The following is a 229,811-nucleotide window of genomic DNA, read 5'->3' on the forward strand; positions in this document are numbered from 1 at the left end:
TGCGCGGCGTCGTGGAGCGCCAGCACGGTCTCGGCGGCGACCGCCGTGCCGGTGGGGTTGTTCGGCGAGCAGATGAAGACGACGTCGGGACGGCGGGCGGCGATCTCCACCGCGGCGGCGTCGACGTCGATGGTGAAGTCCGCACGGCGCGGCCCGGAGATCCACTCGGTTCCGGTGCCGCGCGAGATCAGCGCGTGCATCGAGTACGAGGGCTCGAAGCCGATCGCGCTGCGCCCGGGGCCACCGAAGGTCTGCAGCAACTGCTGGATGACCTCGTTCGAGCCGTTGGCCGCCCACACCTGCTCGCGGGAGACCTGGTGCCCGGCGGTGCGGCCGAGGTACGCGGCCAGCTCGGTGCGCAGCTCCACCGCGTCCCGGTCCGGGTAGCGGTTCAGCTCCCGGGCGGCGGCGGTGACCCGCTCGCCGATCCGCCGGACGAGAGCCTCGGGCAGCGGATACGGGTTCTCGTTGGTGTTGAGCCGCACGGGGACGTCGAGCTGCGGTGCGCCGTAGGGGGTCTGGCCGCGCAGCTCGTCCCGGATGGGGAGGTCGTCGATGCCGGTCACTGCGGCACCTGCCAGTCGAACCGCGCCCGCAGGGCGGCACCGTGCGCCGGCAGGTCCTCCGCGTCCGCGAGCGTCACCACGTGGTGGGTGACCTCGGCCAGGGCGTCGCGGCTGTAGTCCACGACGTGGATGCCGCGCAGGAAGGACTGCACGGACAGGCCCGAGGAGTGGCAGGCGCAGCCGCCGGTGGGCAGGACGTGGTTGGAGCCGGCGCAGTAGTCGCCGAGCGAGACGGGGGCGTAGGCGCCGACGAAGATCGCGCCGGCATTGCGGACCCGGGCGGCGACGGCCGCGGCGTCCGCGGTCTGGATCTCCAGGTGCTCCGCGCCGTAGGCGTCGACGACGGCGAGGCCCTGGTCGATCGTGTCGACCAGCACCACGGCCGACTGCCGCCCGGCCAGCGCGGTCAGGATGCGCTCGCTGTGCTTGGTGGCGGCGACCTGCGCGGCCAGCTCCTTCTCGACCCGCTCGGCCAGCTCCACCGAGGTGGTGACCAGCACGGCCGCCGCCAGGGTGTCGTGCTCGGCCTGGCTGATCAGGTCCGCGGCGACGTGCACCGGGTCGGCGGTGGCGTCGGCGAGGACGGCGATCTCGGTCGGACCGGCCTCGGCGTCGATGCCGATCCGGCCCTTGAGCAGCCGCTTCGCCGAGGCGACGTAGATGTTGCCCGGGCCGGTGACCAGGTTGACCGGGCGGCACTCCTCGGTGCCGTACGCGAACATCGCGATGGCCTGGGCGCCGCCGGCCGCGTACACCTCGTCCACACCGAGCAGGGCGCACGCGGCGAGGATCGTCGGGTTGGGCAGGCCGCCGCCGAACTCTTCGGAGAAATTGGCCTTCTGCGGGGGCGACGAGACGGCGATGCCCTCGACGCCGGCCTCCTGCGCCGGGACCACGTTCATGACCACGGACGACGCGTAGGCGGCCAGGCCGCCCGGCACGTAGAGCCCGACGCGCTCGACGGGCACCCAGCGCTCGGTGACCGTGCCACCGGGCACGACCTGCACCGTCGTGTCGGTGCGGCGCTGCTCGCGGTGGACGATCCTGGCCCGGCGGATGGACTCCTCCAGGGCGGCGCGGATCTTCGGGTCCAGCTCCGCCAGGGCGGTCGACAGCGCCTCGGCGGGCACCCGGACGCGGTCCAGGGTGACGCCGTCGAACTTCTGCGCGTAGTCGATCAGCGCCGCGGTCCCCCGATGGCGTACGTCCTCGCAGATGGGCCGCACCCGGTCGAGGGCGGCTTCCACGTCGAACTCGGCACGGGGCAGCAGGTCGCGGTCGATACCGCCCTCGGGGAAGGCGGCACCACGCAGATCGATTCGGGAGATCACCCTGTCAAGTGTAGGGAACGCTGTTCTCGGCCGTTCTCCGGTTCCACTCCCTGATACGTCCCGCCGATGATCTCCGGTCCGGCTACCGTTCCGTCTGTCGCGGCGCGTGACGCGGGATCGGGAGGGGACGCGGTGGTCGAGGGGTCGGGGATCAGGGCGCCGGAGGACTGGACCCGGACCGAACAGGATCTGTGGACCGCCTACCGCCGCGGGGTGGTGCAGGACCTGCGCACCGGCATCCCCGAGCGGGACGACCCGGCCACCGACCGGCCCTGGGGCCCGGAGCGGACGGTGCGCGCCGAGGTGATCGCCACGCTCCTGCTGGACGGCCCGCCCGCCGAGCCCGGGCGCGTCGCGTGCGTCAAGCTCTCCGGTGCCCGGATCAGCGGCCAGCTGAACCTGTCGGGCGGCCAGGTCACCCCGTACGTCGAGCTGCACGACTGCCACTTCGACCAGCAGATCCTGCTGCCCGAGTGCCAGTTCACGACGTTGCGCATGGTGCACTGCTCGATCCCGCGACTGGAGGCGGCCCGCCTCACCACCACCGGTGACCTGCACCTGCCGCAGTGCTCCGTCGAGGGCGGGATCCGGCTCACCGACGCGCACATCGGCACCGACCTGCTGCTCAACCAGCTCACGGTGGGGCGCGACCGGCACGGGCGGGCGATCGCCGCCGACGGGCTCAGCGTCGCCCAGGACGTCGAGGCCGAGCTGATGCACGCCACCGGCGAGATCAGCCTGCGCAGCGCGCGCATCGGCGGCCGGCTGAGCCTGCGCGGCAGCCTGCTGCACAACCCCTACGGCCGCTACGCGCTGAACGCGGCGCGGGTCACCGTCGAGCACACGCTGTACCTGAGCGCGGGCTGGATCGCGACCGGCAGCGACATCGGCGGGACCCCGCCCGCCGGGGTGCGAACCCGCAACTTCAGCTGCACCGGCGCCGTCCGGCTGGACGACGGCAGGTTCGGCAACGCGGTGATCATCACCCGGGCGCGGTTCCGGCTCACCGGCAACCAGCAGCTGTCGCTGCGCCGGATCCAGACCCCGGAACTGCGCTTCACGCTCGGCCAGCCGCCGACCGGCACCGTCTCGCTGGCCGGCGCCCGGGTGGGCAATCTCACCGACACCCGGCAGAGCTGGCCGGAGTCCGGCGGGCTGGACCTGGCGGGCTTCAGCTACACCACGCTCAGCCCGGCGGGGGCGTTCCCGATGCGGGACCGCATCGCCTGGCTGGCCGCCGCCACGCCCGAGTACAGCCCGGAACCGTACGAGCATCTCGCCTCGGCGCTGCGGGCCGGCGGTGAGGACTCCGAGGCCCGCGAGGTGCTGCTCGCCAAGCAGCGCCGCCGCCGCGAGGTGCTGCCGCCGGCGGGCCGGGTCTGGGGGTACCTCCAGGACATCACCGTCGGGTACGGCTACCGGCCCGGCCGGGCCGCGCTGTGGATGGCGGTGCTGTGGGCGGTCGGCACGGCCTTCTTCACCCTGCACGCGCCACCCGCGCTCAATCCCGGCGAGGCCCCGCACTGGAGCGCGCCGCTGTACGCCCTCGACCTGCTGCTGCCCGTGATCGACCTGGGCCAGGACAGCGCCTGGAACCCGTCCGGCGGAGCGCAGTGGGCGGCCACCGCCCTCGTGCTGCTGGGCTGGATCCTGGCCACCACCGTCGCGGCGGGCGCCTCCCGGCTGCTGCGCAGGGGGTAGCGCCGGGTCGGAAGGGACGGTACGGGGCGACCCGGTGAAGCTTGCGCGGCGAAAGCACCCCGTCCGGCGACCGGAGCAGGACGTACGCTGTCCGATTGTGACCGCTCGCCTTCCGCTCTTCCCGCTGAGCTCGGCCCTTTTCCCGGGTCTCGTGCTGCCCCTGCACATCTTCGAGGAGCGGTACCGCGCGCTCGTGGGCGATCTGCTCGCGATGCCCGAGGACGCTCCGCGCCGCTTCGCCGTGGTCGCCATCAAGGACGGGACCGAGGTGGCTCCGACCGGCCCCGACGGGGTGGACACCACAGCCGGGGCGGGGCTCGGCCCCGACCCGTTCACGTCGCTGTTCCAGGTCGGGTGCATCGCGGAGGCCGCCACCATCGGCGAACGGGAGGACGGCGGTTTCGAGCTGGTCGCCACCGGCACCACCCGCTTCCGGCTGCTGTCGGTCGACGCGTCGGGGCCGTATCTGACGGCCGAGGTGGAGGAGCTGCCGGAGGAGCAGGGCGAGGGGGCGGGCACACTGGCCGCGGGTGTCGCCAGGGCCTTCCGCACGTATCAGAAGCGCCTCGCCGGAGCGCAGGACCGCACGCTCGTCACGGTGCAGGAACTGCCCGACGACCCGTCCGTGCTGTCGTATCTGGTGGCCGCCGCGACGATCTTCGAGACGCCGGCGAAGCAGCTGCTGCTGGAGGCGCCGGACACCGCGGCCCGGCTCGCGGCCGAACTGCCGCTGCTGCGCCGCGAGGCCGCCCTGATCGGCAAGCTGCCCTCGCTGCCCGCCGTCGACCTGACCCGTCAGCCGGCCAGCCTCAACTGACGGAAGGTGGTCCCCGATGGCCAAAAAGTCCCCGGCGAAGGGGGGCGGGACGCCCGCCACCGTCGCGCTGGAGCGGGACGGCGCGGCCTTCACCGTCCACGCCTACGCGCACGACCCGGCGGCCGCCTCGTACGGCGGCGAGGCCGCCGAGGCGCTGGGCACGGCTCCCGGGCGGGTGTTCAAGACGCTGGTCGCCGACGTCGACGGGACGCTGACCGTCGCCGTGGTCCCGGTGGCCGGGTCGCTCGACCTCAAGGCGCTCGCGTCCGCGGCCGGCGGCAAGCGCGCCGCGATGGCCGACCCCGCGGCGGCCGAACGCACCACGGGTTATGTGCTCGGCGGCATCTCCCCGCTGGGCCAGCGCAAACGGCTGCCCACGGTCGTGGACGTCTCGGCGCTGACCCACGCCACGGTGTTCGTCTCGGCGGGCAAGCGCGGCCTCGAGGTCGAACTCGCCCCACAGGACCTGGTCCGGCTCACGTCCGCGAAGACCGCGCCGATCGCGCGGATCGCGGCGGTCTGATCCAATCGTCTGACCCGAACGTCTGATTTGAACGTCGGATCGGACCGGTCCGATCCGACCGGTCCGATCCGGCCGAATTGACGGAACCCCGCGGTCCCTCTGGACGATCGCGCCCCGGGCGCGCACGGTGTCCCCGACGCAGCACCCGCGACCGAGGGGAGCCGACACCATGTCCCGACGCACCCGCATGCGCAAGTGGCGGATCAAGAAGCGCCGCGCCAATCACGGCCGACGGCCGGCGTAGATCCCGAAACCCCCGCGCTCAGGGCCCCTCGGGTCAGGAGCCCCGTTGCCAAGGGCCCTGCTCGCCGGGTCCCTGGGCGGGCGGGTGGTCCTCGGCCGGCGGGGCCGGGAACGCCTCCGGGCCTTGAGCCGGACCGGGCGCCGGGTGCGGGGCCGGATACGAGGTGTCCCAGGACTGCGGCTGCTGCGGTTCCCGCGGCCCGAGGGCCGAGGTCAGACAGAGGTGAACGAGCATGGCCGCGGCCGGCCAGGCGACGAGGGCGCCCTTGGCGCGCAGCCGCAGCGGGCCGTCGAAGACGACCTTCGGGCCGACCTCCTTGGCATGGGCGATCAGGTCGCTCGTCGGGCCGAGCCAGACGCCGAGGCGCCAGGCGATGACCGAGCCGAGCACGCCGCCGGCCGCCAGGCCGAGGACAACGCCGATGCCGCCGCGCCGCCGGCGCCAGAAGACCAGGGCGGCCGTCACGGCGCCCATCGCGAGGCCCAGCAGCACGAAGGTGCCGTCGGCGCCGACCGCCTCCTCGCCCTCGCTGTCCTTGAGGTAGATGGCCTTGCCGTCGGAGACCATCGGGATGAGGGGCGCGAGCCACAGCCACAGCAGCCCGAGCACGACCCCGGTCACCGCCACCGCCAGGGCGACCAGCGCGCCTTCCCGCAGTTCCGCGGTGAAGGCCGCACGTCCGCCCTTCGATGCGTCGCCGGAGAACTCCGCGCCCGGGTACTGCGGCAGGGACGGGGGCTGGTCGTGCGGCGTCAGGGGTGCGGTCACCCGACCATCGTGCCAGGTCCGGCAGTGGCCCGCTTCACCGGCAGGCGGCTCGGCGGTACGCCCAGGTGGCAGCGGCCAGGGACACCACGCCGACGGCCGCGCACACCGACAGGTCCACGCCCACCATGACCCAGTCCGGATGCGGGTCGAAGGTGCGGGCGAAGGCCTCCACCCCGTACGTCGAGGGGAGCAGATCGCGGACGAGAGCGATCGGCGCGGGCATGTTCGCGGCCGGCAGCACCCCCAGCAGCAACGCGGCCGACATGCCCAACTGGCCGAACAAGGTGGCCAGTTCCTGCTTCGGGGCGAGCAGCCCCAGCGCGGCGCCGAGGCCGGCCAGCGCGGCTCCGGCGAGCGGGACCACCGCCGCCAGCACCCACAGGTTCACCAGCGGCAGGTCGAACAGGACGCATCCGGTGACCGCAGTGGCGATCGTGCCGGGCACCGTGAACGAGGCGTACGCGCCCGCCGCGCCCAGCACCACCGCCGCCGGCGGCACCGGCAGCGTCGCGTAGTGGTCGAGTCCGCCGGAGGCGCGCAGCCGGCCGAAGTACTGGGCGAGCAGGTTGAGCGCGACGAAGGCCACGACCAGCACGCTGGACCCGGCGACCACCGAGCGCGCCGCGTCGGCGTCGCCGCCGTCGACGACCCCGCGCAGCATCACCATGATGCCGACCGATTGGAACGTCGCCACGAACAGCAGCGGGATCCGCGCCACCCGGGCGCGGGACAGCTGCGCCCGGTACACGGCGCCCAGCGCGGGCAGCAGCCGGGCGCGGGGCGCGAGCGGGGCGGCGGAGGTGTCCGCGCGGACGGCCGGGGCGCTGCCGGGGGTCGCGGCGGTCGCGCCCGGCACCACGGGTGCGGCGGCGCTCATCGGACGGCTTCCGGCGGCAGCCCGTCACAGGCGGCGGAGGTCATGCCTTGACCAGTCCCTTCTGACGGCCGCCGAGGGCCAGGTACACGTCTTCGAGGCTCGGGGTGGCGAGCGTGAAGTCGTCGAGTGCGGCGAAGGCCTGCCCGCCGGTGATCTCGGCGATCACGGCACGGGCCCGCGTCTGGGGGAGCCGGAGCGTCCAGCGGCGGCCGGAGATCTGGGCGGCGGAGCGCAGCGCCGCCACCTCGGGCAGCAGCAGCGGCGGCTCGTCGCGCCAGACCAGGTCGAGCCTGACCTCGTCGGCGACGAGCACCTTGAGGCCGGCCGGGGTGTCACAGGCGATGACCCGCCCGTTGTCGATCACGGCGACGCGGTCGAGTACGGTCTCGGCCTCCAGGACGTTGTGCGTGACCAGCACGACCGTGGCCCCGTGCTCGGCGCGGCGGCGGTCGACCGCGGCCCACACCGCCCGCCGGGCGACCGGGTCCATGCCGGCGGTCGGCTCGTCCAGGACCAGCACCGGCCGCTCCCCCACCAGCGTCGCGGCGAAGCACGCCAGCCGCCGCTGCCCGCCGGAGAGCCGGCCGATGGCCCGTCCCGCCAGCTCGGTGAGGCCCAGTTCCGCCAGCACGGCGTCGCGCTCGGCCCGCGCGGCCCGCGCGTCCAGCCCGCGCAGCCGGCCGGTGGTCTCGGCGGCCAGCGACACGGTCAGTTCGTCCAGGGCGGTGGACTCCTGCCCGAGGTAGCCGACGAGCCGGGAGGCGCGTTCGGGGTGGCGTACGAGGTCGTGCCCGAGCATGTCGATGGCGCCGGAGTCCGGTCGCAGCAGTCCGGTGAGCTGGCGCACGAGGGTGGACTTGCCGGCACCGTTGGGCCCGAGCAGGCCGAAGATCTCGCCGCGCCGGATGTCGAGGTCGATGCCGTCGCTCGCGCGGACGGCAGGGGTCGCGGCGCCTCGCCGGCCGCGCCCGGCCGGGTAGGTCTTGACCAGCCCGCGTACGGCGATCACCGCGTCGCGGGTGGTGGCGGCTGTGCTGGGCGCCGCCTGCTCCGTGCCCGTACTCACGAGGATCGAGAGTACGCGTCGCGGCGCCCGGTGCGCGCCTCGGGGCCGCTTCTGCCGCCGAATGCCGAACCGGAAGGCGCTGGTCCGACATTCTGTTCGACGGTCGAATGTCAGTCGCCCGCGGGGGCGTGTTCGGCGACCGTGCGGGCGTCGACCTCGCGCCAGAAGCCGGCCCGGATGGCGTAGCGGTCGTGCTCGTCGATCTGGTCGTCCTTGTGCGCGAGGAGCCCGAAGCGCGCGGCGTAGCGGAGCAGCTCGCCGTCGATGCGGTGCGGTACCCGCGGGTAGTGCGTGGACAGGGACTGCAGATGGGCGGCGTCGGTGAGGCGGGCGATCCAGCGGCGGGCGAAGACCTGACCGACCTCGAAGGGGTCGCCGCTGACCGCGGTGATGTCGGCCTCCCGGTCCGCCCAGCGCTGCTCCGCGCTGGTGAGCGTGGCGAGCGTCGGCAGGCCGCTGGTGTCCGGCACGTCCGGTCCGTTGCCGGGGCCGCGTTCCGACCAGGTCTTGTCGGAGGACCAGCGGAGCGTGGCGTTGGGGGCGGGGTGCGGGGTCGGGGCCTGCTGGACGCGGCCGAGCACCGCGAGGTCCTTGGGGGTGGGCACCCCCTTGGCGGCGGCAGCGGCGGCAGCCGCGTCCGGGTGTTCGGTGCCGGCGGGCGCCGGGCTGGAGCCGTTCTTCGCCGGGAGGGCGCCGGGGAGGGGGTCCGGGCGCCCGGAACCGCTGGTCGAGCCCGCGGGCTCGGGCAGCGGCGCGGAGAGGATCGCCTGGATCTCGGGGCGCGGAGTGGGCGGCGCGCAGACGCCGGCGACCTCGCGGGCCCGGATCGCCCGGGTGATCCACTCGCGGTCGAGCACCCGGCGCTCGTCCGCCTCGGCGACCAGGTCCTCGGACTGGTTGTAGTCCCCGTCGGCGGCCTGCACGGCCCACAGGTGGACGGCGACTCCGTGCTCCTTCGCGGACATCATGCCGGGCAGCAGATCGCCGTCGCCGGTCACCAGCACCACGTCGGAGCAGGCCCGGTTGCGGGCGAGCTCGGAGAGCTCGGCGTGCATGGCGGCGTCGACGCCCTTCTGCGCCCAGCGGCCGTCGGTCCTGGTCAGCGCGCCCAGCCGGACGGTGACCCGGGGCATGACGCGCAGCCGCCGGTGCTCCGGCTGCGGGACGCGGTCGGGGGCACCGTCGAACCAGTAGATGCGCAGCAGCGGCTGGCCCGTCTCCAGTTCGGCGCGTTCGCGCAGACCCGCGACCACGGCGGCGTGGTCGACGGTGATCCGCGACCGGGAGGGTTCACCGGCCAGAAGGCTCGCCGCGGCGCCCAGGAGATATCCGGCGTCCACCAGGACAACGCAGCGGTCCATGTTGCACCTCTTCCGGTCGTCCCCCGGCACGAATTTTCCCCGAGTCTGCCCCAATATCGGGACGCTATAAGCCGGAACTCGATCATCGGCGTGGCGGTTTCCGAAATTGAGGGGGTCTTCCACCACCACCTGCCCGAAATGCGCGCTTCGTACGCACGTGCAAGCCTGATAGCGGTTCAACGTCCGAGATCCCCTATAGGAGGGACGATCGTGGGTAAGAACAAGAATCGCCAGCACGAAGGCCAGGAGAAGGAACGCAGCCAGGCCACCGAAGCGCAGGAGCAGGCGAAGAGCAGCGCCGCCCAGGAGCAGGTGCTTCCGACCTCGGAGCAGGTCTCCCGCCGGCAGCAGAAGAGGTTCGGCCACAACTGACCCTCGGACCGGTCGCACGCGACCGGTCCGGAGCGGCGGTGCCCCTGGGCCCCGGGGTACCGCCGCTCCCGCTGTTTTCCCAACCGCCCCTCAGGGAACGTACGATCGAATTCCTCGTCCCCGGCATATTCAATACCGGTATGCGCCATCTACCGTGTTATCCGGTCCCGGGTATTTGCGAACGGGTATTCCCCCGCGCCCCGGGACCGCGCCGATCCCTCCGGGGGCCGAGCCGATCCCTGCCGGGACCGCGGTGGGCCGTCCCGCCCCCGTCGGCCGGGGGCCCGCCGCGTAGGCTCGCCCGTCGGAAGATCTCCGGTACGAGCCCTGGAGGGGCGGCAGCGATGCCCACCGCACACACCACCGACGAGCAGCGCGGCACGAAGATCCTCGACGTCTTCGGCACCGCCTTCGGCGAGCTGCTGGCCGCCGACCCGGCCGCGTTCCGCGTCAAATTCCGCAAGATGGCCGCGTCCGCGTTCGCCTTCTACCGGGGCACCGCCTCCCTGTTCTACTCCGACCTGGAGGACGGCGAGGACAGCGGACCGTACGTGGACCAGCGCACCGGCCGGGTGTGGATCCACGGCGACCTGCACGCCGAGAACTTCGGCACCTACATGGACGCCAACGGCCGGCTGGTCTTCAACGTCAACGACTTCGACGAGGCCTACGTCGGCCCGTTCACCTGGGACCTGAAGCGCTTCGCCGCCTCCGTCGCCCTCATCGGCTACACCAAGGCGCTCGGCGACGACACGATCACCGGCCTGGTGCGCACCTACGCCGCCGCCTACCGCGACCGCATCCGCGAGCTCGCCAAGGATGAGGGGCTGCCGCCGCTCACCCTGGACACCGCGCGGGGCCCGCTGCTCGGCGCGCTGCGGCACGCCCGCTCGCAGACCCGCTTCGGGCTGCTCGACTCCATGACCGAGGTCCGCGACTGGGACCGCCGCTTCCTGCCCGGCCGCGGCGCCATCGAGCTGGACGACGCGACGCGCGAGAAGGTGCTCGCCGCCTTCGCCTCGTATCTGCGGACCCTCCCCGAGTCCAGCCGGATCCGCCCGGACAGCCACCGCGTCAAGGACGTCGTCGGCCGCCGCGGCATCGGCATCGGCAGCGCCGGGCTGCCCTCGTACAACCTGCTGCTGGAGGGCACCACCGACGCGTTGGAGAACGACGTCGTGATCTACATGAAGCAGGGGCAGACGCCCGCGGTCTCCCGGCACATCACCGATCCGGCGGTGCGCGGCTACTTCCGGCACGAGGGCCACCGCACGGTGATCTCCCAGCGTGCCCTGCAGGCCCACGCCGACCAATGGCTCGGCTGGACCGAGCTGGACGGCGTCGGCCAGCTGGTCGCCGAGGTCTCCCCGTACGCGGTGGACCTCGACTGGTCGGACCTCGACGACCCGGCGGAGATCGAGGCCGTGGTCGCCGACCTCGGCCGGGCGACCGCCGCGATGCACGCCGCCGCGGACGACGAGAGCGGCCACTCGCTGGTGCCCTTCTCCACCGAGGACGCGATCGACGAGGCCATCGGACGGGACGAGGAGGGCTTCGCCCCGATGCTGGTGGACTTCGCCCACAGCTACGGCGCCCGAGCCCGCGCGGACCACCAGATCTTCGTCGACCTGTTCCGCAACGGACGCATCCCGGGACTTTAGTCACACAGGTTGCCGCCCTTTAGGTTCCACCTACCGACCGGCATGGCACACTCTCCGCCATGAAGGGCATACGACCACCGCTGAGGGCGCTTCGGGCCGCCCTCTTCGCGGCGTTGTGCGTCACTCTCTCCTCCACCTCGCACGTGCTGATGTCGCACACGCCCCTGCCGCTGACCACGGTGGCGGGGGCCTACGGCGCCGTCTTCGCGCTGGCCTACGCGCTCGGCGGCCAGGAGCGCGGCTTCTGGCCCATCGCCGGGATGCTGGTGCCGCTGGAACTGGCGGTGGACACGCTGTTCACCGCGGGCCAGCACACCTGCTACGGCCCCGGCGGCGGACCGGTCACCGGCTCCTGGCGTTCCTTCAACGAGGCACTGCTGTGCGACGGCGGCCAGGTCGGCTCGCCGCTCGCCGCCGTTCCCGGGGCGCCCGCCGCCACCGACCCGACGACCGGCCCGTGGCTGCTGCTGGCGGCCCACGTCACCGTCGGGCTGCTCGCCTCCTGGTGGGTACGGCGCGGTGAGGCCGGCCTGCAGCGCGTCGTCCGCGCGGCGGCCGCCGCCGCGTTCCGGCCGCTGCTCGTCGCGGTGGCCGCGCTGCGCACCCCGGCCGTCCGGCCGCGGCTGCCCCGCTCCCGGCCCGGCGCGGCCGAGGGCCCGCGGTTCCGGCCGCTGCTGCACTCCCTGGTACGGCGTGGTCCGCCGTCGCTGGTCACTCGCTGACCACCGGCCCGCCCACCACACCCACGTACCGACACGGAGACCCTTTCCCCATGAGCAACAGAAACAGCCAGGCCAACAAGCAGGCAGCCCGTGACCGGCTGCGCGCCGAACGCGAGAAGCACGCGAAGAAGGCCAAGCTCAAGCGCCAGCTGCTGGTCGGCGGCGCGGTCATCGCGGCGCTCGCGATAGCCGGCGGCGTCGCCGTGGCCGTGAACCAGATGAACAAGCCCGGCGAGTGGGAGGCCGCGGCGAAGAAGGCCCTCGTCAAGCCGGCCAACGCCTCGGGCACCGACGGCACGACGGTCATCGTCGGCGACCCGAAGAACAAGCACAACCTGGACCTCTTCGAGGACCCGCGCTGCCCCGCCTGCGCGGCCTTCGAGCAGGAGTCCGGCGACGCGGTCCTCAAGGGCGCGAAGGACAACAAGTACAAGATCACGTACCACTTCGGCACGTTCCTCGACCGGAACCTCACCGGCACCGGATCGAAGAACGCGCTCAGCGCCCTGGGAGCGGCCACGAACGTGAGCGTCGACGCGTTCACGGCGTACCACACGCTGCTGTACTCCAAGGCCCACCACCCGGAGGAGTCGGGCCCCGACGTCTTCGCCAGTGACGACAGCCTCATCAAGCTGGCGCAGGACATTCCCGCGCTCAAGGGGAACAAGACGTTCGAGACCGCGGTGAAGAGCGGCACCTACGACAAGTGGGCCCTCACCACGTCCAAGGCCTTCGACGACGCCGGCGTCCAGAACACGCCGACCATCAAGCTCGACGGCAAGGCGCTCGAGTCCGCCGACCTCATGACGCAGATCAACAAGCAGCTCGGCACCAAGTAAGCCCTGCCTGTGCCGGGGACCTCCGAGAGGTCCCCGGCACAGTCCGTTTCCGGCCACGTGGCCTATGCCGGGGCTGATTCCCGCCCTGATGCGCATATGGAGATCCTCTATAACCTCCGCAGCAGCGGTTACCAGCCGCCTTTGCCGTCGTGAAGTTGAGGAGAACTATGCGTTCCTCCGTCCGACTCGCCGCCCGACTCACCGGTCGCGCCCCACGCCGCCTGCTCGGCGCGGCAGCCATCGCGGGAGCCCTCGCGTTCACCCCTGTGGCCGCCTCGGCGGGCACGGTCAGCGCCCACCAGAGCACCGCGAAGACGTCGGCCACCCAGCAGTGTGCGGAGGGCACTGCTGGGAACGGCGCGGCCCGCGAGATGCCCGGCGCGACCGCCCACGAGCCCAACGCCCTCACCCCGGCGCAGGCCAAGGCGATGGACCGCGACCTGAAGAACCGCACCGCCTCGCTGCGGCGGGCGGGGGTCAACTCCGTCAAGGCGAAGGCGATCTCGATCCCCGTCTACTGGCACGTCATCCACGACGGCGCCACCGGCAAGCTGACCGCCGAGCAGATAGCCGGTCAGATCGATGTCCTGAACAAGGCGTACGCCGGGCAGGGCGACGGCAACACCGCCACCCCGTTCACGTTCAAGCTGCTCAAGACCGACTACACGGACAACGCGGCCTGGTACAACGTCGCGCCCGACACGGCCGAGGAGAAGGCCATGAAGACCAAGCTCCGCAAGGGCGGGGTGAGCAGCCTCAACCTCTACAGCGCCAACCTCGGCGGCGGACTGCTCGGTTGGGCGACCTTCCCCGAGTGGTACCCGGGCGACCCGAAGAACGACGGCGTCGTCATCCTCGACCAGTCCATCCCCGGTGGAGCCGTCACCAACTACAACGAGGGTGACACCGCGACCCACGAGGTCGGCCACTGGCTCGGGCTCTACCACACGTTCCAGGACGGCTGCACGGAGCCGGGCGACTACGTCGCCGACACCCCGCAGGAAGGCGAGCCCGCCTTCGAGTGCCCCGTCGGCAGCGACACCTGCGCCGCCGAGGGCCTGGACCCGATCAAGAACTTCATGGACTACACGTACGACTCCTGCATGACCCAGTTCACCCCGGGCCAGGTCCAGCGCATGAAGGACTCCTGGCTGTCCTACCGCGCCAGCTGAGGAACGGAGGGGCCGGCCGTGCGGCCCGGCCCCTCCACACCGTCAGGCGTCGAGTTCCGCCAGGAATCCGAGCGCGACCGCCCACGTCCGCTCCGCGGCCTCCGCGTCGAAGTCCGGCAGGTCCGGGTCCGTGTAGAGGTGACCCGCCCCCCGGTACCGGTGCACCTCGACGTCCGCGCCCGCCTTGCCCATCCGCAGGTACCACGCGTTGAGCCAGTCCTCCGACTCGAACGGATCCGGCTCCGCCACATGCAGCTGCACCGGCAGCCCGTCCGTGACCGCGCCCTCCGCGATGTCCGACGTACCGTGCAGGAGCAGCAGACCGCGGGCCTTCTCGTCGCCCAGCGCCAGCGTCTGCGCGATGGAGCCGCCGAGCGAGAAGCCGGCGTAGACGAGCCCCTGGTCGGAGTGCGGCGCCGCGGCGGCGACCGCCCGCTGGAGGAGCTCCTCGCGGCCGATCTCGTCCTTGATCCTCATCCCCTCCTCGACGGTGTCGGCCGTCCGCCCGTCGTAGAGGTCGGGGAGATGCACCTCGTGCCCTGCGGCACGCAGTCGTTCGGCGGCCTCGCGCACGGCGGGCCGCAGCCCGTAGGCCGAGTGGAACATCACGATTTTCACGGGGCTGCCTTCACTCGCGGTCGGGTACGCGTCCATGGTGCCAGTACCGTCGGGGGGACAAAGCACCCGGAAGGAGCCCGTGTGGACATGGAAAACGTGCTGCGACCAGTGATCGTCATCGGAGCATCGGTGGTGGTGACCCTGGTGGTCGGCTGGGCCGTGGACAAGGCGCTCCTCAAAATCGACGCCCGGCACCCCGAGACACCGCTGTGGGGGCTGCTGCGCCGCTGCCGGATCCCGTTCCAGCTGGTGCTGTGCACGGCCCTGCTCCGCGCCTCGTACCCGGCCGCGCACCTCGCCAAGGGCCACAAGGCGGCAGTCGGCCAGGGTCTGAGCCTGGTGCTGATCGGCGTGTGCGCCTGGCTGGCGGTGCGCGTCGCGTCGGCGGTGGTGGACGCTTCCTACGACCGCTACGCCTCGACCTCGCACAACGTGGCCAGGGTCCGGCGGGTCCGCACCCAGGTGACGCTGATCCAGCGGGTGGTGACCGCCGTCGTCATCGTGGTGGCGATCGCCGCGATGCTGTTCACGTTCCCCGAGATGCGCACGATCGGCGCCTCGATGCTGGCCTCGGCCGGGATCATCGGCATCGTCGCCGGTGTCGCGGCCCAGTCCACCCTGAGCAACGTCTTCGCCGGGCTGCAGATCGCCTTCGGCGACATGGTGCGGATCGGCGACACCGTGGTGGTCGACGGCGAGTGGGGCACCGTCGAGGAGATCACCCTCACGTATCTGACCGTGCGGACCTGGGACGAGCGCCGGATCACGATGCCTGTGTCGTACTTCACCAGCAAGCCGTTCGAGAACTGGTCGCGCGGCGACCCGATGATGACCGGCACCGTCTTCTTCCACCTGGACCACTCGGCCCCGATCGACCTGATGCGCGACCAGCTGCACCGGGTGCTCAAGGAGTGCGAGCAGTGGGACGGCCGCGCCTGGGGGCTGGTCGTCATCGACACCACCCCGACCACCATCCAGGTGCGGGCGCTGGTCACCGCCAAGGACGCGGACGACATCTTCACCGTCCGCTGCGTCGTCCGCGAGAGCCTGCTGGAGTGGGTGCGCCGGGAGCACCCGTACGCCCTGCCCCGGATCAACACCGCGATCGCGCCGGGACTGGACGCGGAGCCGCCGCGGCCGCCCGCCCCCCAGCCCACCTCCGACGACATCGGGCCGGGGCCGGGCGCGCGGTAAAGGGTGTTGCGAAAGTCCCGCCTGGCCTGAGGGCTGTCCCGGTGGGGCTCAGCGCACCGACCGCAGGTCCAGCAGCCGCAGGACCCGGTCCACGACCTCCGGGTCGGCGTCCGGCTCGCTACGGGCCGACAGCACCTCGTGCCGGGCGGCGGACATCATCTCGGCCTGGATCCGCTGTATGGCGCGCAGCCGGTCGGTGCGCCGGGCGTGCGACTCGCGCCGGTCGTCGTCGACGATGTCGGGGGAGATCCGGACGCCGAGGTCGAAGGCGCGCCGCTGGAGCATCTCCGACACCTCCTCGTTGAGCGGCTCGTCCTGCTCGATCTCCCGCAGCCGCTGCTTGGCCGCCTTGGTGGCGCGCAGCGCGAGCCGCCGCTCCAGGTCGTGCTCGGCGTCGATGTTCCCGCGCACGCCCAGCCTCCTGACCAGCCAGGGCAGCGTCAGGCCTTGCAGGACCAGGGTGGCCAGGACCACCGCGAAGGCGATGAACAGCAGCTCGTCGCGGGCCGGGAAGGGCCCGGCGTCCGAGGTCAGCGGGATCGCGAGGGCCAGCGCGACGGACGCCACGCCGCGCATCCCCGCCCACCACACGACGACGGTCTCCCGCCACGTCATGGGGATGTCCTCGTCGTGCCGCCGGTCCCGCCACCGGCGGGCCAGCCAGGCGGCCGGCAGCAGCCACAGCAGCCGGACCCCGACGACGACCGCGACGACCGCCCCGGCGTGCGTGAGCATCGAGCCCCAACGGCCGGCGCCCACGGCGAACACTTTGTGCAGCTCCAGCCCGATGAGGCCGAAGGCGACGCCGGTGACGAGGGTGTCGACGATCTCCCAGAACGTGGCGCCGGCCAGCCGGGCCGTCACGTCGTCCGCGCCCACCGCGTGCTCGGCCAGGAAGAGCGCGGTGGTGAGCACCGCGAGGACACCCGAGCCGCCCAGCTCCTCGGCGAGGCCGTAGGAGGCGAACGGGACCAGCAGCGTCAGCCCGATCTGCAGGACCGGGTCGCCGACGTACCCCATGAGCTTGTTGGCGGCCCACCCCAGCGTGACCCCGACCGCGATGGCGACCACGGCGGAGAGCACCAGTTCGCCGGCCGCGTGCACGGCGGAGAACTTCCCGGTCACGGCTGCGGCGATCGCCACGTGGTAGAGCACGATCGCGGTGACGTCGTTGAACAGCCCCTCGCCCTCCAGGATCGACACCATCCGGCGCGGCAGCCCCAGGCTCCCGGCCACCGCGGTCGCGGCCACCGGGTCCGGCGGCGCCACCAGCGCGCCGAGCGCGACCGCGGCGGCGATCGTCACCCCGGGGACGATCGCGTGGGCGACGACCGCGACGGCCGCCGTCGTGACGAAGACCAGGGCGACCGCCAGCAGGAAGATCGCCCGCTTGTTGACCGCGAACTGCCGCCAGGAGGTGCGCTGCACGGACGCGTAGAGCAGCGGCGGCAGGACCACCGGCAGGATCAGGTCGGGGTCGATCTGCACGTTCGGGACCTGCGGCAGCAGGGCCAGGACGATGCCGAACAGGGTCATCAGGACCGGCGACGGCAGCCCCATCCGGTCGCCCAGCGGCACCATGACGATGGCCGCGAGCATGAGCGTGAAGAAGAGGACGAGCTGATCCACGGTGGGCGGCTCCTGGGATGCCTGGGAATGAACGCTCAGGGTGCCACAGGCGGGGCGTCAGCCCAGGGAGCGCCGCATGGCACGGTGCGCGATGCCCGCGTCGGGGAACTCCGGCCCGAACGCGGTGTAGCCGAGCCGCTCGTAGAAGGCGATCGCGTGCACCTGGGCCTCCAGGTAGACGCCCGCGAGCCCGAGCCTGCGGGCCTCGTCCTCCAGGGCGGCGACCAGCCGGGCGCCGACGCCGGTGCCGCGGGCGGGCTTCAGCACGGCGAGCCGGCCCAGGACCGCGGTGTCCGGGTCGCCGCCGTTCTTGGCGGCGGCGTCGGCACCCAGCAGCAGCCGGCCGGTCCCGGCGTCCGGGGCCAGCACGTGCACGGCGCGGTCGTCCTTGCCGTCGAACTCCAGCTCCGCCGGCACGTTCTGCTCGACGACGAAGACCTCGCGGCGGATGGCGTGCACGGCCGCCATGCCCTCGGCGTCCCGTGCCGCGATCACCCGGACGTCCATCAGACGCTGTCCTCCCGGACGACGTCGAGGGCGTGCTGGAGGTCGTCGGCGTACGCGCTCTCGAACTCCACCCAGCGGCCGTCCGACGGGTGCTCGAAGCCGAGCTTCACCGCGTGCAGCCACTGGCGGCTCAGGCCGAGGCGCTTGGAGAGGGTGGGGTCCGCGCCGTAGGTGAGGTCGCCGACGCAGGGGTGGCGGTGGGCGGACATGTGCACCCGGATCTGGTGCGTGCGGCCGGTCTCCAGCTTGATGTCGAGCAGGCTGGCGTGCCGGAACGCCTCGATGAGGTCGTAGTGCGTGACGCTGGGCTTGCCCTCGGCGATCACGGCCCACTTGTAGTCGTGGTTCGGGTGCCGGCCGATGGGGGCGTCGATGGTGCCGCTCATCGGGTCCGGGTGGCCCTGCACCAGCGCGTGGTAGCGCTTGTCGACGACGCGCTCGCGGAACTGCTGCTTGAGCAGCGTGTACGCGCGCTCGGACTTGGCGACGACCATCAGCCCCGAGGTGCCCACGTCGAGCCGGTGCACGATGCCCTGGCGCTCGGCGGCGCCGGAGGTGGAGATGCGGTAGCCGGCGGCGGCGAGGCCGCCGATGACGGTCGTGCCGGTCCAGCCGGGGCTGGGGTGCGCGGCCACGCCGACGGGCTTGGAGATCACCACGAGGTCGTCGTCGTCATGCACGATGACCATGCCCTCGACGGCCTCGGCCACGATCCGCACGGGCTGGGGCGGCGCCGGCATCTCGACCTCCAGCCAGGCTCCGCCGTGCACCCGGTCGGACTTCATCGCGGGGCTGCCGTCGATGGAGACCTTCCCCGAAGCAGCCAGCTCCGCCGCCTTGGTGCGCGAGAAGCCGAACATACGCGCGATGGCGGCGTCGACGCGCTCGCCTTCTAGGCCGTCGGGTACGGGCAGGGTCCGGGTCTCGGGAAGGGTACTCACCTGGTCGAGTATGACGGACGGCGGTGGCAGCTCCGTCCCGGCGGCCCGGTACCGGCGGTCCCGGGGGCCGCCGTGCCTCAGTCCCGGTGCAGGGTGCCGTCCGGGTCGAGGCCGCGGAAGGACAGCAGCACGATCAGGATGCCGCCGCAGACGATCGCGGAGTCGGCGAGGTTGAAGACCGCGAAGTGGGCGGGGGCGATGAAGTCGACCACGTGCCCCTCCAGGAACCCCGGCGAGCGGAAGACCCGGTCCGTGAGGTTGCCGAACGCCCCGCCGAGCAGCAGCCCGAGCGCGATCGCCCAGGGCAGGCTGTAGAGCTTGCGCGCCAGCCGGGCGATCACCACGATCACCCCGGCCGCGATGATCGTGAAGATGATCGTCATGCCCTGGCCGAAGCCGAAGGCCGCTCCCCCGTTACGGATCGCCTCCAGCCGCAGCCAGCTGCCGAGAACGTCGATCGGGGTGTCCCGGTGTTCGAGGCTGGTCACCACCCAGAGCTTGGACAGCAGGTCCAGGGCGTACGCCAGCGCGGCCACCGCGAGCAGGACGGTGATGCGCCGCTTGCCCCTCGGTGCGGCGAGCGGGGCCTCCACAGGGGCACCGGCCGCTTCCGTGGCCTCTTCGTCCCGTTCCTCGATGCCGTGCTCCGCTTCCGTCACGTCAGTCCCTCAGCCTTGTGCCGCCAGGCCGGATCCTGGCTTTCGACGAGGGTACGGCACCCGCTCCCGCGGGTCAGCGGCGCTCCTGCCGCTGCTTGCAGTCGATGCACAGCGTGGCGCGCGGAAACGCCTGCATCCGCGCCTTGCCGATCGCGTTGCCGCAGGACTCGCAGCGGCCGTACGTGCCCTCGTCGAGCCGCTCCAGGGCGTGCTCGGACTGGGCGAGCGTCTCGCGGGCGGTCGCCGCCAGGGACATCTCGTGCTCCCTGGTGATGTTCTTGGCGCCGGTGTCGGCGTCGTCGTCACCCGCGCCGCCCCCGGAGTCCCGCAGCAGACCCGCCACCGACGCCTCCGAGGAGGCGATCTCGGCCCGCAGCCGCTCGGCCTCCGCCAGCAGCTCGGCGCGGGCCTCCAGGACCTCCGACGCGGACCACGGGTCCTCGCCCTGCCGGACCGGGAGCACACCGGGCTCGTCGGCCGCCCGGGAGGCGGGAACCGCGGACGCGACCGTTCCGGCCGCCGTCTTCTTCGCAACCACCTTTTTGGCTCCCGTCTTCTTCGCCACGGCCTTCTTGGCGACGGTGGCCGCCTTCTTCGCCGGTGTCGTCTTCTTGGCGGCGGTCTTCTTCACGACCATGGCCGCGACCCCTTCACATTCTGTGATCCTGCGCGCGGATCGTGCCGGAACGGTAGAACGGCTCCGGACCCGCGGCAACGGGGCACGCCGCTCGATCCTCCCGCCGCGCCCGGTGGGCCGACGGGTCTGCATCCTGTGTGCCCAGGCAGCACACCAGGTATGCCGGTAACCACCCGTAGTGACGCCGTACGGCCGGACTTCGGTTGTCCCGATCCGGCCATTCGGGTCAGCGGGAACCGGCCCGCCGGCCCGCCAAACCCGGCCGACACGGCCGCCCCCGGCCCCGTACACTGACCGAAGCGAAAGGCGTGGAAAGGGACGAGTAGCGCCGCACGCAGCCAAGAGCGACCCGGGGACGGTGGAAGCCCGGGGGTGTGCGCGACGCGAAGATCACCCCGGAGCCGCCGGAGGAAAGCCGCAGGGCGAGTAGAACCGGCATCGCGTCCCCAATCGAGGGGGTCCAGGAGGCGCCGCCTCCCGGGCCAAGAAGGGTGGTACCGCGGGAGCGTAAGCTCTCGTCCCTTCGTCGGAGAACACGGAAACACGTGACAGTCCGCCGGAGGCACCACCGATGACGCCGCAGTACCGCCAGGTACCCGCCCAGGTCGACCTTCCCGCTCTCGAGCACGAGGTGCTCGGCTTCTGGAGCGAGAACAAGATCTTCTCCCGCTCCCTCGAACAGTCCGAGGGGCTGCCCGAGTGGGTCTTCTACGAGGGCCCGCCGACCGCCAACGGCATGCCCGGCGCGCACCACATCGAGGCCCGCGTCTTCAAGGACGTCTTCCCCCGCTTCAAGACCATGCGGGGCCACCACGTGACCCGCAAGGCCGGCTGGGACTGCCACGGCCTGCCCGTCGAGCTGGCCGTCGAGAAGGAACTCGGGTTCACCAGCAAGCAGGACATCGAGGACTACGGCATCGCCGAGTTCAACGCGAAGTGCCGCGAGTCGGTGACCCGCCACACCGACGCCTTCACCGAGCTGACGACCCGCATGGGCTACTGGGTCGACCTGGAGGACGCCTACCGCACGATGGACCCGCAGTACGTGGAGTCCGTGTGGTGGTCGCTGCAGCAGATCTTCGACAAGGGCCTGCTGGTCCAGGACTACCGCGTCGCCCCCTGGTGCCCGAAGGACCAGACCGGCCTGTCCGACCACGAGCTGGCGCAGGGGTACGAGACGGTCGTCGACCCCTCCGTCTTCGTCCGCTTCCCGCTGACCTCGGGCCCGCTCGCGGGCGAGGCCGCCCTCCTGGTCTGGACGACCACCCCCTGGACCCTGGTCTCCAACACCGCCGTGGCCGCGCACCCCGACGTCACCTATGTCGTGGCGACCGACGGCGCCGAGAAGCTGGTCGTCGCCGAGCCGCTGCTGGAGAAGGCCCTCGGCGAGGGCTGGACCGCCACCGGCACCCGCTTCACCGGCGCCGAGATGGAGCGCTGGACCTACGAGCGCCCCTTCGACTTCGTCGAAATCCCGGACGCGCACTACATCGTCAACGCCGAGTACGTCACCACCGAGGACGGTACCGGCCTGGTCCACCAGTCCCCCGCCTTCGGCGAGGACGACCTCAAGGTCTGCCGCGCCTACGGCCTGCCCGTGGTCAACCCGGTCCGCCCCGACGGCACCTTCGAGCCCGAGGTCCCGCTCGTCGGCGGCGAGTTCTTCAAGAAGGCGGATGAGAAGCTGGTCGCGGAACTCCAGCGCACCGGCCGCCTCTTCCGCCACGTCCCGTACGAGCACAGCTACCCGCACTGCTGGCGCTGCCACACCGCGCTCCTCTACTACGCGCAGCCGTCCTGGTACATCCGCACGACCGCGGTCAAGGACGCGATGCTGCGGGAGAACGAGAAGACCAACTGGTATCCGGAATCGGTCAAGCAGGGCCGCTTCGGCGACTGGCTGAACAACAACGTCGACTGGGCGCTCTCCCGCAACCGCTACTGGGGCACCCCGCTCCCGATCTGGCGCTGCGAGGAGAACCACCTCACGTGCGTCGGCTCCCTCACCGAGCTCGGTGAGCTCACGGGCACCGACCAGTCCGCCCTGGACCCGCATCGCCCGTACATCGACGACGTCACGTTCACCTGCCGCAGCGAGGGCTGCGAGCTCACCGCCGTCCGGGTCCCCGAAGTGATCGACGCCTGGTACGACTCCGGATCGATGCCCTTCGCGCAGTGGGGCTACCCGCACCGCAACAAGGAGGTCTTCGAGAAGAGCTACCCCGCGCAGTTCATCTCCGAGGCGATCGACCAGACCCGCGGCTGGTTCTACACGCTGATGGCCGTCGGCACCCTGGTCTTCGACCGGTCGTCCTACGAGAACGTGGTCTGCCTGGGTCACATCCTCGCCGAAGACGGCCGGAAGATGTCGAAGCACCTGGGCAACACCCTGGAGCCCATCGCGCTCATGGACCAGCACGGCGCCGACGCCGTCCGCTGGTTCATGGCGGCCGGCGGCTCGCCCTGGTCCGCCCGCCGGGTCGGCCACGGCACGATCCAGGAAGTGGTCCGCAAGACCCTCCTCACCTACTGGAACACCGTCGCCTTCCAGGCCCTGTACGCCCGCACCGCCGGCTGGACCCCCGGCGCGGGCGACCCGGCCCCGGCCGACCGCCCGCTGCTGGACCGCTGGCTCCTCGGCGAGCTGCACACCCTCACCCGGGACGTCACCGAGTCCCTGGAGTCGTACGACACCCAGCGCGCGGGCAAGCTGCTCTCCTCCTTCGTCGACGACCTGTCCAACTGGTACGTCCGCCGCTCGCGCCGCCGCTTCTGGCAGGGCGACGCCGCCGCGCTGCGCACCCTGCACGACGTGGTGGAGACGGTCACGCGGCTGATGGCCCCGCTGACGCCGTTCATCACCGAGCGCGTCTGGCAGGACCTCGTCGTCCCGGTCACCCCGGACGCGCCGGACTCCGTCCACCTCGCGTCCTGGCCGGTGGCCGACGAGTCCGCGATCAACCCGGTCCTCTCCGAGCAGATGCTGCTCGTCCGCCGCCTGGTGGAGCTCGGCCGCGCGACCCGCGCGGAGTCCGGCGTCAAGACCCGCCAGCCGCTCTCCCGCGCGCTGGTGGCGGCCGCCGGCTTCGAATCCCTCGACCCGGCGCTGCACACGCAGATCACCGAGGAACTCAACGTGATCTCCCTCGCCTCCCTCTCCGAGGTCGGCGGCTCCCTGGTCGACACCACGGCCAAGGCGAACTTCCGGGCCCTGGGCAAGCGCTTCGGCAAGGGCGTCCAGGACGTGGCGAAGGCCGTGGCGGCCGCCGACGCGGCCGCCCTCTCCGCGGCCCTGCGCGACGGCACCGCCTCGGTGGAGCTCAACGGTGAGCGGATCCCGCTCTCCCCGGACGAAGTGATCATCACCGAGACCCCGCGCGAGGGCTGGTCGGTCGCCTCCGACTCCGGCGCCACCGTCGCCCTGGACCTGGAGATCACCCCGGAACTCCGCCTGGCGGGCCTGGCCCGCGACGCGATCCGCCTGATCCAGGAGGCCCGCAAGAACTCGGGCCTGGACGTGGCGGACCGCATCGCCGTCCGCTGGCAGTCGGCGACCGACGACCTGACCACGGCCCTGACCGAGCACGCCACGCTCATCTCCGACGAGGTCCTCGCCACGGACTTCTCCTCCGGAGAGCCGGACACCACCTACGGCGAGCCCTTCACGGACGACCAGCTGGGCCTGACCTTCCGGCTGCGCAAGCAGTAGCGACGACCGAAGGCCGCCTCTCACCTGTCCAGGTGGGGGGCGGCCTTCGCCACGTCCGGGCTCGAACGCAAGGGGGCCGGGGCCGCAACCATCCGCGCACCCGGGCAGCAAAACGGGCCGGGCCCCAAGGGAGGAAAACTCCCCAGGGGCCCGGCCCGTACCGCTTGGCTCAGCGGCCGGCGACTAGTTGTCGTCTTCGTCGATCAGGAACCCACGCATCGGCGTAGGCGCCTGCTGCAGCGGCTGCGGCCCCTGCGGCCGCACCGGCGCCATCGGCTGGGTCATCGCCGGCGACATCTGCTGCTGGCCGCCGTACGTCGGGTTCGGGCCGCTGTGGCCCATTCCCTGGTTGCCGTACGACTGGTTCTGGCCGCTGTTGTGGCCCATCGCACCAGCACCGGCCGAAGCCATGCCACCGCCCATGGACCCACCCATCGTGCCGCCCATGGAGGGGGCGGGGAGCGACGGCGCAGCCGAGGACCGCGGCGGAGCCAGCGAGTCGTCCGCCTGGGTCTCCAACTGACGCAGCTGGCTCTCCAGGTAGGACTTCAGGCGGGTCCGGTACTCGCGCTCGAAGCCGCGCAGGTCTTCGACCTTGCGCTCCAGCGTGGCGCGGGCGGACTCCAGCGAGCCCATCGCGACGCGGTGCTTCTCCTGCGCGTCCCGCTCCAGGGCGTCAGCCTTGGCACGGGCGTCCCGCTCCAGGCCCTCGGCGCGGCTGCGCGCCTCGCCGACGATCTTGTTGGCCTCGGAACGGGCCTCCGCGATCGCCTGGTCGGCGGTCTGCTGCGCCAGCGAGAGCACCCGGGCCGCGCTGTCGCCGCCGGGCGACTGCTGCTGCATCGGGTGGCCCTGCTGCTGCATCGGATGCTGCTGCTGCATGGGGTGCTGCTGCTGCATCGGGTGCTGCTGGCCCATGTTGTTCTGGCCCATGTTCTGGCCCATCGGACCCTGACCCATCGGACCCTGGCCCATGGGGCCCTGGCCCATCGGACCGGGACCGTGCTGCTGCTGGGCGCTCGGCCCGGCCGGCAGCTGCAACGCGCCGGACTGCTGCTGAGGCTGCCCCATCTGCTGGGGCGGACCCATCTGCTGCGGCGGCACGGGCTGCGGTCCGGATATGGCGGCGGGGACCGGACGGTCCTGCGATTCCGGCTTGCGCATGCCCTGCTGCTGGTTCTGGGCGGCGGCTCGGGTGGCCGCGGCCAGTTTGGCGCGCAGGTCCTCGTTTTCTCGTAGGAGCCTGGTCAGCTCTCCCTCGACCTCATCGAGGAAGGCGTCGACCTCGTCCTCGTCATAGCCTTCTCGGAGGCGGACGGTCGTGAACTGCTTGTTCCGCACGTCCTCGGGGGTCAGCGGCATCTCTTCACCTCAACGTGATCGTCGACATATCGGGAGTCCGCATCGTTCATCACAGACTCCCGACAACGCGGAGCAGGATGAGCACGATGATCATCAATACGAAGAAGGACAGGTCGAGCGCCACGCCCCCGAGACGCAGCGGCGGAATGAACCGCCGCAGAAGCTTGAGTGGCGGATCGGTGACAGTGTAAGTGGCCTCGAGGACCACCACCATCGGCTTCCCAGGTTGCCACGAGCGCGCGAACTGGAAGACGTAATCCATCACCAACCGGAAGATCAGCACGATCAGGAAGCACATCAGCACGATGTAGAGCACCTGTAGTGCGTAGCTCATCGCGCTTCCCTCTCCCCTGCTCGCCTTCGGCCTGTCGGCCGGATTTCCTCGGTGGTGGTGCTCAGCTCTGGTTGAAGAACCCGCCCTCGGCGATGCGGGCCTTGTCCTCCGCCGTGACATCGACGTTAGCAGGCGACAGCAGGAACACCTTCTGCGTCACCCGCTCGATGCTGCCGTGCAGGCCGAAGACCAGGCCGGCGGCGAAGTCGACAAGGCGCTTCGCGTCCGTGTCGTCCATCTCCGTCAGATTCATGATCACCGGTGTGCCCTCGCGGAAGTGTTCCCCGATGGTACGGGCTTCGTTGTAGGTGCGGGGGTGAAGTGTGGTGATCCGGTACGGCTCACGCTCGGACACGACCTTGGGCATGATCACCGGTGCGTTCTTCTCCATGCTGTGGCGTTCGGGTGTGATGGACGCCACTGGGGCGATCCGCGGTTCGCGGGGGGCGGGCGCATGGACGAGTCGTGCCGGTTCGTCCTGTTGTGGCTGGTGCTGGGCGAGCTGATTGTGCTGATTGTGCTGACTGCGTGGCCTGTGGTTGCGCTCAGGCTCCGGCTCGGGTTCGAACTCGTCGTCGGGATCGAATCCCGGGCCGTCGTACCCGTCGTCCTCCACGAGGCCGAGGTAGACCGCCATCTTGCGCATCGCGCCGGCCATGCTCTGCGTCCTCTCAGCGGGGAAAGACCATATTTATTGCTGTGGTCCGACTTGGTTGGTGACGTTACCGGAGCCCGGGACGGACTCCGAGTACCGCAGTACCGACGCGTACATGTGTCGCTCCCGCCGCCACCGCCTGTTCCAGGTCGGCGCTCATCCCTGCGGAGACCATGGTGGCAGCCGGATGGGCCGCGCGCAGGCCGGATGCGATTTCCGCCAGCCGATCGAAGGCTGCGCGGGGTTGGCCCCGGTAGGGGCCCTCGAGCGGGGCGACGGTCATCAGCCCGTCGAGCCGGAGGCCCGGCGCGGCGGCGATCGCGTCGGCGAGGCCGTCGACGACGTCGGGCGCGACTCCGCCCCTGCTGCCCTGGGTCCCTGACTCGGCGTCAAGGGCGACCTGGACCAGGCAGCCCACCTCGCGGCCGCGGGCGGCGGCCGCGGTGGACAGCGCGCCGACCAGTCGGAGCCGGTCGACGGAGTGCACGACATCGGCATAACCGACCACGGAACGGACTTTGTTGGTCTGCAACTGGCCCACGAAGTGCCAGGTCAACGACAGATCAGCACAGGCGGCCGCCTTCGGGGCGGCGTCCTGGTCGCGGTTCTCCGCGACCTGCCGAACGCCGAGTTCCGAGAGAAGACGCACATCGCTCGCGGGGTACGTCTTGGTGACCACGACGAGGGTCACGTCCTTGCGGTCGCGTCCCGCCGCGTCGCACGCGGTGGCGATGCGCTCCTCGACCCGGGCCAGGTTCGCGGCCAGTTCGGCCCTGCGATCCGTCACTGCCTCGCTCACGTTCCTTCAATCAATGCGATGGTACGAACATGGGATATCTCACCCGCAGCCGTACCGAAACGGGCGAGTGGGCGGATACACAGCGAACGGCGCTCATCGCGCCCTCCTCGTAGGGAGGGACGGATGCGCGCCGTTCACCGAGAGGCCGATTACGGCCACTTCACGAACAAAAGGACAAGAAGGTCACTTCACCCGGAGAACTGAGGGAAGGTCACTTCAGGAAGTCGGGTACGTCCAGCTCCTCGGCCGCCGAGTCCTGGTAGGGACGGGCCGGCGGCACGTGCGGCGGGGTGACCGGGGTCGGCGGCGCGACCTCGGCGACCGGCTCCGGCTCCTCGGCGCGGACCGGCACACTGCCGAGACCGCTGTAGGAGGCCGGGCGCGGGACCTCGGGCTGGCCGCCGACCCGGGCGGGGGCGGCCGAGGGGGCCTCCTCGCGGGCGCCGTACGCGCCGAGCACCTTGTCGCGGCTGCCCTTGGGCGGCGGCTGGCCGCCGTCGAAGCCGGGCCGCGATGACGGTGACCCGGACCTCGTCGCCGAGCGCGTCGTCGATGACGGCGCCGAAGATGATGTTGGCCTCGGGGTGCGCGGCCTCGCTCACCAGCTGGGCCGACTCGTTGATCTCGAACAGGCCGAGGTCGGAGCCGCCGGAGATGGAGAGCAGCACACCGCGGGCGCCGTCGATGGACGCTTCGAGCAGCGGCGAGGAGATGGCCATCTCCGCTGCCGCGACCGCGCGGTCGTCGCCACGGGCCGAACCGATGCCCATGAGGGCGGACCCGGCTTCGGACATCACGGACTTCACGTCGGCGAAGTCCAGGTTGATGAGACCCGGGGTGGTGATCAGATCGGTGATCCCCTGCACACCCGACAGCAGGACCTGGTCCGCGGACCGGAACGCGTCGAGCACGCTGACCTGGCGGTCCGAGATGGACAGCAGCCGGTCGTTGGGGATGACGATGAGGGTGTCGACGTTGTCGCGGAGACCGGCGATGCCGTCCTCGGCCTGGTTGGCGCGGCGGCGTCCCTCGAAGGTGAAGGGCCGGGTGACCACACCGATCGTCAGGGCGCCCAGCGAGCGCGCGATGTTGGCGACCACGGGCGCGCCGCCGGTGCCGGTGCCGCCGCCCTCACCCGCGGTGACGAAGACCATGTCGGCGCCCTTGAGCACCTCTTCGATCTCTTCGCGGTGGTCCTCGGCGGCCTTGCGGCCGACATCCGGGTTCGCGCCGGCGCCGAGGCCGCGGGTGAGTTCGCGGCCGACGTCGAGCTTGACGTCGGCGTCGCTCATCAGGAGGGCCTGCGCATCGGTGTTGATCGCGATGAACTCGACGCCCTTGAGACCGACCTCGATCATCCGGTTGATGGCATTGACGCCACCGCCGCCGATTCCGACGACCTTGATGACTGCGAGGTAGTTCTGCGGTGCTGCCACGTCGAAGGCCTCTCGCCTCGAGTTACGTATGCCTGTGGGACGGTCGGTACGCTCGCCGGTGCTGCCCCGAACCCCCTAACGCTGAGGTTTAGGGTTACCAGTATGCCTGTCCCTTGCGTTCCTTGGGACAGGACACTAAGTCGACAAGCGGTGTGCGTTCAACGAACACGCCGAACCTCCCGTTTTTCTTTTGACCCTATGTGATCACGGCCCGGTCGGGCGAACCAGGGGGCGAACCGGGATACCCGGCGTCAACTTCCCGATGCGGCGGGGGCGCTGGGAGCGCTTACATCGAATCTGTTGGCGTTTTTCGCCACCTTCATCAAGGCGGTCAGCACCTCCGCCTTCCGGGTGCCGTCCTCCGCGCTCCCCCACACCACCGTCCGGTCGCCGGACAGTTCGACGATGACGCTGTCGTAGGACCGCATCCTGATGACACGGGCATCCTTGCGGATGGAATCGGGGAGGTCCGCGGAGACTTCGACAGCGGCTTGCAGCAAGGCCTTTGTCCCGAAGTGCAGAAGGCTCGCCGACTGATCCGCGGTCAATTCCACGAGAGGCGCACCGGCCGGCGCGGTGACGACGGTGGCGAAACGCACGCCTTCCGCGTCCACTTCGATGAACTTCCCGCCGCTTTTGAGTACCGCGGAAGGCGCTCTCTCGGTCACTTTCAGGTCGATCGTGTGCGGCCAGTCGCGTTCGACGGTCACCGCGGCGATCCGCGGCAGGGCGGCGAGCAGCCGGCGTTCGACGGCGCCGGTGTCGACCGAGGCGAGCGGGCCCCGGAGCGGCACGTCCGCGGCGGCGAGCACCTGGTCGGGGGTGAGCACCTTGGTGCCGCTGACCGTGACGTCCTCGGTCCGCAGCCAGGACGAGCCGTAGACCAGCCAGCTCCCGACGGCGGCCGGCACCGTGACGAGGACGAGCAGGAGCAGCACGGCGCGGCGCACGCGCTTGCGGCGGGCGGGCAGGCGACGCGCGGGGGCGGCCGGCGCCGCGTTCTCGCCGCGCTCCGCGGTGGTCGGTCCGGCCATGCGTTCGCCCTCTCCTGCGCCCTGACCACCCCTGGTGCATGACCAGGGGCCGCCCCTGGGCGGGCCGGCGACCTCGTCGGCCGCCCGGCCCGCCCGGGGGGCTCCTATCCTGCCCGGCGGGCGGCGATCGCCTCGTACACCATGCCGACCAGCAGGTCGTCGGCGTCGGGGCGGCCGAACTCGGCGGCGTGCCGGGACATCTCGTACAGCCGGTGCGGATCGGTGAGCACCGGGAGCACGTTGCCGACGACCCAGTCCGGGGTCACCTCCGCGTCGTCCACCAGCAGCCCGCCGCCGGCCTTGACCAGCGGCTGGGCGTTGAGGCGCTGTTCGCCGTTGCCGATGGGCAGCGGGACGTAGGCGGCCGGGAGGCCCACCGCGGACAGCTCGGCGACCGTCATCGCGCCGGCCCGGCAGAGCATCATGTCGGCGGCCGCGTAGGCGAGATCCATCCGGTCGATGTACGGAACCGGCCGGTAGGGCGGCATTCCGGGCATGTTGTCGGCGATCGGGAGTTCGTTCTTCGGGCCGACGGCGTGCAGGATCTGGACGCCGGACTGCTGCAGTCGCGAGGCGACCGTGGCGATCACCTCGTTCAGCCGGCGTGCGCCCTGGGAACCGCCCGAGACCAGCAGCGTCGGAAGGTTCTGGTCGAGCCCGAAGTAGGCCCGCGCCTCGGCGCGCACGGCGGCCCGGTCGAGAGTGGCGATCGTCCGGCGCAGCGGAATGCCGATGTAGCGGGCGTTGCGCAGCTTGCTGTCGGGGCTGCTGACCGCCACGCCGTGGGCGTAGCGGGAGCCGATCTTGTTGGCGAGGCCGGGGCGGGCGTTGGCCTCGTGGACGACGATCGGCACGCCGAGCCGCTTGGCGGCGAGGTAGCCGGGCAGCGCGACGTAACCGCCGAACCCGACGACCACATCGGCCTTGGTGCGCTCCAGGATCTGCTCCGCGGCCTTGATGGTGCCGCGCAGCCGTCCGGGGACGGTGATCAGTTCGGGCGTGGGGCGTCGTGGCAGCGGAACGGCCGGGATCAGCGCCAGTTCATAGCCGCGCTCCGGGACAAGCCTGGTCTCCAGGCCCTTTTCCGTTCCGAGCGCCGTGATTCCTACCGTCGGATCCTGCCTGCGCAGGGCATCGGCGAGCGCGAGCGCAGGCTCGATGTGGCCGGCGGTCCCCCCGCCGGCGAGTACGACATGCACCGAAATTCACCGCTTCCCGGACGGCCGTCGTTTGACGAACCGCCTCATCGTCCGTGTCATCACTCCGGGCCCGCGCACGGCCAGTGCCGCTCGCGCCCCGGGCTCACTCCTCGCGAAGGAGATGAGCAACCCGATCGCGAACATGGTCGGCAGGAGGGCCGAACCTCCGTAGGAGAACAGCGGAAGCGGGACTCCGGCGATCGGCAGCAGGCCGAGCACCGCACCAATGTTGATCACGGCCTGGGCCGTGATCCAGGTTGTCACGCCACCCGCTGCGAACCTGACGAAGGGGTCCTCCGTACGACCGGCCACGCGGATACCCGCATAGCCTAGGGCCGCGAAGAGGGCGAGAACCGACAGCGTCCCCGCGAGACCCAGTTCCTCCCCGGTGACGGCGAAGATGAAGTCGGTGTGCGGCTCGGGCAGTTCGCCCCACTTTTCCATACTCGCGCCCAGTCCGGAACCGAACCAGCCGCCGGAAGCGAGCGCGTAGATCCCGTGCACGGCCTGCCAGCACTGGTCATTGGCGCCCGGATCGCTCGCCGCGATGCAACCGAGCCGTGACATCCGGTTGGGGCTGGTCCTGATGGCGAGGAACGCGAGGAACGCGGCGCCGGAAAGCACTCCCACGAACAACCGGGTGGGGGCGCCGGCCAACCACAGCAGGCCGAAGAGAATCGCGGTGAGGATGATCGTGGTGCCCATGTCGCCGCCGAGCATGATCAGGCCGAGCACCATGAATGTCACGGGCACCAGGGGAACCAGCAGGTGCTTCCACTGGACCAGCAGGTTCCGGTCGCTCTTGCGGGCCAGCAGGTCGGCGCCCCACAGGACGAGCGCGAGCTTGCCGAATTCGCTGGGCTGCAGCTGGAAAGGGCCGCCGAGCGAGATCCAGTTGGTGTTGCCGTTCACCGTCTGCCCTATTCCCGGCACCTGGACCAGGCACATCAGGAAAACGGCGCCGAGCAGCAGCGGATACGCCAGCGCGCGGTGCACCTTGACGGGCATACGGGCCGCGGCGATCAGCAGCACGGTGCCGATGGCGGCGGCGAGCAACTGCTTGCGGAAGTAGAACGTGGACGGGTAGCCGTAGCGCAGCGCCTGGATCATCGACGCGGAGTAGACCATCACCAGCCCGAGGACGGTGATGAGCAGGCTTCCGCCGAGAATCAGGTAATAAGCGGTCAGCGGCCGGTCCCAGGCCGCCTGGAGGCGGTCGTGGAGCCTGCGTGGCCCTGCCAGGGGACCGGACCGCCGGGCGGAAACGTCTCTGCGCGGGGGAACGGGCCTGGCGGGGCCCGCCGCGACGCGTTTGGCGGGCAGCACGCGGGCCGCCCCTTCGCCGGAACGGCGTTCGACGCCGCGGGCGGCGGAACGGTCTGCCGTCATGCGTCCCCTCCAGTGGTGCGGCGCCGGGGGTCGGTGACCTGGTGAGGTCGTCAGCGGCGCGGGGACGCCCGGCTACTTGTCGTGTCCCGCGCTCTCGGGTGCCAGGGCCCGTACGGCCTCGGCGAATGCCTCGCCACGTTCCCCGTAGTTGGTGAACATGTCCATGGAGGCGCAGGCCGGTGCCAGCAGGACCGTGTCACCGGGCCGGGAGAGCTTCCTCGCCGCCTCCACCGCCGCGGACATCGCCCCAGTGTCGGTCCGTTCCAGGTCGGTGACCGGGACCTCGGGGGCGTGTCGCGCGAGTGCTTCGCGGATCAGCGCGCGGTCGGCGCCGATCAGCACCACACCGCGCAGCCGCGGGGCGGACCGGGCGACCAGCTCGTCGAACGTGGCGCCCTTGGCGAGGCCGCCGGCGATCCAGACGATGGACTCGTAGGCGGCCAGCGAGGCCTCGGCCGCATGGGTGTTGGTGGCTTTGGAGTCGTCCACGTAGGCGACCTCGTCGACGGTCTCCACGAGCGCGATGCGGTGGGCGTCGGGCCGGAAGGCGCGCAGCCCGTCGCGCACGGCGGCCGGTTCCACGCCGAAGGCCCGGGCCAGCGCCGCGGCGGCCAGCGCGTTGGCGATGTTGTGCGGGGCGGGCGGCTGGACGTCGGAGACCTCCGCGAGCTCCTGGGCGTTCTTCTGCCGGCCCTCGACGAACGCCCGGTCGAGCAGGATGCCGTCCACGACGCCGAACTGCGACGGGGCCGGGCTGCCGAGGGTGAACCCGATCGCACGGGCGCCCTCCTCCACGTCGGCCTCGCGGACCAGCGCCTCGGTGGCCGGGTCCGCGGTGTTGTAGACGCAGGCGACCTGGTTGCCCTCGTAGATCCGGCCCTTGTCGGCGGCGTACGCCGCCATGGAGCCGTGCCAGTCCAGGTGGTCGGGCGCAAGGTTGAGCACCACCGCGGAGTGCGGCCGGACGCTGGGCGCCCAGTGCAGCTGGTAGCTGGAGAGTTCGACGGCCAGGACGTCGTACTCCTCCTTGCCGAGCACGGCGTCCAGGACCGAGACGCCGATGTTGCCGACGGCGGCGGTCCGCAGGCCCGCGGCCCTGAGGATGGAGGCGAGCATCTGGACGGTGGTGGTCTTGCCGTTGGTGCCGGTGACCGCCAGCCAGGGCGCCGGCTTCCTGCCGTCCGCACCCCGCAAGCGCCAGGCCAGCTCCACGTCGCCCCACACCTCGACGCCGGCCGCCTCGGCGGCCGCGAAGAGCGGGCTCGTGGGCTTCCAGCCCGGGGCGGTGACGACGAGCGCGGTGCCCTCGGGGAGGGTGTCGCCGTCGCCGAGGCGCACGGTGACGCCCAGCTCCCGCAGCTCCTCGGCCTCGGCCCGCGCCCGCTCGTCGTCGCCGCTGTTCACCACGGTGACGACGGCACCCAGGGCGTGCAGCGCCCGGGCGGCCGGGACGCCGGAGACGCCCAGGCCGGCGACGGTGACGCGGACTCCCGCCAGCTCGTCCGCGAGCGGGTGCGGCGCTGTCACGAGGCGGCCACCCAGCCGGCGTAGAACAGGCCGAGGCCGATGGCCATGCACATGCCCTGGATGATCCAGAACCGGACCACGACCAGGACCTCGCTCCACCCCTTGAGTTCGAAGTGGTGCTGGAGTGGCGCCATCCGGAAGACCCGCTTGCCGGTGAGCCGGAAGGAGCCGACCTGGATGACCACGGAGAGCGTGATGAGGACGAACAGGCCGCCGAGGATCGCCAGCAGCATCTCGGTGCGCGAGCAGATGGCCAGGCCGGCGAGGGCGCCGCCGAGGGCCAGCGAGCCGGTGTCGCCCATGAAGATCTTGGCCGGTGAGGTGTTCCACCACAGGAAGCCGAAGCACGCGCCCATCAGGGCCGCGGCGACGACCGCCAGGTCGAGTGGGTCCCTGACCTCGTAACAGGCGCCGTTGGCGCTGAGCGGGGCCCCGCACCACTGGCCGTACTGCCAGACGCCGATGACGGTGTAGGCGGCGAAGACCATCACGGAAGCGCCGGTGGCCAGACCGTCGAGGCCGTCGGTGAGGTTCACGCCGTTGGACATCGCCAGGATCATGAACAGCGCCCAGATGACGAAGATCACCGGCCCTATGGTCCACCCGAAGTCCTGGGTGAACGACAGCTTGGTGGAGGCCGGCGTCTGGCCGCGCGAGTCCGAGAAGTTCAGCGCCAGGACCGCGAACGCGATGCCGACGATGAGCTGGCCGCCCAGCTTCGCCTTGGCCCGCAGGCCCAGGCTCCGCTGCTTGACGATCTTGATGTAGTCGTCCAGGAAGCCGACCAGGCCGAGGCCGGCGGTCAGGAACAGCACCAGCAGACCCGACATGCTCGGCCGCTCGCTGGTGATCACCTTGGTCGCGGCATAGGCGACCAGGGTCGCCAGGATGAACGAGATGCCGCCCATCGTGGGAGTGCCGCGCTTGCTGTGGTGGGCCTTCGGACCGTCGTCGCGGATCATCTGCCCGTAGCCCTTGCGGGCCAGCAGGCGGATCAGCAGCGGGGTGCCGATCAGCGACAGGAAGAGACCGAGCACACCGGATACGAGAATCTGCTTCATCGCGCGGCGACCTCGCCTTCGGTGCCGTCGAGCAGCGCCAGCGCCACGCGCTCCAGACCGACCGACCTAGATGCCTTCACCAGCACGACGTCCCCCGGGCGCAACTCGCTGCGCAGCAGGTCGATCGCCGTCTCCGCGTCGGACACGTGCACCGACTCCTCACCCCACGAACCCTCGTTCTTGGCGCCCATATCCAACCAGGCGGCTTCCGAGCCGCCCACGGCCACGAGCTTGCTGACGTTGAGCCGGACGACCAGTCGCCCGACCGCGTCGTGCTCGGTGAGGGACTCCTCACCGAGTTCGGCCATCTCGCCGAGCACCGCCCACGTACGGCGCCCGCGCCCCATGGCGGCGAGCGCGCGCAGAGCGGCTCTCATGGAGTCGGGGTTCGCGTTGTAGGCGTCGTTGACGACCGTCACGCCGTCGGGCCGCTCGGTGACCTCCATGCGCCAGTGCGACAGGGTTCCCGCGGCGGAGAGCGCGGTGGCGATCTCCTCGACGGGCATGCCCAGTTCACCGGCGACGGCGGCCGCGGCGAGCGCGTTCGACACGTGGTGCTCACCGTACAGGCGCAAGGTCACTTCGGCGCACCCGGTGGGTGTGCGGAGTGTGAAGAGCGCCTGACCTCGGTCGTTGAGCCGGACATTCTCCGCGCGGACGTCGGCTTCGGCCGCTTCGCCGAAGAGCACGACGCGGGCCGTGGTGCGCGAGGCCATCGCGCGCACCAGATGGTCGTCGGCGTTGAGCACCGCCACTCCGCCGTCCTCCGCGGAGGGCAGCGACTCGACGAGTTCGCCCTTCGCGATGGCGGTGCGGTCGCGGCCGCCGAACTCGCCGATGTGCGCGGCCCCGACGTTCAGGACCGCGCCGATCCGCGGCGGCGTCAGCTCCGTCAGGTACCGGATGTGGCCGATCCCCCGGGCGCCCATCTCCAGCACCAGGTGCCGGGTGGACTCGTCGGCGCGCAGCGCGGTGAGCGGCAGCCCGATCTCGTTGTTCAGCGAGCCGGGCGTCCACACCGTGGGAGCGTGCCGTTCCAGCAGTTGGGCCATCAGGTCCTTGGTGCTGGTCTTGCCGGCGGAGCCGGTGAGGGCGACGGTGGTCGCGCCGAGCCGTGCGATGACGGTCCTGGCGAGCGCCCCGAGCGCGGCCACCACGTCCTCGACGACGATCGCGGGCACGCCGAGGGGACGGGAGGCGAGTACCGCCACCGCTCCGTCCTTCACGGCGCCCACCGCGTAGTCGTGGCCGTCCACGCGCTCGCCGGCGAAGGCGGCGAACAGTGCGCCGGGCACCACCTCGCGGGAGTCGATGACCACGGGGCCCGTCACGCGCCTCCCTGGTTCCGGTATGTCGTGCATGCTCCCGCCGACCGCGTCAGCGACCTCGGCGAGGGTGAGTGGGATCACAGCTGTTCCTGGTCCTTCTCGATGGCGGCGCGCAGTACTTCCCGGTCGTCGAAGGGGCGTACCACTCCGGCGATGTCCTGGCCTTGTTCATGGCCCTTGCCCGCGACCAGCACGATGTCGCCGGGCTCGGCGCGGGCTACCGCGATGGCGATGGCGGCGGCCCGGTCGGGCTCGACGATGACGTGCCCGCGTTCGTGGGCGGGTACTTCGGCTGCTCCGTTCAGCATCGCGGCGAGGATCCCGAGCGGGTCCTCGGAGCGCGGGTTGTCGGACGTCAGCACGGCGGTGTCCGCGAGCCGCGCGCAAGCGGCGCCCATCGGGCCGCGCTTGAGCTGGTCGCGGTCGCCGCCGCAGCCGAGCACGGCGTGGATGCGGCCCTCGGTGGTCTTGCGCAGGGCGCGCAGCACGGACTCGACGGCGTCGGTCTTGTGGGCGTAGTCCACGACCGCGAGGTAGGGCTGGCCCGCGTCGACGCCCTCCAGCCGGCCGGGGACCCCGGGAACGGCGGCGACGCCGTCCGCCGCCGTCTGCGGGTCCACTCCCGCGATGACCAGCGCGGTGATGGCGGCGAGCGTGTTGGCGACGTTGAAGGGGCCGGGCAGCGGGGCGGCGGCCCGCGCCGTCTCGCCCTTGGGCCCGGTGACGGTGAAGGTGCTGCCCAGCGGACCGGTCTCGACGTCGGTGGCGCGCCAGTCGGCGTCCAGGTCCCCCGCGGCGGAGAACGTGGTGATGGGGACCCCGGCCTCGGCGACGAGCCGGCGGCCGTAGGCGTCGTCCAGGTTGACGACGCCGACCCGGCTGCGCTGCGGGGTGAACAGCCGCGCCTTCGCCTGGAAGTAGTCCTCCATGCCCGAGTGGAATTCCATGTGCTCGGGGCTGAGGTTGTTGAAGACGGCCACGTCGAAGACGGCGCCGTCCACCCGGCCGAGCACCAGCGCGTGGCTGGAGACCTCCATGACGACCGACCGGACGCCGCGCTCGTGCATGACGCCGAACAGCGCCTGGAGGTCGGTGGCCTCGGGGGTGGTGCGCTCGCTCTTGATGCGCTCGTCGCCGATGCGCGACTCGACCGTGCCGATGAGGCCGGTGGCTTTACCGTGGACGGCCCGCAGGCCGCCCTCGATCAGGTAGGCCGTCGTGGTCTTGCCCGAGGTTCCGGTGATGCCGATCTGCAGCAGCGCCTCGCCCGGTTCGTCGTAGATCCAGGCGGCCAGCGCGCCCATCCGGGAGCGCGGGTCGTCCACGGTCAGCACTGGCAGGCCGGTGGCCGCGGCGCGCTCGGCGCCCGCCGGGTCGGTGAGGATCGCGACGGCGCCCAGGTCCGCGGCCTGGGCGGCGAAGTCGGCGCCGTGGAAGCGGGCGCCCGGCAGCGCCGCGTAGACGTCTCCGGGGCGTACCGCCCGCGAGTCGTGGGTGATGCCAGTGGCGGGGGCGCCGTCCGCGGGCGGTTCCGCGCCCAGCCGCGCGGCCAGTTCCGCCGGCGCTTTGGGTCGGACTGCGGACGGGCGGGGCGCACCCGGCTGTTGGTGAGGGGACTGATCAGCATGTGGCACGGCGGTGAGGTTACCGGGCCCGCCCCGCTCGGAGCCAAAAGACCCCCGGCCCCGGCCGGGGCGGTCGCCGTCGGATGTGATCGTTGTCACCTCTTCGATGGGTCGAACTCGACGGGCAGGTGCGGCGCCTCCGCGCCGGAGGGCGCGGCCTGCAGGGATTTGAGGGCGAATTCCATGACCTGCTTGAAGACCGGGCCGCAGATCTGCCCGCCGAAGTAGCTGCCACTGGTCGGGTTCTGGATCACGCAGGAGACGGTGACCCGCGGCTTGTCGGCGGGTGCGAAACCCAGGAACGAGGCGGTGTAGCCCTTGTACCGGCCGGTGGCCGGGTCCACCCGGTTGGCCGTGCCGGTCTTGCCCGCGACCCGGTACCCGGCGATGCGCGCCTTGCTCCCGGTGCCCTGTTCGTCGCCGACCACGGACTCGAGCATCGTCGCCAGCGTCTTGGCGGTCTTCTCGCTGACCACCCGGGACGTCTTGGGCGTCTCGGATGGCACGAACCGGCCGTCGGGGCCGGTGATGCCGCGGATCAGGCTGGGCTGCACGCGGACGCCGCCGTTGGCGACCGTCGAGTAGACGGAGGTGGCCTGCAGGGCGTTGAGCGACAGGCCCTGGCCGAATGGGATCGTGTACTGCTGGGAGGCGTTCCACTTCTGCGGCTTGGCCAGGATCCCGCGGGTCTCGCCGGGGAAGCCGAGCCCGGTGGGGTCGCCGATCCCGAACTTCTTCAGGTACGAGTACAGCACCGCGTTCGCCTCCGGCTGGGTCTTGCCCAGCTGGCCGGTGGCCAGGATCGTGCCGATGTTGCTGGACTTGGCGAGCACCCCGTTGAGGGTCAGCGACCAGGTGCCGTGGTCCACGTCGTCGTGGAAGACCCGGTCGGCGCGCGGCAGGGTGCCGGGGACCGTGACGTGGGTCTCCGGCGTCGCGACGCCCTGGTCGAGGACGGCGGCCATCGACATCAGCTTGCTGACGCTGCCGGGCTCGTAGGCGTCCTGGACGGCCGCGTTGCCCAGGGTGCCGGTGCCGGCGTGCGCGAGGTCGTTCGGGTCGTAGCCGGGGGCGTTGGCCATGGCGAGGATCTCGCCGGTGCGGGTGTCCTGGACGATGACGTAGCCGCGGTCCGCCTCGGACTTCCGCACCTGCGCCGTGATGGCGCTCTGCGCCGCCCACTGGATGTCGCGGTCGATGGTCAGCTGTACGTCCGAGCCGGGCACGGCGGGGTGCTCCTGGATGCCGGCGGTCGGGACCTGCCGGCCGCTGGACTGTGCGTAGCGGATCCTGCCGGCCTCGCCCGCCAGCTCCCGGTTGAGCATCGCCTCCAGACCGCCGCCTCCGGCGCCCTCACCGTTGACGAAGCCGATCACCCCGGCCGCGAGGTCGCCGCCGGGATAGACCCGCTTGGTGTGCGGATCGCTGAAGACACCGGCCAGGACGTCAGCGCCGTTGTTCTTGGCGGCCTTGGCGCTCAGCACCCGCTTGAGGTCCTTGATCTGGTTCCAGACCTGCGGGGACTGCTGCCGGGCGATGACCTGGTAGCGGGAGTTCGGGGTGGTGAGCTTCCTCGCGATGGTTTTGGCGTCGCCGCCGACGATCGGCGCGAGGAGCTCGGCCGCCTGCGCGGGCGCGTCCGCGGTCTTCGTCTGGGCGGAGGTGAAGAGGAACGGGTCGGCGGTGATGTCGTACGCGTCGACGGTCGACGCCAGATCGGTGCCCGTCCGGTCGGTGATGGCCCCGCGGTCGGCGGCGACGGTGTGCGTGACCCAGCGGTTGACGTCCGCCTTGGCCGCGTACGCGGGCGCGTCGACGGCCTGCACCTGCAGCAGCCGGACGACGAACGCGAGCATCACCAGTGTCAGCGCGACACTGACGAGCCGCAGCCGGGGCTTGGGCCGGCCCAGCCGCAGCGGGGCCGAGGGACGTGGCGGGCGCGGACGGCGGGCGGCGGGCCCGCGGTTCCCGCCCGGGGCGGGGCGCGCCGGCCGCCTGGCGCCGGGCGACCGCTGGGAGCCCTGGCCCGGCGCTCCCGGCGCGGCGGCCCTCCGCGGCCCTCCGGGTCCCGGCAGCCGTCCGCGCTGCGGGCGCCTCGGCTCACTCATGCGCACCGTCCCCCGGAGCGGCGCGCAGGGTGCGAGGACTGGTCACGAGGTCACCTGCCGGTGGTCTGGGAAGTGGGGGAGCCGCCGGGGATGCGCGCGGACGCGCCGCCGGCCGGCTTCGTGGCGGGCGCTGTGGTGGGGACGGTGGCAGGAGCCGTCGTGGCGGGCCTGCTCGGCGGCGCCTGGGTACGCACGGGTGCCGGGGACGGCGCGGCCCCGGCCTCGGTGGGATCGCCGCGCACGGTGCCGTCCGGGTTCAGGAAGGCGGGGTTGCCGCCGGGCACCATGCCCAGCTCGCGGGCGGCGCCGGTCGAGCGCGTCGGGCGCCTTGTACCGGTCCACGTCCTGCTGGAGCGCCTGCTCCTCGTCGGTGTACGTGGTGGTGTCCTTCTGCAGCCGGTTCAGCTCGAAGGAGTCCTGGTTGACGGCGCCGTTCAGCAGGAGCAGCGAGATGAGGCCGCCGGCCAGCAGCGTCACCACCAGCAGCACGAAGGGAGCGCGGGCCGCCGTGGCCGACCGGGCCGGGCTCACAGCGCCTCCTCGCGGATCCGTTCGGCACCGCGCAGCCGGGCCGGGGCGGCGCGCTTGTTCTCCGCGATCTCCTGCTCGGTCGGCAGTTCCGCGCCGCGGGTGAGCAGCTTCAGCCGGGGCTGGTACTGCTCGGGCACCACGGGCAGGCCGGGCGGGGCGGTGTTGGCAGCGCCCGCCGCGAACGCCTGCTTGACGATGCGGTCCTCCAGCGACTGGTAGGACAGCACGGCGATCCGGCCGCCGACCGCGAGGGCGCCCAGCGCCGCGGGGATCGCGCCCTCGACCGCGGCGAGCTCGGCGTTGACCTCGATGCGCAGCGCCTGGAAGGTGCGCTTGGCGGGGTTGCCGCCGGTGCGCTTGGCCGCCTGCGGGAGCACCTCGCGGATGAGGTCGACCAGTCGCGCGCTGTTGGTGAACGGTTCCTTCACCCGCTGCTTGACGACCGCGTCGACGATCTTCCGCGCGTACTTCTCCTCGCCGTAGGTGCGCAGGATCCGCACCAGGTCGCCCGGCGGGTAGGTGTTGAGCACCTCGGCGGCGCTGATGCCGGTCGTCTGGTCCATCCGCATGTCGAGCGGCGCGTCCTGCGCGTACGCGAAGCCCCGGTCCGCCTCGTCGAGCTGCATGGACGAGACACCGAGGTCGAACAGCACGCCCTGGACCCTGGGGATGCCGAGCCGGTCGAGGACGTCCGCCAGCTCGTCGTAGACCGCGTGCACCAGCGTGGCCCGGTCGCCGAACGGCGCCAGGCGCTCGGCGGAGAGCTCGAGCGCGGCGGGGTCGCGGTCGATGGCGACCAGTCGGGCCGAGGGGAACGTCGTCAGCAGCGCCTCGCTGTGGCCGCCGAGCCCCAGCGTCGCGTCCACGACCACGGCGCCCGGCTCGGCCAGCGCGGGAGCCAGCAGGTCCAGACAGCGGCGCAGCATCACGGGCACGTGCTTCGCGGGGGCGGGACCGGTGGGCCCGGTGGTGGCGGAGGGCTCGGTGGTGGCGGAGGGCTCGGTGGTGGCGGAGGGCTCGGTGGTGGCGGGGTCCGCGGGGGCGCCATGCGGCTCGGACTGCGGGGCGGGGACGGCGCTCATGGGGCCCTTCTCGGTTCTTCGACTCTTCGACTTCTTCGACATATGGCCTGGTCCCCGCCCGCTCGGAAGGGAAGTGGCCCTCTGGCGCCGGGGAAGTAGTGCCAGTGGAGCCGGAGAGCGGGAGGAGGCCGAGCCATACGTACACCGTGGTGACGCTGCGAGTGGGGGCCGGGGTCACAGTAATCCGGTCGGAACCTCCTCCGACAGGGCCGAAAAGGTGTCTTCCTGCGCCGCCAGGTAGCGGTCCCAGGCCGTGGCGGACCACACCTCGACCCGGGTATTGGCGCCGATGACCGCACAGTCGCGGTCCAGCCCGGCGTACTCCCGCAGCGGCTGCGGGACGTGGATGCGGCCCTGTTTGTCGGGCACCTCGTCGGTGGCTCCGGCGAACAGCACCCGCATGTAGTCCCTCGCGGGCTTGGACGTCAGGGGCGCCCGGCGCAGTTCCTCGGTGACGGCCTGGAATCCGCGCAGCGGCCACACGTACAGGCAGCGCTCCTGGCCCTTGGTGATCACCAGACCCGGCGCGAGCTGCTCCCTGAACTTCGCGGGCAGGACCAGACGGCTCTTGTCGTCGAGTCGCGGCGCGTACGTTCCGAGGAACACCGAACCTCCCGCAGAGGACCCCATTTCGCGCCACTTTACTCCACTGCGCCCCACCGTCAACGCAATCGACGGCCCGCGCGCCTCGCCCGCCGGGAGGGGACCGGGCCCTGTGGGTTACCTCACACAGGATCCAATTGACCGACTTTTTCCCGCCTCTACAGCAGGTGGGAGCGGCTCCGGCCCTTTAACGTCATTCACATGTCGATATCCGCAGCGCAGCCATCCGGAGCCGGCGCCGAGCCCGCCTCCACAACCGACTCCGTCATCGACCGACTCGTGAGCGCCAACGAGCGCTACGCGGGCGCGTTCAGCGACCCCGGCATGGGGGCCCAGCCGGTCCTGGGCGTGGCCGTCGTCGCGTGCATGGACGCCCGCATCGATCTACACGCGGCGCTGGGCCTGCGCCTGGGCGACTGCCACACCATCCGCAACGCGGGCGGGGTCGTCACCGACGACACCATCCGCTCGCTCACCATCAGCCAGCGGGCCCTCGGGACCCGCTCGGTGGTCCTCATCCACCACACCGGCTGCGGCCTGCAGAGCATCACCGAGGACTTCAGGACCGAACTGGAGCACGAGGTCGGCCAGCGGCCGACCTGGGCGGTCGAGGCGTTCACCGACATCGACCAGGACGTGCGCCAGTCGATGACCCGGGTGCGTACGTCCCCCTTCCTGGCTCATCGGGACGATGTGCGCGGTTTTGTCTTCGACGTCCACACCGGCCTGCTGCGGGAAATCACAGCCCAGTAACGGCAGGCGAGTGACGCGGGGCGCCGTTCGAGGGAACAATGCATCGTGCGGCACCCCCTCACCCGTCAGGGCGTGTGGTGCACCGCATTCGGGGAGGAGCCGGTCCGTGGTTGGCCGCGCCCCTATGAACAGGCCGAGGAGAACCGGGTGACGACCTATGACGCGCGAGCAAGCCTCAGCGATCTGACCACGACGGCGGAGCGGGTGCGCCGGTCCGTGGAGAACGTGATCGAGGGCAAGCCCGAGGTCGTACGGCTCTCGCTGACCGTGATGCTGGCAGAGGGGCACCTCCTCATCGAGGATGTGCCAGGGGTCGGGAAGACGATGCTGGCCAAGGCGCTCGCGCGGTCCATCGACTGCTCGGTGCGGCGGATCCAGTTCACGCCCGACCTGCTGCCCTCCGACATCACCGGAGTGAGCGTCTTCGACCAGCAGCGGCGGGACTTCGAGTTCAAGCCGGGGGCGATCTTCGCGCAGATCGTGGTGGGCGACGAGATCAACCGGGCCTCGCCCAAGACGCAGTCGGCGCTGCTGGAGTCGATGGAGGAGCGCCAGGTCACCGTCGACGGGACCACGTACGAGCTGCCCAACCCGTTCATGGTCATCGCCACCCAGAACCCGGTGGAGATGGAGGGCACCTATCCGCTGCCCGAGGCGCAGCGCGACCGCTTCATGGCCCGGGTGTCGATCGGCTACCCGAGCCCCGAGGCCGAACTGCAGATGCTGGACGTGCACGGCGGCACACCGCCGCTGGACGACCTGCAGCCGGTCGCGCACGCCCACGAGATCGTGAAGCTGATCGAGGCGGTGCGGACGGTGCACGTGTCGGACCCAGTGCGCCGCTACGCCGTGGCGCTGGTCGGCGCCACCCGCCACCACGCGGACCTGCGGCTCGGCGCCTCGCCGCGCGCGACCCTGCACCTGGTGCGGGCGGCCCGCGCCTCGGCGGCGCTGGACGGACGCGACTTCGTCCTGCCGGACGACGTCCAGGCGCTCGCCCCCGCGGTCCTGGCGCACCGGCTGCTGCCGACCGCGCAGGCGCAGCTGAACCGGCGCACGCCGGAACAGGTCGTGGCGGAGATCCTGCAGCGCACGCCCGTCCCCGACCCCTCCGCTTCCGCGTCCGCGTCCGCACTGCAATGGCGGCAGGCGCAGAGCGCCCAGCCGCCCGGCGTCCGGGGCTTGTGATGTCCGCCGACCCGCAGGCCGCGGGAGGTTTCCGTACGGCGCTGTCGGGGCTGACCACGCGCGGACGGTCCTTCTTCGCGGCCGGGGTCGCGGCGGCGGTCTGCGCCTACGTGCTGGGCCAGCCCGACCTGCTGCGGGTCGGGCTGCTGCTGGCGGTGCTGCCGCTGGTCTGCGTCGCGGTGCTGTACCGCACCCGCTACCGGGTCGCGGGCAGCCGGCGGCTCGCGCCGTCACGGGTGCCCGCGATGTCCGAGGCGCGGGTGCACCTGCGCGTCGACAACGTCTCGCGCATCCCCACCGGCCTGCTGATGCTGCAGGACCGGGTGCCGTACGTGCTCGGGCCGCGGCCGCGCTTCGTGCTGGACCGGGTGGAGCCGGGCGGCCACCGCGAGGTGTCCTACCGGGTCCGCTCCGACCTACGCGGGCGCTATCCGCTGGGGCCGCTGCAGCTGCGGCTGACCGACCCCTTCGGTATGTGCGAGCTGACCCGGTCGTTCAGCGCGTTCGACACCCTGACCGTGGTGCCCCGGGTGGAGCCACTGCCCGCGGTCCGGCTCGCGGGCGAGGCGTCCGGCTACGGCGACAGCCGCACCCGCTCGCTGTCGCTGGCCGGCGAGGACGACGCGATCCCGCGCGGCTACCGGCACGGTGACGATCTGCGGCGGGTGCACTGGCGCTCCACCGCGAAGTACGGCGAGCTGATGGTGCGGCGCGAGGAGCAGCCGCACAAGGCCCGCTGCACCGTGCTGGTGGACACCCGGCGGCTCGCCTTCTACGGCGCGGGGCCCGATTCCGCCTTCGAATGGGCGGTGTCGGGAGCGGCGTCGGTCTCGACGCACATGCTGGAGCGCGGCTACTCGGTGCGGCTGCTGACCGACACCGGCAGCAGCGTCCCGGGTCCCGAGGGCGGTTTCGGCGGCGACTCCTCCGACACCGCGGGAGTACTGCTCGACACGCTCGCGGTGGTCGAGCACTCGGACGGCGCCGGCTTCTCGCGCGCCCACGACGTACTGCGGGTCGGCAGCGAGGGCTTGCTGGTGGCCTTCCTCGGGGATCTCGACGAGGAGCAGGCGACGATCGTCGGACGGATGCGCCGGCGGGCCGGCGGCGCGGTGGCGTTCGTCCTGGACAGCTCGGCCTGGGTGTCCCGCGACGCTGTGGATCCGTACCCGGACGTGTCGGCCGCCGGTTCGGGTTCCGCCGCCTCCGGTTCCGCTTCCGATCTCGCCGACGGTTCCGCCGCCGGCTCCGGTGGGAGCGGCGACGACCGGTCCGGGTCGAGCGCGGACACCGGTGTCCGGCGGGCCGTGCGCATGCTGCGCGAGGCCGGCTGGACGGTACTCCCGGTGCCACCGGGCGAGGGCCTGTCCTCGCTGTGGCAGCTCGCGGACCGGTTCCGCGCGCGCGAAGAGGCGGGAGCCGGCTCATGAGCGGACGCGCACGGCTGACGGTCTGCGCCGCGCTGGCGTCGATCATGGCTGCCTGTTCCCTGCTGCCGCTGGCCACCCCGACCGGCTGGATCCTGCAGGCGGCCTTCCTGGTCACGCTCCAGTCCTGCGTCGGTGCGCTGGCCCGGCGGGTACCGCTGGCCAGGCCACTGACCGTACTGGCGCAGGCCCTGGTCAGCCTGCTGATAGTGACCATGATGTTCGTCTCGAAGCAGGCCGTGGGCGGCATCCTGCCCGGCCCCAAGGCCTTCGCGGGGCTCGGCGACCGGCTCGGTGACGGCCTGCGGGACGTCAGCCAGTTCGCCATCCCCGCCCCGGTGACCCCGGGCATCCGGCTGCTGCTGGTCGCCGGCGTGCTGGTGATCGCGCTGGCCGTGGACGCGCTGGCGGTGACGTACGGCAGCGCCGCTCCGGCCGGGCTGCCGCTGCTCGCGCTGTACTCCGTCGCCTCCGGCCTCGCGGGCAGCGGCAGCCGCTGGCTGTGGTTCCTGATCGCGGCGGCCGGCTACCTGCTGCTGCTCCTCGCCGAGGGACGGGACCGGCTGTCGCGCTGGGGCCGGGTCTTCGGCGGCGGTCCCCCGTCCACCGGTTGGGCGGGCACCTCCTCGACCCGGTCCGAGGGCTCGGTCGTGGCACCGGTCCGCACCGGCCGCCGGATCGGGGCGATGGCCCTGGGCATCGCGCTGATCGCCCCCGCCCTGCTGCCCTCGCTGGGCAGCGGGCTGCTCGACCCGTCGGGCAACGGAACGGGCCCCGGCTTCGGCGGCGGCAGCTCCTCGTCGGTCAACCCGGTGGTGGCGCTGCAGGACAGCCTCAACCAGCCGACCAACCGCGAGGTCCTGTCGTACCGCACCAACGCGGCCGGCACGTCGGACATGTATCTGCGCATCGTCGCCCTCGACAGGTTCGACGGCACGCAATGGCGCTCCTCCGAGCGCCCGGTGACCGGTATCCCCGACGTGTTCCCGGTGCCCGCCGGGCTCGGCCCCGCGGTGAAGACGAACCAGATCGTCACCTCGGTCGCCGCGGACGGGAACTACGCGCAGAGCTGGCTGCCGCTCCCCTATCCCGTCCAGAAGCTCACGGTCGACGGCCGCTGGCGCTTCGACAAGGAGGGGCGCACGGTCGTCGGTGACCGCAAGCAGACGACCAAGGGCGTGAAGTACAAGGTCACCAGCCTGCTGGTGCAGCCGACGGCCTCCCAGCTGGCCAGCGCCCCCGAGCCGGCCACCGCGCTCAAGGAGGAGTACACCCAGGTCCCCGACAGCCTGCCGGAGGTGGTGGGCAGGACCGCGCTGGAGGTGACGCGCGGCGCGGCGAACCCGTACGAGCAGGCCGTGGACCTGCAGAAGTACTTCCACTCCGGGGACTTCCGGTACAGCACGCGGGTCCGGTCGGGCACCGGGGTCGAAGCGATCACCAACTTCCTCCGCGACAAGCAGGGGTTCTGCGTCCACTTCGCCTTCACCATGGCGGCCATGGCCCGCACCCTGCACATCCCGGCCCGCGTCGCGGTGGGCTTCGCGCCCGGCAGCGGTCCCCGGTCCGACGGCAGCGTGTCGGTGGGGCTCCAGGACGCGCACGCCTGGCCGGAGCTGTACTTCGAGGGCGTCGGCTGGACCCGCTTCGAGCCCACGCCGTCGCGCGGCACCGCCCCCAGCTACACGGCGGACCAGCTGCCGACCCCCGGTGGCGGGCCGGTCGTGCCGGAGCCCGACAAGTCGGTGGCACCGAGCGCCGGCGCCTCGGCCTCGGCGAGCTGCTCGGTCAAGGACAAGGCGCTGGGCGACTGCACGCCCCTCGGCCAGGACACCGGCGGCGGATCGGCCGACACCGGGATCAGCGCCGGCCGGCTGGTGGGCATCGCCCTGCTGGCGGTGCTGGTGATCGTGGTGCCGCTGGTCCCGATGCTGTGGCGCCGCCGTGAGCGGTCCCGGCGGCTGGGCGGCGGACAGGGCCTGGCGGAGGGCGCCAGGACGCTCGCGGCCTGGCGGGAGCTGGTCGACACCGCGTGGGACTACGGGATCCCGCCCGACGACTCCGAGACGCCGCGCCGGGCGACCGCCCGGCTGGTGCGGGAGGGCGAGCTCGACGAGGCGGCGGCGCGGGCCGCCGGACAGGTCGCGGCCGCCGTGGAGCAGGTGCTGTACTCGCCCCGGCCGCGGCCGGTGGCCGGGCTGGCGGCGGATGTGCGCCAGGTGCGCGACGGGCTGCACCGGTCGGCCGGGCGGCGCGGGCGGCTGCGCGCCGTTCTGCTGCCGCGTTCGGCCGCACGGGTGATCTGGCGGCTGTCGGAGCAGTGGTCGGTGACGACGCGGCGCTGGTCCGCGGCCGTCCGGCGGGCCTCAGACGCGGTCCGGCGGCCGTCACGACAGGCCTCCTAGGCGCGGGCGCGAGGGACGTCCGGTGCCGCGGGGCCGGGCATGACGAGGGGCGCGGAACCGGTACGGTTCCGCGCCCCTCGTCATACATCCGAAAACTGTTGAGACCCTCTTGCGAACACTCCGCCTCGGCGGCCGCTAGCTTTCCTGCCCATCCCTGCGGCGCTGCCAGCGTTCCTCGATCCGGTCCATGACCTTGCCCCTGCGACGGGGGTGAGCCCGACCCGCTGCTGCGGCGGGCTGCTGCTCACCGGGTTTGCCGGCCTTCCGCCAACCCGTGACCGCGAGCACGGCACAGGCCAGCATGACGAGGAATCCGACCACACTGATCCAGGGCTGCTGCTTGATCATTCCAGCCATCAGCAGCGCGATACCCACCAAGAAGCCCGCTACCGCTTGGTAGACACGCCGCCGGGTATAGGTGCGCAGCCCGCTTCCCTCAAGCGCCGACGCGAACTTGGGATCTTCGGCGTACAGCGCTCGCTCCATCTGCTCGAGCATGCGCTGCTCGTGCTCCGAGAGCGGCACGGCGTCCTCCTACTCGTCGGTCGCGGGGGCGACCGGTCCGACCCTTATTCAAGGATAGGCAGGGATTCGCCCCCGTGAAACCCGCCCCACTACGCCAATCCGACGGGGGCTTCATTCCCCGTCCGCCGTTACGTCATGCCAGCATACGGTCCTGAACGGCCGTCCGGGCGGCCTGTGACGGACTACTCCCGGCGCCGTGGCCGGCGAGGCCCGTCACCCGCGGTCGGCGAGTACGTGCAGTTGGGTGGCGATCGAGTGGAACGCGGGCTGCTCCGCGGCCGCCAGTTCCAGCTTGAGCAGCGCTTCCAGGGCGCCCGGCTCGGTGTCCACCAGCACACCGGGGACCAGGTCGGCGAAGACCCGGACGCCGTGCACCGCGCCGACCCGCAGGCCCGCGTCGGAGACCAGGCGGGTGAGCTGCTCGGCGGTGAAGCGGCGCGGGAGCGAGTCCCCGGCGCCCCACCGGCCGTCGGGGTCCCCTATGGCGTGCTGCGCCTCGGCGAAGTGGCCGGCGATGGCCCGGGCCAGCACGGCGCCGCCGCGGCCCGCGGCCAGCAGGCTCAGCGTCCCGGCCGGGCGCAGCGCGCCGACGGCGTTGCCCACGCCCTCCGCCGGGTCGTCGACGTACTCCAGGACGCCGTGGCAGAGCACGACGTCCTGGCTGCCGGGCTCGACGACGTCGAGCAGGCCGTGGGTGTCGCCCTGGACGCCGCGGACCCGGTCGGTCACCCCGGCTTCGGCGGCCCGGCGCTCCAGCGCGAAGAGCGCGTCCGGGCTCGGGTCCACGACGGTGACCCGGTGGCCGAGGCGCGCCACCGGCACCGCGAAGTTCCCGGTGCCGCCCCCGGTGTCGAGCACGTCGAGCGGCTCTCCGGCGTCACGGCCGCCGGCCTTGGCCTGCCGTTCGAGCGCCTCGCGCAGCACCTCCCAGACCACGGCGGTACGGAGGGACGCTCGGGGGCGGATCGGATCCACCACTCCTTCACGGGACATGGCGGGCGGCTCCTCGCGGACGACGGCTAGAACAGGCGCCTCCACTCTATCCACGCCCTCGCCGACCGCAGGTCAGTTGGCCTTCTGGTGGGGCAGGTCGGTTCGCAGTTCGGCGGGCAGGGTGGGCTGGAGCACCAGCATCCGCTCCACCAGGCGCAGGAACATGGCGGCGGCACGCAGCAGATCGTCCGCGTCCCGCCAGGAGGCGGCACCCTCTATGCCGGCTTCGGCGCGCGCCCGGCGGCGCGCGCCGTACTCGAACATGGCGCTCCACTCGCTGAGCTCCGGGGCGACTTCGGGCAGCACCTCCCAGGCGCTGCGTATCCGCTGCCGCCGCCTGTTGCCGGCTTCGGGACGGCCACGCACCGCCAGCACGGCCGCGGCTGTCCGCAGCGCGGCGAGGTGGGCGGTGGCGTAGCGCTCGTTGGGGGTTTCCAGGACGGCCGCCTCGTCAAGTCCGAGGTGGGCCTGGGTGAGCAGGTCGAGGGCGGCGGGCGGAGCCGCCGCACGGCGCAGCACGGGATGGATGTCGCTTACGTGAGCAGCCATGACGAGCCTCCTGTCTTCGTACGACCCATAGTGGGGCACACCACTGACAATCGGTCCTGACCTGCGGAATTGCTCTTAGCACAGACGTTCCCCTGCCCCGGCCGCAGGGTCGCAACCGCCATGCGGCATACTTCTTTTGTACTGACCAGTCAGTTCAAAGAGGAGGGTGACTCGTGATCACCGCGGAGGGGTACGGGCTACGAGGCCCGCGTGGGCGGGTCTTCGGGGACGTGTCGTTCAGCGCGCCCGCCGGCACGCTGATCGCCGTCGAGGGCCCGTCGGGCAATGGCCGCACCTGCCTGATGCTGGCGCTCACCGGACGCATGAAGGCCAACGAGGGCGGGGCGGAGGTCCACGGGCACCCCCTCCCCCGGCGCATGCCCGCCGTACGGCGGATCAGTGCCCTCGGCCCCGTCGACGGCATCTCCGCCCTCGAACCGGCCCTCACCGTCGCCGAGCACCTGCACGAGAGGGTGCTGCTGCAGCGCAGGTTCTTCTCCCGCGCCGCACGCGACCGCGCCGACGTGGCGGCGGCTCTCGCGGCCGCGGGGCTCGAACTCGACTCGCTGGTCAAGGGCGAGCGGACGGCCGTTCGCGACCTGGAACGGCTGGAGGCGCTGCGGCTCGGCGTCGCCCTCGCGCTGCTGGCGCGCCCCCGGGTGCTCGGGATCGACGACGTCGACCACAAGCTCGGCGACGCCGACCGCGAGCGGGCCTGGTCGATGCTGCGCTCGGTGGCCGACACGGGCGTCACCGTCCTCGGCGTCTGCACCGAGGCGCCCGCGGACGCGCTGGTGGTCCCCACCAGGCCCGCCCGCCCCACCGACACGACCGCCGAGCGGTCCGCCGACACGACCGCCGAGCCGTCCGCCGACGCGACCGAAGAGACCGAAGAGGGGGCCGTCGATGCGTACACCGAAGCTCGCCGCGCTTGAGCTGAAGAAGTTCGGCCGGGGCCGGCTGCCGCGCGCCGCCATGGCCGCGCTCCTGCTGCTGCCGCTGCTCTACGGCGCCCTGTACCTCTGGTCCTTCTGGGATCCGTACGGGCGGCTCGACAAGATCCCCGTCGCGCTGGTGAACGCCGACCGCGGCGCGACCGCCGGCGGCAAGAAGATCGCGGCGGGCGACGAACTCGCCGCCAAGCTGCACGACACGGCCACCTTCGACTGGCGGGAGACGGACTCCGCCGACGCCACGAAGGGCCTGGAGAACGGCTCCTACTACCTGACGCTCACCATCCCCGCCGACTTCAGCGAGCGGATCGCGTCCAGCTCCGGCAGCCACCCGGAGACCGGCGCCCTGCAGGTGCGCACCAACGACTCCAACAACTACATCGTCGGGCAGATCTCCCGCAGCGTGTTCTCCCAGGTCAGGGCGGCCACCTCGGCGGGTGCCTCACGCGGCTTCTACGACAATATCTTCGTGTCGTTCTCCGATCTGCACGACCAGACGCAGAAGGCGGCCAAGGGCGCGTCGGATCTCGCCGGCGGCGCGGGCACCGCCGAGCAGGGCTCGAAGGAGCTCGGCTCCGGCATCCGCAAGGCCGAGCAGGGGGCGGGTCGGCTCGCCGCCGGCCTCAAGGACGCGGAGAAGGGCAGCGGCGAACTCGCCACCGGCCTCGACACGCTCGACTCCGGCGCCGGCCAGGTCGCGACGGGCACCCAGCGGCTCGCGGACGCCGTGAACGGCGCCTCCGACAAGATCGCGTTCGTGAAGGCCCACACCCGCGAGATCGGCGAGGCCTCCCGGATCGTCGCCGACGGCTCCCAGGCGATCAAGGACCATCTGGACACGATCGCCGTGCTCGCGCCGGACGCGGCCAGGACGACGAGGACCGCCGCGAACCTCGTACGGCAGCAGTACACGAAGCAGTGCGCCGCCACCCCGACCACCGGCGACTGCGTCGCCCTCAAGCGCGCCGCCGACAAGACCGCCGAGGGCGCGGCACTGGCCGAGCGCCTCAACGCGCAGGTCGGCACCCCCGCCTCGTTCGACCGGCTCACCACCGACCTGGGCAAGCTGCACGGCTACGCCCAGGAGCTGGCCGCCGCCGCGCCCCACCTCTCCTCGGACATCGACGGCGCCGTCAAGAACCTCAACCGGCTCAACACGGGTGCCCACCAGGTCGCCGCCGGCGCCCACACGGCCGCCGGCGGCGCGCACACCCTCGACAAGGGAATCGGCAAGCTCTCCGACGGCGCCGACACCCTCAGCGGCGGCATGTACCAGCTCTCCACCGGCAGCAACCAGCTCACCACCGGCCTGACGAAGCTCTCCACCGGCAGCGGGCAGCTCGCCTCCGGCCTCCACGAGGGCGTCGACAAGATCCCGGACTACGACGCCGACGAGCGCGACGCGCGCACCGCCGTGATGGCCGACCCCGTACAGCTCGCCTCGAACTCGCTGCACCAGGCGTCCAACTACGGGGAGGGGCTCGCCCCGTACTTCATCCCGCTCTCCCTGTGGGTCGGCGCGATGGTCGGGTACATGCTCTTCCAGCCGCTGAACCGCCGGGCGCTCGCCGCCGGGGCCTCGTCCTGGCGGATAGCGCTGGCGGGCTGGCTGCCGGTGGCCGTGGTCGGGGTCGCGCAGGTGCTGGCGCTGATGTCGGTGCTGCACTGGGTGGTCGGGCTGCAGATGGCCCGCGCCGCCGGCACGATCGGCTTCCTGCTGCTGGCCGCCGCCTGTTTCGCCGCCATCATCCAGTTCCTGGGCGCCCGCTTCGGCCCGGCCGGACGCGTGCTCACCCTGGCGATGCTGATGCTGCAGCTGACCTCGGCGGGAGGCACCTACCCGGTGCAGACCAGCCCCGGATTCTTCGGCTTCCTGCACCCGCTGCTGCCCATGAGCTACGTCGTCGAGGGGCTCCGCCACCTGATCACCGGCGGCGGGCTCTGGCCGGTCTGGCGGGCCTGCCTGGTGCTCCTGGCCTTCACGGCCGCCGCGCTGGCGCTCACCACCCTGACCGCCCGGTCCAAGCAGGTGTGGACCGTGGACCGGCTGCATCCGGAGCTGACCCTGTGATCCGGGACCGCCCCGGGCAGGGACAATCGACGCCATGACCACCGCACGTCGTCAGGCCACGCGGCAGAAGCTCTACGAGGCCGCCGTCACACTCATCGCCGAGCAGGGCTTCTCCGCCACCACCGTGGAGGAGATCGCCGAGCGGGCCGGCGTCGCGAAGGGCACCGTCTACTACAACTTCGCCAGCAAGAACGAACTGTTCGAGCAGCTGCTGCGGCACGGCGTCGGACTGCTCACCGTCTCGCTGCGGGTCGCCGCGGACGAGGTGACCGCGCGCGGTGGCAGCCGGGTCGACGCGCTGGACGCGCAGATCCGGGCCGGGCTGGCGTTCATCGCCCGCTATCCGTCCTTCACCCAGCTGTACGTCGCCGAGCTGTGGCGGACCAACCGCGCCTGGCAGGACACGCTGATGATCGTCCGCCAGGAGGCGGTCGCGGTAGTGGAGAAGGTGCTGCGCGAGGCGGTCGACAACGGGGAGCTCAGCGACGAGATCGACGTGCCGCTCACCGCGTCCGCGCTCTTCGGGATGGTGCTGGTCGCCGCCCTGGACTGGCAGGCGTTCCAGTCGCACCGCAGCATCGACGACGTGCACTCCGCCCTGTCCCGGCTGCTGCAGGGCCGGGTCGGCGGCGACGCCCGGCGGAACTGAGTGAGCGCTGTTCCGGCACATCCCGATCCCCCGTCGGACCGTGCCGGAACAGCGCTACCCGTTCACCCCCGTTACGTACGGGCCGCCCCTGCTCCGCCGCCCCGTGTCGGCGGTACCGGCACCGCGCCCGTCCGTGGTCCCTACCTTCCCCCGAACGGGGGCGGCGGCCCATCCGCGCTCCTACTCAACTCTTCCTCTGAGTACAGGTACTCATCAGCGCACGGTTTCGTTCACGCGGACCTCGGACGGTTCGCTACCATCCGGACCATGTCGGTACTTCCGCTCGTCTTCACCAGCGGCTGGGCGAGCGGGATCAACGCCTACGCCGTGGTGTTCCTGCTCGGTCTGATGGGGGCGATCGGGGTCACCGACGAGGTGCCCGCGTCCCTGGAGCGGCCCGACGTGCTGATCGTGGCCGGGGTGCTCTTCCTGTGCGAGGCCGTCGCCGACAAGATCCCGTTCGTCGACTCGGCGTGGGACGCGGTGCACACCGTCATCCGCCCGGTCGCCGGCGCGGTGGTCGCGGCGCTGCTCGCCGGGCAGGACGGTTCGCTGCCGCAGCTGGCCGCGGCCGCGGTGGGCGGCTCGACGGCGCTCGCCAGCCACCTCGTCAAGGCCGGTACGCGGATAGCGGTCAACACCTCGCCGGAACCGGCCAGCAACATCGTCCTCAGCCTCGCCGAGGACCTCGGTGTCTCCGCGATCATCGTCTTCGCGCTCTTCCACCCGCTCGCCGCCGCGGCCATCGCGGGCACGATGCTCGTGCTCGGCATCGTCACGGTCGTCTTCCTGTTCTCCCGGATCCGCCGCTTCCTGCGCCGCTGGAAGGCCCGGCGCGCGCAGAAGCGGCTGGCGCCGATCTGACGGGACCTGCCGGGCGGCGCTGTCGGTGCCGCCCGATACAGTCGCCGACATGGCACGGATCGCGGTAATCGGCGCGGGTATGGGAGCGATGGCGACGGCCGCCCGGCTGGCCGTCGCCGGTCACCGGGTGACGGTCCACGAGCGCTCGGCGACCTATGGCGGAGGCGTCGGAAGGTTCGCCAGGGACGGCTTCACCTTCGACACCGGCCCCGGCCTGCTCCACCTGCCCGCCGTCTACCGCGACCTCTTCGTCAAGACCGGCAAGGAGTCGCTGGAGAGCCACGTCGCCCTGACGCAGGTCGATCCGGCGAGCCGCCACCTCTTCCCGGACGGCACGGACGTGTCGCTGCCGAACGCCACCCGCGCGGGCGTCATCAGCGCGCTGGACGGCGCGTTCGGCGCGGGGGCCGGGGAGCGCTGGAGCGAGGTGATGGGCCGGGCCCGCGAGGTCTGGGAGACCACCCGGCGCCCGCTGCTGGAGGACGCCCTGGCGGACGACACCGCCCCGCTGGGCCGCGACCCCTACCCCGCCGTGCGGCGCGGGCTGTTCCGCCGCGGCGCCCCGTCGCTCGCCTCCGTCGCCGAGCGCGAGCTGGCCGACCCGCGGGCCGCCGCGCTGCTGACGAGCTACGCCCTCGCGTACGGCTTCGACCCGCGCACCGTCCCGGCGAGCGCCACCGTCCTGCCGTACATGGAGCAGACCTTCGGTGCGTGGTACGTCCGCGGAGGGATGCGGGCCCTCGCCGACGCCGTGTACGAGCGGTGCCTGGCGCGCAAGGTCGAGTTCCACTTCGACAACGAGGTCGTGGGTGTCAGGACGGGTCCCGACGGCCGGGCCCGCGGGCTCGACCTCGCCGACGGACGGCGGATCGACGCGGACACGGTGGTCGCGGGGGCGCCGGTGCCGGTGCCGGGTGGACCCGGCCGCGCGGCGGGCCCCGTTCCCGGCAGGTTCGTGGTGTGCCTGGCGCTGCGGGGCCCCCGACCGGAAGACACCGTGCACCGCACCGTCGTGCACGCGGCAGACCTCCGCGCGGAGTGGGAGTCCGTCTTCTCGGGCGGCGCCCCGGGCGACTCCCCGACCGTGACGGTGCTGCGTCCCGACGACCCGTCGACGGTTCCCGACGCGTCGCACGAGGCCGTGACGCTCCAGGTCACGGTGGCGACGACGGCCGGCGGCGAGGAGTGGACCGCGCCCGGCGTCGCGGCGGACTTCGCCGAGCGGGTCGTGAAGGCGGCCGAGGCCGCCGTGCCCGGCCTGCGCGAGCGGGAGTCGTGGCGCGAGGTGCGCACGCCCGCCGACACCGAGCGGGAGACCGGCGCCCCGGGCGGCGCGGTGCCCGGCCCCGCCCTGGCGGGAGCGGGCGGTCTGCACCTCCACCCGGCCAACGTCTCCGCCGTCCCCGGCCTGTACTCCGTGGGCGGCTGGTCCCACCCGGGCGGCGGCCTGGCGCACGCCGGCATGTCGGGCGCGATCGTCGCCGACCTGATCGCGGGCGGGCCTGGCGGCAGCCGTTGAGGACGTAGGCCGTGTAACGGGCGAACGGCGCTCCTCTCGCCCGTGAGGGCGGGGTCCGCGGCGTCTGGTGCGGGCGACTACACGGCGGAGGGTCGTCCTCGTACCGGACGTACCTGGACGAGCCCGACAACGCAGCAGGCGTGCGTGCCGGCGTCGCGGGCCAGGCGGGATGTGTCAGACACGGCCTAGTAGCGGTAGGGGTCGTACGGGTCCGCGTACAGGGGCTGTTCGTACGTCGGTTGCTGGGGCTGCTGCGGGATGTACGCCTGCTGCTGCGGCTCCTGGTAGGCCTGCTGCTCGGCGGACTGCTGCTGCGGGACCCACACACCGCCGGGCGGCGTCTCGTAGCCGAACTCGTGGTCGTACTGCGGGGTGTACTGCTGCTGGCCCGGGTCCTGGTAGGGGGCCGCGTAGGCGGGGTCGTAGTCGTGCTGGCCGCCCCAGGCGTACGCGTCCGCGGCCGCGGGCTGCGGCTGCTGCTCGCCGGCACCGCCCCAGCCCTCGTACCCCTGGGCGCCGTAGCCCTCGTAACCGCCACTGGTGTAGAGGTCCGGGGTGTACGAGGACTGGCCGTCGTAGATGCCGTACTCGCCGGTGTCGTCGAGCACCGGCATCGCCTGGTAGACCGTCGCGAGTTGCTCGGGCGCCTCCGCCACCTCTTCGACGGGGCTGACCTCCAGGACGGGCTCGCCCGCGTCGCCGCCCGCGCCGCGGGTGCCCCGGCGGCGACGGCTGGAGCCGGGGCTGCCGCCGAGCGCCCAGCCGGTGGAGAAGCCCTGCCGGTAGGAGATGGTCACGAACGTCTGGCCGGTACCGAACGCCGCCGCGCCGAGCGCGATGACGATCGCGTTGCGCAGCGAGACACCGCCGACCACGCCCAGGAATCCCGCGAAGGCGAGCAGCCGCCAGCGCAGCCGCGCCTTGTACTGCAGCAGCACTTCACCGAGCAGCCACAGCGCGACCACGCCGAACGCGATGTAGAGCAGCGTGTAGCCCATGTCCGCACTTCCTCACCTCACGAGAGGTCACGACCTCTGGTGCAGACCGAGATTCTCGTAGATTTCCAGCGACGCCGTGGAGTGGTTAAGAGTAATGAAGTGGAGTCCGGGGATGTCCTCGGCCATCAGGCGTTGGCACATCTCGGTCGCGAACTCGATGCCGATCGCCCGCACCGCCGCCGGATCGTCCTCCACCGCGAGGATACGGTCGGCCAGCTCCGGGGGGAAAGGCACGTTGCTGAGTTCCGGGAACCGGGTGATCTGCCGGACGTTGGTCACCGGCATGATCTCCGGAATGATCGGGGTGTCGCAACCCGCGGCGGCGACCCGGTCCCGCAGCCGGAAGTAGTCGTCGGCGTCGTAGAACATCTGCGTGATGGCGAAGTCGGCCCCGGCCCGGCACTTGTCGATGAAGTTGCGGGTGTCGGACGCCAGGTCGCTGGAGCGCGGGTGCATCCCGGTGAACGCCGCGACGCCGACGCAGAAGTCACCTGACTCCTTGATCAGCTCGACCAGGTCGGCGGCGTACAGCAGCCCCTCGGGGTGCTGGACCCACTCGCCGAGCGGGTCGCCGGGCGGGTCGCCGCGCACGGCGAGGATGTTGCGGATCCCGGCGTCGGCGTACTGCCCGATGATGTTGCGCAGCTCGGCGATCGAGTGGTTGACCGCCGTCAGGTGCGCGACCGGGGTCAGCGTGGTGTCGGAGACGATCCGGTCGGTGGCCCGGACGGTGCCCTCGCGCGACGACCCGCCGGCGCCGTAGGTCACGGACACGAAGGTCGGCCCCACCGCCTCGATCCGGCGGATGGCGTTCCAGAGCGTCCGCTCGCCCTTCTCGGTCTTCGGCGCGGCGAACTCGAAGGAGTACGACCGCTCGCCGGACGCGAGAAGTTCACGAATGGTGACCGCGCGATCGGTCCGGGTAGAAGGTGTCCCAAGGGCCATATCCCGAGGGTATCCGCGCCTCGCGACCGCCCGTAACCAGGACGGGCGATTTATACCCGTGCGCCCCTCCCGCGTCCATCCCTTGGACATCCGCCGGTCACGACACGCATCGGCCACGACACGCGCGCGGTGTGGCCGGCATACGGAGGGGGCGTCTCGCGGACCCCGCGCCGCTCAGTCGTCGTACGAGGTGACGATCCTGGCCAGCGCGGCCGCCGCGGCGGCCGGGTCGTCGGCCTCGGTGATCGCACGGACGACGACGATCCGCCGGGCCCCGGCCTCCAGCACCTGCTCGACGTTGCCCAGGTCGATCCCGCCGATCGCGAACCAGGGCCGGTCGGTCCCCAGCGAGGCCGCGTACCGCACCAGGTCCAGGCCCGGCGCGTGCCGGCCGGGTTTGGTCGGGGTGGGCCAGACGGGTCCGGTGCAGAAGTAGTCCGCACCGGGTTCCACCGCGGCGGCCGCCGCCTCGGACTCCGCGTGGCAGGACCGTCCGATGACCATGTCCTCGCCCAGGATCGCGCGGGCGGCGGGCACCGGCAGGTCACCCTGCCCCAGGTGCAGCACGTCCGCGCCCGACGCGTGCGCGACATCCGCCCGGTCGTTCACCGCGAGCAGCTTGCCGTGCCGGCGGCACGCGTCGGCCAGGACCGCGAGGGCGTCGAGCTCGTCGCGGGCCTCGATCCCCTTGGCGCGCAGCTGGATGACGTCGACGTCCGAGGCGAGTACCGCGTCCGCGAACTCGGCCAGGTCGCCCCGGCCGGTCCTGGCGTCGGTGCACAGGTACAGCCGGGCGGCGGCGAACCGCTCGCGGACGGTGGACGACATGGGCATGGCGCGGCTCCCCCTCGGTGGTTCGGTTCCTGCTGTGGCTCGGGCCTCAAGGGTGTTGCGAAAGGAGCGCCGTGCGCCCGTCAGGGCGGGGTCCGCGGCGTCTGGTGCGTGCGACCGCACGGCGGAGGGCCGTCCTCGTACTGGACGTACCTGGACGTACCTGGACGTACCCGACAACGCAGCAGGCGTGCGGGCCAGACGTCGCGGGCCCGACGGGACTTTCGCCGCAACACCCTTTAGAAGCCGAGCGCCTGAGCGCGCCGCTTCACCTCGGTCCCGCGGTTCTCCTTCAACGCCTGGGTGGGCGTGCCGGGCAGCGTCGGGTCCTCGCTGAACAACCACTCCAGCGCCTCTTCGTCGCTGAACCCGTTGTCCTTGAGGACCGTCAGGAGGCCGGGCAGGCCCTTGACGATGCTCCCCTCGCCGATGAAGTCGGCGGGGACCATCAGGACCCGGTTCTCACCGCGACGGATAGCGAGGAACAGCTTCTCCTTGATCATCGGGCGGACCCGGGTGATGGGCACACCCAGTCGCTCGGCGACCTCGGGGAGGTTCAGCCAGGAGGGTACGAGGGCATCAATCTTTGCGTCGATCTCGGTCACGGGACAAGCGTGCCATCCCCGGCGGGCACCCGCGTACCGGTGGGCGGCCGGGGGCCTGACGGTTTGCCCACATCCGCCCCGTGCGTCCGGTTCGGCTCTCAGACACCGGCCGCGGTCTTGAGGGGGACGGCGGGGTCGCTGACGAGGGCGGGGTCGAGGCGGGCGCCGCGTTCGATGAGCTTGCGGCCCTGGGCCAGGTCGCGCGGGCGGCCGACGGCGAGCAGCGCCGCGAGCACGCCGTCCCGCAGCCAGCAGACCGACCAGGCGGGTCCCGCCAGGTCACCGCGCAGCAGCATGGTGTCGGTGGCCGCGTGGTGTCCCGCGTACTGCACGAAGCGGCCGAACTGCTCGGACCAGAAGTACGGCACCGGGTCGTACACCTCGTCGCCGCCCAGCACGTTGGCCGCGGCGGCGCGCGGCCCCTGCACGGCGTTGTCCCAGTGGTGGACGAGCAGCCGCTCGCCGAAGCGCGCGGACGGGAAGGACGCGCAGTCCCCCACCGCGAAGACGTCGGGCACCGAGGTCCGCAGCCGGTCGTCCGCCTGCACCGAGCGGTCGGGGCCGAGCTCGACGCCGGAGCCCGCCAGCCAGCCGGTGGCCGGCCGGGCGCCGATGCCGACGACGACGGCTCCGGCCCGCAGCCGCGTCCCGTCGGCGAGCAGCACCGCGCCGGGCTCGACGGCCGCGACCGCGGTCCCGGTGATCAGTTCGGCGCCCGCGTCCGCGTACCAGCCGCGCATGTGGTCGGTGACCGGGCCCGGCAGGACGCCGGCCAGCGGCCGGTCGGCCGCCTCGACGACGGTCACCGCGCAGCCCGCCTGGCGGGCCGCCGTGGCGAACTCGGCGCCGATCCAGCCGGCCCCGACCACGACGACGTCGCGCTTCTCGTCGAGCACCGGCCGCAGCTCGGCGGCGTCGTCCAGGGTGCGCAGCATGTAGACGCCCGGGATGCCCTCGCTGCCGGGCAGGGCCACCGGATGGGCGCCGGTGGCGAGCACCAGCCGGTCGTACCGGACGGCGCCACCGTCCGTGACCACGTGTCGTTCGGCGGGGCGCAGCGCGCTCGCGTGCCGGCCGAGCAGCAGCTCGACGTCGAGGCCGTTGAAGTCCACGTCGAAGGGCGAGCCCTCGGCCGTGCCGAGGAGTACGGACTTGGACAGCGGCGGGCGGTCGTACGGTGCGTGCGGTTCGGCGCCGAGCAGCGTGATGTCGCCGCGCCACCCCTGCTCCCGCAACGACACGGCGGTCTGCACTCCGGCCATCCCGGCCCCGACGATCACTGCGCGCTCGGCGCTTGGCTGGCTCACACGATCACCGTAACGCTCCGGGGATCAGCGGCAGGGTGGGCGTGCGAAATATGACCCCCGGTCTCAGGCCCCCCTCGAGCCGGGCTCCCTTACCCGGGATCGGGCCCGCGTACTAGGGTGGCGGGGCTAACGCACTCGCGGGAGCCCGGACGTACCGGGCTGAGAGGGCGGCTGACCGGCCGCCGACCGTACGAACCTGATCCGGGTCATGCCGGCGAAGGGAGGAGCGGGACACCCATGCATCCATCTCACCACCGCTACGACGTGCTGGTCGTGGGCGGCGGCATCATCGGACTCGTCACGGCCTGGCGCGCCGCGCAGCGCGGGCTGAGCACCGCGGTCGCCGACCCGGCGCCGGGCGGCGGCGCCGCGCACGTCGCGGCCGGCATGTTGGCCGCCGTCACGGAGCTGCAGTACGGCGAGCAGACGCTGCTCGAACTCAACCTCGCGTCGGCCCGCCGTTATCCGTCCTTCGCCGCGGAGCTGGAGGACGCCACGGGTCTCGGCCTCGGCTACCGGCCATGCGGCACGCTCGCCGTCGCCCTGGACGCCGACGACCGCGCCGACCTGCGGGAACTGCACACCTTCCAGACCTCGCTCGGGTTGCGGTCCGAGTGGCTGTCCGGCCGGGACTGCCGCCGGCTGGAGCCGATGCTGGCGCCCGGCGTGCGGGGCGGCCTGCGCGTCGACGGCGACCACCAGGTCGACCCGCGACGGCTGGCGGCCGCGCTGCTGCGCGCGGCGGAACTCGCGGGCGTGGTCCTGCACCGGAGCTCCGCGGCCCGGATCGAGACCGTCCGGGACCGCGCCACCGGCGCGGTGCTCGACGACGGCACGATGATCACCGCCGGGCGGACCGTCCTCGCGACGGGCAGCCGCAGCGGCGGGATGCCGGGCGTCCCGGAGCACGCCCTGCCACCGGTTCGGCCGGTCAAGGGGCAGATCCTGCGGCTGCGCGTCCCGCCCGGCCACGCGCCGTTCCTCTCCCGCACGGTGCGGGCGGTCGTGCGCGGCGGCCACGTCTACCTGGTGCCGCGCGAGAACGGCGAGCTCGTCGTGGGCGCGACCAGCGAGGAACTCGGCTGGGACACCACGGTCACCGCGGGCGGTGTCTACGAGCTGCTGCGCGACGCCCACGAGCTGGTGCCGGGACTCACCGAGCTGCCGCTGGTCGAGACCCTGGCGGGGCTGCGCCCCGGCTCCCCCGACAACGCCCCGCTGCTCGGCCGCAGCGCGCTGCCCGGTCTGCTGCTGGCCACCGGCCACCACCGCAACGGCGTCCTGCTGACCCCGGTGACCGGCGACATCATGGCCGAACTGCTCACGACGGGCTCGGTGCCCGAGTCGGCCCGGCCCTTCTCGCCCACACGCTTCACGCTTCAGGAGCAGCCCGCATGACCGTCTCCGTCAACGGCGAGGCCCGTGAGATCGCCGAGGGCCTGACCCTCGACCGCCTCGTCGCCTCCCTGACGTCCGCGCCCGCGGGCGTCGCCGCCGCCCTCAACGAGGCCGTCGTCCCGCGCAGCCGCTGGGCCGCCACCGCGCTCGCCGACGGCGACCGCGTCGAGGTCCTCACCGCCGTCCAGGGAGGTTGATCCCGTGCCGCACCCCGCGCACCCCGCGCTCCCGGCCGCCGCCGACGACACGCTGCGGATCGCCGGCGTCCCCTTCACCTCCCGGCTGATCATGGGGACCGGCGGCGCGCCCAGCCTGGACGTCCTCGAACAGGCGCTGCTCGCCTCCGGCACGGAACTCACCACGGTCGCGATGCGCCGCCTCGACCCGGCGACGAAGGGCTCCGTGCTCTCCGTGCTCGCCAGGCACGGCATCCGGGTCCTGCCGAACACGGCCGGCTGCTTCACCGCGGGCGAGGCCGTCCTCACCGCGCGGCTGGCCCGCGAGGCGCTGGGCACCGACTGGGTCAAGCTGGAGGTCATCGCCGACGAGCGCACCCTGCTGCCCGACACCGTCGAGCTGCTGGACGCCGCGGAGACCCTGGTCGACGACGGATTCACCGTCCTGCCCTACACCAACGACGACCCGGTGCTCGCCCGCAAACTGGAGGACGTCGGCTGCGCGGCGATCATGCCGCTGGGGTCGCCGATCGGCTCCGGACTCGGGATCCGCAATCCGCACAACTTCCAGCTCATCACCGAGCGGGCGGGCGTCCCGGTCATCCTCGACGCCGGGGCCGGCACCGCGTCCGACGCGGCGTTCGCCATGGAGCTGGGGTGCGCCGCCGTCATGCTGGCCTCGGCCGTGACCCGCGCCCAGCGGCCGGTGCTCATGGCCGAGGCCATGCGGCACGGGGTGCGGGCGGGACGGCTCGCGTTCCGGGCCGGACGCATCCCCCGGCGGCACTACGCCGCCGCGTCGTCACCCGTCGAGGGCGTGGCCGCGTTCGACCCCGAGCGGCCCGCCTTCAGCGGGATCTGAGCCCGTCCCCGCTGCCACCCGGGTCACGGTTACGTCCCGGATCGGTACGGGCGGGCCACAGTACGGCCGCGTTCGGTGGGACGGGTCGGCGACGGCTCGTAGACTTCCGTGTCGTGGATACGACCCTGCAGGATCCCCTCGTCGGGCAGACGCTCGATGGCCGCTACCGGGTCGAGGCGCGCATCGCCGTCGGCGGTATGGCCACGGTCTACCGGGCCGTGGACACCCGCCTCGACCGCATGCTCGCGCTGAAGGTGATGCACCCCGGGCTGGCGGCCGACGCCGGTTTCGTGGACCGCTTCATCTTCGAGGCCAAGGCCGTGGCCCGGCTGGCGCACCCGAACGTCGTCGGTGTGTACGACCAGGGCACGGACGGCACGTTCGTGTACCTGGCGATGGAGTACATCGCCGGCTGCACGCTGCGCGACGTGCTGCGCGAGCGCGGCGCCCTGCAGCCGCGGGCCGCACTGGACATCCTGGAACCGGTGCTGGCCGCGCTCGGTGCCGCGCACCGGGCCGGGCTGATCCACCGGGACGTGAAGCCGGAGAACGTCCTGATCGGCGACGACGGCCGGGTCAAGGTCGTGGACTTCGGCCTGGTCCGGGCGGTCGACACCAACACCAGCGTGACGACCGGCTCGGTCCTGGGCACGGTCTCCTACCTGGCGCCCGAGCAGATCGAGCACGGCACGATAGACCAGCGGACGGACGTGTACGCCTGCGGCGTGCTGCTGTACGAGATGCTGACCGGTGGGAAGCCGCATGTCGGCGGCACGCCGATGCAGGTCATCTTCCACGTCCTGAACGAGGACATCGCCGCGCCCTCGGAGGCCGTCCCCGGGTTGGCGCCCGCGCTGGACGCCCTGGTCGGGCGGGCCTCCGCGCGTGATCCCCTGCTGCGTCCCGAGGACGCCGTGGAGCTGCTGGCGCAGCTGCACGCGACCCGTCAGACGCTGAGCGAGGAGCAGCTTGACCTGGTGCCGCCGCGGGCGGTCCAGGAGGCGGCGGAGCCGCAGGACGCCGTCCCGGGCGGCCATGCGGGCCCCTACGGCGCGCCGGGCGGCGACGAGGAGCTGACGAGCGTCATCTCCCGGCCGGCCCGGCCGGCCGAGGAGGAGCTCGACCGCACGAGCGTGCTGCAGCTTCCGCCGCCGCTGCCGGCGGCCCCGGCGGGGCCGCCGGAACCGCCCGGCCGGTCGGGCCGGACGGGGCACCGTCCCGCCCGCCGCGGCCCGCGCCGCGGCGTGCTCGCGCTGGTCGCGGCGGTGCTGCTGATCCTCGGGCTCGGGGCCGGTGTCTGGTACATCGGCGACGGCCAGTTCACCAAGGTCCCGGCCGTCCTGGCACTGTCGCAGGCGGACGCGCAGCAGCAGCTCGACAGCGCCGGTCTGCACACGAAGATCACCACCGGTTTCAGCCTCACTGTGCCCCGCGGGAAGGTGATCTCCACCGACCCCGGACCGGGCAAGCGTGTCCGCGACAACGCGGAGGTCACGCTGACCGTCTCCAAGGGGCCGCAGGAGATCCGCGTCCCCGACGTCACGGGCAAGACGCTGGACGCGGCGCAGCAGCAGATCAAGGGCGCGGCGCTGACGCCGGGCACGGTGACGCAGGAGTTCACGGAGGACGTGCCCAAGGGCGCCGTCATCTCCACGGACCCGCCGGCCGGCACGAAGCGCTCGCCGGACGCCGTCGTGTCGATCGTCGTCAGCAAGGGCGCCGCGGTGGAGGTTCCCGACGTCGTGGGGGACTCGGTCGCCGACGCCCAGCAGACGCTGCAGGAAGCCGGGTTCGTCGTCGCGCTCGCCCCGGACAAGGTCTTCTCGGACGTGGCCGAGAAGGACACGGTGGCCGTGCAGACGCCGGGCAAGGACACCCAGGGGGGTGAGGGCGACACCGTCACCCTCACGATCTCCAAAGGGCTGCAGCTCTTCGACGTGCCCGACGTGAAGGGCAGGAGCGCGGGCGAAGCGCGGCAGATCCTCAAGGCCGCGGGCTTCGACATCCGGGTGATGCACGCCTTCTTCGGCGACACCGTGTTCAGCCAGTCCCCGGACGGGGGCAAGCAGGCACCCAAGGGCACGACGATCACCGTGTGGGTCCGGTGAACCGCAATCCCGTCGGCGGCCACGTGCATGTGGCCGGTGGCCTCGCGACCGTCGGGCTGGCCAACGCCGAGCGGCTGACGGCCGAGGCCGTGCAGGTCTTCGTGGCCAATCCGCGCGGCTGGGCCACACCGCCCGGCGACCCACGGCAGGACGAGCTGTTCCGTGCGGGCCGCGCGGCCGCGGAGATACCCGCGTACGTGCACGCCCCGTATCTGATCAACTTCGGCTCCGACAGCTCCGCGACGGTCGAGAAGTCGGTGGAGTCGCTGCGCCACTCCCTGCGCCGGGGCCGGGAGATCGGCGCGCTGGGCGTCGTGGTGCACACCGGCTCCGCGACGGGCGGCCGCCCGCGCTCCGCCGCCCTGGCACAGGTGCGGGAGCACCTGCTGCCGCTGCTCGACGAACTCACGCACGACGATGACCCGTGGCTGCTGCTGGAGCCGACGGCGGGCCAGGGTGCCTCACTCTGCTCGCTGGTCGAGGACCTGGGCCCGTACGCCGACGCCCTGGACCGGCATCCGAGGTTGGGGGTCTGCCTGGACACCTGCCACGCCTTCGCGGCCGGGCACGACATGGCGGCGCCCGGCGGGATGAAGCTGCTGCTCGACGAGCTGGTGGACACCGTCGGCGAGGGCCGGCTGAAGCTCATCCACGCCAATGACTCGAAGGACGTGAGCGGGGCCCACAAGGACCGGCACGAGAACATCGGCGCCGGTCACATCGGCGCCGAGCCGTTCCGCGAGCTGTTCCACCACCCCGCCACGACAGGGGTTCCGCTGATCATCGAGACGCCGGGCGGCCCGGAGGGCCATGCCGTGGACGTGGCACTGCTCAAGTCCCTGCGGCCCTGAGGTACCGGCACCGAGGGTTACCGGCACCGAGGGTTACCGGCCCTGAGGGTTACCGGCCCTGAGGGTTACCGGCCCTGAGGTTACCGCCCCTGAGGTATGGGCCCTAGGCCGTGTCTGACAGATACCGGCGTCCGCCCGGAGGGCGGGGCCCGGGGCGTATGGTGCGTGCGATCGCACGACGGAGGGTCGCCCCCGTACTGGACGTACCGGGGCGGGCCCGACACAACTGGGGGCCCCTCCCAGCGGTAGCTGGGGGAGAGCGCACGTGCCAGGCGTCCCGGGCCAGGCGGGATGTGTCAGACACGGCCTAGAGTTCCGGGCCGTCCCCGGGCTCCTCCTGGTAGGAGTAGCGCTGCTCCGACCACGGGTTGCCGACGTTGTGGTACCCGCGCTCCTCCCAGAAGCCGCGCCGGTCGGCCGTCATGTACTCCACGCCCCTGACCCATTTGGGCCCCTTCCAGGCGTAGAGGTGCGGCACCACCAGCCGGGCCGGGAAACCGTGCTCGGCGGTCAGCGGCTCGCCGCCCTTGTGGGTGGCGAATATCGACTTGTCGTCGGAGAAGTCCTCGATCCGGAGGTTCGAGCTGAAGCCGTACTCGGCCCACACCATCACGTGTGTGACCTCCGGCGCCGGGGGCGCGAGCCGCAGTACCGTCGCGGCGGAGACGCCGCCCCACTCCATGCCGACCATGCTGAACTTCGTCACGCAGTGGAAGTCCGCCGTCACTACGGAGTACGGCAGCGCCGAGAACTCCTCGTGGTTCCAGCAGTGCTTGTCCCCGTCGGCCGTGGCCCCGAAGACCCGGAACTCCCACCGGTCCGGCTTGAAGCGCGGCACGGGACCGTAGTGGGTGACCGGCCAGCCCCGCTGTAGTCGCTGCCCCGGGGGAAGCTCACCCGCACGGCTTTCGGACTGACCCATGGCTCCATGGTGACAGACGGGACGCAGTGCTTCTGACAGGGCTACGCCCGATTCGGGACCGCCGCGCCCGCCGGATGCACCTCCGCCGCCACCCGATGTAAGCGTGCACTTACTGGATCAACCCGGTCCTCGGTGCGAGGATGCCGCCATCTTGTCGGTTCCTTTGGGAAGGACGGCGTTGCCATGCAGGGCGACCCCGAGGTCATCGAGTTCCTCAACGAACAGCTGACCGCAGAGCTGACCGCGATCAACCAGTACTTCCTGCACGCGAAGATGCAGGAAAACTTCGGTTGGACGAAGCTCGCGAAGTACACCCGCTCGGAATCGATCGACGAGATGAAGCACGCCGAGGTGCTGACCGACCGCATCCTCTTCCTCGACGGCCTGCCGAACTACCAGCGGCTGTTCCATGTGCGGGTGGGCCAGACGGTCACCGAGATGTTCCAGGCCGACCGCCAGGTCGAGGCCGAGGCCATCGACCGCCTCAAGCGCGGCATCGAGGTCATGCGGACCAAGGGCGACATCACCTCGGCGAACATCTTCGAGTCGATCCTCGCCGACGAGGAGCACCACATCGACTACCTCGACACCCAGCTGGAACTGGTCGAGAAGCTCGGCGAACCGCTCTACATCGCCCAGCTCATCGAGCAGCCCGAGAGCTGAGACCCGGCGGGAGGGTTCAGGCCGCTTCGGCCATCGGCTCGTCCGTGGCCGCCAGCCGGGCCGTGGCGGGCTCGGCCACCGGGGCAGCGGTCCTGCCGAGCAGGGCCTGGATGCGCTTGACGCAGGAACCGCAGTCGGTGCCGGCCTTGCAGGCCGAGGCGAGCTTGCGGGGGCTGCAGGCGCCGGAGTCCGCGTGCTGCTTGACCTGCTGCTCGGTGATGCCGAAGCAAGAGCACACGTACACGCGGTTCACCCCTCTCGGGCGCCTTGGCTGAGGTAACCCTTACCTTACCCGGCACTTCCGTAGGTGAAAAGCCGCAAGGGGCGCGGATCTGTGTGATCCGCGCCCCTTGTCCGGTCTATCGGCCGACTACCGGCCGCCCGCCGGAATCACTGCCCCCGGTACATCTCCGCGACGAGGAATGCCAGGTCGAGGGATTGGCTGCGGTTCAGCCGCGGGTCGCAGGCCGTCTCGTAGCGCTGGTGGAGGTCGTCGACGAAGATCTCGTCGCCGCCGCCCACGCACTCCGTCACGTCGTCGCCGGTCAGCTCCACGTGGATGCCGCCCGGGTGGGTGTTCAGGCCCTTGTGGACCTCGAAGAAGCCCTTGACCTCGTCCAGCACGTCATCGAAGCGCCGCGTCTTGTGCCCGGACGCCGCCTCGTAGGTGTTGCCGTGCATCGGATCGGTCACCCACACCACCTGCGCACCGGAAGCGGTGACCTTCTCCACCAGCGTCGGCAGCTTGTCACGGACCTTGTCCGCACCCATCCGCACGATGAACGTCAGCCGGCCGGGCTCGCGGTCCGGGTCCAGCCGGTCGATGTACGTCAACGCCTCCTCGGGCGTCGTCGTCGGACCGAGCTTGATCCCGATCGGGTTGCGGATCTTCGACGCGAACTCGATGTGCGCCCCGTCCAACTGCCGGGTCCGCTCACCGATCCACACCATGTGCCCCGACGTGTCGTACAGCGCACCGGTCCGCGAGTCCACGCGGGTCAGCGACGACTCGTAGTCCAGCAGCAGCGCCTCGTGCGAGGCGTAGAACTCCACCGTCCGGAACTCCGCCGGATCGGTCCCGCAGGCCGCCATGAAGTTCAGCGCGTTGTCGATCTCCCGCGCCAGCGCCTCGTAGCGCTGGCCGGAGGGCGAGGACTTCACGAAGTCCTGGTTCCACGCGTGCACCTGCCGCAGATCCGCGTACCCACCGGTGGTGAACGCCCGCACCAGGTTCAACGTCGACGCGGACGCGTTGTACATCCGCTTCAGGCGCTCCGGGTCCGGGACGCGCTCCTTCTCGGTGAACGCGAACCCGTTGACCGAGTCGCCCCGGTAGGTCGGCAGCGTCACCCCGTCACGGGTCTCGGTCGGCTTCGAGCGCGGCTTGGAGTACTGACCGGCGATCCGGCCCACCTTCACCACCGGCACGGAGGCCGCGTACGTCAGCACCGCACCCATCTGCAGGAGCGTCTTGAGCTTGTTGCGGATCTGGTCCGCCGACACGGCGTCGAACGCCTCCGCGCAGTCGCCGCCCTGCAGCAGGAACGCCTCACCACGCGCCACGGCACCCAGCCGGGTGCGCAACTGATCGCACTCCCCGGCGAACACCAGGGGCGGATACGACTCGAGCTCCGCGAGCACAGTGCGCAACGCCTCGGAGTCCGGGTACTCAGGCTGCTGCGCCGCGGGAAGGGATCGCCAGGTGTTGCCACCGGCTGCGGGGTTAGCGTTCACGGTCACACGACCACAGTACGGGGTGACGACACGCGGAATCCGACTCCGCTCATTGGATGAGACGAGCCCCACTGCGCGGGCCCCCGTGCGCTAGGGTTCCGCACATGTTCGCGCAACAGCACACCAACTGGTGGTGGCCCGCTCATCCGGCGGCCCACCTCATCGCGCGTACGTAAAGACCGACCGCGAAGGCCGCCCAAGGGGCGGCCTTCTCTGTTTCCCGGCCGCTCCCTCCGTTGTTCCCCATCGGAAGGACCCGCCGTGCATCCCGTCTCCGGCACCGAAACGACCGCCGCCTCCCTCGTCGAGCGGCTGCTCTCCCCCGGCTGCCCACCGTTCGCCCTGCTCCGCCGCCGTACCCCGGGCCGCGACGCCGACCTCGTCGAAGTGCTCCTCGGGCCGGTCACCGAGGCCGGGCTGCTGGCGGACATCACCCTGCCGGACGGCTCACCGGGTGACGGCCCGGCGCTGGACGCGCTCGCCCTGGTGCCGTTCCGGCAGATCCGCGAGCGCGGCTTCGACGTCCGCGACGACGGGACGCCGCTGGCCGTGCTGCGGCCCGACGAGACGTACGAGCTGCCGCTGGCGGACGTCCTGGCCGCGCTCCCGGACGAGGAGGTGACGGTCGACGACGGCGCGTTCGACGTGGACGACGACACCTACGCCGAGATCGTCGAGCGGGTGATCGAGGACGAGATCGGCCGCGGCGAGGGCGCCAACTTCGTCATCCGGCGGACCTTCCGAGGGCAGATCGCGGGCTACGGGCCGCGCTCCGCGCTCGCCCTCTTCCGGAAGCTGCTCGGCGGTGAGCGCGGCGCGTACTGGACGTACGTCGTGCACACCGCGGACCGCACGCTGGTGGGCGCCAGCCCCGAGGTGCACGTGCGGATGGCCGGCGGCACCGTCGTGATGAACCCGATCAGCGGCACCTACCGCTATCCCGCCGGCGGGCCCGACACCGAGGGGCTGCTCGCCTTCCTCCAGGACGCCAAGGAGGTGGAGGAGCTGACGATGGTGGTCGACGAGGAGCTGAAGATGATGTGCACCGTCGGCGACCTCGGCGGGGTGGTGGTCGGGTCGCGGCTCAAGGAGATGGCCCACCTCGCGCACACCGAGTACGAGCTGCGCGGCCGCAGCACCATGGACGTGCGGGACGTGCTGCGCGAGACGATGTTCGCCGCGACCGTCACGGGATCCCCGGTGCAGAACGCCTGCCGCGTCATCGAACGCCACGAGCCGGGCGGGCGCGGCTACTACGCCGGGGCGCTGGCACTGATCGGCCGGGACGCGGCCGGCACCCGGACGCTGGACTCGCCGATCCTGATCAGGACCGCGGACATCGACCCCGGCGGGCAGCTGAAGGTGCCGGTCGGCGCGACGCTGGTCCGGCACTCCGATCCGCGCGCCGAGGTCGCCGAGACCCATGCCAAGGCGGCCGGCGTGCTCACCGCGCTGGGGGTGCTGCCGACCCCCGAGCGCGCCCCCGAGCCCGCTTTCCGGCTGGCCGACGACATCCGCGTGCGGGCCGCGCTGGACGCCCGGCGGGGCAGCCTGGCGCCGTTCTGGCTGCGGATGCAGGTCGAGCCGTCCCCGGCCGACCGGCTCGCGGTGTCGGCGCACGCGCTGGTGATCGACGCGGAGGACACCTTCACCGCGATGCTCGCCCACGTGCTGCGCTCGTCCGGCCTGGACGTCACCGTACGGCGCTACGACGAGCCGGGCCTGCGGGATGCGGCGCTGTCCCACGAGGGCCCCGTCGTGCTCGGCCCCGGCCCCGGCGATCCGGCCGACGCCCGCGACCCGAAGATGCGCTTCCTGCGCACCCTCGCCGCCGACCTGGTCAGGGACCACCGGCAGGGGCTGCTGGGTGTGTGCCTGGGCCAGGAGTTGCTGGCGGTGGAGCTGGGGCTGGACATCGTGCGCAAGGACGTCCCCTTCCAGGGCGCCCAGGAGCGCATCGCCTTCTTCGGCCGGCCGGAGACCGTCGGGTTCTACAACACCTTCACGGCGCGCTGCGACGACGCGACGGCCGAGGAGCTCGCCACCCACCAGGTGGAACTGAGCCGCGACCCGGCCACCGGTGACGTGCACGCGATGCGCGGGCCGGGCTTCGCGGGCGTCCAGTTCCACCCCGAGTCGGTGCTCACCCTGAACGGCCCGGCGATCGTGGCGGAGCTGCTGGCCGCCGTCCTCACGCCGTCTCGCTGAACGCCGAGGCGTCCAGCACGGGATCGGCGAGCACCGGCCCGATCAGCATCATCACCTCGGCGATCATCCGGAACTCGTCGGCGGTGCCGTCGACCACCAGGTCGGCCAGGGCCCGGGAGGGGGCGACGTGCGCGGCATGCCGCTCCCTCCCGGTCTCCAGGTAGTTCAGCAGCGACAGCCGCGGGTCCTGCCGCTGGACGTCGATCTTGCGCAGGATCTTGCGGGCGAGCCGGATGTCGTCGGGGGTGTCGACGTACACCCGCCACGTCGCACGGTTGGCGACGGACGACAGGGTGAGGGCGAACAGTCCCTCGACGACGACCAGCCGGTGCCGGCCCGAGGTGGCCGCGGCCTCGATCGCCGCGACCACCGCGAGCTCGTCGATGGAGCCGGGATGGTTCCAGTCCAGGACCTCGGACCCGCTCGCGCTGACCGTGCGCACTCCGCGCACGGTGTCGTGCGCGGGCACGTAGTAGTCATCGAGATGGATCAGGCCGATGGTGTCGTGATGGTGCAGCGACAGCGCCTCGGCAAGGGTCGACTTGCCCGATGCGGTGCCGCCTGCGACCGCCAGTACAGGTGTGCGCCACCTGTTCGTCACACCCGTCATACCGGGCGCTCCTCATGTGCTCAAAGGGGAAAAACGAAGCGGCCGGACGAGACGGTGTCTGAGCCGGGTGGACGGAGAATATGGCGCACTGATCGTCTGCTGCAAGCAGCAATGTTTCCGCAATGTTCAAGGTTCAGCCAAAGAAGACCCCGGCCTCCGTGTAGAGCTTCGGATCGACCGTCTTGATGCGTGCGGTGGCCTCCGAGATCGGCACCCGGACGATGTCCGTACCGCGCAGCGCGACCATCTTTCCGAAGTCCCCGTCGCGCACCGCGTCGATGGCGTGCAGGCCGAACCGGGTGGCCAGCCAGCGGTCGAAAGCGCTGGGCGTCCCGCCGCGCTGGACGTGCCCGAGCACCGTGGTGCGGGCCTCCTTGCCGGTGCGCTTCTCGATCTCCTTGGCGAGCCATTCGCCCACGCCGGAGAGCCGGACGTGGCCGAAGGAGTCCAGAGTGCCGTCCTTGAGCACCATGTCCCCGTCCTTGGGCATGGCGCCCTCCGCGACGACCACGATGGGCGCGTAACGGATCTTGAACCGGCTCTCCACCCAGCCGCAGACCTGGTCGACGTCGAAGCGCTGCTCCGGGATGAGGATGACGTTGGCGCCGCCGGCCAGCCCCGAGTGCAGGGCTATCCAGCCGGCGTGCCGGCCCATCACCTCGACGACGAGGACACGCATGTGCGATTCGGCGGTGGTGTGCAGCCGGTCGATGGCCTCGGTGGCGATGTTGACGGCCGTGTCGAAGCCGAAGGTGTAGTCGGTGGCGGACAGGTCGTTGTCGATGGTCTTGGGAACGCCGACGCACGGGATGCCGTGCTCGTCGGAGAGGGTCGCGGCCACCCCGAGGGTGTCCTCGCCGCCGATCACGATGAGCGCGTCGACCCCGAACTCCGCGAGGTTCTCCCCGACCCGGCGGATACCGTTCTCGATCTTGAGCGGATTGGTGCGCGAGGAACCGAGGATGGTGCCACCCCGCGGCAGGATGCCCCGCACCGCGGAGATGTCGAGCGGCACGGTGTCGCCTTCGAGGGGACCCCGCCAGCCGTCCCTGAAGCCGATGAACTCGTAGTCGTACTCCTGGACACCCTTGCGCACGATCGCCCGGATGACCGCATTGAGACCGGGGCAGTCACCACCACCGGTCAGTACTCCGACCCGCATGGACCCTTCCCTTCGCCAGCATTGCGTCGCATTGCCCTACCGGAATCCAACTCGGGCAACGCTAGCGTGACTTGGGTCACATGCGGGATGGGGCGAACAGGGTCATTCGCCGTCGAGGCCGCGTTCGATCGCGTAACGCACCAGTTCCACCCGGTTGTGCAGCTGCAGCTTGCCCAGGGTGTTCTGCACGTGGTTCTGCACGGTGCGGTGCGAGATGACGAGCCGTTCGGCGATCTGCTTGTAGCTCAGGCCCTTCGCGACCAGCCGCAGCACCTCCGTCTCGCGCTCCGTCAGCCGCGGCGCCTCGGGCTCGTTCGCGGACGTGGGCACCGGGTCGGAGGCCAGCCGCCGGTACTCGCCCAGGACCAGGCCGGCCAGGCCAGGGGTGAAGACCGGGTCGCCGATCGCCGTCCTGCGGACCGCCTCCACCAGCTCGTCGCGGCCCGCGGACTTCAGCAGGTAGCCGGTGGCGCCGGACTTCACGGCCTCCAGCACGTCCTCGTGCTCGCCGCTCGCCGACAGGACCAGCACCCGCAGCGCGGGGTTGTCCGCGACCGCCTCTTTGCACACCTGGACGCCGGACATCCCCGGCAGGTTCAGGTCCAGCACGATGACCTCGGGCATCGCCGCCCGGGCCCGGCGGACGGCCTCGGGCCCGTCCCCCGCCGTCGCCACCACGTGGTAGCCGGCCTCCGAGAGGTCCCGGGCGACCGCGTCCCGCCACATCGGGTGGTCGTCGACCACCATCACCTTCACGGTGTGGTCCTGCTCGGGCTGGGTGTCCCCCGCCATGTGACTGCCTCTCGTCCGACCGAAATGCCTGGTGCCGGGCCCAACTCTACAAACGGGGCGGCACGGGTACCTCAGAGCGCGGGGCGAGCCTTGGGGAGGCGCAGTTCGACCTCGGCGCCCTGGCCCGGGATGGTGACAAGGGTGGCGGTGCCGCCGAGGTCGCGCAGCCGGCCGCGGATGGACTGGGCGACGCCGAGACGGCCCTCCTGTGCGGCGTCGGCGAGCCGGCCCTCCGGGATGCCGGGGCCGTCGTCGCGGACGCTGACGAGGATCTCGCCGGGCTCGTCCTCCAGCAGGATCCAGGCGTGGGCCCGGTCCCCCGCGTGCGTACGGACGTTGTCGAGGGCGGCGCCGACGGCGGCCGCGAGTTCGGCGGCGGCGTGCGCGTCGACCAGGACCGGGGTGCCCGGCGCCGAGATCGTCACCCGCGAGCTGCCGTAGGGCGTGAGCAGGGCCCGTAGGTCGCAAGGGCCGAGTGCCGCGTCCGAGGCCTCCCGGTCGGCCTCGGGGGCGCCGGTGCGCGAGCGCAGCGCCGCGAGCAGCCGGCCGCGGCGGACCGCGGCGGCGTTCTCGGAGGAGCGGGGGTCCGGGACGAAGCCGTCAGAGACCAGCGCCCGCAGCGCGGACTCCTGCTCGCCCGCCATCCTGCCGAGCGCCGCGGCCTCGCCGCCCGCCTCGCTGCCGCGCCGCTGGACCATGGCCAGTACCTGGAGCACGTTGTCGTGGATGTCGCGGGCGAGCCGCTCCCGCTCACGGGTGGCCGCCTCGATCTGCAGCGCGCGGGCGAGGGTCCGCTCACTGGCGCGGGCGACCTCGACCACGTAGCCGATGGCGATGCTCGCCACCCACACCAGCAGCACGTTGTGCAGGCTGTCGCGGGCGAAGGCGCCACGCTCGACGACGTTGGCGATGCCCACGAGCGTGGAGGCGACGGCCGCCCAGCGCCAGCCGCCCTTGATCGCGAAGGCGAGGACGGAGCCGGCCGTCCAGATGGACGGCAGCGTCGGACCGCCCTCGACGATCCGCAGATGCGTGTCGATGACGGGCGTGAGCAGTATCCCGGCCAGCGCGAGGGTGAGGTCGGCGACGAGGAAACGCTTGGTGCACCGCTCCGCGGAGCGCACCCGGCCCAGGGTGAGGAACGTCCAGACGGCCAGCACCGCCATGTACGCGGCGGCGGCCACCGGGTGGCGGTACTCCCCGTAGGCGTCGCCGAACAGCGCGAGCGCGTAGGCGAGGGTGAGCACCCGGTAGGCCGTCAGCGCACGCCACAGCGGCTGCTCGACGGACATCCGGACCGGTCTCGCCGGCATCCCCTCCCCCTCCCCCGAGGCCGAACCGGTTCCTAGGTCGCCGGCCCGTCCTTCTCCTGTGCGGCCTTCTCGGCCTTCTCCAGCTCGGCCTGCCGCTTCGTCTCCTCCGCGATCTGGCGCTTCGCGGCGGTGGCGTAGATGTCCACGTACTCCTGGCCGGACAGCTTCATGATCTCGTACATGACCTCGTCGGTCACCGAGCGCAGGATGAAGCGGTCGCCCTCCATGCCGTGGTAGCGGCTGAAGTCGAGCGGCTTGCCGATCCGGATGCCGGGACGCACCGAGACCTTGGGCAGCACCTTGCCGGGCGGCTGCACCTTCTCGGTGTCGATCATCGCGACGGGGATCACCGGCGCTCCGGAGGCCAGCGCCACCCGGGCCAGGCCGCCGGGCTTGCCCCGGTAGAGCCGGCCGTCGGGCGAGCGGGTGCCCTCGGGGTAGATGCCGAACAGCTCACCGCGTTCCAGCACCTGGATCCCGCTCTTGACCGCCGCCTCACCGGCGCCGCGCGCGCCGGAGCGGTCCACCGGGAGCTGGCCGACGCCCTTGAAGAACGCGGCCGTCAACTTCCCCTTCACGCCGGGGGAGGTGAAGTACTCCGCCTTGGCGATGAAGGTGACCGGCCGGTCGAGCATCGCGGGAAGGAAGAAGGAGTCCGAGAAGGAGAGGTGATTGCTGGCAAGGATCGCCGGCCCCTCCTTGGGGATGTTCTCGAGACCTTCCACCCAGGGGCGGAAGGCGAGCTTGAGCGGCGAGCCGATCGCGAGCTTCATCGCGCCGTAGAACAACCGAGGACCTCCTGTAGCTGACGCAAAGACCTTAACGCCAGTTCTGCCCCCGGCACTCCCCGCGTCCACGCGGCGGGGCTTACCGGGGGGTATGCGGGCCGCGTACGCTGAACTCCTGCCACCCTCCCCGCGGCGAACAGGAGTCCCACGGTGCCGCTCATTCCCGGAGCCGAGCCGTACAGCCACGACGGTGGCGAAGTCGGTGTCCTGCTCTGCCACGGATTCACCGGCACGCCGCAGTCCATGCGTCCTTGGGGCGAGTATCTGGCCGCCCGCGGCCTGACCGTCTCCGTGCCGCTGCTGCCGGGTCACGGCACCCGCTGGCAGGACATGCAGCAGACCGGCTGGCAGGACTGGTACGCCGAGGTCGACCGCGCGCTGCGCGAGTTGTCCGCGCGCTGCTCGCAGGTCTTCGTCTGCGGGCTGTCGATGGGCGGCGCCCTGACGCTGCGGCTCGCCGAGCGGCACGGGCACGCGATCACCGGCATCGTCCTGGTCAACCCCTCGGTCAAGGCCGACAGCCACCAGCTCAAGGCGGTTCCGGTGCTGCGCCATCTGGTGCCGTCGGTGCCGGGCATCACCAGCGACATCGCCAAGGAGGGCGGCGTCGAGATCGGCTACGACCGGACGCCGCTGCACGCCGTCCACTCGCTCAGCCGATTCTGGAAGCTCGTCAGAACCGGACTGCCGCAGGTCACCCAGCCGTTGCTGCTGCTGCACAGCCGGGTGGACCACGTGGTCCACCCGTCGAACACCGCGGTCGTCCTCAGCAAGGTCTCCTCCGGCGACGTGACGGAGACGGTGCTGGAGCGCAGCTACCACGTGGCGACGCTGGACCATGACGCGGAACAGATCTTCGAGGAGTCCTACGGATTCATCCGGCGCCTGGCGCCTGCGGTGGACAAGGAGGTGACCGCCAGTGGCTGAGCGCGAGGAGGAGCAGGTTCCGGACGAGACGGCTCCCGACGTCTCCGAGCCGGCCGTCGCGGACACCGCCGACGGGGCGGCCCGTCCGCCGCTGGACGAGGACGCCGCCTGGGCCGAGCTGGTCGCCGGCTTCGACGACGAGCCCGAGCCGGGCACCGGATCCTGGCCCGAGGCCGAGAACCTGTCGGCCGCCCGGCCCGGCGACGACGACGAGGACGCGGCCGGTCCGCCGACCCGCAGCATCGTGGTCCATCCGGTGATCCACGGGCCGCGCGACTACACGGCCGCCGAGGACGAGGACGAGGGCCACTACGTGCCGCCCGAGCCCCCGCCGCTTCCGCAGGCCGACGTCACGACGAAGTTCGCCTGGCTCGCCGTCCTGGGCGGGCCGCTGTTGCTGATCGTGTTCATCCTGCTCCGGCAGGAGATCACCTGGTGGGTCATGACGCTGGGCGTCGGCGGGTTCGTCGGCGGGTTCTGCACGCTCGTCACGCGGCTGCGCACGGGCGAGGACGACGACGAACTGCCGGGTGGCGGCGCGGTCGTCTGACCGGCGCCGCACGGAGCGTCAGCCGGTCGGGGCGGCCGGGATCCGGAAGGCGGCCAGCAGCGGCAGGTGGTCGGTCGCGGCGGACAGGTCGGCCGGATCGACGCCCGGCAGGCCGTTCGGCACGCCGCACCCGAGCACCTCGACGCCGTGCGTCGCGAAGATCGCGTCGATCCGCTGGTGGGGGTTGTCCGGCTCCGAGGTGTACTCGCCGCCCCACGGCTTGGTGGCCCAGGCGTCCTGGAGCTCGGCCGACAGCCGGCCGAACGCCCGGCCGTCCGGGTGGTCGTTGAGGTCGCCGCCGGCCACGGCATGCGGCTCGCCCATCTCCGCCAGCCGTTCCAGGAGCAGCGCGGACTGACCCTCGCGCTCTGCCGCGCTGAGGCTGAGGTGGCAGCTGACGACCGAGAGCCGGGCGCCGCCGATCCGTACGACGGCGGTGGCGAAGCCCCGCTGGTGTAGGCCGGGGGTACGCGGCAGCAGGACGTCCTCGGTGCGCTCGACATGGGCGCGCAGCGAGGAGAGAATCATCGGTCCCGCGGCGGTGGCGCCGCCGGTGACGGTGACCAGGTCGCACTCGTGGGCGAGCCAGGCGGTGGGCTTGCGCCAGCGGAAGAAGCGCGGCGCTTCCTGGAGGAGGACGAGGTCGGGGGCGCAGGCCCGGATCACCCGGGCGAGCGCCCCCCTGTCGTCCCGCATGGAGCGGATGTTGTAACTGAGCACGCGGACCACCGCCGAGTCACCGGGCGCGGTGGACGAGGGCGGCAGGTCCGCGAGCACGGTCGTCAGCCCTGCCGGGCCAGGTCGGCGGCGCCGACCAGTCCTGCCTTGCCACCGAGCTGCGCGGCGAGCACCTGGGCATGCGGCCGGTACTGGCCGCCCACCAGCCAGCGGCGGAAGGACTTGCGGATCGGGTCGAGCACCAGCTCGCCCTCGTCCGAGACCCCGCCGCCGACGATGAACGCCGACGGGTCGAAGAGCGAGGCCAGGTCGGCCAGGCCCGCGCCCGCCCAGCGGGCCAGCTCACGGAACGAGTCGATCGCTACCGCGTCACCGCCCCGCGCGGCCTCGCTGACGTGCTTGCCCTCGATGGTCTCGGGGGTGCCGTCGCCGAGCGAGAGCAGCAGTTCCGCGTTCTCGGGCGTCGCCGCCGCGCGCTGCTGCGCGTAGCGGACCAGAGCGCGCCCCGAGGCGTACTGCTCCCAGCAGCCCTGGCTGCCGCAGCCGCACAGCAGGCCGTCCGGCACCATCCGGACGTGGCCGAACTCGCCGGCCACACCGAACCGGCCGCGGTGCAGCTTGCCGCCGATGATGATGCCGCCGCCGAGGCCGGTGCCGAGGGTGATGCACACGACGTCGTCGTGACCCTGGCCCGCACCGAACTTGTATTCGCCCCACGCCGCCGCGTTCGCGTCGTTCTCGACGATGACGGGGAGGCCGACGCGCTGCTCGACCTTGTCCTTGAGCGCTTCGTGCCGCCAGTTGATGTTCGGCGCGAAGAGCACGGTGGCACGCTTGTCGTCCACGTAACCGGCCGCGCCGATGCCGACCGCTTCGACCTGGTGGTCGGTGCTGACGGTGCGCACCGCGTCCGCGATGGCGTCCACGACTGCCTCGGGGGTCGCCGGGGTCGGCACCTTGCACGTCTCAAGAATCGAGCCGTCCTCATCGACTACGCCGGCCGCGATCTTCGTGCCGCCGATGTCGACGCCGATGGTGAGTCCCATGTGTCCCTCAGTTTTCGGTCGATCCCCGCTTCAGCCAACCGTACCGGAGGGGAGGTCAGTCGAGGTCGATGTGCTCACTGGGTGAGCCGGTGGATGATGCGGGCGGGGTGTCGGAAGCGCGACGTCCGGCGGCGGTGTCTTTCGCGGTCCACCGGGTTTCGTGTCCCGCGACGACCGAGCGGTAGGCCGCGAGCAGCTCCACGCCGGCCGAGGAAAGGTGCTCGAAGACCTCGGGGTTGCGCTCACGGATGGGCTCGACCACCGACTTGACCTGCGAGATCACGTTCTGGGCGGCGAGGGTCACCGCCGGGTTGCGGAACTCGGCGAGCTTCTCGGTCACGGCCTCGGCGAGCCGTCGCAGCTCCTCCGTGGCGCTGCCGACGCCTTGTCCCGCCTGTTCACGCCGGCGGGCGTTCTCGGCGGCCGTGTCCTCGGCGCTGGCCTTGGCCCACGCGTCGGCGTCGGGCCGGTCGGTGGTCTCGCTCATGACGGTCTCCCTCGCGGCGCTCCGGGGTTGTTCTACCGACGGTACCCGAATGGACGCATTGCGTTCAGCGCGGCCAGAGGGCGGGGTCCGGCGCGAACCGGACTTCGAGCGCCCCGTCGCGCAGCCCCGCGCCGTCGACGGTGCAGCGCCGCAGGGCGGAGGGCAGCGGGAGGATCCGTCGGAAACCCGCCGCGTCGACCACGAGTTCGTCACCCCGCCGCACCAGTGCGAGACCCTCACGGGTGGCGCCGGGCAGCGGCAACCGCCAGCGGAAACGGCCCTCGTCGCCGAGTTGGTCGCTCACGCTCCACGGGTCGGCGGCGCGGCCGTCCGCCCCGGCCGGCCGCTCCGACGGGCCCGGCGGTACGGCGGCGAGCGCGGTGAGGTCGTCGGCGCCGTGCGGTTCCCTCCCCAGGTGCGGCAGTTCGTGGACCGCCGTGCCGGTTCCAGCCAATTCGGCGCGCAGCGCGGCGAGTTCCTTGCGCTGGGCGCCGGACAGCTCGGCGAGCCAGGGGTCGGGCGAGCCCTCCGGCAGCAGCCGGTTGGCGACCACGGCCTCCAGCCGGTGCCCGAAGAGCGCCAGTCCGGTGCGGGCCGTCCTGACCGCGTCGGCCGCCGCCCGTCCGGGCTCGACGACCAGCCGTACGGTCGTGCCCGCGTCCTCGATGACGGCCTGCGCGGCGGCGAGGTCGCGGTCGGCGCGCTCGGCGGCCTCGTAGGCCCACTGGGCCGGCATCGGCACGCCGGCCAACTGGGCGAGCACCGGGCGCAGCGCCCTGGCCGCCTGGCGCTGGACGGGGACGAGCCGCCGCAGGTAGCGGCGCAACTGCTCGGGGAGGGCGAGGGCGGCGAGCGCGGCCTGGGTGGCCGGCAGGTCGACGACGACCACGTCCCAGCCGGCGGATTCCTCGGCCGATTCGCGCAGCGCGCGCAGCAGGGCCTGCGAGTCCGCCCCGGGGAGCTCGGTGAGTTCCTCGGGGTCCAGCGGGTCGGCGCCCAGCAGGTCCAGGAGCGCGCCGAGCCGGGACTGGACCTCCCGGGCGTCGGCCCGGAACGTCGCCTGGGTGTCTATCCGGTGCGCGCGCAGGCCGGGAACGGTGGTGCCGTCCCCGTCGAGCACGCCGACCGGCGACGCACCGCGGTCCGTGGTCAGCAGCAGGGTGCGGGCGCCCTCCCGGGCGGCGCCGACCGCCGTGGCGGCGGCCACCGTGGTGCGTCCCGCACCACCGGGGCCGGTGACCAGGACCGTGCGCACGGCCCTCAGCTCTTGTCGGGCGGGCTGTCGGACGCGCCGGACTCGACGCGCTTCTTCAGTCCGGCCAGCGCGCGGTCGATGATGACCTTCTCGGCCTTGCGCTTGATCATGCCGAGCATCGGGATCTTGACGTCGACCGTCAGCTGGTACGTGACCTCGGTGCGCGCGCCGCCGTCCAGCGGGGCGACCGCGTACGAGCCGTCCAGGGTGCGGAGCATCTGGGACTTGACCAGCGACCAGTGGACCTCGCTGTCGCCGACCCAGCGGTAGGCGAGCGTGTGGTCGTCCTTGATCGCCCCGGCGTCCAGCAGCAGTCGCACCTGCTCGGCGCGGCCCCGGTCGTCGGCGGAGAGGATCTCCGCCTCCTTCACCTCACCCGTCCACTCCGGGTAGCGGTTGAAATCGGCGATGACGCCCATGACGTCCGCCGGTGCCGCCTCGATGGTGATGCTCGACTTGGTGTGTTCCGCCATCGCTGTGGCCCCTCCGGGACTTCGCGCCGTATGTCTGGGTCTGCTGGTGCAGGCTACCGCCTGCCGGTCGAACAGTTGTCACCACTCCAGGGCCCATGGCCTGCGGGTGGCGTTGAAGTGCCCGACGTTGACGCATTCCGTCCGGTCGATCCGCATCCGCGGGACCAGCGGCTGGTGCACGTGGCCGAAGAGCGCGTACTTGGGGCGGGTGGCGCGGATCGCGCCGAGCAGCGCCTCGCTGCCGCGTTCGAAGCGGCGGGCCACGGTGTCGTAGCAGAGCTCGGGAACCGCGGGCGGGATGTGCGAGCAGAGCACGTCGACCGGCCCGAGGGCGGCGACCTTCGCCGCGTACTCGGCGTCGTCGATCTCGTAGGGGGTGCGCATGGCCGTCCGCAGGCCGCCGCCGACGAAGCCGAAGACGAGGCCGCCGATCTCGGCGGTGGAGCCGTCCAGGATCGTGGTGCCCTCGGTGGCGTACTCGGACCACAGCGCCGGAATGTCGACATTGCCGTACGTGGCGTACGTCGGCGCCGGAAAGGCGGCGAACAGTTCGGCGTACTGCTTCCGTACGGCGGTCTCGATGGCGCCGCGCCGATCGATGCCCTCCCACAGCTCGCGGTCGAGGGCGCGGGCCTCCTCGAAGCGCCTGGCGGTCCGCAGCGCGACCATGCGGGAGGCGTTCCCGGCGCCGAACAGGTCGGGGAAGATCCCGCGGGAGTGATCGGCGTAGTCCAGGAAGAGCACGAGGTCGCCGAGGCAGATCAAGGCGTCCGCGCCCTCCCCCGCCCTGGCCAGGGCCTCCGCCGCGCCGTGCACATCACTCACCACATGGACCCGCATGGCCGTCACCCTATCGCCGGTTACCTGCGGGTTACCGAGCGCCTGGACTACTGTTCGCGGAGCGGTTCAGCCGCAGTCCTGGGTATGTGATGCATAAAACATCTGTACTGCACCCCTATCGCGAAAGCTTTACCGGTGGGTAACGTCCAGGCCGTCCAACTATCCCTCCGGGTGCGCCGTCGCGCCGATGAGGAGCACCAGCCTTGCGTGAGTTCAGCCTTCCGGCCCTTTACGAGGTCCCAGCGGACGGCAACCTGACGGATCTGATCCGCCGCAACGCCGCTCAGCACCCAGCTGTTCCGGTGATCGCCCGCAAGAACGCGGGCGGTGAGTGGCAGGACGTCACCGCCACCGACTTCCTCGCCGAGGTCAGAGCCACCGCCAAGGGGCTGATCGCGTCCGGTGTGCAGCCGGGCGACCGGGTCGCCCTGATGTCGCCCACCCGCTACGAGTGGACGCTCTTCGACTTCGCGATCTGGAGCGCCGGCGCCATCGCCGTGCCGGTCTACGAGACGTCCTCGCCCGAACAGGTCGAGTGGATCCTGGGTGACTCGGGCGCGGTCGCCTGCGTCGTCGAGTCCGGTGCCCACGAGGCCACCGTCGCCTCGGTGCACGACCGCCTCCCTGAGCTCAAGCACGTCTGGCGGATCGACGCCGGCGCCGTGGAGCACCTGGTCTCCGTCGGCAGCGACATCTCCGACAAGGTGGTGGACGAGCGCGGGGCGACCGCCGTCGCGGACTCCCCCGCCACGATCGTGTACACCTCGGGGACCACCGGCCGCCCCAAGGGCTGTGTACTGAGCCACCGGGCCTTCTTCGCCGAGTGCGGCAACGTGGTGGAACGCCTCGCCCCGCTGTTCAGGACCGGCGAGTCCTCGGTGCTGCTCTTCCTGCCGCTCGCGCACGTCTTCGGCCGGCTGGTCGAGGTGGCGAGCGTGATGGCCCCGATCAAACTCGGGCACGTCAGCGACATCAAGCACCTCACCGACGAGCTGGCGGCCTTCCGGCCGACGATGATCCTCGGCGTCCCCCGGGTCTTCGAGAAGGTCTACAACTCGGCGCGGGCCAAGGCGCAGGCCGACGGCAAGGGCAAGATCTTCGACAAGGCGGCCGACGCCGCGATCGCGTACAGCCGGGCGCTGGACTCCCCCGGCGGCCCGTCGGTCGGCGTGAAGTTCAAGCACAAGGTCTTCGACCGGCTGGTCTACAGCAAGCTGCGCGCCGTCCTCGGCGGCCGCGCCACGCACGCCATCTCGGGCGGCGCCCCGCTGGGCGAGCGGCTCGGGCACTTCTACCGGGGCATCGGTTTCACGGTCCTGGAGGGGTACGGCCTCACCGAGTCCTGTGCGGCCACCGCGTTCAACCCCTGGGACCGCACGAAGATCGGCACGGTCGGCCAGCCGTTGCCGGGCTCGACGGTGCGCATCGCCGACGACGGCGAGGTGCTGCTGCACGGCGAGCACCTGTTCTCCGGCTACTGGAACAACGAGACGGCCACCGCCGACGCGGTCTCCGACGGCTGGTTCCACACCGGTGACCTGGGCACGGTCGACGAGGACGGCTACCTGTCCATCACCGGCCGCAAGAAGGAGATCATCGTCACGGCCGGTGGCAAGAACGTCGCTCCCGCCGTGATCGAGGACCGCATCAGGGCCGACGCGCTGATCGCCGAGTGCATGGTGGTCGGCGACGGCAAGCCGTTCATCGCCGCGCTCGTCACCCTGGACGAGGAGTTCCTGCCCCGCTGGGCGGAGCAGCACGGCAAGGCCGGCCGCAGCGTGGCAGAGCTGGCCACGGACCCGGAGCTGCTGGCCGCCGTGCAGCACGCCGTGGACCAGGGCAACGCGGCCGTCTCCAAGGCCGAGTCGGTGCGCAAGTTCCAGATCCTGCCGCACCAGTTCACCGAGGAGTCCGGTCACGTGACGCCGTCGCTGAAGCTGAAGCGCAACGTCGTCATGAAGGACTTCGCGAGCGAGATCGAAGCGCTCTACCAGCGCTGAGCGCGGGTACAACGAAAAGCGGCTCCCCCGGACCCGGTCCGGGGGAGCCGCATCGTTTCCGGCACCGCTACAGCAGTGACTTCAGGCGTTCCGCCAGCAGGTCCCAGCGCCACGCCTCCTCGACCCAGCCCCGGCCCCGCTCGCCCATGCGCCGGCGCAGTTCCGGGTCGCCCAGAAGGGTGACGATCCGGTCCGCCGCCTGGGCGGGAGAACCCCCGGGCACCACCCAGCCGGTCTCGCCGTCCAGCACCGCGTCCGGGGCGCCGCCCGAATCCCCCGCCACCACCGGCAGCCCCGTCGCCGAGGCCTCCAGGTAGACGATCCCCAGCCCCTCGACGTCGAGCCCGCCGCGGCGGGTCCTGCACGGCATGGCGAAGACGTCGCCCGCGCCGTAGTGGGCGGGCAGTTCCTCCCAGGGCACCGGTCCGGTGAAGCGCACGGAGTGGGTGACGCCGGTCCGCGCCGCGAGTTCCGCCAGGTCCTCGGCATACGGTCCGCCGCCGACCACCAGCAGCACCGCGTCCGGCACGGCGGCCAGGATCCGCGGCATCGCCAGGATCAGGGTGTCCTGCCCCTTGCGCGGCACCAGCCGCGAGACGCACACCACCACCGGCCGGTCGGCGAGGCCGAGCGCGGACCGTACCGCCGCGCCGCCCGAGGCCGGGTGGAACGTCTTCTCGTCGACCCCGGGCGGCAGGTGCACCATCCGCGCCACCGCCTCGGGGGTGAGCGCCCGCGCGATCCGCGACCGCGTGTACTCACCCAGATAGGTGATCGTGTCCGTGCCCTCGCCGATCCGGCGCAGCAGTTGCCGGCTCGCCGGCAGCTGCGCCCAGGCCGCCTCGTGGCCGTGCGTGGTGGCGACCAGTCGGCGTGCGCCCGCCCGGCGCAGCGCGGGGGCCATCAGCCCCAGCGGGGCCGCCGCCCCGAACCACACCGACGAGCAGCCGTGCTCGCGCAGCAGTCCGGCCGCGCGCCGGGTCACGCCGGGGGTGGGCAGCAGCATCGTCGTCCGATCGCGGATCACCGGGAACGGCTGCTCGGCGTCGAAGTGCTCGACCTCACCGCCGTCCGGCCCCTTCCACGTCGAGGCGTACACGACCACCTGTCCGGGATCCAGCCGCAGCGCCATGCTGTGCACGAAGGACTGGATGCCGCCGGGGCCGGGGCGGGAAGTCATTGGTGACGATCAAGGTCTTGTCCATCGCCGCCGAGGGTAGCCGACCGGGGCCCGGCAGACCCGCGTCCCCGGCCGCGGTCCCGATCAGGGTCCCGGTCAGGGTCCTGGTCAGAGTCCCGGTCAGGGGCGGACTTCGGGTTCTTTCACCGGCACGCTGTCGTCGCCGGGCACGTGCGCGCCGGGTACCGGGCGGCCGGCGTCGGTCCGGTGCAGCAGGACGGCGCTGTCCTTCGCCCACAGCACGGTGTAGCCGCTGTCGAGCAGCAGCAGGACACGGTCGCGCTGGTCGTCGGCGGTCGTGAAGGGGAACACCTTCTGCGCGGTCTGGATCAGGACGTACTCGGCCTCGCGCGGGGTGGCGTCCGCGATGACGACCCTGGTGCGCCGGGTCAGCCGGGGCGCGGCGTTGTTGTCGGCCTCGACGGTGGCTCCCGTCGGGACCAGCCGCACGCCCTCCGCGAGGGCCCGTTCCGCGGCGTTGGGCGTCCAGGCGGACGGCAGCAGCAGCTGGCCCAGACCGCAGGCGGCGGAGAGCAGCAACGAGCAGGCCACCGCCCCCAGCGTCCACCGCCCGACCGGCCGCGCGGGGTGCCGGTGGTGCAGCCGGGCCGCGGTCTCCACCGCCGCCACCAGCAGGACCGGCCACAGGAAGGCGTCGTAGTGGTGGGTGGTGGCCCAGTGGCTGGGGTTGTCGGAGAAGAGCCGCTCGGCGAGCAGCGGGAGGGCGCACCACGAGGTGGCGGACCCGAGCGGCAGCAGGAGTAGCGATCCCAGCAGCCACAGCAGCAGGACCACCTTCTCCGGGCGGTCGATGCCCGCCCCGAACGCCATGACCGGATCGGTCAGGAAGCGCATCGCCACCGATCCCATGTCCGGGCCGAGGGCGCCGTAGTTCCAGTAGTAGCCGGGCACCCCGCCCATCGCCGGGATCAGCACCCGGATCGCGAGCAGCGCCGCCACCGGCCCCAGCACGAACAGCGTGAGCCCGGTACGCACCGCGGGCCGGTCCCCCGCCCGTCGGCCGCGGCCGGCGAGGACGGCCCCGTACGCCGCCGCGAGCAGCCCCAGGTCCTCCTTGACGCAGCACAGCAGGACGGCGCAGAGCAGCACGGCGCCGTAGCGTCGGGCCAGCCCGCGCTCCAGCATCAGCAGGGTCAGCGGGACGGCGAAGGCGACCTCGTGGAAGCCCACCCCCGACGCGCGCAGCAGCGGCCAGCCCAGACCGTAGGCCAGGCCGCTCAGGTCGGCGGCCCGGCGGGCGGCGGCGGGGGGCGCCTGCGCGAAGCAGTGCCGTGCGATGCGCCGCACGATCGGCACACCCGCCGCGAAGAGCGCCGCCTGGGCGCCGATCAGCATGCGGGGGTCGTCCCACACCCAGTACAGCGGGGCGAGGAGGACGAGGATCGGCGAGAAGTGGTCGCCGAGCAGGGAGAAGCCGGGCGGGAACTCGTGGTGGTAGTTCTTGATCGTCGAGCGCGGCAGATGGAAGTGCGCGTACTCGCGGACGGCCTGGTCGAATATCCCGAGGTCGAATCCGCCGATCCGGACGGTCGCCCACTGCTGCAGCCCCACGGCCAGCACGGCGGCGAAGCACAGCACGGTCAGGGCGACCGTACGTATTCGGTCCCGGCGCCGCGCGACCGGCGCGGTCACCGCGCTCTCGCGCAAAGACTGCGTTTCGACGAGCTGTGCCACCGTTCGACGCCCTCCCTCGTGAACGAGCCTTCACCCTACTGGCCTACCCCGTCGCGCCGCTGGACCTCTCGCTCGCTCCCGTCGAGCGCGCCCAGGAGCGCGCCGCGGCGATCCGCTCGGCCGTCGTCGGGTGGGTACCGAAGAGCACGTGCAGCGGCCGCGGCGGCCGCGGGTCCGCGATGTTCGCCACGGCCAGCCGGCGCTGCATCGCGATGAAGGCCGCCGGCTCCCCCGTCAGCCGCAGCGCGTGCGCGTCCGCCCGCCGCTCCGTCCGCCGGCTCAGCGCGCACGCGAACGGCCCCGTCACCGTGGAGCCGACCGCGGCCACCGCGGCGAGGAGCGTCATCGAGCGCGGGTCGGAGAAGTGGTCGACGCCCGCCGCGTCGAGCAGCGGCCGCCAGGTCAGCACCGCGGCCAGCAGGCACACACCCGCCGCCGCCCCCAGCGCGCCGAACGCCGTGCCCCGCGCCACGTCGCGGTGCTTCACATGGCCCAGCTCGTGCGCCACCACCTGCGCGACCTCGGCCGGCTCCGCGGTCGTCAGGAGCGTGTCGTACGCGACGATCCGCCGCGTCCGGCCGAAACCGGAGACGTACGCGTTGAGGGCGGTGGTGCGCCGGGAGGCGTCGGCGACGAGGACGTCGCGGACGGCGATCCCGTCGCGCGCCGCCAGACCGAGGAGCGCATCCCGCAGGGCGCCCGGTTCCATCGGGGTGAAGCGGTTGAAGAGCGGTTCGAGGACGACCGGCGCCAGCCAGGAGAGCAGCACCGTGACGACGGCCGCGCCGAGCGCCGTCCAGGCCCACCACCGCGAGGTGGTCCCGGCGAGCGCGTACACGGCGAACAGCGCGCCGAGCGCGAGCGGTACGGAGACGAGCAGCCCGCGCAGGACGTCCACCGCCCAGCCGCCCCAGCCCTGGGTGACGAGCCCGAACCGGGTGCGCACGATCCGCACCCGGGCGGCGAAGGGCAGCGCGACGAGCTGTCGCAGCAGCACCAGCGCGAGCCCGCCGCCGACGATCCGGGCGGCCCACGCGTCGCCGAAGAGACCGACCAGGGCGGCGCCGGCCGGGGTGAGCCCGAGGGCGAGCAGCAGCAGGAGGGAGGCGAACCGACCCGCAAGGACGGGCGGCCACTGCCCGCGCCGCAGGGCGCGCCCCCGCTCGACCTCCTCGGGGGTGAAGTCCTCCGCGTCCCGCGCATCGCCGGTGATCATGCCAACTCCCGCTGTACGTAGGCGCGCCAGCGCGCGGTGAAGTCGTCGAGGCCGATCCCGAGGACCGCGCGCAGGTGCGTGTCGAGGGAGCCACCGGTGGCGGCCGCCCGGTAGAGGGCGGTGAGTTTCGCGTCGCCCCACTCACCGGCGACCATCCGGCACGCGAGCCAGGCCCCTTCGTACGACTGGGCGAGACCGCCGGCCGTCGTGGTGAAGCCGGCGGCGGACGGCAGGCTCCGCGGGGCCGTGCCCGCGGCCACGTCACGGCTCAGTTCGGGCGCGGCCTGGCGCGCGGTGCGGCCGGTACCGCTGTAGCCCACCCAGTCGGCGAAGCCCTCGGAGAGCCACAGCGGGGTGGTCGCGGTGGTGGCGGCGCGGGTCGCGACATGCGTCGTCTCGTGGGTGATCACGACCTGGCGGCCGAGCGCGGAAAGCTCCCCGAACGCCTCGGGGTTGATGATCACGCGGTCGGCCGGCGCTCCGGCGGTACCGCCGAGCTCGCCGGTGGTGACGGCGGCGATGCCGGCGTAGGTGTCGGGAACCGCGTGCAGCAGCGCGGCCATCCGCGCCGACGAGGACGGCACCTCGACGACGACCCGTCCGCTCCAGCCGTCCCCCCAGGCCCGCCGCACGGCCGGGACCGCGCGGTCGGCGGCGTCGGCGTAGCCCCGCAGCGCCTCGGGGCCCTCCGTCCCGAGGACGAGGCTGTGGGCTCCGCGCACCACCCGCACCGGGCCCTGGTCCCACAACTGCTGGGCGTCGTGCCGGTCCCCGGCGACGTACCAGCGACCGTCGTGCCGGGCGAGCGTCAGGTCGGCGTCCGAGGTGACGGGCGTGGTGTCGTACCCGGTCAACCGGTAGCCCACCCGCACTTGCGCCGAAGCCCCGGCACCCGCACCGTCGGGGCCGACCCGCACCACCCGGTACGTCCAGGCGTCGAGCGGCACCGCCGCCAGGTTCCGGAACACCTGCCGCTGCCGTTCCCGGAAGCCCGGGTCGACGTCGGCGAGGAACGCCGTCTCGTCGTGCCGCAGCAGCGCCGCCGCGTGCCGGTCGAGCACCGACTGGACGGCGGGCACGGCGGGCAGGGCCCCGGCGTCGGCCGCCCGGGGATCCGTCCCGCTGCAGCCCGCGAGCAGCGCCGGCACGGCGAGCACCGCCGCGCACCACGGCGCGGCGGTCCGGGGTCGCGTGCGAGCTGCCGGCATACGCCCGATCGTACGGGCGCCGCGGCGGCCGTCGGCTCAGGGGCGGGTGACCGCGGAGATCGGCATCATGTCGACCGGGTCGTACCGCACCCGGGCGCCCGGGTACGGCGCGTGCACCACCCGGCCGCCGCCGACGTACATCCCCACATGGCTCGCGTTGTCCCGGTAGATCACCAGGTCACCGGGGCGGGCCTGGTCGAGCGGCACCTGCCGGCCCGCGTGCTTCTGCTCCTGCGAGGTCCGCGGCAGGGACACCCCGGCCCTCCGGTAGGAGTACTGCATGAGGCCGGAGCAGTCGAAGGACGCCGGCCCCGTGCCGCCCCACACGTACGGCGAGCCGATCGCGGCCCGCGCGGCGGCCACGGCCATCGCGGCGCGGGACGAGGAGGCCGGCAGGTCCGGGAGGTCGGGCGCGGAACGGCCGGAGCGCGAGGCCCGGTCGTCCAGGCCGCGGACGAATCCGGCCCGCTGCCCGGCTGGAATGCCGTTGAGGAGCCGCTGCGCCGCGTTGAGTTTGGCCTGCACGCTGCGCTTGCGGTCCTTCATCGTGGACCTGGCGCGTTCCAGGTCGGCGAGTTTGGCCGCGGCCATCGAGCGCTTCTGCTCCAGCGAGCGCTGCGCTTCCTGCAGTTCCGCGAGGCTGGTGGCCTGATGGGCGCTGATCCGGTCGAGTGCCTCGGCCCGGCCCAGATAGCTGTCGGGGTCGGCGGAGAGCAGGAGCGCCATCGTCGGGTCGATGCCACCGCCGCGGTACTGGGCTCCGGCGATCGCGCCGACATCGTCCCGCATCCGGTTGACGCGCTCCTGACCCCTGGCGGCCTGGTCCTGCAGGGAGCTCACCTCGTGCCGCAGCCGGGTGGCGTGCTCCTGCGCGGCGTTGTACTCCTCCGTGGCCTGCTCGGCCTGCTGGTAGAGCTGTCCCACCCGCGAGGACGCGTCGGGTGCGGGGCCCGCCGGATCGGCGGCCGCCACCTGGGCCGCCGCGCCTCCGGACAGCGCTGCCGCGGCGGCCGCCGCGGACAGCACGGTGACGCGGGAGGTCCGGGTGGAGCCGGGCTGCGGGAACCGTCGATGTGTCGCCACGGCTGAGACAGTAACCAGACGGTCACGCCGAGTTCAAAGGCCGCGCGGCCCCGCGGACCGGGCGTCCGTGCCGATGCCCAGGTCACTGCCGCCCGGCCGTCAGCGAGGACGATCCGATATCACTCGAATGAACCACGGCGCCGGCCTCCGGGAGCGCCGTGAAGCGGAAACGGATCCGGCCCCGACGACCGTCGGGACCGGATCCGTGACGCGGAACAGGATCGGATCAGATCCGGACGCCGAACTGGAAGGGCATGTTGCCGATCGCCTCGTAGCGCACGAACGCGCCCGGCTTCGGCGCGTGCAGCACCATGCCGTTGCCGGCGTAGAAGCCGACGTGGTGGCGGTCGCCGAAGAAGATGACCAGGTCGCCGGGGGCCAGCTGGCTCCTCGTCAGGTGGGTGCCGGCGTTGGCCTGGTCCTGGGACATACGGGGCAGGTTGACGCCGGCCTGCGCGTAGGACCACATGGTGAGGCCGGAGCAGTCGAAGCTGCTGGGACCGGTCGCGGACCAGCGGTACGGCATGCCGATCCTGGTCTTCGCGGCGGCGAGCGCGGCGGCGGCCCGCTGGGAGGGCGCGGGAATGTCGCCCAGGTTGGGCCGCTCGTCGCCGCGGCTCGCGCGGGACTCCTGGTTCGAAATCGCGGCGCGCAGCTGCGCGGTCAGCGAGTTGAGCAGTTTCTGCGCGTCGGCGAGCTTGCCCTGGGCCGCGTCCTTCTGCTTGCCGAGCTCGGTGCGGGTGCTCTCCAGCGCGGCCATCTTCGTGGTGGCCTCGGACGCGCTGCTGGTCCAGGGTGCGCTTGACTTCTTGGATCTGCTTGAGCGACTCGGCCTGCTGGGAGCTCAACTGGTCCATCGTGGACGCCTTGGACAGGTAGGTGTCCGGGTCCGTCGACAGCAGGAGCTGCAGCGTCGGGTCGATGCCGCCGTTGCGGTACTGGGCGCTCGCCATCGCGCCGAGGCCGTCGCGGAGGGTGTTGAGCGTTGCCTGCTCCCGCGCCACGCGGTCCTGGAGCTCGCCGACCTCCTTCTGCAGCTTGCCCTGCGCCTCCTTGGCGCCGTTGTACTTCTCGCCGGCCTGCTCGGCCTCGTCGTACAACTTGTCGACCTGGGACTTGACGTCCTTGATGTCGGGCTTGGCGGGAGCGGCGTGCGCGGCCTGGGACGTGAGGGCGACGGCTGCGGCAGCGGTGGCGGTGAGGATCGTCACCCGCGTGCGGCTTGTCGGCTTGGGACGACGGTGGGACGCCACGAAGGCGAGCTCCTTCTTCCTTCAGCCGCGCCTACCCGGTTGGTCGGCGGTCCCCCCTGCGCCAGGTCGTTCGGCCGCGGTTCCCACAGGTTTCGTGGGGCGGCTTGATCAACGGTGCGGAGGTTCGAGCCCCGACCTTAGTGACCTTCCTGTGATCGGTTCAAATCCTTGTAGGTAAAACTTCGATCGATACACGTTTTCTTTACGAAGATCGAACGGGCAGTAGTGGTCGTCTGACGCTGAGTTGACCACGGACCCCCGCGAACACCCACGGCGGCCGAAACTCAGCCGCGCGCCAGCCGCTTGAGGAGCAGCGTCGAAGCGACGGGCCGCGCACCGGCCTTGGCGACGCCGTCGGCCACCTCGCGGTCTGCGGAGACCACCACGACGACCCGCCCCGGCGGTTCGGCCCGCACCAGGCGGCGGATCAACTCGTCGGCCGTCTCCCCCGCCCTGCTGAACATCACCCGCACCCCGCGCGGCGGCGCCAGCAGTACCGGCGCGTCCAGGTCGGCTCCGTCGAAGACGCAGGTGACCTCGGCGCCGCTCTGCGCGGCCAGCACCGCGAGACCGCCGAGCAGCCGCAGCCGCTGCTTCTCCAACGGCAGGGACGGATAACCGGTCTTGGTGACGTTGTAGCCGTCGATCACCAGATGCGCCTGCGGAAGCGCCAGCAACTGGTCGAGCAGGGCCGGGTCGTTCTCGGACAGGGCGCGCTGCGCGATGTCCTTGGGGCTGATCGTGCCGGGCGCGACCGCTTCCACGGTGTCGGCCGGCCGAACGCCCATGGTGTCGCGCGGTGGCAGCGCCAGCTCGCGGCGCAACCCGGTGGCCGCGTCCAGCACGGTGTCCAGCAGCAGCCGCAGCCGCACGCCCTCGGCGCTGCGGCCCTCGCGCACGGACCTGCGCCCCGCCTCGACGGCGGCCTCGGCCTCGGTGACCCGGGTCCTGAGCCGGCGCGCCTCGTTGTCGGCGGCGGCCTTGTCCGCGGCGGCGGCGGCCCGGACCTCCTCCAGCTCGGTCTCCACCTTGCGCAGTGCCGCCTCGGCGCGCTTCATGTCGCTGACCGCGCTGCGCAGCCTGCGCTGCGTCGTGTCGATCTCCTTGCGGGCCGTTTCCAGCTCGGCGCGGCCGCGGGCGGCCTCGTCACGGGCCTGGAGCTGGAACTCGGCCAGCTCGTCCCTGAGCTGCTGCAGTTCGCGGGTGCTCTCCCCGTCGGCCCGTTCGGCCAGCGCGCGCTGCGCCTCCTCGCCCGCGGTCGCGACGATCTTGGCCCAGCCGGCCGGGCGCAGCAGATAGGCGGCCGCGGCCACGTCCAGCGGGTCCGCGGCGGGCGGCGGGGTGCCCGCCTCCAGCGCCTCGGCCAGCTCCGGCTGGGACTCGCGCAGCCGGGCGGCGATCTTCTGCCGGAAGGCGGGGTCGGTCTCCAGCGCGGTGGCCAGCGCGGTCGCCGCGAACTTCGCGCGCCGGGACGGGGTGAAACGGGCGTAGGGCCGCAGGGGGGCCGGCAGCTCGGCGAGCGTGAGGCCGCCGAAGGCATCAGCGGCTATCGTCACGACCCGGTGCCGCACGCCTTCGGGCAGCGGTCGGTCCAGGGCCGGCTCGGCCGCCTCGTCGGCGCCGCTGCTCTCGGCCTGCGGGTGCCCGCCGGTCCCATCCACCAGTCGCTCCTGTCCAGTGCTGTCGGCGCCTCCCCGGCCCCCTTCGATCCCTCTGGCCGCCGCCGTGCAAGTCCATTGTCGCCGTACAGGGTCAACCCTGCGTCGAATCCGCTTCCGCTTCCGTGCCCGTTTCGGCGTCCTTCGCGGCGGCCGTACCGGGGCGGTCGACCAACTCGACCCGGTCGGCCGCGTTGCACCAGCGGCAGCGCACCGACTCCACGGTCTCGCTGAGTACCTCGGTCTCCTCGACCTTCGCCTCGCCGGCGAGGTCGAGGTGGACGTACTCGACGACCTTCGTCGAACGCGTGACATCGAACCGGGTCAGATTGCCGCACAGCGTGCAGCGCCACCGGGTCGTCGCGGTCGGCAGGGGAACCGGCATCGGGCGGACACCTCTTTCAGGACTTTCGGGTCGGCACGTGGCGTACGCGCGCGTTCCGGTTACCCTACGGCCTCCACGGCAGGCGGCGCTGCGGCGAGGCGCCCCCGGACCGATACGCCCGTTCCGTCATGATCGGTGCATGGTCATCCCGGTCTACGACGAGAACCCGGTCCGCCGCACTCCCGTGGTGACGTATGCCCTGATCGCCCTGTGCACGGTGGTGTTCCTGCTCGGTCCGGTCTCGGGGTTCAACCCCTCCTACGGCACCGGTGACCAGCTCCAGTGCGCCCAGGCGGTCTACTTCGACCGCTGGGGGGTCATCCCCGGCGAGCTGTTCCACAGCCGGCTGCCGCCGGACCGGCTGGGGCTACCGACCGGCTGCCCGATCCCGCACGCGTTCCCCAAGATGCCGGTTCTCTCCGTGCTCACGGCGATGCTCGTGCATGGAAGTTGGCTGCATCTGATCGGCAACATGCTGTTTCTGTACGTCTTCGGCGACAACGTGGAAAGCCGCATGGGCCGCTTCCGTTATCTGCTGTTCTTCGTGGCGACCGGATACCTCGCCACGTACGGCTTCGCGCTCGCCAACACCGACTCCACCCAGAGTCTCGTCGGCGCCTCCGGCGCCATCTCCGGGGCGCTGGGCGCGTACCTCTACCTCTATCCCAAGGCGCGCGTGACGAGCCTCTTCCCGTTCCTCTTCTTCCTCCCGCTGCGCTTCCCTGCCTGGGCGGTGCTCGGCTTCTGGTTCGCGCTGCAGTGGCTGGCCGCCCGGACCAGCCAGTCGGGGCCCGGGGTCGCCTACCTGGCCCACGTGGTGGGCTTCGTCTTCGGCTTCCTGGCCGCCTCGGTGTGCTTCGGGCGAAGCCCTAAGCTGGAGACCGCAGCCCGGGCGACCCAAGGAGACCTACAGCCGTGATCACCGCGATCGTGCTCATCAAGACCAGCGTCGACCGGATCCCGGAGATCGCCGAGGCGATCGCCGCCCTGGACAGCGTCAGCGAGGTCTACTCGGTCACCGGGACGTACGACCTGGTCGCCATGGTCCGGGTCCCCCGGCACGACGACCTCGCGGACGTCATCCCGGGCCGGATCAGCAAGATCCCCGGCGTGGAGGCCACCGACACCCACGTCGCGTTCCGCACGTACTCCCAGCACGACCTGGAGGCGGCCTTCGCGATCGGCCTCGAAGGCTGACGCGGCCTGCCGGTCCTGCCCCGCCCCTCAGTCGCGGGCGGGCACGCAGCGGCCGTCCTCGGTGCGGTAGTTCCACCGGGCGCCGTCCTGGACGAGTTCCCTGACGGCGCCCAGGAAGCGGTCCACGTGCTCGTCGGGCGTGCCCGCCCCGAAGCTCACGCGGATCGCGTTGAGCGACTTCTCCCCCGGCTCGCTCTCCGGCGATCCGCACTCCCCCGGCTCGGTCGGCTCGTTGCCCAGCAGGGTGCGGACCAGCGGGTGGGCGCAGAAGAGGCCGTCGCGCACCCCGATGCCGTACTCGGCGGAGAGGGCCGCGGCGAAGTGCGAGCTGTTCCAGCCGTCCACGACGAACGAGATGACGCCGACCCGGGGTGCGGCGTCGCCGAACAGCGACAGCACCTTGACCTGCGGCACCTCCGCCAGTCCGGCGCGGACCCGGGCGACCAGGCCCTGCTCCCGCTCGACGAGCGAGTCGAAGCCCGCCTCGGTCAGCGCCCGGCAGGCCGAGGCGATGGAGTACACGCCGATGACGTTCGGGGAGCCGGCTTCGTGGCGGGCCGCGGTGGAGTGCCACTCGACGTCCACCCCGCCGTCGGCACGCCGGGCGACCTTGCGACTGGCGCCACCGCCGGCCAGGTACGGCTCGGCCTCCTGCAGCCAGTCCGCCCGGCCGGCCAGCACACCGGAGCCGAACGGGGCGTAGAGCTTGTGCCCGGAGAACGCGACCCAGTCCACGTCCAGCTCCGCGATGTCCACCGGGTGGTGCGGGGCGAGCTGCGCCGCGTCCAGCACGATGCGGGCGCCGTGCGCGTGGGCGGCTTCGGCCAGCTCGCGGACCGGCCACAGCTCACCGGTGACGTTCGAGGCGCCGGTCACGCACACCAGCGCGGGGGCATTGGGGTATCCCCTGCTCGAGTCCGTTCGAGAGCTTGGGGAAGGGTCGCGCTGGGCGAGCGCCGCCTCCAGCGAGGCGACGGCCTGCTCGGGGGTGCGGGGCGCGCTCAGGTACGTGACCCGGGCGTCCCGCCAGGGCAGCAGCGAGGCGTGGTGCTCGGTCTCGAAGACGAAGACCTGGGTGCCGGCCGGGAGCACCGAGGCCAGCAGGTTCAGCGAGTCGGTCGTCGAGCGGGTGAAGACCACCTGGTCGTCCTCCCGGCAGCCCAGGAAGTCGGCCACCGTCGCACGGCTCTGCTCGAACAGGTCGGTGGACAGCTGCGACAGGTACCCGGCCCCGCGGTGCACGCTGCCGTAGTACGGCGCGTACGCGGCCACGTCGTCCCAGACCCGCTGCAGGGCGGGCGCGCTGGCCGCGTAGTCGAGGGCGGCGTAGGTGACCTCGCCACCGGTCACCAGCGGGACCCGGACATCGCGGCCGAGCACTTCGAGGGAAGCGGTGGTGGCGACGGAAACGGGGTGCACGGACATGACGAAGCTCCTCAGGGACCTGGACCCCGGAAGCAGTCGCGAAGGGGCCCGCGCTTGCCGTAGACACCTCGCCTACGGCCCGGTCATCACCTGGGGCACCCCGCCACGGACGGAGGGTTGCCGGACAGCAAGCCAGGGCTCAAACGCTGTCACTCGTGACCTGCCAAGCAGTATGCCACCTGTCCTGCCGACGGCAAACGGGGTTCCGCGATACGGACGCCGGACGCGGTGCCCGCACGCTCTCCCCGGCGGCCGCGGCAGCACACGGCGCACGCGGGTGCCCCGGCAGGGCGGAGGACCGCCCCGCCGGCGCTGGAATCCGCAGGAACCCGCCGGGAGGGCGCTACGCGTTGCTGGCCGCTACCCAGCGGTCCAGGGCGCTCTTGGCCGCGCCCGAGTCGATGGCCTCGGCGGCGCGGTTGATGCCCGCGGCGATCTGCGCTTCCAGGGGGACGGAGCCCGGGTCGAGGGCCACCAGGGCGGCGGCGGCGTTGAGGAGGACCGCGTCGCGGACCGGGCCGCGCTCGCCGGCCAGCAGCCGGCGGGCTACCTCGGCGTTGTAGGCGGCGTCGGCGCCGCGCAGCGCCTCGACGGGGACCAGCGTGATCCCGACGTCGCGGGGGTCGAAGGCGACCAGGTCGACCTTGCCGTCCCGGACCACCCACACCTGGGACGTCGCGGTGGTGGTCAGCTCGTCCAGTCCGTCGTCGCCGCGGAAGACCAGCGCGGAGGAGCCCCGCTCGGCCAGCACCCCGGCGATGATGGCCGCCGCTCGGGTGTCGGCGACGCCCGTCGCCTGGGAGGTGACCCGTGCCGGGTTGGTGAGTGGCCCGAGGAGGTTGAAGGTGGTCGCGATGCCCAGCTCGCGCCGGGCCGCCGCCACGTGCCGCAGCGCCGGATGGAACTTCACCGCGAAGCAGAAGGTGATGCCGGCCTCCTCCGCGACCTCGACCACCCGCTTCGGCGTCAGGTCGAGATTGACCCCGAGCTTCTCCAGCACATCCGAGGAACCGCTGGCGGAGGAGGCCGCGCGGTTGCCGTGCTTGACCACCTTCGCGCCGGTGCCCGCCACGACGATCGCCGACATGGTGGAGATGTTGACCGTCTTGGCCAGGTCGCCGCCGGTGCCCACGATGTCGACGGTCCGCCCCGGCACCTCGATGAGGTTGGCGTGCGCGTACATCGTCCTGACCAGGCCCGACACCTCTTCGATGGTTTCGCCCTTGGCACGCAGCGCCACGGCGAAACCGGCGATCTGCGCGTCGGACGCCTCGCCGCTCATGATCTGGTCCATCGCCCAGGCGGTGTCGTCGGCCGTCAGGTCATGGCCGCGCAGCAGCGGGTTGAGGATGCCCGGCCAGGAGTTCGTGGCCGAGCTGTCGCCGCCTGCCGGGGTCACAACGCTCATGGTCCACACTCCTGGTGGTCGGGTCGGTACTGCGTGCCCAGCCTATCGGGGGCCGGGCACGTCGAAGGGCCCCGTCCAGGTCATGGACGGGGCCCTTCGGCGATGCGTTGCCGTGCCGTCAGCCGGCGCGGGGAGTCAGCGGGCGATCAGTGGTGGCCGTGGCCACTGGTGATCTCCGCGTGTTCCTCGGCGGTCGGCTTGGGGATCTGGCTGGCCTCGCCGTAGAAGCCGTGCGACAGCTTGGTGCGCAGCTTCGTGATCGGACCGGTCTTGCGTTCCACACCGTTCTCGTCGACCTCGGGGCCGGCTTCGAGCGGCTTGTGCTGGTCGTGCGCGGTGAGCGTGTGCAGCGCCTCCGGGGAGAGCTGCTCGTGCACCTCGATGAACTCACCGTGCGGCAGCCGCTTGATGAGCCCGGTCTCGCGACCGTGCAGCACCTTGTCGCGGTCCCGGCGCTGGAGGCCCAGGCAGATCCGCTTGGTGGCGAGGAAGACGAGCACCGGGAGGACGAAGAACCCGATGCGCACGACCCAGGTGATCTGGTTGAGCGACAGGTGGAAGTGGGTCGCCCACAGGTCGTTGCCACCACCGACGAGCAGGATGCCGTACCAGCTCAGCCAGGCGGCGCCGAACGCGGTGCGGACCGGGTGGTTGCGCGGCCGGTCCAGCAGGTGGTGCTCCCGCTTGTCCCCGGTGACCCAGGACTCGACGAACGGGTAGACCGCGATCGCGACCAGCACCAGGGGGAAGATCATCAGCGGGATGAACACACCCAGGGCGAGGGTGTGGCCCCACGCGTTGATCTCCCAGCCCGGCATGACACGGATCAGGCCCTCGGAGAAGCCCATGTACCAGTCGGGCTGGGCGCCGGTGGACACCTGGTCCGGCCGGTAGGGGCCCATCGCCCAGATCGGGTTGATCGAAGCGAGCGACGCGACCATGGCGATGACGCCGAAGACGAGGAAGAAGAAGCCGCCCGCCTTCGCCATGTACACCGGCAGCAGCGGCATGCCGACGACGTTCTTCTCCGTCTTGCCCGCACCCGGGAACTGGGTGTGCTTGTGGTAGAAGACCAGGATCAGGTGCGCCACCAGCAGGCCGGCCATGATGCCCGGCAGCAGCAGGATGTGCACCGAGTAGAAGCGCGGCACGAAGTCGGTGCCGGGGAACTGCCCGCCGAACATGAAGAACGACAGGTACGTGCCCACGACGGGCATGGAGAGCACGGCGCCGTCCATGAACCGGACACCGGTGCCCGACAGCAGGTCGTCCGGCAGCGAGTAACCGGTGAACCCGGTGAACATGCCGAGGACCAACAGCAGGAAGCCGAAGACCCAGTTGACCTCGCGGGGCTTGCGGAACGCGCCCGTGAAGAACACGCGCATCATGTGCACGAGCATCGCGGCCACGAAGATCAGCGCGGACCAGTGGTGGATCTGGCGGACCAGCAGGCCGCCGCGCACCTCGAAGCTGATGTGCATCGTCGAGGCGAACGCGTCGGACATGCGCTGGCCCTGCAGCGGAGCGTAGGGGCCCTCGTAGACGACCTCGCTCATGCTGGGGTGGAAGAACAGCGTCAGGTACACACCCGTGAGGATGAGGATGATGAAGCTGTAGAGGCAGATCTCACCGAGCATGAAGGACCAGTGGTCCGGGAAGATCTTGCGCATGTTGGCCTTGGCCAGGCCGTAGATGCCGAGACGGCCATCGGCCCAGTCGGCGACCCGCTCGCCTGCCGGGGCTTTGCCCCGGCGCTGCGGGTTTTCAGCAGTGGTACTCATCCGCGCTCCCAGAAGCTCGGGCCGACGGGCTCGTCGAAGTCGCCGAGGGCGATGAGGTTGCCCTCCTCGTTCACGCTGATCCGCAGCTGCGGAAGGGCGTGGCCGGCGGGGCCGAAGATGACCCGGGCGCCGTCGGACAGATCGAACGTCGACTGGTGGCACGGGCACAGGACGTGGTGCGTCTGCTGCTCGTACAGGCTGATCGGGCAGCCGACGTGCGTACAGATCTTGGAGAACGCGACGATGCCCTCATGGGCCCAGTCGCGCTCCTGCTTGTCCTTGATGTCGTTCGGCTCGAGCCGGACGATCATCAGGGCGGCCTTGGCGATCTCCCTCTGGAAACGCTCCTGGTTCTCCTCCAGGCCCTCGGGCATGGCGAAGGTGAGCGAACCGACGGGAACGTCCTCGGGCCGGAGTGGCTTGTTGGTGTTCTGGTTGATCAGCACCTTGCCCTTGGACCACAGGGTGTGCCGGAGCTTGGTGCCCGGCAGCGGTCCGAGGTCGCGCAGGAGCATGACGCCGGAGAGCGGCACCAGGGCCAGCGCGCCGAACATCGTGTTGCGGACCAGCTTCCGGCGGCCGAAGCCGCTCTCCTTCGCGCCCTGCGCGAAGTCGGCCAGCACCTGGGCCTTGACCTCGGGCTCGGCCGCGATCGGGTGGCGCTCGGCGGCGTGCTCCTCGTCGGACATCAGCGTGCGGGCCCAGTGGACCGCGCCGGCGCCGATGCAGAAGAGGGCAAGACCCAGCGTCAGGCCGAGCGAGAAGTTCAGCGCACTGACGTGGCCGAACGGGAAGACGTAGATGATCTTGTCGACGGGGAAGACCACGAAGCTGGCGATGAAGCCGATCGTGGACAGCATCGACAGGAGGAAGAGGAACGCGATGGCGCGTTCGGAGCTCTTCGCGGCACGCTCGTCGATGTCCTGACGGCGGTGCTCGTGGGGCGGGAGGCCGGGGTCGGCGAACGTGCTGTGTCCGCGGACGGCCAACTCATCGACCCCGTGAGCGTGTGACGGCTCACTCGGCAGGTTCTCTTCTGTCTCTGACATGTCCTGACTCATGACTTCTTGGCCTTCGTGGTCCGGGCCGCAACCCAGATGGCGACAGCGATCATGGCACCGAGGCCGAAGATCCAGGCGAACAGACCCTCCGACACCGGGCCGATGCCACCGAGTTCGAGGCCACCGGGGCTGGGGGTCTTCTCACCGTTCACCGCGTCGAGGTACGCGATGATGTCAGCCTTCGCGTCCTCCGGCATCGTGGTGTCGGGGAAGGACGGCATGCTCTGCGGGCCGGTCTGCATGGCCTCGTAGATGTGCTTGGGGTCCACGTCCTCCAGGCTGGGCGCGTACTTGCCGTTCGTCAACGCACCGCCCTTGCCCGTGAAGTTGTGGCACTGCGCGCAGTTCGTACGGAACAGCTCTCCGCCCCTGCCGGCGTCCGCGCCCTCCGGGCTGTACTGGCTCTTCTCGGGGACCGAGGGGCCCGGGCCCAGCGAGGCGATGTACGCGGCGAGCGCGTTGATCTGTTCCTGCGTGTAGATGTTCTTCTTCTTCGGGATCTGCGATCCCGGCTGCTGGGCCGGCATACGGCCGGTGCCCACCTGGAAGTCGACGGCGGCACTGCCGACACCCACCAGGCTCGGGCCGTCGTTCTTACTTCCCTGGCCGGACGTGCCGTGGCAGCTGGAGCAGCCGACGGCGAACAGCTTCTTGCCCTCTTCGATCTGGAGGGTCTGGGCTGTGTCGTCGGCCTGCGCCTTCTGCGCCGGCGCGAACGCGGCGTACAGCCCCCCGGTGGCCGCGAGCGCGAGAAGAAGAACGACAAGCGCCGCCAGCGGGTGGCGCCGTCGTGCGGAGAGCTTTTTCACGGATTACCCCGGTCAGGATCTCTTGTGTCGATGCTTCTGGCTGTGTCTGTCTGAGCGTCGTTCCGGCTCGGCGCCGGCCCGCCGGTTACTTGATCAGGTAGATCGTGGCGAAGAGGCCGATCCAGACGACATCGACGAAGTGCCAGTAGTAGGACACGACGATGGCCGCCGTGGCCTGCTCGTGGGTGAACCTCTTGGCCGCGTACGTTCTGCCGAGAACCAGCAGGAACGCGATCAGACCACCTGTCACGTGCATCCCGTGGAAGCCGGTCGTGAGGTAGAACACCGATCCGTACGGGTCGGACGACAGCGAGAGGCCGTCGTTCTTGACCAGTTCGGTGTACTCGAAGATCTGGCCACCGATGAAGATCGCGCCCATCACGAAGGTGATCGCGAACCACGCGCGGAGCTTCTTCACGTCGCCCCGCTCGGCGGCGAAGACGCCGAGCTGGCAGGTGAGGGAGGAGAGCACGAGGATCGTCGTGTTCGTCGCCGAGAACGGAACGTTCAGCGCCGACGCGTGTTCCTTCCAGAACTCGGCACCCGTCACCGAGCGAAGGGTGAAGTACATCGCGAAGAGGGCCGCGAAGAACATCAGCTCGGAACTCAGCCAGATGATGGTTCCGACGCTGGTGAGGTTCGGCCGGTTGACCGACGGGTGCGCGTGCCCGGTATCTACTGCTGTTGCTGTCGCCACGTCCGACATTATGTCGGTCCCTTATCTCGCGCTCACTACGGGGGGTGCCATTCGGAGTGTCAAGGGCCGCAGGAGACCCGCGTGGCCTACCGGAACCGTCCCTCGAAGGAGGGATGACGGAGCATCGGACGGATCTTGTCCTCGCCCGAAGGCTCCTCGCCGGGCCCTTGACGGGAGTAGCATCCGAGCCACTTGACGACGGACTCGACGACGATTCCTCGACGATCAGGAGGCACGATGCGGGCGACTGCCACGGTGCTGGTCTACAGCGACGACGCGAACACCCGGGAGCAGGTCCGGCTCGCCGTCGGACGCAGGCCGGCGCCCGACCTGCCGCCGGTCGAATTCCTGGAGTGCGCGACACTGCCGGCCGTCCTCACGGAGTTGGAGCGGGGCGGGATCGACGCCTGTGTCTTCGACGGCGAGACGGCCCCCGCGGGGGGCATGGGAGTGTGCAGGCAGGTCAAGGACGAGATCTTCCAGGCCCCGCCGGTGCTGGTGCTGATCGGCCGGCCGCAGGACGCGTGGCTGGCCACCTGGAGCCGCGCGGAGGCCGCGGTGACCCACCCGGTCGACCCGGTGGCACTCGCGCAGGCCCTGGCCGGGCTGCTCCGCAAGCGCCTCGCGGTGGCCGCGCCGGCGTAGCCCCCCGGCGGGGTCCGGCCCGTCACGGCACGGGGCGGTACAGCCACGGGGCGGTACAGCTAGGCCTCGGGACGGAGCCGGGCCGGGGCGGCGGTGTTCTGCACCGCCGCCGCGGGGCCCTTCCCGCCGCCCAGCGCGCTGCCGTTCTTCCACTGCGACCAGTTCAGGTTCCAGTCGCCGAAACCGTTGTCGAACGGGGTCATCGTCTCGCCCCCGCTGTTGACGACCTGGACGACGTCGCCCTTGCGCACCTGGTCGAAGAACCAGTGGGCGTTCTCGGTGCTCATGCCGGTGCAGCCGTGGCTGACGTTCGCGCTCCCCTGGGAGCCGACCGACCAGGGCGCCGCGTGCACGTACTCGCCGCTCCAGGTCACCCGGGTGGCCCAGTACACCGGCAGGTCGTAGGCCTCGGAACTGCCGGCCGAGATGCCGATGCTCTCACTCTGCATCCGGACGAACTCCTCCTTGCCCAGCACGACCTTGACGCCGTTGCGGGTGGAGAAGCCGGGCTTGCCGGTGGTGATGGGTATGGTCTTGACGACGCTGCCGTTGCGCTTGAACGTCATCTCGTGGGTGCCGGAGTCCGTCACGGCCTCGACCCGGTCGCCGGTCGTGAGCGACAGCGGCTTGGAACCTCCGCCGTAGAGGCTGTTCTCTATGCGTACGCCGTCCAGGGTGCTGCGGACGTCGATCTTCGCGTGGGCGGGCCAGTAGCTCTGCGGGCGGTAGTGCAAGGTGCGGTCGTCCACCCAGTACCAGGAGCCGGCGGCGGCCTCGGGATGGGCGGTGACCTGGAGGTTCTGCTCGACCTTGGCCCGTGCGGCCGGGTCCTTGACGGGCATGCTCAGCTCGGCGGTGATGGGCTGGCCGACGCCGTAGGTGCCGGCGTCCGGGCCGAAGCTGACCCGCAGCAGTTTGTCGGCGGCCGTGGTGTCGAAGCCGACGGTCTCCCGGCCGGGGCGGGCCGCTCCCGTCCTCGGTGCTCACCCGGACCGTGTAGTGGGCTCCTGCGGCCAGCGGGGCGGTGCTGTGCCAACGTATCCCGTCCGGGGCGAGTTCACCCCGGACGTAGCGTCCTGCGGCGTCCGTGGCCGTGACGTCGGTGATCCGGTCGTTGCCCTTGACGGTGATCTCCAGGGGCTTGCTCGGGTCCACCTTGCCGCCGCCGAGGCTGTACGAGACGTTGCCGGCCGCGTTGTAGGGAGAGGCGGCCAACGGGTCGCCCTTGTCGGCACCGCATGAGGTCAGCCCCACCGCGAGAGGGGCTACGAGAAGTGCGTATCGCATCGCCGTCCGGCGTCGGGTGAAGTGACTCATGCTCATAAGGTATGAAGAATCACCCGAAACGGCGCGTTGAGCGCATGCGAACGGGCTGGGCCCGGACACCGTGGGGTGTCCGGGCCCAGCCCGTTCCGCTGTCGGCGGTCTCCCGCCGGATCTCACTGCGTCTGGTTCTCACCGCGGTAGTACTCGAACACCCAGCCGTAGAGGCCGATGAGGAGCATCGGGGCGGAGCAGTACAGCAGCCACCAGCCGAAGATCACACCGAGGAACGCCAGCGCGCCGCCGATGGCGAGCGAGAGCGGCTGCCAGCTGTGCGGGCTGAAGAAGCCCACCTCACCGGCGTCGTCCGCGACGTCCGCGTCCTCGCGGTCCTGGGCCCCGGTGTCCGCCCGACGGGCGGTGAAGGCCAGGTAGAACCCGATCATCACGCTGAGGCCGAAGGCCAGGAAGAGCGCCGTGGTGCCGGCGGGCTCCTTGGACCAGTAGCCGTAGACGATGGCCGAGGCGAGGATGAAGATCGCCAGGCCGAGGAACATCTTGCCTTGGACCCTCACAGCTGCTTCCCCTTCCCTTCGTGCTCTTCGCCACCCGCGTAGAGGGCGCCGCGCTCGGAGTCGAGGTTCTGCTCCAGCTCCATCGCGGAGATCTCCGGGTGGTGCAGGTCGAACGCCGGCGACTCGGACCGGATACGCGGCAGCGTGAGGAAGTTGTGCCGCGGCGGCGGGCAGGAGGTCGCCCATTCGAGGGAACGCCCGTAGCCCCACGGGTCGTCGACCTCGATCTTCTTGCCGTACTTCGCGGTCTTCCACACGTTGTAGAAGAACGGCAGCATCGACAGGCCGAGCAGGAACGAACTGATGGTGGAGATGGTGTTCAGCGTCGTGAACCCGTCAGCCGCCAGGTAGTCCGCGTAACGGCGCGGCATGCCCTCGACGCCCAGCCAGTGCTGGATGAGGAAGGTGCCGTGGAAGCCGAAGAACAGCGTCCAGAAGGTGATCTTGCCGAGCCGCTCGTCCAGCATCTTTCCGGTGAACTTGGGCCACCAGAAGTGGAAGCCGGAGAACATCGCGAAGACGACGGTCCCGAAGATCACGTAGTGGAAGTGCGCCACCACGAAGTACGAGTCCGAGACGTGGAAGTCCAGCGGCGGCGCCGCCAGGATCACACCGGTCAGACCACCGAAGGCGAAGGTGATCAGGAAGCCGACGGCCCACAGCATCGGGGTCTCGAAACTCAGTGACCCCTTCCACATCGTGCCGATCCAGTTGAAGAACTTCACACCGGTCGGGACCGCGATGAGGAACGTCATGAACGAGAAGAACGGCAGCAGCACACCGCCGGTGACGTACATGTGGTGCGCCCAGACGGTGACCGACAGGCCGGCGATGGAGATCGTCGCGCCGATCAGGCCCACGTAGCCGAACATCGGCTTGCGGCTGAAGACCGGGATCACTTCGCTGATGATGCCGAAGAACGGCAACGCGATGATGTACACCTCCGGATGCCCGAAGAACCAGAAGAGGTGTTGCCACAGCAACGCCCCGCCGTTCGCGGCATCGAAGACGTGCGCCCCGAACTTCCGGTCGGCCTCCAGGGCGAAGAGCGCGGCGGCGAGCACCGGGAAGGCCAGCAGGACCAGGACACCGGTCAGCAGGACGTTCCAGACGAAGATCGGCATGCGGAACATCGTCATGCCGGGCGCGCGCATGCAGATGATCGTGGTGATGAAGTTGACCGAGCCGAGGATCGTGCCGAAGCCGGAGAAGGCCAGACCCATGATCCACATGTCGGCGCCGACACCCGGGGACCGGACGGCGTCCGACAGCGGGGAGTACGCGAACCAACCGAAGTCGGCCGCACCCGCCGGCGTCAGGAAGCCGGCCACCGCGATCAGCGAGCCGAACAGGTAGAGCCAGTAGGCGAACATGTTCAGCCGCGGGAACGCCACGTCGGGCGCACCGATCTGCAGCGGCATGATCCAGTTCGCGAAGCCCGCGAAGAGCGGCGTCGCGAACATCAGGAGCATCACGGTGCCGTGCATCGTGAACGCCTGGTTGAACTGCTCGTTCGACATGATCTGGGTGCCCGGGCGAGCCAGTTCGGCCCGCATGAGCAGCGCCATGATGCCGCCGAGGATGAAGAAGAAGAACGAGGTGATCAGGTACATCGACCCGATCGTCTTGTGGTCGGTGGTGGTGAGCCACTTGATGACCACGGCGCCGGGCTGGGCCCGCTTCACCGGCAACTCGTCCTCGTACGACGCGCCGATGGCGGCCGTGCCCTGATGGGGTTCGTTGAGAATGCTCATGTGGTCTTGGGCTCCGCATTCTTGGCGTTGCCCGTGGTGGCAATGCCCGCCGGGAGGTAGCCGGTCTGGCCCTTCTTCGCCAGATCCTGCAGGTGCGCCTTGTACTCGTCCGGAGAGACGACCTTCACATTGAAGAGCATCCGGGAGTGGTCCACGCCGCAAAGTTCCGCGCACTTGCCCTTGAAGGTGCCCTCCTTGCTGGGAGTCACCTCGAAGACGTTGGTGTGGCCCGGGATGACGTCCATCTTCATGAGGAACGGCACCACCCAGAACGAGTGGATGACGTCGCGCGAGGTGAGGACGAACCGCACCGTCTCGCCCTTGGGCAGCCAGAGCGTCGGGCCGGGGTTGCCGGTGTCCTGGTTCCTGCTGGCGGGGGTGCCGAAGTCGTAGACGCCGTTGGCGCCCACGGGGAACTTCAGCTTGTCGACGGGGATCTCGGACAGCTCCTTGGGAGCCGTCGCGGGGGTCGATCCGTTGCCGCCCACGTTCTCGACGTAGTTGAACGCCCAGCTCCACTGCATGCCGACCACGTTCACCACGTGGTCGGGCTTCGCTGAGGTCGCCAGGAGCTTGTTCTCGTCACGCGCGGTGAAGTAGAAGAACACCGCGATGATGATGATCGGGACCACGGTGTACAGCGCCTCGATGGGCATGTTGTACCGGGTCTGCGAAGGAACCTCGACCTTCGTCCGGCTTCGCCGGTGGAAGATCACACTCCAGATGATCAAACCCCAGACGAGCACACCGGTCGCCAGCGCGGCGGCCCAGGAGCCCTGCCAGAGGGCCAGGATCCGGGGTGCTTGTTCCGTAGCGGGGCTGGGCATGCCAAGGCGGGGGTATTCACAACCGGTGGCGGTCACAAGGACCAGCGCCGCGGCCAGCGCCTGCGGCAGCTTCCGCCGCACCGGGCGCCGCGACGAGCGGTCGGAGCCGTTGGGACTCACGTAGCGCCTTCCCGAGAGTCTCGCCCACGCGTCCGGGTGCCCGGCCGTCAGCTGGTCGGTCGGCCCTGGCGCGGGCAGGTAGGTGTGGATGTTTATGCGGACCAAACCCTACTGGACGCTATTTGGGGTCGCGCGGGGAGGGGGTCCAACGCGCCGGGGCACTTCTTGACGGGGTGGACCGCCATGCTCCGCATGCCGCCTGACGAACCGCCGGACGGCAGGCGTAGCGTGCCGGGCGTGTCCTACTTCGACGCGGCTTCCGCCGCTCCCCTGCACCCCGTCGCCCGCCAGGCGCTGGTAGCCGCGCTGGACGAGGGGTGGGCGGACCCGGCCCGGCTGTACCGCGAGGGACGCCGCGCCCGGCTGCTGTTGGACGCTTCCCGGGAGACCGCCGCCGAGGCGGTGGGCTGCCGACCGGACGAACTGGTTTTCACTCCTTCGGGAACCCGCGCTGTTCACACGGGCGTGTCAGGGGCGATGGCGGGCAGACGGCGGACGGGCCGTCACCTCGTGGTGTCGTCCGTCGAGCACTCGTCGGTGCTCCACGCGGCCGCGGCGTACGAAGCCACCGAGGTCGGGGTGGACCGCACGGGTCGGGTGGACGCCGCCGTGTTCGCGTCCGCGCTGCGCCCGGACACCGCGCTGGCCTGCCTGCAGTCCGCCAACCACGAGGTGGGCACGGTTCAGCCGGTCGGTGAGGCCGCGCTGCTGTGCCGGGAGGCCGGGGTGCCGCTGCTGGTGGACGCGGCGCAGTCGCTGGCCTGGGAACCGGTGGAGGACGGCTGGTCGCTGCTCACCGCCAGCGCCCACAAGTGGGGCGGCTCGCCCGGAGTCGGGCTGCTCGCGGTTCGCAAGGGCGTGCGCTTCGCGCCGCAGGGCCCCGCGGACGAACGGGAGTCGGGCCGCTCCCCCGGCTTCGAGAACCTGCCGGCCATCGTGGCAGCGGCGGCCTCATTGCGCGCGGTGCGCGAGGAGGCCGCGGCGGAACGGGCGCGGCTGTCGGAGCTGGTCGAGCGGATCCGCTCCCGGGTGCCGGGGCTCGTCCCCGACGTGGAGGTCGTCGGGCACCCCACGCTGCGGCTGCCGCACCTCGTGACGTTCTCCTGCCTCTACGTCGACGGGGAGGCGCTGCTCGGCGGGCTCGACCGCGCCGGTTTCTCGGTCTCCTCCGGCTCGTCCTGCACCTCCAGCACCCTGACCCCCAGCCACGTGCTGCGCGCGATGGGCGTCCTGTCGGAGGGCAACGTCCGGGTGTCGCTGCCGCCGGGCACTTCGGCGCAGGACGTCGAGCGCTTCCTCGACGTGCTGCCGGGCGTCGTCAGCTCGGTCCGCGACCAGCTCGGCGCCCCGGCCGCCCCCGCCGTCGTGGCGCGCGCCGCCGCCCCCGAGGTCGGGGACTCCCCCGACGCGCCCGCGCTGATGGTCGACTCGCTCGGGAAGCGCTGCCCGATCCCGGTCATCGAGCTCGCCAAGGTCATCGGCGACGTGCCGGTGGGCGCGGTGATCGCCGTGCTCTCCGACGACGAGGCGGCGCGGCTGGACATCCCCGCGTGGTGCCAGATGCGGGACCAGGAGTACGTCGGCGAGCGCGCGGTGGCGCGGGGCACGGCGTACCTGGTGCGCCGGAAGAGCTGAGGGGGACGGCAGCGTCCCCGGGCTCGCGCGCCGAGCCCGGGGACGCTGTCATGCGAAGGCGGAGGTCAGGACAGATGACCCTTGACCTCGGCGGCGGCCTCGTCGCCGTAGGCCTTGGTGAAGCGGTCCATGAAGTGGCCGCGGCGCAGCTCGTACTCCTGGGTGCCGAGCGTCTCGATGACGAGCGTCGCCAGCATGCAGCCGAGCTGGGCGGAGCGCTCCAGGGACAGCTCCCAGTCCAGGCCCGCCAGGAAGCCGGCGCGGAAGGCGTCGCCGACACCGGTCGGGTCGACCTTCGCCTCCTCCTCGGCGCAGCCGACCTCGATCACCGGCAGTCCGGCACGCTCGATGCGGACACCCTGCGCGCCGAGGGTGGTGATGCGGGTGCCGACCTTGGCGAGGATCTCGTCGCCGGTCCAGCCGGTCTTCGACTCGATGAGCGCCTTCTCGTACTCGTTGGTGAACAGGTACGTGGCGCCGTCCACGAGGAGGCGGATGTCCTCGCCCTCCATGCGGGCGAGCTGCTGCGAGGGGTCGGCCGCGAACGGGATGCCGCGGCTGCGGCACTCCTGGGTGTGCCGGATCATCGCCTCGGGGTCGTCCGCGCCGATGAGGACCAGGTCCAGGCCGCCCACTCGGTCGGCGACCGGCTGCAGCTCGATCTGCCGGGCCTCGCTCATCGCGCCGGTGTAGAAGGACGCGATCTGGTTGTGGTCGGTGTCCGTGGTGCAGACGAAGCGCGCGGTGTGCAGCACCTCCGAGATGCGGACGGACGCGGTGTCCACGCCGTGCCGGTCCAGCCAGGCGCGGTACTCGGCGAAGTCGGAGCCCGCCGCGCCCACGAGGACCGGCCGGAGGCCGAGCACGCCCATGCCGAAGCAGATGTTGGGAGCGACTCCGCCGCGCCGCACATCGAGGGTGTCGACGAGGAAGGAGAGCGAGACCGTGTGCAGCTGGTCCGCGACCAGCTGGTCGGCGAAGCGGCCGGGGAAGGTCATCAGGTGATCGGTGGCGATGGATCCGGTGACAGCGATACGCACGACTGAATGCTCCTGCGGGGCGGCGGCGAAGGTCGGCAAGGGCCGGAAGGGACCCCTGGGCAACGCGGAAGAGGCACTGTCATCGTATGGGGTGCACCGGCGGGGGCGGGAACCGGCCACCGACACGGAGAAACTACCCGATAGTAGGGCTTACCCGTACCTGATCAAGTGCCTAGGGTCGGAGGCATGGCTTCTACTTCGTCCCCCGTGCCCCCCGTCGTCGAACCCGAATCCCGCTCCGACTCGCTTCGCCGAACTGCTCGGTGACTGCCGTCGGATGGCCCCGCACTGGACGGTTCCGGCCCATGCGGCTCCGTCGGCGGCCGCCCCCTCGAGCCTGCACGGCATCACCGTGCCGCTCGCGTCCGCGCACGTCGTGGACGGTATGGCGGAGTACGGCGCCTGATCCCCCGCGGTCGCGGAGCCGCGCGGTGGGAACCGCGCGGGCCCCGGCTCCGTCACAGCTGCATCTGACGGTACGGAGCCGAGGGAGCAGCACGGTGAGCACCGAACGCAACGAAGACACGATGGACCATCCCGTCCCCCGCCGCCGCCTCAGGTCACCACTGGCTGTCGCCGCGATGGCCGCGGCGGTCCTGGTGGCGGGCGGCGGCGGGGCCTACTGGGCGACGGCGAACGCGGGCGGCACCGCGGACGGGCGCGAGAGCGGGCCGCCCGCGCCCCTGGCGCTGGACAGCGCCAAGAACGGTGTGGCGGCAGGCGCGGACAGCGGCAGCGCGACGGCCCCCGGCGCGCGGTACCAGGTCGTCAAGCCGCTGCCGGCCGGCCCGAAGTCGGCGCCGGTCCAGCGGCCGCACGGGCAGGTCCCGCAGGCGGCCGTCGAGAAGCTGGCGAAGGCGCTGGACGTGCCCGGCCCCGTCAAGCTCGACCGTGACTTCTGGCGGGCGGGCGGCACCCCGGACGGCAGTGGTCCCTTCCTCCAGGTGAACCGGTCGGGCGAGGGGAACTGGTCGTACTCCCGGCTCGGGCCGTTCGCCAAGTGCTATCAGGCCCCTGCGCCGAAGCCGGGTGTGCCGGGCGCTCCGAGCGCGGGCGGCCCCGACTCCCCGGTCTGCTCCGGCCCCCCGGCCGCCTCGGCGGACGGCTCGGCCGGCACTTCGGCGTCGTCCTCGGGACCGTCCGGCGCGGGTGAGGGAGCGGTGTCGGAGGTCCGGGCCAAGCAGGCCGCGGCGCCGGCCCTGGCCGCTCTCGGGCTGACGGGCGCCAAGATCGACGCCGGCGAGACGGCCGGCGCCGTGCGGCTGGTGAACGCCGACCCGGTCGTGGGCGGGCTGCCGACGTACGGCTGGCGGACCACGCTGCGGGTCGGCGCGGACGGGCAGCTGAGCGGCGGCTACGGCCTGCTGGCGACGCTCGGGAAGGGCGACCGGTATCCGGTGGTCGACGCGGCCCAGGCCCTGAAGCAGCTGGAGGGCTCCGGAGCCGGCGGCACGGACCACGGCGTCGGCGGCACCTGCCCGTCGCTGCTCCCGAAGCAGCCGACGGCGCCGAGCGACGACAAGACGCTGCCGCAGACCATGCCGTGCGTGCCGGCCGCCGCGCAGAACCTCGAGGTCCGGGGCGCCGCGTTCGGGCTGTCGGCGCAGTTCGTCTCGGGCGCGCGGGCGCTGGTGCCGTCCTGGCTCTTCGACGTGGCGCAGGCCGGAGTGACCAAGGCGCACACCGTCGCCCAGCCGGCGGTGGAGGCCCGCTACATCCAGCAGAACGCGCCCGCTACGGGGCTGCCGGGCGAGCAGCCGGGCGGCTCGGGCGGTCCTGGCGCGACGACCGAGCCGACCCAGCCCGCCGACCCCGCCGACCCGGTGTCCCCGATCGACCCGAAGGTCCCGCAGAAGCAGAAGGCCGTCTCGTACACCGTGCGCGGCAACGTCCTGGAGCTGCACTTCTGGGCCGGGGTCTGCTCCACCTACGCGGCGACCGCCGAGGAGTCCACGGCGGCGGTGACCGTGCGGATCACGGGCACGCACGACCCCGCGAAGCGCGTCTGCATCATGATCGCGAAGGACACCACCCAGACGGTGCGGCTGGACCGGCCGCTCGGCGACCGCAAGGTCGTGGACCTGTACGACGGCGCGATCGTGCCGCTGCTCAAGTAGCCCCCGCACCGGCTCGCGGAACGACGAAGGCGGCGGTCACCCTCCCGGGTGGCCGCCGCCTTCGCGTGAAACCGCGCGTTGAGTCAGTGGAACGAGTCGCCGCAGGCGCAGGAGCCCGTGGCGTTCGGGTTGTCGATCGTGAAGCCCTGCTTCTCGATCGTGTCCACGAAGTCGATGGAGGCGCCGCCCAGGTACGGGGCGCTCATGCGGTCGGTGACGACCTTCACACCATCGAAGTCCTTCACGACATCGCCGTCGAGCGACCGCTCGTCGAAGAACAGCTGGTAGCGCAGGCCGGAGCAGCCGCCAGGCTGAACGGCGACGCGCAGCGCCAGGTCCTCGCGGCCTTCCTGCTCGAGCAAGCCCTTGACCTTGGCCGCGGCGGAATCCGACAGGAGAAGTCCGTCGTTCGCGGTGGTCTCGTCCTGAACCGTCATCTGCTTCACTCCCGGGTTGTTCGGACTGCTGCCACCGACTGGTAACCGGTGACCTCCCGGATTCATTCCGGGTCCGATACGTCTATGCGCCATCAATGCTCGCACATCGCGCGCCCGGAACGGCTCGCGACGGAATGCGTCACATTGACGTGACCCGCATCGTCAATCTGACACGAACGGGCTATCATAGATAACGTCAGGTAGACGAAAAGGCTGTGCTGCACAGAAAGGGCTCCGGGCCCGTGACCACCACAGAACCGCTGGATGTGCTGGATGTTCAGCCCACGCCGCTCGCCCTGCTGCTGCTCGGGCGGGAGTCCGATCCCCGCAGCGAGCGCGGTGTCGACTGCCCCGGCGACCTGCCGGCCGCGTCCGACCCCGACCTGGTCGAGCGCGCCCGCGCCGCCAAGGCCAGGCTCGGCAGCAAGGTCTTCATCCTGGGCCACCACTACCAGCGCGACGAGGTCATCGAGTTCGCCGATGTGACGGGCGACTCCTTCAAACTCGCGCGCGACGCCGCCGCCCGCCCGGAAGCCGAGTACATCGTCTTCTGCGGAGTGCACTTCATGGCCGAGTCCGCGGACATCCTCACCTCCGGCGACCAGGCCGTGATCCTCCCGGACCTGGCGGCCGGCTGCTCGATGGCCGACATGGCCACCGCCGAGCAGGTCGCCGAGTGCTGGGACGTGCTGACCGAGGCGGGCGTGGCCGGGACCACCGTCCCCGTCTCCTACATGAACTCCTCCGCCGACATCAAGGCCTTCACCGGCCGGCACGGCGGCACGATCTGCACGTCCTCGAACGCCGAGCGCGCGCTGGAGTGGGCGTTCTCGCAGGGCGAGAAGGTGCTCTTCCTCCCCGACCAGCACCTGGGCCGCAACACCGCGGTACGCGACCTGGGCCTGTCGCTCGACGACTGCGTCCTCTACAACCCGCACAAGCCGAACGGCGGCCTGACCGTCCAGCAGCTGCGCGACGCCAAGATGATCCTCTGGCGCGGGCACTGCTCCGTGCACGGCCGCTTCTCGATCGAGTCGGTCGAGGACGTCCGCGCCCGGATACCCGGCGTGAACGTCCTGGTGCACCCCGAGTGCAAGCACGAGGTCGTCTCCGCCGCCGACTACGTCGGCTCGACGGAGTACATCATCAAGGCGCTGGACGCGGCCCCGGCCGGCTCGGCGTGGGCGATCGGCACCGAGCTGAACCTGGTCCGCCGGCTCGCCAAAGCGCACCCGGACAAGCAGATCGTCTTCCTCGACAAGACCGTCTGCTTCTGCTCGACGATGAACCGCATCGACCTGCCGCACCTGGTGTGGACGCTGGAGTCGCTGGCGGACGGCAAGCTCGTCAACCGCATCCAGGTGGACGAGGAGACCGAGCGGTACGCCAAGCTCGCGCTGGAGCAGATGCTCGCCCTGCCGTAAAGAGTCCTGAACGCCGAACGGGCGGGCCGGACCCTTAGGGGTTCCGGCCCGCCCGTTCGTGAGCGGTACGAGGTGTGAGGTGCGGTCGCCCGGCGTTCAGCCCGGGATGAGCCCGTCGTCGCCGAGCATCTCCCGGACCTCCGCGAGGGAGGCGTCGGGAGACGGAAGGATCAGTTCCGACGGCTCCAGGGAGGCGTCGGGAAGCGGTTCGCCCAGTTCCCGCACGGCGTCGAGCAGGGCTCCCAGCGTCTTGCGGAAGCCCTCCTCGTCACCGCTCTCGATCTCGGCGAGCAGTGCGTCGTCCAGCACATCGAGGCGGCCGAGATGGCTGTCGGCCATCTTCAGCTGCCCCTCCCCCATGATCCTGACGATCATGACGGCGCCTCCTAGTCGTTCGGCTACGGCCTGGTGGTCATCCGCGTCACTGCTTGTCCATCCGCGGCCGGTCCTCGGGCTGCTTGCCGCCCTCGATGGCCTGCTGCGAGGTGCCGCCGGCCAGTTCGGCCTTCATGCGGGCCAGCTCCAGCTCGACGTCCGTACCACCGGACAGCCGGTCCAGCTCGGCCTGGATGTCGTCCTTCTGCAGGCCGCTCTGGTCGTCGAGGGCGCCGGACGCCATCAGCTCGTCGAGGGCACCGGCCCGCGCGCGCAGCTGCTCGGTCTTGTCCTCGGCACGCTGGATCGCCATGCCGACGTCGCCCATCTCCTCGGAGATGCCGGAGAACGCCTCGCCGATCTTGGTCTGCGCCTGGGCCGCCGTGTACGTGGCCTTGATGGTCTCCTTCTTCGTGCGGAAGGCGTCCACCTTGGCCTGCAGCCGCTGCGACGCGAGGGTGAGCTTCTCCTCCTCGCCCTGCAACGTCTGGTGCTGCGTCTCCAGGTCCGTGACCTGCTGCTGCAGCGCCGCCCGGCGCGACAGCGCCTCGCGGGCCAGATCCTCGCGACCCAGCGCCAGCGCCTTGCGGCCCTGGTCCTCGTAGGTCGACGACTTCTTCTGCAGCTCGTTCAGCTGCAGCTCCAGGCGCTTGCGCGAGGTGGCGACATCGGCCACACCCCGGCGTACCTTCTGCAGCAGTTCCAGCTGCTTCTGGTACGAGTAGTCAAGCGTCTCGCGCGGGTCCTCGGCCCTGTCCAGGGCCTTGTTGGCCTTCGCGCGGAAAATAAGTCCCATCCGCTTCATGACACCGCTCATGGGCCTCGCGCGCCCCCTTCTCGGACTACAGCTCCAGCACCTCTACAGACCCCACAGTACGGGCCCTGGTTCCATTACCGCACTGTTCCCGGGCGGATGCGCTCCTCCCTAGGGACGATCACGGTTCGGTGACCTCAGGCCCAAGGAGTAGGTGAGGGCTGGGGTTACCGCCCCGGGGCACGTAACCTGGAGTCGTGTTCCGACGTCGTTCCCCAGATGAGCAGGCCTCAACCACCTCGGTGCTTGAGGACCAGCCCCGCGACCCGCAGGCTCCCAAGGGTCGCCCCACGCCCAAGCGCAACGAGGCCCAGGGCCAGCGCCGCACCCGTGCCACCGTGCCGACCGACCGCAAGGCGGCCGGCAAGCAGGCACGGGAAGCGCGCCGTGCCGAGATGGCCAAGCAGCGCGAAGCGCTGGCAGGTGGCGACGAGCGCTACCTGCCGGTCCGAGACAAGGGACCGGTGCGCAAGTTCGTCCGGGACTACGTCGACTCGCGCTACCGCGTCGCGGAGTTCTTCCTCCCGCTCGCGGTGGTCATCCTCGTGCTGAGCATGATCCAGAACACTCAGCTGCGGAACCTCTCGCTGCTGCTGTGGATGGTCGTGATCGCCCTGATCGTGGTCGACTCGGTCATCACCACGATCCTGCTGCGCAAGCAGTTGCGGAAGCGCTTCCCCGACAAGAACCTGCGCGGTGCGGTGGCGTACGCCCTGATGCGTACGCTCCAGATGCGCCGCCTGCGGCTGCCGAAGCCGATGGTCAAGCGCGGCGTGAAGCTCTGAGCACCGGCAGGTCCGGCTTCGAGGGCGGCGCCCCCGCCTGGCTGGAGGGGTTGGGCGGGCTGCGCAACGTCGTCCGCCAGGAACTGGTGGCCCGCCAGCTCGACGAGCAGATAACCGCGCGCTTCGCCGTGGGCCGCCGGCTGCGGGTCCTCGACGTCGGCCCCGGCCAGGGCACCCAGGCGCTGCGGCTGGCCCGCGCCGGGCACCAGGTCACCGGCCTGGAGTCCGACCCGGTGATGCTGGACACGCTGCGCACCGCGCTGGCCGTCGAACCGGAGGGCATACGCGAGCGGGTCGCCCTGATCGCGGGCGACGGCCGCGAGACCGGGCGGCACTTCGGGCCCGGCAGCTTCGACCTCGTGCTCTGCCACGGGGTGCTGATGTACATGTCCGAGCCCGACACGATGCTGGCGGCGCTGGCCCGGGTGCTCGCACCCGGCGGCCTGCTCTCGCTGCTCGTGCGCAACGCCGACGCGCTGGCCATGCGGCCGGGGCTACTCGGCGACTGGCCCGGCACGCTGAGCGCCTTCGGCAGCCAGACGTACACCAACCGCCTCGGCCTCGAGGTGCGCGCCGACCGCCGGGAGGCCGTGACCGCGACCCTGGGCGGGCTCGGCACCCCCGTCGACGCCTGGTACGGGGTGCGGGTCCTCACCGATGCCGCGCCGGACGACGCGGCCCTTCCAGCGGACCTCGAACCGCTGCTGGCCGCCGAGGAACAGGCGGGGCGGACAGATCCGTACCGCGCGGTGGCGGCCCTGCTGCACCTGTGCGGTGTGCGCGCCTAGGGCGCGGCATCCCCTCGTTCGTTACGGACAAAAGGGACACTCCTGTCATGAGTGGACCCATGACACGCCCCCTGGCCGCGCGACGGGCACGCCCCTGCGCCGCCGCCGTCTGCGCGGCGGCGCTGCTGGCGGGATGCACCTCCGGCTCCGGCGATCCGGACGCCTCCGCGACGGGCCGGTCCCCGACATCGTCCGCCGCATCCGCGCCCTCGTCCTCCGACCAGCTGCAGAACGAGTACCAGAGCGTCGTGAAGAACGTGCTCCCGTCCGTCGTCCAGATCACCACGGAGTCGGACCTGGGCTCCGGGATCGTCTACGACGACCAGGGCCACATCGTCACCAACGCGCACGTCGTCGGCGACGCCAGGAAGTTCACCGTCACCCTGGTCACCGGCGGGAACCCGCTGGAGGCCGTGCTGGTCTCCTCGTACCCGGCGGAGGACCTCGCGGTGATCAAGCTCAGCGCTCCCCCGAAGGACCTGAAGCCCGCGAGGTTCGCCGACTCCGCGAAGGTGGAGGTCGGCCAGATCGTGCTGGCCATGGGCAATCCGCTGGGGCTGTCCGGCAGCGTCACGCAGGGCATCGTCTCGGCTGTCGGCCGGACGGTCACCGAGGGCGCCGGCGACGGGGGCGGCACCGGGGCCACCATCGCGAACATGGTGCAGACCTCGGCCGCGATCAACCCCGGCAACAGTGGCGGCGCCCTGGTGAACCTCGACAACAAGGTCATCGGCATCCCGACGCTGGCCGCCACCGACCCCCAGATGGGCGCGGGCGCGGCACCCGGCATCGGCTTCGCCCTCCCGGCCTCGACCGTCACCGACATCGCCGACCAGATCATCAAGGACGGCAAGGTCACCGACTCCGGACGCGCCGCCCTCGGCATCACCGCACGCACCGTCGTCGGTGATGACCTGCGGCCGGCCGGCGTCGCCGTGGTCTCGGTGAGCGACGACGGAGGCGCCGCGAAGGCGGGCCTGAAGGCGGGCGACGTCATCACCAAGATCGACACGACCCCGGTCACGACGATGCAGTCCCTGACGGAGGCCCTGGCGGCCCACAAACCGGGCGACAAGGTCCAGGTGACGTACGTGCGCGACGGCAGCACGCGGACGGCGGAGGTCACGCTGGGTTCGATCTGACCGGTAGGGGCGCCCACGGTTCCGCGGGCGCCCCTACGCGCCGGAGGAGCTACTCCTCGTTGCCGTGCAGGCTCATCGGGCCGTAGATCTTGGTCTCCCCGTCGAAGAGGACGACCTGGTCCGCGCCGCCCTCCGCCAGCTCCTTCCAGAGCTCACCGATCCAGGACTCGGCGTCCCCCTGGGTCGTGAACTCCTCCGGCTCCACCGCGGGCGCAACCTCGGTGCCGTCGGCCTTCTCGAACCGCCACGTCCACGCCATGTATTTCTCCTCGGTCCTCGGTCCACAGCTGCTGCTGTCCGTCGTGTACCTGTCCCGCAGGGTAACCGCATGGCGGACCCGGCGAGCCCGCCGTACGCGGACGCGAGACGATCTGGGGGTGGAACTGACACTGCTCGGCACCGGCGGCCCCGAGGGCCTCCCCCTGCCCGACTGCCCCTGCGCCTCCTGTGCGGGCGCCGTCGGCGACCGCGGCGGCCCGCGCGCCGCGACCGCCGTCCTCGTGGACGGCGTACTGCTGCTCGACCTCACGCCCGGCCTGGCCTTCGCTGCCGCCCGCTCCGGGCACTCCCTCGGCGGCGTGCGGCAGGCACTGCTGTCGCACCCGCACGACGGGCCCGCCGTGGAGATCCCGGCCGGCCTGCCGACGCCGGGCCGCGTCCCGGACGGCCAGGAGCTGACGCTGCTGACCGGGCACCGGGTGCGCGCCGTCGCCACGGACGCGCCCGGCACCGGCTACGAGGTCGAGGGGCCGGACGGGATGCGCGCGCTCTACCTGCCGCCGGGTTGCGCGCCCGCCGGTGTCCAGGAGGCGGCGACCCCGTACGACGTCGTGCTGTTCGACGCGGTCGACCGGCCCGACGCGCTGGGCCGGCTGCGCGCCGCCGGAGCCGTGGGCCCGACCACCGACGTCGTCGCGGTGCATCTCGACCACCGCGCGCCGCCCGGCGCCGAGCTGCGGCGCCGGCTCGCCGCGCTGGGCGCGCGGGCCGTCCCGGACGGCACGACGCTGACCGCCGGCGACTACCACGACGTACCGGACGTGCCCCGCCGCACGCTGGTGCTCGGCGGTGCCCGCTCCGGCAAGTCCGCCGAGGCGGAACGCCGCCTCGGCGCGTTCTCCGACGTCCTGTACGTGGCCACCGGCGGCGCCCGTGAGGGCGACCAGGAGTGGGCCCGCCGCGTCGCCCTGCACCGCGAGCGCCGCCCGGGAACATGGGCGACGCAGGAGACCTGCGACCTGGTCCCGCTGCTCGCCGCCGACGGCCCGCCCCTGCTCATCGACTGCCTCGCCCTGTGGCTGACGTCCGCGATGGACTCCGTCGGCGCGTGGGACGACGAGCAGTGGTCGTCCTCCGGTGAGCGCGAACTGCAGGACCTCACCACCGGGTTGACGGCAGCATGGCGCGCCACCCGCCGCACCGTCGTCGCGGTGAGCAACGAGGTCGGCTCGGGAGTGGTACCGGCGACCGCGTCCGGCCGGCGGTTCCGCGACGAGCTGGGGCGGCTCAATGCCGCGGTGGCTTCCGAGTCGGAGCATGTGCTGCTGGTGGTGGCGGGCCAGGCGTTGACGCTGCGCGGCTAGGGGCTGTCCCGTCATCCCTGGTGGATCAGCGCGCGGCGTCAGATGCGGTGCATCGCACGGCGGAGGGGCGCCCGCATACCGCACGTATTCGGGCGTTCCGACAACGCGGCGAGGTGCCGTAGCTGTCGTCGGGCGCCCGCCAGGGAATGGGGCAGCCCTTAGGGCGTGTCTTCACCTAGGCATCGTCCGCCCGAAGGGCGGGGCCGACGGGGCCTGGTGTGTGCCACTGCACGGCGGAGGGTCGTCCTCGTACTGGACGTCCTTGGACGAGCCCGACAACGCAGCAGGTGTGCGGGCCAGGCGTCGCGGGCCAGGCGGGGCTTTCGCAACACCCTTGAGTGGTGGTCCGGGCGCCGGGCTCTCCGGTACAGGGGGGTGACCGTGTCGCCTCGCGTCACGGACGGCGCGGTGGTGCGAGCTTTCGGCCCGCGCGGGCTGATCGGGGCACGTCCCGCGGCGCGCTGGGCGCCTCGGGCCCGGCGGCGGCGAGCCGTGTGGGCACGCGGTTGCTGCGGGCTGGGCGAGCCCCGGTCGGCGTGGACGGTGCGCTCCGCCCTGCGGGCCCGCGCCGGGCAGCCGCACCCACCCTCGGCCGGAGGCCGGCCCGCGCCCGCCCTCCGGCCGGAAGCCGGCGGGCTCCCCGTCAACCCGGCCGGAGGCTCACCCGGTACTGTGCGGCGAATGAGCGGCCTGAATCTCGATGACTTCGGCTCCCTGGTGGAGCGTCCCGACGCCGGTGTGCGGCGTGACGCGCAAGACCGGTGGCAGCGACTGGTGAGCCCCGCAGGGGCTCTCGGCAAGCCCGCGGAGCTGGCGGAGTGGCTGTCCGCCGCTCAGGGGTGCGTTCCGGCGCGGCCGATCACCCGGCCGCGGGTGCTGCTGTTCGCCGGGGACCACGGTGTGGCGGGTCTGGGGGTGTCTGCGCACGAGGCCGGGACCGCGGTGGCGCTGGTCCGGGCGGTGCTCGACGGGGGCGCGCCCGTGAACGTGCTGGCCCGCCGGTTCGGGGCACAGGTGCGCGTGATCGACATGGCGCTGGACTGCGACCCGGCGGAACTGCCCGCCGACGTCACCGCGCACCGGGTGCGCCGCGGTTCCGGCCGGGTCGACGTGGAGGACGCCCTCACCGTCGAGGAGGCCGAAGTGGCCTTCCGCGCGGGCATGGCCATCGCGGACGAGGAGGCGGACTCCGGCACCGACCTCGTGCTGCTCGGTGACATCAGCGTCGGCGGCACCACACCCGCCGGCATCCTCGTGGCGGCGTTGTGCGGTACGGACGCCTCCGTGGTGACCGGTCGCGGCTCCGGCATCGACGACCTGGCGTGGATGCGCAAGTGCGCGGCGATCCGCGACGGGCTGCGGCGGGCCCGTCCGGTCCTGGGCGACCAGCTCGAACTGCTGGCCGCGAGCGGTGGCGCGGACTTCGCCGCCATGACCGGCTTCCTGCTGCAGGCCGCCGTGCGCAAACTGCCCGTCGTCCTCGACGGAGTCGTCAGCACGGCGTGCGCCCTGGTCGCGCAGCGCGTCGCGTTCCGGGCTCCCGACTGGTGGCTGGCAGGTCAGGCCAGTGGTGAGCCCGGCCAGGCCAAGGCCCTGGACCGGCTCTCCATCGAGCCGCTGCTCGACCACGGCGTCCGGCTCGGTCAGGGCACCGGCGCACTGCTGGCGCTGCCCCTCCTGCAGGTCGCGGCGGCGCTCGCGGCGGAGCTGCCGGACGTGTCCGGCGAGCCGGTCGTGGAACGGGCCCCCGAACCCGCCGGGGAGCCCGTCGCCGTGACGTCGGACGAGCCGCCCGCCGACCCGGTCGAGGCTCCGTAACGCCGCGTTCCGTGGCGTGAACGGGAGTTCGCCGGATCCGGCGAGCCCTTCCGTGACGAGGATCCGGACATTCCGTCATAAGATCCAAAACTATGGGAACGGGCAGCACGGCACCAGGTCGCACACCGCAGGACGGGGAGAACCGTCCGCATGTCTGGGGGCAGCGCTCGGCCGCCTACGCCGTCTGGTACCTGCGGGTCGCCGCGTTCCTGAACTTCCTCGGCGCGGTGTGGGTCTCCTTCGGTGCCGACGTCCGGCGGCACAATATCGAGGACCTCTTCACCCCGTACCTGCTGACCGCGGGCTTCACCACGGGTGTCTTCGCGCTCTTCTTCGCCATCACCATGCGGCGGCGCAAGCGGGCCGCGTGGGTGCTCAACCTCGTGCTGAGCGGGTTGTTCCTGCTGGTCCTGGCGCTGTCCATGGCCTCGTACGACGAATACCGGAGCCACGTACAGAACTGGATCACCCTGGGGCTGACCGGCTCCTTCGTCGGCGCCCTGCTGGTCGGCCACCACGAGTTCCGGGCCAAGGGCGACCGCTCCAATCCCCTGCACGCGTTCCTGGTCGCCGTCGGCGGCCTCATCGTGGGCTCGCTGATCAGCGCGCTGCTGGTCACCACGACCAACAGGGAGCACGGCTCGGGCTTCTGGGCCTGCTTCCGCTACGCGATCAAGCGCATGATCGCGCTCGACCCGAATGACGACAATTTCGCGAACATCTCAACGCCCGGGTGGGTGGATGTCGTCATCAACGTCATGAGTGCGTTGCTCTTCCTGCTCGTGTTGTACGTGGCGTTCCGCTCGCCGCGCGGCCGGGCGCTGCTCGGCCCGGATGACGAGGCCCGGCTGCGCGGGCTCCTGGACCGCCACGGCGACCGGGACTCGCTCGGCTACTTCGCGCTGCGCCGCGACAAGAGCGTCATCTGGTCACCGAGCGGGAAGTCCGCGATCGCGTACCGCGTCGTCGGGGAGGTGTCGCTGGCGTCCGGCGACCCGATCGGCGACCCCGAGGCGTGGCCCGGCGCGATCGACGCCTGGCTCGCCGAGGCCCGTGAGCACGCCTGGGTGCCCGCGGTGATGGGCGCGAGCGAGGAAGCGGGCGTGATCTATGCCCGGCACGGCCTGGACGCCCTGGAGATCGGGGACGAAGCGATCGTCGAGACCGACGAGTTCACCCTGGACGGCCGCGCGATGCGCACCGTCCGGCAGGCGTACAACCGCGTCAAGCGGACCGGGTACACCGTCCGGATACGCCGCCATGACGACATCCCCGCCGAGGAGATGGACGCGATCCTGGAGCACGCCGACGCCTGGCGCGACGGCGAGACCGAGCGCGGCTTCTCGATGGCGCTCGGCCGGCTCGGCGACCCCGCCGACGGGCGCTGCGTGATGGTCGAGTGCCAGGACGGCGCGGGCGTGCCGCGGGCGGTGCTCAGTTTCGTCCCGTGGGGCCCGCGGGGGCTGTCGCTGGATCTGATGCGCCGGGACCGCGAGTCCGACAACGGGCTGATCGAGTTCATGGTCATCGAGCTGATCCAGCGCGCCGACGAGGTGGGCGTGCGGCAGATCTCGCTGAACTTCGCGATGTTCCGCTCGGTGTTCGAGCGCGGCTCGAAGCTCGGCGCCGGGCCGGTACTGCGCTTCTGGCGCTCCCTGCTGACGTTCTTCTCCCGCTGGTGGCAGATCGAGTCCCTGTACCGGGCCAACGCCAAGTACCGGCCCATCTGGGAGCCGCGCTACCTGCTGTTCGGCAAGAGCAGCGAGCTGCCGCGGATCGGTATCGCCAGCGCCCGCGCCGAGGGCTTCCTCGAAGCGCCGCGGCTGCCGTCCCCGCTGCGCAGACGTGATCGAGAGCGGACCGCCGTCCGGTGAGCCCGTTCCTCAAGCGGTTCCGCGATTTCGCATACGTCGAATGGGGCGGAATATACCGAGATGTCAGTTTTGAGCTGCGGACGAAGAAGCTGCGCGCGGTTCCCATGACGCTGGGCGCGTGCGCGTTGATCCTGGCCCTGCAGGTGATCCAGCACTCGGGGAACACCGGCACGGCGTGGGTCAACCGGGTCGGCGGCGTCTACGCGACGCTCCCGTGGTGGAAGGCGCTGCTGCGCACTCCACTGTCGCTCTTCGTCCCCGACCCGTCCCTGCCGGTGTGGGGGTTGATCGCCCAGGTCGTCTTCATGTTCGGCATCGCCGAGATGACGGTCGGCAAGCGGCACACCCTCGGCATCGGACTCCTCGCGACGCTCGCGGGCACGTCCTTCGCCCGCTACTCGCTCGCGGTCGGCCCCGACGGCTTCCTCGGGCTCCCGGTCTCCACCCTGGTCGTGCGCGACACGGGCCCCTCGGCGGCGGTCGTCGCCCTCGGCGTGTACGTGGCCTGCCGGTACCGGGCGTGGTGGACGGGCGGCGCGCTGATCCTCGCGATGCTCGTCGAGGTCGTCTTCATCGTGAACCTCGCGGGCTTCGAGCATCTGACGGCGATCGTGGCGACGCTCCTGCTGTGCGGCCTCGAGGGGCACTTGCGACGGCGCCGGGAGGCGGCGCTGCGGCCGGAACCGGCGCGGCGGACACCGGGGTAGCCTCACGCGGTGACCGACTCCGACCCCAGCTCCGGCAAGCCCGCTGCCATGGACGCCCTCCGCTTCGCGTTCGGCACCCTCACCGCGCTGCCGGTGACCGTCACCCGCTGGGACCGGCCCGCCGCGCGCGGCGGGATGCTGTGCGCGCCGGTCGTGGGCGCGGTGGTGGGCCTGTGCGCCGCCGCGGTCGGCGGCGTGCTGCTGCTCCTGGACGCCTCCCCGCTGCTCGCCGCCGTCGCGACCGCCGCCGTGCCGGCCGCCCTGACCCGAGGCCTGCACCTGGACGGCCTGGCCGACACCGCCGACGGGCTCGGCAGTGCCAGACCCGCCGCGGACGCCCTGCGGATCATGAAGCAGTCCGACATCGGACCCTTCGGCGTCCTGACGCTGCTCTTCGTGGTCCTCACCCAGGTCGCCTGCCTGGCGGCCCTCTACGCCGACAGCTGGTCCCACGGCGCCGCCGCGGCCGCCGTCTCCGCCGTCGTGGCCCGTACCGCCATGACGCTCGCCTGCCGCGACGGCGTCCCCCCGGCCCGCCCGGACGGCCTGGGCGCGGCCGTGGCCGGCGCCGTCCCGCTGCGCACGGCGGCCCTCGCCACCGCGGCCACCGTCGCCGTGGCGGCAGCGGCCGGAGCCCTCCTCGGCGCAGGCCCCACCCTCCACTTCGCCCTGGCCGCCCTCCTGGCCCTGGCCGCGGCCGAACTCCTCCTGCGCCACTGCCGCGCCCGCTTCGGAGGCATCACGGGCGACGTCTTCGGCGCCCTCGCCGAAACGGCGGCCACGACGGCCCTGGTGGCGCTCGCGCTGGGCTGACGCGCGGCGCTCGCGCTGGGCTGACGCGCGGCGCTCGCGCTGGGCTGACGCGCCAGGGTGCGCGGATTGCCCGGCGCACATCGGCGTATACACACTGGGTGCCAACCATCTATATGGGAGGCGTCATGTCCAAGCTGCTCCTCGAAGTCGACGACGACGCTCTCGCCAAGGCCGCCGAACTGCTCGGCACCTCGACCAAGAAGGACACGGTCAACACCGCTCTCCAGGAGATCGTCAAGCACCGCAGCCGCGCGATAGCGCTGGCCGAGCTGCGGGAGATGGGCGCCCAGGGCGACTTCGACATCCTTCTCGACAAGGGGAACTTCCGCAGGTGACGGCGGTCTCCTACCTCGCCGACACCTCGGCCGCCGCCCGGCTCCTGATCAGCGACACGTTCGACGACCAGTGGGGACCCGCACTCGGCGGCGGGCTCATCGCCCTGTGCGACCTCACCGAGCTGGAGATCCTCTACTCCGCCCGGTCGCGCTCCGACCGCGAGGCGAAGCAGGAACGCCTGCACGCGATCTTCAACTGGGCCCCCACGCCGGACAATATCTTCCAACGCGCCCGCGAGGTCCAGGAACTCCTGACGGGTCACGGCGAGCACCGCTCGGCCGGTCCCGTGGACCTCGCCGTGGCGGCAGTGGCGGAACTCTCGAACCTGACGCTGCTGCATGACGACGCGGACTTCGAAACCATCGCCAAGCACACGCGCCAACGCACACGTTGGCTCGCCGAACCAGGCACGGCCTGAATGCGGTCTCCCCTTCCCCCGCGCCCACTCCGGCGCCGGCGAGTCTGACCGAAAACGGGCACCCCTGTTCCCTTCCCGAGCCCGCAGGATGGGGCAAAGCACGACTATGGGGCTACGGGGGGAACGGGGGGAACGGGCTATGCAACATCTGGCATGTCCTGAGGGCCGGTGGGAGGTGGCGACGGCGCTGCCGCACGCGCGGCTGCGGCCGGGGGTCCAGCGGTACCGGGGGTTCCGGCTCGACCTGGATCTGCCGCGGCAGCGGCTGGAGGTTCCGGACGGCGTGGTGACGCTGCTGTTCTCCTTCGACCACGAACTGCGGGTGACGGAGGCCGCGACGCCGTCGGCCACCGGCAGCTCCCACCGCTCGATGCTCGTCGGCCTGCGCACGAGCACGGGGTTGGGGCGGCACAGCGGCCGGCTCAACGGACTGGAGGTCATCCTCTCCCCGTGGAAGGCGTATGCACTGTTCGGGATCCCGATGCACGAACTGGCCGACACGATCGCCGACCCCATCGACCTGCTCGGCCCCCGCTGCCGCGATCTCGCCGACGCCCTCGCCTGCGCCCCTGGCTGGGCGCAGCGCTTCGAGCTGTTGGACGCCGCCTTCCTGCGCTGGTCCGTGGACGCCGTCCCCGCCTCGGACCGCGTCCGGTACGCCTGGCGGGAGCTCGCCAGGACCTCCGGGGCCCTGCCCATCGGTCAACTCGTCGCCGACACGGGCTTGAGCTGGCGCCAGTTGGAGCACCGCTTCCGCACGGAGATCGGCCTGACGCCGAAGGGCGCGGCGCGCGTCATGCGGCTGCGCAAGGTGCTGCGGCTGATGGCGGAGAACCGGGCGGCGGCGGGCATCGCCGCCGAGTGCGGGTTCAGCGACCAGGCGCACCTGAGCCGCGAGTTCAAGGCGATGATCGGCCGCACCCCCCGGCAGTTCCTGCAGGCCCGCGCCCTGGACTTCGCGGGCCCGCCCACCGTCGACCGGGTGGACGGCCAGGTCACCAGCGTGGTCCTGACCTGACGGCTGCGGATTTCTTCAAGACAGGGCGCGGGACGCGCTGCAAGCCTGCCGAGGTGTACGACATCAGCACGGCCCCGTCCGCCCCGGCGGCACTACGGCGCTACCAGGAACTGCTCGCGGACCAGAACCGTTTGATCGCCGAGCAGAATGTCCTGCTGGAACGTATCCAGGCCTTCACCGCCATGGCCGCCGCACCGTCACCGACCGCCGTCACCCGCCGCGACCCACCCGTACCGCCCCCGACGCTGGTGCAGCGCCACATCCTGCTGCTGCTCGCGGACGGCACCAAGGACAGCGCGATCGCCCGCCGGCTGGCTGTAGCGCAGCTCGATGTACATGCTCCCGTTGTACGCGGTCTTCTTGGTCACGGCGTTGCTCGTACTGCACGCCGCGGGCGCGTTGGCCGCCGCGTTCGCGGCGGGGGCGAGGGTGACGACACCCGCCACGACGATGGCGGCGCTTCCGATTCCTGCGGCGATCCGGCGCTTCAGCGAAGACATCTGCGATTTCCTTCCATCACCTGCTGGGACCCCTCAATCCCAGCAGCGGAAGTCCCTCCGGACGAGGGCGAACAGGACATGTGTCCTCTACCGGTCACTTCGCCGCCAGCTCGAACCACATGAGCTTGCCGGAGAGCCCGAAGGGTTCCTCCCCGAGCGCGTATCCGCCGCACCGGTCCGAGAACAGGTCCAGCAGGAAGAGCCCCCGCCCGCCGTCCGCGTCCGGATCCGGCGCCAGCACCGACGGCAGCTCGGGATTGCTGTCCCGGACCGTCACCCGTAGCCGGCGCGGCGCCCAGTTGAGCCGCAACGAGGCGTGCCCCTGCGCGTAGCGGTAGGCGTTCGTCGCCAACTCGGAGGTCAGCAGGGCTGCTGTGTCGACCAGTTCGCGTAAACCCCCAACGTTGAGATCCGGGTGATCTCCTTCGACGCCGGTGGCTTTCCCGCCCCGGATCAGTCGATCCTCTACGCCGGGACAGTCGTCCAGGAGCTCGACACCGTGCAGCTCGATACAGCCGATGGCGCGGAATTCATCGACGCTCCGAACCAGTTGGTGAACTACCGTCGGCGCCTGGACCTGATGGACCAGGCCGCCTTGTCTCCGGCGGCGTCCCGGGACTTCATCAGCCGCATCGCCCACGATCTGTGAAAGGCATCCAGTGACCCATTGGCAGAAGTCGTCCTTCAGCGGCGAGGGTGGCAACAACTGCATAGAGCTGGCCACCGTCGGCCCCCGCGTAGCCCTGCGCGAAAGTACGGCACCGGAGGTGATCGTCACCGCGTCTCCCGCCCGCTTGCGGGCCTTCCTCGACGCGGTCAAGGCCGGGACCCTCGACCTGCCGCGCCAACCCTAGGCGCCCCCCACCGCATAGCGGTATCGCCCACCATCTGTGAAAGGCATCCAGTGACCCATTGGCTGAAGTCATCCTTCAGCGGCGAAGGTGGCAGCAACCGCATACAGCTCGCCACCGTGGGCACCCGCCTAGCCCTACGCGTAAGCACGGACCCCGGGGCGATCGTGACGACCACCCCCGCCCGCCTGGGGGCGTTCCTCGCGGAGGTCAAGGCGACAGCCGACGACGCGCCGCGTCAGGCGTAGGCTCGACCGCGGCGCAAGCGGCGCAACCCTGGCGTGCCGCCCCGCGGGCGTGGCGGAATACGATGCCGGGGGCGCGGCCGGCCCACCCCTTGGCCGACACAACTCGACGGAACAGGACCACCCTCACCGTGACTGCACTGACACTCAGCACTTCCTCCGGCGCAGCGTTGCGCGCGGATGCCGTCGTCATCGGCGTGACCAAGGGTGCCAAGGGCCCCGAGGTCGCCGCCGGGGCCGAGGCCGTGGACGCCGCGTTCGACGGCAAGCTCGCCGCGACGCTGGAACTCCTCGGCGCCTCCGGCGGCGAGGGCGAGGTGACGAAGCTGCCCGCTCCGTCCGGCGTGAAGTCGGCGGTGGTGCTCGCTGTGGGTCTGGGTGAGACGCCCGCCGACGGCGCCGGTTACGACGCCGAGGCGCTGCGCAGGGCGGCCGGGGCCGCGGCGCGTGCGCTGAGCGGGACGAAGAAGGCGGCCTTCGCGCTGCCCGCCGAGGACGCGGCGGGCGTGGAGGCGGTGGCGACCGGCGCACTGCTGGGCGCGTACGCCTACTCGGCGTACCGGGTGGACAGCGCCTCCGGCAAGGGTCCGCTGGGCGAGGTCGCCCTCGTGGGCGCCAAGCCGCGCGACAAGGCGCACAAGGCCGCGGCCGAGCGGGCGACCGCGGTGGCCGAGGAGGTCAACCGGGCGCGTGACCTGATCAACATGCCGCCGAACGACCTGAACCCGAAGGCCTTCGCCGCCGCGGTCCAGGCCGCCGGCAAGGAGCACGGCCTCAAGGTCGAGGTGCTCGACGAGAAGGCACTGGTCAAGGGCGGTTTCGGCGGCATCATGGGCGTCGGCCGGGGCTCGGCCACCCCGCCGCGACTGGTGAAGGTGGCGTACACCCACCCCAAGGCGAAGAAGACCGTCGCGCTCGTCGGCAAGGGCATCACGTACGACTCGGGCGGCATCTCCCTGAAGCCCCCGGGCCACAACGAGACCATGAAGTGCGACATGGCCGGCGCGGCCGCCGTGTTCGCGACCGTCGTGGCGGCCGCCAAGCTGGGCGTGCAGGTCAACGTGACCGGCTGGCTCGCGCTGGCGGAGAACATGCCGGGCGGTAACGCGACGCGTCCCGGTGACGTGCTGAAGATGTACTCGGGCAAGACCGTCGAGGTGCTCAACACCGACGCCGAGGGCCGGCTGGTCCTGGCGGACGCGCTGGCGCGCGCCTCCGAGGAGAACCCGGACGCGATCGTGGACGTGGCGACGCTGACCGGCGCGATGGTGCTGGCGCTCGGCACGCGGACGTTCGCGATCATGTCGAACGACGACGGCTTCCGTACCGCGCTGCACGAGACGGCGACGGAGTCGGGCGAGCAGGCGTGGCCGATGCCGATGCCGCCGGAGCTGCTCAAGGCGATGGACTCGCCGGTCGCGGACATCGCGAACATGGGCGAGCGGATGGGCGGCGGCCTGGTGGCCGGTCTGTTCCTGCAGGAGTTCGTGGGCGAGGGCATCACCTGGGCGCACCTGGACATCGCGGGCCCGGCGTTCCACGAGGGCGCCCCGTTCGGCTACACCCCCAAGGGCGGCACCGGCAGCGCGGTCCGCACCCTGGTCCGGCTGGTCGAGAAGGCCGCCACCGGCGGCGTTCTCTAGCCGGCGGACGACGGGCTCACGACCGGCGTCTTCCGGCCGGATTCCCGTCACCGTTTGTGCGCGCGGACGGCCCCGGGCTAGCACGCCCGGGGCCGTCCGCGCGACCGGGCAGGTGTTCGCCCTGAGCGAGATTCCGGCGCCCGGAGTGCCCCTTACGGGCCAGTAGCCTCCCAGGATGGGGCTTAAGTCCGTCTCAGACGACGGCCCGGTGACCCGCCCACCGCGAACAAGTGCGAAGATGTTGGTCGGCACGACAGGGCCCAGTTTTCAATTTTTCAGACATAGCGGCCGAATTAACAGCCGCCGCCCGGTCACCACAGACCGGCTCCGGCGTACCCATGCATGGAGGACGTGACGTGGCGAACGACGCCAGCACCGTTTTCGACCTAGTGATCCTCGGCGGCGGCAGTGGCGGTTACGCCGCGGCGCTGCGCGCGGCGCAGCTGGGCCTGGACGTCGCCCTGATCGAGAAGAACAAGCTCGGTGGCACGTGTCTGCACAACGGCTGCATCCCCACAAAGGCTCTGCTGCACGCGGGCGAGATCGCCGACCAGGCTCGTGAGAGCGAGCAGTTCGGTGTCAAGACCACCTTCGATGGCATCGACATGGCAGGTGTCCACAAGTACAAGGACGACGTGATCGCGGGCCTGTACAAGGGTCTGCAGGGGCTGGTCGCCAGCCGCAAGATCACTTACGTCGCGGGTGAGGGCCGGGTGTCCTCCCCCACCACTGTCGATGTGAACGGCGAGCGCTACACCGGCCGCCACCTCCTGCTGGCGACCGGCTCCGTGCCGAAGTCGCTGCCGGGCCTGAACATCGACGGCGACCGCATCATCTCCTCGGACCACGCGCTGGTCCTGGACCGCGTCCCGAAGTCCGCGATCGTGCTGGGCGGCGGCGTCATCGGCGTCGAGTTCGCCTCCGCGTGGAAGTCGTTCGGCTCGGACATCACGATCGTCGAGGGCCTGCCGCACCTGGCCCCGCTCGAGGACGAGAACAGCTCCAAGCTGCTGGAGCGCGCGTTCCGCAAGCGCGGCATCAAGTTCAACCTCGGCACGTTCTTCCAGAAGGCCGAGTACACGGCGGACGGCGTCAAGGTCACCCTCGCCGACGGCAAGGAGTTCGAGGCCGAGCTGCTGCTCGTCGCCGTCGGCCGCGGCCCGGTCTCGCAGGGCCTGGGTTACGAGGAGGCCGGCGTCGCGATGGACCGCGGCTACGTCCTCGTCGACGAGTACATGCAGACCAACGTGCCCACGATCTCGGCCGTCGGTGACCTCGTCCCGACCCTCCAGCTCGCGCACGTCGGCTTCGCCGAGGGCATCCTGGTAGCTGAGCGGCTGGCCGGTCTCAAGGCCGTGCCGATCGACTACGACGGCGTTCCGCGCGTCACGTACTGCCACCCGGAGGTCGCCTCCGTCGGTATCACCGAGGCGAAGGCCAAGGAGCTGTACGGCGCCGACAAGGTCGTCACCCTGAAGTACAACCTCGCGGGCAACGGCAAGAGCAAGATCCTCAAGACCGCGGGCGAGATCAAGCTCGTCCAGGTCAGGGATGGTGCCGTCGTCGGTGTCCACATGGTCGGTGACCGTATGGGCGAGCAGGTCGGCGAAGCCCAGCTGATCTACAACTGGGAAGCGCTGCCGGCCGAGGTGGCCCAGCTCATCCACGCGCACCCGACCCAGAGCGAGGCGCTCGGCGAGGCCCACCTGGCCCTCGCGGGCAAGCCGCTGCACTCGCACGACTAAGCCCCTCAGCACGCACCCATCCGCACAGATCGTTAGGAGCAACCGCAACATGGCGGTTTCCGTAACCCTTCCGGCGCTCGGCGAGAGCGTGACCGAGGGCACCGTCACCCGTTGGCTCAAGGCCGAGGGTGAACGCGTCGAGGCAGACGAGCCGCTGCTCGAGGTGTCGACCGACAAGGTCGACACCGAGATCCCGTCGCCCGCCTCCGGCATTCTGGCCTCCATCAAGGTGGCCGAGGACGAGACCGTCGAGGTCGGCGCCGAGCTGGCCATCATCGACGACGGCTCGGGCGCGCCCGCCGCCGAGGCTCCGGCCCAGGCCCCCGCCGAGGTCCCCTCCACCGAGGCGTCCACCCCGGCCGAGGCCCCCGCGCCGGCCCCGGTCGCCGAGGCTCCCGCCGCCGAAGCCCCCGCCGCTTCCTCGGGTTCCGCGGGTTCTTCCGAGGGAACCCCGGTCCTGCTGCCCGCACTGGGCGAGTCGGTCACCGAGGGCACCGTCACCCGTTGGCTCAAGGCGGTCGGCGAGACCGTCGAGGCCGACGAGCCGCTGCTCGAGGTCTCCACCGACAAGGTCGACACCGAGATCCCGGCCCCGACCGGTGGTGTCCTCCTGGAGATCCTCATCAACGAGGACGAGACCGCCGAGGTCGGCACCAAGCTCGCGATCATCGGCGTCGCGGGTGCCGCTCCGGCCGCTGCCCCGGCTCCCGCCGCTCCGGCTCCGGCCGCCGCACCGGCACCGGCACCGGCACCTGCTCCGGCCCCCGCGCCTGCTCCGGCACCCGCCCCGGCTCCGGCCGCCCCGGCCCCGCGAGGCCCAGGCACCGGCTCCGGCCGCGCCCGCCGCCCCGGCTCCGGCACCCGCCGCTCCCGCCCAGGCCCCGGCCGCCGCTCCGGCGCCGGCCACCTCGGGTGACGACGGCGCCTACGTGACCCCGCTGGTCCGTAAGCTCGCCTCCGAGAACGGCGTGGACCTGTCCTCGGTCAAGGGCACCGGCGTCGGTGGCCGTATCCGCAAGCAGGACGTCATCGCCGCCGCGGAGGCCGCCAAGGCCGCCGCCGCGAGCGCCGCCGCCCCGGCCGCCGCGTCCGCGCCGAAGGCCGCCCTCGTGGCGTCCCCGCTGCGCGGCCAGACGGTCAAGATGACCCGCATGCGCAAGGTCATCGGCGACAACATGATGAAGGCGCTGCACAGCCAGGCGCAGCTCACCAGCGTGGTCGAGGTGGACATCACCAAGATCATGCAGATGCGCAACAAGGCCAAGGACGCATTCGCGCAGCGCGAGGGCGTCAAGCTCTCGCCGATGCCGTTCTTCGTCAAGGCCGCGGCCCAGGCGCTGAAGGCCCACCCGGTCGTCAACGCCCGGATCAACGAGGACGAGGGCACCATCACCTACTTCGACTCCGAGAACATCGGTATCGCGGTGGACTCCGAGAAGGGTCTGATGACTCCGGTCATCAAGGGTGCGGGCGACCTCAACATCGCGGGCATCTCCAAGCGGACCGCGGAGCTGGCCGGCAAGGTACGGGCGAGCAAGATCAGCCCGGACGAGCTGTCCGGCGCCACCTTCACGATCAGCAACACCGGCTCGCGCGGTGCGCTGTTCGACACGGTGATCGTGCCCCCGAACCAGGCCGCCATCCTGGGCATCGGCGCGACCGTCAAGCGTCCGGTGGTCATCGAGACCGCCGAGGGCACCGTCATCGGCGTCCGCGACATGACGTACCTGGCGCTCTCCTACGACCACCGCCTGGTGGACGGTGCCGACGCGGCCCGTTACCTGACGGCCGTCAAGGAGATCCTGGAAGCGGCCGAGTTCGAGACCGAGATCGGTCTCTAGGACCGCTACCGCGTCCTCGACGCGAGGGCCATCGCAGTGCGACGCCCCCGACCCGGCACCACGGGCCGGGGGCGTCGGCGTACCGGTCCGTTCCCGACACGGGAGGCACCATGCGCGCGGCGCGGCTGATCCACCTCGTACTGCTGCTCCAGAACCGCGGCTCGATGCGGGCCGCCGAGCTGGCGGAGGCCCTGGAGGTCTCCGAACGCACCGTCGCCCGGGACGTGCTGGCCCTGTCCGAAGCGGGGGTGCCGGTCTACGCCGAACGCGGCAGGGCCGGCGGCTACCGGCTCGTCGGCGGGTACCGCACGCGCCTGACGGGGCTGGGACGGAACGAGGCGGAGGCGTTGTTCCTCTCCGGGGTCCCGGGCGCGCTGCGCGACATGGGCCTGGCGGACACCGGCTCCGCGGCCCGACTCAAGGTCACGGCGGCCCTGCTCCCCGAGCTGCGGGACGCCTCCCGCTCCGCCGCCCAGCGCTTCCACCTGGACGCGCCCGGCTGGTACCAGGAGCCGCAGACACCCCCGCTGCTCCCCGCACTCGCCGACGCCGTCTGGGACGACCGCGTCGTCGGCGCCCGCTACCGGCGCGGCGAGCGGGAGGTGCGGCGGGAGCTGGAACCGTACGGCCTGGTCCTGAAGGGCGGGATCTGGTATCTGGCGGCCCGTACGGCGGGGCAGTACCGGGTCTACCGGGTCGACCGCTTCACCGCCGTGGAACCGGTGGCGGCGGCCACCGGTGCCTCGGGCGGGCACTTCGAGCGGGATCCCGACTTCGACCTGCCCGGCTTCTGGGCCCGGCGGTCCGCCGAGTTCGCCCGCGCGATCCTGCGCGACGAGGTCGTCGTACGGCTCACGGAAGCCGGTGCCCGGCGACTGCCCGCCGTGGTCGACCGGGCCGCCGCGCAGGCGGCGCTGGAGGCGGCCGAACCGCCCGACGGGCGGACCGGCGTCACCGTCACCCTCCCCGTCGAGTCACTCGACGTCGCCTACACCCAGCTGCTCGCGCTCGGCCCCGAGGCCGAGGTCCTCGCGCCGGACGCGCTGCGCGAGCGCTTCGCGGAGGCGGCCGGGGCGATGGCGGCACGGTACGCGGAGCGCGCTCCGTAAGGATCCGGCCCGGACCGCCTACCGGTACTCCTCGACCGGGGCGTCCTTCCCTCCGATCGCCACCTCGGAGATGTAGCGCCAGGCGTCCGGCCGCGAGCCGTCCGTGTCGGTGAAGCCGTAGACCCGGGCGAGCTGGCCGCTGGACAGCGACCGGCCGTTCCACCGGGCCACGTCCGGATCCGTGGCGAGAGCCGTGACGGCGCGGCCGATGAAGGTCGGCGACTCCGCGATGACGAAGTGCGGGCTGACCTTCGCCCCGTCGCGCCAGTTGGCCTCGGTCACCCCGAAGGTGTCGAGCATCTGCTCGGAGCGCAGGAAGCCGGGGGTGAGGGAGACGGCGGTGCAGCCGTACTCCTCCAGCTCCTTCCCCAGGCCGTAGGCCATCCGGATCGGAACGTTCTTCGTGACGTCGAAGAACAGGCTGTTGCGGTACTCCTCGTTGGACTCGGCGGTGCCGTCCGTGATCTCCACGACCAGGCCGCCGGGCCTGCGGATCAGCAGCGGCAGCGCGCAGTGGCTGGTGATCAGGTGGCTGTCGACGCCGAGGCGCAGCATGCGCAGGCCCTTCGCCAGGTCGATGTCCCACATCTTGGTGTCGAAGTCGATGTAGGCCTCGCCGCCCCAGGTGTCGTTGACGAGGACGTCGAGCCGCCCGTGGTCGCGGTCGATCCGGTCGACGAGGGCGCGGACCTGCTCGGGATCGAGGTGGTCGGTCAGGACCGCGATGCCGGTGCCGCCGGCTCGGTCGATGAGCTCCGCGGTCTCCTCGATGGTCTCGGGGCGGTTCACCTCGCTGCGCCGCTCGCGCGTCGTGCGGCCGGTCGCGTAGACCACGGCGCCGGCCCGGCCGAGCTCCACGGCCATGGCCCTCCCGGCCCCGCGAGTGGCTCCGGCGACCAGGACCACCTTGCCGTCGAGCCTGCCGTCCGGCTCGCCCTGGGGACCGTCATCGTCATTCCGCTTGTCGGCCATGCTGGACCTCCTGTAGTGGTACGTACTGCACGACCGTCGCAGCCATACCCGACACCCTGTGTCAGGTTTCCTCCGGAGGCATCTTGCCGCTCCACATAGATGTGCTGACCCACCCCACCGGCGCGCAGCTGCTCGACTGGTACCAGGTGCTGGCCGCCGCCCTCGGCCACGACCTGCCCGGCGATCCGGTGCCCTCGTCCGAGGACGTGTACGCGCAGCTCGCGACGCCGAGCGCCTACAGTCGCAAGCTGCTGTGGCTGGCGCGGAACACCGCGGGGGCGCCGGTGGGAACCGCCGCGCTGCGGCTGTTCGACGAGCCGGGGCGCTCCCATCTCGCCTCCCTGGAGCTGTACTCGCACCCGGCCCACCGGCGACTCGGCGCCGGCTCCCGGCTGCTGGCCACCGCCGTGGGCGCGGCCCGCGACGCCGGGCGCCGCAGCCTCATCACCAGGACCACGGTCGGCACCCCCGGCGACCGCTTCCTGGCCACCCGCGCCTTCACCCCGGTGCTGAAGCTCACCTGGCGGCGGCTGCGGTTCGACAGCATGGACGCGGCCGCGATCGGCGCGCTCGCGGCCGAGCCGCATCCGGGCTACCGGCTGGAGAGCTGGGAGGGCATCGCCCCCGACGGTCTGATCGACGCCTTCGCGCTCGCCAAGCAGGCTCTGGACGACATGCCGACCGGCGGGATGGATCTCGGCCACGTCCCGTGGACGGCCGAGCGCGTCCGGTCCGTCTGCGAGGTCTTCGCCAAGCGCGGCGAACGGCTGATCACCGTGGCCGCGATCGGTGAAGGGGACGGCTCGGTGGCCGGCTACACCGAGCTGGTCGTGCCGGCCGACGGCGCCGGGCGCGCGCTGCAGCACGACACGGCCGTCGTCCCCCGGCACCGCGGGCACGGCCTCGGGCGCTGGATGAAGGCGTCGATGATCCGGCGGATCGCGGACGGGCTGCCCGGTGTGACGGAGATCGAGACCGACAACGCCGACGACAATCGGCACATGGTGGCGATCAACGCGGGGCTCGGCTTCGTGCCCGTGCGGCAGACGGTGGAGTACGAGTTGAACCTGGCGGAGTGAGTGCTTCCGTCGGTCCCCCGCCGTCCCCGCCGCGGGCCCCTCCGTCGTCCCCGCCGTCGTTCTTCCGTCGCGTTCCGCGACCGCCGGGGGGACGCTCCGCGACGTCATCCGGCCAATGAGGCCAAACGTGCGTAACGACACGGGCGCATACGGGGCACTCCGCGTGCGTCCGGCCCCGGCAACCGGGAAGCTGGACGCGTGATGGACGAGACGGAGTTCTGGGAGATCATCGACAGCACCCGCGCGGCCGCGGACGGTGATCCGGAGGAACAGGCCGATCTGCTGATCGAGCGGCTCGCGCTGCTCGATCCGGACTCGGTGACGGACTTCGCGCGGCACTTCGAGACCCGCTTCGCGCGGGCCTTCCGGTGGGACGTGTGGAGTGCCGCGGACGTCATGCTGGGCGGCGCGGACGACGAGGCGTTCGACTTCTTCCGCTGCTGGCTGATCGGCCAGGGCCGGCATGTCTTCGAGGGCGCCCTGCACAACCCCGACGACCTGGCCTTCCTCGTCGCGGAGTTCGACCCGGAGGTCGACGGCGACGCCGAGGAGCTGGGGTACGCGGCGGACGAGGCGTACGAGCAGCTGACCGGGGTGCGGCTGCCCGATCTGGAGCTGCCGCGGCCCGGCGACCCGGAGGGCGAGCAGCTGGACATGGACGACACGAGTCTCATGGCGGACCGTTTCCCCAAGCTGTGGGCCCGTTTCGGCTGACGGGGACGCGGCCTGACGCGGCGTCGGCTCCGCCCGGAGCGGCCCCGAGCGGGGCGGTTAGGTGGCAGGCGGCGCCGGCTGCCCGGCAGAGAGGTCCACGCGGACGGCCCATCAGGACGTCGTCCACGTAGGCGCCCTGCAGCAGGAACTCGCCCGGCAGCACGCCCTCGACGGTGAACCCCATCGACTCGTAGAGCCGCCGCGCCGGGGCGTTGTGGCCCAGCACCCGCAACGTCATCCGGATCGCGCCCTGGCGGCCGGCCTCCCGCAGCGCCTCGTCCATCAGCCTGCGGGCGATGCCCCGGCCGCGGGCCCAGGTGTCCACGGCGAGCCCCTGTATCTGGCGGACGTGCGCGTTGCACGGCAGCGGAGTGGGCGACACGATCCGCACATAGCCGGCCAACTGCCCGTCGACCTGGGCGACCAGGATCTCGTCCGGCGGGTGGCGCTCGTCGAAGAAGGGCTTGCCGGGGTCGGGCGGCGGCTGCACCGCGTGCAGGGCGGACCAGGTGCGGACGTCGATCCGGACGAGGTCGGCCTCATCGGCGTACGTCGCCGGACGGACCATCACATCTGACATACCGGCCAACTCTGCCATGTGCGCCGCCCGGCTCGCCCGGCACCCCGCCGGCACCCCGTCGGCACCCGTCGCGGGCAGAATGGGACGCATGCGTATCGCAGTCACCGGCGCTTCGGGCCTCATCGGCTCCGCCCTCGTCCGCTCCCTCCGCACCGACGGGCACGAGGTGTCCCGCCTGGTCCGGCGCGAACCCACCGGCCCGGACGAGGTCCGCTGGGACCCCCCGCGCCAGTACGTGGACACCAAGGGGCTGACGGGCTGCGACGCGGTCGTCCACCTCGCCGGGGCCGGCGTCGGCGACCACCGCTGGACCGCCGCGTACAAGAAGGAGATCCACGACAGCCGGGTCCTCGGCACCACCGCGATCGCCCGCGCCGTCGCGTCCCTCGACACCCCGCCCAAGGTCCTCGTCTGCGGGACCGCGGTCGGATACTACGGCGACACCGGTGACCGCCCGGTGGACGAGGACGCCCCGGGCGGCGACAACTTCCTCGCCGGCGTCGTCCGGGACTGGGAGGCCGCCGCGGAGCCCGCGGCCGCGGCCGGCATCCGGACCGCGTTCGCCCGCACCGGGCTGGTCGTCTCCAGCAAGGGCGGCGCCTGGGGACGGCTCTTCCCGCTCTTCAACGCCGGTCTCGGCGGCCGGCTCGGGGACGGGCGCCAGTACTGGAGCTTCATCTCCCTGCACGACGAGGTCGCCGCGTTCCGCCACATCATCGACACCGCGGGCCTCTTCGGTCCGGTGAACCTGACGGCGCCCGAGCCCCTCACCAACCGCGAGGTGACCGCGGCGATGGGCCGCGTCATGCGCCGGCCCACCCTCGCCACCGTCCCCGCGTTCGCCCTGCGCATCGCGCTCGGCGAGTTCGCCCAGGACGTCCTGATGAGCCAGCGCGTGCTGCCGCGGCGGCTGCTCGACTCGGGCTTCACGTTCGCGTTCCCGGGCATCGAGGAGAGCATCCGGGCCGCGCGGGGGCGCTGAGGCCGCTGCCACACCGTGGCCGTACGGGGGCGCTTACCGGCCGCCGCGCGGGCACTCAGTGCCGAACGGCTGAATCGCACCGTGCACCCGGTGCATCAGCCGCCTGCGGAGAGGGCATGACCCCTACCAGCGCCAGCTGACGCGAGCGGGGAACGAAGCCAACCTCCGGAGGGGCATCGTGCTCTCAACAGCACGGCAAGCGGACGTCGTCGTGATCGGAGCCGGGATCGCGGGCCTCGCGGCGGCACACCACCTGACCAGCGCGGGGCTGACCGTCACCGTGCTGGAAGCGGGATCACGGGTCGGTGGCCGGATGGCCACCGACACCGTGGACGGCTTCCGGCTCGACCACGGCCCGCAACTGCTCAACATGTCCAACCCCGACCTCCGGCGGACCCCGGGGCTCCAGGGGCTGCGGCTGCGCCCGTTCGCCCCCGGCGCCCTGGTGCGGGCCGGCGGCCGCGGCTACCGGGTCGGCGACACCCGCGGAGCGCGGGCCCGCGCCGTGCTCTCCGCGGCCAGGACGCCGTTCGGCGACACCCTCGACCGGGCGGGACTCGGGACCGCGCTCAACCGGCTGGCCGCCACCTCCACCGCCCGGCTCCTCGCCCGGCCCGAGACCACCGCGGCCGCCGCGCTCGCCGCCCGCGGCTTCGCGCCCCGCCTCGTCGACGGTTTCGTGCGCCCGCTGCTCAACGCGCTGCTCTGCGACCCGGACCTCACCACCTCCAGCCGCTGCGCCGACCTCGTGCTGCGCGGCTTCGCCCGCGGCGGCACGTGTCTGCCCGCCGCCGGCGCCGCCACCGTCCCGCAGCGCCTCGCCGCCGCCCTGCCGCCGGGCACCGTGCGGCTCGGTGTCCGGGCCACCGACGTCGCCGTCAACACCGTCGCCACCGACGACCGTGGGACCGGCCAACTGCCCTGCCGGGCCGTGGTGGTGGCCACCGGCGCCCGCGCCGCCGGCGAGCTCCTCCCCGGGCTGCGGGTCCCCGCCTTCCACCCCGTCACGATCGTCCACCACGCCGCGCCCAGGTCCCCGCTGCGCGAGCCCCTCCTGGTCCTCGACGCCGACCGGCACGGGCCCGTCTCGCACACGCTTCCCGCCAGCGAACTCGACCCCTCCCGCGCCCCGTCCGGACGCGCTCTCGTCACGTCCGTCCTCCTCGGCCCGCAGGAGGACGGCCGCCCCGACGACATCGGCGTGCGCAAACACCTGGCCGAGCTGTACGAGACCTCGACGGACGACTGGGAGCCGCTGGCCACCCACCACGACCCCGAGGCCGTCCCCGTGATGGCCGCCCCTCACGACTTACGGCGCCCGGTCCGGCTGCTGTGCGGCCTGTACGTCTGCGGCGACCACCGCGACACCAGCACCGTCCAGGGCGCCCTCCGCTCCGGCCGCCGCGCCGCCACCCACCTCCTGGCGGACTTCGGCTTCCGCCCGGCGGCGACCGTCCCCCCTCACCGGATCGAGGACGCGGCCTGACGCGCACCCGCCGTCGGCGGGCTCAGCCCACGGCCAGCCCCAGCGCCGCCGCCCGCTCGAAGAACCCCCGCCCCGCCCCGCTCTCCCGGTACGGCTCCAGCCGCCGCGCGAAGTCCCGTACGTACTCCACCGCCCGCATGGACCGCATTTCGGTCGCCTGCTGCATCGCCTCTCCCCCCAGCGCGCACGCCAGGTCCACCTCCCCCAACCCCAGCCGCGCCGACGCCAGCACCGTCCGGCAGAACACCCGGCTCCGCGCGTACACCGGCCCCCGCAGCTGGAGCGAACGTTCGGCGTACTGCGCCGAGGCCCGGTACTGCCGCAGGTCCCGGTGGCAGTGGCCGAACTCGTCCGCGAGCTGCGCCTCGTCGAAGAACCGCGCCCAGCGCGGGACCTCGTCACCTGCCCGCGCCGCCTCCAGCGCGCGCTCCGCGCGCGCCAGCGACGCCGAGCAGGCGCGCATCTCGCCGAGGAGCCCGTGCCCGCGCGCCTCCGCCGCGTGCAGAAGGGCCTGCACGACGGCGGGCGCGCTCGTGCCGACCCCCTGCTGCGCCACCCGCGCCAGCTGGACCGCCTCGCGCCCGTGCCCGAGGTACACCGCCTGGCGGCTCATCGTGACCAGGACGTAGCCGCCGTAGACGCGGTCCGCGGACGCCTGGGCGAGGCGCAGGGCCTGGACGAAGTAGCGCTGGGCGAGGCCGTGGGCGCCGATGTCGTAGGAGGTCCAGCCGGCCAGCCGCGTCAGGTCGGCGACCGCGCCGAACAGCCGCCGTCCGAGCTCCTCGCCGTACGTGCCGCGCAGCATCGGCTCGGCCTCGTGCTCGAGGTAGCGGACGAGCGCCTGGCGCGCGTGGCCGCCGCCGTACGTGTTGTCGAGGGTCCGGAAGAGATCGCCGACGGAGCGCAGCGCGGCGATGTCGCCCATGGTGACGCGCTGGCGGGGGACGGCGGCGCGGCCCGGGCCGTGGCCGCGCGTCTGCGCGGGGATCCGGACCCGGCCGGCAGGCTCGGGTTCCGCCGCCGCGCCCGCACCGGCCGCCGACCCGCTTCCGTGCGCCACGTGTTCGTCGGGGCGCCCGATGAGCCAGTCGCGGCTCGGTACCACCAGCCCGGCCGGTGTGAACGCGATCTTGCGCAGCTCGGCCTGGCTGCCGGTGTCCTTCCGCCACAGCCCGCTGATGATGTCGATCGCTTCGTCCGGCCCGGCGGCGAACTCCAGGCCCGCGTAGACCGGCGCGCACGCGTCGAGCCCGAGGTCCTGCGCGGACAGCCGCCGCCCCAGCCGTCGCGTGAAGACCTCGGCGATGAGCGCGGGCGTGGTGCCGCGTGGCTGCTGGCCGCGCAGCCAGCGCGTCACGGAGGTCTTGTCGTAGCGCAGGTCCAGGCCGTGCTCGATACCGAGCTGATCGACCCGGCGGGCGAGCCCCGCGTTGGAGAAGCCGGCCTCCGTGATCAGGGTGGCGAGCTGGCGGTTGGGGGAACGCTGCGGGGATCGGTCCGTCATCGGCTGTGCGGTCCACTTCCTCGAGGAACGGAAATGCGTGAATGTAACGGCCTGTAGTGCCGCACTCACCGATCGAACTGCAGATTCCCCCGAACGGGTGACGCCCCGCCCCATCGACTCGCAAAAGCCGGCCCTCCGGTCACCGACCGTGGTATCAGCGCCGCCCACCCGCCCCCCACCGCGTCCGGCCCCCTTCGAGGACCACTCCCGCCCCGGTCGTACAGTTGCAGGGGCGCCAACGAGGCGACTACGAGGAGCTGACGTGACTGACCTGGTGACTGACCTGCACTTCGTCCACCTGGGCTTCGGGGCGGACGCCGTCGAGTACCAGGAGGCGTGGCAGGAGCAGCGCCGGGTGCACGCCGCGCGCTTCGAGGACGAGATCCCCGACACCTGCCTCCTGCTGGAGCACCCGCCGGTCTACACCGCGGGCCGCCGCACCGCCGACAACGAGCGCCCGCTGGACGGCACCCCCGTCGTGGACGTGGACCGCGGCGGCAAGATCACCTGGCACGGCCCCGGCCAGCTCGTCGGCTACCCGATCCTCAAGCTGCCGCGTCCGGTCGACGTCGTCGCGCACGTCCGCCGGCTCGAGGACGCGCTGATCGCGACCTGCGCCGAGTTCGGCCTGGAGACCACCCGCATCGAGGGCCGCAGCGGCGTCTGGGTGCTGGGCGACCCCGTCGAGCAGCGCCCGGCGGGCGGCCTGACGCTGGACTTCGACCCGCGGCTCGGCGTGGGCCCCTCCTCGTCGAAGGGGGGCGAGGAGGGAGAGTTCGACCCGCGGCTGAACGGCCCGGAGTACGCGCCTTCCAACGCCGGCCAGCGCCGTGAGGACCGCAAGCTCGCCGCCATCGGCATCCGCGTCGCCAAGGGCGTGACGATGCACGGCTTCGCGATCAACTGCGACCCCGACAACACCTGGTTCGACCGGATCGTGCCCTGCGGCATCCGCGACGCCGGGGTCACGTCGCTCTCCAACGAGCTGGGCCGGGACATCTCCGTCACCGACGTCGTGCCGGTGATCGAGAAGCACCTGCGGGCGGTGTTGGAGACCGCGGCGCCGCTGCCCCGGGCCGTGTAGGGCGCCTGCCGGCGGGCTCCACGGGCCGTCACCCCCTTGGGGGAATGCCCCCATGAGCCTGCTGGTTGCCTCTGTTCGTACAGGTACAAACAACGGGCGTACCCTGGGGTTCGCCGAAGATTCGAAGTCACGATGGTGGAAGGGGAGTACCGGACGATGTCCGCTGTCGCACCCGACGGACGCAAGATGCTGCGCCTGGAAGTCCGGAACGCTCAGACCCCCATCGAGCGGAAGCCCGAGTGGATCAAGACCCGGGCGAAGATGGGCCCCGAGTACACGAAGATGCAGGCGCTCGTGAAGAGCGAAGGCCTGCACACCGTGTGCCAGGAGGCCGGCTGTCCCAACATCTACGAGTGCTGGGAGGACCGCGAGGCCACCTTCCTCATCGGCGGCGACCAGTGCACCCGGCGCTGCGACTTCTGCCAGATCGACACCGGCAAGCCGGCGGCGCTCGACCTCGACGAGCCGCGCCGTGTCGGCGAGTCCGTCGTGACCATGAACCTGAACTACGCCACCATCACCGGCGTCGCCCGCGACGACCTGGAGGACGGCGGCGCGTGGCTGTACGCGGAGACGGTGCGCCAGATCCACGCGCAGACCGCCGAGCGCGCCGAGGGCCACACCAAGGTCGAGCTGCTGATCCCGGACTTCAACGCGGTCCCCGCGCAGCTCGCCGAGGTCTTCTCGTCCCGGCCCGAGGTGCTCGCGCACAACGTCGAGACGGTGCCGCGCATCTTCAAGCGGATCCGCCCCGGCTTCCGCTACGAGCGCTCCCTCGAAGTGATCACCAAGGCCCGCGAGGCCGGGCTGGTCACCAAGTCCAACCTGATCCTGGGCATGGGCGAGGAGCGCGAGGAGGTCAGCCAGGCGCTGCGAGACCTGCACGACGCCGGCTGCGAGCTCATCACCATCACGCAGTACCTGCGGCCCTCGCCCCGGCACCACCCCGTCGAGCGCTGGGTGAAGCCGCACGAGTTCGTCGAGCTGAAGGACGAGGCCGACGCGATCGGCTACGCCGGCGTCATGTCCGGGCCGCTGGTCCGTTCCTCGTACCGCGCGGGCCGGCTGTTCCAGCAGGCGATGGACCGCCGCCGGGAAACGGGCGAGCACTCGGTGGCGGCGCAGACGGTCTGACGCCCGTCCCCGTCGGCCCGGCATCCCGCCCGGTCGGCCTATCGGCCCCGTCGGGACTGACGGGCACCTCTGAGGCTGTGCGAATCCCCACTCCGGCCGGGTGAAACCCTTCTCGGGCCGTGTGAGACCCCTCACGGTGACGCGGTGCGACTCAGCACCGCGTCACCTGCTCCGACCAGCCGTGCGGCGCGGCGAAGCGGAATCAGGGGCCGTTTCGAGGTTTCATGCGAGATTGACCGTGCGGTCACGGGCTGGTAACACAGTGTGGCGAGCCTGGTTCACGCACGTTCATGCGATTCCGAGGCGTCCTGAGTCCTGAGGGGGACCCATGCAGGTTGAGTCCGCACAGCTCCAACAGAGCACCCTCCACCCCAACGTCACCGTCACCGGGGCCCTGCGCGCCATGGAGGCGCTGCTGCTCGGCGGGGGTCAGCAGACCGCCCGTCGCAACGCCTGGTCGGCCGTGGTCGAGGACCGGCGTCGGGCCAAGGACCGGCACGAGGTGCAGCACGTGATCGAGGCGCTGAACGCGCCCACCGGCGGCCTGCACACGGGGCCGGATTCCTTCTGACGGGCCGGCCGGCTCCTTGAGGGCCACCGATGCGCCCACCGGCGCGCGGGCCACGTATCCTGTGCCGCATGGCGAGGAAGGAAACATCCGAGAACCCTGGGCGTCTTCAGCAGATCGCTCAGACCTACAAGATGACCAGGCGGGCCGACTCCAAGGTCGGGCTCGTCGTTGCGGCTGTGGGAATCGTCACCTTCGGTGTCATCCTCGCCCTCGGCTTCTTGATCGACCACCCGATCTACGCGGGCATCCTGGGCTTGCTGTTCGCGTTCCTCGCGATGGCCATCGTCTTCGGCCGCAGGGCCGAGAAGGCCGCCTTCGGGCAGCTGGAGGGCCAGGTGGGTGCCGCCGCGGCGGTGCTGGACAACGTGGGCCGCGGCTGGACCGTGACTCCGGCGGTCGCGATGAACAAGAGCCAGGACGTGGTGCACCGTGCGGTGGGCAAGGCCGGCGTGGTGCTGGTCGGCGAGGGCAACCCGAACCGGGTGAAGGCCCTGCTCGGCGCCGAGAAGAAGAAGGTGGCGCGCGTCGTGTTCGACGTGCCGATCACCGACATCATCGTCGGCAACGAAGAGGGCCAGGTCCCGCTCAAGAAGGTGCGCACGACGCTGCTCAAGCTGCCGCGCGTGCTGGCCGGACCGAAGGTCACCGAGGTCAACGACCGTCTGCGGTCGCTCGGCACCCTGATGAGCAACATGCCGATCCCGAAGGGTCCGATGCCGAAGGGCATGCGGATGCCGAAGGGTCGCTGACCCCCGCACCGCTACTGACCACAACGCCCTGGTGGGCCCGGCGAGCCGGGCCCACCAGGGCGTTTTTCGCTGACTTCCCGCTGGCTTCCCGCTGAGTTTCCGCTGAGTTCCGCTGACTAGATCCGGACTTCGACGGATCGGGCGGCCTTGTCGTGCAGCCCCCGTCCGTCGCGGTCCCACACCATGGCCGGGATCACCAGGAGCAGCAGGACCGTACGCAGCACCACGGGGCCGATGCGGAGCCGTCCGCCGCCCAGGCCGACCACCCGCAGGCCGAGCAGCCGCTTGCCGGGGGTGCTGCCGAGGGTGCCGAGGGTGAGGACGCTCAGGGCGCCGAAGAGGGCCAGCGTCCAGGGATTGGACGCGTGGACGTCACGGTGCGCGATCAGGCCGTATGCGATCACCAGGCAGAGCGTCCAGTCGACGAACACCGCCACGAACCGCCGGCCGACACCGGCCAGCGAACCCGGCCCGTCCTTCGGCAGCCCCAGGCGTTCGCCCCGGTAGCCGAAATCCGTGCCCATCTGCTCGGCCGCCGCGCGCGGTCCCGAGAGCCACGACCCGAGTGCTTCCCTGTTGTCCACCCGTCCACCGTACTGTGCCGTCCCGCGTCCCCCGTACGGTCCCTTCGCTCCCGGCGCGCGACACTCACGACCTAGCGGTTAACCTCGACGAAACAAATGGGTCATGCTTGGGAAATCCCCGATCCCTATGGTCGGGGCCAGCGTGCGCCATCGCACTGGCCGCGCCTCGTGTTGCCATCCCGGACTCTTCGAGCCGGGTCTAGGAGGAGTTGGATGTTCCAGAACGCCGACGACGTCAAGAAGTTCATCTCGGACGAGGACGTCAAGTTCATTGACGTCCGCTTCTGTGATCTGCCCGGAGTCATGCAGCACTTCACGGTCCCGGTCAGCACCTTCGACCCGACCGAGACGCTGATGTTCGACGGGTCGTCGATCCGCGGCTTCCAGGCCATCCACGAGTCCGACATGGCGCTCGTCCCCGACCTCACCACGTCGCGCCTGGACGCGTTCCGCAAGGACAAGACGCTCAACATCAACTTCTTCATCCACGACCCGATCACCGGCGAGCAGTACAGCCGTGACCCGCGGAACGTGGCGAAGAAGGCCGAGGCCTACCTCGCGTCGTCCGGCATCGCCGACACCGCGTACTTCGGCCCCGAGGCCGAGTTCTACGTGTTCGACAGCGTGCGCTTCGCGACCAACGCCAACGAGTCGTACTACCACATCGACTCCGAGGCCGGCGCCTGGAACACCGGCTCCGAGGACAACAACCGCGGCTACAAGGTGCGCTACAAGGGCGGGTACTTCCCGATCCCCCCGGTCGACCACTTCGCCGACCTCCGTGCCGAGATCTCCCTGGAGCTGGAGAAGTCCGGCCTGCAGGTCGAGCGCCAGCACCACGAGGTGGGCACGGCCGGCCAGGCCGAGATCAACTACAAGTTCAACACGCTGCTCGCGGCGGCCGACGACCTCATGCTCTTCAAGTACATCGTGAAGAACGTCGCCTGGCGCAACAACAAGACCGCGACCTTCATGCCGAAGCCGATCTTCGGTGACAACGGCTCGGGCATGCACGTCCACCAGTCGCTGTGGACCGACGGCGTGCCGCTGTTCTACGACGAGCAGGGCTACGCGGGCCTCTCGGACACCGCCCGGTACTACATCGGCGGCATCCTCAAGCACGCCCCCTCGCTCCTCGCCTTCACCAACCCGACGGTGAACTCGTACCACCGCCTGGTGCCCGGCTTCGAGGCCCCGGTCAACCTGGTCTACTCCCAGCGCAACCGGTCGGCCGCGATCCGCATCCCGATCACGGGCGCCAACCCGAAGGCCAAGCGCATCGAGTTCCGCGCGCCTGACCCGTCGTCCAACCCGTACCTGGCGTTCTCGGCGCTCCTGATGGCCGGCCTCGACGGCATCAAGAACAAGATCGAGCCGGCCGAGCCGGTCGACAAGGACCTCTACGAGCTCGCCCCCGAAGAGCACGCGGGCGTCCCCCAGGTCCCGACCTCGCTCCCCGCCGTCCTCGAGGCCCTCGAGAACGACCACGAGTACCTCCAGGCCGGCGGTGTCTTCACCAGCGACCTGATCGAGACCTGGATCGACTACAAGCGCACCCAGGAGATCGCCCCGATCGCCCTGCGCCCGCACCCGCACGAGTTCGAGATGTACTTCGACCTCTAAGCACGCGCCGCGCACCTGAGCCCGGGCACTCTCCTCGTGGAGAGTGCCCGGGCTCAGTCGTTGCCGGGTGGCGACGCGGTCGGGTCGGGGGTGACCGCGGTGAGGGCTTCGCCCAGGGGGGTTCTGTAGTAGAGGACCGAGCGGCCGGAGCGGGCTCGGTGGAGGAGGCCGGCTTTGCGGAGGACGGTGAGGTGGTCGCCGACCGCGCCGGGGGCCAGACGCAGGCTCTGGGCGAGTTGGGTGGTGCTCGCGGGCTGGTCCAGCGCGGCCAGGAGTCGGGAGCGCGAGCGGCCGAGAAGGCCCGCGAGGGCGTCCGGTTCGACGGGGTCGGGGGTCTCCCACAGGGCGGCCGTGCCGCGGGCGGGGTAGACGATCGCCTTCGGCCAGGGGTCGTCGATGAAGGTGGCCAGGTGGGGCCAGACGAAGACCGACGGGATGAGCAGCAGCCCCTCCCCGGCGAGCGTGGTGGTGCTGCCCGATGACGAGGACGTGCCGCGGATGTCGATGCCGCCGTCGCGCCACCGCAGGTCGGGGTGGAGGTCGTCGAGGGTGGCCGCCCAGCCCGAGCGGCCGAGGCGGCCGACCCGGTGGACGACGTCACGTTCGCAGATGGCGCGCAACTGGGGCCAGTCGCGGGCGAGCAGTTCGTGCCAGGCCTGGTCCAGGGCGTCGGCGACCCGCGCGACGACCTCGTCGCCGCGCAGCGTCGCCAGCACGCGGGGGTCGCGGGTCGGGCGGGCGGCGAGGCACTGTTCGACCTCCTCGTGGGCCTGGGACAGGCTCGTGGCGCGGATCGCGGCGATGTCGTCGTCCCAGGACTGGTCGAGTCCGCGGGGCGGCAGCGCGACGAAGTTGGCGCCGAAGGTGCGGGTGTGGAGGGCGAGTGCCGCGTCCAGGTCGGTGTCGCGGCGCAGCCGCTGGAAGACCGGCATCAGCCGGGCCGACCAGGCGGGTGGCAGCCGCTGCCGGGTGCGACCCTCCAGATAGCCCAGGAGGTTGCACAACTCGAAGGCCGGCGACAGCGCGAACCGGCTGCGCAGCAGGTCGTCGGTGCCGAACTCGAATCGCCGCATGCTCCAGATTACGTCCCCTGGCGTAAGAGTCGCCCCTGGGGGGCACCGCGAACAGGCTCTTCCCATGACGTTCACCCCTGCTCCGCCCCGGCGGACCACCTATCGGGAAGTACTGTCCGACCAGCGCTTCCGGCTGCTCTTCGCCACCCGGGCGGTGACGATCACCGCCGACGCCCTGCGGATCCTGACCCTCTCGGTACTGATCTTCGCGACCACCGGCTCACCGCTCATGGGCGCCCTGACATTCGGTATCGGGTTCCTCCCGCAGCTCGCCGGCTCGATGCTGCTCGGCTCGCTCGCCGACCGGGTCCGGCCGCGGCGACTGATCGCCGCGGGTTATCTGCTGGAGTTCGCCGCCGCCGTCGCGATGGCGCTGGCGCATCTGCCGGTGGTGTTCATCCTGGTGCTCGTCGCCGTGGTGGCCTTCCTGACGCCCGTCTTCCAGGGCGCGTCGAACCGCCTCGTCGCCGAGACGCTGACCGGCGACGCCTATGTGCTGGGGCGGTCGTTGTCCGGCATGTCGTCGTCCGCGGCGCAGTTGCTCGGGCTGGCGGGCGGCGGGGTCGCCGTGACGTTCCTCGGGTCGCGGCACGCGCTGCTGCTGAGCGCGGGCGCGTACCTCGTCGCGTCGGTCGCCGTACGGCTGCGGCTGCCCGACCTGCGGGCGCCCGACAAGGGGCCCACGTCCGGATCCGGGTCTCTCGTGCGGCACAGCTGGTCCGGCAACCGGGCGCTGTTCGCCGACCGCCGGGTGCGCAAGTTGCTGCTCGCGCAGTGGCTGCCGTCCGCCTTCGCGGCCGGCGCCGAGAGCCTCGTCGTGCCGTTCGCGGGGCGGCGCGGGTTCCCCGACGGGACCGCCGGGCTGCTGCTCGCGTGCCTGCCGGTCGGCATGCTCGTCGGCAATCTGGTCGTCGGGCGCTTCGTGCTCCCCGCGACCCGCGAACGCCTGGTCGCCGTGCTGGTCGCGGTCCTCGGCCTGCCGCTGCTCGGCTTCGCCTTCGGGCCGCCGTGGCCGCTCTGCGCGGTCCTGCTGCTCATCACCGGCACGGGCTTCGCGTACAGCCTGGGGCTGCAGCGCTCGTTCCTCGACGCGCTCCCGGAGGCCAGCCGCGGGCAGGCGTTCGGGCTGCTCACCTCCGGGATGATGACCGTGCAGGGGGTGGGGCCGGCCGTCTTCGGGGCGGTCGCCGAGATGGTGTCCGTGGGGGCCGCCATCTCGTCCGCCGGGATCGCCTCGCTGTGCATGGCCGGGTATCTGGCCCGGGAGTCCCGCGGCGCCCGGGTGGGTCCGGCGGAGGCCGTCGGAGCCAGCTGAGGCCTCGGGTCAGGGTGAGTCCCCAGAGGACGAGCTCTCAGGTCAGGACGAGTTCTCAGGTCAGGACGAGCTCTCAGGTCAGGGGGCCCGCGCCCGGCTCCGCGTTCTCCTCCGGTGTGGGGAGGGTGAGCGTCGAGACGGCGCCGCCGTCGGGCGCGTTGGCGAAGCGCAGCTCCGCCCCGATCGTGCGGGCCTGGCCGATGGCGATCGTCAGGCCCAGGCCGTGACCCTTGTTGCCGTTGCTGGTGGGCTCGGTACGGAAGCGCTGCGGGCCGTGGTCGAGCAGGTAGGCGGGATAGCCGTCGCCGTGGTCCCGAACGGTGATGGCGGGGCCGTCGACGGTCAGGACCACCGGCGGGCGGCCGTGCCGGTGGGCGTTGCCGATCAGGTTGTCGAGAACCCGTTCGAGACGCCGCTGGTCCGTGACGAGACAGATGTCGTGGACGACGCGGACCTCGGCGGACAGCCCCGACGCGGCGACGGCGCGTTCGGCGAGCAGCCCGAGGAAGTGGGCGTCCGGTTCGACCTTCTCGGTACGGGAGTCGAGCCGGGATATCTCCAGCAGGTCCTCGGTGAGCCGGCGCAGCGCCTGCACCCGGTCCTGGACCAGTTCGGTGGGACGGCCCGGCGGAAGGAGTTCGGCGGAGGCGTGCAGACCGGCCAGCGGGGTGCGCAGCTCGTGGGCGACGTCGGCGGTGAAGCGCTGCTCGCTCTGCAGCCTGAGCTGGAGGGACGCGGCCATGGCGTCCAGGGCCGCGGAGACCGCGGCGACCTCGTCCTGGGCGCTGCTGGGACCGGCCGTGCGGGGGTCGGCCACCCGGGCGTCGAGGTCGCCCGCGCTGATCCGGCGGGCGACGGCCGCGGTCCTGTGCAGCCGGCGGGTGACCCGGGAGACGGCGAAGATCCCGATCAGCAGTGTGCCGCCGATGGCCAGGGCGGAGGACACGATGATCGCCCGGTCCAGCCCCCTGATGCTCTCCGCGCTGCGGGAGTAGTCGAGCGGCACGGCCAGCGCCTTCCCGCCGGCCGGACCGGCCGCCCACATCGTGCGGCGGCCGTCGACTTCGCCGAACATGGTGCCGCGCTCGCCGCGCAGCGCGAGGTCACGGAGCCGGTCGGGGAGGTCCGGCGGGTTCAGCGCGGAGCCGCGGCGCAGCGGGTCGCCCGCTATGTACGCCTGGGTGGCGGCGTCCAGCCGGCTCAGGGCGGTGGTGCGGGCCTGGCGGACGGTCTGCCGGGTCACCATGACGTGCACGAGGGTGCCGAGGACCAGCGCGACCACGCAGCACATCGCCGTGATGAAGACGGCGGCCTTCCAGTAGAGGGTCGCCGTCCAGGACGGCAGCCGCCCGCGCGGTCTCATCGGGACCGCTTCCACGAGGTGTCGGCTTCGTCGCCGTCGGAACCGGACCCACGGCGGCCGCCGTGGCCGGGCGGGGTGGCACGCCGGTAGTCGTCGCTCTGGATGGCCATGGCACGCGTCTGCGGGTCCCAGGTGTAGACCGTGCGCTGCTCGTACCCCTCGGACGGGGTCGGCTCCTGGACGATGAGGTTCCCGCCGGCCACCTGCACGGACATCGGCTTCGTGATGGTCGCCAGGATGCGGGTGAGCACTCCGTTGTGCAGGGTGTAGCAGCGCAGCGCGAGGAAGCCGTCGACCATGTCGACGCCGAAGACGGCGTCGGCCTTCCCGTCACCCGTCAGGTCGTAGTACTCGGGACTGCGGATCGGGCATCTGGGGTGCCCGGCGGCGCCCGGCCGGCAGGCGGCGGCCTTCGCCGCGGTGTCCTGGTCCAGCGCGTCCGTTCCGGTGCGCGCGTCCGGGGCCGCGGCCATCTCGGCCTGGATGACGGCGACGGGATCCACGCTCCTGATGTCCCCCGAAGTCACCTTGGGTATGCCGGGCACCCGAAACCGCCAGTGCGTTCTCCGGCTCCCCGGGCAGTTCGGTGGCCGGCGGCCGGTTGGGCCACAGCTTGGCGGGCGCGGACGCGACGGGCGTCGGCCCGGCACTCTCGGCGTCGTTCGTCGCGGAGCACCCCGTCATCAGTACGACGGCGCCCGTCCCCAGCAGGGCGAGCACGGTGCGGACGGCGGACAAGTCTCTCCCTGCGGCGGTTCGGGACACGGGATGGAACGGGGATCGATCCGGGGATCCAGGTCTATTGTCCGACAAGCTCATCCCACCGGCTTGACGCGGGGATGTGCCACCGGTCACGCGGCCGGTGCTGTTCCTGGAGACCTCGGAGGAGATGCCCCGGTCGGAGGAGGTCCACCGGATCCTCCCGGTCGGAGGAGGACCACCGGATCCTGCGGAGGCGAGCGCGGGCCGCTGCGGCCGTTCCCCGCGCTGCCGGTGGGGCGGGGGCGCGGGCGGATCCGCGTCGACGGACCCGCCCGGCGCGTCACGGTCACCTACTGGGCCGTGGTCGCGTCCTGCGGCTCAGCGGGCGACCACGTCGATGAGGACCTTGCCGACCGCGTCGTTCTCGACGGCCGCGTGCGCGTCGCCCGTCTTCTCCAGCGGGAAGCGGTGCAGCGGCAGCCCGGCGTCCTCGCCGACGCGCAGCGCACCGTCGGCGAGGGCGGCCGAGACGTCGGCGACGGCGTTCGCCTTCGCCCGCTCGGGGACGGTGTAGACGAGGACGCCCTGCCAGCGCAGGTTGGGCATCATCGCCTGCCGGATCGGGACGGTGATCTCGTCGCCACCGTTGTTGGCGTAGAAAGCGACGACCGCGTTCGGCGCGGCCACCGCGTGGTCGATGACGGCGTTCACGGCCGGGGCGACCTCGACGACGATGTCGACACCCTCGGGCGCCAGCAGCCGGATCGCCGCGGCGGCGTCCTGGGTGCGGTAGTCGACGACGTGGTGGGCGCCGGCGGCGCGCGCGAGTTCGGCCTTCCGCGTGCTGCTGACCGTCGTCACCACCGTGGCGCCGGCCCAGCGCGCCAGCTGGATCGCCGCGTTGCCGACCGCTCCCGCGCCGCCCGCGACCAGCACGGTGCGGCCGTCGAGGGAGCCGGGGGCGAGGCGGTCGGGCCCGCCGTCGGCGACCGTGAGGGTGCGGTGGGCGGTCAGCGCGGGGATGCCGAGGCTCGCGCCGAGGTCGAAGGATGCCTCGTCGGGCAGGAGCACCGCCTGCCGCTCGGGGAGCACCACGTACTCCTGCGCCGTGCCGTCGGCGCGCTGCCAGGCCGCTTCCCAGATCCACACCCGCTGCCCGACGCGCTCGGCCGCGACGCCCTCGCCCACCGCGTCGACCACCCCGGCGCCGTCCTGGTTCGGCACCTGCTCGGAGCCGTCGCCGGGGCCGCCCGTGGCACCCCGACGCGATTTCCAGTCCGTGGGGTTGACGCCCGAGACGTGCACCCTGACCCGGACCTCCCCCGCTCCCGGCGCCGGGATGGGCCGCTCGGTCAAGGACAGGACGTCGGGGCCGCCGGTGGTGCTGTGCACGATCGCCTTCATTGTCGTCATACCCGGTTACAAGGCCCGGGACCTGCCGCTTCTTCCCACCGTCCCGCCCCGGCGGGCGGATTCCCGCGGATTCCACCCATCCGCTTCATCCGCCGACCGCGAACGTCCGGGGTTCGCGGGCCCCGGCGAGTGATCCTGTCCGGAGGTCCCGTCGAGGGATCCCGCAACCGAGCGAAGGATGTCCGATGACCGTCGAACACATCACCCACGAACACATCCCCGGTGGCCGGGCATGAGCGCCGGGGCCGAGGGGACTGGATCCGGCACGGAACGCGGCAGTTTCTACGAGGCGGTGGGCGGTATCGACGGCCTGCGCCGGCTGACCGAGTCCTTCTACGTGGTGGTCCGCGCCGACCCGCTGCTCGCGCCGGTCTTCGCGCACTTCACCCCGACACACGTCGAGCACGTCGCGGTGTGGATGTCGGAGGTCTTCGGCGGGCCGGCCCGCTACACCGCCGAACTGGGCGGCCACCCCGGTCTCATCCGCAACCATCTGGGACTGTCCATCACGGAGGAACAGCGCGCCCGCTGGGCCGAGTTGATGATCGCCACCGCCGCGAAGGAACTGCCCGACGACGAGCTGCTGCAGCGGCGCTTTGCCGAGTACATCGAGTGGGGGACGCGGATCGCCCGCTCGGTCTCGCAACCGGGCGTCGAACCGGGCAGCCCGGGCCCGGTGCCGCAGTGGGGGTGGAACGGCCTGGTCTGACGAGGCGCCACCTGACGACCCGACCTACGGCAGGGCCGTTACCTCGACGAGGCTCTCGCCGGTCTCGGGTTCCGGCAGCACGACGGCTCCCGCGCTCGGGGTGATGCGGGGCCGGCGCGGCGAGCGGTCGCCGGACGCGCCGCCATGGCCGCGGTGCACCAGGAGGCCGTTGACGGGGTCGGGTGCGGCGTCGAGCGCGGCCACGGTGCCGGGCAGCCCGCGCCAGGACTCCCACTGCCGTTCCTCGCCGAAGCGGACCTCGAACACGACACCCCAGGAGTGGGCGTACCACTCCCAGCTCAACGCGCCGTTGGTGACCGCCGATTCGATGAGCGACTCCGCATGGGCGTCGCGCCACCGCGCGGCGGAGGTCCTGGCGTTGAGGATCTCGATCGACCACCAGTCCGCAGCCATGTCTTCGACGATAGACACGCGGGCGGCCGACGGCTAGAGAGTGTCTTCACATCGGCGTCGGCCGCCCGAAGGGCGGGGCCGACGGGGCCTGGTGCGTGCGATAGCAAGGCGGAGGAGGGAGTCCATGCGGTGGGGGCACCTCCCAGCGGTAGCTGGGGGCCATCGGCGACCGACGACAACGCCGCGAGCGTGCGTGCCAGGCCCCGTCGGCCAGACGAGGATGTGAAGACACGACCTAGAGCCGGGCGGCTGGAACACCACGCCGCCCGGCCCCGCCCGGTTCAGCTCTTGCCGAGCGCGTCCTCCACCGAGGCGAGCGTCTCGGTGACCCGCAGCGCGAAGCGCGCGTCGCAGGGGTGGGGCCGGCCGGTGCGGGCGGCGGTGATCAGGGCGTCGATCGCGTTCCGCAGCGCCTCCACCGCGCCTTCGCCGGGTCGCGGAGCCGTCACGACACCGCGCTCGCCGCGCAGCTCGACGGTGACTCCGGCGGCCGCTTCCGGTGCGGTCAGGCTGAGGGTGGCCGTGCTGGCCGCCCCGCCCGCGTGGCGCAGCGCCACATGGACGGTGTCGCCGCTGCCGCGGACGGCCGCGACATCGGTGACGTCGCCGAACACCGGCAGGAGCACCGACAGGGCGTGCGGCCCCACGTCCCACAGGCCGCCCTTCTCCCGGAGCCACGGGGATGCCGCGAACGGGCTGTCGCCGCCGGCGAAGACGGAGCCGAGCCAGTCGGCGCGGCCGGTGAACCAGCCGCCCACGGCGGCCTGTTGGTCGACCCACTCCCCCGTCGTCCGGTCGAAGCGGACGGTGAAGAAGACGACCGAGGCGACGCCCGCGGCCTCGACGGCCTCGACGACCGCGCGGGCCTCGCCGACGGTCGCCGCGAGCGGCTTGTCGAGCAACAGGTGGCGGCCGGCCACGGCGGCGCGGGCGGCCAGCGGCGCCTGGACGTCCGGGGGCAGCGCGATGGCGACCGCGTCCACGTCCGCGATCAGGGCGTCCACGTCGTCGTAGGCACGGGTGCCGTAGCGTGCCGCCAGTGCGGCCGCCGCCTCGGGCCTGCGGCCCCACACGCCGGTGAACTCGACGTCGGGGTGGCCGCTCAGGGCGGGCGCGTGGGCGATGTCGGCCCAGGGGCCGGTGCCGAGCAGTCCGACGCGGAACGTCATGAGGAGTACCGCTGGTAGCTGGTGCGGTCGAGGTCACGGATCTCGACGGACGTGTGGACGGTCAGGTCGGGCGTCCCGGTCGTGTGCTCGCGGGCGAGCGCGAGGACGGCGGTGCTCAGCTCCAGTTTGGTCTCGGGGGTGCGGCCGTCCAGCAGGGCGACCTGCACGTGGATCATCGCCTCGTCGGTCCCGCCGTCCGAGATGACGATCTCGTCCAGTGGGCGGAAGCGGGTCTTGCAGCCGGACACCTGCGCGTCCGCGATCTTGGCGACCAGGGGGTGCAGGGCCTGTGCGAAGCCCTGGCGGTCGAAGGTGTCGGTGAGGGTGGCGGAGTAGTCCACGGCTATGTGCGGCATGTCCGCAGCGTACTCAGTGATGATGGACCGATGCCCCTCTTTGATCGCTCCGGTGACCTCGCCGGACGCCGCCCCGAGACCACCGGAAGCGCGGGCGCCCGCAGGGCCCCCTGGGCGACCTCGGCCTATGTGACCGCCGTGCAGTCCGGGGCGTACGCGCTGCGGCCGCTGCCGGAGCCGGACCGCGAGGCGGTGCTGCGCGCGCACTCCACCAATGTCGACAATTTGCGGGCCGGTCGCTGGCACACCCTCCTGACCAGCGCCTTCCTGGTGGACCGGCCGATCGATCCGGCGTACGGGGCGATACTGCTCGGCGTTCTCGGCGGCGCCGAGGCCGTCTGGGGGTCGCGTCGGACGGCCGCGGTGTTCGCGCTGGGCCATTTCGGGGCGAGCCTGTTGGTATACGGCGGGCTGCGCGCGACGGACGCCGCGAAGGAGACCAGGTCGGCGGTGGACGTCGGGGCCAGCTACGGCCTGAACGCGGTGGTCGGGGCGGCCGTCGCATCCCTCCCCCACCGCACCGCACGGACCGTGGCGGCCGCGGCGGTACTGGGGCTTGCCGTGCGACCCCTGGTGCGCAAGGGACGCACGTTCACCGACGCCGGACATCTGGCGGCTCTTCTGCTCGGACTGGGCGCAGGTCACAGGGGTGCGTTCACACGGGGTTAACACGAGGGACACAGCCGGGAAAAACGTTCTTGCCATGCTGCCACCGGCTCGATCAACGGCGCTCGGCCAAGACCCCTCGTTCAGTGCACAACCGCACCCGCGAAGACAGTGGCTTGTTAAGGATGGCGCCCCGTGACCTACAAGGCTGAGTACATCTGGATCGACGGCACCTCGCCGACCGCCAAGCTTCGCTCCAAGACGAGGATCCTGGCCGACGGCGCCGAGCTCCCGACCTGGGGCTTCGACGGATCCAGCACCAACCAGGCCGTGGGTCACGCGTCGGACCGCGTACTCAAGCCGGTGTTCTCCTGCCCGGACCCGATCCGCGGCGGCGATGACGTCCTCGTCATGTGCGAGGTGCTCAACACCGACATGACGCCGCACGAGACCAACACCCGTGCGCTGCTCCGCCCGATCGCCGAGCAGTTCGCCGGCCAGGAGCCGATCTTCGGCATCGAGCAGGAGTACACCTTCTTCGACGGCTCCCGTCCGCTCGGCTTCCCCGTCAACGGCTTCCCCGCCGCGCAGGGCGGCTACTACTGCGGTGTCGGCTCGGACGAGATCTTCGGCCGCGACATCGTCGAGAAGCACCTCGAGAACTGTCTCACCGCGGGCCTGGCGATCTCCGGCATCAACGCCGAGGTCATGCCCGGCCAGTGGGAGTTCCAGGTCGGCCCGGTCTCGCCGCTGGAGGTCTCCGACCAGCTGTGGATCGCGCGCTGGCTGCTGTACCGCACCGCCGAGGACTTCAACGTCTCCGCCACCCTCGACCCGAAGCCGGTCAAGGGCGACTGGAACGGCGCGGGCGCGCACACCAACTTCTCCACCAAGGCCATGCGCGAGGGCTACGAGGCGATCATCACCGCCTGCGAGTCCCTCGGCGAGGGCAGCAAGCCGCTCGACCACGTCAAGAACTACGGCGCGGGCATCGACGAGCGCCTGACCGGCCTGCACGAGACCGCCCCGTGGAACGAGTACAGCTACGGCGTCTCCGACCGCGGCGCCTCGGTCCGCATCCCGTGGCAGGTCGAGGTCGAGCAGAAGGGCTACATCGAGGACCGGCGTCCGAACGCGAACGTCGACCCGTACGTCGTGACCCGCCTCATCGTCGAGACCTGCTGCACCGCGCTGGAGAAGGCCGACCAGGTCTGATCCGCTCCACCCGCACGTACTGAACGGCCGAGGGGCCCGTCGAGTCGACGGGCCCCTCGGCCGTTGTGACAGGTCAGCGCGGCGCGTTCAGTTGATTTCTCCGACCCCCTGACGGTGGGAATCCGCGGCCGCCCGGCCCCAGCCGTCCAAACCCCCGGACCCGGTGGTGGTGCCAGGTACACCCCAGTCGGGGGCCACCCCCAGTGACCTGCGCGGACGCCGTCGGCAGACTCGGTGATGCCAGGATGGCGACGCAGACGGCGACGCCAACGGCTGACCGAACGGGGAGGGGCGGCCATGAACATCCGCAACGCGGGACTCGCAGGGGTGCGGGCGCTCGCCCTGGCGGTGCTGGGCCTTGCCCAGTCGATCGTCCTCTTCGTGTTCTCCGTGCTGTCGATCGCGTTCATCGTGCTCGGCATCGGGATCTTCACCACGCCGTTGGTGATCGGCAGGGTGCGTGCCGCGGGCCGACCACCGCCGGGGGTTGGCGCTGCGCTGGTCGGGCGTCGAGATCGCCCACCCGTACCGCCCGGCGCCGGAGTTCGTGCCCGGGTTCGCCGGCCGGTGGCAGCGGCTGCAGTGGATCCTCAGGGACCCCGCGACCTGGCGTGACCTGCAGTGGCTGCTGGTCGACATGACGGCGGGCGCGATCCTCGCGTTCCTCACGGCCGGGCTGTTCACTGAGGGCGTCTTCGGCTGGGTGCTCGCCGCCTCCGTATGGCGGCCGATCGTGTCGGCGGGTGGCACCTACTGGTACGCGTTCATCCCGGTCCACGACCAGACGACGGCCGTGCTGGCGGCCCTGCTCGGCACCGTCTGGATCCTGCTCGGACTGCGTTTCGCCCCGGCGCTGCTGCACCGGCACGCCCTGCTCACCCGGGCCTTTCTCGCGCCCACCCCGGCGGCGGTGGAGGAGGCGCTCAAGCGGCGGGTGGTCCGGCTGGCGGAGACCCGCTCCGACGCGGTCGACAGCTCCGCCGCCGAACTGCGGCGCATCGAGCGGGACCTGCACGACGGCGCCCAGGCCCGGCTCGTCGCCATGGGGATGAACCTCGGTCTCGTCGAGCACCTCATCGAGCACGACCCGGCGAAGGCCCGGAAGATCCTCTCCGAGGCCCGGCAGTCCTCCGCCGACGCCCTCACCGAACTGCGGGACCTGGTGCGCGGCATCCACCCGCCGGTCCTCGCGGAGCGCGGACTCGGCGACGCCGTGCGGGCGCTGGCGCTGCGCGGCGCGATCCCGACGGACGTCGATGTCGACCTGCCCGGCCGCTTCGAGGCGCCGGTGGAGTCGGCGGCCTACTTCACGGTCTCCGAGCTCCTCACCAACGCCGCCAAGCACTCGGGCGCCGGGCGCGTCTGGATCGATCTGCGGCACGAGGACGGCATGCTGCGCGTCTCGGTCACCGACGACGGCAACGGCGGCGCCGACCTCTCGCGCGGCACCGGCCTGCGGGGCATCGAACGCCGACTCGGCGCGTTCGACGGCATCCTGGCCGTGAACAGCCCGGTGGGCGGACCGACCATGGCGACCATGGAACTGCCGTGCACGCCGGTCGCCCCGGCGGCCGGCGAGGGGCGGAAGGCCGGAACGGCCTGAGTCGGCGGTCGACCGGGGCGCGTTGTCAGTGACGGCCGCTACGGTGGGCCGTATCCCATCAGCGCTGGCTGCGCCGGGAGGGCCCCGCCGACAGCGCGGCGGGGCCCAGCAGCGTCCCCTCCCCCGCCCACCATGGAGTTGCCGTGCGCGTCGTCCTCGCCGAAGACCTGTTCCTGCTGCGTGACGGACTGGTCCGGCTGCTGGAGGCGTACGACTTCGAGATCGCCGCCGCGGTCGACAACGGACCCGAACTGCAGCGCGCCCTGGTCGAGTTGCGGCCGGACGTGGCGGTGGTGGATGTGCGGCTGCCGCCGTCGTTCACCGACGAGGGTCTGCAGGCGGCGCTGTTCGCCCGGCGCGAGATCCCGGGCCTGCCGGTACTCGTGCTCTCCCAGCACGTGGAGCAGTTGTACGCCCGGGAGTTGCTCGCCGACGGCAGTGGCGGGGTCGGCTATCTGCTGAAGGACCGGGTGTTCGACGCGGACCAGTTCGTCGACGCGGTGCGGCGGGTGGCCGGTGGCGGTACGGCGATGGATCCGCAGGTGATCTCGCAGCTGCTGGCCCGCAACGTGCGCAACGAGCCGCTGGGGCAGTTGACCCCCCGCGAGAGCGAGGTGATGGCGCTGATGGCCGAGGGCCGCTCCAACGTCGCGATCGCGGAGCGGCTGGTGGTGACGGAGCGGGCCGTCGCCAAGCACACGTCGAACATCTTCGCCAAGCTCGACCTGCCGCTGTCCGACGACGACAACCGCCGGGTGCTGGCCGTGCTGGCCTACCTGGACCGCTCCTGAGCGGCCCGGGCCGTCATCCCGCCCGGCGCGCGGCGAACAGGAAGCAGCCGTACTCCAGGGCCCGGACGTGCACCAGAGCGATCTCCGGATCGGCGAACATCGCGGCCAGCTCCGCGTCCGCGGCGCCCGCCGCCACCTCGTCGTCGGTGAGCCGGACGTGCCGGCCGCCCAGGATGCGGCCGTCGGCGCTGTAGGCGCGGAAGACCCGGTCGGCCCCGTGCATCGCCGGCGGGTAGCCGGCGGCGGACGGCGGGCCGGGGCAGTCGTCCGCGTCGGCGTGCACGAACACCGGTCCCAGCTCCAGGTACGGGCCCGGGTCGGCGCCGGTCTCCGCCGCCCAGTGGCGCAGCGGGGCGTAGGAGAGCAGCGCGAGCCGGTCGCCGGGCGCGGCGTGCCGCAGGCAGCAGCGCAGCGGCGAGCCGCCTTCCTCGTCGGTGCTCAACTCCGGCGCCCGGCCCGCGTCGTCGGTCTCCCGCAGGCGGCCGAGCAGGACGGGGTCGACGGCGTGGGTACGGAAAACGGTGGTCTCTCGGGTGATGGTCATACGTCTACGATCGCCCCGGACGCGGCCGGGTTCCGGCGGGAATCGGACGTCGCCCTGCAGGGTGACGGGCGGTGTGGGCGGCCGGTGCGAGTGACGCGTGCGCGAGGCCGGCGCGCATAATGCGCGGCTCCCGATATGCGCCGAACGGCCCGCCCCGGGCCGTCACCGGCCGGGCTGCCCGTACCGCCCCGAGTGACCATCGCACCAATCACTCGTTTGACGCCGTGTGGACACATCGGAAGCGACAGTTCTGCACTCTTTCGGGGGGCGTCCCCCGACCATCCAGGTCGAGGAGGCCGAGGCCTCGATCGTCGAGAACTATCCGCACCTGGTGCGGCTGGCGTATCTGACGCTGCCGGCCGCTCTCGGCCGGCACCGCAGGGTGCTGGCCGCGCACACCCTCGTGCAGCGGGCGCTGCCGCGCGGGCGGCGCGCGCCCGATCAGGCCGCCGCCGACGCGGGCGGCCCGCGTGGTGGTCCGCCGGATCCGGCGTATGCGCTGGTGCGCCAGGAGGTGCTGCGCGGGGCAGTGGCGCACGGCGTGGAGGAGGGGTGGCGCAAGCGGGTGCACGACGCCCGCGACCGGTTGCCGCTGCCGCACGTGTGGGGGTTGCGGCTGCACCCCAAGGCGGGCGGCACGGACGAACTGGCGCTGGACCGTTCGCTCTCCGGGCTCGGCAGCCCCGCCCGCGCAGCGTTCGCGCTGGGCACGCTGGAGGGGCTGCCCGAACGCGAGGTCCGCAAGGTGCTGGCCGCGGCGGGCGTCGCCGATCCCCGCGCCGCCGTCACCGAGGCCGCCACCGCCACCGCTGAGGGCAGCGAGGGCGCCGGGGCGGTCCGAGTGCTGCTCGGCGGGGGCGAGTTCGACCCGTGCACGGTGCAGGCGCGGCCGACCGATCTGCTGCGCCGGCGCCAGCACATGCGGGTCGCGGGCGCCGCGGTCGCGGCCGTGGTGGTCGCGGCGGTGCTGCTGTCGCTGACCGGATCCGACGGCGGCTCCGGTTCGTACGCCGACGGTTCGTACACCGACGGGGGCCCCCGCCGGGTCCGCGAGCCCGCTGGAGTCGTCGGCGCTGCTGCGGGCCGACGCGGTCCTGTGGGAGCACACGTCGCGGATGGACTTCACCGCCTGGCCCGCCCGGGGCGGCCGCAAGGACGACGCCGAACTGCTGCGCCGCGCGCTCGCCGTGTGGTCGCGGCCCGGGCAGCGTGTGCGGGTCTCGGCGACCCCCGGCACCTCGCGGGGGCTGCCCGCCCAGCCGCCGCAGCTCCTCTACGCGGGCGACGTGGGCGCGGCGGCCGTGGTCGTGCTCTACGACGGAATGCGGATCGTCCGGTACGCGGAGCCGCAGGACGGCACGGGCTACGCGGCGCTGGACTTCGCGCGGGTGGACGACGCGGACGTCACCACCGGTGCGGCCGTCGTCGTCGGCCGCATCGACGGCAACACCCGCTTCCTGACCGCCCCCTGGGTCGATGAAGCGCAGACCCGCGACCTGCTGCAGCCGAACCGGCCGGGGCAGCCCCTGCACATCACGGCCGACGGGGTCACCGACCCGGTCCGCACGCCGGGCGCGGGCGCGCCGGAGGGCCAGTGCGGGACGGCGTGGCCGGTGCTGCAGTTCCACTCCTCGACGAAGATCGTGGAGCAGCACTCGTTCCTGCTGACCGATCTGGGCGACCTGACCCCCGTCCATCTCACCTACACCCCGCCGCCGGGCGGCGCGGCCGCCCCGGCCCGGCAGCCGCGCGAGGCGACCGGGTCGCAGGCCCTGCTGAACTGGGCGCACAGCGCCTGCCGGCTCGGGACGCTGCGCGGCCAGGGCGTACGGGCCGTCAACAACTGGGAGTTCGCCGAGCAGCGGCTGCCGGAGGGCGGCGCCGCCGCGTCCTGGGTGTGCACCCGTACGGATACCTGGCGCGGTGCCGGCGAGGTGATGGTGCAGTTCCAGCCGCCCGGCTCGTCGCCGACCGCTCCGGCGGCGGTGGCCGCCGAGGCGCAGAACACCAACGCCTGCAGCCGGTTCGGGCAGCATGTGCTGGCCGGCGTCATGTGGAAGTCCCCGGCCGGTCACTGGTTCCTCCTCGCGGCCGGCAGCCGCGACGTCACCAAGGTCTCCGCCACCGGCGGCATCCGCGCGAGCGCGGACGGCCCGCTGCTCGCCGTCCGCGTGGAACGCGGCGTGAACGCCAAACTGACGGCCCGGCTGACGACCGGCGGGACGCTGGATTCGCTGGGGTAGGGCGGGCGGTCAGGCGGTGGGGACGCGCAGGGCCATCGTGACGTGGTCATCCGCGTGACCGTCCGCGACCCAGCCCTGGCGGGCATAGAACGCGCGGGCACGCCGGTTGGGCGCGAAGACGTCCAGCCGGACGGTTTCCAGCGCGGCGTCCTGCCAGGCCGTGACGCAGGCCCCGTGCAGGGCGCTGCCGAGGCCCGCCCGCCAGAGGTCCGGGTCGACGTGGAACTGGTAGAGCTTCTCGTCGCCGGGCCGGAACCCGAGCACCGCGAAGGCCACGATCCGGCCCTCGCGCAGCGCGCAGAGCACCCTGCGGTCGGCCGCCCCGATGGCGCGCTCGGTGCCGGCCCGGCAGCGGCCCAGCTCGTCGGGGCCGTCGTACTCCTCCTCGGGCAGGTGCCCCGCGTAGTACGTGGCGCGGGCCCTGCGGTGCACGTCGGCGATATCGTCCAGATCATCGGGGTGGGCGTCACGGATCGTGACGGAGGCGGTGTCCATGCTCCCCTGGACGCGGCCTCGGGGGCGGCCGGTTCCGGGCCGGGGGCCGCAGGTGACAATGGCAGCCATGAGCGATCTTCACGGTGACGGTGTCACCTTCCGGCAGGCCACCGTGGACGACATACCCGCCCTCGTCGCCCTGTACGACGGCGCTGCCCGCTGGATGCAGCGGAACGGCATCGACCAGTGGAAGCCCGGCCAGAAGAGCGCGGACCACTTCCTGCTCCGCATGAAGGAGGGCGAGGTCTGGCTCGCCCACGCCGGCGGCGCCGCCCCGGTCGGCGGCTGGGAAGTGTGGTGGGACGACGAGCCGGCCTGGGGCCCGCAACCGCCGGTCGCGGGCTACATCCACCGCCTGATGACCGACCGCACGACCGCCCCGCCGAACCTCGGCCGCGCGATGCTCACCCGAGCGGAACACCGCATCGCCGCCACCGGCCGCACCCTCAGCCGCCTGGACTGCGTCTCGACCAACCCCCGCCTGCGCGCGTACTACGAGTCGGCGGGCTACACGGTGACCGGAGAGCAGCCCCTGAAAGACGGCGGCGGGGGTAGCCGGTACGCGGTGACCCTCCTGGAAAAGCGGCTGGTCAGCTGACCCAACGGGCAGGGCCCGTCTCCCCTGGTGGGGAGACGGGCCCTTTCGTCATGCTCGTCGGTTATCGAGCGGTGTAGACCGCGACCGTGCGGGCCGGGACCTTGAAGGTTCCGGTGGGTTTGTCGTAGGCCGCCTGCTTGACCGTGGGGTCGGCGCCGGCGGACTGGATCGGGTGCAGGGTGTAGGACGTGCCCGACAGGGCGGCCACCCGCTGGGTCTGGGTGGTGGGGGTGGCGTTGAAGACCACGACCAGGTCGCCGAGGCGCATCGTGATGACGCCCGGGGTCTCGTCCTGGCCCGACAGCGGGAAGGAGAGCCGGTCCTGCACCTGGGCCGCGGAGGTCAGCGCGAAGGCCGGTTCCGTGGAGCGGATCCTGAGCAGGTCCTGGTAGGCCGCGGAGGCGCCGGTGATCTCGGCACAGCCGGGGCGCAGGGCCGGGGAGGCCAGCAGCGGCTTGGCGAACGGCCACTTGGCCTGGTTGTCGGCGGCCGGCGGCAGGCCCCGGCCGAAGCCGTTGCCCGTGGCGCAGTCCCAGTGGATGGCGTTGAACCAGTCACCGGAGTCGAAGGAGTTGCGGTCCAGGGACTTGGACCGCAGCAGGTCACTGCCCGCCTGGTAGAGCGCCGGACCCTGGGAGAGCATGGCGGTCGACTCGGCGAGCACCTGCATCCGCGCCCGGTCGGCCGGCGTCGTGGCGGCCGGGAGCTTGAAGGCGAGCGCGTCGTACAGGGCTTCGTTGTCGTGCGCGTCGACGTAGGCGAGGGCGTCGCCCGGCGCCGCCGCGTAGCCGGCGGGCTGCCCGTTGTAGTCGACCCCGGATCCGCGCACCTGCTTCCCGTTGGAGTCCGTGAAGGTGAACGCGCTCAGGTTGCCGGTCAGCCCGACCTTGATGAGGTCCTGGTAGTGCAGCAGCCGGGCCTTCTGCTCGGCGGGAGTGCCGTTGGCGGTCGAGGGGTTGGGGTCGGTGTAGAGGCCGCTGCCGAAGCCCTGCACGCCGGGGTCGGCGTCGAACGGGCTGCCGCCGCGTACCGCGTCCCGCGCCCGGTCGCTGAAGGTGGCGATGCCGGTGCCGGCCATGTTGGCCTGGGTGGCCTGCTCGAAGCGGGCGTTGTCGGCGACCTCGCCGAAGTTCCAGCCCTCGCCGTACATGATGATCTTCTTGCCGTCGACGCCGTCCTTGGCGAGGGTCAGCGCGTCCAGCGCCTTGCGGACGGCCAGGATGTTCGCCTTCGGGTGGTGGCCCATGAGGTCGAAGCGGAACCCGTCGACCTTGTACTCCTTCGCCCAGGTGACGAGCGAGTCGACGACCAGCTTGCCCATCATCGCGTTCTCCGGCGCGGTGTTGGAGCAGCAGGTGGAGTTGGCGACGCTGCCGTCGGCCATCAGCCGCTGGTAGTAGCCGGGCACGATCTTGTCGAGGACGGAGGTGTCGGCCTGGCCGGAGGCGGAGGTGTGGTTGTAGACCACGTCCATCACCACCCGCAGCCCGGCCCCGTTGATCCCCTGCACCATCTGCCGGAACTCCGTGGTGCGGGCGGCGCCGTCCGGGTCGGTGGCGTAGGAGCCCTCGGGAACCGTGTAGTGGTACGGGTCGTAGCCCCAGTTGTAGGCGTCCTTGGCCGCGGCCTTGGCCACGCACTCCTGCTGCTTCTCGGAGTCGGCGGGGAAGGAGGCGAGGTCGCACTCCGGCACCGCCTGGTCTGCGGTCTTCTCCGGGACGGTCGCGAAGTCGAACGCGGGCAGCAGGTGCACGTAGTCCGTGCCGGCTTTCGCCAGCGCCCGCAGGTGCGTCATGCCCGCGGAACCCGCGACGGTGAACGCGGCGTACTTGCCGCGCCGCGCCGCCGGGACGGTGGTGTCCGCGACCGAGAAGTCACGGATGTGCAGCTCCTGGATCTGCGCCCGGCTCAGCGGCACCGCCGCCGGCTTCGCCTGCCGCTGCCACCCCTGGGGGGCGAGCTTCGGGTCGGCGAGGTCCACGAGGAGACTGCGGGCCGAGTCGGCGGTCAACGCGACCGAGTACGGGTCGGTCACCAGGTTCGTGACCAGCTTCTGGACGCTCGGCGCCCAGACGGTCACCGCGTACCGGTACGGCTTGCCCGTCCAGTCGCGGCCACCGGTCACCGACCAGACGCCGCTGGCGGCATCCCGCCGCATTGGAACGGTCCTGCCGTCGATCTCGACCGCGACGCGGTGCGCGGTGGGCGCCCAGACCGACAGGGTGGGCCGGCCGTGGTCGAAGACCGGGCCGAGCGCCGCGCGCTGCGCCTTCGCGGCGTACAGGTCGTCGAGCACCCCTTGCGTCTGCACGCCGGTGGCGGCGAGCAGCGCGCCGTTCGCGGCGCGCTGGGTGGCGATGAGCTGGCCGGGCAGCGCGGCGCCGATCCGGTCGCGGTCGCGCGGGTCGACGGTGAAGGCCGCGTACTCCTTCAGCTGCGGGTACTTCGCCTTCTGGGCGGCGGTCAGGCCGCCCGCGACCTGGGACAGCCGCAGCCAGTGGCCCTCGTCGGACAGGGCACCGTCCTTGACGGTGATGCCGCCGTCGGGGGCGTAGACGAGCTGCTGGCCGGCGGACGCGCTCGCGTCGGTGTGCCAGGCGACGGTGTAGCGGTCGATCCACTGCGCCTGCGCCTTGGTCAGGTCCAGGTCACCACCCGTGCCCTTGGGCTGCGGGAGCAGGTACTTCGGCGTTCCGGCCAACAGCCACACCTCATGCCCGGTGGAGGCGAGGTCCAGGGACTGGTCCGAGGGCAGGTCCTTGGCGTCGCCGTTGTGGAGGATGTAACTCAGCGACGTGGCGCCCGGCGCGAGCGGCACCTCGTACACCGCACCATAGGCGTCGATCCGCGTCGGCTGGAGCGGCTTGGTCCAGTCGGTGGGCGTGGCGGCGCCGGTCCAGGTGTGCAGGCCCCAGTGGGCGTAGTCGCCGTCGGCGCGCTGGTAGTGCAGGACGGCCTTCGTCGTGTCCTGCGGCGGGTAGGCGCCGGCGGGGGCGGCGTTCAGCACCTCGGGACTGCCCTGCTTGATCCACACCTCGCCGGTCTTCGTCAGGTCGACGGCCCGGTCCGCGTCGGTGTCCTTGACGCCGTTCTTGTCGACGGCGATGAAGCCGACGCCGGCCGCGCCCGGCTTGAGCTTGACGTAGGCGAAGGCGCCGTAGGCGTCCCGTCCGGTGAAGGGCTTGCCGGCCGGCCACGTGGTGCCCTCGCCGTCCGCGATGTCGCCCCACGTGTAGAGGCCCCAGTCGGCGTAGTCGCCGTCGGTGCGCTGGTAGTGGACGACGGCGTAGTCGCGGGAGACCGCGCTGGGCGGCGTCTCGTGGACGGGCGCGCCGCTGGTGGTCTCCGCGGTCGCGCTGCTCGTGCGGCCGGCGGAGTCGGTCACCACGGCCTTGTAGCGCAGTGCGGTTCCGGCCGGGACGGCCGGGTCGATCACCTGGGTGACTGTGTAGGGCGCGTGGTCGGCGGAGCCGAGCACCTGCCACTTGGCGTTGCCGACCTGGGCGGCGAAGACCACCCGGTCGAGCTGTCCGCCGGTCACGGCGGCGGAGGCCTCGACGGTGCCGGTGGCGCCGGCGGCGGGTGCGCGCAGCGTGATGGACGGCCGGGTGGCGGGGGCGCCGAGCGGCTTGTCCGCCTGGTAGACGACGGAGGACAGGGCGGGGACGGTCAGGCTGATCGTGCTGTCGCCGCCGCTGCGCACGGTGCCGGTGGCGCCGTAGAGCGCACCGAAGTCCGCTCCGGCGACGCCGGTCGGCACCGCCACGGTCTTCGCCTCGGTCGCGTTGTTCACCGCGACCAGGTACTCGGTCCTGGTCTTCACGTCCGTACGGGAGTAGGCGTACACGCCCGCGCCGTCGGCCGCGTACCGCTCGGTCTGTACGCCGTCGCGCAGCGCGGGGTTGGCCTTGGTCAGCTGCGAGAGCGCGGCGATCGTCCGGTACAGCGGCGCCGCGGTGTCGTAGGCGTCACTGGCGTGGGTGCGGTCGGTGCCCAGCTCGTCGTCGTCGAGGTAGTCGGCGACCTTGGAGGCGAACATCGTCTGCCGGGCGTCCTTGTCGCCGCCGGCCCCGGTGAAGCCCTGCTCGTCGCCGTAGTAGACGACGGGGTTGCCGCGGCTGAGGAACATCAGCTCGTTGGCGAGCTTGTCCCTGCGGACCAGCTCCGCGTCGGTGGCGCCGGGGTTGTCCTGCTGGAGGAAGGTCCCGATGCGGCCCATGTCGTGGTTGCCGAGGAACGTCACCGACTCGTAGGCGTTGGCCTTGTCGGTGGTGTACCGGTAGTCCTGCGCGAAGAGGCCGGCGAGCTTGGCCGCGGAGCCGCCCTGGGAGGCGTAGGAGCGGGCGGCGTCCTGGAAGGGGAAGTCCAGGGTGGCGTCGAGCCGGCCCTGGGTGACATAGGGCGAGGTGATCGCGGTGTCGGCGGAGTAGACCTCGCCGAACATGAAGAAGTCCTTCCGCCCGTGCCGGGCGGCGTACTGGTCGAGCGCGGTGGCCCACTGGGTCCAGAACGGCAGGTCGACGTGTTTGACGGTGTCGATCCGGAAGCCGTCGATCGCGAAGTCCTTGACCCACTTCTCGTAGATCTTCTCCATGCCCTGGACGACCTCGGGACGCTCGGTCCACAGGTCGTCGAGGCCGGAGAAGTCACCCTGGTCGGTGCTCTCCCCGGCATAGGTGGAGTCACCCCGGTTGTGGTACATCGACGGGTCGTTGAGCCAGGCCGGCACCTTGACGTTCTTCTTCTCCGGCGCCACGACGGGCGTCCGCGCGAAGGAGTCGGCGTCGACCGCCGGGAAGTCCTTCCCGGCTGCCGCCGTGGCGAAGTCGGTGTCGTCGAAGGGCGTCCCGTCCTTGCTCAGGTACGGGAACGCGCCCTTGGAGAGGTAGGAGTACGCCTTCTCCTGGTAGTCCACGACGTCGGCGGTGTGATTGGTGATGACGTCGAAGAAGATCTTCATGCCCTTGGCGTGGGCGGCCGCGATGAGCTTCTTCAGGTCGTCGTTGGTCCCGAAGTGCGGGTCGACCTGGGTGAAGTCGGTGATCCAGTAGCCGTGGTAACCGGCGCTGGCGTCCTTCCCCGTGCCCTGCACGGGCTGGTTCTTGAAGATCGGCGCCATCCAGATGGCGGTGGTGCCGAGCCCCTTGATGTAGTCGAGCTTCCCGGTCAGTCCCTTGAGGTCGCCGCCCTGGTAGAAGCCCTTGTCGGTGGGGTCGTAGCCGGTGGCGAGCCGGGAGCCGGTGAGTCCGCCGGTGTCGTTGCGGGGGTCGCCGTTGGCGAACCGGTCCGGCAGGACGAAGTAGAACTGCTCACGCGTGAGGTCGTGGCGGGCCGGCTGGGCGGCGAGCGCCGCGTCGGACGGCGGGGCGGGTGGCGCGGCGGCCAGGGCGGGCACGGCGGCCGGCACGGTGGCCAGCAGCAGCGCCGACACCACCGTCGCTGCCACACGTCGTATGCGTGCGGGTACGGACACGGGCGGGTCTCCTCGTAGCGGAAAAAGCTCGTGCCGGGGGCACTACGCGCCGAGGTCCCGCGGCTGCCCGGCGGCACCGCCGGGCGCTGCGGACGCTATCGCTGCCCGCCCCTTGCAGCAAGACCTTGCAACGCACTTTGTGGGGCCTGGGCCTGCATCGGACACCTGCAGGTAACGGCAACGTCACATTCGAGAGGCGTGGCCGAAACTTTCTTGCAGGCTCTTTCGCAAGGTCTTACATCGCTGTTACGTTCCTGCCCAGCCCGAGCAGCCGCACAGCACCAAGCGGTGCGCATCACCCACTCCAGGGTGAACCGGGTTTTACCCTCATCAAGGAGACAGGTATGCGACGCGGCATATCCGCCGTGGCGATGGCCGCGGCCATCGTTCTCGGGGCCACCGCCTGTGGCGGCAGCAGCGACAACAAGAGCACCGGGGACGCGGCGAAGGACCCGGCCGGAGTCTCCGGCGAGATCACGTACTGGGACACGTCGGACGCCACGAACGAGGCGCCCGTCTACCAGGCCCTGATCAAGACCTTCGAGGCCAAGTACCCGAAGATCAAGGTCAAGTACGTCAACGTCCCCTTCGCGGACGTGGAGCAGAAGTTCAAGACGGCGGCGCAGAGCGGCAAGGGCGCGCCCGACGTGGTCCGGGCCGACGTCGGCCTGATCCCGGAGTACGCCTCCCTGCACTACATCGCCCCGCTGGACGGCACCGCCGCCCTCAAGGAGACGACGGACTTCACGCAGGGCCCGCTCAACACCACCAAGTACGAGGGCAAGACCTACGGGGTCCCGTCGGTCACCGACACCCTGGGCCTGCTCTACAACAAGGAGATCTTCGCCAAGGCCGGCATCGCGAAGCCGCCGACCACCTGGGACGAGTTCATCTCCGTCTCGAAGACCATCAAGGAGAAGACCGGGGTCACGGGCACGTACCTCAACCCGGACACCTACTTCCTGATGCCGATGCTCTTCGGTGAGGGCACCGACCTCGCGGACGCCGCCGCCAAGAAGATCACGATCAACTCCCCGGAGGCGGTCAAGGCGGTCACCAAGGCGAAGGAGATCTACGACACCTCCTCACAGAAGGTGGACTTCGCCAGCGCCTACGACAACATGCAGACCTCGTTCAAGAACGGCAAGGTCGCCATGCTGATCCAGGGCCCCTGGTCGGTCAGCGACGACATCAGCGGCTCGGCCTTCAAGGGCAAGGAGTCCAACCTCGGCTACGCCCCGGTCCCGGCCGGCTCCACCGGCAAGCCGCAGGCGCCCACCGGCGGCCACGACCTCGCGGTCTACCAGGGCTCCAAGAACCTGGACGCCGGCTACCTGTTCACCGAGTTCATGACCAGCTCGGCCAGCCAGGTCACCATCGCCACCAAGACCGGCACCCTGCCGACGCGTACCTCCGCGTACACGCCGGCGGTCACCGCCGACCCGAAGATCGCCGGCTTCAAGGGGATCATGGACACCGCCCGCCCCCGCGTGGCGCTCCCCCAGGTCGGCAGCCTCTTCACGCCGCTCCAGCAGCAGTACGTGAAGATCCTGCAGGGCCAGGTCTCGGTCCAGGCCGGACTGGACGCGGCGGCCGGCGAGTTCGCCAAGCTCCTGCCGGGCTTCACCAAGTAACCGCACGGCACCAGACTCCGGTCCGGTCGGCCGGGGCCCCGTCCTCCTCCGGGAGGGTCGGGGCCCACGCGCCCGGCCGTCCGGGCCGGGCCGTACGCGCGGCCCCGGAGATCGAGCCACCCCGCCCGCCCCGCTCCGAGGGGCGCTCCGGGGCCGCGACACCACCCGCACCATCATCCGTAATCGTGGAAAGAGCCGATGAGTGATGACCACCGCAGCCCTTGACGGGCAACAGCAGGGGAAACAGCGCGGCAAGGCCCCGCGCCCCGGCCTCGTGACGCTGTTCAAGCGCTCGTGGGACAAGCACTGGTACGCCTGGGCCATGGTCGCCCCGGTGGTCATCGTGATCGGCGTCCTGGTGCTGTACCCGCTGGGTTACGGCATCTACCTGTCGTTCACGAACGCCACCGAGACGAACATCGCCAAGGACATCGGCCCCGTCCACATCCCGGCGACCTACCACCTGGTGGGTTTCGACAACTACTGGAAGATCCTCTCGGGCCAGGACGGTGACTTCTACCCGCGGCTCATCTGGACCGTCATCTGGACGCTGACCTGCGTCGCCTTCACCTACGCCATCGGCATGGGCATGGCGCTGCTGCTCAACCGCCCGGCGAAGTTCCGGCTCTTCTACCGCCTCTCGCTGATCCTGCCCTGGGCCATCCCGGCCTTCGTCAGCGTCTTCGCCTGGCGGCTGATGCTCAACTCGCAGTACGGCGTCTTCAACTCGATCCTCACCCACGTCGGGCTGCCGGCCCAGGACTGGCTGGGCACGCCCTTCGCCCAGAAGGTCGCGGTCATCATGGTGAACGTCTGGGCGGGCGTACCCTTCATGATGGTCGCCCTCCTCGGCGGCATGCAGTCCATACCCCAGGAGCTCTACGAGGCCGCCGAGATGGACGGCGCCTCCCCCTGGAAGCGGTTCCTGCACATCACGCTCCCCGGCCTGCGCCCGGTCAGCAACACCGTGATCCTGCTCGGGGTGATCTGGACGTTCAACATGTTCCCGATCATCTTCCTGCTGCTGGGGCAGACGAACAGCGGGGACACCGACATCCTCGTGACCTACGCCTACCGCAAGGCGTTCACCGGGGTGTCCGACTACTCGGGCGCCGCGTCGTACGGCATGGTCATCCTCGCCATCCTGCTGGTCTTCTCCACCTTCTACCGCCGCTACCAGGCCAAGACCGAGCAGGCGTAAGGAGCCATGACGATGAGTGCAACAGCCCACACCGGCACGACGAAGAGCGCCGACGCGTCCCGTTCGGCCGCGGTGCCCGCCCGCCGCGCGGGCCGCAAGCGCGGCGAACGCAGCCGCGGCGCCTCGCTCGCCCTGCACACCACGCTCATGGTCGCCAGCGCCGTCGCGATCTTCCCGGCGCTGTGGATCGCGTTCATCTCCTTCGGGCCGAAGAACGCGTGGACGGACCCGGGCGAGATCTTCTCCCACCTGAGCCTGCAGAACTACCGGAACATCCTGCACACCAACTTCCCGAAGTGGTTCCTCAACTCGGCGATCGTCGCGGCCGCGACGACCGTGCTCGGCGTCATGCTGTCGGCGAGCGCCGGCTACGCCATCTCGCGGATGAAGTTCCCCGGCCACAAGCAGCTGATGTGGACCTTCCTGACGACGCAGATGTTCCCCATGGCCGTGCTGATCGTGCCGCTGTACAACCTGCTCGGCGAGCTCGGCCTCCTCGACAGCTACCTCGGCCTGATCGTCACCTACTGCACCATCTCGGTGCCGTTCTGCGCCTGGATGCTCAAGGGATACTTCGACACCATCCCGCACGAGATCGACGAGGCGGGCCGGATCGACGGCCTCACCCCGTTCGGCACGTTCTGGCGGCTGATCCTGCCGCTGGCCCGCCCGGGGCTGGCCGTCACCGCCTTCTACAGCTTCCTGACCGCCTGGGGCGAGGTCGCCTACGCGAGCCAGTTCATGAGCACCAACGAGAACTTCACGCTGGCGGCCGGCATCCGCACCCTCGCCACCGACCAGCGCGCGGACTGGGGCTCGCTGACCGCCGCCGCGGTGATCATCGCCATCCCGGCCGCCCTCGTCTTCTTCGTGGTCCAGCGCCACCTGGTCTCCGGCCTCACCGCCGGCGCCGCCAAGTCCTGATCGTCGCTGCGGTGTCGCGACACCGCAGCCTCCTGTCGTGCCCCGTGCACACCACGGCCCGCCACACCCAAAGGAAGTCATGAGCCAGCACCTCACCGACGCGCCCCGCTCCGCCGCCGACAACGCCGCCGACGCCGTGCGCAGAGACTGGTGGCGTGACGCCGTGATCTACCAGGTCTACCCGCGCAGTTTCGCCGACGGCGACGGCGACGGCATGGGCGACCTGCCCGGGATCACCGCCCGGCTGCCCTACCTGCGCTCGCTCGGCGTGGACGCCGTGTGGCTGTCGCCGTTCTACGCCTCCCCGCAGGCCGACGGCGGCTACGACGTGGCCGACTACCGCGCCGTCGACCCGATGTTCGGCACCCTGACGGACGCCGACGACCTGGTGCGGGCCGCCCACGCGCTGGATCTGCGGGTCATCGTGGACGTGGTCCCCAACCACTGCTCCGACCAGCACGAGTGGTTCAAGCAGGCGCTGCGCGAGGGCGCCGGATCCCCGATCCGCGAGCGCTTCCACTTCCGCGCGGGCAAGGGTGCCGACGGCGAACTCCCGCCGAACGACTGGGAGTCCATCTTCGGCGGCCCCGCCTGGACGCGGACGGTGAACGCCGACGGCACCCCCGGCGAGTGGTACCTGCACCTGTTCGCCCCGGAGCAGCCGGACTTCAACTGGGACCACCCGGCGGTGCACGACGAGTTCCGCTCCATCCTGCGCTTCTGGCTGGACCTGGGCATCGACGGCTTCCGCATCGACGTCGCCCACGGCATGGTCAAGGCCCCCGGACTGCCCGACATCGGCTCGCACGAGCAGCTCAAGCTGCTGGGCACCGCGTCGATGCCGTACTTCGACCAGGACGGCGTCCACGAGATCTACCGCAGCTGGCGCAAGATCCTGGACGAGTATTCCCCCAACCTCCGGCCGGGGGTGCCCCCGGGCGACCGCATCGCCGTCGCCGAGGCCTGGACGCCGACCGTCGAGCGCAGCGCCCTGTACCTGCGCCCCGACGAGCTGCACCAGGCGTTCAACTTCGAGTACCTGACGTCCGGCTGGGACGCCGCCGCGCTGCGCCGGGTCATCGACACCTCGCTGGCCGCGATGGGTTCCGTCGGCGCGCCCGCCACCTGGGTGCTGTCCAACCACGACGTGGTGCGGCACTCGACCCGCTTCGCCGACGGCGACCAGGCGCTCGGTCTGCGCCGGGCTCGGGCCGCGACCCTGCTGATGCTGGCGCTGCCCGGCTCCGCCTACCTGTACCAGGGCGAGGAGCTCGGTCTGCCCGAGGTCACCGACCTGCCGGACGAGGTGCGCCAGGACCCGGCGTTCTTCCGCAACGCCGGCCAGGACGGCACCCGCGACGGCTGCCGCGTCCCGCTGCCGTGGTCGGGCACCCGCGCACCGTACGGCTTCGGCCCGGTCGAGGGCGGCCCCAGCTGGCTGCCGCAGCCCGACGCCTGGGCCGGCCTCAGCGTCGAGGCGCAGGAGGGCGACCCGAACTCGACGCTGGAGTTCTACCGTGCGGCGCTGGCCGTCCGCCGCGAACACCCCGCCCTGGGCGCCGGTTCCGACGTGACGTGGCTGGATGCTCCGGAGGGCGTGCTGGCGTTCCGCCGGGACAGCGCCGAGGGCTCGTTCGTGTGCACCGCCAACGTCACCGCGGCGCCCGTCACGATCCCGGCCCCCGGCCGCGTGCTGCTCGGCGGGACCGGGTTCAGCGCGGACGGAGAGTACGCCGTCATCCCCGCCGACACCACGATTTGGTGGGCGATCTGACGTGGCCACCATCCGTCCCATAGCATCCGGTGCTGTGACCGCAAGGCTTGCTGACATCGCAACCCAGGCGGGTGTCAGCGAAGCAACGGTCAGCCGGGTCCTCAACGGCAAGCCCGGCGTATCCGCCACCACCCGCGAATCCGTGCTGGCCGCACTCGATCTGCTCGGCTACGAACGGCCGGTCCGGCTGCGGCAGCGCAGCGCGGGTCTGATCGGCCTGATCACCCCGGAGCTGGAGAACCCGATCTTTCCCGCGTTCGCGCAGGTGATCGGTCAGGCGCTGACCCGCGACGGGTACACCCCGCTGCTGGCCACCCAGACTCCGGGCGGCTCGACCGAGGACGAGCTGGTCGAGATGCTCGTGGAACGCGGCGTCGCCGGGATCATCTTCGTCTCCGGGCTGCACGCCGACTCCACCGCCGACACCGAGCGGTACGCCAGGCTGCACGGCCAGGGTGTGCCGTTCGTGCTGATCAACGGCTTCTCGGAGAAGATCAAGGCGCCGTTCGTGTCCCCCGACGACCGGGGCGCGATGCGGCTGGCCGTCACCCATTTGGCGGCACTCGGACATGAGAAAATCGGACTGGCGGTCGGACCGAAGCGTTTCGTGCCGGTGCTTCGCAAGATCCAGGGCTTCATCAGCAGCATGCAGGACGTGCTGGGACTGAGCACCGAAGAATCCGAACACCTGATCCAACACTCCCTCTACACGCTGGAGGGGGGCCAGGCTGCCGCGACAGCGCTCATAGCCTCCGGATGCACCGCGATCGTCTGCGCGTCCGACATGATGGCGCTGGGCGCCATCAGGGCCGCCCGGCAGCAGGGCCTGTCGGTGCCCGAGGACGTCTCGGTCGTGGGTTTCGACGATTCCCCGCTGATCGCCTTCACGGATCCGCCACTGACCACCATCCGCCAGCCCGTGGCCGCCATGGGACAGGCGGCCGTGCGGGCGCTGCTGGAGGAGATCGGCGGCACCCCCGCCCCGCACAGCGAATTCGTCTTCCTCCCCGAGCTGGTCGTCCGCGGCTCCACGGCCGCGGTGCCGAGCGTCCGGACGCCCGCGCTCCTGGTCCAGCAGGCGGCCGGGAGGCACACATCGAACGCTCAGGGTCCGGCCGGCGTCTGAGCGGCGAGCCGCGCGGGTCTGGCAGACTATTCCTCCATGGGGGAACCGACCGCGAAGATCATGGACGGCCGTACGGCTGTCCCGCCGCGCTCCATCGGTTCCACTGATTCCGATGGAGCGCCGAGCGAGGGCCCTGGGGCACCCCGCCATACCTTCGTGTCAAGGCTCCGCACCCCCCGGAGACCGCGTCTGTGGTTCGAGATCGTTCTGATCGCGGTCAGTTACTGGGTGTATTCGCTCGTCCGCAACGCCGTGCCCGAGCAGGAACCGGCGGCGATGCGGCACGCGAACGCGATCTGGAAGCTGGAGAACCACCTCGGCCTGGCCGTCGAGCACAGCGTCAACCACGCGCTGAACTCGGTGACTTGGCTGATCGTCGGAATGAACTACTACTACGCGACGCTGCACTTCGTCATCACCATCGGCGTCCTGGTGTGGCTCTACCACTGGCATCCGGGCCGCTACGGGCCGGCGCGCACGATCCTCTTCGTCACCACCGGCATCGCGCTGGTCGGCTTCTACTTCTACCCGCTGGCCCCGCCCCGGCTGATGCAGGGCATCGACTTCATCGACACCGTCAAGGCGCACCACACCTGGGGTTCGATGGCCTCCGGCGACCTGGCACAGGTGTCGAACCAGTACGCCGCGATGCCTTCCATGCACATCGGGTGGTCGCTGTGGTGCGGCATCACCGTCGCGACGCTCGCCAGGCCACTGTGGGCCAGGGTGCTGGGCATCCTGTACCCGGTGGCGACCCTGATCGTGATCATCTCGACGGCCAACCACTTCTGGCTCGACGCCATAGGGGGCGCCGTCTGCCTGGGCGGCGGCTTCGCCGTGGTCTACGTGCTCTACGGACGCTACGTCTACCACCTGCCCCGCTACCCGGCGACGGCCCGCCGCCGATAGGCGGGCGGGCCCGTGGGAGCGGCCGTCACGCCTCGTACTCGTAGAAGAGCCGCTCGACGACCGTGCGGGCCCGCCGGGTCGTCCTGCGGTACTCCTCCAGCATGTCGCCGACGTGGCCGGCCGAGTACCCGAGGTAGCGGCCCACGGCGGCGAGCTCCCGGCCGTCGCCGGGGAACGTGTCGCCGGGGCGGCCGCGTACCAGCATCACCGCGTTGCGGACCCGGGTGGCCAGCACCCACGCCTCGTCCAGCACGGCCGCGTCGTCGGCGCCGACCAGGCCGGCGGCCTGGAGGGCGGCCAGCGCCCGCCGGGTGCGGGTGGTGCGCAGTTCCTTCAGCCGCCCGCCGTGCTGCATCTGCAGCAGCTGGACGGTCCACTCGACGTCGGAGAGCCCACCGCGGCCGAGCTTGGCGTGGGTGGTGGGGTCGGCGCCGCGCGGCATCCGCTCGGACTCCATGCGGGCCTTGAGCCGCCGGATCTCCCGCACCGCGTCCTCGTCGAGCCCGTCCGCCGGGTACCGCAGCGGATCGATCAGCTCGATGAAGCGCTCGCCCAGCCCCTCGTCCCCGGCCATGGGGTCGGCGCGCAGCAGCGCCTGGCTCTCCCACCCCAGCGACCAGCGCCGGTAGTAGGCGGCGTACGAGCCGAGGCTGCGCACCAGCGGCCCGCTCTTTCCCTCCGGGCGCAGATCCGCGTCCATCAGCAGCGGCGGGTCCGGGGTGGGGATCTGCAGCAGCCGGCGCAGCTCGTTGGCGATCTTGAGGGCCTGCGCGGCGGCCCGCGGTTCGTCGGCCCCCTCCAGCGGTTCGTGGACGAACATCACGTCGGCGTCCGAGCCGTAGCCCTGTTCGCGTCCGCCGAAGCGGCCCATGCCGATGACCGCGAACCGGGTCGCCGGCGGGCCTTCCGTCGCCTCGACGGCGTTCATGGCGGCCCGCAGGGCGCCCACGACGGTGGTCGTGTTGATGTCGGTGACCGCGGTGCCCACCGCGTCCACGTCCAGCTCGCCGGTGACGTCGGCCGCCGCCGTCCTGAACAACTCGCGGCGCCGGACCCCGCGTACCGCGGTGACCGCCTGCTCGGGGGTGTCGGCGCGGCCGACCGCGGCCAGCACCTCCTGTTCGAGCGCCGCCGCGGTCCGCGGCCGCAGGCCCTCGGGGGCGCCGAGCAGGGCGACCGCCTCGGGGGCGCGCATGAGCAGGTCGGGGGCGAGCCGGCCGGAGGAGAGCACCCGGGCGAGGTGCTCGGCGGCGGCGCCCTCGTCCCGGAGCAGCCGCAGGTACCAGGGGGTCTTGCCGAGCGCGTCGGAGACCTTGCGGAAGCCGAGGAGCCCGGCGTCCGGGTCGGCGGAGTCGCCGAACCAGCCGAGCAGGACGGGCAGCAGGGTGCGCTGGATGGCGGCCTTGCGGCTGACACCGCTGGCCAGCGCCTCCAGGTGGCGGATGGCGGCGGCGGGATCGGCGTACCCCAGCGCCTGCAGGCGCTGCCTGGCGGCATTGGCGCTGAGCCGGGTCTCGACCGGTTCGAGCTGGGCGACCGCGTCGAGCAGCGGCCGGTAGAAGAGCTTCTCGTGCAACCGGCGCACCTCGACGGCGTGCCGCTTCCACTCCCGGTTCAGCTCGGCGACCGGGTCTGCGCGAAACCCCAGCGACCGGCCGAGCCGGCGCTGCCCGGCCTTGTCGTCCGGCACGAGATGGGTGCGGCGCAGCCGGTACAGCTGGATCCGGTGCTCCATCAGACGCAGGAACCGGTACGCGGCGTCGAGTGAGGCGGCGTCCGCACGGCCCACGTAGCCGCCGGCCGCGAGTTGGGCGAGCGCGGTGAGCGTGGTGCCGCTGCGCAGTGAGGAATCGGTTCTGCCGTGCACCAACTGCAGCAGCTGCACGGCGAACTCGACATCGCGCAGCCCGCCGGGACCGAGCTTCAGCTCCCGCTCGACGTGCGCGGCGGGGATGCCCTCCACAACGCGGCGGCGCATCTGCTGGACGTCGGTGACGAAGTGGTCGCGGTCGGCGGCCTGCCACACCATCGGCGAGAGCGCCTCGACGTACGCCAGGCCCAGCGCCCGGTCGCCCGCCATCGGCCGGGCCTTGAGCAGCGCCTGGAACTCCCAGGTCTTGGCCCACCGCCGGTAGTAGGCGACATGGCTGGAAAGCGTCCGCACCAGCGGGCCGTTCTTGCCCTCGGGCCGCAGGTTGGCGTCGACGGGCCAGATGGTGCCCTCGGCGGTGGTGTCGGAGCAGACCCGCATCATCCGCGCGGCCAGCCGCGTCGCCGCCCGCATCGCCGCGGCCTCCTCGGCGCCCTCGACCGCCTCCGCCACGAAGATCACGTCCACGTCCGAGACGTAGTTCAGCTCGTGGCCGCCGCACTTGCCCATGCCGATCACGGCGAGCCGGCACAGCGCCGCGTCCTCCGGCGCCTCGGCGCCGGCGATGGCGAGCGCCGCGCGCACGGTCGCGGTCGCCAGGTCCGCGAGCTCCCCCGCCGTCTGCGCCAGGTCGCTGGTGCCACACACGTCGCGGGCGGCGATGGCCAGCATGCAGCGGCGGTAGGCGGCCCGCAGCAGGTCGGGGTCGGTGGCCGAGGCCAGCCCGCGTTCGAACTCGGCGACGCCGGGGTGCAGGTCGGAGGACTCGTACGTCACCAGCGCGTGCCAGTCGTGCGGGTGCCGGGCGAGGTGGTCGCCGAGCGCCTCGGAGGCGCCGAGCACCCCGAGCAGCCGGTCGCGCAGGGGCTTGGCGCTGGTCAGGGTGTCGAGCAGGGTCCGCCGCTCGCCCGCTTCCAGCACCTCCACCAGCCGGACCAGGCCCAGCAGCGCCTGATCGGGGTCCGCGGTCACGCCGAGCGCGTCCAGCAGCACCGGATCGGTCCGCACCGCCGTCAGCCCCGCCGACTCCACCAGCACCTCGGCCGCGGCGGGATCGGTGAACCCGTGGCGCAGCAGCCGGGAGAACGTGCTGCTCCGGCGCCCCTGCGGCAGCGACATCTCGCCTCCGGTACGTCATGCATCGTCATGCCTGCGATCAAGGTCCCAGCTGAGCGTAACCGCCCGGCCGCCGAGCTGGAACGGTTCCACCTCGCGCGGCCACGGCGGTGCCGGTCCGAACAGCGGAGTGCTACCCGGACCGGGCAGCGGCGAAGCTCTGCCGGGCGGCCCACCGAGCCCGTCCGGTCGGCGGGCGCTGCCGGTCCCGGTGGATGGCGGAGCCCGTTCCGGCGGGTGGCGGAGCCCGTGCCGGTGGGTGGCGGAGCCCGTTCCGGCGGGTGGGCGGAGCCCGGCGCGTACCCCCACCCCGTTCGTTTCCCGGCCATTCACGTCGGCGGATCTTCTCTCTTCCAGCCGCCGCTCCTACGCTGACAGCGCTCCGCGCCCCCCTTCCCCCCACCGGAGGTAAGCCGTGCCCGGCTTGTCGAAATCCGTACCGCGTCCCCTCACCGCCCTCGCCGCAGCCCTCGGGCTGGCCGGCGCGTCCGTCGGACTGTGGGCCGGCCTCGGCGGCGCGTCCACCGCGAGCGCCGCGGCCGCCGTCCCCACTCCGGACCACGTGATCGTCGTGATGATGGAGAACCACGCGTACAACCAGGTCATCGGCAGCTCCAGCGCGCCCTACATCAACTCGCTGAAGACCGGCGGAGCGAACCTCACCGCCTCGTACGGCGTCACGCACCCGAGCCAGCCGAACTACTACCAGGTGTTCTCCGGCAGTAACCAGGGCGTCACCGGCGACAGCTGCGTCACCCCCGGCTTCAGCTCCGCGCCCAACCTCGCCTCCGAGCTGATCGCCGCGGGCAAGACCTGGGGCAGCTACAACGAGACGCTGCCCAGCCAGGGCTCCACCACCTGCAGCAGCGGCAAGTACGCGCAGAAGCACAACCCCTGGTTCGGCTTCAAGAACGTGCCGACCTCCAGCGCCAAGACGTTCGCCCAGTTCCCGACGGACTACACCACGCTGCCGCAGGTCTCCTTCGTCGTGCCGAACCTGTGCAGCGACATGCACGACTGCTCCGTCGGCACCGGTGACACCTGGCTGAAGAACAACCTCGGCGCTTACGCCACCTGGGCCAAGACCCACAACAGCCTGCTCGTCGTCACCTTCGACGAGGACAACCGGCTGGCCGGCAACCGCATCCCGACCGTCCTGTACGGGCAGAGCGTCACCCCGGGCAGCACCTCGTCGACCACGTACAACCACTACAACCTGCTGCGCACGCTGGAGGACATGTACGGCCTCCCGCACGCGGGCAACGCCGCCTCCGCGTCCGACATCACCGGCATCTGGACCAGCTGACCATGAGCGGAGCCGGCGCCATGACCACCCGGAACCGGCTGCTGATCCTCGTCGCGGCGCTCGCCGTGCTCGCCTGTGTGGCGGGCGCGGCGGTCTGGCACGCCTCCGACCGGGCCGCCCGGAAGGACACCGAGCAGGCGGGCGGCCCGCCGGTCGTCCGGGGCACGGTGTCGCTGGCCCCGGCCGGACCGCGTCTCATGGTCTTCCGCAACATGGCGTGGGGTCCGCACCGCGACGAGCTGGCCACCGTGCCCGCCGCCTCGCCCGGGGCGATCCGTACCGCCTCCGGCGTCCACTGCCTGCGCTTCCACGCCGCCGCCGGCACCGGCATCTGCCTGCAGAGCGTGCACGGCACCGTCCAGGACACCTACCGCGCCGTCGTCCTCGACTCCCGCCTCCAGGAGACCCGCCACTACCCGCTGACCGGCATCCCGACCCGCGCCCGCGTCTCGCCCAGCGGCCACCTCGCCGCCTGGACGGTCTTCGTCGCCGGCGACTCCTACGCGGGCACGAACTTCTCCACTCGCACCTCGCTCCTCGACGTGCGCACCGGGAAACTCGACGCGAGCCTGGAGGACTTCACGATCCGCAAGGACGGCAAGCACTACCGCGCCACCGACGTGAACTTCTGGGGCATCACCTTCGCCGACGACGGACACTTCTACGCGACGCTCGCGACCGGCGGCAGCACGTACCTCGTCCGCGGCGACCTCGCGGCCCGCACCGTGACGACGCTGCGCCCCAACGTCGAATGCCCGTCGCTCTCCCCCGACGGCACCCGCCTGGTCTTCAAGAAGCGCGTCGCGGGCCTGTCCCCCGACGCCCCCTGGCGGCTCTACGCCCTGGACCTCGCCACGATGCGCGAGACCCCGCTGGCCGAGACCCGCAGCGTCGACGACCAGGCCATCTGGACCGACGACCGCACCGTCGCCTACTCGCTGCCGGGCGACTTCGGCGCGGACCTCTACACGGTCCCCGCCGACGGCACCGGCGCACCCCGCGCCCTGACCCCGGCGGCCCTGGCCCCGGCCTACATCGGCTGACGCGAGCGGTCAGCCGGGGTCCGGTCAGCCGGAGGCTTCGGGAAGGCAGTGCACGGTGACCCGCTGCACGAGGTTGTTGGCGAACCCGCCGCGGTTCCACGGCTGGTCGAGGGGCTGGGTGTTGCCCTCGGCGTCGGTGGCGCGGGCGCTGAGCACATGGCTGCCGGGTTCGGCCGTCCAGGACGTCCGCCAGCTCCGCCAGGCCCGGTCGTGCCCGTCCGGCGGGGCGAGTTCGGCCGCCCGCCAGGACCCTGTGCCGTCCGTGCTCACCTCGACCGCCGTGACCGGCGCCATCCCGGACCACGCCCTGCCCTCCAGCGGCACCGGCCCGGGGCGTACGACGCGGGTCCTGGACATGAAGTCGGGGAACCCCGGCGGGATCATCAGCGCGCGCGGGGCGATCCGGGTGACCGGCTCGCCCGGCTCACCGGCACGCTGCCGGTAGCGGTACGCGACCGCCGGCTGGAATCCGGTGAACGGGGTGTCGGTGAGGGTGATCTCGCGCAGCCACTTCACGTGCGCCATGCCGTACCAGCCGGGCACCACGAGCCGCAGCGGGTAGCCGTGCTGCGGCGGCAGGGGCAGACCGTTCATGCCGTACGCGACGAGTACCTCCGGATCGCCGCCGGCCGCCACCGCCGGCGGCAGACTCCACCGGTACTCCTGCTCGACCCCGCGCTCCACACCGTGGTCGGCCCCGCCGAAAACGGCCTCGACGGCGCCCGGCAGCACCCCCGCCTCGGCGAGCAGCACGCGCAGCGGCACCCCGGTCCACTCGGCGGTCCCCACCCCCTCGACCAGCCAGGGCTGGCTCACCGGCCGCGGGGTGAGCCGCGCCCGGCCGTTGCCCGCGCACTCCATCGTCACGCGGTGGGTGACGGCGGGGTAGGACCGCAGGGCCGCCATGTCCAGCGACAGCGCCGTCCGGACGGCGCCCCCGACAGTGAGCCGCCAGTCGTCCTCGCGGGCGGCGGGGATGTCGTAGTGCACCAGGACGTAGTGCAGGCCCGGCGGGGTCACGTCGTAGCGCAGGGCCTCGAGCGGGAGCCCGTGGTTGCGGGCGGCGAGCGCGAGTTCGTCCGCGCCGATCCCCTCACCGGGTTCCGCGAGCCGGCCGGCCGGGCTGATGTCGCCGTAGCGTCCGTCCATACCCCCATGGTGCGCTCACGGCCCGGGCCGTACCCCCGGAATGCGGCCCGCGCCGAGCGGCGGGATGCTGGAGATATCGGCTCTGGGCCCCTTGATGCCCATGGCTGACGAGGATGCCAGGGCGTCGGCGCACCACCGCCCACCGGCGGCCCGACCGGGGAGCGGCCGGGCGGGAAGGCGGCCCGAGTCTCGCCGAGGAGTTCGCCATGGACGCCAGCACTCTGGAAGCGATGCGGACCGCGCTGCGCGGCCCCGTCATCGGTCCACAGGATCCCGCGTACGCGCAGGCCCGCGAGGTCTACAACGCCATGGTCGACACGCGCCCGGCCGCCGTCGTGCGGTGCGCGGACGCCGCGGACGTGATGGCCGCGGTCGACTTCATCCGGGACCAGGGCCTGGAACTCGCCGTCCGGGGCGGCGGCCACAGCGGCGCCGGCCTGTGCCTGGTCGACGACGGCGTCACCGTCGACCTGTCGCCGATGCGCTGGGTGCGCGTCGACCCCGCCACGAAGACCGCCCGGGTCGGCGGCGGATGCCAACTCGGCGACCTGGACCACGCCGCTCACGCCTTCGAGTTGGCCACCCCCGGGGGCATCATGTCCACGACGGGCGTCGCCGGCCTCACCCTCGGCGGCGGCCACGGCCACCTCACCCGCAAGTACGGCCTGACGATGGACAACCTCGTGGACGCCGACGTGGTGCTCGCCGACGGCAGCTTCGTCACGGCGAGCGAGGACGACCACCCTGACCTGTTCTGGGCGCTGCGCGGCGGCGGCGGCAACTTCGGCATCGTCACCTCGTTCCGCTTCCGGCTGCACCCGGTGCACACCGTGGGCCTCGCGGTCAGCCTCTGGCCGGTCGACCACATCCACGAGGTGCTGCGCTGGTACCGCGACTTCCTGCCGCAGGCACCCGAGGACCTGAACGGCTTCTTCGCCGTGCTCACCGTCCCGCCGGCCCCGCCGTTCCCCGAGGAGATCCACGGGCACCCCATGTGCGGCGTCGTGTGGTGCTGGACGGGTGACCCGGACGGCATCGAGCAGGCGCTGGCCCCCGTGAACGACGCGGGTGTGCCGGCCTTCCACTTCTCGGCGCCGATGCCGTACCCCGCGTTGCAGGGCATGTTCGACGAACTGATCCCCAAGGGCCTGCAGTGGTACTGGCGCGGGGACTTCTTCAACCGGATCACGGACGACGCCATCGACGTGCACGCGAAGTACGCCGAGAACCTCCCCACCGCCCTGTCGACCATGCACCTCTACCCGGTCGACGGAGCCGCCCACCGCATCGGCCCGGACGACACCGCGTGGGCCTACCGGGACGCCCTCTGGTCCGGCGTCATCGGCGGCATCGACCCCGACCCGGCCAACGCGGGCATCGTCAAGGAGTGGTGCGTCGACTACTGGGAGGACCTGCACCCGCACTCCATGGGCGGCGGCTACGTCAACTTCATGGGCGCGGGCGAGAGCCAGGACCGCGTCCGGGCCACCTACCGCGACCACTACGACCGCCTGGCGGCGATCAAACACACCTACGACCCGCACAACCTCTTCCATGCAAACCAGAACATCGCCCCGGCCACCTGACCACGAGCACTGACGAACCGGCGGCGGCCGGGTGTTCACTCGACCGCATTCCCCACCGAGACAACGGGCGCCGTGTGCGGTGGAGTGACGCCGGGTGGCGCGCGGCCGGTGCATTGCGGGCCTGCCGCTGCTCACGGCCACCTAGCTCTGGCCGGACACCCGGGTCCCGGACGCGACCGTCCGTGACCCGGAGCGGTGAGACGACTCCGGGCCGGCGGCAGTGTGCCGCTGGCCCGGTCGTCGTTACGGCGTAGGGAACCTTCCCTGACCTGCGTTTACAGGTTCGGCAGGTTCTTCCGCAGCTCGAAGGCCGTCACCTCGCTGCGGTACTCCTCCCACTCCTGCTTCTTGTTGCGCAGGAAGAAGTCGAAGACGTGCTCGCCGAGGGTCTCCGCGACCAGTTCGCTGCGTTCCATCAGGGTGATGGCCTCGCCCAGGTTCTGCGGGAGGGGCTCGATGCCCAGGGCGCGGCGTTCGGCGTCGGAGAGGGCCCAGACGTCGTCGTCGGCGCCGGGCGGGAGCTCGTAGCCCTCCTGGATGCCCTTCAGGCCGGCGGCGAGCAGCACCGCGTAGGCGAGGTAGGGGTTGGCGCCGGAGTCGATGGAGCGGACCTCGACGCGGGTGGAGCCGGTCTTGCCGGGTTTGTACATCGGGACGCGGATCAGCGCGGACCGGTTGTTGTGGCCCCAGCAGATGTAGGAGGGTGCCTCGCCGCCGGCGCCGGCGGTGCGCTGCGAGCCGCCCCAGATGCGCTTGTAGGAATTCACCCACTGGTTGGTGACGGCGGAGATCTCGCCGGCGTGCTTGAGCAGGCCCGCGATGAAGGAGCGGCCGACCTTGGAGAGCTGGAACTCCGAGCCGGACTCGTAGAACGCGTTGCGGTCGCCCTCGAAGAGGGAGAGGTGGGTGTGCATGCCCGAGCCGGGGAAATCCGAGAACGGCTTGGGCATGAACGTCGCGTGCACGCCCTGCTCCAGCGCGACCTGCTTCATCACCAGCCGGAACGTCATGACGTTGTCGGCGGTGGACAGCGCGTCGGCGTAGCGGAGGTCGATCTCCTGCTGGCCGGGGGCGCCCTCGTGGTGGGAGAACTCCACCGAGATGCCCATCGACTCCAGCATGGTGATCGCCTGGCGGCGGAAGTCCATGCCGACGTTCTGCGGAGTGTGGTCGAAGTAGCCGGAGTTGTCGGCGGGGGTGGGGATGCTGCCGTCGAGCGGCTTGTCCTTGAGCAGGAAGAACTCGATCTCGGGGTGGGTGTAGAAGGTGAACCCGAGGTCGGAGGTCTTGGCCAGCGCGCGCTTGAGGACGTAGCGCGGGTCGGCGTAGGAGGGGGAGCCGTCCGGCATGAGGATGTCGCAGAACATCCGCGCGGTCCCGGGGCCCTCAGCGCGCCACGGCAGGATCTGGAAAGTGCTGGGGTCGGGCTTGGCGATCATGTCCGACTCGTACACCCGGGCGAAGCCCTCGATCGCCGAACCGTCGAAACCGATGCCCTCGTCGAAGGCCTGCTCCAGCTCGGCGGGGGCGACGGCGACCGACTTCAGGTAGCCGAGCACGTCCGTGAACCACAGCCGCACGAAGCGGATGTCGCGCTCTTCGAGCGTGCGGAGCACGAACTCCTGCTGCTTATCCATTTCCACCCATCCTCGCTGATCAGGCTGCCTGCTCCCGCGCCGCGGGGCACATCGGGGCACATGAGCATCCCACCACACGGTTTCCGGCACGTTTCGAACCTCGTCCGAACACACGGGGCCGGCGGGGGCGTACTGCTGTGCCCATAGTGCCTGCTGTTCAGCGCCCTGGGTAACGGGCACCCGCTATCCGCGGGACACCCGCGCCGACCCGCGTCGATTGCCGGTGCGCTTGTGTAGGGTCCAGTCAGGTTCCGGTACCGGAGAGGGGTATGCGATGGCACGTCGCATATGAGGACGCCGCCCCGACCGCCCGAGGCGGTCCCGCGTCGCGCCCTGTCCCCCCACCGACACCCATGAGGTGTGTTCAGCTATGCGTACCTACCACCGCCGCGCCGTGCTCGGCGCGGGTATCGCCGCCGTCGGAGCGGTCGCCGGAGCCGCCGCCGGAGGCGGCCTGCTCGCCGCCGCTTCCCGGGCCGGCGCCGCCGTTCCGGGAGACGGATACCTCGCACCCGACGGGCCGGAGGTCGCCGCCGCGGAGAAGGCGCGCGCCGGCGACGGACCGGTCACCGAAGTCCGGCTGACCGCCGTCGAGGGCGTCGTGGACCTCGGCGGGCCCACGGTCAGGACGTGGACGTACGACGGCGAGCTGCCCGGCAAGGAGATCCGGGTGACGGCGGGCGGCTCCCTGTCCGCGACGCTCGCCAACCACCTGCCGCAGACCACCTCCGCGCACTGGCACGGGCTCGCTGTGCGCAACGACATGGACGGGGTGCCGGGGCTGACCCAGTCCCCGATCAAGGCCGGCGCGGAGTTCGCGTACCGCTTCGCCGTGCAGCGACCCGGCACGTACTGGTTCCACCCGCACACCGGCGTGCAGCTGGACCGGGGGCTGTACGCGCCGCTCATCGTCGAGGACCCGAAGGAGCCGCTGCAGTACGACAAGGAGTGGGTCGTCGTCCTCGACGACTGGGTGGACGGCGTCGACGGCAGTACCCCGGACGCCGTCCTCGCCGAGCTCATGCACGGCGCGCCCCGGACCGGCATGGCCGGCATGGCGGGGACGGACGACCCGCCGGGCCAGGGGCCGGCCGTCCCGGCCGGACCGAGCCGCCTGCTGACGGGCGCCACCAGCTACCTGCTCAGCGGCGAGGCGGGCGACGTGCGGTACCCGTACTACCTCGTCAACGGCCGCGTCCCGCAGGCTCCCCGCGGCTTCACCGCCAAGCCGGGCGACCGGATCCGGATCCGTTTCATCAACGCGGGCGGCGACACCGCCTTCCGCGTCGCGCTCGGCGACCACCGGATGACCGTCACGCACACCGACGGCTACCCCGTCGTGCACGCCGACACGGACGCGCTGCTGATCGGCATGGGCGAGCGGTACGATGTGCTGGTGACGGCGGGTGACGGCGTCTTCCCGCTGGTCGCCCTCGCCGAGGGGAAGGACGCCGCGGCGCTGGACGTGCTGCGCACCGGCGTCGGAACGGCGCCCACCCCCGCCGACCGGCCGCGGGAGCTGTCCGGCGAGCTGCTCCAGGCCGGGGATCTGCGGGCCGACCCCTCGGTGGCGCTGACCGACCCCGGCCGGACCCCGGACCGCTTTCTCACGCTGCGACTGACCGGCAGCATGGCCAGGTACGACTGGGGCTTCGACGGGTCGGCGTACGATCCGGCGGTCCGCCAGGACGTGCGGCAGGGCGAACGGGTTCGGCTGACGATCGCGAACAACACCCGGATGTGGCACCCCCTGCATGTGCACGGGCACACCTTTTCGCTGACCGGCGGCGGCGCGCGCAAGGACACCGCTATCGTGCTGCCCGGACGGACCCGCAGCGTCGACCTCGACGCGGACAACCCGGGACTGTGGATGGTCCACTGCCACAACGTCTACCACGCCGAGGCGGGCATGATGACGGTCCTCGGCTACCGGCAGTGACGGGTGGCGGCGCCGGGGGGTGATCGCCCGGACACGAAACCTTGCAGGATTGGCGCAAATTTCCCGCAAGAAACTTGCGTAACCTGTACTAGAGTTGACGGCATGACACGACGACTTGCCACGGTGGCAAAGAAGGTCGGGGTGAGCGAGGCGACCGTCAGCCGAGTGCTGAACGGGAAGCCCGGAGTCTCCGATGCGACCAGAGCCGCAGTGCTGACCGCACTCGATGTGCTCGGTTACGAACGACCGACCCAGCTGCGCGGGGAGCGTGCCCGCCTTGTCGGGCTCGTTCTCCCGGAGCTTTCCAATCCGATCTTCCCGGCCTTCGCCGAGGTGGTGGGCGGGGCCCTGGCACAGCAGGGGTTCACCCCCGTGCTCTGCACCCAGACCGTCGGCGGGGTGTCCGAGGCCGACTACGTGGAGTTGCTGCTGCAGCAGCACGTCTCCGGGGCGATCTTCTTCGGCGGCCTGTACGCGCAGGCCGAGTCGTCGCACGAGCACTACGCCCGGCTCGCCGAGCGCAACCTGCCCACCGTGCTGATGAACGCCGCCATCGACCATCTCGACTTCCCGAGGGTGTCCTGCGACGACGCCGTCGCCGTCGAACAGGGGATGACCCACCTCGCGTCGCTCGGCCATGAGCGGATCGGCCTCATCCTGGGCCCGCCCGACCACGTGCCGTCGCAGCGCAAGCTCGCCGCGGCCCGCCGCTGGATCGGGGCGCGCGGTGGCGAACTCCCCGACACCGCCGTCGAACACGCGCTGTTCACCCTGGAGGGCGGCCAGGCCGCGGCGAACCGGCTGATCCAGCGCGGCGTCACGGCCGTCATCTGCGCCAGCGACCCGATCGCACTGGGCGCCATCCGGTCCGCTCGCCGCCGCGGGCTGTCGGTGCCGCAGGACTTCTCGGTCATCGGCTACGACGACTCGATGTTCATGAATTGCATCGATCCGCCGCTCACCACCGTCCGACAGCCCATCGAAGCGATGGGCCGGGCCGCCGTCGACCTGCTCAGCGGCCAGATCAGCGGGACTCCGGTCGACCACGACGAGCTGCTCTTCGAGCCCGAACTCGTCGTACGCGGCTCCACCGGCCCCGTGCCGCGCACCGCGCAGCCCCAGCAGGCGGGGGTGGAAGCGACCACGCGGTAGCGGCGGTTCCTCTTCGGCAGTCGTTGGCAACCCTCCCCGACACCACTGACTGAGAAACGGCTTCGTAATCAAGTCGTGTCTTTGCGAGCTTCGCGCGAAATCTTGCGGACATCTATCGGGTTCAGTACCTTGAGCCCACCCGAGACGGCGGCGCACACCCCGCGCCACGCAACCGCGCAGGGTTCGCAGATCTCAGAGCGCGGAGCATCGTCGCGCAGTGGTTCAGGGGAAGGGTTGATCAATGAAGACAAACCGCTACCGGACGCTGGTGGCCATCGTGCTGGTCGCCGGCGTCGGTATGACCGCCGCGGCCTGTTCCGACAGCAAGGACACCGCCAAGGACCCCGGTTCCGGCGACAAGAGCGTGAGCGCGAAGCTGGATCCCGCCACCAAGGTCTCCATCACCGTGGACTGCATGCCGCCCACCACGAAGGCGCCCGAGCGCAAGCAGTGGACCGACGACATAGCGGCGTTCAAGGCGCTCTACCCGAACGTCACGGTGAAGAGCAAGGACGCGTTCCCTTGCGAGGACCCGGCGAAGTTCACGGCCATGATGAAGGGCGGCACGCAAACCGACGCCTTCTACACGTACATGACCGACAAGGACCAGGTACTGGACGCGGGTCAGGCCGCTGACATCACGGCGTACGTCACGCCGGAGACCGTCCCGAACCTGAACGACATCGACCCCAACGTCATGAACGTGCTGAAGGACGGCGGCAAGCTGTACGGCCTGCCGACCTCGAACTACCAGATGGGCCTGATCTACAACCGCAAGATCTTCACCCAGGCCGGTCTCGACCCCAACAAGCCCCCCACCACGTGGGAGGGTGTGCGGGCCGCGGCCAAGCAGATCCAGGACAAGCTGGGCAGCCAGGGCGTCCACGGCTTCATCGAGAACGCCGGCGGCAACCAGGGCGGTTGGCACTTCACCTCGGAGCTCTACGGTCTGGGCGGCCAGATGACCTCGGAGGACGGCAAGAAGGCCGCGTTCAACACCCCCGAGGCCAAGACCCTCCTGCAGACCCTGCACGACATGCGCTTCACCGACAACAGCCTGCCCGCGACCCCCGGACTCGCGTGGGGCGACGTCCAGAAGGCCATGGGCACCAGCAAGGTCGGCATGTACGTCGGTGCTCCTGACGACATCCAGCTCGTCGTCCAGCAGTACCAGGCCAAGTTCGAGGACCTCGGCATGGCGCCGATCCCCGGCGGCAAGACCTCGCTGTTCGGCGGCGCCGACTACATGTTCAAGAAGTCGGCCTCGCCCGACCAGATCAAGGCCGGCATCGCCTGGATCAACTTCAAGTACCTGACCCTGGAGAAGGGCCAGTTCAACTACCCCCGCAACAAGACGGACGGCATCCCGGTCGGGCTGCCGCAGCCGTTCTTCTTCACCGGCGCGTCGAAGGACAAGGACACCGCCACCAAGACGGCGAACGCGACCGTACCGGTCGAGAACTTCGCCACCTACGTGGCCGCCCAGGTCCCGGTGAAGCCCGAGCCGCCGAACGCCCAGAAGATCTACACGGTCCTGGACAACGCGATGTCCGGGGCGCTGACCAACAAGGGCGCGGACGTCGCCAAGCTCCTCTCCACCGCTGAGACGCAGGTCAACACGTTGCTGGCCGCCAGCCAGTAGCGGCGCGAGCGGGGGCCGGCGAACACGCCGGCCCCCGCACCGCGGCAACCGCCCGCCGACCAGTAGTCGCTGTGCCCACCGGGGATGCCCCCGGCCCCAGTCGAGGAGTTCGCATGACGGCGACCACCGTCTCCCACCACAAGGCCAAACGCGGTTCCGGGCACTCGTCGCCGAGGGGTCCCCGGCGCCGTCCGGGACGCCCCGACGAGAACGCCCGCGGCGGGTTCGGCCGGAGACTGCGCCGCGATCTGCAGGCGCACGCGTTCATGATCGGTGCGGTGCTCTGCTTCGGATTCTTCTCCTGGTATCCGATGGTCCGCGAAGTCATCATGAGCTTCCAGAAGACCAAGCGCGGCGAGACCACCTGGGTCGGCTGGAAGAACCTGGAGACCGTCTGGAACGACCCGGGATTCTGGCCGGCCTGGCGCAACACGATGCAGTTCACGCTCTACGCGCTGGTCATCGGATTCGCGGTGCCGTTCGTTATCGCCATCGTGCTCAACGAGTTCCGGCACGCACAGGCCTATCTGCGGATCCTGGTGTATCTGCCGGTCATGCTGCCGCCGGTCGCCGGGGTGCTGCTCTTCAAGTACTTCTACAACCCCGAATACGGCCTCTTCAACCACATCCTGCATTTCCTGCATTTGCCGGAACAGTCCTGGCTGGATTCGTCGAGCACCGCGATGATCTCCGTGGTGATCGCGGCCACCTGGATGAACGCGGGCGGCGCCACCCTCATTTACCTGGCGGCGCTGCAGAACGTCCCGGGTGAGCTGTACGAGGCCGCCGACCTGGACGGGGCCGGGCTGCTGAGCAAGATCTGGCACATCACCATCCCGCAGACCAGGTCGGTCCTGTCGCTGATGCTGTTGCTCCAGATCGTGGCGACGATGCAGGAGTTCACCAACGTCTATCTGCTCACCGGCGGATCCGGCCCCGAGAACTCCACCGGGACCGTGGTCTACATGGTGTACCAGTACGCGTTCCGCTACGACAGCTTCGGCAGCGCCTCGGCGCTCGGACTCATCATGCTGGTGGTACTCGGCGGATTCTCCGGCCTGTACGCGCGGCTCAGCCGCGACAGCGACTAGGACGGGGAGAAGGACATGGCAGCGCACCAACCGCAGCAGCGGACCCTGATATCCGCGGCCGCGCTGAACAGGCCGCACGGCAAGTTCCTCTACTGGACGGTTCTCTCCCTGACCATCGTGGTCTTCACCCTGGTGTTTCTGGGGCCTCTGTACTGGATGGTCTCGGGCGGTTTCAAATCCGCGCAGGAGGTCCTGCAGAACCCGCCGACGCTCTTCCCGAAGGACCCGAAGCCGGGCACCTACAAAACGGCGTGGAGCCAGCTGAAGATCGCCCGACTGCTGTTCAACACGATGTACTACGCGTTCGGCGCCCTCGCCTTCCAGCTGGTCTTCGACGTCGCCGCGGCCTACGCCATCTCCAAGCTGCGGCCGGTGCTGGGAAACCTGATCCTCGGCATGATGCTGGCCACGCTGATGATCCCGGCCGCCGTGCTGATCGTGCCGCAGTACCTGACCGTGCTCGACCTGCCGCTGCTGCACATCAACCTGATCGGCACCCCCTGGGCGATCTGGCTGCCCACCGTCGCCAACGGGTTCAACATCTTCCTGCTGAAGCGGTTCTTCGACTCGATCCCCGAGGACCTGATGTCGGCGGCCGCGATCGACGGGGCGGGTCCGCTGCGGACCCTGTGGTCGATCGTGCTGCCGATGTCCCGGCCGATCCTCGGCGTGGTGTCCATCTTCGCGGTGGTCAACGTGTGGAAGGACTTCCTCTGGCCGATGCTCGTGCAACCCGACACGGACAAGCAGCCGATCAACATCGGCATCAACTCCCTGTCGCAGGGCGTGCCGCAGAACGTCCTCATCGCCGCGCTCGCCATCTCCGCGCTGCCGACGATCGCCATCTTCCTGCTCTTCCAGCGCAACATCATGTCCGGCCTGACCGCGGGCAGCCTCAAGGGCTGACCAGCGCTTCGCCAGGACTGCACCCCTCAGAACTCCGCCGCCGGTCCCATGCCCCATCCCCGCGGAAAGGCCGGCGGCGGGGTCCCTCCTGCCCGAAAGGACGTCTCCGTGGCAGACACCCGCCCGCCCGTCTCCGACCACCACTCCGCTTCGGGCGACTGGTGGCGCAACGCGGTCATTTACCAGGTGTACCCGCGTAGTTTCGCCGACGGCAACGGCGACGGGATCGGAGACCTCGCCGGTGTCCGGGCCAAGCTGCCGTACCTCGGCGAGCTGGGCGTCAACGCCCTCTGGTTCTGCCCCTGGTACCCCTCCCCCATGTTCGACGGCGGCTACGACGTCGCGGACTACCGGGACATCGACCCGGTGTTCGGCACCCTGGCCGAGGCGGAGAAACTCATCTCCGAGGCGCTGGATCTGGGGATCCGCACGATCATCGACATCGTCCCCAACCACGTGTCGTCCGCCCACCCGTGGTTCCGCGAGGCGTTGGCGGCCGGTCCCGACAGTCCGGCCAGGGAGCGCTTCTGGTTCCGGCCCGGCCGCGGTGAGCACGGCGAACTGCCGCCCAACAACTGGCCGTCCCAGTTCGCCGGCGTCCCGTGGACGCGGACCGTGAACGACGACGGAACCCCCGGCGACTGGTACCTGCACCTGTTCGACAGTGAGCAGCCGGACCTCAACTGGGACCACCCGGACGTCCGGCGCGAGCACGAGGACGTGCTGCGCTTCTGGTTCGACCGCGGCGCGGCGGGAGTGCGCATCGACTCCGCCAGCCTGCCGGTCAAGGACCCGGCGCTGCCGGACCTGACGGAGGACCGGGACGGACCGCACCCCTACGACGACCGCGACGAACTGCACGACATCTACCGCTCCTGGCGCCGGATCGCCGACTCCTACCCCGGCAGCCGGGCCCTGATCGGTGAGGTGTGGATGCCGGACGCGGAGCGGTTCGCGCGGTATCTGCGGCACGACGAGATGCACACCGCCTTCAACTTCGACTTCATGTCGTGCCCGTGGGACGCAGGCAGGCTGCGCGCGTCCATCGACACGACGCTCGCCGCGCACGAGCCGGTGGGCGCGCCCGTCACGTGGGTGCTGTGCAACCACGACGTCACCCGCACCGTGACCCGCTACGGCCGCGCCGACACCGGCTTCGACTTCGCGACCAAGGCGCACGGCACCCCGACGGACCTGGTGCTCGGCACCCGCAGGGCGCGGGCGGCCGCGCTGCTGACGCTGGCGCTGCCCGGCTCGGTCTACCTCTACCAGGGCGAGGAGCTGGGGCTGCCCGAGGTGGAGGACATCCCGGCCGAGCGGCTGCAGGACCCGATGTACCTGCGCTCGGGCGGCACCGTGCCCGGGCGGGACGGCTGCCGCGTGCCGATGCCGTGGTCGGGGAGGGAGGCCCCGTTCGGTTTCAGTCCCGACGGCGCGACGCGGCCGCCGTGGCTGCCGCAGCCCGCCGACTGGGCGGAGCGCACCGCCGACGCGCAGACCGGTGACCCCTCCTCGATGCTGGAGCTCTACCGCCTGGCGCTGCGGCTGCGCGCGGCCGAACCCGGTCTGGGGGACGGCCCGATCCGCTGGTCGCGGAGCGCTCCCGGCGTGTTGGCGTTCCGCCGTACGGACGCGTTCACCTGTGTGGTCAACCTGTCGGACCAGCCCGTCGCGCTGCCGCCGGACACCACGGTCCTGTTGTCCAGCGGTCCGCTCAGCGGCGATCTGCTGCCGTCCGACACGGCCGTCTGGCTGCGGACCCGGGACGGGGCGAACGCCTGAGAGCACACCGCGGGCCGTGTCCGGCCGACGCGAAGCGCCGCCGGACACGCCTCCGACTCGGGACATCGCGTCGGTCTGACGATTACAGTGGAGGGGTGCCTCAACTTCGCCTCGCCTTGAATCAGATCGACTCCTGCGTCGGTGACATCGCCGGGAACGCCGAGTCCGTCGTGCACTGGACCCGGCACGCGGCCGAGCGGGGAGCCCACCTGGTGGCGTTCCCCGAGATGATGCTGACCGGCTACCCGGTGGAGGACCTCGCGCTGCGCTCGTCCTTCGTCGAGGCCAGCCGGTCCGCGCTGGCCGAGCTCGCCGGCCGGCTGGCCGCCGAGGGCTTCGGGGAACTGCCCGTCATCGTCGGTTACCTGGACCGCAGCGAGAAGGACCAGGCGCGCTACGGGCAGCCCGTCGGGTCCCCGCGCAATGCGGCGGCGGTGCTGTACCGCGGCGGGGTCGCGCTGCGCTTCTCCAAGCACCACCTCCCCAACTACGGCGTCTTCGACGAGTTCCGCTACTTCGTCGCCGGCAACACCCTCCCGGTGATCCGCGTGCACGGGGTGGACGTCGCGCTGGCGATCTGCGAGGACCTGTGGCAGGACGGCGGGCGGGTGCCCGCCACCCGCGCCGCGGGCGCCGGCCTGCTGCTGTCGGTCAACGCCTCGCCGTACGAGCGGGACAAGGACGACACCCGTCTGGAGCTGGTGCGCAAGCGCGCCCAGGAGGCCGGCTGCACCCTCGCCTATCTGGCGATGGTCGGCGGCCAGGACGAGTTGGTCTTCGACGGGGACTCGATCGTCGTCTCGCCGGCCGGCGAGGTGATCACCCGCGCTCCGCAGTTCGAGGAGGGCTGCGTGCTGGTCGACCTGGACCTGCCCGCCGCGGGCGCGGTGCCGTCGGGCGTCCTGGACGACGGCCTGCGGGTCGAGCACGTCACCCTCTCCACCGAGCCGATCGCGCGCTACGAGCCGGAGGTGGCCGGCGGTTGCGCCGAGCCGCTCGAGGACGACGAGGAGATCTACACCGCGCTCGTCACGGGCCTGCGCGCGTACGTCACGAAGAACGGCTTCCGGTCGGTGCTGATCGGGCTGTCCGGCGGCATCGACTCCGCGCTGGTGGCCGCCATCGCCTGCGACGCGGTCGGGCCCGCGAACGTGTACGGCGTCGCGATGCCGTCCCAGTACTCCTCGGAGCACTCGATCAGCGACGCCGAGGAACTGGCCCGCCGCACCGGGCTGAACCTCAGGACGGTCTCCATCGCGCCCATGTTCGACGCGTACATGGCGGCGCTGGGACTCATCGGCCTCGCCGAGGAGAACCTGCAGTCCCGGCTGCGCGGCACCACGCTGATGGCCCTCTCCAACCAGGAGGGCCACATCGTGCTCGCGCCGGGCAACAAGAGCGAGCTGGCCGTCGGTTACTCGACGCTGTACGGCGACTCGGTCGGTGCGTACGGGCCCATCAAGGACGTCTACAAGACGACCGTCTTCCGGCTCGCCCGCTGGCGGAACGCGTCGGCCGCGGCGAAGGGCCTGACCCCGCCGATCCCCGAGAACTCGATCAGCAAGCCGCCCAGCGCCGAACTGAGCCCCGGCCAGGTCGACACCGACTCGCTGCCCGACTACGACGTGCTCGACCGGGTGCTGGAGCTTTACGTCGACCGGGACCAGGGGCGGGAGGCGATCATCGCCGCGGGCTTCGACCCGGAGCTGGTGACCCGGATCCTGAAGCTGACCGACACGGCCGAGTACAAGCGCCGGCAGTACCCGCCGGGCACCAAGATCTCGGCCAAGGGCTTCGGCAAGGACCGACGGCTGCCGATCACTTCGCTGTGGCGCGAGACGGGCCGTGCGGCCAACTGAGCCGCCTCCGGCTCAGTTGGCCGCGGCTCAGATCTGGAGGCGGGCGGCGACCGGCAGGTGGTCGCTGCCCGTCTTGTCCAGCGTCCAGGACGACATCGGCTCGATGCCCTTGACCATGATCTGGTCGATCCGCGCCATCGGGAAGTCGGCCGGCCAGCTGAAGCCGAACCCGTTGCCCGCCGCGCCCTGCGTGGAGCGCATCTGCGAGGTGACGGACGCCAGCGAGCGGTCGTTCATGGTGCCGTTGAGGTCGCCGAGCAGCACGACCTTGCCCAGCGGCTCCCGCACGATGGACTCGCCGAGCGCGTCGGCCGCGCGGTCGCGCTGGCCCGCGGTGAAGCCCGCGTTGAACTTCACGCGCACCGACGGCATGTGCGCGACGTAGACCGCGATCCGGCCCTGCGGGGTGGAGACGGCGGCCCGCATCGCCCGTGTCCAGCCGAGCCTTATGTCGACGGGGTGCACGCCGTCCATCGGGTATTTGCTCCACAGCCCGACGGTGCCCTGCACCGAGTGATACGGGTAGGTGCCGGCGAGCGCCGCCTGATATGTGGGGACCTGACCGGCCGCCAGTTCCTCCAGCGCCACGAGGTCGGCGTCCGCGGCGATGACGCCCTTCGCGGTTCCGGTGGGGTCGGGGTTGTCGGCGTTCACGTTGTGCGTGAGCACCGTCAGGTTGCCGCCGGACTTCGCGTTGTCGGTGAGCAGTCCGCCGAAGAGGTTGAACCAGACCAGGAGCGGGAGCAGTACGGCGATCAGCGCCGTCGCCGAGCGGCGGAGCAGCGCCACCACCACCAACACCGGGAGGATCAGGCCCAGCCACGGCAGGAACGTCTCCAACAGGCTGCCGAGGTTGCCGATCCGGTTCGGCACGTCGGAGTGGAAGGACAGCAGCAGGGCCAGGATGACCGCCAGCGCCGCGGTGATGATGCCTCTGCGCCACATGCCGTCGCGCTGCCAGCCGAAGCGCCGTCGCGCTCCTGGGGCTGGACGGTTCGGCTCGGGGCCGTCCGTGGCCGCGTCGGTCATGTGCGCCTGGGTCATGTGGGGGGTCCTCACTTGCCTTGCCGGGTGCCATGCCGACCCTAAGGGATCGACATAAGAACCGACGGGCCGGAAGGGGCGGCGGGTTCCCTCGGAACCCCCGCCACCTTCCCCTGTGACAAGACGCGTACATAACGGTCAACTCAGTCAGCATCGGTCAACGCGGGCGCGCGCCCTCGAGAACCGTGTCGACGATCGACTCCGAGAGCCCGTCCTCCAACGACGCGCCCGGGCGCATCATGGCCCGGCTCAACATGGGGCCGGCGAATATGTCACCCAGCAGTTCCAGGTCGAGTCCCGGACGGATCTCGCCGGTTCGCACCCCGCGCACCAGTACCCCGAGCATGGCGTCGCGTCGGGAGACGACCACGGTGTCGTGGTACTGCTTCCACAACTCGGGGACCTGCTGGAACTGCAGGATGATGTTGCGCATCACCGCCGAGGAGCGCTTGGCCAGACCGCGCCGCCGGATGGCGTCGATGATGGTGACCAGGTCGTCCCGCACCGATTCACCGGCCAGTTCCGGCGTCGGTTCGTCGATCGAGTTCAGCACGTCCATCAGCAGCGCGTTCTTGCCGGACCAGCGCCGGTAGACGGTGGCCTTGCCGACCCCGGCGTCACGGGCGATGCCTTCGATGGACAGCTCCCCTATCGTGACGCCCTCCTCCAGCAGCCGCAGCACCGTCTCGGTGATCGCGCTGTCGGCGGCGGCGCTGCGGGGCCGGCCGCGCGGTACGGCGTCGGTCCCGGGCGCCGCCCCCGCCGCCGTCCCGCTCCCGGCCGTCCCGGCCTCGGTCATCGCTCGGCTCCGACGGCCTCCGGGGCGCGTTCCCCGCCCGGGTTCGGCACGGCGTCCTTGCGCGGCAGGAAGGCCAGCACCACGACGGCGCCGATCGCCGCGACGGACGCGGACCCGATCGCGGTGATGTGCATGGCGTGGATGAACGCGTCGTTGGCGGGCTGCAGCAGTGCCTTGCCCGCCGGTCCCATGCCCTCGGCGACGCCGTAGGTGGCCTGGATGGACTCACCGGCCGCGTGCCGGGCGGGCGCCGGCAGCCCGGTGAGGTGGTCGTCGATCCCGTTCCGGTAGGTGGTGGAGAGCAGCGAGCCCAGGATGGCCACCCCGAGCGCGCCGCCGACCTGCCGGAAGGTGTTGTTGACGGCGGACCCGGAGCCGGCCTTCTCGCGCGGCAGCGACGACATGATCATGACGGTGGCGGGCGGCATGACGTGCGCCATCGCCGTCCCCATCAGGAAGAAGAGCACTTCCAGGATCCAGATCGGGCTGTCCTGGTCGAGCAACAGGAAGCCGAGGAACGCGACGGCCGTCAGCGCCAGCCCCATGGCGCAGACCGCACGCGGGCCGAACCGGTCGACGACCAGCCGGGCGCGCGGCGCGAAGATCATCTGAGCGGCGGCGAGCGGCAGCAGCAGCACGCCCGACTCCAGGGCGCTGTAGCCCCGCACGCTCTGCGTGTAGAAGACGACGAAGAACGTCACGCCCATGAGCGCGAAGAAGACCAGTCCTATGGCGGCGACCGACGCCGAGAACTGCCGGTTGCGGAAGTAGTTGACGTCGAAGGCGGGGTGGTCGCTGCGCTTCTCGTACAGCACGAACCCGGCGATCACGACGAGGCCGGCCAGGATCGTCAGCCAGACCTTGGGCTGGGTGAAGTCGCCGAGCTGGCCGCCCTTGATGATGCCGTAGATCAGCACGACCAGGCCGACCACGGAGAGCAGCACGCCGACGGGGTCGAGGCGGCCGGGGTTGGGGTCCCTCGAGTCGGGCACCAGGACGACCATCGCGATCAGGGCGACGGCCACGATCGGCACGTTGATCAGGAAGACCGAGCCCCACCAGAAGTGCTCCAGCAGCGCGCCGCCGGTGATCGGGCCGATCGCGATGGCCAGGCCGACCACACCGGTCCAGATGCCGATGGCCTTGGGCTGCTCCTCGCGCTCGAAGACGTTCATGATGATCGCGAGGGTCGCGGGCATGATGAACGCGCCGCCGAAGCCCATCACGGCGCGGAAGGCGATGAGCTGCCCCGACGAGTCGGACACCGCGGAGAGCGCGGAGCCGATGCCGAAGACGAGCATGCCGAAGAGCAGCACCTTCTTGCGGCCCAGCCGGTCGCCCAGCAGCCCGGCGGTGAAGAGCAGCCCGGCGAAGACCAGGGTGTAGGAGTTGATCGCCCACTCGAGCTGGCTCTGGGTCGCGCCGAGGCCGGTGGGGGCGGGCTGGGCGATCGTCTTCATCGCCACGTTGAGGATCGAGTTGTCCAGCACCACCACCAGCAGGCTGAACAGCAGGACGGTGAGGATCGCCCAGCGGCGGCGGTGGACCGCCTCGGGGATGGCTCGACTCTGACTCGAGGGTATGGACATGGCTCCACGCTAGCCCGTATTTCCGATACGGGACCGTCTCGTATCGTAAAGCAGGGGTAAAAATAGGGGGGCCCTTTGCGTCAGCGGCCGCACGTGCCAGCATGGAAGGGATCCGGGGACGCCGTCAGGGTGCCTCGAGATGACTGAAGGAGCCGTTGCAATGACGCAGATTCCGGCTGCCCAGAAGCAATCCGACAGCGTCCGCGCGCTGTACGGGGGCACGGGCACGCGCCGTATCACCGTCCGCGACATCACCGCCGCCAAGGACCGCGGCGAGAAGTGGCCCATGCTCACCGCCTACGACGCCGTGACCGCCTCCGTCTTCGACGAGGCCGGGATCCCGGTGCTGCTGGTCGGCGACTCGATGGGCAACTGTCACCTGGGCTACGACACCACCGTCCCGGTCACCATGGACCAGATGACGATGCTCTCCGCGGCCGTCGTCCGCGGCACCAGCCGCGCGCTGATCGTCGGCGACCTGACGTTCGGCTCGTACCAGGAAGGCCCGGTCCAGGCGCTGCGCAGCGCGACCCGGCTGGTCAAGGAGGCCGGGGTGCAGGCGGTCAAGCTGGAGGGCGGCGAGCGCTCGCTGGCCCAGACCGAGCTGATCGTCCGCTCCGGGATCCCGGTCATGTCGCACCTGGGGCTGACCCCGCAGTCCGTCAACGCCATGGGCTACCGGGTCCAGGGCCGCGGCGACGAGGCCGCCCACCAGCTGCTGCGCGACGCCAAGGCGGCGCAGGACGCGGGCGCCTTCGCGGTCGTCCTGGAGCTGGTGCCGGCCGACCTGGCCGCCGAGGTCACCCGTTCGCTGCACATCCCGACCGTCGGCATCGGCGCCGGGCCCGAGTGCGACGCGCAGGTGCTGGTGTGGACCGACATGGCGGGCATGACCGGCGACCGCGTGCCGCGCTTCGTCAAGCAGTACGCCCAGCTGCGCTCGGCGCTGGGTGACGCGGCCAAGGCCTTCGCGGAGGACGTGACCGGCGGGGCGTACCCCGCCGAGGAGCACAGCTTCCACTAGGCCGTGTCTGACACATACGGAGGGCGGGGCCCGGGGCGTCTGGTGGGCGGAGGAGCGCCCGCATACTGGATGTATTCGAGCGTTCCGACAACGCAGCGAGGTGCCGTAGCTGTCGTCGGGCGCCCGCCAGGGATTACGGGACAGCCCTGAGGACCCACCGGGAAACGGGCCCGTCCCGGATCCGGAACGACTCGTTCGCCCGCGGGTGAGTCGTCCGGGTCCGGGATGCGTACTACAGGGTGAGCGCCGCCAACGGCGGCGAACCCCGCACAGTACGGGAAGTCATCATGTCCATCACCCTCACCGGCAGGACGGCGGCGGCCGGAGCGTGCGCCGCCGCGGCACTGCTGGCACTCAGCGCGTGCGGATCCTCCTCCTACGGCGGCAGCGGGAGCACGCCGACCACTCCCCCTGCCGCGTCCTCGTCGGCCGCGGGCGGCGCCGGGCTGGCGACCGGGCAGGACGCGAAGCTGGGCGCGATCGTCAAGGACGCGCAGGGCTTCACGCTCTACCGGTTCGACAAGGACAGGACGGCCCCGCCGGTGTCCAACTGCGCCGCGCAGTGCGCGACCATCTGGCCCCCCGTACCCGTGGTCCGGGACAGTGCCGTCAAGGGCGTCGACCAGAACCTCGTCGGCACCGTGACCCGCGCCGACGGCAGCAAGCAGGCGACGCTCGGCGGCTCGCCGCTGTACCGGTACAGCGGTGACGCCAAGGCCGGCGACACCAACGGTCAGGGAGTCGGCGGCACCTGGTTCGTGGTGGCTCCCGACGGCACGAAGGCCGGTGGTGCTGCGCAGTCGCCCGCACCGTCCGATACCGGCTCGAACGGTTACTGATGGGAAACGACTCATCGCCGACACTCGCGCCGCGGCGCCGGGTACGACAGGATGCCGCCGTGGACGGGGATGCCACCGGGCCGCTCCCGGAAGAGGAATTCATGCGCGCGCTGTACCGCGAACACGCGGGCGCGCTGCTCGGCTTCGTGCTGAACCTGGTGGGTGGTGACCGGTATCTGGCGGAGGACGTCGTCCAGGAGACGCTGCTGCGGGCCTGGAAGAGCGCGGGACGGCTGGATCCGGCGGCCCGGTCACTGCGGCCCTGGCTGGTGACCGTCGCGCGACGTATCGTGATCGACGGCCATCGCAGCCGGCAGTCCCGGCCGCCGGAGGCTCCACCGGCCGCGCTCGACCAGCTCCCCGCCGAGGACGAACTCGACCGGTCCCTGCGGCTCATGACGATCTCCGACGCCCTCGGCGATCTGACCGAGGCGCACCGGCAGGTGCTGATCGAGACGTACTTCGCGGGCCGTACGGTGACGGAGGCGGCGGACGAGCTGGGCGTACCGCCCGGCACGGTGCGCTCGAGGGTGTTCTACGCCCTGCGGGCGCTCAGGAACGCATTGGAGGAGAGAGGGGTGACCACCTCATGACCGAGTACGCACCCGGGCCGGGGGCGCCCCTCGACCCGCACCTGGAGGTCGGCGCCTACCTCATCGGCGCGCTGGACGACGACGCGATGACGCGCTTCGAGCAGCACCTCGTGGGCTGCGAGGAGTGCGGGCGGCAACTGGACGAGCTGAGCGGACTCGTACCGCTCCTCGGTGAGCTGCGGCAGAGCGGCGGAATGCCGGAGCCGGTACAGGAGTGGCCGTCCGGTGCGACGTCCGCCCGCCCGCCGGGCCGGCCGTTCCCACCGCCCTACCAGGAGACCGCCGCGCGACCCGTCGCGCGGCCGCCGGTGCAGCCGCCCGTACAGCCGGCTCCGCAGGTCTCGACGCACCGTCCCTCGCGGCGGCGGCCCGGCCGCGGCCGGCGGCTGGTGCTCGCGCTGGCGGCCTGCGCGGTGCTGGGCCTCTGCGGCTCCGCCGTCGCGGTCCTCGTCACCCAGCAGGGCTCCTCGTCGTCGCAGGCGTTCGCCGCCGTGCAGTTCACGGGGAGCGACACGGCGACCGGGGCCAGTGCCACGGTCGGCGTCACGGGCAAGAAGTGGGGCACCCAGGTCGATCTCCGGCTCTCCGGCGTCAACGGCCCGCTGACCTGCAGTCTTGTCGCCGTGGGCCGGGACGGCAGCCGGCAGACCGTCGCCACCTGGTCGGTACCGGCGGCCGGGTACGGCACCACCGCGCAACCGGAACCGCTCACCGTCCAGGGTGCGGCGGGGCTCTCCCCCGCCGACATCACCGGCTTCGACGTCGTCACCTCCGCCGGACGGCATCTGGTCACCGTGCCCGCCGCCTGAGGGCGGTGCCGGCGCCGCCCGAGGTCCGTGTCGGCGCCGCGTGACCGCTGTGTCAGCGCCGTGTGATCGCCGTGTCAGACCGTCGGCGGCGGTGTCAGGGCAGTGTCGGTCCGCTGTCAGCGGGCCACGCCATGGTTGACCCATGACGACGCGACAGAGTGACAAGGCAGGCGCCGCCGTCGAGGTACGGGGGCTGGTCAAGCACTACGGTGAGACGAAGGCCCTGGACGGTGTGGACCTCGAGGTACGGCAGGGCACCGTGCTGGGTGTGCTGGGGCCGAACGGGGCCGGAAAGACGACGCTGGTCAGGGTGCTCTCCACCCTGATCCAGCCGGACGCGGGCAGTGCCCGGGTCGCCGGATACGACGTGCTCAAGCAACCGCGGCAGCTGCGCCGGGTGATCGGTCTCACGGGGCAGTACGCCTCGGTGGACGAGAAGCTCTCCGGCCGGGAGAACCTCTACATGATCGGGCGGCTGCTCGATCTGTCCCGCAAGGACGCGAAAGCGCGTGCCGACGGGCTGCTGGAGCGGTTCTCCCTGACCGAGGCCGCCAAGCGCCCGGCGAGCGGGTACTCCGGCGGCATGCGGCGCCGGCTGGACCTGGCCGCCTCCATGATCGGTAATCCGGCGGTCCTCTACCTGGACGAGCCGACGACGGGCCTGGACCCCCGCACCCGCAACGAGGTGTGGGCGGAGGTCAAGCGGATGGTCGCCGAGGGCGCCACGGTCCTGCTGACCACGCAGTACATGGAGGAGGCCGAGCAGCTCGCCAACGAGCTGACGGTCATCGACCGCGGCCGGGTGATCGCCAACGGCCGGGTCGACGAGCTCAAGGCCAAGGTCGGCGGGCGGACCCTGCAGATCCGCCCGATCGAGACGGTGACGCTGCCCGCGATGTCGGCGGCGCTCGCCGACGCGGGGCTGGACGGGGTGGCCGGCGCCACCATCGACCACGAGGAGGGCGTGCTGAACGTCCCGATCCTCAGCGACGAGCAACTGACGTCGGTGGTCGGGCTGCTGGGTGTCCGCGGTTTCGGCATCTCCGGCATAGCGACCCACCTCCCCAGCCTGGACGAGGTGTTCCTCTCCATCACCGGCCAGAAGCCGGACCACCAGGACGGGCAGTCCGGCAGCGCCGGCCCGTCCGGCCCCGGCGAGCAGGCCGGGTCCGCCACCGAGAAGTCCGACGCAGAACAGGGGGTAGCGGCATGAGCGCCGCAGTCATCACCACCACCGCGCCCACCAAGGCGCAGCACCACGAGGGCCGGATAGGCGTCCGGGCCAACCTGCGGCACATCGGGGCGCTCGCGCGCCGCAACATGCTGCAGATCAAGGAAGACCCGGAGTCGATGTTCGACGCCGTGCTGATGCCGATCATCTTCACGCTGCTGTTCGTGTTCGTCTTCGGCGGCGCGATCTCCGGCAAGGGCCATCAGCAGGAGTACGTGAACTACGTGATCCCCGGCCTGATGGCGATGATGGGCATGAACATCGCGATGGCCGTCGGCACCGGGGTCAACCAGGACTTCAGCACCGGTGTGATGGACCGCTTCCGCACCATGCCGATCGCCCGTTCCTCGGTGCTGATCGCCAAGATCATCGTGGAGATCGGCCGCATGCTGGTCGCCACCACGATTCTGCTGATCATGGGGTTCATCCTGGGCCTGTCGATCTCGACGTCCGTGTTCCACCTGCTGGCCGCGGTCGCGCTCTCGATGGTCTTCGGTGCCTCACTCATGTGGATCTTCATCCTGCTGGGACTGACGATGAAGACCGCGCAGGCCGTACAGGGGGTGGCCATGCTCGTTCTCATGCCGCTGCAGTTCGGATCGTCGATCTTCGCTCCCACGACGACGATGCCGGGCTGGCTGCAGAGCTTCACCGACGTCAATCCGCTGTCGAACCTGGCGGACTCCGCGCGCAACCTGATGAACGGCGGGCCCGTCGCCCACTCGGTCCTGATCACCCTTGCCTGGGCGGTCGGCATCACGGTGGTCACGGCGCCGCTGGCCGTGCGCAAGTTCCGCAACAAGACCTGACCGGGGGAGGCCGGCCCGTACCGGGCCGGCCGCCGGGTCAGTGCTCCACACGCATCAGGGCGATGGTCTCCACGGCGGAGAGACCGTCGCCCGCCGCGTACGCGGTGTCGAAAGCCGCGTCACCGATCAGTGTCAGAAGGGCCTGCCGGCCCTCCGCCAGTTCCAGCCGCTCCAGCGGGGAGGGGACGGTGGGCCGCAGCCGGTCGTGCGCGCCGAGCAGCGTGGCGGCCCGGGTGGCCATCGCCGCCCGGTCCCGCGGAGGGACTCCCGACGACGCCTTGGCGACCAGGATGGTCACCGCCACCGGCACCAGCAGCATGCCGATCCGCGGGGCGATGACCTCGGTGAGCGTGGTGCCGGTCAGCTGGTCCAGCCCCTCCCGCAGCAACCGCAGGCCCCCTTCGGGGTCGCCGCTGCGACAGGTCAGCCAGCCCTTGATGCCGCGCAGCATCCCGGAGACGAACAGCGGGACGCCGAGCGGCGGGACGGCCAGCATCTCGTCGACGATGGCGTGGCCCTCGTCGAGCTCCCCCCGGCGGCCCAGCAGCGCGCAGAGCAGGACCCGTCCGTAGAAGGCGGAGCCGCCCGCGGCGGGGCCGACCTCGTCGGCATCCGCGATCGCCGCCCGGAGCAGCGCCTCGCCCGCCTCGACGTCCCCGGTGTTGATGATCATGTCGCCGAGCCGCACGTTCAAGAGCGGCACCATCTGGTGCGAACCCAGCTCCCGGGCCATCGTGATCGCCTCGTGGCAGCACTCCGCCGAGCGCTCCCACTGGCCGCTGTTCGCGGTCGCCTCGGCCTCGGCGGCGAGCGCCTCGGCCATCCCCCAGCGGTCGCCGACCTGACGGAAGAGCTCCCGGCTCTCCCGGACGTCGGCCATCGACTGGTCGAGCTTCTCGGTCACGTCGTTGAGCATCTTCGCCCGGATCTGCAGCGCGAAGGCCAGCTCCCACGGCCCCCCGAACTCCCGGCAGCTCACCACCAGGGAGTCCACCAGCTCCGGCAGCTTCTCGAACTCCCCGGACAGGAAGGCCGCGAAGGGGCTCATCAGACCCGGTCGCCGGGCGGTCTGCGGCAGGTGCGGAGGATAGGCCGCGATGATCGCCCGGCCGGCCCTGGCCATGTCGGGATCGCCCCAGCGGTTCTCCACGTCCCCGCCGTTGGTGACGAGCTGCATCATCCGCACCCAGAGCCGCGCCTCGTCCAGCTGCGCGGGGCCCATCGGCGGCGGCGTCTCCAGCGGGCCGTGCTCCACCGGTTCCAGCAGAGGCGGTTTCTCGAACGGGTCGGGTCCCAGCGCCGCCACGGCGGCCGGCCAGGTCAGCTGCTCGGTGTGGTAGTTGCGCATCTCCCAGAACCAGCCGCAGGCCAGCACCAGTTGCAGCGCCTCCTGCTCGTCGCCCAGCTCGACGGCGCGGCGCAGCGCCGTCCGCAGGTTCTCGTGCTCGCGCTCCAGCCGTGCCAGCCACAGCAGTTGGTCGGCGCCGCGCAACTCGGGGTCGGCGGTGCGGATGTACTCGCGGAAGCAGCGGAGGTGGCGGCGCTCGACGACCGCGCGCTCGCCGGACTCGTCCAGCCGCTCGGCCGCGTACTCGCCGATGGTCTCCAGCATCCGGTAGCGGGCGCCGTCGTCCGTGAGGTCGGCGAGGACCAGCGACTTGTCGACGAGTGAGCCGAGCAGGGCCGGGGCGTCCGCGGCGTCGATCCCCTCGCCGGAGCACACCTCCTCGACGGCTTCCAGCGTCCAGCCGCCCGCGAAGACCGCCAGGCGGCGCAGCAGGATCCGTTCTGCCGGGTCCAGCAGGTCCCAGCTCCAGTCGACGACCGCGCGCAGCGTCTGCTGGCGGGGCAGCACGGTCCTGCTGCCGCCGGTGAGGAGCCGGAACCGGTCGTCGAGTCGGTCGGCGAGCTGGCGCGGGGTGAGGCTGCGCAGCCGGGCGGCGGCCAGTTCGATGGCGAGCGGCAGCCCGTCGAGTCGGCGGCACAGCTCCGCGCAGGCGACCGCGTCGTCCTCCACCGTGAAGCCCGGCCGGGCGGCGGCGCCCCGGTCGGCGAGCAGCCGCAGGGCGAACGGGTCCGGCAGCGGGTCCAGCGGCCTGACCCGCTCACCGGGGACGCCCAGCGGTTCGCGGCTGGTGGCGAGGACGGTGACGCCGGGGCAGTGCGCGAGGAGTTGTTCCGCGAGGGCGGCCGCCGCGTCGATGACGTGCTCGCAGTTGTCGAGCACCAGCAGCAGACTGCGGCCCGCGCAGTACTCCGCGAGCGTCCTGGCCGGGTCCTTGGTCTTGCCCTCCGCGGCCAGCGCCTGCTCCGAGACACTGCCGGGGTGCAGCAGCGTCTCGCGCAGCCCGAGCGAGGTGAGCACCGCCTCGGGAACCGTCCGCGCGTCACTGACGGGTGCGAGTTCCGCGTACCAGACGCCGTCGGGCCAGCGGTCCGCGAGCAGGTCGCCCGTCTCCTGCGACAGCCGGGTCTTGCCGGTCCCGCCGGGCCCAGTGAGGGTGACCAGTCGGGCCGTCGCCAAGTCATCGCGTATCGCGGCCAGTTCGGCCGCCCGGCCGACGAAGCTGGTGAGCCGGGCGCGGGAGTTGCCGGAGCGGCGGGAGGCCGGCCCGGACGGCGGCTCGGGAGCGGTCGCGGCGGCGGCGCGGGGCGGCGGTTCCTGGCCGGTCCCCGGCACCGGCGCCAGTAGTTCCGTGTGCAGGGCGCGCAGTTCGGGGCTCGGGTCGGTGCCCAGCTCGTCGGCCAGGTCGCGGCGGACGTCCTCGTACGCGGCGAGCGCGTCGGCGGTGCGGCCGGCGTCGCGCAACGCCCGGATGTGCAGGGCGCGGAGCGACTCGTTCAGCGGATGGGCGGCGGCGAGCCCGGCGAGTTCGGGCAGCTGCTGCGCTGCGCGGCCGAGCGCGAGGCCGGCGGTGAGACGCAGCCGGACCGCCTCGAGACGCAGCTCCTCGCAGCGCACCGCGAGGGTGTCCCGGTCGGGGAGGTCGGCGAACGCCGGCCCCCGCCACAGGGCGAGGGCGTCCTCCAGCAGGGCGGAGGCCTTCACCGGGTCGCCGTCGGCCAGCGCCCGGCCGCCCTCGTCCACCAGCCGCTCGAAGCGGTGCGCGTCGACCGCCTCGGGGGCGGCACACAGCCGGTAGCCACCGTCGGCGGAACCGATGGCGTCATGGCCGATGGCCCGGCGCAGCCGCGCGACCAGTGCCTGCAGCGCGCCGGACGCGTTCGCCGGCGGATCGTCGGCCCACAGCTCGTCGATGAGGGACTCGGCGGTTATCAGCCGCCCCGGGCGCAGGGCCAGCGCCGTGAGCAGCGCGCGAAGGCGCAGCCCCGCGAGCGGGACGGGGGTACCGTCGTCGCGGAATGCCTGAGTGGAGCCGAGGATCGCGTAACGCACGCCCCCATCTTGCCCTCAATCCCGGGACCGGCTTGTAAATAGCGGCCGTCCGGCGACATCATCCCCGTATGAGCAGCACAGACACCCGCAGCGACCACCGGGTCAGCCCGATCTTCCTGGGGATAGCGGCGGTCATGGCCGTATCGGGCTGGGCCGTGTGGAGCGGCTTCGCCGCGAGCCCCGGCTTCGCCGTCTTCCTCTTCGTGGTCTCCGGGTGGGTCGTCTCGCTGTGCCTGCACGAGTACGCCCACGCCCGCACGGCGCTGCACAGCGGGGACATCACGATAGGCAGCAAGGGCTACCTGACGCTGAACCCGCTGAAGTACACGCACGCGCTGCTCAGCGTCGTGCTGCCGGTGATCTTCGTGATCATGGGCGGCATCGGGCTGCCGGGCGGGGCGGTCTTCATCGAGCGGGGCCGGATCCGGGGGCGCTGGCGGCACAGCGCGATCTCGGCGGCGGGACCGCTGATGAACGTGGTCTTCGCGGTCGTCCTGATGCTGCCGTTCGCCTTCGGCGCGACGGACTCCTGGCCGGTCGGCTTCCTGGCGGCGTTCGCGTTCCTGGCGATGCTCCAGGTGACGGCGGCGGTCCTGAACCTGCTGCCGGTGCCGGGTCTCGACGGCTACGGGATCATCGAGCCGTGGCTGTCGTACAGCTTCCGCCGGCAGGTGGAGCCGTTCGCGCAGTTCGGTCTGCTGGCGGTCTTCGGGTGCCTGTGGATCCCCGAGGTGAACCGGGCGTTCTTCGACTTCGTCTACACCGTGATGGGCTGGTTCGACGTTCCGGAGGGCGTGATCAGGTACGGCTACACGCTCTTCAGGTTCTGGGCCTCCTGAGCCCTGGCCTTGGCGTCGGCCCTCGCCCTGCGCACGTAGTACCAGCACATGTTGCTGGACAGTCCCGCCAGCAGGATCCAGACGACACCGGTCCAGCTGCCGTTCGCGAAGGAGACGACGGCCGCGGCGGCCGTGAGCACGAACACGGCGAGGGCGTAGACGGCGAGGCGGGGCATGGGGAGGAGCTCCTGTCCGAAAACCGGCGAACCGGTGACATACGGTCCTGACGATTGTCCCCCACACCCCGCCGTGCCCCGCGACCCCGGGGCGGGCGGTCTAGGCCGTGTCTGACACATACCGGCGTCCGCCCGGAGGGCGGGGCCCGGGGCGTCTGGTGCGTGCGATCGCACGGCGGAGGGTCGCCCCTGTACTGGACGTACCGGGGCGGGTCCGACAACTGGGGGTCCCTCCCAGCGGTAGCTGGGGGAGAGCGCGCGTGCCAGGCGTCCCGGGCCAGGCGGGATGTGCCAGACACGGCCTAGATGTCGGTGACGCGCAGGCCCGCGTGGGCCTTGTAGCGGCGGTTCACCGAGATCAGGTTGGCGACCAGCGACTCGACCTGGTGCGCGTTGCGCAGCCGGCCGGCGAAGACGCCGCGCATGCCCGGGATGCGGGCGGCCAGCGCCTGGACGAGATCGGTGTCCGCGCGCACCTCGCCCAGCACCATCACATCGGTGTCGATCTCCGCGATCTCCGGGTCGGAGAGCAGCACCGCCGACAGGTGGTGGAAGGCCGCGGTCACCCGGGACTCCGGGAGCAGCGCGGCGGCCTGCTGGGCGGCGCTGCCCTCCTCGGGCTTCAGCGCGTACGCGCCCTGCTTGTCGAAGCCCAGCGGGTTGACGCAGTCGACGACGAGCTTGCCCGCCAGCTCCCCGCGGAGCGACTCCAGGGTCTTGGCGTGCCCGTCCCACGGCACCGCCACGATCACGATGTCGCTGCGCCGGGCGCACTCCGCGTTGTCCGCGCCCTCCACGCCGAGCCCCAGCTCGCCGGCGGCGGTCGTGGCGCGGTCCGCGTTGCGCGATCCGATGATCACCTTCTGGCCGGCCTTCGCCAGCCGGTACGCGAGCCCGCGGCCCTGGTCGCCGGTACCGCCGAGCACGCCGACCACCAGGCCGGACACGTCCGGCAGGTCCCAGGGGTCCTTGGCCGGTGCCTTGGCGGGAGCGGGCTTGGCGTCGGGGGTGCTGTTCACATCGTCAGGGGAAGTCATGCGGGCGATCCTGCCACGCGCGGCCCGCCGTCACCCGTTGCGGGGGAAGTGCCGCGAGCGGGCCCGTGCGGTGCCGCCGGTCCGGCAGGATGCCCGACATGGACGCGGTACGGGTGGCGCTGTTGCGGGAAGTACTGGCCGGGACCGAGTGGCTCCAGTCCGCGCGGTCCTTCGCGGGGTCGCTGCGGGCGTCGGTGCACCGGCGTCCCGGCGGACTGCTGCTGGTGGGGACCCGCGGCTACGAACCGTGGCACCTGGCGGCGCACCTGGACGACGAGGCGGCGTGGAGCGGTCTGACGGGGCTGTCTCCGACCCTGGTGCGGTTCCGGGTCCCGGCAGGCGCCCCCGCGCACCTGGCCGTGGGACTGCGGCGGCTGGAGGCCGCACGACGCGGCGAGACGGTGTTCGTGGTCAGCCCGCAGCCGCCGGAGGCCGCGCTGCTGGAGCGGGTGGCGGACGCCCGCCGGGGCGGGGCGACGGTGCTGGCGATGGACGCCGGCGACCCGGAGCTGCGGCGACTGGCACACGACGCGCTGACCGTACCGCCGGAGCCGAAAGCGGAAACGGATACGGGAACAGGAACGGGTACGGGTACGGGAACGGGAACGGAGGTGAATCCGGGCCTCGGGGCGGAGACGGATTCCGGTCCGGCGGCCGAAGCCCGGCAGGAAGCCGGCACCGAACCGGCCGATCCGGCGGCAGCGGCCGCCCCGGCGCCGATGGGGATGGACCTGCTGCAGCACCTGGTCGCCGCCGCGGCCGGTGAGAACAGCTTGCCGGCCGCCCGCCGGCACGGCTCGTTCCGTGACCGGCTCGCCCGGCTGGCCGACCAGCTGACGTCGCCTCCACCGACCCGCTGGTAGCGGCCGAGCGCCGCCCGCGAGGATCCGGCCCGGGCCCGAAATCCATTTGCCCCGCGCGGCCCGGAGGCGGAGCATGCGAACCCGTGAACGACAGTCCTTCCGAACCCGGCCCGCCCCCGTCCCGGTGGAGAGCCCTGCTCCCCGACCTGGCCCCCTGGCGCTCCTCGCGCGACTTCCGCCTCATGTGGATGGCCGGGGTGGTGACGGTCTTCGGCAGCTTCCTGACGTTCGTCGCGCTGCCGGTGCAGATCAAGGAGCTGACCGGGTCCGCGGTCGCGGTCGGCGCCATCGGCGCCGTCGAGCTGGTACCGCTGATCGTGTTCGGGCTCTACGGGGGCGCGCTCGCCGACTCCATGGACCGCCGGAAGCTGATCCTCTACAGCGAGGCCGCGCTCGGCTTGCTGTCGGCGCTGTTGCTCGCCAACACGTTGCTGCCGCACCCGATGGTGTGGCCGCTGTACGTGGTGGCGGCGGCGTCGAGCGCCCTGACCGGGCTGCAGCGCCCCGCGCTGGACTCGATCGTGCCGCGGATCGTCGCGCACGACCAGTTGTCGGCCGCGGCGTCGCTGAACGCGCTGCGCTGGCAGGTCGGCGCCATCGCGGGCCCCTCGCTGGCGGGCGTGCTCATCGCCTTCGCGGGGCTGTCGTGGGCGTACGCCATCGACATCGGCACGTTCGCCGTCTCGGTCGTCCTGGCCATGGGGCTGCGGCCGTCACCGGCGGCGCACGACGCGGAGAAGCCGTCGCTGCGCGGCATAGCGGAGGGCGCGCGCTACGCCTGGAGCCGCAAGGAGCTGCTCGGCACGTACGCGATCGACATGGCGGCGATGTTCTTCGCCTTCCCCACCGCGATCTTCCCGTTCCTCGCCGACGACCTGCACGCCCCCTGGGCGCTGGGCCTGATGTACGCGGCCGGGTCGGTCGGCTCGCTCGCGGTCAGCGTCACCAGCGGCTGGACGTCGCGGATCCACCGGCACGGCCGGCTGGTGGTGGTCTCGGCGATCGGCTGGGGGGTGGCGATGGCCGTCGCCGGGTGGATGGCGAACATCTGGCTGGTCCTGCTGTTGCTGGCGGTCGCCGGCGGCTGCGACATGGTCAGCGGCATCGGCCGGAGCACGATGTGGAACCAGACGATCCCGGACGAGCTGCGCGGCCGGCTGGCCGGCATCGAGCTGCTGTCGTACTCGGTGGGGCCGCAGCTCGGCCAGGTCAGGGCGGGTGGCATGGCCGCACTGACCAGCGCGCGCACCTCGGTCTGGAGCGGCGGTGCGGCCTGTGTCGCGGCGGTGGGGCTGCTGGCCCTGGCGCTGCCCAAACTGATGTCCTACGACGCCCGCACCAACGAGCACGCGGTGCGGATGCGCCAGGCCACGGCGGAACCGGAGACCGGACCCGCCGCCACGCCCGCGGGACCCGTCGAGTCACCCGCGTCCGCGGCGGCCACGGCGGTCTGAGCCCGAGCCCTCAGGGGCCGGACGGGCTCGGCTCGTCGTCCTCGCCCGCCCCCTTGTCGTGCCAGCGGGGGTCCGTCTCCCACGCGAGGTTGCGGTCGGCGGCCGTCTGCATCGCCCGCTCGGCGTCGGCGCGATCGGCGTAGGGCCCGAACCGGTCCTTGGCCGGGCACTCGGGCCCTTCCTCGACCTTCTTGTGCTCCAGACAGTAGAACCACTCGCCCGGCTTGCCGGCCGGCTTCTTCGCCTTGAACAGCGCCATGTCCGCCTCCTGATGTACGAGTACCTGCCGCCAGCCTGCCCGATCGCCCGCCGATACACTCGTCGGCATGTCTGGTCAGTCGCTCCTCGTTCCCGGCAAGCTCTCCCCGCCGCGCCCGGTACCCCCCTCGATCCCCCGGCCCGAGTACGTGGGCAAGCCCGCGCCCACTCCGTACACCGGGCCGGAGGTGCAGGACGCCGAAACCGTGGAGAAGATGCGTATCGCGTCGCAGATCGCCGCGCGGGCCATGGTGGAGGCGGCCAAGCACATCGCTCCGGGGGTGACGACGGACGAGCTGGACCGCGTCGCGCACGAGTACATGTGCGACCACCGCGCCTACCCCTCGGACCTCGGCTACCGGGGCTTCCCGAAGTCGCTGTGCGCGTCGATCAACGAGGTCATCTGCCACGGCATCCCGGACTCGACCGAGCTGCGCGACGGCGACATCGTCAACCTGGACGTGACGGCGTTCATCCACGGGGTGCACGGCGACACCAACGCCACGTACCTCTGCGGCGACGTCGACGAAGAGTCGCGGCTGCTGGTCGAGCGCACCGAGGAGTCGCTGAACCGGGCGATCAAGGCGGTCAAGCCCGGCCGGGCGATCAACGTGATCGGGCGGGTCATCGAGTCGTACGCCAAGCGCTTCGGCTACGGGGTGGTCAGGGACTTCACCGGGCACGGCATCAACACGTCGTTCCACTCCGGGCTGATCGTGCCGCACTACGACGCCCCGCACGCCACCACCGTGATCAAGCCGGGCATGACGTTCACCATCGAGCCGATGCTCACGCTGGGCACCCACGACTACGAGATCTGGGAGGACGGCTGGACGGTGGTCACCAAGGACCGCAAGCGCACCGCCCAGTTCGAGCACACCCTGGTCGTCACCGAAACCGGCGCAGAGGTGCTCACGCTGCCATGACCGGCGAGGGGCGCGCCGCCACGCGCCCCCGAGTGCGACCGATGAGACCGGAATCACTGGACATCGCAGGACCCCGCGGGTACGACAAAGGCAAGGCTCAGATAAGTTAGGCCAGCCTCACCCGGCCGACCCCTATCGTGAGCGTCCCTGAACCGCCTGGAGTCCCGCATGCCCGCAGCCCGTCTCTCCGTCGTCACCGCCGTCGCGGTCGTCGCGACGCTCGCCGCCGTCAGTGGGTGCTCCAAGAAGACGGACGCGAAGGCGTCCGACGCCGTCCAGGTCACCGCCACCGACGACTCCTGCAAGGTCTCGCAGACCAGCTTCCCGGCCGGGCACGTGAAGTTCGCGTTCGAGAACAAGGGCTCCAAGGTCAACGAGCTGTACGTCTACGCGCCGGGCGACAAGATCGTGACCGAGCGGGAGAACATCGGCCCCGGCACCAAGGCCGACATCTCCGCCGAGCTCAAGGCCGGCGACTACGAGGTCACCTGCAAGCCGGGGATGAAGGGCGACGGCCTGCGCACCAAGGTCAGCGTCACCGGCGCCGGCGCGCCGAAGAAGAACGACCCGCGGCTGGACACGGCCGTCGCCGAGTACCGCAAGTGGGCGCAGAGCGAGGCCGACGCGACGATCCCGAAGGTCAAGGTCTTCACCGACGCGGTCATCAAGGGCGACGTCGAGGGCGCGAAGGCGGCGTTCGCCCCGTCCCGCACCGGCTGGGAGTCCACCGAGCCGATAGCCGAGTCCTTCGGCGACGTCGATCCGAAGACGGACACCCGCGAGGACGGCCTGGAGCCCGGCCAGAAGTGGACCGGCTGGCACAAGCTGGAGAAGTCGCTGTGGGCGACGAAGGCGATCTCCGCGGAGGACAAGCAGCTCGCCGCGCAGCTGCTCACCGACCTCACCGGCTGGCAGAAGCGGGTCGGCACGGCGGAGATCACCCCGACCAGCATGGCCAACGGGGCCAAGGAGCTGCTGGACGAGGTCGCCACCGGCAAGGTCACCGGTGAGGAGGACCGCTACAGCCACACCGACCTGTCGGACTTCAAGGCCAACGTCGGCGGTGCGCTGAAGGCCTACGAGCTGCTCAAGCCGGTCGCCTCGCAGAACAACCCCGAGCTGGCCAAGGAACTGGACAAGCAGTTCGCCGCGATCAACACACTGCTCGACACGTACAAGAGCGGTGACACCTTCGTCTCGTACGACACCGTGAACGCGGCCCAGCGCAAGGAGCTCTCGGACGGCGTCAACGCGCTGGCCGAGCCGCTCTCCAAGCTCGCCGCGGCCGTCGCGAAGTAACGGAGTCCCCATGGCTGACGAGAAGATCACCGAAGCGGCACCGTCCCAGCCGGACGTTCCGGACCAGGACGGCACGGCGGGGCGGGCCGGCGGCCCTGTCTCCCGGCGCGCCGTCATCGGCTGGACCGGCGCCGGCATCGCGCTCGGCGCGGCCGCCGCGGGCGGCGCCGCGGCGGCCGTGCGCACCGGGAGCGACGTGCAGCCGGCGGGCTCCGCGGCCAACGTCGTCGCCTTCCACGGCGCGAACCAGGCCGGTATCACCACCCCGGTCCAGGACCGGCTGCACTTCGCGGCCTTCGACGTGAAGACCGAGGACCGCGCCGAACTCGTCGCGCTGCTGAAGGAGTGGACGGCGGCGGCCGCCGCGATGACGGCCGGCAAGCCGGTCGGCGCGGGCGCCGTCGGCGGCCTGCCCGAGGCGCCGCCGGACGACACCGGCGAGGCGCTCGGCCTGCCGCCCTCCCGGCTGACGATCACCATCGGCTTCGGCCCGACGCTGTTCGAGAAGGACGGCAAGGACCGCTTCGGCCTCAAGGCCCGGCGTCCCACCGCCCTCGTCGACCTGCCGGCGTTCCCGCACGACAACCTGGACGCGACCCGCAGCGGCGGCGACCTCTGCGTCCAGGCGTGCGCGGACGACCCGCAGGTCGCCGTGCACGCGATCCGCAACCTGGCCCGCATCGGCTTCGGCAAGGTCGCCGTGCGCTGGTCGCAGCTGGGCTTCGGCAAGACGTCCTCGACGACGCCGGACGAGCAGACCCCGCGCAACCTGATGGGGTTCAAGGACGGCACGCACAACGTCGCGGGCAGCGACCGGGCGACGCAGGACGCGCACGTGTGGGCGGCCGCGAAGGACGGCGCCGCCTGGATGGCCGGCGGCTCCTACCTCGTCGCCCGGCGCATCCGGATGCACATCGAGACCTGGGACCGCACTCCGCTCCAGGAGCAGGAGGACATCTTCGGGCGGAACAAGGGCGAGGGCGCGCCGGTCGGCAAACAGCGCGAACACGACACCCCGATCCTCAAGGCGATGCTGCCGACCGCGCACGTCCGCCTGGCGCATCCGGACAGCAACGCCGGCGCGACGATCCTGCGCCGCGGTTACTCCTTCACGGACGGCACGGACGGCCTGGGCCGGCTCGACGCCGGGCTGTTCTTCCTCGCCTACCAGCGCGATGTGCGCTCCGGCTTCATCCCGGTGCAGAACCGACTGGCCAGGACCGACGCCCTGAACGAGTACATCCAGCATGTGGGTTCCGCGCACTTCGCCTGCCCCCCGGGCGTGCGCGACGCCTCCGACTGGTGGGGCCGCGGCCTCTTCGAAGGGAAGTGACCGGCCGTGATCGGCAACTATCTGATCGGCCTGCGCGAGGGGCTCGAAGCCAGCCTGGTCGTCTGCATCCTCATCGCGTACCTGGTGAAGTCCGGGCGCCGTGAGGCCCTGCTGCCGATGTGGATCGGCGTGGCCGTGGCCATCGTCGTCAGCGCCTCCTTCGGCGCGCTGCTGGAGTACGGGTCCTCGTCGCTGGACTTCAAGGCGCAGGAGGCGCTCGGCGGAACGCTGTCGATCCTCTCCGTCGTCCTGGTCACCTGGATGGTCTTCTGGATGCGGCGCACCGCGCGGCACCTGAAGAAGGAGCTGCACGGCAGGCTCGACGCGGCGCTCGCCATGGGGACCGCCGCGATCGTCGCGACCGCGCTCCTGGCGGTCGGCCGCGAGGGGCTGGAGACCGCGCTCTTCGTCTGGGCGGCCGTGTCGGCGGCCGGTTCTGAGGACGGGTCGACGCAGCCGCTGATCGGCGTCGCGCTGGGGCTGCTCACCGCGGTGGTGCTCGGCTGGCTCTTCTACCGGGGCGCCCTGAAGATCAACCTGGCGAAGTTCTTCACCTGGACCGGCGCCATGCTGGTCGTCGTCGCGGCGGGCGTGCTCGCCTACGGCGTGCACGACCTCCAGGAGGCCGACTGGCTGCCCGGCCTCGGCTCGGTGGCGTTCGACATCAGCTCCACGATCCCTCAGGACAGCTGGTACGGGACCGTGTTGAAGGGTGTGCTCAACTTCCAGCCGGATCCCACCGTCGTCCAGGTCACGGTGTGGGCGCTGTATCTCGTACCGACCATGGCCTTCTTCCTCGCCCCCGGTAGGGTTGCGCCGACCGCAGCAGCCCCGAAGGAGCCCACGCCGAATGACCCGCCGCAGGTGGTCCCTGACAGCCGCAGTTCTGCTGCTCACGCTGATGCCGGTGACGGGATGCGTGACCGTGCACGGGGAGCGGGCGTTCGTGCCGGCGGTGACGAAGGCTGAGGCCGCCAAGGCCCTCGATCGTTTCACCCGGCTCAACAACGACGCCAAGCGGAGCTACGACCCGGCGGTGCTGGCGAAGGCCGAGACCGGCGCGCTCGGCGCGATGGACCACGCGACCATGACGGCGCGGCACAAAAACCACCCGGAGGGCAATCCGGCTGCGGTGCCGCTCACGCTCACCGACGCGCACTATCTGATACCGGAGCAGCGCGGCTGGCCCAAGTGGTTCGCCGCCGACGCCCTCAGCAACGCCAGCGGCACTTCCCGCTGGCTGCTGCTCTTCCAGCGGTCCGCCGTCGGCGACCCGTGGAAGGTGTCGTACCTGTCGGTGGTCCCCGCCGACCAGATGCCGACGTTCGTGCTGGACCACGACGGCCACGCCGAGCCGGTTCCGCTGGACGACTCGGGGCTGCTGGTCGAGCCCGGCCGGCTCAGCGCCGCGTACACCTCGTACCTGCAGACCGGCACCGCGGCGACGCTGGCCTTCGCCGACGGACCGCAGACCTCGCAGGTGCGCCGGCAGCGCCGCAAGGACGCGAGCACCTCGGCCGCGGTCACCGAGTACGCCGACCAGCCGGTGGACGCGGGCGAGTTCCCGCCGGTGGGGCTGCGGACCACGGACGGCGGGGCGGTGGTCTTCTTCGCCTCCCGCCACCAGTCGCGGCTGACCACGCCGGGCAAGCCGCTGAATGTCGACGACCCGGAGACCAAGGCGCTGATGACGGGCACGCCGAGGAACTCGGTCACCCTGGTCCGGGTGGCGGAGCAGGCCGTCACGGTCCCGCCGGCGAACGACGCCCAGGGGAAGGTCGTCTTCCTGAGCCGTCTGCAGAGTCTGGTCTCCGCCAAGGGCGCGTGAGAACAACGGCCCGGCGCGGAGCCGGGCCGGCGTCAGAGCCGCCAGCCCACCGTCTCGGGCACGTACTCCACCTGCGCGCAGGCGTCCATGAGGACCTCCAGCAGCGGCAGCGGGTCGGGGAGCGGGCGGTCGGGACCGCGGTCGGGCAGCCACGTCACGGCGCCGCCGGTCGGCAGCTTGGCGGGCGGTAGCAGGACGTAACTGGCGCGGCAGTGCCAGCGCAGACCGGGGTGCTCGTCGACGGTCTCGGGATGGCAGTCCAGCTCGCAGGGCCACCACTCGTCCTCGTCGACGGGGGTACCGCGGGTGGCGGTGAAGAAGAGCAGGCGGTCGTCCCCGTAGGCGGCGACCGGACCGGCCTCCGCGTCCCCGGCCGCGAGGAGGTCCAGCGCGATGGCGCCCGCGTCGGCCGGCACGTCCAGGACGTCATGGCTGGCGCCGGTGGCGGAGATGAAGTTCGCGAGCGGCTGGGTGCTCAGCCAGTGGTCGATCTTCTGCGGATCGGTGGTGGCCTGGGTGTGCCAGGCGAACGAGACCGGGTGCATGCCCGGGGTGGGACAGCCCACGCGGTCGCAGGAGCAGCCGTAGCCGGAGGGGTGCGCGGCCGGTGCGACGGGGAAGCCCGCGGCGGCGGCGGACTGGATCAGTTCCTCGCGGGCCAGGGCGGGAGCAGATCCGGGATCGCTGTCCGAGCCTGCCGATCGGCGGCGCAGCCACTCGGACAACCTGCTCTTGCCTGCCATCGGGCTCCTTCCCTCGCCCCCGCGTCCATGGTCCACGGTACGCGGGTGGTGGGCATCATCCTGCCTCTTGTCCGGAATGAACGCACAGCCGGGGTGGAAGGACTTGAGCAGCGTTGTTCCCGACAGGCCGTCGGGATCCCCGTGATCCAGGGCTCCCCCGGGTCCTCGGGGATCGCGGCTCGTCCGCAGCAGGAGGTCCCTTTGACGCCGTCCCTTTTCTCCACGGTGATCCGCACCGCCAGCCACGAGCAGCACACCGAGGCGGAGAGCTCGGCCTTCATGAGCGACCTGCTCGGCGGCCGCCTCGGCGTGGACGCCTACGCCTGCTACACCGAGCAGTTGTGGTTCGTCTACCGGGCTCTGGAAGGCGAGGCACCGGCACTGGCGGGGGACCCGGTCGCCGGTCCTTTCGTCCGCGCCGAGCTGCTGCGCGTCGCGGCGCTGGAACGCGATCTGGACCATCTGCTCGGCGCGGGGTGGCAGCGACGGTCGGAGCCGCTACCCGCCACGGCGGCGTACGCCGAACGGGTCATCGAGGTCGCCAGGACGTGGCCCGCCGGGTATGTCGCACATCACTACACCCGCTATCTGGGTGATCTCTCCGGCGGACAGGTGATCCGCGGCATCGCGGAGCGGACCTGGGGGTTCGAGCGCGAGGGCGACGGGGTCCGGTTCTACGTCTTCGACGGGATCGGCAACCCGGCCGCGTTCAAGCGCGAGTACCGCGACCGGCTGGACGCCCTGGCCGTCGACGACCTGGAGAAGCAGCGCGTCGTGGACGAGTGCCGCACCGCCTTCGCCCTCAACGGCGCCGTCCTCGCGGACCTCGCCGCCGCCCACCCGCTGAGCGCGTAGCCCTTCGCGGCCGATAGGCCGCCGTGTATGAAAACCGCCGCGCGAACCACCCAATCGGCTCGATGCGTTCCGGCCGCCCAGGGTGGACGATTTGTGCGCGTACGTAACCTCACTGCGGCCACGCGACCCCATCGGCGTTCCATCGGAGCCTCACAGACGAGGAGCCCGCATTGCGCACAGTCCGAACCGCCACACCCCGGCGGTACCTGATGTGCCCGCCCGAGCACTTCCGGGTGACCTACTCCATCAACCCGTGGATGGACCCGGCCAAGCCGGTCGACCCCGTACTCGCGCTCTTCCAGTGGGAGGAACTGCGGGACCTCTACCGCTCCCTCGGCCACACCGTCGAGGTCCTCGCCCCGGTGGCCGGCCTGCCCGACATGGTCTTCGCCGCCAACGGCGCCACCGTCGTGGACGGCCGGGTGCTCGGCGCCCGGTTCTTCAACGCGGAGCGGACCGACGAGGCGCCGGCGCACCTGGCGTGGTTCCGCCGCAACGGGTTCACCGAGGTGCGCGAGCCGCAGCACATCAACGAGGCCGAGGGCGACTTCGCCGTCACCTCGCAGTGGATCCTGGCCGGTATGGGCTTCCGCAGCAGCCCCCTCTCGCACTCGGAGGCCCAGGAGTTCTTCGGCCGGCCGGTCATCGGACTGGAACTGACCGACCCCCGCTACTACCACCTCGACACCGCGTTCGCCGTTCTCGACGACACGGCGGGCGAGGTCATGTACTTCCCGGACGCGTTCTCGCCCGGCAGCCGCAAGGTGCTGGCCAGGCTCTTCCCCGACGCCCTGCTGGCGACCGCCGAGGACGCCGCCGCACTCGGGCTGAACGCCGTCAGCGACGGACACCACGTGGTCCTGCCGCGCGGTGCCACCGGGCTCTTCGCACCGCTGCGCGAGCGCGGTTTCGAACCGGTCGCGGCCGACCTGTCAGAGCTGCACAAGGCGGGCGGCAGCGTGAAGTGCTGCACCCAGGAGCTGCGGTAGCTACCGTGCCTGCATGTCCTCACACACCGCGGCGTCCCGCGTCCCGAAGCGTTCCTCGTACGACGCCGTGATCGTGGGCGGCGGCCACAACGGTCTGGTGGCCGCCGCCTACCTGGCCCGCGCCGGCCGCGGTGTGCTGCTGCTGGAGCGGCTGCCGGCCACCGGCGGCGCGGCCGTGTCCACCCAGGCGTTCACCGGGGTCGACGCGCGGCTGTCGCGCTACTCGTACCTGGTCAGCCTGTTGCCGCGGAAGATCACGGACGATCTGGGGCTGCGCTTCGCGGTCCGCCGCCGCCGGATCTCCTCGTACACGCCCTATTCCTGGGGGTCCCGGTCGAAGGCTGGGGGAGGGTTGCTGGTCGACTCGCAGGACGCGTCCAGGACCCGGGAGGGCTTCGTCCGCCGCACCGGCTCGGAGCGGGAGTTCGAGGCGTGGCAGCGCTTCTACGCGATGACCGGCCGGGTGGCCGAGCGCGTCTTCCCGACGCTGACCGGGCCGCTGCCGACCCGGGCCGAGCTGGAGCGGATCGTGGACGATCCGGCCGCCTGGGAGGCACTGTTCGAACGTCCGCTGGGCGAGTGCGTCGAGGCGGCGTTCGAGGACGACCTGGTCCGCGGAATCGTGCTGACCGACGCGCTGATCGGCACGTTCACCCATGCCCACGACGAGACGCTGCGGCAGAACCGCTGCTTCCTCTACCACGTCATCGGCGGCGGCACCGGCGACTGGGACGTGCCGGTGGGCGGGATGGGCGCGCTGACGGACGCGCTGGCCGGGGCGGCCCGCGCGGCCGGCGCGGAGATCGTCACGGGATGCGAGGTGACGGGCATCGCGACGGACGGCGGCCGCGCCGAAGTCTCCTTCGAGGGCGGCCGGGTGGGCGCCGGACACGTGCTGGTGAACGCCGCCCCGCACACGCTGGCCGGGCTGCTCGGCGAGCCGGCACCGACCCGTCCGGAAGGCGCCCAGCTCAAGGTGAACATGCTGCTGCGCCGGCTGCCCCGGCTGCGGGACACCTCGGTGGACCCCCGCGAGGCCTTCGCCGGCACGTTCCACATCGCCGAGTCGTACGACGAGCTGGCGACCGCGTACGAGCAGGCCGCGGCGGCCCGGATCCCGGCCGCCCCGCCGTCCGAGATCTACTGCCACTCGCTCAGCGACCCATCGATCCTCTCCCCCGCCCTGGCCGCCCAGGGCGCCCACACCCTGACCCTCTTCGGTCTGCACGCCCCCGCCCGGCTCTTCACCGCCAACCCGTCCGGGACGAAGGAAGCGCTGCTCAAGGCCACCCTCGCCCAGCTCGACGCGGTACTGGCCGAGCCGTTGGCCGACTGCCTGGCGCTCGACGCCGACGGCCGGCCCTGCATCGAGGCGAAGTCCCCGCTGGACCTGGAGCACGAGGTCGGACTGCCCGGCGGCCACATCTTCCACCGTGACCTGAGCTGGCCCCACGCCTCCCCGGAGACCGGCCCCTGGGGTGTCGAGACCGCGGACCCCGCCGTGCTGCTGTGCGGCGCGGGCGCGGTGCGCGGCGGCGGGGTCAGCGGGATCCCCGGGCACAACGCGGCGATGGCGGTCCTGCACGGGACACCCGGGACGCCCGGAGCCTGACCGCGGGCCACGGGCCGCGCGGGCGGCGGGGCGGACGGACGGCCCACCGGCCCGATCGGCGATACTTCCCCGGATACGTACCGAGGAGGGCACGATGACCGGTCGGCAGTGGCGCAGGGGCGGGAGCGGGGGCAAGTGGCACACCCTCGACGAGGGTGGCGGCGCGCTGCCCGCACCCCGCAAGTGCACCGCGGACGTGATCGTGGACTATGCGGTGTACGAGGACGGCAAGCGCTCCGCGACCCTGCCGCCCCGTGAGGCGCTGGCGGTGGCCCGGGAGCGCGGCGGCTTCGCGTGGATCGGGCTCTATCAGCCGGACGCCGAGCACCTCGGCGAGATCGCCGACGTGTTCGGCCTGCATCCGCTCGCCGTCGAGGACGCCGTCAAGGCGCACCAGCGGCCGAAGCTGGAGAGCTACGGCGACACGCTCTTCCTGGTGCTGAAGACGATCGTCTTCGTGGAGCACGAGAAGCTGACGGCGACCAGCGAGGTCGTCGACACCGGCGAGATCATGATGTTCCTGGGCAAGGACTTCGTCGTGGTCGTCCGGCACGGCAGCGCGCCGGGGCTGTCCCGGGTGCGCAGCGCGCTGGAGGCGCGGCCGGAACTGCTGGCGCAGGGACCGGCGTCGGTGCTGCACGCGATCGCGGACCAGGTCGTCGACGACTACCTGGACGTCGCGGACCAGGTGGAGCTGGACGTGGACCAGTTGGAGTCCGATGTGTTCTCGGCCGGGCACGGCGACGACGCGGAGCGCATCTACCAGCTCAAGCGCGAGCTGATCGAGTTCAAGCGGGCCGTCCATCCGATGGCCCGCCCGCTGCAGCGCCTCGCCGAGGAGGCGTACGTCGTCGTCGGCCCCGAGGTGGGCCGGTACCTGCGCGACGTCACCGACCATCTGTCCCACGTACGCGAGCGGCTGGCCGGTTACACGGAGTTGGTGGACGGGTTGTTGTCGGCCAATCTCAGCCAACTCGCCGTGCAGCAGAACACCGATATGCGGCGGATCAGCGCGGCCGCGGCCATCCTGGCGATCCCGACGATGATCGCCGGTTTCTACGGAATGAATTTCGAGCACATGCCGGAGCTGCACTGGACTTTCGGCTACCCGCTGATGTTGGGCGTGACGGCCGTGCTCTCCGCGGTGGTCTACCGGGCCTTCCGGCGCTACGGGTGGCTCTGAGCGGACGGACGCTCAGGACTCCGCGGGCGGCGGCCAGGTGTCGCCCCAGTCGGCGTCGCGGGCGGCCCGGTAGAGGTCGCCGTGCCGCTTCTTGGTGATGATGCCGCGGGAGAGTCCGTCGTCCCGCGTGCACAGGTCGAGCAGCACCTGGCCCTTGCGGATCTGCGGGTGCCGCACGACACGCCCGGCGGCGGGCTCGGCCGGGAAGCGGGCGGCCGCGACGTAGCTGAACTTCTCGTCCTCGTACGGCAGTGAGCCGCCCTTGATCTGGCGGTGCAGCGAGGAGCGGTTCACCCGGGCCGCGAAGTGGCACCAGTCGGTGCCCTCCATCGGGCACGCCAGGTCGTGCGGGCAGGGGGCCAGCACGGTGTACCCGGCGCCGAGCAGTTGGTCGCGGGCGGCGATGACCCGCGCGTAGCCGTCCGGGGTGCCGGGCTCGACGATCACCACGGCGCCCAGTGCCGCCCGGGCGGCCTCGGCGACGACGGAGACGCGGGCGGCGGCGTCCAGTTCGCCGAGCACGTACGAGACGGTGACCAGGTCGGACTCGGGGAGCCGTACGGCGCCGCCCAGCGGCGCCCGGCGCCACTCGGCGTCCCGTACCGCCGCGGAGTCGGCGCCGGCGGCCAGCTCGCGGCCGAGGGTGAGCGCGGCTTCCGACCAGTCGAGGACGGTGCTGGCGTGGGCGTCCTGCCGCCAGGCGTCGGCGACCGCCCAGGTCGCCGCTCCGGTGCCGCCGCCGACGTCCAGGTGGGTGGCCGGGGCCCACGCGCCCGCCCGCGCCTGGAACTCCGCGAGGGCGGAGCGGAAGGCGGCGTAGGTGGCGGGCATCCGGTACGCGGCGTACGCGGCGACGTCGGAGGCGTCCCGCAGGATCGGGGCGTCGGTCGGCGTCGCGCCTCGGTACGCGGCGATCAGCCGGTCGACCGCCTGGGCCGCCCTGGTCGGCGGCAGGCCGTCGAGGAGGCCGTTCAGCGCGGCGCGCAGGTCATCGGGGGCTTGCATGGTGGACACAAGCGACAACTGTAAGGTGCGCCGCCAGGGGGGCCCCGGACGCTCACCCTCCGCATGCGCTCCGGCACCGGCACGGTACCTTCGCGGCCGGCTCGACCCCCGCTCGCGACCACGGGGTGGACGCCCGCCATACTCCGTATGGCCATGTTGTGCAGGAGAGCTATTAACTTGGACACAACAACGGCTCGAATATACGTAAACCGAAGCGGATGACCACTCTTTTGGCCTACCGTTCCGGTTTATCACGGCGCACTGCTGCTTGGGGAAGTGGCACCCGCGCCTAATCTGTCGCGATGTGCCAGGGGGGTCCATGCGGCGTGTCGAAGTACCCAGTGGTCTGATCGAACACGGACCGAAACACGTGCGGAGCAGGGCTCCGCGCGGACTCAGTGACAAACCGACGTGGTACCTGCCGGTGGCGCTCGCCGTCGACCTGGTGGGTATCGCACTGCCCGTGGCGCTCGTCTTCCAGGCGACCCGCCAGCCGTACCCATGGGCGTGCGCGGTGGTGGCCTCGGTGGCCTGGCTGTGCGTGCAGGCGGGACGGCACCGCTATGCCGCGTGGTCCCTGGGCGAGTCCCGGGCGGCCTTGCCGGTCCTCTACGACTGGCTGATCCTGCTCGGAGTGCTGGCCGTCGCGCGGACCGCCGTCGGCGAGATATCCGAGCCGTCACTGGCGCTGCTCGGGCTCGCGCCCGGACTGCTCCTGACGGCTTCCTGCCGCAAGATGACGCACCGGCACCTCGCGGCGACCCGTCGTGAGGCGCACGCGGTGCGCCGGGTCCTGGTGATCGGCGAGCCGAGCGCCGCCGACCACGTCGTCGCGCACCTGGCCAAGCGCACCGACCACGCCTACGTCGTCGTCGGTGTCGTCCCGCTCGGGAACGCCAACCTCGAATGCGGCGCCCCGGTCAGCGCCCGGCTGGGCTCCGTGATGCCCAGCGCCCCGAGCGGCGACTCCGCCCTGGTGCTGGGCGCCGCCCGGGACCACCACGCCGAACTCGTGCTGGTGGCACCGGGACCGCGGATGGCCGGAGAGCGGCTGAAACGTTTGTCCTGGGCGCTGCACGACGCGGGACTGCCGCTGGCGGTCCTGCCGGGACTGGTGGACGTGGCCATGCGCCGCGTCCAGCTCGCCGCGCCCGCAGGACTGGCGATGCTCCACATCACCCCGCCGACCCGGCGCGGTGTCCAGATCAAGCTCAAGTCGGCCATGGACCGGGCCGGCGCCGCCGCCGGGCTGCTGGTGCTGGCACCGCTGTTCGGCCTGGTCGCCGCGGCGATCCGGCTCGGGTCGCCGGGTCCGGCCTTCCACAAGCAGATCCGGCACGGCCAGAACTGCGCGCCCTTCACCATGTGGAAGTTCCGCACCATGGTCGTCGACGCCGAGGCCCGCAAGGCCGAACTGACGACGGCCAACGAGAACGACGGCCTGATGTTCAAGATGCGCCGCGACCCCCGGGTCACCACCGTCGGCCGGCTGCTGCGCCGCTGCTCACTCGACGAGCTGCCGCAGTTGGTCAACGTGCTCCGCGGGGAGATGTCCCTGGTCGGGCCGCGCCCGCCGCTGCCGGACGAGGTGGCCCGCTACGACGAGATCGAGCTGCGCCGGCTCGCCGTCAAGCCGGGTATCACCGGACTCTGGCAGGTCAGCGGCCGTTCCGACCTGTCCTGGGACGAAACGGTCGCGCTCGATCTGCAGTACGTCGACAACTGGTCGTTCACCAGTGACGTCGACGTGATGGCCCGCACGCTCCGTGCCGTGGTCGACGGACGAGGAGCGTATTAGACCGGTGCTCCCCGCTCCTCCACCCGCCGACCCCTCACGCCTCGGACTGCCACCCGGCGTACACCGAGGCGATGCCGTCCCGCAGCGCGATCGTCGGCTTCCAGCCGAGATCCGTCAGCCGGGACACGTCCAGCAGTTTGCGCGGGGTGCCATCGGGCTTGGTCGTGTCCCAGCCGATGGCACCCTCGTAGCCGACGACGTCCCTGACGGTCTCCGCGAGTTCGCGGATCGTCAGGTCGTCGCCGCAGCCGACGTTGACGGGCTCGTCGCCGTCGTAGCTGCGCAGCAGCAGCGCGCAGGCGGCGGCGAGATCGTCCACGTGCAGGAACTCGCGGCGCGGGGAGCCGCTGCCCCAGAGCTCGACGCTGTCGCGCCCGTCCCGCTTCGCCTCGTGGAAGCGGCGGATCAGGGCCGGCAGGACGTGCGAGGTCTCCAGGTCGAAGTTGTCGCCGGGGCCGTAGAGATTGGTCGGCATCGCCGAGATGTACGAGGCGCCGTACTGCCGCCGGTAGGACTGGATCTGCACGATGCCGGCGATCTTGGCGAGCGCGTACGGCTCGTTGGTCGGCTCCAGCGGACCGGTGAGCAGCGCGTCCTCGCGGATCGGCTGCGGGGCGAGCTTGGGGTAGATGCAGGACGAGCCGAGGAAGAGCAGCCGGCCGACCCCCGCCGCGTGCGAGCCGGCGATGACACTCAGCTGGATCCGCAGGTTGTCCTCGATGAACTGCACCGGATAGGTGCTGTTGGCCATGATCCCGCCGACCTTGGCGGCGGCGAGCACGACGGCGTCGGGCCGGACCTCGGCCAGGAACTCCGCGGTCCGCGCGGCATCGCGCAGGTCCAGCCCGTCCCGGCCGCGGGTGATCACCTGGTGGCCGTCGGCGGTGAGCCGGCGGACGACCGCCGAGCCGACGAGTCCGCGGTGTCCCGCGACGAAGATCCTGGCGCTGGGCGGGAGCAGTTCCCTCGTAGCCTTCATGACATCGGATTATGCCCTGCGACATCACCCGTTCGGGTCTGAGTCCCGCTTTCCGTACGAAACAGCAAATATCCGGATCCCTAAGGGGGGACCGCGTGAGCAAGAGCGCACTCATCACCGGCGTCACCGGCCAGGACGGCTCGTACCTGGCCGAACTGCTGCTCGCCAAGGGCTACACGGTGCACGGTCTCGTGCGCCGCTCGTCCAGCTTCAACACCGAGCGGATCGACCACATCTACCAGGGCCCGCAGGAGGCGAATCGTTCCCTCGTGCTGCACCACGCCGACCTGTCGGACGGCGTGGCCCTGGTGAACCTGCTGCGCGACCTGCAGCCGGACGAGGTGTACAACCTGGGCGCGCAGTCGCACGTCCGGGTCTCCTTCGACGCGCCGCTCTACACCGGCGACGTGACCGGACTGGGCGCGCTGCGCCTGCTGGAGGCGGTCCGCGCGAGCGGCATCAGCACCCGCGTCTACCAGGCCTCGTCCTCGGAGATGTTCGGCGCCGCGCCGCCGCCGCAGAACGAGGCCACGCCGTTCCACCCGCGCAGCCCCTACGGCTGCGCCAAGGTCTTCGGCTACTGGTCCACGGTGAACTACCGCGAGGCCTACGGGATGTTCGCGGTCAACGGGATCCTGTTCAACCACGAGTCCCCGCGCCGCGGCGAGACCTTCGTCACCCGGAAGATCACCCGCGCGGTCGCCCGGATCCAGGCGGGCCTGCAGGACCGGCTCTACCTCGGCAACCTCGACGCGGTCCGCGACTTGGGGCTACGCGCCGGAGTACGTGGACGCGATGTGGCGGATGCTGCAGCGCGACGAACCGGAGGACTATGTGGTCGCCACCGGTGAGCCTGCTACGGTGCGGCAGTTCGTGGAGACCGCCTTCGCCCATGCCGGACTGGACTGGGCCGAATACGTTCGCTACGACCCCAAGTACGAGCGGCCCAGTGAGGTCGACGCACTCATCGGGGACGCGAGCAAGGCCCGCGACCTCCTTG

The 229,811-nt window shown here is 71.7% G+C and carries 201 protein-coding genes, 9 pseudogenes and 2 riboswitches (2 of these 212 only partly in view); of the genes and pseudogenes, 107 read left to right on the plus strand and 103 right to left on the minus strand.

All coding sequences use genetic code 11. The features are described 5' to 3' along the window. A protein-coding gene (locus M2266_RS09255) for a histidinol-phosphate transaminase (protein WP_277437736.1) crosses the window boundary here: on the minus strand, positions 1–566 show its 5' portion. It extends 538 nt beyond the left edge of the window; 566 of the gene's 1,104 nt are visible here — the first part of the coding sequence; the start codon lies at positions 564–566; its stop codon lies beyond the left edge, outside the window. After that, positions 563–1,897: a histidinol dehydrogenase gene (hisD, locus tag M2266_RS09260; RefSeq protein ID WP_277437737.1), complete on the minus strand. Its 1,335-nt coding sequence runs from the start codon at positions 1,895–1,897 to the stop codon at positions 563–565. Before hisD ends, M2266_RS09255 begins: the two co-directional genes overlap by 4 nt. A gap of 132 nt (positions 1,898–2,029) precedes the next feature. Between hisD and M2266_RS09265 the strand changes: the two genes are divergently transcribed. The 3 genes from M2266_RS09265 (at position 2,030) to ybaK (ending at position 4,938) form a co-directional block, all read left to right on the plus strand. Continuing rightward, on the plus strand, positions 2,030–3,598 hold the full coding sequence (locus M2266_RS09265) for an oxidoreductase (RefSeq protein ID WP_277437738.1): 1,569 nt from the start codon (positions 2,030–2,032) through the stop codon (positions 3,596–3,598). A 94-nt stretch (positions 3,599–3,692) separates the two neighbouring features. After that, positions 3,693–4,415, plus strand: coding sequence for an LON peptidase substrate-binding domain-containing protein (locus M2266_RS09270; protein WP_277441123.1), 723 nt, complete (start codon positions 3,693–3,695; stop codon positions 4,413–4,415). Between the two features lie 16 nt (positions 4,416–4,431). Further along, positions 4,432–4,938 carry a Cys-tRNA(Pro) deacylase gene (gene ybaK, locus M2266_RS09275; RefSeq protein ID WP_277437739.1) on the plus strand — a complete coding sequence of 169 codons (507 nt, stop codon included), beginning with the start codon at positions 4,432–4,434 and terminating at the stop codon, positions 4,936–4,938. A gap of 277 nt (positions 4,939–5,215) precedes the next feature. Here ybaK and M2266_RS09280 read toward each other — a convergent pair whose 3' ends face one another. The 4 genes from M2266_RS09280 to M2266_RS09295 form a co-directional block, all read right to left on the minus strand. Then, positions 5,216–5,950 carry a hypothetical protein gene (locus M2266_RS09280; protein WP_277437740.1) on the minus strand — a complete coding sequence of 245 codons (735 nt, stop codon included), beginning with the start codon at positions 5,948–5,950 and terminating at the stop codon, positions 5,216–5,218. A 34-nt stretch (positions 5,951–5,984) separates the two neighbouring features. Beyond that, positions 5,985–6,827, minus strand: a complete 843-nt coding sequence (locus tag M2266_RS09285; RefSeq protein ID WP_277437741.1) for an ABC transporter permease — start codon at positions 6,825–6,827, stop codon at positions 5,985–5,987. A gap of 40 nt (positions 6,828–6,867) precedes the next feature. After that, positions 6,868–7,836, minus strand: coding sequence for an ABC transporter ATP-binding protein (locus M2266_RS09290; protein ID WP_277441124.1), 969 nt, complete (start codon positions 7,834–7,836; stop codon positions 6,868–6,870). 167 nt (positions 7,837–8,003) lie between these two features. Then, on the minus strand, positions 8,004–9,254 hold the full coding sequence (locus M2266_RS09295; protein WP_277437742.1) for an NYN domain-containing protein: 1,251 nt from the start codon (positions 9,252–9,254) through the stop codon (positions 8,004–8,006). Between the two features lie 210 nt (positions 9,255–9,464). Between M2266_RS09295 and M2266_RS09300 the strand changes: the two genes are divergently transcribed. The 5 genes from M2266_RS09300 (at position 9,465) to M2266_RS09320 (ending at position 14,020) form a co-directional block, all read left to right on the plus strand. Beyond that, entirely contained in the window at positions 9,465–9,626 is a 162-nt protein-coding gene (locus tag M2266_RS09300; RefSeq protein ID WP_277437743.1) for a hypothetical protein, read from the plus strand. A 344-nt stretch (positions 9,627–9,970) separates the two neighbouring features. Then, positions 9,971–11,287: a DUF2252 domain-containing protein gene (locus M2266_RS09305; RefSeq protein ID WP_277437744.1), complete on the plus strand. Its 1,317-nt coding sequence runs from the start codon at positions 9,971–9,973 to the stop codon at positions 11,285–11,287. 59 nt (positions 11,288–11,346) lie between these two features. After that, on the plus strand, positions 11,347–12,009 hold the full coding sequence (locus M2266_RS09310) for a hypothetical protein (protein ID WP_277437745.1): 663 nt from the start codon (positions 11,347–11,349) through the stop codon (positions 12,007–12,009). Between the two features lie 50 nt (positions 12,010–12,059). Then, positions 12,060–12,848, plus strand: coding sequence for a thioredoxin domain-containing protein (locus M2266_RS09315; protein ID WP_277437746.1), 789 nt, complete (start codon positions 12,060–12,062; stop codon positions 12,846–12,848). A 167-nt stretch (positions 12,849–13,015) separates the two neighbouring features. After that, a complete protein-coding gene (locus M2266_RS09320) occupies positions 13,016–14,020 on the plus strand; it encodes a zinc metalloprotease (RefSeq protein WP_277437747.1) in 1,005 nt (334 codons plus the stop codon). 42 nt (positions 14,021–14,062) lie between these two features. Here M2266_RS09320 and M2266_RS09325 read toward each other — a convergent pair whose 3' ends face one another. Then, a complete protein-coding gene (locus M2266_RS09325) occupies positions 14,063–14,674 on the minus strand; it encodes a dienelactone hydrolase family protein (RefSeq protein ID WP_277437748.1) in 612 nt (203 codons plus the stop codon). Between the two features lie 51 nt (positions 14,675–14,725). Here M2266_RS09325 and M2266_RS09330 point away from each other — a divergent pair, with 51 nt between their 5' ends. Beyond that, on the plus strand, positions 14,726–15,832 hold the full coding sequence (locus M2266_RS09330) for a mechanosensitive ion channel domain-containing protein (protein ID WP_277441125.1): 1,107 nt from the start codon (positions 14,726–14,728) through the stop codon (positions 15,830–15,832). Positions 15,833–15,880: 48 nt separating this feature from the next. On the opposite strand, the gene M2266_RS09335 is transcribed toward M2266_RS09330, so the two are convergent. The 5 genes from M2266_RS09335 to M2266_RS09355 form a co-directional block, all read right to left on the minus strand. Next, complete coding sequence (locus M2266_RS09335; protein ID WP_277437749.1) at positions 15,881–17,461, minus strand: Na+/H+ antiporter; 1,581 nt, start codon at positions 17,459–17,461, stop codon at positions 15,881–15,883. Positions 17,462–17,518: 57 nt separating this feature from the next. Then, complete coding sequence (locus M2266_RS09340; RefSeq protein WP_277437750.1) at positions 17,519–17,968, minus strand: GNAT family N-acetyltransferase; 450 nt, start codon at positions 17,966–17,968, stop codon at positions 17,519–17,521. Then, positions 17,968–18,909, minus strand: coding sequence for an RluA family pseudouridine synthase (locus M2266_RS09345; protein ID WP_277437751.1), 942 nt, complete (start codon positions 18,907–18,909; stop codon positions 17,968–17,970). Before M2266_RS09345 ends, M2266_RS09340 begins: the two co-directional genes overlap by 1 nt. A gap of 77 nt (positions 18,910–18,986) precedes the next feature. Beyond that, the gene (gene lspA, locus M2266_RS09350) at positions 18,987–19,502 is read right to left on the minus strand and encodes a signal peptidase II (RefSeq protein ID WP_277441126.1); all 516 of its coding nucleotides are present in this window, start codon (positions 19,500–19,502) and stop codon (positions 18,987–18,989) included. Positions 19,503–19,641: 139 nt separating this feature from the next. Next, the gene (locus tag M2266_RS09355; RefSeq protein ID WP_277437752.1) at positions 19,642–20,205 is read right to left on the minus strand and encodes a TraR/DksA family transcriptional regulator; all 564 of its coding nucleotides are present in this window, start codon (positions 20,203–20,205) and stop codon (positions 19,642–19,644) included. 571 nt (positions 20,206–20,776) lie between these two features. Here M2266_RS09355 and ileS point away from each other — a divergent pair. After that, positions 20,777–23,914 (plus strand): isoleucine--tRNA ligase, encoded by a 3,138-nt coding sequence (ileS, locus tag M2266_RS09360; protein ID WP_277437753.1) that lies wholly within the window; start codon positions 20,777–20,779, stop codon positions 23,912–23,914. Between the two features lie 183 nt (positions 23,915–24,097). Here ileS and M2266_RS09365 read toward each other — a convergent pair whose 3' ends face one another. The 16 genes and pseudogenes from M2266_RS09365 to mraZ all read right to left on the minus strand — a co-directional run bounded on the left by M2266_RS09365 (position 24,098) and on the right by mraZ (position 41,990). Further along, positions 24,098–25,276 (minus strand): DivIVA domain-containing protein, encoded by a 1,179-nt coding sequence (locus M2266_RS09365; protein ID WP_277437754.1) that lies wholly within the window; start codon positions 25,274–25,276, stop codon positions 24,098–24,100. A gap of 49 nt (positions 25,277–25,325) precedes the next feature. Next, positions 25,326–25,610: a YggT family protein gene (locus tag M2266_RS09370; RefSeq protein ID WP_138356950.1), complete on the minus strand. Its 285-nt coding sequence runs from the start codon at positions 25,608–25,610 to the stop codon at positions 25,326–25,328. Positions 25,611–25,671: 61 nt separating this feature from the next. After that, on the minus strand, positions 25,672–26,268 hold the full coding sequence (sepF, locus tag M2266_RS09375; protein ID WP_277437755.1) for a cell division protein SepF: 597 nt from the start codon (positions 26,266–26,268) through the stop codon (positions 25,672–25,674). 64 nt (positions 26,269–26,332) lie between these two features. After that, positions 26,333–27,052 carry a YggS family pyridoxal phosphate-dependent enzyme gene (locus M2266_RS09380; RefSeq protein WP_277441127.1) on the minus strand — a complete coding sequence of 240 codons (720 nt, stop codon included), beginning with the start codon at positions 27,050–27,052 and terminating at the stop codon, positions 26,333–26,335. A gap of 223 nt (positions 27,053–27,275) precedes the next feature. Further along, positions 27,276–28,500 (minus strand): annotated as a pseudogene (gene ftsZ, locus M2266_RS09385) (cell division protein FtsZ). A gap of 251 nt (positions 28,501–28,751) precedes the next feature. Beyond that, positions 28,752–29,534: an FtsQ-type POTRA domain-containing protein gene (locus M2266_RS09390; protein WP_277437756.1), complete on the minus strand. Its 783-nt coding sequence runs from the start codon at positions 29,532–29,534 to the stop codon at positions 28,752–28,754. A 104-nt stretch (positions 29,535–29,638) separates the two neighbouring features. After that, positions 29,639–30,733 (minus strand): undecaprenyldiphospho-muramoylpentapeptide beta-N-acetylglucosaminyltransferase, encoded by a 1,095-nt coding sequence (gene murG, locus M2266_RS09395; RefSeq protein WP_277437757.1) that lies wholly within the window; start codon positions 30,731–30,733, stop codon positions 29,639–29,641. A gap of 6 nt (positions 30,734–30,739) precedes the next feature. Next, positions 30,740–32,122, minus strand: coding sequence for a putative lipid II flippase FtsW (gene ftsW / locus M2266_RS09400; RefSeq protein ID WP_277437758.1), 1,383 nt, complete (start codon positions 32,120–32,122; stop codon positions 30,740–30,742). A 72-nt stretch (positions 32,123–32,194) separates the two neighbouring features. Then, complete coding sequence (murD, locus tag M2266_RS09405; RefSeq protein ID WP_277437759.1) at positions 32,195–33,649, minus strand: UDP-N-acetylmuramoyl-L-alanine--D-glutamate ligase; 1,455 nt, start codon at positions 33,647–33,649, stop codon at positions 32,195–32,197. Then, positions 33,646–34,710 (minus strand): phospho-N-acetylmuramoyl-pentapeptide-transferase, encoded by a 1,065-nt coding sequence (gene mraY / locus M2266_RS09410; RefSeq protein ID WP_277437760.1) that lies wholly within the window; start codon positions 34,708–34,710, stop codon positions 33,646–33,648. Before mraY ends, murD begins: the two co-directional genes overlap by 4 nt. After that, a complete protein-coding gene (murF, locus tag M2266_RS09415; RefSeq protein ID WP_277437761.1) occupies positions 34,707–36,119 on the minus strand; it encodes a UDP-N-acetylmuramoyl-tripeptide--D-alanyl-D-alanine ligase in 1,413 nt (470 codons plus the stop codon). Before murF ends, mraY begins: the two co-directional genes overlap by 4 nt. Further along, positions 36,116–37,762: a UDP-N-acetylmuramoyl-L-alanyl-D-glutamate--2,6-diaminopimelate ligase gene (locus M2266_RS09420; RefSeq protein ID WP_277437762.1), complete on the minus strand. Its 1,647-nt coding sequence runs from the start codon at positions 37,760–37,762 to the stop codon at positions 36,116–36,118. Before M2266_RS09420 ends, murF begins: the two co-directional genes overlap by 4 nt. After that, positions 37,759–39,771, minus strand: a complete 2,013-nt coding sequence (locus M2266_RS09425; protein ID WP_277437763.1) for a penicillin-binding protein 2 — start codon at positions 39,769–39,771, stop codon at positions 37,759–37,761. Before M2266_RS09425 ends, M2266_RS09420 begins: the two co-directional genes overlap by 4 nt. Positions 39,772–39,821: 50 nt before the next feature. Beyond that, a pseudogene (locus M2266_RS09430) lies at positions 39,822–40,302 on the minus strand (hypothetical protein). Beyond that, complete coding sequence (gene rsmH / locus M2266_RS09435; RefSeq protein WP_277441128.1) at positions 40,299–41,228, minus strand: 16S rRNA (cytosine(1402)-N(4))-methyltransferase RsmH; 930 nt, start codon at positions 41,226–41,228, stop codon at positions 40,299–40,301. Before rsmH ends, M2266_RS09430 begins: the two are co-directional and overlap by 4 nt. Positions 41,229–41,558: 330 nt before the next feature. Next, a complete protein-coding gene (gene mraZ, locus M2266_RS09440) occupies positions 41,559–41,990 on the minus strand; it encodes a division/cell wall cluster transcriptional repressor MraZ (protein ID WP_269272744.1) in 432 nt (143 codons plus the stop codon). A 198-nt stretch (positions 41,991–42,188) separates the two neighbouring features. Between mraZ and M2266_RS09445 the strand changes: the two genes are divergently transcribed. The 4 genes from M2266_RS09445 to M2266_RS09460 all read left to right on the plus strand — a co-directional run bounded on the left by M2266_RS09445 (position 42,189) and on the right by M2266_RS09460 (position 47,760). Continuing rightward, positions 42,189–42,740 (plus strand): carbonic anhydrase, encoded by a 552-nt coding sequence (locus tag M2266_RS09445; protein WP_277437764.1) that lies wholly within the window; start codon positions 42,189–42,191, stop codon positions 42,738–42,740. 147 nt (positions 42,741–42,887) lie between these two features. After that, a complete protein-coding gene (locus M2266_RS09450; protein ID WP_277437765.1) occupies positions 42,888–43,928 on the plus strand; it encodes a MoxR family ATPase in 1,041 nt (346 codons plus the stop codon). Then, positions 43,928–45,358, plus strand: coding sequence for a DUF58 domain-containing protein (locus M2266_RS09455; RefSeq protein WP_277437766.1), 1,431 nt, complete (start codon positions 43,928–43,930; stop codon positions 45,356–45,358). The genes M2266_RS09450 and M2266_RS09455 overlap by 1 nt, the downstream gene beginning before the upstream one ends. Then, entirely contained in the window at positions 45,355–47,760 is a 2,406-nt protein-coding gene (locus M2266_RS09460) for a DUF3488 and transglutaminase-like domain-containing protein (RefSeq protein ID WP_277437767.1), read from the plus strand. Before M2266_RS09455 ends, M2266_RS09460 begins: the two co-directional genes overlap by 4 nt. A 135-nt stretch (positions 47,761–47,895) precedes the next feature. Here the strand turns inward: M2266_RS09460 and M2266_RS09465 are convergent, their stop codons facing one another. From M2266_RS09465 to M2266_RS09475, 3 genes are all read right to left on the minus strand, one after another. After that, positions 47,896–48,285, minus strand: coding sequence for a DUF3040 domain-containing protein (locus M2266_RS09465; RefSeq protein WP_277437768.1), 390 nt, complete (start codon positions 48,283–48,285; stop codon positions 47,896–47,898). Positions 48,286–48,498: 213 nt separating this feature from the next. After that, positions 48,499–49,263 carry a methyltransferase gene (locus M2266_RS09470; protein ID WP_277441129.1) on the minus strand — a complete coding sequence of 255 codons (765 nt, stop codon included), beginning with the start codon at positions 49,261–49,263 and terminating at the stop codon, positions 48,499–48,501. 87 nt (positions 49,264–49,350) lie between these two features. Beyond that, entirely contained in the window at positions 49,351–49,827 is a 477-nt protein-coding gene (locus tag M2266_RS09475; protein WP_277437769.1) for an SAV_6107 family HEPN domain-containing protein, read from the minus strand. Positions 49,828–50,000: 173 nt separating this feature from the next. On the opposite strand from M2266_RS09475, the gene M2266_RS09480 reads away from it, so the two are divergent. The 5 genes from M2266_RS09480 to M2266_RS09500 all read left to right on the plus strand — a co-directional run bounded on the left by M2266_RS09480 (position 50,001) and on the right by M2266_RS09500 (position 55,883). Next, positions 50,001–50,762, plus strand: coding sequence for an ATP-binding cassette domain-containing protein (locus M2266_RS09480; protein ID WP_277437770.1), 762 nt, complete (start codon positions 50,001–50,003; stop codon positions 50,760–50,762). Continuing rightward, positions 50,734–52,851: a YhgE/Pip domain-containing protein gene (locus tag M2266_RS09485; protein WP_277437771.1), complete on the plus strand. Its 2,118-nt coding sequence runs from the start codon at positions 50,734–50,736 to the stop codon at positions 52,849–52,851. The genes M2266_RS09480 and M2266_RS09485 overlap by 29 nt, the downstream gene beginning before the upstream one ends. A 25-nt stretch (positions 52,852–52,876) precedes the next feature. Beyond that, complete coding sequence (locus M2266_RS09490) at positions 52,877–53,500, plus strand: TetR family transcriptional regulator (RefSeq protein ID WP_277441130.1); 624 nt, start codon at positions 52,877–52,879, stop codon at positions 53,498–53,500. A gap of 267 nt (positions 53,501–53,767) precedes the next feature. Next, positions 53,768–54,364, plus strand: a complete 597-nt coding sequence (locus M2266_RS09495; RefSeq protein WP_277437772.1) for a DUF4126 domain-containing protein — start codon at positions 53,768–53,770, stop codon at positions 54,362–54,364. A 49-nt stretch (positions 54,365–54,413) separates the two neighbouring features. After that, a complete protein-coding gene (locus M2266_RS09500) occupies positions 54,414–55,883 on the plus strand; it encodes an NAD(P)/FAD-dependent oxidoreductase (RefSeq protein ID WP_277437773.1) in 1,470 nt (489 codons plus the stop codon). Between the two features lie 185 nt (positions 55,884–56,068). Here the strand turns inward: M2266_RS09500 and M2266_RS09505 are convergent, their stop codons facing one another. From M2266_RS09505 to M2266_RS09525, 5 genes are all read right to left on the minus strand, one after another. Further along, on the minus strand, positions 56,069–56,881 hold the full coding sequence (locus M2266_RS09505) for a hypothetical protein (RefSeq protein ID WP_277437774.1): 813 nt from the start codon (positions 56,879–56,881) through the stop codon (positions 56,069–56,071). A gap of 27 nt (positions 56,882–56,908) precedes the next feature. Beyond that, positions 56,909–57,826, minus strand: a complete 918-nt coding sequence (metF, locus tag M2266_RS09510; protein WP_277437775.1) for a methylenetetrahydrofolate reductase [NAD(P)H] — start codon at positions 57,824–57,826, stop codon at positions 56,909–56,911. A gap of 174 nt (positions 57,827–58,000) precedes the next feature. After that, on the minus strand, positions 58,001–58,660 hold the full coding sequence (thiE, locus tag M2266_RS09515) for a thiamine phosphate synthase (protein ID WP_277437776.1): 660 nt from the start codon (positions 58,658–58,660) through the stop codon (positions 58,001–58,003). A gap of 236 nt (positions 58,661–58,896) precedes the next feature. After that, a complete protein-coding gene (locus M2266_RS09520; protein WP_277437777.1) occupies positions 58,897–59,262 on the minus strand; it encodes an Rv2175c family DNA-binding protein in 366 nt (121 codons plus the stop codon). Positions 59,263–59,360: 98 nt separating this feature from the next. Continuing rightward, positions 59,361–60,524: an FAD-dependent oxidoreductase gene (locus tag M2266_RS09525; protein ID WP_277441131.1), complete on the minus strand. Its 1,164-nt coding sequence runs from the start codon at positions 60,522–60,524 to the stop codon at positions 59,361–59,363. 172 nt (positions 60,525–60,696) lie between these two features. After that, a riboswitch (TPP riboswitch) is annotated at positions 60,697–60,810 on the plus strand. On the opposite strand from M2266_RS09525, the gene thiO reads away from it, so the two are divergent. The 5 genes from thiO to M2266_RS09550 all read left to right on the plus strand — a co-directional run bounded on the left by thiO (position 60,807) and on the right by M2266_RS09550 (position 65,964). Then, positions 60,807–61,967: a glycine oxidase ThiO gene (gene thiO / locus M2266_RS09530; RefSeq protein ID WP_277437778.1), complete on the plus strand. Its 1,161-nt coding sequence runs from the start codon at positions 60,807–60,809 to the stop codon at positions 61,965–61,967. It overlaps the preceding riboswitch by 4 nt. Then, positions 61,964–62,164 carry a sulfur carrier protein ThiS gene (gene thiS / locus M2266_RS09535; RefSeq protein WP_277437779.1) on the plus strand — a complete coding sequence of 67 codons (201 nt, stop codon included), beginning with the start codon at positions 61,964–61,966 and terminating at the stop codon, positions 62,162–62,164. The genes thiO and thiS overlap by 4 nt, the downstream gene beginning before the upstream one ends. A 52-nt stretch (positions 62,165–62,216) precedes the next feature. Next, a complete protein-coding gene (locus M2266_RS09540) occupies positions 62,217–63,005 on the plus strand; it encodes a thiazole synthase (RefSeq protein ID WP_277441132.1) in 789 nt (262 codons plus the stop codon). A 113-nt stretch (positions 63,006–63,118) separates the two neighbouring features. Next, positions 63,119–65,113: a Stk1 family PASTA domain-containing Ser/Thr kinase gene (gene pknB, locus M2266_RS09545; protein WP_277437780.1), complete on the plus strand. Its 1,995-nt coding sequence runs from the start codon at positions 63,119–63,121 to the stop codon at positions 65,111–65,113. Further along, a complete protein-coding gene (locus tag M2266_RS09550) occupies positions 65,101–65,964 on the plus strand; it encodes a deoxyribonuclease IV (RefSeq protein ID WP_277437781.1) in 864 nt (287 codons plus the stop codon). The genes pknB and M2266_RS09550 overlap by 13 nt, the downstream gene beginning before the upstream one ends. Positions 65,965–66,271: 307 nt before the next feature. On the opposite strand, the gene M2266_RS09555 is transcribed toward M2266_RS09550, so the two are convergent. Next, positions 66,272–66,886: a sulfite oxidase-like oxidoreductase gene (locus tag M2266_RS09555; protein WP_277437782.1), complete on the minus strand. Its 615-nt coding sequence runs from the start codon at positions 66,884–66,886 to the stop codon at positions 66,272–66,274. Between the two features lie 183 nt (positions 66,887–67,069). Between M2266_RS09555 and bfr the strand changes: the two genes are divergently transcribed. After that, positions 67,070–67,549: a bacterioferritin gene (bfr, locus tag M2266_RS09560; RefSeq protein ID WP_269272763.1), complete on the plus strand. Its 480-nt coding sequence runs from the start codon at positions 67,070–67,072 to the stop codon at positions 67,547–67,549. A 16-nt stretch (positions 67,550–67,565) separates the two neighbouring features. On the opposite strand, the gene M2266_RS09565 is transcribed toward bfr, so the two are convergent. Then, positions 67,566–67,802 carry a (2Fe-2S)-binding protein gene (locus M2266_RS09565; protein WP_277437783.1) on the minus strand — a complete coding sequence of 79 codons (237 nt, stop codon included), beginning with the start codon at positions 67,800–67,802 and terminating at the stop codon, positions 67,566–67,568. 137 nt (positions 67,803–67,939) lie between these two features. Beyond that, entirely contained in the window at positions 67,940–69,289 is a 1,350-nt protein-coding gene (locus M2266_RS09570) for a 3-deoxy-7-phosphoheptulonate synthase class II (protein ID WP_277437784.1), read from the minus strand. A gap of 255 nt (positions 69,290–69,544) precedes the next feature. On the opposite strand from M2266_RS09570, the gene M2266_RS09575 reads away from it, so the two are divergent. Beyond that, positions 69,545–71,491: an anthranilate synthase family protein gene (locus tag M2266_RS09575; protein WP_277437785.1), complete on the plus strand. Its 1,947-nt coding sequence runs from the start codon at positions 69,545–69,547 to the stop codon at positions 71,489–71,491. On the opposite strand, the gene M2266_RS09580 is transcribed toward M2266_RS09575, so the two are convergent. From M2266_RS09580 to M2266_RS09600, 5 genes are all read right to left on the minus strand, one after another. Further along, on the minus strand, positions 71,475–72,101 hold the full coding sequence (locus tag M2266_RS09580; RefSeq protein ID WP_277437786.1) for a hypothetical protein: 627 nt from the start codon (positions 72,099–72,101) through the stop codon (positions 71,475–71,477). The genes M2266_RS09575 and M2266_RS09580 overlap by 17 nt on opposite strands. Positions 72,102–72,234: 133 nt before the next feature. Then, complete coding sequence (locus M2266_RS09585; protein ID WP_277437787.1) at positions 72,235–73,263, minus strand: 6-phosphofructokinase; 1,029 nt, start codon at positions 73,261–73,263, stop codon at positions 72,235–72,237. A 102-nt stretch (positions 73,264–73,365) separates the two neighbouring features. Beyond that, positions 73,366–74,055: a response regulator transcription factor gene (locus tag M2266_RS09590; protein ID WP_277437788.1), complete on the minus strand. Its 690-nt coding sequence runs from the start codon at positions 74,053–74,055 to the stop codon at positions 73,366–73,368. A gap of 71 nt (positions 74,056–74,126) precedes the next feature. Next, positions 74,127–75,368, minus strand: coding sequence for a DUF5931 domain-containing protein (locus M2266_RS09595; protein WP_277437789.1), 1,242 nt, complete (start codon positions 75,366–75,368; stop codon positions 74,127–74,129). Between the two features lie 32 nt (positions 75,369–75,400). After that, positions 75,401–76,156: a lysophospholipid acyltransferase family protein gene (locus M2266_RS09600; protein ID WP_277437790.1), complete on the minus strand. Its 756-nt coding sequence runs from the start codon at positions 76,154–76,156 to the stop codon at positions 75,401–75,403. Between the two features lie 150 nt (positions 76,157–76,306). Here M2266_RS09600 and M2266_RS09605 point away from each other — a divergent pair, with 150 nt between their 5' ends. Next, positions 76,307–77,083 (plus strand): alpha/beta fold hydrolase, encoded by a 777-nt coding sequence (locus tag M2266_RS09605; RefSeq protein ID WP_277437791.1) that lies wholly within the window; start codon positions 76,307–76,309, stop codon positions 77,081–77,083. After that, positions 77,076–77,633: a hypothetical protein gene (locus tag M2266_RS09610; RefSeq protein WP_277437792.1), complete on the plus strand. Its 558-nt coding sequence runs from the start codon at positions 77,076–77,078 to the stop codon at positions 77,631–77,633. The genes M2266_RS09605 and M2266_RS09610 overlap by 8 nt, the downstream gene beginning before the upstream one ends. 18 nt (positions 77,634–77,651) lie before the next feature. On the opposite strand, the gene M2266_RS09615 is transcribed toward M2266_RS09610, so the two are convergent. The 6 genes from M2266_RS09615 to M2266_RS09640 all read right to left on the minus strand — a co-directional run bounded on the left by M2266_RS09615 (position 77,652) and on the right by M2266_RS09640 (position 82,412). Then, positions 77,652–78,419 (minus strand): endonuclease/exonuclease/phosphatase family protein, encoded by a 768-nt coding sequence (locus M2266_RS09615; RefSeq protein ID WP_277441133.1) that lies wholly within the window; start codon positions 78,417–78,419, stop codon positions 77,652–77,654. Beyond that, on the minus strand, positions 78,416–79,357 hold the full coding sequence (locus tag M2266_RS09620; RefSeq protein ID WP_277437793.1) for an ROK family glucokinase: 942 nt from the start codon (positions 79,355–79,357) through the stop codon (positions 78,416–78,418). Before M2266_RS09620 ends, M2266_RS09615 begins: the two co-directional genes overlap by 4 nt. Positions 79,358–79,412: 55 nt before the next feature. Further along, positions 79,413–79,844 carry a DUF5304 domain-containing protein gene (locus tag M2266_RS09625; RefSeq protein WP_277437794.1) on the minus strand — a complete coding sequence of 144 codons (432 nt, stop codon included), beginning with the start codon at positions 79,842–79,844 and terminating at the stop codon, positions 79,413–79,415. Between the two features lie 64 nt (positions 79,845–79,908). Further along, complete coding sequence (locus tag M2266_RS09630; RefSeq protein ID WP_277437795.1) at positions 79,909–81,099, minus strand: ArsA-related P-loop ATPase; 1,191 nt, start codon at positions 81,097–81,099, stop codon at positions 79,909–79,911. Positions 81,100–81,104: 5 nt separating this feature from the next. After that, on the minus strand, positions 81,105–81,572 hold the full coding sequence (locus tag M2266_RS09635; RefSeq protein WP_277437796.1) for an SRPBCC family protein: 468 nt from the start codon (positions 81,570–81,572) through the stop codon (positions 81,105–81,107). Positions 81,573–81,650: 78 nt separating this feature from the next. After that, the gene (locus tag M2266_RS09640) at positions 81,651–82,412 is read right to left on the minus strand and encodes a metallophosphoesterase (protein WP_277437797.1); all 762 of its coding nucleotides are present in this window, start codon (positions 82,410–82,412) and stop codon (positions 81,651–81,653) included. A 203-nt stretch (positions 82,413–82,615) separates the two neighbouring features. Between M2266_RS09640 and M2266_RS09645 the strand changes: the two genes are divergently transcribed. Further along, positions 82,616–84,412, plus strand: coding sequence for an AMP-dependent synthetase/ligase (locus M2266_RS09645; RefSeq protein WP_277437798.1), 1,797 nt, complete (start codon positions 82,616–82,618; stop codon positions 84,410–84,412). Positions 84,413–84,479: 67 nt separating this feature from the next. Here the strand turns inward: M2266_RS09645 and M2266_RS09650 are convergent. The 8 genes and pseudogenes from M2266_RS09650 to M2266_RS09685 form a co-directional block, all read right to left on the minus strand. Further along, positions 84,480–85,617: pseudogene (locus tag M2266_RS09650) on the minus strand (glycosyltransferase family 4 protein). Between the two features lie 95 nt (positions 85,618–85,712). Further along, complete coding sequence (locus M2266_RS09655; protein ID WP_277437799.1) at positions 85,713–87,287, minus strand: DUF2079 domain-containing protein; 1,575 nt, start codon at positions 87,285–87,287, stop codon at positions 85,713–85,715. A 43-nt stretch (positions 87,288–87,330) separates the two neighbouring features. Further along, complete coding sequence (locus M2266_RS09660) at positions 87,331–88,503, minus strand: M48 family metallopeptidase (RefSeq protein WP_277437800.1); 1,173 nt, start codon at positions 88,501–88,503, stop codon at positions 87,331–87,333. Continuing rightward, positions 88,500–89,711, minus strand: coding sequence for a hypothetical protein (locus tag M2266_RS09665; protein WP_277437801.1), 1,212 nt, complete (start codon positions 89,709–89,711; stop codon positions 88,500–88,502). Before M2266_RS09665 ends, M2266_RS09660 begins: the two co-directional genes overlap by 4 nt. A gap of 36 nt (positions 89,712–89,747) precedes the next feature. Then, positions 89,748–90,794: an NlpC/P60 family protein gene (locus tag M2266_RS09670; protein WP_277437802.1), complete on the minus strand. Its 1,047-nt coding sequence runs from the start codon at positions 90,792–90,794 to the stop codon at positions 89,748–89,750. A gap of 226 nt (positions 90,795–91,020) precedes the next feature. Then, positions 91,021–92,047 (minus strand): annotated as a pseudogene (locus tag M2266_RS09675) (NlpC/P60 family protein). A 284-nt stretch (positions 92,048–92,331) separates the two neighbouring features. Further along, entirely contained in the window at positions 92,332–93,708 is a 1,377-nt protein-coding gene (locus M2266_RS09680; protein WP_277437803.1) for an NYN domain-containing protein, read from the minus strand. A 91-nt stretch (positions 93,709–93,799) separates the two neighbouring features. After that, positions 93,800–94,090: a hypothetical protein gene (locus M2266_RS09685; RefSeq protein ID WP_277437804.1), complete on the minus strand. Its 291-nt coding sequence runs from the start codon at positions 94,088–94,090 to the stop codon at positions 93,800–93,802. Positions 94,091–94,229: 139 nt separating this feature from the next. On the opposite strand from M2266_RS09685, the gene M2266_RS09690 reads away from it, so the two are divergent. After that, entirely contained in the window at positions 94,230–95,009 is a 780-nt protein-coding gene (locus M2266_RS09690) for a rhomboid family intramembrane serine protease (protein WP_277437805.1), read from the plus strand. Further along, positions 95,006–95,287 carry an Lrp/AsnC ligand binding domain-containing protein gene (locus tag M2266_RS09695; protein ID WP_277437806.1) on the plus strand — a complete coding sequence of 94 codons (282 nt, stop codon included), beginning with the start codon at positions 95,006–95,008 and terminating at the stop codon, positions 95,285–95,287. The genes M2266_RS09690 and M2266_RS09695 overlap by 4 nt, the downstream gene beginning before the upstream one ends. 27 nt (positions 95,288–95,314) lie before the next feature. On the opposite strand, the gene M2266_RS09700 is transcribed toward M2266_RS09695, so the two are convergent. The 6 genes from M2266_RS09700 to M2266_RS09725 form a co-directional block, all read right to left on the minus strand. After that, the gene (locus M2266_RS09700) at positions 95,315–96,712 is read right to left on the minus strand and encodes an aminotransferase class V-fold PLP-dependent enzyme (protein ID WP_277437807.1); all 1,398 of its coding nucleotides are present in this window, start codon (positions 96,710–96,712) and stop codon (positions 95,315–95,317) included. Between the two features lie 45 nt (positions 96,713–96,757). Further along, positions 96,758–96,873, minus strand: a riboswitch (SAM riboswitch). 182 nt (positions 96,874–97,055) lie between these two features. Further along, complete coding sequence (trpD, locus tag M2266_RS09705) at positions 97,056–98,120, minus strand: anthranilate phosphoribosyltransferase (RefSeq protein ID WP_277437808.1); 1,065 nt, start codon at positions 98,118–98,120, stop codon at positions 97,056–97,058. Positions 98,121–98,266: 146 nt separating this feature from the next. After that, positions 98,267–99,901, minus strand: coding sequence for a cytochrome bc complex cytochrome b subunit (locus M2266_RS09710; protein ID WP_277437809.1), 1,635 nt, complete (start codon positions 99,899–99,901; stop codon positions 98,267–98,269). Then, entirely contained in the window at positions 99,898–100,950 is a 1,053-nt protein-coding gene (locus tag M2266_RS09715; RefSeq protein WP_277437810.1) for a Rieske 2Fe-2S domain-containing protein, read from the minus strand. The genes M2266_RS09710 and M2266_RS09715 overlap by 4 nt, the downstream gene beginning before the upstream one ends. Positions 100,951–100,958: 8 nt before the next feature. After that, positions 100,959–101,771, minus strand: coding sequence for a c-type cytochrome (locus tag M2266_RS09720; RefSeq protein WP_277437811.1), 813 nt, complete (start codon positions 101,769–101,771; stop codon positions 100,959–100,961). An 85-nt stretch (positions 101,772–101,856) separates the two neighbouring features. Beyond that, a complete protein-coding gene (locus M2266_RS09725; RefSeq protein ID WP_277437812.1) occupies positions 101,857–102,477 on the minus strand; it encodes a heme-copper oxidase subunit III in 621 nt (206 codons plus the stop codon). 228 nt (positions 102,478–102,705) lie between these two features. Here M2266_RS09725 and M2266_RS09730 point away from each other — a divergent pair, with 228 nt between their 5' ends. After that, on the plus strand, positions 102,706–103,113 hold the full coding sequence (locus M2266_RS09730) for a hypothetical protein (RefSeq protein WP_277437813.1): 408 nt from the start codon (positions 102,706–102,708) through the stop codon (positions 103,111–103,113). A gap of 59 nt (positions 103,114–103,172) precedes the next feature. On the opposite strand, the pseudogene M2266_RS09735 reads toward M2266_RS09730, so the two are convergent. The 4 genes and pseudogenes from M2266_RS09735 to coxB all read right to left on the minus strand — a co-directional run bounded on the left by M2266_RS09735 (position 103,173) and on the right by coxB (position 107,652). Beyond that, a pseudogene (locus M2266_RS09735) lies at positions 103,173–104,430 on the minus strand (Ig-like domain-containing protein). Between the two features lie 122 nt (positions 104,431–104,552). After that, the gene (locus M2266_RS09740) at positions 104,553–104,951 is read right to left on the minus strand and encodes a cytochrome c oxidase subunit 4 (protein ID WP_277437814.1); all 399 of its coding nucleotides are present in this window, start codon (positions 104,949–104,951) and stop codon (positions 104,553–104,555) included. After that, positions 104,948–106,705, minus strand: coding sequence for a cytochrome c oxidase subunit I (gene ctaD, locus M2266_RS09745; RefSeq protein ID WP_277437815.1), 1,758 nt, complete (start codon positions 106,703–106,705; stop codon positions 104,948–104,950). Before ctaD ends, M2266_RS09740 begins: the two co-directional genes overlap by 4 nt. Next, on the minus strand, positions 106,702–107,652 hold the full coding sequence (gene coxB / locus M2266_RS09750) for a cytochrome c oxidase subunit II (protein ID WP_277441134.1): 951 nt from the start codon (positions 107,650–107,652) through the stop codon (positions 106,702–106,704). Before coxB ends, ctaD begins: the two co-directional genes overlap by 4 nt. A 237-nt stretch (positions 107,653–107,889) precedes the next feature. Between coxB and M2266_RS09755 the strand changes: the two genes are divergently transcribed. Then, on the plus strand, positions 107,890–109,287 hold the full coding sequence (locus M2266_RS09755; RefSeq protein WP_277437816.1) for a cysteine desulfurase/sulfurtransferase TusA family protein: 1,398 nt from the start codon (positions 107,890–107,892) through the stop codon (positions 109,285–109,287). 65 nt (positions 109,288–109,352) lie between these two features. Here the strand turns inward: M2266_RS09755 and M2266_RS09760 are convergent, their stop codons facing one another. Then, entirely contained in the window at positions 109,353–110,327 is a 975-nt protein-coding gene (locus M2266_RS09760; protein ID WP_277437817.1) for a carbohydrate kinase family protein, read from the minus strand. 277 nt (positions 110,328–110,604) lie between these two features. Here M2266_RS09760 and M2266_RS09765 point away from each other — a divergent pair, with 277 nt between their 5' ends. Next, the gene (locus M2266_RS09765) at positions 110,605–110,733 is read left to right on the plus strand and encodes a hypothetical protein (protein ID WP_277437818.1); all 129 of its coding nucleotides are present in this window, start codon (positions 110,605–110,607) and stop codon (positions 110,731–110,733) included. Positions 110,734–110,827: 94 nt separating this feature from the next. Then, on the plus strand, positions 110,828–112,444 hold the full coding sequence (locus tag M2266_RS09770; protein WP_277437819.1) for a hypothetical protein: 1,617 nt from the start codon (positions 110,828–110,830) through the stop codon (positions 112,442–112,444). A gap of 83 nt (positions 112,445–112,527) precedes the next feature. Here the strand turns inward: M2266_RS09770 and M2266_RS09775 are convergent, their stop codons facing one another. Beyond that, positions 112,528–112,881 carry an iron-sulfur cluster assembly accessory protein gene (locus M2266_RS09775; protein ID WP_138356207.1) on the minus strand — a complete coding sequence of 118 codons (354 nt, stop codon included), beginning with the start codon at positions 112,879–112,881 and terminating at the stop codon, positions 112,528–112,530. A gap of 242 nt (positions 112,882–113,123) precedes the next feature. Between M2266_RS09775 and nadA the strand changes: the two genes are divergently transcribed. Then, a complete protein-coding gene (nadA, locus tag M2266_RS09780) occupies positions 113,124–114,305 on the plus strand; it encodes a quinolinate synthase NadA (protein WP_277437820.1) in 1,182 nt (393 codons plus the stop codon). A 96-nt stretch (positions 114,306–114,401) separates the two neighbouring features. Here nadA and M2266_RS09785 read toward each other — a convergent pair whose 3' ends face one another. Beyond that, the gene (locus M2266_RS09785; RefSeq protein ID WP_277437821.1) at positions 114,402–114,680 is read right to left on the minus strand and encodes a hypothetical protein; all 279 of its coding nucleotides are present in this window, start codon (positions 114,678–114,680) and stop codon (positions 114,402–114,404) included. Positions 114,681–114,726: 46 nt separating this feature from the next. Beyond that, positions 114,727–115,497 (minus strand): PspA/IM30 family protein, encoded by a 771-nt coding sequence (locus M2266_RS09790; RefSeq protein WP_269272807.1) that lies wholly within the window; start codon positions 115,495–115,497, stop codon positions 114,727–114,729. Between the two features lie 194 nt (positions 115,498–115,691). Here M2266_RS09790 and M2266_RS09795 point away from each other — a divergent pair, with 194 nt between their 5' ends. The 3 genes from M2266_RS09795 to M2266_RS09805 are packed head-to-tail and all read left to right on the plus strand — an operon-like array spanning position 115,692 to position 118,209. After that, on the plus strand, positions 115,692–116,279 hold the full coding sequence (locus tag M2266_RS09795) for a DUF3043 domain-containing protein (protein ID WP_277437822.1): 588 nt from the start codon (positions 115,692–115,694) through the stop codon (positions 116,277–116,279). 50 nt (positions 116,280–116,329) lie between these two features. Continuing rightward, positions 116,330–117,067 carry a methyltransferase domain-containing protein gene (locus M2266_RS09800; RefSeq protein WP_277437823.1) on the plus strand — a complete coding sequence of 246 codons (738 nt, stop codon included), beginning with the start codon at positions 116,330–116,332 and terminating at the stop codon, positions 117,065–117,067. Positions 117,068–117,126: 59 nt separating this feature from the next. Then, positions 117,127–118,209: a trypsin-like peptidase domain-containing protein gene (locus M2266_RS09805; protein ID WP_277437824.1), complete on the plus strand. Its 1,083-nt coding sequence runs from the start codon at positions 117,127–117,129 to the stop codon at positions 118,207–118,209. Positions 118,210–118,258: 49 nt separating this feature from the next. On the opposite strand, the gene M2266_RS09810 is transcribed toward M2266_RS09805, so the two are convergent. Continuing rightward, positions 118,259–118,468, minus strand: a complete 210-nt coding sequence (locus tag M2266_RS09810) for a hypothetical protein (protein ID WP_277437825.1) — start codon at positions 118,466–118,468, stop codon at positions 118,259–118,261. 118 nt (positions 118,469–118,586) lie between these two features. On the opposite strand from M2266_RS09810, the gene M2266_RS09815 reads away from it, so the two are divergent. From M2266_RS09815 to M2266_RS09850, 8 genes are all read left to right on the plus strand, one after another. Then, positions 118,587–119,792: a bifunctional adenosylcobinamide kinase/adenosylcobinamide-phosphate guanylyltransferase gene (locus M2266_RS09815; RefSeq protein ID WP_277437826.1), complete on the plus strand. Its 1,206-nt coding sequence runs from the start codon at positions 118,587–118,589 to the stop codon at positions 119,790–119,792. 681 nt (positions 119,793–120,473) lie between these two features. Continuing rightward, the gene (gene cobT, locus M2266_RS09820; RefSeq protein ID WP_277437827.1) at positions 120,474–121,610 is read left to right on the plus strand and encodes a nicotinate-nucleotide--dimethylbenzimidazole phosphoribosyltransferase; all 1,137 of its coding nucleotides are present in this window, start codon (positions 120,474–120,476) and stop codon (positions 121,608–121,610) included. 92 nt (positions 121,611–121,702) lie between these two features. Continuing rightward, positions 121,703–123,484: a phosphatidylglycerol lysyltransferase domain-containing protein gene (locus M2266_RS09825; RefSeq protein WP_277437828.1), complete on the plus strand. Its 1,782-nt coding sequence runs from the start codon at positions 121,703–121,705 to the stop codon at positions 123,482–123,484. Continuing rightward, positions 123,481–124,191: a hypothetical protein gene (locus M2266_RS09830; RefSeq protein ID WP_277437829.1), complete on the plus strand. Its 711-nt coding sequence runs from the start codon at positions 123,481–123,483 to the stop codon at positions 124,189–124,191. Before M2266_RS09825 ends, M2266_RS09830 begins: the two co-directional genes overlap by 4 nt. A 48-nt stretch (positions 124,192–124,239) precedes the next feature. After that, positions 124,240–125,004, plus strand: a complete 765-nt coding sequence (locus M2266_RS09835; RefSeq protein ID WP_277441135.1) for an adenosylcobinamide-GDP ribazoletransferase — start codon at positions 124,240–124,242, stop codon at positions 125,002–125,004. 125 nt (positions 125,005–125,129) lie between these two features. Beyond that, the gene (locus M2266_RS09840) at positions 125,130–125,339 is read left to right on the plus strand and encodes a type II toxin-antitoxin system VapB family antitoxin (RefSeq protein WP_277437830.1); all 210 of its coding nucleotides are present in this window, start codon (positions 125,130–125,132) and stop codon (positions 125,337–125,339) included. Further along, a complete protein-coding gene (locus M2266_RS09845; protein ID WP_277437831.1) occupies positions 125,336–125,758 on the plus strand; it encodes a PIN domain nuclease in 423 nt (140 codons plus the stop codon). The genes M2266_RS09840 and M2266_RS09845 overlap by 4 nt, the downstream gene beginning before the upstream one ends. 139 nt (positions 125,759–125,897) lie before the next feature. Continuing rightward, positions 125,898–126,776, plus strand: coding sequence for a helix-turn-helix domain-containing protein (locus M2266_RS09850; RefSeq protein ID WP_277437832.1), 879 nt, complete (start codon positions 125,898–125,900; stop codon positions 126,774–126,776). A 197-nt stretch (positions 126,777–126,973) separates the two neighbouring features. Here M2266_RS09850 and M2266_RS09855 read toward each other — a convergent pair whose 3' ends face one another. Next, positions 126,974–127,276 carry a hypothetical protein gene (locus M2266_RS09855; protein ID WP_277437833.1) on the minus strand — a complete coding sequence of 101 codons (303 nt, stop codon included), beginning with the start codon at positions 127,274–127,276 and terminating at the stop codon, positions 126,974–126,976. 94 nt (positions 127,277–127,370) lie between these two features. After that, positions 127,371–127,796: an ATP-binding protein gene (locus M2266_RS09860; protein ID WP_277441136.1), complete on the minus strand. Its 426-nt coding sequence runs from the start codon at positions 127,794–127,796 to the stop codon at positions 127,371–127,373. Between M2266_RS09860 and M2266_RS09865 the strand changes: the two genes are divergently transcribed. From M2266_RS09865 to M2266_RS09895, 7 genes and pseudogenes are all read left to right on the plus strand, one after another. After that, on the plus strand, positions 127,686–127,925 hold the full coding sequence (locus tag M2266_RS09865) for a Scr1 family TA system antitoxin-like transcriptional regulator (protein ID WP_277441137.1): 240 nt from the start codon (positions 127,686–127,688) through the stop codon (positions 127,923–127,925). The genes M2266_RS09860 and M2266_RS09865 overlap by 111 nt on opposite strands. A gap of 10 nt (positions 127,926–127,935) precedes the next feature. Continuing rightward, a complete protein-coding gene (locus M2266_RS09870) occupies positions 127,936–128,130 on the plus strand; it encodes a DUF397 domain-containing protein (RefSeq protein WP_277437834.1) in 195 nt (64 codons plus the stop codon). Between the two features lie 50 nt (positions 128,131–128,180). Beyond that, positions 128,181–128,375, plus strand: coding sequence for a DUF397 domain-containing protein (locus tag M2266_RS09875; protein WP_277437835.1), 195 nt, complete (start codon positions 128,181–128,183; stop codon positions 128,373–128,375). A 128-nt stretch (positions 128,376–128,503) separates the two neighbouring features. Next, positions 128,504–130,015 (plus strand): leucyl aminopeptidase, encoded by a 1,512-nt coding sequence (locus M2266_RS09880; RefSeq protein WP_277437836.1) that lies wholly within the window; start codon positions 128,504–128,506, stop codon positions 130,013–130,015. A 356-nt stretch (positions 130,016–130,371) separates the two neighbouring features. After that, positions 130,372–131,760 carry a dihydrolipoyl dehydrogenase gene (gene lpdA, locus M2266_RS09885; protein WP_277437837.1) on the plus strand — a complete coding sequence of 463 codons (1,389 nt, stop codon included), beginning with the start codon at positions 130,372–130,374 and terminating at the stop codon, positions 131,758–131,760. A 49-nt stretch (positions 131,761–131,809) separates the two neighbouring features. Continuing rightward, positions 131,810–133,601, plus strand: a pseudogene (gene sucB / locus M2266_RS09890) (2-oxoglutarate dehydrogenase, E2 component, dihydrolipoamide succinyltransferase). 110 nt (positions 133,602–133,711) lie between these two features. Next, on the plus strand, positions 133,712–134,710 hold the full coding sequence (locus M2266_RS09895) for a WYL domain-containing protein (protein ID WP_277437838.1): 999 nt from the start codon (positions 133,712–133,714) through the stop codon (positions 134,708–134,710). Between the two features lie 18 nt (positions 134,711–134,728). Here M2266_RS09895 and M2266_RS09900 read toward each other — a convergent pair whose 3' ends face one another. After that, positions 134,729–135,682: an SDR family oxidoreductase gene (locus tag M2266_RS09900; protein WP_277437839.1), complete on the minus strand. Its 954-nt coding sequence runs from the start codon at positions 135,680–135,682 to the stop codon at positions 134,729–134,731. Positions 135,683–135,765: 83 nt separating this feature from the next. Here M2266_RS09900 and M2266_RS09905 point away from each other — a divergent pair, with 83 nt between their 5' ends. Both M2266_RS09905 and M2266_RS09910 read left to right on the plus strand, forming a co-directional pair. Next, a complete protein-coding gene (locus M2266_RS09905) occupies positions 135,766–136,761 on the plus strand; it encodes a GNAT family N-acetyltransferase (protein ID WP_277437840.1) in 996 nt (331 codons plus the stop codon). 201 nt (positions 136,762–136,962) lie between these two features. Continuing rightward, positions 136,963–137,475: a DUF4240 domain-containing protein gene (locus M2266_RS09910; RefSeq protein ID WP_277441138.1), complete on the plus strand. Its 513-nt coding sequence runs from the start codon at positions 136,963–136,965 to the stop codon at positions 137,473–137,475. Positions 137,476–137,578: 103 nt separating this feature from the next. On the opposite strand, the pseudogene M2266_RS09915 reads toward M2266_RS09910, so the two are convergent. Then, a pseudogene (locus M2266_RS09915) lies at positions 137,579–138,055 on the minus strand (GNAT family N-acetyltransferase); the annotation flags it as partial. Positions 138,056–138,134: 79 nt separating this feature from the next. Between M2266_RS09915 and M2266_RS09920 the strand changes: the two are divergent. Beyond that, positions 138,135–139,037 (plus strand): TIGR01777 family oxidoreductase, encoded by a 903-nt coding sequence (locus M2266_RS09920; RefSeq protein WP_277437841.1) that lies wholly within the window; start codon positions 138,135–138,137, stop codon positions 139,035–139,037. A 178-nt stretch (positions 139,038–139,215) separates the two neighbouring features. Further along, entirely contained in the window at positions 139,216–140,523 is a 1,308-nt protein-coding gene (locus M2266_RS09925; protein WP_277437842.1) for an NAD(P)/FAD-dependent oxidoreductase, read from the plus strand. A gap of 22 nt (positions 140,524–140,545) precedes the next feature. On the opposite strand, the gene M2266_RS09930 is transcribed toward M2266_RS09925, so the two are convergent. Then, a complete protein-coding gene (locus tag M2266_RS09930; protein WP_277437843.1) occupies positions 140,546–142,027 on the minus strand; it encodes a regulator in 1,482 nt (493 codons plus the stop codon). Between the two features lie 274 nt (positions 142,028–142,301). On the opposite strand from M2266_RS09930, the gene lipB reads away from it, so the two are divergent. The 4 genes from lipB to M2266_RS09950 all read left to right on the plus strand — a co-directional run bounded on the left by lipB (position 142,302) and on the right by M2266_RS09950 (position 145,565). Continuing rightward, entirely contained in the window at positions 142,302–143,111 is an 810-nt protein-coding gene (lipB, locus tag M2266_RS09935; RefSeq protein ID WP_277441139.1) for a lipoyl(octanoyl) transferase LipB, read from the plus strand. A 156-nt stretch (positions 143,112–143,267) separates the two neighbouring features. After that, positions 143,268–144,245, plus strand: coding sequence for a lipoyl synthase (gene lipA / locus M2266_RS09940; RefSeq protein ID WP_277437844.1), 978 nt, complete (start codon positions 143,268–143,270; stop codon positions 144,243–144,245). 328 nt (positions 144,246–144,573) lie between these two features. Next, a complete protein-coding gene (locus tag M2266_RS09945) occupies positions 144,574–144,816 on the plus strand; it encodes a hypothetical protein (protein ID WP_277437845.1) in 243 nt (80 codons plus the stop codon). Positions 144,817–144,884: 68 nt separating this feature from the next. Next, positions 144,885–145,565 carry a DUF4191 domain-containing protein gene (locus M2266_RS09950; RefSeq protein ID WP_277437846.1) on the plus strand — a complete coding sequence of 227 codons (681 nt, stop codon included), beginning with the start codon at positions 144,885–144,887 and terminating at the stop codon, positions 145,563–145,565. A 116-nt stretch (positions 145,566–145,681) separates the two neighbouring features. Here the strand turns inward: M2266_RS09950 and M2266_RS09955 are convergent, their stop codons facing one another. Next, positions 145,682–146,149 (minus strand): RDD family protein, encoded by a 468-nt coding sequence (locus M2266_RS09955; protein ID WP_277437847.1) that lies wholly within the window; start codon positions 146,147–146,149, stop codon positions 145,682–145,684. A gap of 213 nt (positions 146,150–146,362) precedes the next feature. Between M2266_RS09955 and glnA the strand changes: the two genes are divergently transcribed. Next, positions 146,363–147,772, plus strand: coding sequence for a type I glutamate--ammonia ligase (gene glnA, locus M2266_RS09960; RefSeq protein ID WP_277437848.1), 1,410 nt, complete (start codon positions 146,363–146,365; stop codon positions 147,770–147,772). 53 nt (positions 147,773–147,825) lie between these two features. On the opposite strand, the gene M2266_RS09965 is transcribed toward glnA, so the two are convergent. Beyond that, positions 147,826–148,845: a DUF5937 family protein gene (locus M2266_RS09965; RefSeq protein ID WP_277437849.1), complete on the minus strand. Its 1,020-nt coding sequence runs from the start codon at positions 148,843–148,845 to the stop codon at positions 147,826–147,828. Positions 148,846–148,909: 64 nt separating this feature from the next. Here M2266_RS09965 and M2266_RS09970 point away from each other — a divergent pair, with 64 nt between their 5' ends. After that, positions 148,910–150,160 carry an MFS transporter gene (locus M2266_RS09970; RefSeq protein WP_277437850.1) on the plus strand — a complete coding sequence of 417 codons (1,251 nt, stop codon included), beginning with the start codon at positions 148,910–148,912 and terminating at the stop codon, positions 150,158–150,160. Between the two features lie 73 nt (positions 150,161–150,233). Here M2266_RS09970 and M2266_RS09975 read toward each other — a convergent pair whose 3' ends face one another. The 3 genes from M2266_RS09975 to M2266_RS09985 all read right to left on the minus strand — a co-directional run bounded on the left by M2266_RS09975 (position 150,234) and on the right by M2266_RS09985 (position 153,638). Further along, positions 150,234–151,523, minus strand: a complete 1,290-nt coding sequence (locus M2266_RS09975; protein ID WP_277437851.1) for a HAMP domain-containing sensor histidine kinase — start codon at positions 151,521–151,523, stop codon at positions 150,234–150,236. After that, positions 151,520–152,026, minus strand: a complete 507-nt coding sequence (locus tag M2266_RS09980; protein WP_277437852.1) for a hypothetical protein — start codon at positions 152,024–152,026, stop codon at positions 151,520–151,522. The genes M2266_RS09975 and M2266_RS09980 overlap by 4 nt, the downstream gene beginning before the upstream one ends. A gap of 577 nt (positions 152,027–152,603) precedes the next feature. Continuing rightward, positions 152,604–153,638: an NADPH:quinone reductase gene (locus M2266_RS09985; RefSeq protein WP_346780878.1), complete on the minus strand. Its 1,035-nt coding sequence runs from the start codon at positions 153,636–153,638 to the stop codon at positions 152,604–152,606. 232 nt (positions 153,639–153,870) lie between these two features. On the opposite strand from M2266_RS09985, the gene M2266_RS09990 reads away from it, so the two are divergent. Next, positions 153,871–154,347, plus strand: a complete 477-nt coding sequence (locus tag M2266_RS09990) for a group II truncated hemoglobin (RefSeq protein ID WP_277437853.1) — start codon at positions 153,871–153,873, stop codon at positions 154,345–154,347. Positions 154,348–154,371: 24 nt separating this feature from the next. Here M2266_RS09990 and M2266_RS09995 read toward each other — a convergent pair whose 3' ends face one another. From M2266_RS09995 to M2266_RS10005, 3 genes are all read right to left on the minus strand, one after another. Then, the gene (locus M2266_RS09995; RefSeq protein WP_277437854.1) at positions 154,372–154,761 is read right to left on the minus strand and encodes a hypothetical protein; all 390 of its coding nucleotides are present in this window, start codon (positions 154,759–154,761) and stop codon (positions 154,372–154,374) included. A 281-nt stretch (positions 154,762–155,042) separates the two neighbouring features. After that, positions 155,043–155,930 (minus strand): Gfo/Idh/MocA family oxidoreductase, encoded by an 888-nt coding sequence (locus M2266_RS10000; RefSeq protein WP_277437855.1) that lies wholly within the window; start codon positions 155,928–155,930, stop codon positions 155,043–155,045. Further along, complete coding sequence (locus M2266_RS10005; protein ID WP_277437856.1) at positions 155,927–156,286, minus strand: isomerase; 360 nt, start codon at positions 156,284–156,286, stop codon at positions 155,927–155,929. Before M2266_RS10005 ends, M2266_RS10000 begins: the two co-directional genes overlap by 4 nt. Positions 156,287–156,316: 30 nt before the next feature. Here M2266_RS10005 and M2266_RS10010 point away from each other — a divergent pair, with 30 nt between their 5' ends. The 4 genes and pseudogenes from M2266_RS10010 (at position 156,317) to M2266_RS10025 (ending at position 160,501) form a co-directional block, all read left to right on the plus strand. Then, positions 156,317–156,955, plus strand: a complete 639-nt coding sequence (locus M2266_RS10010; RefSeq protein WP_277437857.1) for a rhomboid-like protein — start codon at positions 156,317–156,319, stop codon at positions 156,953–156,955. A 132-nt stretch (positions 156,956–157,087) separates the two neighbouring features. Next, on the plus strand, positions 157,088–158,107 hold the full coding sequence (glnII, locus tag M2266_RS10015) for a glutamine synthetase (protein ID WP_277437858.1): 1,020 nt from the start codon (positions 157,088–157,090) through the stop codon (positions 158,105–158,107). Between the two features lie 297 nt (positions 158,108–158,404). Continuing rightward, a pseudogene (locus M2266_RS10020) lies at positions 158,405–159,710 on the plus strand (sensor domain-containing protein). A 143-nt stretch (positions 159,711–159,853) separates the two neighbouring features. Further along, entirely contained in the window at positions 159,854–160,501 is a 648-nt protein-coding gene (locus M2266_RS10025; RefSeq protein ID WP_277437859.1) for a response regulator transcription factor, read from the plus strand. 13 nt (positions 160,502–160,514) lie between these two features. On the opposite strand, the gene M2266_RS10030 is transcribed toward M2266_RS10025, so the two are convergent. Continuing rightward, a complete protein-coding gene (locus tag M2266_RS10030) occupies positions 160,515–161,045 on the minus strand; it encodes a DUF1203 domain-containing protein (protein ID WP_277437860.1) in 531 nt (176 codons plus the stop codon). Between the two features lie 208 nt (positions 161,046–161,253). Beyond that, the gene (locus M2266_RS32305) at positions 161,254–162,171 is read right to left on the minus strand and encodes a hypothetical protein (RefSeq protein ID WP_346780879.1); all 918 of its coding nucleotides are present in this window, start codon (positions 162,169–162,171) and stop codon (positions 161,254–161,256) included. On the opposite strand from M2266_RS32305, the gene M2266_RS32310 reads away from it, so the two are divergent. Then, entirely contained in the window at positions 162,161–163,288 is a 1,128-nt protein-coding gene (locus M2266_RS32310; protein WP_346780880.1) for a hypothetical protein, read from the plus strand. The two genes, M2266_RS32305 and M2266_RS32310, sit on opposite strands and share 11 nt — an antisense overlap. Before the next feature lie 9 nt (positions 163,289–163,297). Here the strand turns inward: M2266_RS32310 and M2266_RS10040 are convergent, their stop codons facing one another. Next, positions 163,298–163,852, minus strand: coding sequence for a GNAT family N-acetyltransferase (locus tag M2266_RS10040; RefSeq protein WP_277437861.1), 555 nt, complete (start codon positions 163,850–163,852; stop codon positions 163,298–163,300). On the opposite strand from M2266_RS10040, the gene M2266_RS10045 reads away from it, so the two are divergent. Next, entirely contained in the window at positions 163,851–164,381 is a 531-nt protein-coding gene (locus M2266_RS10045; RefSeq protein ID WP_277437862.1) for a GNAT family N-acetyltransferase, read from the plus strand. The two genes, M2266_RS10040 and M2266_RS10045, sit on opposite strands and share 2 nt — an antisense overlap. Before the next feature lie 61 nt (positions 164,382–164,442). On the opposite strand, the gene pulA is transcribed toward M2266_RS10045, so the two are convergent. Continuing rightward, positions 164,443–169,854 carry a pullulanase-type alpha-1,6-glucosidase gene (gene pulA / locus M2266_RS10050; RefSeq protein ID WP_277437863.1) on the minus strand — a complete coding sequence of 1,804 codons (5,412 nt, stop codon included), beginning with the start codon at positions 169,852–169,854 and terminating at the stop codon, positions 164,443–164,445. A 344-nt stretch (positions 169,855–170,198) separates the two neighbouring features. Here pulA and M2266_RS10055 point away from each other — a divergent pair, with 344 nt between their 5' ends. From M2266_RS10055 to M2266_RS10080, 6 genes are all read left to right on the plus strand, one after another. Then, the gene (locus M2266_RS10055; RefSeq protein ID WP_277437864.1) at positions 170,199–171,488 is read left to right on the plus strand and encodes an extracellular solute-binding protein; all 1,290 of its coding nucleotides are present in this window, start codon (positions 170,199–170,201) and stop codon (positions 171,486–171,488) included. Positions 171,489–171,693: 205 nt separating this feature from the next. After that, entirely contained in the window at positions 171,694–172,689 is a 996-nt protein-coding gene (locus M2266_RS10060) for a sugar ABC transporter permease (protein ID WP_277437865.1), read from the plus strand. 12 nt (positions 172,690–172,701) lie between these two features. Then, the gene (locus M2266_RS10065; RefSeq protein ID WP_277437866.1) at positions 172,702–173,613 is read left to right on the plus strand and encodes a carbohydrate ABC transporter permease; all 912 of its coding nucleotides are present in this window, start codon (positions 172,702–172,704) and stop codon (positions 173,611–173,613) included. A 79-nt stretch (positions 173,614–173,692) separates the two neighbouring features. Beyond that, positions 173,693–175,387: a glycoside hydrolase family 13 protein gene (locus M2266_RS10070; protein ID WP_277437867.1), complete on the plus strand. Its 1,695-nt coding sequence runs from the start codon at positions 173,693–173,695 to the stop codon at positions 175,385–175,387. A 34-nt stretch (positions 175,388–175,421) separates the two neighbouring features. Next, a complete protein-coding gene (locus M2266_RS10075; RefSeq protein WP_277437868.1) occupies positions 175,422–176,513 on the plus strand; it encodes a LacI family DNA-binding transcriptional regulator in 1,092 nt (363 codons plus the stop codon). A 36-nt stretch (positions 176,514–176,549) separates the two neighbouring features. After that, on the plus strand, positions 176,550–177,422 hold the full coding sequence (locus M2266_RS10080) for a phosphatase PAP2 family protein (protein WP_277437869.1): 873 nt from the start codon (positions 176,550–176,552) through the stop codon (positions 177,420–177,422). Positions 177,423–177,447: 25 nt separating this feature from the next. Here the strand turns inward: M2266_RS10080 and M2266_RS10085 are convergent, their stop codons facing one another. Further along, positions 177,448–180,411, minus strand: a complete 2,964-nt coding sequence (locus tag M2266_RS10085; RefSeq protein WP_277437870.1) for a bifunctional [glutamine synthetase] adenylyltransferase/[glutamine synthetase]-adenylyl-L-tyrosine phosphorylase — start codon at positions 180,409–180,411, stop codon at positions 177,448–177,450. A 412-nt stretch (positions 180,412–180,823) separates the two neighbouring features. On the opposite strand from M2266_RS10085, the gene M2266_RS10090 reads away from it, so the two are divergent. Together M2266_RS10090 and M2266_RS10095 are read left to right on the plus strand one after the other, a co-directional pair. Further along, positions 180,824–181,714 carry an alkaline phosphatase family protein gene (locus tag M2266_RS10090; protein ID WP_277437871.1) on the plus strand — a complete coding sequence of 297 codons (891 nt, stop codon included), beginning with the start codon at positions 180,824–180,826 and terminating at the stop codon, positions 181,712–181,714. A gap of 20 nt (positions 181,715–181,734) precedes the next feature. Beyond that, complete coding sequence (locus M2266_RS10095) at positions 181,735–182,757, plus strand: TolB-like translocation protein (protein WP_277437872.1); 1,023 nt, start codon at positions 181,735–181,737, stop codon at positions 182,755–182,757. Between the two features lie 24 nt (positions 182,758–182,781). On the opposite strand, the gene M2266_RS10100 is transcribed toward M2266_RS10095, so the two are convergent. After that, complete coding sequence (locus M2266_RS10100; RefSeq protein ID WP_277437873.1) at positions 182,782–183,906, minus strand: sulfite oxidase; 1,125 nt, start codon at positions 183,904–183,906, stop codon at positions 182,782–182,784. A gap of 206 nt (positions 183,907–184,112) precedes the next feature. Here M2266_RS10100 and M2266_RS10105 point away from each other — a divergent pair, with 206 nt between their 5' ends. Continuing rightward, on the plus strand, positions 184,113–185,492 hold the full coding sequence (locus tag M2266_RS10105; protein WP_277437874.1) for an FAD-binding oxidoreductase: 1,380 nt from the start codon (positions 184,113–184,115) through the stop codon (positions 185,490–185,492). Between the two features lie 275 nt (positions 185,493–185,767). Here M2266_RS10105 and M2266_RS10110 read toward each other — a convergent pair whose 3' ends face one another. Then, a complete protein-coding gene (locus M2266_RS10110; protein WP_138353765.1) occupies positions 185,768–187,129 on the minus strand; it encodes a glutamine synthetase family protein in 1,362 nt (453 codons plus the stop codon). A gap of 370 nt (positions 187,130–187,499) precedes the next feature. Here M2266_RS10110 and M2266_RS10115 point away from each other — a divergent pair, with 370 nt between their 5' ends. From M2266_RS10115 to M2266_RS10145, 7 genes are all read left to right on the plus strand, one after another. Continuing rightward, on the plus strand, positions 187,500–189,068 hold the full coding sequence (locus M2266_RS10115; RefSeq protein ID WP_277437875.1) for a multicopper oxidase family protein: 1,569 nt from the start codon (positions 187,500–187,502) through the stop codon (positions 189,066–189,068). A gap of 102 nt (positions 189,069–189,170) precedes the next feature. Continuing rightward, complete coding sequence (locus M2266_RS10120) at positions 189,171–190,220, plus strand: LacI family DNA-binding transcriptional regulator (protein WP_277437876.1); 1,050 nt, start codon at positions 189,171–189,173, stop codon at positions 190,218–190,220. Positions 190,221–190,461: 241 nt separating this feature from the next. Next, a complete protein-coding gene (locus M2266_RS10125) occupies positions 190,462–191,862 on the plus strand; it encodes an extracellular solute-binding protein (protein WP_277437877.1) in 1,401 nt (466 codons plus the stop codon). Positions 191,863–191,975: 113 nt separating this feature from the next. Then, entirely contained in the window at positions 191,976–192,953 is a 978-nt protein-coding gene (locus tag M2266_RS10130; RefSeq protein WP_277437878.1) for a sugar ABC transporter permease, read from the plus strand. A 15-nt stretch (positions 192,954–192,968) separates the two neighbouring features. After that, complete coding sequence (locus tag M2266_RS10135; RefSeq protein ID WP_277437879.1) at positions 192,969–193,859, plus strand: carbohydrate ABC transporter permease; 891 nt, start codon at positions 192,969–192,971, stop codon at positions 193,857–193,859. A 108-nt stretch (positions 193,860–193,967) separates the two neighbouring features. Further along, positions 193,968–195,641 carry a glycoside hydrolase family 13 protein gene (locus tag M2266_RS10140; protein WP_277437880.1) on the plus strand — a complete coding sequence of 558 codons (1,674 nt, stop codon included), beginning with the start codon at positions 193,968–193,970 and terminating at the stop codon, positions 195,639–195,641. Between the two features lie 95 nt (positions 195,642–195,736). Next, the gene (locus M2266_RS10145) at positions 195,737–197,500 is read left to right on the plus strand and encodes an NAD+ synthase (protein WP_277437881.1); all 1,764 of its coding nucleotides are present in this window, start codon (positions 195,737–195,739) and stop codon (positions 197,498–197,500) included. A 27-nt stretch (positions 197,501–197,527) separates the two neighbouring features. Here the strand turns inward: M2266_RS10145 and M2266_RS10150 are convergent, their stop codons facing one another. The 3 genes from M2266_RS10150 to M2266_RS10160 all read right to left on the minus strand — a co-directional run bounded on the left by M2266_RS10150 (position 197,528) and on the right by M2266_RS10160 (position 200,932). Beyond that, positions 197,528–198,544 carry an endonuclease/exonuclease/phosphatase family protein gene (locus M2266_RS10150; protein WP_277437882.1) on the minus strand — a complete coding sequence of 339 codons (1,017 nt, stop codon included), beginning with the start codon at positions 198,542–198,544 and terminating at the stop codon, positions 197,528–197,530. Positions 198,545–198,701: 157 nt separating this feature from the next. Then, positions 198,702–199,343: a TetR/AcrR family transcriptional regulator gene (locus M2266_RS10155; protein WP_277437883.1), complete on the minus strand. Its 642-nt coding sequence runs from the start codon at positions 199,341–199,343 to the stop codon at positions 198,702–198,704. Continuing rightward, the gene (locus M2266_RS10160) at positions 199,340–200,932 is read right to left on the minus strand and encodes an MFS transporter (RefSeq protein ID WP_277437884.1); all 1,593 of its coding nucleotides are present in this window, start codon (positions 200,930–200,932) and stop codon (positions 199,340–199,342) included. Before M2266_RS10160 ends, M2266_RS10155 begins: the two co-directional genes overlap by 4 nt. A 160-nt stretch (positions 200,933–201,092) precedes the next feature. Between M2266_RS10160 and panB the strand changes: the two genes are divergently transcribed. The 6 genes from panB (at position 201,093) to M2266_RS10190 (ending at position 206,237) form a co-directional block, all read left to right on the plus strand. Further along, a complete protein-coding gene (panB, locus tag M2266_RS10165; RefSeq protein ID WP_277437885.1) occupies positions 201,093–201,956 on the plus strand; it encodes a 3-methyl-2-oxobutanoate hydroxymethyltransferase in 864 nt (287 codons plus the stop codon). 287 nt (positions 201,957–202,243) lie between these two features. Further along, a complete protein-coding gene (locus tag M2266_RS10170; RefSeq protein WP_277437886.1) occupies positions 202,244–202,795 on the plus strand; it encodes a hypothetical protein in 552 nt (183 codons plus the stop codon). Positions 202,796–202,854: 59 nt separating this feature from the next. Next, positions 202,855–203,388, plus strand: a complete 534-nt coding sequence (locus tag M2266_RS10175; RefSeq protein ID WP_277437887.1) for a sigma-70 family RNA polymerase sigma factor — start codon at positions 202,855–202,857, stop codon at positions 203,386–203,388. Next, on the plus strand, positions 203,385–204,197 hold the full coding sequence (locus M2266_RS10180; RefSeq protein ID WP_277437888.1) for a zf-HC2 domain-containing protein: 813 nt from the start codon (positions 203,385–203,387) through the stop codon (positions 204,195–204,197). The genes M2266_RS10175 and M2266_RS10180 overlap by 4 nt, the downstream gene beginning before the upstream one ends. Positions 204,198–204,339: 142 nt before the next feature. After that, positions 204,340–205,410: an ATP-binding cassette domain-containing protein gene (locus M2266_RS10185; RefSeq protein ID WP_277437889.1), complete on the plus strand. Its 1,071-nt coding sequence runs from the start codon at positions 204,340–204,342 to the stop codon at positions 205,408–205,410. Next, the gene (locus tag M2266_RS10190; RefSeq protein ID WP_277437890.1) at positions 205,407–206,237 is read left to right on the plus strand and encodes an ABC transporter permease; all 831 of its coding nucleotides are present in this window, start codon (positions 205,407–205,409) and stop codon (positions 206,235–206,237) included. Before M2266_RS10185 ends, M2266_RS10190 begins: the two co-directional genes overlap by 4 nt. Positions 206,238–206,274: 37 nt before the next feature. Here M2266_RS10190 and M2266_RS10195 read toward each other — a convergent pair whose 3' ends face one another. Further along, a complete protein-coding gene (locus M2266_RS10195; RefSeq protein ID WP_277437891.1) occupies positions 206,275–209,634 on the minus strand; it encodes a BTAD domain-containing putative transcriptional regulator in 3,360 nt (1,119 codons plus the stop codon). 68 nt (positions 209,635–209,702) lie between these two features. Here M2266_RS10195 and M2266_RS10200 point away from each other — a divergent pair, with 68 nt between their 5' ends. Further along, positions 209,703–210,473, plus strand: coding sequence for a site-2 protease family protein (locus M2266_RS10200; protein WP_277437892.1), 771 nt, complete (start codon positions 209,703–209,705; stop codon positions 210,471–210,473). Here the strand turns inward: M2266_RS10200 and M2266_RS10205 are convergent. Further along, complete coding sequence (locus M2266_RS10205) at positions 210,443–210,649, minus strand: hypothetical protein (protein ID WP_277437893.1); 207 nt, start codon at positions 210,647–210,649, stop codon at positions 210,443–210,445. The two genes, M2266_RS10200 and M2266_RS10205, sit on opposite strands and share 31 nt — an antisense overlap. Before the next feature lie 302 nt (positions 210,650–210,951). Next, positions 210,952–211,686: an NADPH-dependent F420 reductase gene (gene npdG, locus M2266_RS10210; protein ID WP_277437894.1), complete on the minus strand. Its 735-nt coding sequence runs from the start codon at positions 211,684–211,686 to the stop codon at positions 210,952–210,954. Positions 211,687–211,784: 98 nt separating this feature from the next. On the opposite strand from npdG, the gene M2266_RS10215 reads away from it, so the two are divergent. Then, on the plus strand, positions 211,785–212,549 hold the full coding sequence (locus M2266_RS10215) for a hypothetical protein (protein ID WP_277437895.1): 765 nt from the start codon (positions 211,785–211,787) through the stop codon (positions 212,547–212,549). A gap of 83 nt (positions 212,550–212,632) precedes the next feature. Further along, the gene (locus tag M2266_RS10220; protein WP_277437896.1) at positions 212,633–214,003 is read left to right on the plus strand and encodes an MFS transporter; all 1,371 of its coding nucleotides are present in this window, start codon (positions 212,633–212,635) and stop codon (positions 214,001–214,003) included. A 10-nt stretch (positions 214,004–214,013) separates the two neighbouring features. On the opposite strand, the gene M2266_RS10225 is transcribed toward M2266_RS10220, so the two are convergent. Continuing rightward, the gene (locus tag M2266_RS10225) at positions 214,014–214,262 is read right to left on the minus strand and encodes a hypothetical protein (protein ID WP_277437897.1); all 249 of its coding nucleotides are present in this window, start codon (positions 214,260–214,262) and stop codon (positions 214,014–214,016) included. Between the two features lie 67 nt (positions 214,263–214,329). Here M2266_RS10225 and map point away from each other — a divergent pair, with 67 nt between their 5' ends. The 5 genes from map to M2266_RS10250 all read left to right on the plus strand — a co-directional run bounded on the left by map (position 214,330) and on the right by M2266_RS10250 (position 219,647). Then, positions 214,330–215,187: a type I methionyl aminopeptidase gene (gene map, locus M2266_RS10230; RefSeq protein ID WP_277437898.1), complete on the plus strand. Its 858-nt coding sequence runs from the start codon at positions 214,330–214,332 to the stop codon at positions 215,185–215,187. 168 nt (positions 215,188–215,355) lie between these two features. Further along, positions 215,356–216,486, plus strand: coding sequence for an iron uptake system protein EfeO (efeO, locus tag M2266_RS10235; RefSeq protein WP_277437899.1), 1,131 nt, complete (start codon positions 215,356–215,358; stop codon positions 216,484–216,486). A 10-nt stretch (positions 216,487–216,496) separates the two neighbouring features. After that, positions 216,497–217,819: an iron uptake transporter deferrochelatase/peroxidase subunit gene (gene efeB, locus M2266_RS10240; RefSeq protein ID WP_277437900.1), complete on the plus strand. Its 1,323-nt coding sequence runs from the start codon at positions 216,497–216,499 to the stop codon at positions 217,817–217,819. Between the two features lie 6 nt (positions 217,820–217,825). Then, positions 217,826–218,788 carry an iron uptake transporter permease EfeU gene (gene efeU, locus M2266_RS10245; protein ID WP_277437901.1) on the plus strand — a complete coding sequence of 321 codons (963 nt, stop codon included), beginning with the start codon at positions 217,826–217,828 and terminating at the stop codon, positions 218,786–218,788. Next, on the plus strand, positions 218,670–219,647 hold the full coding sequence (locus tag M2266_RS10250; protein WP_277437902.1) for a hypothetical protein: 978 nt from the start codon (positions 218,670–218,672) through the stop codon (positions 219,645–219,647). Before efeU ends, M2266_RS10250 begins: the two co-directional genes overlap by 119 nt. A 32-nt stretch (positions 219,648–219,679) precedes the next feature. Here the strand turns inward: M2266_RS10250 and M2266_RS10255 are convergent, their stop codons facing one another. Then, positions 219,680–220,390, minus strand: coding sequence for a bifunctional DNA primase/polymerase (locus M2266_RS10255; RefSeq protein ID WP_277437903.1), 711 nt, complete (start codon positions 220,388–220,390; stop codon positions 219,680–219,682). A gap of 201 nt (positions 220,391–220,591) precedes the next feature. On the opposite strand from M2266_RS10255, the gene M2266_RS10260 reads away from it, so the two are divergent. From M2266_RS10260 to corA, 4 genes are all read left to right on the plus strand, one after another. Further along, positions 220,592–221,245, plus strand: coding sequence for a biliverdin-producing heme oxygenase (locus M2266_RS10260; RefSeq protein ID WP_277437904.1), 654 nt, complete (start codon positions 220,592–220,594; stop codon positions 221,243–221,245). 170 nt (positions 221,246–221,415) lie between these two features. After that, a complete protein-coding gene (ddaH, locus tag M2266_RS10265) occupies positions 221,416–222,234 on the plus strand; it encodes a dimethylargininase (protein WP_277437905.1) in 819 nt (272 codons plus the stop codon). 13 nt (positions 222,235–222,247) lie between these two features. Next, complete coding sequence (locus M2266_RS10270; protein ID WP_277437906.1) at positions 222,248–223,846, plus strand: NAD(P)/FAD-dependent oxidoreductase; 1,599 nt, start codon at positions 222,248–222,250, stop codon at positions 223,844–223,846. Positions 223,847–223,940: 94 nt separating this feature from the next. Then, the gene (corA, locus tag M2266_RS10275; protein WP_277437907.1) at positions 223,941–225,029 is read left to right on the plus strand and encodes a magnesium/cobalt transporter CorA; all 1,089 of its coding nucleotides are present in this window, start codon (positions 223,941–223,943) and stop codon (positions 225,027–225,029) included. A 12-nt stretch (positions 225,030–225,041) separates the two neighbouring features. Here the strand turns inward: corA and M2266_RS10280 are convergent, their stop codons facing one another. Beyond that, entirely contained in the window at positions 225,042–226,034 is a 993-nt protein-coding gene (locus M2266_RS10280) for a small ribosomal subunit Rsm22 family protein (protein WP_277441141.1), read from the minus strand. Between the two features lie 319 nt (positions 226,035–226,353). Here M2266_RS10280 and M2266_RS10285 point away from each other — a divergent pair, with 319 nt between their 5' ends. Further along, entirely contained in the window at positions 226,354–227,832 is a 1,479-nt protein-coding gene (locus M2266_RS10285; protein ID WP_277437908.1) for a sugar transferase, read from the plus strand. Between the two features lie 34 nt (positions 227,833–227,866). Here the strand turns inward: M2266_RS10285 and M2266_RS10290 are convergent, their stop codons facing one another. Beyond that, a complete protein-coding gene (locus M2266_RS10290) occupies positions 227,867–228,811 on the minus strand; it encodes a GDP-L-fucose synthase (protein WP_277437909.1) in 945 nt (314 codons plus the stop codon). A gap of 95 nt (positions 228,812–228,906) precedes the next feature. Between M2266_RS10290 and gmd the strand changes: the two are divergent. After that, positions 228,907–229,811: pseudogene (gene gmd, locus M2266_RS10295) on the plus strand (GDP-mannose 4,6-dehydratase) (it continues 110 nt past the right edge of the window).

The organism is Streptomyces sp. SPB162 (assembly GCF_029504575.1).
In the GTDB taxonomy this organism is placed as follows: domain Bacteria; phylum Actinomycetota; class Actinomycetes; order Streptomycetales; family Streptomycetaceae; genus Actinacidiphila.

What these genes read in the sequence shown, in the direction of transcription:
- ybaK (WP_277437739.1), top strand. Translation starts at nt 4,432, where the DNA reads ATGGCCAAAAAGTCCCCGGCGAAGGGGGGCGGGACGCCCGCCACCGTC.
- M2266_RS09285 (WP_277437741.1), bottom strand. Translation starts at nt 6,827, where the DNA reads ATGAGCGCCGCCGCACCCGTGGTGCCGGGCGCGACCGCCGCGACCCCC.
- M2266_RS09295 (WP_277437742.1), bottom strand. Translation starts at nt 9,254, where the DNA reads ATGGACCGCTGCGTTGTCCTGGTGGACGCCGGATATCTCCTGGGCGCC.
- M2266_RS09305 (WP_277437744.1), top strand. Translation starts at nt 9,971, where the DNA reads ATGCCCACCGCACACACCACCGACGAGCAGCGCGGCACGAAGATCCTC.
- M2266_RS09310 (WP_277437745.1), top strand. Translation starts at nt 11,347, where the DNA reads ATGAAGGGCATACGACCACCGCTGAGGGCGCTTCGGGCCGCCCTCTTC.
- M2266_RS09315 (WP_277437746.1), top strand. Translation starts at nt 12,060, where the DNA reads ATGAGCAACAGAAACAGCCAGGCCAACAAGCAGGCAGCCCGTGACCGG.
- M2266_RS09320 (WP_277437747.1), top strand. Translation starts at nt 13,016, where the DNA reads ATGCGTTCCTCCGTCCGACTCGCCGCCCGACTCACCGGTCGCGCCCCA.
- M2266_RS09325 (WP_277437748.1), bottom strand. Translation starts at nt 14,674, where the DNA reads ATGGACGCGTACCCGACCGCGAGTGAAGGCAGCCCCGTGAAAATCGTG.
- M2266_RS09330 (WP_277441125.1), top strand. Translation starts at nt 14,726, where the DNA reads ATGGAAAACGTGCTGCGACCAGTGATCGTCATCGGAGCATCGGTGGTG.
- M2266_RS09340 (WP_277437750.1), bottom strand. Translation starts at nt 17,968, where the DNA reads ATGGACGTCCGGGTGATCGCGGCACGGGACGCCGAGGGCATGGCGGCC.
- M2266_RS09355 (WP_277437752.1), bottom strand. Translation starts at nt 20,205, where the DNA reads ATGGTCGTGAAGAAGACCGCCGCCAAGAAGACGACACCGGCGAAGAAG.
- ileS (WP_277437753.1), top strand. Translation starts at nt 20,777, where the DNA reads ATGACGCCGCAGTACCGCCAGGTACCCGCCCAGGTCGACCTTCCCGCT.
- M2266_RS09365 (WP_277437754.1), bottom strand. Translation starts at nt 25,276, where the DNA reads ATGCCGCTGACCCCCGAGGACGTGCGGAACAAGCAGTTCACGACCGTC.
- M2266_RS09370 (WP_138356950.1), bottom strand. Translation starts at nt 25,610, where the DNA reads ATGAGCTACGCACTACAGGTGCTCTACATCGTGCTGATGTGCTTCCTG.
- sepF (WP_277437755.1), bottom strand. Translation starts at nt 26,268, where the DNA reads ATGGCCGGCGCGATGCGCAAGATGGCGGTCTACCTCGGCCTCGTGGAG.
- M2266_RS09390 (WP_277437756.1), bottom strand. Translation starts at nt 29,534, where the DNA reads ATGGCCGGACCGACCACCGCGGAGCGCGGCGAGAACGCGGCGCCGGCC.
- ftsW (WP_277437758.1), bottom strand. Translation starts at nt 32,122, where the DNA reads ATGACGGCAGACCGTTCCGCCGCCCGCGGCGTCGAACGCCGTTCCGGC.
- mraY (WP_277437760.1), bottom strand. Translation starts at nt 34,710, where the DNA reads ATGAAGCAGATTCTCGTATCCGGTGTGCTCGGTCTCTTCCTGTCGCTG.
- M2266_RS09425 (WP_277437763.1), bottom strand. Translation starts at nt 39,771, where the DNA reads ATGAGTGAGCCGAGGCGCCCGCAGCGCGGACGGCTGCCGGGACCCGGA.
- rsmH (WP_277441128.1), bottom strand. Translation starts at nt 41,228, where the DNA reads ATGCTGCGCCGCTGTCTGGACCTGCTGGCTCCCGCGCTGGCCGAGCCG.
- M2266_RS09445 (WP_277437764.1), top strand. Translation starts at nt 42,189, where the DNA reads ATGTCGATATCCGCAGCGCAGCCATCCGGAGCCGGCGCCGAGCCCGCC.
- M2266_RS09455 (WP_277437766.1), top strand. Translation starts at nt 43,928, where the DNA reads ATGTCCGCCGACCCGCAGGCCGCGGGAGGTTTCCGTACGGCGCTGTCG.
- M2266_RS09460 (WP_277437767.1), top strand. Translation starts at nt 45,355, where the DNA reads ATGAGCGGACGCGCACGGCTGACGGTCTGCGCCGCGCTGGCGTCGATC.
- M2266_RS09475 (WP_277437769.1), bottom strand. Translation starts at nt 49,827, where the DNA reads ATGGCTGCTCACGTAAGCGACATCCATCCCGTGCTGCGCCGTGCGGCG.
- M2266_RS09485 (WP_277437771.1), top strand. Translation starts at nt 50,734, where the DNA reads ATGCGTACACCGAAGCTCGCCGCGCTTGAGCTGAAGAAGTTCGGCCGG.
- M2266_RS09495 (WP_277437772.1), top strand. Translation starts at nt 53,768, where the DNA reads ATGTCGGTACTTCCGCTCGTCTTCACCAGCGGCTGGGCGAGCGGGATC.
- M2266_RS09500 (WP_277437773.1), top strand. Translation starts at nt 54,414, where the DNA reads ATGGCACGGATCGCGGTAATCGGCGCGGGTATGGGAGCGATGGCGACG.
- M2266_RS09505 (WP_277437774.1), bottom strand. Translation starts at nt 56,881, where the DNA reads ATGGGCTACACGCTGCTCTACATCGCGTTCGGCGTGGTCGCGCTGTGG.
- metF (WP_277437775.1), bottom strand. Translation starts at nt 57,826, where the DNA reads ATGGCCCTTGGGACACCTTCTACCCGGACCGATCGCGCGGTCACCATT.
- thiE (WP_277437776.1), bottom strand. Translation starts at nt 58,660, where the DNA reads ATGCCCATGTCGTCCACCGTCCGCGAGCGGTTCGCCGCCGCCCGGCTG.
- M2266_RS09525 (WP_277441131.1), bottom strand. Translation starts at nt 60,524, where the DNA reads ATGGCCGGAGTGCAGACCGCCGTGTCGTTGCGGGAGCAGGGGTGGCGC.
- thiO (WP_277437778.1), top strand. Translation starts at nt 60,807, where the DNA reads ATGCATCCATCTCACCACCGCTACGACGTGCTGGTCGTGGGCGGCGGC.
- thiS (WP_277437779.1), top strand. Translation starts at nt 61,964, where the DNA reads ATGACCGTCTCCGTCAACGGCGAGGCCCGTGAGATCGCCGAGGGCCTG.
- M2266_RS09555 (WP_277437782.1), bottom strand. Translation starts at nt 66,886, where the DNA reads ATGGGTCAGTCCGAAAGCCGTGCGGGTGAGCTTCCCCCGGGGCAGCGA.
- bfr (WP_269272763.1), top strand. Translation starts at nt 67,070, where the DNA reads ATGCAGGGCGACCCCGAGGTCATCGAGTTCCTCAACGAACAGCTGACC.
- M2266_RS09580 (WP_277437786.1), bottom strand. Translation starts at nt 72,101, where the DNA reads ATGACGGGTGTGACGAACAGGTGGCGCACACCTGTACTGGCGGTCGCA.
- M2266_RS09585 (WP_277437787.1), bottom strand. Translation starts at nt 73,263, where the DNA reads ATGCGGGTCGGAGTACTGACCGGTGGTGGTGACTGCCCCGGTCTCAAT.
- M2266_RS09590 (WP_277437788.1), bottom strand. Translation starts at nt 74,055, where the DNA reads ATGGCGGGGGACACCCAGCCCGAGCAGGACCACACCGTGAAGGTGATG.
- M2266_RS09595 (WP_277437789.1), bottom strand. Translation starts at nt 75,368, where the DNA reads ATGCCGGCGAGACCGGTCCGGATGTCCGTCGAGCAGCCGCTGTGGCGT.
- M2266_RS09620 (WP_277437793.1), bottom strand. Translation starts at nt 79,357, where the DNA reads ATGGGACTCACCATCGGCGTCGACATCGGCGGCACGAAGATCGCGGCC.
- M2266_RS09625 (WP_277437794.1), bottom strand. Translation starts at nt 79,844, where the DNA reads ATGAGCGAGACCACCGACCGGCCCGACGCCGACGCGTGGGCCAAGGCC.
- M2266_RS09635 (WP_277437796.1), bottom strand. Translation starts at nt 81,572, where the DNA reads ATGGCGGAACACACCAAGTCGAGCATCACCATCGAGGCGGCACCGGCG.
- M2266_RS09640 (WP_277437797.1), bottom strand. Translation starts at nt 82,412, where the DNA reads ATGCGGGTCCATGTGGTGAGTGATGTGCACGGCGCGGCGGAGGCCCTG.
- M2266_RS09660 (WP_277437800.1), bottom strand. Translation starts at nt 88,503, where the DNA reads ATGATCACCGGCGATGCGCGGGACGCGGAGGACTTCACCCCCGAGGAG.
- M2266_RS09665 (WP_277437801.1), bottom strand. Translation starts at nt 89,711, where the DNA reads ATGCCGGCAGCTCGCACGCGACCCCGGACCGCCGCGCCGTGGTGCGCG.
- M2266_RS09685 (WP_277437804.1), bottom strand. Translation starts at nt 94,090, where the DNA reads ATGCCGGTTCCCCTGCCGACCGCGACGACCCGGTGGCGCTGCACGCTG.
- M2266_RS09690 (WP_277437805.1), top strand. Translation starts at nt 94,230, where the DNA reads ATGGTCATCCCGGTCTACGACGAGAACCCGGTCCGCCGCACTCCCGTG.
- M2266_RS09700 (WP_277437807.1), bottom strand. Translation starts at nt 96,712, where the DNA reads ATGTCCGTGCACCCCGTTTCCGTCGCCACCACCGCTTCCCTCGAAGTG.
- trpD (WP_277437808.1), bottom strand. Translation starts at nt 98,120, where the DNA reads ATGAGCGTTGTGACCCCGGCAGGCGGCGACAGCTCGGCCACGAACTCC.
- M2266_RS09710 (WP_277437809.1), bottom strand. Translation starts at nt 99,901, where the DNA reads ATGAGTACCACTGCTGAAAACCCGCAGCGCCGGGGCAAAGCCCCGGCA.
- M2266_RS09715 (WP_277437810.1), bottom strand. Translation starts at nt 100,950, where the DNA reads ATGTCAGAGACAGAAGAGAACCTGCCGAGTGAGCCGTCACACGCTCAC.
- M2266_RS09725 (WP_277437812.1), bottom strand. Translation starts at nt 102,477, where the DNA reads ATGTCGGACGTGGCGACAGCAACAGCAGTAGATACCGGGCACGCGCAC.
- M2266_RS09730 (WP_277437813.1), top strand. Translation starts at nt 102,706, where the DNA reads ATGCGGGCGACTGCCACGGTGCTGGTCTACAGCGACGACGCGAACACC.
- ctaD (WP_277437815.1), bottom strand. Translation starts at nt 106,705, where the DNA reads ATGAGCATTCTCAACGAACCCCATCAGGGCACGGCCGCCATCGGCGCG.
- M2266_RS09765 (WP_277437818.1), top strand. Translation starts at nt 110,605, where the DNA reads ATGGCCCCGCACTGGACGGTTCCGGCCCATGCGGCTCCGTCGGCGGCC.
- M2266_RS09775 (WP_138356207.1), bottom strand. Translation starts at nt 112,881, where the DNA reads ATGACGGTTCAGGACGAGACCACCGCGAACGACGGACTTCTCCTGTCG.
- M2266_RS09785 (WP_277437821.1), bottom strand. Translation starts at nt 114,680, where the DNA reads ATGATCGTCAGGATCATGGGGGAGGGGCAGCTGAAGATGGCCGACAGC.
- M2266_RS09790 (WP_269272807.1), bottom strand. Translation starts at nt 115,497, where the DNA reads ATGAGCGGTGTCATGAAGCGGATGGGACTTATTTTCCGCGCGAAGGCC.
- M2266_RS09805 (WP_277437824.1), top strand. Translation starts at nt 117,127, where the DNA reads ATGACACGCCCCCTGGCCGCGCGACGGGCACGCCCCTGCGCCGCCGCC.
- M2266_RS09810 (WP_277437825.1), bottom strand. Translation starts at nt 118,468, where the DNA reads ATGGCGTGGACGTGGCGGTTCGAGAAGGCCGACGGCACCGAGGTTGCG.
- cobT (WP_277437827.1), top strand. Translation starts at nt 120,474, where the DNA reads ATGAGCGGCCTGAATCTCGATGACTTCGGCTCCCTGGTGGAGCGTCCC.
- M2266_RS09825 (WP_277437828.1), top strand. Translation starts at nt 121,703, where the DNA reads ATGGGAACGGGCAGCACGGCACCAGGTCGCACACCGCAGGACGGGGAG.
- M2266_RS09835 (WP_277441135.1), top strand. Translation starts at nt 124,240, where the DNA reads ATGGACGCCCTCCGCTTCGCGTTCGGCACCCTCACCGCGCTGCCGGTG.
- M2266_RS09840 (WP_277437830.1), top strand. Translation starts at nt 125,130, where the DNA reads ATGTCCAAGCTGCTCCTCGAAGTCGACGACGACGCTCTCGCCAAGGCC.
- M2266_RS09850 (WP_277437832.1), top strand. Translation starts at nt 125,898, where the DNA reads ATGCAACATCTGGCATGTCCTGAGGGCCGGTGGGAGGTGGCGACGGCG.
- M2266_RS09855 (WP_277437833.1), bottom strand. Translation starts at nt 127,276, where the DNA reads ATGTCTTCGCTGAAGCGCCGGATCGCCGCAGGAATCGGAAGCGCCGCC.
- M2266_RS09895 (WP_277437838.1), top strand. Translation starts at nt 133,712, where the DNA reads ATGCGCGCGGCGCGGCTGATCCACCTCGTACTGCTGCTCCAGAACCGC.
- M2266_RS09900 (WP_277437839.1), bottom strand. Translation starts at nt 135,682, where the DNA reads ATGGCCGACAAGCGGAATGACGATGACGGTCCCCAGGGCGAGCCGGAC.
- M2266_RS09910 (WP_277441138.1), top strand. Translation starts at nt 136,963, where the DNA reads ATGGACGAGACGGAGTTCTGGGAGATCATCGACAGCACCCGCGCGGCC.
- M2266_RS09920 (WP_277437841.1), top strand. Translation starts at nt 138,135, where the DNA reads ATGGGACGCATGCGTATCGCAGTCACCGGCGCTTCGGGCCTCATCGGC.
- M2266_RS09930 (WP_277437843.1), bottom strand. Translation starts at nt 142,027, where the DNA reads ATGACGGACCGATCCCCGCAGCGTTCCCCCAACCGCCAGCTCGCCACC.
- lipA (WP_277437844.1), top strand. Translation starts at nt 143,268, where the DNA reads ATGTCCGCTGTCGCACCCGACGGACGCAAGATGCTGCGCCTGGAAGTC.
- M2266_RS09945 (WP_277437845.1), top strand. Translation starts at nt 144,574, where the DNA reads ATGCAGGTTGAGTCCGCACAGCTCCAACAGAGCACCCTCCACCCCAAC.
- M2266_RS09950 (WP_277437846.1), top strand. Translation starts at nt 144,885, where the DNA reads ATGGCGAGGAAGGAAACATCCGAGAACCCTGGGCGTCTTCAGCAGATC.
- glnA (WP_277437848.1), top strand. Translation starts at nt 146,363, where the DNA reads ATGTTCCAGAACGCCGACGACGTCAAGAAGTTCATCTCGGACGAGGAC.
- M2266_RS09965 (WP_277437849.1), bottom strand. Translation starts at nt 148,845, where the DNA reads ATGCGGCGATTCGAGTTCGGCACCGACGACCTGCTGCGCAGCCGGTTC.
- M2266_RS09970 (WP_277437850.1), top strand. Translation starts at nt 148,910, where the DNA reads ATGACGTTCACCCCTGCTCCGCCCCGGCGGACCACCTATCGGGAAGTA.
- M2266_RS09975 (WP_277437851.1), bottom strand. Translation starts at nt 151,523, where the DNA reads ATGAGACCGCGCGGGCGGCTGCCGTCCTGGACGGCGACCCTCTACTGG.
- M2266_RS09985 (WP_346780878.1), bottom strand. Translation starts at nt 153,638, where the DNA reads ATGACGACAATGAAGGCGATCGTGCACAGCACCACCGGCGGCCCCGAC.
- M2266_RS09990 (WP_277437853.1), top strand. Translation starts at nt 153,871, where the DNA reads ATGAGCGCCGGGGCCGAGGGGACTGGATCCGGCACGGAACGCGGCAGT.
- M2266_RS09995 (WP_277437854.1), bottom strand. Translation starts at nt 154,761, where the DNA reads ATGGCTGCGGACTGGTGGTCGATCGAGATCCTCAACGCCAGGACCTCC.
- M2266_RS10000 (WP_277437855.1), bottom strand. Translation starts at nt 155,930, where the DNA reads ATGACGTTCCGCGTCGGACTGCTCGGCACCGGCCCCTGGGCCGACATC.
- M2266_RS10005 (WP_277437856.1), bottom strand. Translation starts at nt 156,286, where the DNA reads ATGCCGCACATAGCCGTGGACTACTCCGCCACCCTCACCGACACCTTC.
- M2266_RS10010 (WP_277437857.1), top strand. Translation starts at nt 156,317, where the DNA reads ATGCCCCTCTTTGATCGCTCCGGTGACCTCGCCGGACGCCGCCCCGAG.
- M2266_RS10030 (WP_277437860.1), bottom strand. Translation starts at nt 161,045, where the DNA reads ATGACCATCACCCGAGAGACCACCGTTTTCCGTACCCACGCCGTCGAC.
- M2266_RS32310 (WP_346780880.1), top strand. Translation starts at nt 162,161, where the DNA reads ATGGACTTCACCGCCTGGCCCGCCCGGGGCGGCCGCAAGGACGACGCC.
- M2266_RS10045 (WP_277437862.1), top strand. Translation starts at nt 163,851, where the DNA reads ATGAGCGATCTTCACGGTGACGGTGTCACCTTCCGGCAGGCCACCGTG.
- M2266_RS10040 (WP_277437861.1), bottom strand. Translation starts at nt 163,852, where the DNA reads ATGGCTGCCATTGTCACCTGCGGCCCCCGGCCCGGAACCGGCCGCCCC.
- M2266_RS10055 (WP_277437864.1), top strand. Translation starts at nt 170,199, where the DNA reads ATGCGACGCGGCATATCCGCCGTGGCGATGGCCGCGGCCATCGTTCTC.
- M2266_RS10060 (WP_277437865.1), top strand. Translation starts at nt 171,694, where the DNA reads ATGACCACCGCAGCCCTTGACGGGCAACAGCAGGGGAAACAGCGCGGC.
- M2266_RS10065 (WP_277437866.1), top strand. Translation starts at nt 172,702, where the DNA reads ATGAGTGCAACAGCCCACACCGGCACGACGAAGAGCGCCGACGCGTCC.
- M2266_RS10070 (WP_277437867.1), top strand. Translation starts at nt 173,693, where the DNA reads ATGAGCCAGCACCTCACCGACGCGCCCCGCTCCGCCGCCGACAACGCC.
- M2266_RS10080 (WP_277437869.1), top strand. Translation starts at nt 176,550, where the DNA reads ATGGGGGAACCGACCGCGAAGATCATGGACGGCCGTACGGCTGTCCCG.
- M2266_RS10085 (WP_277437870.1), bottom strand. Translation starts at nt 180,411, where the DNA reads ATGTCGCTGCCGCAGGGGCGCCGGAGCAGCACGTTCTCCCGGCTGCTG.
- M2266_RS10095 (WP_277437872.1), top strand. Translation starts at nt 181,735, where the DNA reads ATGACCACCCGGAACCGGCTGCTGATCCTCGTCGCGGCGCTCGCCGTG.
- M2266_RS10100 (WP_277437873.1), bottom strand. Translation starts at nt 183,906, where the DNA reads ATGGACGGACGCTACGGCGACATCAGCCCGGCCGGCCGGCTCGCGGAA.
- M2266_RS10105 (WP_277437874.1), top strand. Translation starts at nt 184,113, where the DNA reads ATGGACGCCAGCACTCTGGAAGCGATGCGGACCGCGCTGCGCGGCCCC.
- M2266_RS10110 (WP_138353765.1), bottom strand. Translation starts at nt 187,129, where the DNA reads ATGGATAAGCAGCAGGAGTTCGTGCTCCGCACGCTCGAAGAGCGCGAC.
- M2266_RS10115 (WP_277437875.1), top strand. Translation starts at nt 187,500, where the DNA reads ATGCGTACCTACCACCGCCGCGCCGTGCTCGGCGCGGGTATCGCCGCC.
- M2266_RS10120 (WP_277437876.1), top strand. Translation starts at nt 189,171, where the DNA reads ATGACACGACGACTTGCCACGGTGGCAAAGAAGGTCGGGGTGAGCGAG.
- M2266_RS10125 (WP_277437877.1), top strand. Translation starts at nt 190,462, where the DNA reads ATGAAGACAAACCGCTACCGGACGCTGGTGGCCATCGTGCTGGTCGCC.
- M2266_RS10130 (WP_277437878.1), top strand. Translation starts at nt 191,976, where the DNA reads ATGACGGCGACCACCGTCTCCCACCACAAGGCCAAACGCGGTTCCGGG.
- M2266_RS10135 (WP_277437879.1), top strand. Translation starts at nt 192,969, where the DNA reads ATGGCAGCGCACCAACCGCAGCAGCGGACCCTGATATCCGCGGCCGCG.
- M2266_RS10150 (WP_277437882.1), bottom strand. Translation starts at nt 198,544, where the DNA reads ATGACCCAGGCGCACATGACCGACGCGGCCACGGACGGCCCCGAGCCG.
- M2266_RS10155 (WP_277437883.1), bottom strand. Translation starts at nt 199,343, where the DNA reads ATGACCGAGGCCGGGACGGCCGGGAGCGGGACGGCGGCGGGGGCGGCG.
- M2266_RS10160 (WP_277437884.1), bottom strand. Translation starts at nt 200,932, where the DNA reads ATGTCCATACCCTCGAGTCAGAGTCGAGCCATCCCCGAGGCGGTCCAC.
- panB (WP_277437885.1), top strand. Translation starts at nt 201,093, where the DNA reads ATGACGCAGATTCCGGCTGCCCAGAAGCAATCCGACAGCGTCCGCGCG.
- M2266_RS10170 (WP_277437886.1), top strand. Translation starts at nt 202,244, where the DNA reads ATGTCCATCACCCTCACCGGCAGGACGGCGGCGGCCGGAGCGTGCGCC.
- M2266_RS10180 (WP_277437888.1), top strand. Translation starts at nt 203,385, where the DNA reads ATGACCGAGTACGCACCCGGGCCGGGGGCGCCCCTCGACCCGCACCTG.
- M2266_RS10185 (WP_277437889.1), top strand. Translation starts at nt 204,340, where the DNA reads ATGACGACGCGACAGAGTGACAAGGCAGGCGCCGCCGTCGAGGTACGG.
- M2266_RS10190 (WP_277437890.1), top strand. Translation starts at nt 205,407, where the DNA reads ATGAGCGCCGCAGTCATCACCACCACCGCGCCCACCAAGGCGCAGCAC.
- M2266_RS10200 (WP_277437892.1), top strand. Translation starts at nt 209,703, where the DNA reads ATGAGCAGCACAGACACCCGCAGCGACCACCGGGTCAGCCCGATCTTC.
- M2266_RS10205 (WP_277437893.1), bottom strand. Translation starts at nt 210,649, where the DNA reads ATGCCCCGCCTCGCCGTCTACGCCCTCGCCGTGTTCGTGCTCACGGCC.
- npdG (WP_277437894.1), bottom strand. Translation starts at nt 211,686, where the DNA reads ATGACTTCCCCTGACGATGTGAACAGCACCCCCGACGCCAAGCCCGCT.
- M2266_RS10215 (WP_277437895.1), top strand. Translation starts at nt 211,785, where the DNA reads ATGGACGCGGTACGGGTGGCGCTGTTGCGGGAAGTACTGGCCGGGACC.
- M2266_RS10225 (WP_277437897.1), bottom strand. Translation starts at nt 214,262, where the DNA reads ATGGCGCTGTTCAAGGCGAAGAAGCCGGCCGGCAAGCCGGGCGAGTGG.
- map (WP_277437898.1), top strand. Translation starts at nt 214,330, where the DNA reads ATGTCTGGTCAGTCGCTCCTCGTTCCCGGCAAGCTCTCCCCGCCGCGC.
- efeO (WP_277437899.1), top strand. Translation starts at nt 215,356, where the DNA reads ATGCCCGCAGCCCGTCTCTCCGTCGTCACCGCCGTCGCGGTCGTCGCG.
- efeB (WP_277437900.1), top strand. Translation starts at nt 216,497, where the DNA reads ATGGCTGACGAGAAGATCACCGAAGCGGCACCGTCCCAGCCGGACGTT.
- M2266_RS10250 (WP_277437902.1), top strand. Translation starts at nt 218,670, where the DNA reads ATGACCCGCCGCAGGTGGTCCCTGACAGCCGCAGTTCTGCTGCTCACG.
- M2266_RS10255 (WP_277437903.1), bottom strand. Translation starts at nt 220,390, where the DNA reads ATGGCAGGCAAGAGCAGGTTGTCCGAGTGGCTGCGCCGCCGATCGGCA.
- M2266_RS10270 (WP_277437906.1), top strand. Translation starts at nt 222,248, where the DNA reads ATGTCCTCACACACCGCGGCGTCCCGCGTCCCGAAGCGTTCCTCGTAC.
- corA (WP_277437907.1), top strand. Translation starts at nt 223,941, where the DNA reads ATGACCGGTCGGCAGTGGCGCAGGGGCGGGAGCGGGGGCAAGTGGCAC.
- M2266_RS10280 (WP_277441141.1), bottom strand. Translation starts at nt 226,034, where the DNA reads ATGCAAGCCCCCGATGACCTGCGCGCCGCGCTGAACGGCCTCCTCGAC.
- M2266_RS10285 (WP_277437908.1), top strand. Translation starts at nt 226,354, where the DNA reads ATGCGGCGTGTCGAAGTACCCAGTGGTCTGATCGAACACGGACCGAAA.
- M2266_RS10290 (WP_277437909.1), bottom strand. Translation starts at nt 228,811, where the DNA reads ATGAAGGCTACGAGGGAACTGCTCCCGCCCAGCGCCAGGATCTTCGTC.